Source organism: Pseudomonas sp. P116, assembly GCF_020149425.1.
GTDB classification, from domain to species: Bacteria; Pseudomonadota; Gammaproteobacteria; order Pseudomonadales; family Pseudomonadaceae; genus Aquipseudomonas; species Aquipseudomonas anatoliensis.
Genome location: NZ_JACVHB010000009.1, coordinates 57,672 through 288,357, shown reverse-complemented (window position 1 = coordinate 288,357; position 230,686 = coordinate 57,672). Strand labels below are relative to the sequence as shown.

Sequence of the window (230,686 nt, the reverse complement as noted above, 5' to 3'; positions counted from 1 at the left end):
TTACCTGCAAGTGCCGGCAGACGAAAACGTCGACGACTGGTCCGATCAGCGCTTCTGGGATGAACTGAAACGTCGCTTGCCCGTGGAGCTTGCAGAGAAACTGGTCACCGGCCCGTCTATTGAAAAAAGCATCGCGCCGCTGCGCAGTTTTGTCGTCGAGCCGATGCAGTACGGACGGATGTTTCTGGTCGGCGACGCCGCGCACATCGTCCCGCCCACCGGTGCCAAGGGTTTGAATCTGGCGGCCAGCGACGTCAGCACACTGTTCAACATTCTGCTGAAGGTCTATCGCGACGGTCGCACGGAGCTACTGGAGAAATACTCCGAGATCTGTCTGCGCCGGGTGTGGAAGGCCGAGCGTTTTTCCTGGTGGATGACCTCGATGCTGCATCGCTTCGACGATCACGATGCGTTCACCCAACGCATCAGCGCGTCGGAACTGGACTACTTTGTCAGTTCAGAAGCCGGTCGAAAAACCATTGCAGAAAATTACGTCGGACTTCCTTATGAGGCTATCGAATAGCCTGCTACCGACTTACACTGGCGAGCATCCCCGCTCGCCTGATGATCTGCGGGACTTCCACTGCCCGCAGGTTTTGCCCGTGACCCATCTCAATCACCCCGAAACGCCCAAACCGGCCATTCGCAGCGTGCTGGTCGCGCTGATGATGGCGATTTTTCTGGGTGCGCTGGATCAGACCATCGTTGCCGTGTCGATGCCGGCCATCTCCGCACAGTTCAAGGACGTCAGCCTGCTGGCCTGGGTGATTTCCGGGTACATGGTGGCGATGACCGTGGCGGTGCCGATCTACGGCAAGCTCGGCGATTTGTACGGGCGACGCAAACTGATGCTGTTCGGCATGGGCCTGTTTACCTTGGCCTCGCTGTTCTGCGGCATGGCGCAAAGCATGGAGCAACTGGTGCTGGCGCGGATTCTTCAGGGGATTGGTGCGGGCGGAATGATCTCGGTCAGCCAGGCAATCATTGGCGACATCGTGCCGCCACGCGAACGCGGCCGCTATCAGGGTTACTTCAGCAGTATGTACGCCGTCGCAAGCGTGGCCGGCCCGGTGCTGGGCGGCTACATGACCGAATACCTGTCGTGGCGCTGGGTGTTTCTGATCAACCTGCCACTGGGCCTCGGCGCCTGGTGGGTGGCCAATCGCAATCTGCGCGGGCTGCCGATTCCGCAGCGCAAACCGGTCATCGACTATCTCGGCACGTTGCTGATGATCATTGGCCTGACGGCGTTGTTGCTCGGCATCACGCAGGTCGGTCAGGGCCATTCGTGGCGCAGCAGCGAAGTGCTGGGGTTGTTCGCTTGTGCGGTCGTGGTGCTGGCGATTTTCGTCTGGCACGAGCGTCGCGCACGGGAGCCGTTGTTGCCGATGCATCTGTTCGCCAACCGTAATGCGTTGCTGTGCTGGTGCACGATTTTCTTCACCAGTTTCCAGGCGATTTCGCTGATCGTGTTGATGCCGCTGCGCTTTCAAACCGTCACCGGTGCCGGCGCCGACAGTGCCGCGCTGCACCTGCTGCCGCTGGCCATGGGGCTGCCGATCGGGGCTTTTTTTGCCGGCCGGCGCACGTCCATCACCGGTCGCTACAAACCACAGATTCTGACGGGTGCGATCCTGATGCCGATCTCGATTGTCGGCATGGCCTTCAGCCCGCCCGAGGCGACGCTGATGAGCGGTTTGTTCATGTTGCTCAGCGGTATTGCCGGCGGCATGCAGTTCCCGACTTCACTGGTCGGCACGCAGAACTCGGTGGAGCAACGCGACATTGGCGTCGCCACCAGCACCACCAACCTGTTCCGCTCGCTGGGCGGCGCGGTGGGTGTGGCGTTGATGTCGGCGCTGTTGCTGGCGTTGCTGCAGGATTCGAATTTCGCCCATTTGGCGAGCACTTCGCTGATGGCCGAGGGACATTCCGGCAACGTGCTGCTGGACGGTTTGAACGCAGCGCCGGGGGATGCGCAAAACGCTTTGCGCGCGGAGCTTGCGATGACCTTCCGGCATTTGCTGTGGGTCAGTGCGGCGGTATCGCTGCTGGGGCTGGCGGCGGCGATTGCGATGCCAAACAACCTGCTGCGCGGACGTGAGCACGGCGCCCGCTAACAGCAAAGATCGCAGCCTGCGGCAGCTCCTACAGGGGGTTTCGGTAAACATTGCCCCCTTGTAGGAGCTGCCGCAGGCTGCGATCTTTTGACTTTCAGGGGCTGTAATACCCAACCGCCACCAGAAAATGCCCGACCTTCTTCAGGTACGCATGCTTGTCTTCGACCTTGCCGGTCACCGGGTTCTTCCAGCGGTATTCGTATTCGCCGTCGTCCTGCTTGCCAATCAGGGCCAGAATCGGCTCGCCCACCGGTTTGCCTTCCGGGTCCTTGATCTTGCTGAAGTCGGTATTGATCAGGCGCAGATTGGTGCCGTGGGCGACGTAGCGCTGGTTATTCAGATCGACCACGAACACATACAGGTCATCCTGCAGATAACCGCCCTTGAGCGAATTGATCGCCGTGAGCGTGCCTTTTTCGTCTTTGCCAAGATCCGTGGCGGCTTTGTCGAGCAACGCCTTGGCTTGTTCTGCCGACGCACGGGGCAGGTAGTAACCGACCGCGAGGATGCGCTGGCCGATGCGCTGATAGAACACATGCTTGCGTTCGACCTTGCCGTCGGACCAGTTCTGCCAACGGTATTCGGCTTGCTGAATGCCGTTGCCTTCGGGCACCCGCAACGCTTCCTTGAAGGCTTTTTGCAGATCAGGGCCGAGCACTTCGCTGACATCGCGGCCGATGAGCGCCGATGACGGGCCGCCACTGGCGAGCATCACGCCTTTGGTGTCGACCACGAACACGTAGCGGTCCTTGTCGACAAACTCGCCCTGGCGACTGAACGCGGCGAACGCCTTGTCGCCGTTGTCGTGGTAATAGGCCAGTGCCTTTTCCAGCAGGGCAATAGCAGCCTTGCTGTCATCCTTCTCCGTGGTCGCGGCGCTGGCTTGCCCCAACCCCACTAACAGCATCACGCCGAGCCAGGCCACTTTATGCAAAAACCCCATGACGCATCCCTCGTTCTTGTTGGTGTTTCAAGAGCGTAGACGGGTTGGGGTGATGTATGGATATTCAGATTGTTTCTGAAAACTGCCGCAGCTTTGTGTGGTGGGTGGTTTTATTTGTGGGGAAGGGATTTAGCTGTGAAAAGAGATTTATCTGTGTACAGATTATCTGTGGCGAGGGGATTTATCCCCGATGGGTTGCGAAGCAGCCCCCAAGCCATTCAGTGCGGTGGGTCAGCAAAAATGAGTGGTGTGGATTGGGGCTGCTGCGCAGCCCATCGGGGATAAATCCCCTCTCCACAGATACCCCTCGCCACAGGGTTCATCGACACATCATCCGATCTCAGGGCCGCGCATTGATCTGCTGCTGCAAGTTCTGGATCTGCGCCGACAGCGTGTTGAGGTTGCGGGTCATCTGGCCACGGAACGCATCGAACTCGGCCGTGTTGCCGCCACCCTGTGGCGTGGCCGGGCGGTTGTCCTGCATGCTTTTGAGGACGACGATTTCCTGCGCCAGACGATCAATCTCGGCGCTCGGGTTACCCTGCTTTTTCAGCGCCGCGATATCAGCGCCAAGGCTCTTGAACTGCGCATCGAAAGCCTTGAGCTGAGCGTCGACCTTACTGGTGTCGGCCGGAGTGCTTTTAATGGTTGCCAGCTCTGCGCCCAGAGCTTTTACCTGCGCTTGCAACTGTGTATTCGCGGTCTGCTGCTCGGTGGTCTGGGCATTCATCTGCGCCAGACGCTTGTCCAGATCACTGGCCTGCCCCGCCACGCCCTGCTGCTGTTTGCTTTGATCGAGCAGCCTGCCTTCCAGCTGTTTGATTTGCAGCTTCAAGGCTTCGCTGTCAGTGCTGACGTTGGTCTGGCTGGCGACGACCTTGCCGGAAATATCCTGCAAGCGCCCCGCCGCTTCCTCACTGATTCGCGCGAAACTTTCCTGGGTGGCCACCAGTTGCTGCTCCATCAGCGAGATCTGCTGAAAACTCCACCATGCCAGGCCGATGAACGCGAAGAACAGTGCACCGACCAACGCCCACAGCGGCCCGGTGCTGGCAGCCTTGACCTTGACCACCGGCGGTGTACGCGAGTGCACGGTGGTGCGGGCAGTGGTCGGAATGTCATCGTCGTCGAAGGTGTCGGCACGCAGGCTCGGTACATCATCGAAATCGTCGTGGGCATCATTACGCATGGACATTGAGGCAACCTTTGTGAATCGCGGTGATGGCTAAATGCTGCGAAGTATAACCGCCGCAGCCGCAGGGATTGACCCTCAACCTGCGGTGCGGTTCATTGCCGGCCGGCCGATTGGTATCAACAGGTTTCAGCGAATGTCCTGGGCTTTCCACCAACCGCAGAACTCGTCGAGGGCCGTCCACAGGCTGACTTTCGGATCGTAGTCCAGATAATGCTGTGCACGGCTGATGTCGAGGGTGAAATTTTTCTTCATGACCTGCATGCCCAAACGCGACAGCGTCGGCTCCGGACGTCCCGGCCAGAGTTTGCAGGCACCTTCATTCAGCGCCGCGACACTGTAAGCCAGCCCGTAGGATCGGTACTTGGTGACCTGTGGGACGTCCATTTTGCGCATCACGTAATTGACCACATCCCACAAGGGCACTGGGGCGCCGTTGCTGATGTTGTAGGCCTTACCCAACGCAGAACCGGCTGCCAGCAGACTGCTGAGCAACGCCTCGTTGAGGTTGTGCACGCTGGTGAAATCGACCTTGTTCAGGCCGTTGCCGATGATCGCCAGACGGCCCTTGCGCTGCATGTTCAGCAGGCGCGGAAAAATGCTCATGTCGCCGGCGCCCGTCACGAAGCGCGGGCGCAGGGCGATGGTTTCCAGGCCAAATTCCTGTGCGCCAAAGACCTTTTGCTCGGCCAGGTACTTGGTCGCGGCATAGTGATGTTTGAAGCGTTTTGGCACCTGCTCTTCAGTCAGACCCAGATGATCGCGACCATCGAAATAAATCGACGGCGACGACAAATGCACGAGACGCCGCACCCGTTGTTTCAAACAGGCTTCGACAACATTTTCGGTGACCTGCACATTGCCCTGATGGAAGTCCTGATAACGGCCCCACAAGCCAACCGCACCCGCGCAATGCACCACGGCCTCGACGTCGGCGCAGAGATCGCGCACCAGTTGCGGATCGGTCAGATCACCGGGGACGAACTCGGCGCCACGGCGCACCAGATGCTCGACGCTCTCGGCGCGGCGGCCGTTGACCCGCACGCCCAGGCCCTGCTCCAGGGCGAAACGCGCAAAGCGCCCGCCAATGAAGCCGCTTGCGCCGGTGACCAGAATTTTCATGTAGAGCTCCAACAAAACCAGCTGCGAGCTTCAAGCTTCGAGCTGCAAGATAAAAACAGTGCGCAAGCGCTTCACTTGCCGCTTGCAGCTTGACGCTTACAGCTGCTTCAAGGGCACCAGCCATTGCGCTGAAGAACGCACCAATTGCTCGGTCAACAAGCCCAGCAGTTGACCGCCATTGCGCCAATGATGCCAGTACAACGGCACATCGATCGGTTTATCTGGCAACAGTTCGCGCAACACGCCGCGTTGCAATTGCTCATGCACTTGCAGTTCCGGCACCAGGCCCCAGCCCAGACCGGCCTCGGCCAGACGGATAAAACCTTCGGATGATGGACACAAATGGTGTTCGAAACCGCCATCCACGCCCAGCGATGCCAGATAGCGATGCTGGAGGAAATCGTCCGGGCCAAACACCAGCGCCGGCGTGCGCGGCAGTTGTTCGGCGCGCACGCCATCGGGGAAATGTCGCTCGATAAATGCCGGGCTGGCCATTGCGCGATAGCGCATGGCACCGAGCAAGACACTGCGCGCACCCGCTACCGGTCGTTCGCTGGCGCATAGGCAGGCGGCGACTTCACCGGCACGCATGCGTTTGAGGCCGACGGTCTGGTCTTCGACGATCAGATCGAGCAACAAATGTTGTTCAGCGCAGAAATCCCCCACCGCTGGCGCCCACCACGTGGCGAGGCTGTCGGCGTTAAGGGCAATACGCAGGCGTTCCGGCAGCCCTTCTTCATCCAGTGCAGGCACGAGGCTCTGCAAGTCGCGCTCAAGCAAGCGCACCTGCTGCACATGGTTGAGCAGACGCCGGCCAATTTCGGTGGGCGCCGGCGGTGTGCCGCGCACCAGCACCGGTTGGCCGATCCGCGCTTCGAGCAGTTTGATCCGCTGCGAGATCGCCGATTGCGACAAACCCAACACCTGCGCTGCACGCTCGAATCCGGCCTGCTCGACCACGGCGGCCAGAGCGGAAAGCAATTTATAGTCGAACATCAGTTTTCCTAATGAGCGATCAGCATTATTGGTTTTTCTTATACAGCTTTCAGTCGGAGAATAGCCAGCAAGCACTCTTATCAGGACTTCACTCATGGCTGGCGAAACTTCACTCACGACCTTGCTGCGCAGCATGAGTCCGCAACTCAATGCCGGCGAATACGTGTTCTGCACCCTGCGCAACGGCAACTTACCAAGCGGTCTGGAGGTCATTGGCAGCTTCCGCGAACAGGAAGGGCTGACCGTGATTCTCGAACGTGCCCACGCCGAGCAGGCCGGTTTGAGCTTCGACTATGTTGCCGCGTGGATCACTCTCAACGTGCATTCGGCGCTGGAAGCGGTCGGCCTCACCGCCGCGTTCGCCACCGCACTGGGCAAGGCCGGAATCAGCTGCAACGTGATCGCCGGCTACTACCACGACCATCTATTTGTCGGCCAGGCCGACGCCGAGCGCGCCATGCAAGTGCTGCGCGATCTCGCAGCCAACGCGGAGTAATTGTTATGTGGCAGAGCTATGTGAACGGCTTGCTGGTGGCGTTGGGACTGATCATGGCCATCGGCACGCAAAACGCTTTCGTCCTCGCGCAGAGCCTGCGCCGCGAGCATCACCTGCCGGTGGCAGCGCTGTGTGTGGTGTGCGATGCGCTGCTGGTCGCTGCCGGGGTTTTCGGTCTGGCGACGATTCTGGCGCAGAGTCCCACGTTGCTGGCGATCGCCCGTTGGGGCGGCGCGACCTTCCTGATCTGGTACGGCAGCCAGGCACTGCGCCGGGCATTCTCGAAACAAAGTCTGGATCAGGGCGGGAACCAGACCGTGCGTTCGCTGCGAGCGGTGATGCTCAGTGCGCTGGCGGTGACGTTGCTCAACCCGCACGTTTATCTGGATACGGTGTTGCTGATCGGCTCGCTTGGTGCTCAGCAATCAGTGCCGGGCGCTTACGTGGTGGGCGCGGCGAGTGCGTCACTGCTGTGGTTTTTCACTTTGGCGCTGGGTGCTGCGTGGTTGGCGCCTTGGCTGGCTCGGCCAAGCACATGGCGGATTCTCGATCTGGTCGTGGCGTTGATGATGTTCGCCGTGGCGGGTCAATTAATTATCGCTGGCTGATTTATTCCAAAAGGCTCTGGAACCTCTATTCCACACAGTTGTTGCGTGGTTAAGCCGCAACCCCGGTGCTATGATCCGAACCCTGCGCCGCAAAGAGTAAAAACTCGTCGGTGCATTTCTGGCCGCCCGTGATCGGCCTTGCGCTCACCGCAACAGACCTGATTAGGAGAATCATCATGGCTTTCGAATTGCCGCCGCTGCCTTACGCACACGATGCCCTGCAGCCGCACATTTCCAAGGAAACCCTGGAATTTCACCACGACAAGCACCACAACACCTACGTCGTGAACCTGAACAACCTGGTGCCAGGCACCGAGTTCGAAGGCAAGACCCTGGAAGAGATCGTCAAGACTTCCTCGGGCGGCATCTTCAACAACGCCGCTCAGGTCTGGAACCACACTTTCTACTGGAACTGCCTGGCGCCAAACGCTGGCGGTCAACCAACCGGCGCGCTGGCTGAAGCCATCAACGCTGCTTTCGGTTCGTTCGACAAGTTCAAGGAAGAGTTCAGCAAAACCTCCATCGGCACCTTCGGTTCCGGCTGGGGCTGGCTGGTGAAAAAGGCTGACGGTTCCCTGGCCCTGGCCAGCACCATCGGCGCCGGCAACCCGCTGACCAGCGGCGACACCCCGCTGCTGACCTGCGACGTCTGGGAACACGCTTACTACATCGACTACCGCAACGTTCGTCCGAAGTATGTCGAAGCGTTCTGGAACCTGGTCAACTGGAAGTTTGTTGCCGAGCAGTTCGAAGGCAAAACCTTTACTGCTTAAGCTGCGCGCCAGATAAAAAACCCGGCCATGGCCGGGTTTTTTTATGCCTTTGATTTATGTAGGAGCTGCCGAAGGCTGAGATCTTTGATCATGGTTTATAGAATCAACATCAAAAGATCGCAGCCTTCGGCAGCTCCTACAGGGGATAGCGTTTTTCTCACGGTGAATGCTGGTCAGCGCTGCTTGCTGCCGCGCCACAGCGGGCTAACATCCAACAGAGGAAAATTTGCCCCGCATCGCTCAAGTTGAGGGCTAAAACTACCGACACAGTACAAATAGGGCTAATACTCCAGATGGCAGCATTCTGGCCAAGCCCACAGGCAAATTATCCTGTGCCCGATTGTCCCTTTGACTGCCAACACGGGATTGCCAATACTCATGGCAAACTGACGCTACCCGCACGGAACAAGGAATAACCCTTTGAAGCTGGAACTCAAGAACAGCTTGTCGGTGAAGTTGCTCCGGGTCGTGCTCCTGTCGGCATTGATCGTTGGCGTAGTCTTGAGCTGCGCGCAGATTGTGTTCGACGCCTATAAAACCCGTCAGGCCGTGGCCGGCGATGCCGAACGCATCCTCGATATGTTCCGCGACCCCTCCACTCAGGCCGTCTATAGCCTGGATCGGGAGATGGGCATGCAGGTGATCGAAGGCCTGTTCCAGGACGACGCCGTGCGTCAGGCCTCTATCGGCCATCCCAATGAAGCCATGCTCGCGCAAAAATCCCGCGAGTTGCAGCATTCCAGCAGCCGCTGGCTGACCGACCTGATTCTGGGCAAGGAGCGCACCTTCACCACCCAACTGGTGGGACGCGGCCCGTACAGTGAATATTATGGCGACCTGAGCATCACCCTCGACACCGCCACCTATGGCGAAGGTTTTATCGTCAGTTCGGTCATCATCTTTATCTCCGGCGTTTTGCGTGCATTGGCCATGGGCCTGGTGCTGTATCTGGTTTATCACTGGCTGCTGACCAAACCGCTGTCGCGGATCATCGAGCACCTTACCGAGATCAATCCGGACCGTCCCAGCGAGCACAAGATCCCGCAGCTCAAGGGTCACGAGAAAAACGAACTGGGCATCTGGATCAACACCGCCAACCAGTTGCTCGAATCGATTGAACGCAATACGCATCTGCGTCACGAAGCGGAAAACAGTCTGCTGCGCATGGCCCAGTACGACTTCCTCACCGGTCTGCCGAACCGCCAGCAGTTGCAGCAGCAACTGGACAAGATTCTGGTCGACGCCGGCAAACTGCAACGCCGGGTCGCGGTGTTATGCGTGGGGCTGGACGATTTCAAAGGCATCAACGAGCAGTTCAGCTACCAGACCGGCGACCAATTGCTGTTGGCGCTGGCCGACCGACTACGCGCCCACAGCGGCCGCCTCGGCGCCCTCGCCCGTTTGGGCGGCGATCAGTTCGCCCTGGTGCAAGCCGATATTGAACAGCCTTACGAAGCCGCGGAACTGGCGCAAAGCATTCTCGATGACCTGGAAGCGGCGTTTGCCCTTGATCATCAGGAAATCCGCCTGCGCGCGACCATCGGCATCACCCTGTTCCCGGAAGATGGCGACAGCACCGAGAAGCTGTTGCAGAAAGCCGAGCAGACCATGACGCTGGCCAAGACTCGCTCGCGCAATCGTTATCAGTTCTACATTGCCAGCGTCGACAGCGAGATGCGCCGCCGGCGTGAACTGGAAAAAGACCTGCGCGATGCGTTGCTGCGTGACCAGTTCTACCTCGTTTATCAGCCGCAGATCAGCTATCGCGATCACCGCGTGGTCGGTGTCGAGGCGCTGATTCGCTGGCAGCACCCGGAGCACGGTCTGGTGCCGCCGGACCTGTTCATCCCGCTGGCCGAACAGAACGGCACGATCATCGCCATCGGCGAGTGGGTACTCGATCAGGCCTGCAAGCAATTGCGCGAATGGCACGATCAAGGCTTCGCCGATCTGCGCATGGCGGTCAATCTGTCCACCGTGCAATTGCACCACGCCGAGCTGCCACGGGTGGTCAACAACTTGATGCAGATGTACCGCCTGCCGCCACGCAGCCTGGAACTGGAAGTCACCGAAACCGGCCTGATGGAAGACATCAGCACCGCTGCCCAGCACTTGCTGAGCCTGCGCCGTTCGGGCGCGTTGATCGCCATTGACGACTTCGGCACCGGCTATTCGTCGCTGAGTTATCTGAAAAGCCTGCCGCTGGACAAGATCAAGATCGACAAGAGCTTCGTGCAGGATCTGCTCGATGACGACGACGATGCGACCATCGTTCGCGCGATCATCCAACTGGGCAAAAGCCTCGGCATGCAGGTGATCGCCGAGGGCGTTGAAACCGCCGAGCAGGAAAGCTACATCATCTCCGAAGGCTGCCACGAAGGTCAGGGCTATCACTACAGCAAACCGCTGCCGGCGCGCGAGCTGAGCGTTTATCTGAAGCAGGCGCAGCGCAGCAACGCGGCAATCCTCTAGAAGATCAAAAGATCGCAGCCTCGTTTCACTCGACAGCTCCTACATTTGAAATGCGTTCTCCTGTAGGAGCTGCCGCAGGCAGCGATCTTTTGATCTTGATGCGCGAATAAGAAATATTTCCAGGCACGACCCTTTACACATAATGCGAAAGATTTGCATTATGTCGCAGTTTTGCGCCCCCAGCGCGAGTCCACTCAACTACCGAAGCAGGATGTTCGCCATGATTCGTATGCCTCTGGCTACCGCCAGTTTGCTGGCCATCGCTATTTCTCTCGCCGGTTGCGGCGAAGGCAAAGACAAAGACAAAGCCTCTGAAATGACGCCGGCTTCCAGCAGCGCTGCTCCAGCCCCTGCCGCTGCGCCTGCTCCTGCTGCCGGTAAAGTTGACGATGCCGCCGCCAAGGCTGTGGTCGCGCACTACGCCGACATGGTCTTCGCCGTTTACAGCGATGCCGAATCCACCGCGAAAACCCTGCAAACCGCCGTCGACGCCTTCCTGGCCAAGCCGAATGCCGACACCCTGAAAGCCGCCAAGGCTGCCTGGGTCGCTGCTCGCGTGCCGTACCTGCAGAGCGAAGTGTTCCGCTTCGGCAACACCATCATCGACGATTGGGAAGGTCAGGTTAACGCCTGGCCGCTGGACGAGGGTCTGATCGACTACGTCGACAAATCCTACGAGCACGCACTGGGTAACCCGGGTGCCGCGGCCAACATCATCGCCAACACCGAAGTACAGGTCGGCGAAGACAAGGTCGACGTCAAAGACATCACCCCGGAAAAACTCGCCAGCCTGAATGAACTGGGCGGTTCCGAGGCCAACGTCGCCACCGGCTACCACGCCATCGAATTCCTGCTGTGGGGCCAGGACCTCAACGGTACCGGCCCTGGCGCTGGTAACCGTCCTGCATCCGACTACCTGGAAGGCGCCGGCGCCACTGGCGGTCACAATGATCGTCGTCGCGCTTACCTGAAGTCCGTGACCCAATTGCTGGTCAGCGACCTGGAAGAAATGGTCGGTAACTGGAAGCCAAACGTGGCTGACAACTACCGCGCCACCCTGGAAGCCGAGTCGGGCGAAACCGGTCTGCGCAAAATGCTCTTCGGCATGGGCAGCCTGTCCCTGGGCGAACTGGCGGGCGAGCGCATGAAGGTTTCTCTGGAAGCCAACTCCCCGGAAGACGAACAGGACTGCTTCAGCGACAACACGCACTACTCGCACTTCTACGATGCCAAAGGCATTCGTAATGTTTACCTGGGCGAGTACACCCGTGTTGACGGCACCAAGATGACCGGCGCCAGCCTGTCGTCGCTGGTGGCCAAGGCCGATCCGGCTGCCGACACCGCACTGAAAGCCGATCTGGCCGCGACCGAAGCCAAGATCCAGGTCATGGTTGATCACGCCAACAAGGGTGAGCACTACGACCAGTTGATCGCTGCCGGCAACACCGCTGGCAACCAGATCGTCCGTGACGCCATCGCATCCCTGGTCAAGCAGACCGGTTCGATCGAAGCCGCTGCCGGCAAACTGGGCATCAGCGACCTGAACCCGGACAGCGCTGATCACGAGTTCTGATCAACAATGTCTGACTGAAAAAGGCGACCTTCGGGTCGCCTTTTTCATGCCTGCAAAAGCGCCCCCACATGTAGGAGCTGCCGCAGGCTGCGATCTTTTGATCTTGTTGTTTTAAAGCAAAATCAAAAGATCGCAGCCTGCGGCAGCTCCTACAGGTTGGTTGGTGCTCCCAAGAGCCGAGCACTCCTACAAGGTTTTGCATTGGCCCAGGGATCTGCCCCACATCAAGCAAACGATAATTCCTCTTATTCAAACTCCCTCGCCCTGTTAGACTTTGCGCCTTTGTTTTCGCCCGTCCGCAGGATGTCTGATGCCCTCGCTGCTTCTTCGCTTGTCCGCACTGTTTCTGGCCTTGGGCCTGAGTGCCTGCGATGACGCCCCGCGTTTCACCAAGGCTGAGCCCGGTGAAGCACGCTCGGGCGGTGCGGCGACCGTGCGCAAGAGCGATCAGAACGCATTCTCCCTGCCCTCGGCCAACCTGCCGCCGTCGCGGCGGGTGGATTTCAGCGTCGGCAACAGTTTCTTTCGCAGCCCTTGGGTGACAGCGCCGTCGACCACCACCGCGCGCGACGGCCTCGGCCCGCTGTTCAACACCAACGCCTGCCAGAACTGCCACATCAAGGACGGTCGCGGTCATCCGCCACTGCCAGACGCGGCCAACTCGGTGTCGATGCTGGTGCGCCTGTCGATCCCCGATGCGCCGCAATACGCCAAAGTCATCGAGCAGCTCGGCGTAGTGCCGGAGCCGGTGTACGGCGGACAGTTCCAGGACATGGCCGTGCCGGGTGTTACGCCGGAAGGCAAGGTGCGCGTCGAGTACACGCCGGTTCCCGTGCGCTTCAAGGACGGCACCGAAGTCGAACTGCGCAAACCGGCGCTGCAGATCACCCAGCTCGGCTACGGCCCGATGCACCCGGACACGCGTTTCTCGGCGCGTGTCGCCCCGCCGATGATCGGCCTCGGCCTGCTCGAAGCGATCCCCGAAGACGCGATCCTCGCCAACGCTGCCGCGCAGGCCAAAGACAAAAACGGCATCAATGGCCGACCGAACCGCGTTTGGGACGACGAACTGCAAAAAACCGTCATCGGTCGATTTGGCTGGAAAGCCGGGCAACCCAACCTCAATCAACAGAATGTTCACGCGTTTTCAGGTGATATGGGCCTCACCACCAGCCTGAGACCGTTCGATGACTGTACCGACGCGCAAACCGCCTGCAGACAGGCGCCGAACGGCAATGGCCCGAATGGCGAGCCGGAGGTCAGCGATAACATCCTGCGACTGGTGCTGTTTTACAGCCGCAACCTGGCCGTGCCAGCGCGCCGAGGCATCAACGACGAACAAGTGCTGACCGGCAAAAACCTGTTTTTCCAGGCCGGTTGCCAGTCGTGTCACACACCGAAATACACCACCGCCGCCAACGCGGCCGAACCTGAACTGGCCAATCAAGTGATTCGCCCGTACAGCGATCTGCTGCTGCATGACATGGGCGACGGTCTGGCCGACAACCGCACCGAATTCCAGGCCTCCGGCCGCGACTGGCGCACGCCGCCGTTGTGGGGCATCGGCCTGACGCAAACGGTCAGTGGCCACACCCAGTTTCTGCATGATGGTCGTGCCCGCAATTTGCTCGAAGCGGTGCTCTGGCACGGCGGCGAAGCGCAAGCTGCGCAGCAACAGGTTTTAGCTTTCAATGCCGATCAGCGTGCCGCGCTGCTGGCGTTTTTGAACTCACTTTAAATACAGATAAAGATCCGGGAGCCCGACATGTTCCGTCCCAAGCTGTTGTTCACCAGCCTTGCCGCCATCGCCCTCGGCGCCTGCTCGCCGCAGGATCCGCAAGCCGTTACCTCGGCTGCCATCGCCAAATCGGTGATCCTGCCGACCTACACGCGCTGGGCCGAGGCCGACAAGCAACTGGCCGTCAGCGCCCTCGCCTACTGCCAGGGCAAAGAGACGCTGGAAACCGCCCGCGCCGACTTCCTGCACGCGCAGAAAGCCTGGGCCGAGCTGCAACCGCTGCTGATCGGGCCACTGGCCGAGGGCAACCGTTCGTGGCAGGTGCAGTTCTGGCCGGACAAGAAAAACCTCGTCGGCCGTCAGGTCGAGCAACTGGTCGTCGCCCAGCCGCAGATCGACGCCGCCGCACTGGCCAAGTCGAGCGTAGTGGTGCAAGGCCTGTCGGCTTACGAATACATCCTGTTCGACGCCAAGCCAGACGTCGCCAACGCCGAGCAGAAAGCCAAATACTGCCCGCTGCTGATCGCCATCGGCGAACGGCAGAAGCAATTGGCCGAAGAGATTCTGCAAGGCTGGAACAACACCGACGGCATGCTCGCGCAGATGAGCAAGTTCCCCAACCAGCGCTACGCTGACTCCCACGAAGCGATCGCCGATCTGCTGCGTGTGCAGGTCACCGCACTCGACACCCTGAAGAAAAAACTCGGCACGCCGATGGGCCGTCAAAGCAAAGGTGTGCCGCAGCCATTCCAGGCTGATGCGTGGCGCAGCCAGTCGTCAATGACCGCGCTGCAAGCCAGCCTCGCCGCCGCCAAAACCGTTTGGGAAGGCGTCGACAACAAAGGCCTGCGCGGTCTGTTGCCGGCTGAGCAAAAGCCACTGGCGGACAAGATCGATGCTGCCTATGCCGCGTCGCTGAAACTGTTCGACAGCACCCAGCGTTCGCTCGGCGAAATGCTTGAAGACGACGCCGGTCGCCAACAACTCAACGACATCTACGACAGCCTCAACGTCGTCCATCGCCTGCACGAAGGCGAACTGGCCAAGGCGCTGGGTATTCAACTGGGCTTCAACGCCAACGACGGTGACTGATGAGGGCAAGTGCCATGCTGCGACGCCAGGCTCTGACTTTAGGTAGTTTGCTGCTGGGAGCAGTGACGCTGGGCGGCTGGACGCTGTTCAAACGCAAGGATCAGAGCCCGCTGCTGTTGTCGGCTCGCGACGATACCGACGGCAAGCACTACGCTGTCGGCTATCGGCTGGATGGCACGCGCGTGTTCGCCACCGAAGTGGGTCAGCGCTGCCACGACATCATCAATCATCCGACGCTTGCGATTGCGCTGTTCGTCGCCCGTCGGCCGGGTACCGAAAGCTACCTGGTCGACCTGCGTGACGGCACGTTGCTGCAAACCGTGACGTCGCAGCCGAACCGGCATTTCTACGGCCACGCCGTGGTGCACAAGGACGGCGAATACCTGTACGCCACCGAGAACGACACCACCGATCCGGGTCGTGGCTTGCTCGGGGTGTACAAGTTCGAAGGTGAGCGGCTGGTGCACAGCGGCGAGATTTCCACCCATGGTCTCGGCCCGCACCAGGTGTCGTGGATGCCCGACGGCGAGACACTGGTGGTGGCCAACGGCGGGATTCGGACCGAGGCGGAAAGCCGCGTCGACATGAACCTCAGCGCCATGGAACCGAGCCTGGTCCTGATGCAACGCGACGGCACCCTGCTGAGCAAGGAAACCCTCGCCCAGCAGATGAACAGCGTGCGCCACCTGGGGATTGCCAGCGATGGCACCATCGTCGCCGGTCAGCAATTCATGGGCGCGTCGCATGAGCGTTCTGAGCTGCTAGCGATCAAGCGTCCGGGTCAGCCGTTCGTGGCGTTCCCGGTGCCTGAGCATCAATTGCAGTCGATGGGGCATTACACGGCCAGCGTTGCGGTACACAGCGATTTGCGTCTGGTCGCACTGACAGCGCCGCGTGGTAATCGATTCTTTATCTGGGATCTGGACAGCGGCGAAGTGCGCCTTGATGCGCCATTGCCTGATTGCGCAGGTGTGGGTGCGGTGAAGGACGGCTTTGTCGTGACCTCGGGTCAGGGGCGTTGCCGCTACTACGATTGCCGTCAGGCTGAACTGCTGGCCAAGCCGCTGGAATTACCGGCAGGGCTCTGGGATAACCATCTTCATCTGATGGCTTGAGTTCCGACTTCTGGCCTGATAACACTTCTTTTGGGGATGACTCAAAACCTGTGGTGAGGGGATTTATCCCCGTTCGGCTGCGCAGCAGTCGTAAAACCGTTACACGCGGTTCAACAGATGAACCGCGTGTAATGGTTTTGGGGCGGCTTCGCCACCCATCGGGGATAAATCCCCTCGCCACAGGGGTTGTGTTCAGACTTATTCACTTCACCTCTCTTCTCTCCTCCCCCCTGTAAAAACTGCCAGTTGGAATCCCCCCTGAACTCGGAGTAATGTTCCCGCCTGTCTCACCTGATTTATCCAAGGAACTGGAAATATGCTGCGTCGCCGCATGCTGATCATGTTGGGTGTTGTTTTGCTGATCGTCCTGGTGTTGGGCGGGTACAAAGCCTTTTCGATTTACACCATGGTTCAAGGCTTCTCCAAGCCGAAACCGCCGATCAGCGTTGCCGTGGCCACTGCCAGCGAGCGTCCGTGGCAGATGCGTTTGCCCACCGTCGGCAGCCTCAAGGCCCTGCAAGGCGTCGACCTGAGCCTGGAATCCTCCGGCACCGTCACCGAGCTCAAATTCGAATCAGGGCAGAAGGTCAAGGCCGGGCAACCGCTGCTGCAACTCGACAGCGCCGTTGAAGCCGCCCTGCTTGAGACCGCCAAAGCCGACCTGGGCCTGGCGCAACTGGACTTCGGTCGTGGCAGCCAACTGATCGACAGTCGCGCCATTTCCAAAGGTGAATACGACCGACTCTCGGCGGTTCTGCAAAAGGAGCGGGCCACGGTCAACCAGCTCAACGCAGCGCTGGCGAAAAAACGCATCCTCGCACCGTTCAGCGGCACCATCGGCATCCGTCAGGTCGACATCGGCGACTACCTCGCCAGCGGCACCAAAATTGCCACTCTGCAGGATCTGAGCAGCCTCTACGCCGACTTCTATGTGCCCGAGCAATCGGTGCCGAAACTGGCCCTCGGCCAACCGGTGAATATCTCGGCCGCCGCTTACCCCGGGCAGATTTTTACGGGGAAGATCAGCGCGATCAACCCGCTCGTCGAAAGCACCACGCGTAACGTGCTGGTACGCGCCACCCTGGCCAACCCCGACGGCAAACTGTTGCCGGGCATGTTCGCCAGCCTCGAAGTGCTGCTGCCCGATCCGCAGAAACACATCGTGGTGCCGGAGAGCGCGATCACCTACACCCTCTACGGCAACTCGATCTACGTGGTCGGGCAGAAGAAAGCCGAAGACGGCAGCCTCGAAAAAGACGACAAAGGCCAACCAGTGCTGATCGCCGAGCGTCGCTTCATCGAAACCGGTGAGCGTCGCGACGGGCTGGTGATGATCAACAAGGGCGTGCAGAGCGGCGAACAAGTGGTGACGGCAGGCCAGATCAAACTGGACAACGGCGCACACATTGCCATCAGCGACGACAAGACCCTCGGCGAGCAGAACAGTCCGCCCCGCGCCGACTGATCAAGGAATCCCCATGGCTTTTACCGACCCGTTCATCCGCCGCCCGGTGCTCGCCACCGTGGTCAGCCTGCTGATTGTGCTGCTGGGCTTCCAGGCCTGGAGCAAGCTGCCGCTGCGCCAGTACCCGCAAATGGAAAACGCCCTGATCACGGTGACCACCGCCTACCCCGGGGCCAATGCCGAAACCATTCAGGGTTACATCACCCAGCCGATGCAGCAGAGCCTGGCCAGCGCCGAGGGCATCGACTACATGACCTCGGTCAGTCGGCAGAACTTCTCGACCATTTCGATCTACGCGCGCATCGGTTCCAATACCGACCGCCTGTTCACCGAGTTGCTGGCCAAGGCCAACGAAGTCAAAAACCAACTGCCGCAAGACGCCGAAGACCCGGTACTGAGCAAGGAATCCGCCGACGCCTCGGCGCTGATGTACATCAGTTTTTTCAGCAAAGACCTGAGCAACCCGCAGATCACCGACTATCTGTCACGGGTGATCCAGCCAAAACTGGCAACCCTGCCGGGCATGGCCGAAGCGCAGATCCTCGGCAATCAGGTGTTCGCCATGCGCCTGTGGCTTGATCCGGTGAAGCTTGCCGGCTTCGGCCTCAGCGCCAGCGACGTGACCAACGCCGTGCGCCAGTACAACTTCCTCTCCGCCGCCGGCGAAGTGAAAGGCCAGTACGTGGTCACCAGCATCAATGCCAACACTGAATTGAAGTCCGCCGAAGCCTTCGCGGCGATTCCGCTCAAGGTCAGTGGCGACAGCCGCGTGCTGCTCAGCGATGTCGCGCGGGTCGAAATGGGTGCGGAAAACTACGACTCGATCAGTTCGTTCGGTGGTACGCCCTCGGTGTATATCGGCATCAAGGCCACGCCGGGAGCCAACCCGCTGGATGTGATCAAGGAAGTGCGCAAGATCATGCCGGAGCTGGAGGCGCAGCTGCCACCGAACCTCAAAAGCGAGATCGCCTACGACGCCACGCTGTTCATTCAGGCCTCCATCGACGAAGTGGTGAAAACCCTGTTCGAGGCGGTGCTGATTGTCATCGTCGTGGTGTTCCTGTTCCTCGGCGCACTGCGTTCGGTGGTGATCCCGGTGGTGACCATTCCGCTGTCGATGATTGGCGTGATGTTCTTCATGCAGATGATGGGCTACTCGATCAACCTGCTGACCCTGTTGGCGATGGTGCTGGCCATCGGCTTGGTGGTCGACGATGCGATTGTCGTGGTGGAGAACATCCACCGGCATATCGAGGAAGGAAAAACCCCGTTTGACGCAGCGCTTGAGGGCGCGCGTGAAATCGCCATGCCGGTGGTGTCGATGACCATCACCTTGGCGGCGGTTTATGCGCCAATCGGTTTCCTCACCGGGCTGACCGGGGCGCTGTTCAAGGAGTTCGCGCTAACCCTGGCCGGCGCCGTGGTGATTTCCGGCGTCGTCGCCCTGACCCTGTCACCAATGATGTGTGCCTTTTTGCTGCGCCACGAGGAAAACCCCACAGGCCTTGCGCATCGGCTCGATCGAGTCTTCGACAGCCTCAAGCGCCGCTACCAGAGCACCCTGCATGGCACGTTGAACACACGCCCGGTGGTGCTGGTGTTCGCCTTGATTGTGCTGTGCCTGATCCCGGTGTTCCTCAAGTTCACCAAATCGGAACTGGCGCCGGACGAAGACCAGGGCATCATCTTCATGATGGCCACCGCCCCGCAGCCAACCAACCTTGATTACCTGAGCACCTACACCGACGAATTCATCAAGATCTTCAAGGAGTTTCCGGAGTACTACTCCTCGTTCCAGATCAACGGCTACAACGGCGTACAGGCGGGCATTGGCGGGTTCCTGCTCAAGCCTTGGAACGAGCGCAGCCGCACCCAGATGGAAATCCTCCCCGAGGTGCAAGGCAAACTGCAGAACATTCCGGGCTTGCAGATTTTCGGCTTCAACCTGCCCTCCCTGCCCGGCACAGGTGAAGGCTTGCCATTCGAGTTTGTGATCAACACGGCCAACGACTACGAACTGCTGCTGCAAGTGGCCGACCGGATCAAGAAACGCGCCATGGAGTCAGGCAAGTTTGCCTTCGTCGACCTCGATCTGGCATTCGACAAACCGGAAGTGGTGGTCGACATCGACCGCGCCAAAGCGGCGCAGATGGGCGTGTCGATGCAGGATCTGGGCGGCACTCTGGCGACGTTGCTCGGTGAGGCAGAAATCAACCGCTTCACCATCGAAGGGCGCAGCTACAAGGTCATCGCCCAGGTCGAACGCCCCTTCCGTGACAACCCGGACTGGCTGAACAACTACTACGTGAAAAATACCCAGGGCGAGTTGCTGCCGCTGTCGACGCTGATCAAGGTCAGCGACCGCGCACGACCGCGTCAACTCAACCAGTTCCAACAGCTCAACGCGGCGAAAATCTCTGGTTTCCCGCTGGTGAGCATGGGCGAAGCGATCGACACCGTTGTGCAGATCGCCCGGGAAGAAGCGCCGGCCGGATTCGCGTTCGACTATGGCGGCGCATCCAGGCAATTCGTGCAGGAAGGCAGTGCCTTGTGGGTGACGTTCGCGCTAGCGCTGGCGATCATTTTCCTGGTGCTGGCGGCGCAGTTCGAAAGTTTCCGTGATCCCTTGGTGATTCTGGTGACGGTGCCGCTGTCGATCTGCGGCGCGCTGATCCCGCTGTTCCTCGGCTGGTCGAGCATGAACATCTATACCCAGGTCGGCTTGGTGACGTTGATCGGGCTGATCAGCAAGCACGGCATCCTGATCGTCGAGTTCGCCAACCAGTTACGCAAGGACAAGGGCCTGTCGGCGCGTGAAGCGGTCGAAGAGGCCGCAGCGATTCGGCTACGCCCGGTATTGATGACCACGGCAGCGATGGTGTTCGGCATGGTGCCGCTGATTCTGGCGACCGGCGCGGGGGCGGTCAGCCGGTTTGATATCGGGATGGTAATTGCGACGGGGATGTCGATCGGGACGTTGTTTACGCTGTTCGTTTTGCCCTGCATCTACACCCTGCTGGCGAAAGCCGATACCAAACCTTGACCTGACCCTGACTCGGACCTGACTCGGACCTGACTCGGACCTGACTCTGACCTGACTCTAACTCGGACCTGACTCTGACCCTGACCCTGACCCTGTAGGAGCTGCCGAAGGCTGCGATCTTTTGATCTTGTTTTTAGAATCAAGATCAAAAGATCGCAGCCTTCGGCAGCTCCTACAGGGGGATTTGCATCCAAAAAAAAGGCCTCGCATCTGCGAGGCCTTTTATTTTGGCTTCAATCGGTTCAACTCTGTGGCCTCATGCCTTGAGTAAGTCCGAACATGAACAACAACAAATCATGATCGGGTTGAGTTGCCACGGAGGCTTTCGCCACCCGTGGTACTGCACAATGCGCATCCGTCGTGGATGCGCCGAGGACCTGCATGCGCGGCTGCTCCCAGGCAGCCACCGCCAGTGAAGCAACTGCCAAGGCTCCTACCAAAAACAAACCTCGTGCAATTTCGAGTTTCATCGCTATAAACCTTTGATAGCGCTGCCAAACGCCGTCTCGTAAAAGTAGACGAGTTTCTTCCAGTCGGCATCGCGGAACGACGAATGGCGACGCAATTGCTTCATGTCGTGGGAGGCGGCGCGATAAGCGGTCAGACGCTGGCGGCATTTCTCCAGATCGATCAACGCCACCTCAACGGTGGCCGACTCGCCTTCGCCCGTCACCCGTACAAAAACGTGTTTGATGTAGATGCAGCTGTGCTGCCAGCGGCCCTTGTGCATACGCGCCAGGTTTTCGGCCAGATCCTTGAGCACACGCTCATAGACCGCGTCGCCGCACTGATCGCGACCACCGGCAGACGCCAGCCAGTGTTCCAGTTCCTGGAAACCGTCCAGAGACTTGGTCACCAGCAGAGCACGCCACTTGTGCTGCGGATCAGGCTGGGCACCACAGAAAACGATTTGCGGTACGCGCACGCCAAGCTTGCTGACACCGGTCAGGGCATCCAGCTCGCGCAATACGGTCGGACGTCCGAACGGATGCAGCCAACTGCGATAAATGTGACCGGTCTGGCGCTTGGCATACAGCAACTGGCCATCGCGACCGACAATGCGTTGTACACCACTTTCGCCGCCACGGCGCACATTGGGTTCTTCGACCCACTCACCGCGCTGACTCCAGTAGTAGTCGAAGCTATCCTGGGGAGTCACTTGCGCTTCTGCTGCCATTTGCACTGCCATCCTTTACCTCTTGCGTAATACGTAAACTCGCCACATCGCATAGAGCGGAATAAAGTCGAGTTGTTCCTGAATACGGAAACCCGCCGTTTCAAATTCTTTTTCGACCGTAGCCGCCGGAATCAAAAAGCGATTCTGGTAGTCACGGTTGGGACGATCCTTCTCCGCACGCTTGCGTTTCCATGCCTTGAAATTGCCGTCGACCCACAGCGAAACAATCACGCTGTCACGGGTTACGCGCTCGAACTCGCGCAAAATCGCCAGTCGGTGCTCGGCTTCTCCGACGTGATGGAGCAAGCGCATGCAGAAAATGCTGTCGACGGCGTTATCTGGCAGAGCAATATCGAAAGCGGAGGTGTGCAAAGGTTGCACCCGTTTCACCACATCTGCCGGTTGTCCTTCCAATGCGGTCTTGATCATCGATTCGGAGTTGTCCGCACCGATAATCACCCGATTGGGCTTTTCCGCCAGCAACGGCCAGAAGCGTCCGGCACCGCAAGGCAAATCCAGCACAAGGCCAGGTTCGCCGGCCAGGGTCAGAGCCTTGCGCGCCAACTGCTCGTCGCGTAGATGGGAAAGACGACGTCCGAGGCTTTCTTTATGTTTGCGCAGATATTTCTTAGCGTGTTGATCGTCGTACTTTTCGGAAAAATCGAGCTTGATCGGGCCGGTCATCACCAGGACTCCTGAATTACTGATGGCACCACCTTAAGGAGCGGTGTGTCAGCGTCAGGTCATCCAAATGTGAAAAAAATGTCAGGTAAACCGACAAATTATTACAACGTTATACAGGATTTAGACAGGTTGGCGGGAGTAGCCTGAAGCCACTATTTGCGTCCGAAATGGCCAAGATCTACCTCAAAGCGGCAGCCATTGGGTTCCATCGTGCTCAGGCTGACAGTCCAGCCCTGGTTTTCGCAGATGCGTTGTACCAATGACAAACCCAGCCCCAGCCCCTCCCCGCGCTTCTCGCTGCCCCGCACGAAAGGCTCGAACATGGCCTCGCGTTTTTCTTCAGGGATGCCGACGCCGGAGTCTTCGACGACAAATCCGTTGGCGGTGAGCGTCAGGCGGATGAAACCCTGCTCCGTGTAATGCAATGCGTTGCGCAGCAAGTTACCCATCACGGCGTTCAGCAGGGTTGCGTTATAGCGGGTATCCGCAGGGTTACCGGGTTCGAGGGTGAGGGTCAGTCCCTTGCGCTCGATCGGCTCGCGCCACAGGCACACCAGACTTTCTGCCACTTGCGTCAGGTTTTGCTGCGGTGCCGCCCCGGCTTCTTCATTTTGTGCGCGGGCGAGCATCAGGAAGGTCTGCACCAACTCGCGCATTTCCTCGCTGGCGCGGGCAATGCGCTCGACCTGGGAACGGCCGCGCTGGTCGATTCCCGGGTTTTCCAACAGCAGTTCGCAGGAGCTCGCCAGCACCATCAACGGCGTGCGCAACTCGTGGCTGACGTCACTGGTGAACAGTCGTTCGCGGGTCAGAGCCTGGCGCAAACGCCCCAGCGTGGCATCGAACGCCACCGCCAGTTCACCGACCTCATCGGCCGCGTAGTCCGGCGCCAGCGGCGGCGCCAAACCCAGCAATTGATCGCGATGCCGAACCTGGCGTGCGAGGCGCACCACTGGTGCCATTACCTTGCGCGCGAGCACCCAGCCGAGGAATACCGCCAGCGCCAGGCTGAGCACGAAGCCCACCAGCACCACGGCAAACAGCACACGCTCACGTTCTTCGAAATCGCTTTGATCCTGCAGCAGCACATACCGCCGGCCATCCACAACTTCGACCATGGCGTGGTACGACAGTTGCTCGCGGAAGACTTCGTGGAAACCTGCATCCAGATGACGCAGATCCTTGGGCAAGTCGAAGTCGCCGGGGCCACCACTGAAATAGAACAGCTGGTCCGGCTCCGGGCGATGGCTCCAGTCAGAGACATTGTCCATCAGCAACAGGCGCTGCAGATCGCCGCCCAGCCCCGCCGAAATCAGTTTTTCCTCGACCAGATGCACCGTCGCGACAATGCCCATGGCGAAAGCGCCGGCAACCAGTGCGCTCATCAGCGCAAAGGCGATGATGATCCGTTGGGAAAGGCTTTGCTTAAACTCCATCACGCCCCTCGGCCAAGCGATAACCGACGCCGTGCACGGTGTGCAGCAAAGGTTTGGCAAACGGTTTGTCGATCACCTGACGCAATTGGTGAACGTGGCTGCGCAGGCTGTCGCTGTCCGGGCAGTCATCGCCCCACAGCGCTTCCTCGAGAATTTCCCGTCGCAGTACGTGCGGGCTCTTCTGCATCAATACCGCCAGCAGTTTGAGGCCGACCGGGTTGAGCTTGAGCAGCTTGCCTTCGCGGGTCACTTCCAGAGTGTCGAGGTCGTAGCTCAGATCGGCGACCTGCAAGGCACGCCGGCCGCCGCCCTGCGCCCGACGCATGACCGCTTCGATCCGCGCCGCAAGTTCAGACAATGCGAAGGGCTTGATCAGGTAATCGTCGGCGCCGGACTTGAAGCCCTGTAAACGGTCGTCCAGTTGATCGCGGGCGGTGAGCATGATTACCGGGGTATCACGGCGGGCATCCTCGCGCAGGCGTTTGCACAGGGTGTAGCCGTCGATACCGGGCAGCATGATATCGAGCACGATCAGGTCGTAATGCTCGGTGGCCGCCAGATGCAGGCCCGACAGACCGTCCTGGGCGCAATCGACGGTATAGCCTTTGAGCCCCAGGTAATCGGCCAGATTGGCCAGGATGTCGCGGTTGTCTTCGACCAATAAAATTCGCATGAGCACCTCTTGCGTACACAGTTACGGCCATCACGGCTCGCGCAGCTTACGGCCAAGTGTGGCTCAGGGCTAGGCGTGTGTCGGGATGTTTATCGATAAACCGGTTGTTTGTGCCGGCCAACGTTTTTTTCACTTTCGGTTAACAAATCACCTACGCACGCGGGCGCAGACTTCGCGCGATTACGCCCCTCAAAATACTTGCCGACCAAGGAATTGCCATGGTGTCGACCTCTGCCCGTCCCGTTTCAAGGCCTCTGAATTTCTGGCTGTGCCTGGGCATTCCTGCCTTGGCTGCACTGGTGCTGGTGCTGCTCGAACTGACCGATCTGGACATGGATCTGGCCAGGCTGTTCTACGATCCGGTCGCGGGCGACTTCATCGGCCGGCACAGCTACTTCCTCGAAGACATCCTGCACGATCGCGCCAAGCAGGTAGTGATCGCATTTTCGGTGTTCGCCATTTTCGGCTTCATCGGCGCGTTCTTCATCGACAGGCTCAAGCCGTTCAAGCGCGAGTTGGGCTGTCTGGTGCTGTCCCTTGGGCTGGCGACTTCGTTCGTGACGCCGGTCAAAGCAGTGACCGCTGTGCAATGCCCCTGGAGCCTGGAGCAGTTCGGCGGCCATGAAACCTACAGCAAATTGATGGATCATCGTCCGCCGACCGATAAACCCGGGCGTTGCTGGCCGGGCGGTCATGCGGCGACGGGGTTCACCCTGTTTGCGTTGTTCTTCGTGTTGCGTGATCGGCGTCCGCGTCTGGCGCGACAGGCGTTTATCTTTGCCTTTGCGCTGGGCTCGGTGTTCTCTATCAGCCGGATGATGCAGGGCGCGCACTTCTTTTCGCACAACGTGTGGACGGCGATTTTCTGCTGGCTGATTTGTCTGGGATCGTATTACTGGGTGCTGTATCGCCCGGCGGTGAAGACTGAATCGGTGATCAACACACAACCTGTCAGCGTCTGAACAAAGATCAAAAGATCGCAGCCTTCGGCAGCTCCTACAGGGTAAGGAATCACGTGTAGGAGCTGCCGAAGGCTGCGATCTTTTGACGTTGATCTTTTAGAAGGCAATAAAAAACCCCGCTGACTTTCGCCAGCGGGGTTTTTGCGTTACAGGGGTAAGGCTGGCTTACATCATGCCGCCCATGCCACCCATGCCGCCCATGTCTGGCATACCGCCGCCAGCCGGAGCGTCTACTTTTTTGTCAGCGATTGCAGCTTCGGTGGTCAGGATCAGGCCACCGATGGAAGCTGCTGCCTGCAATGCCGAACGAGTCACCTTGGTAGGATCCAGGATGCCCATTTCGATCATGTCGCCGTACACGCCAGTTGCAGCGTTGTAACCGTAGTTACCTTTGCCGTTCTTGACTTCGTTGACCACGACGCTTGGCTCGTCGCCGGAGTTGGCAGCGATCTGGCGCAGCGGCGCTTCAACAGCACGGCGCAGTACAGCGATACCAACGTTCTGGTCAGCGTTGTCGCCGGTCAGGTTGCTCAGGGCTTCCAGAGCGCGGATCAGCGCAACGCCACCGCCAGGTACCACGCCTTCTTCAACGGCTGCGCGGGTTGCGTGCAGGGCGTCTTCAACGCGGGCTTTCTTCTCTTTCATTTCAACTTCGGAACCAGCGCCAACCTTGATTACTGCAACGCCGCCGGACAGCTTGGCCAGACGCTCTTGCAGTTTTTCACGGTCGTAGTCCGAGGAAGTTTCGGCAACCTGAGCACGGATCTGAGCGATACGCGCTTCGATGTCGCCTGCTACGCCAGCACCGTCAACGATGATGGTGTTTTCCTTGGAAATGGTCACACGCTTGGCGCTACCGAGGTTTTCCAGGGTGGCGCTTTCCAGGCTCAGGCCGATCTCTTCGGAGATAACGGTACCGCCGGTCAGAACAGCGATGTCCTGCAGCATGGCCTTGCGACGGTCGCCGAAGCCTGGAGCCTTGACGGCTGCAACCTTGACGATGCCACGCATGTTGTTCACAACCAGAGTCGCCAGGGCTTCGCCTTCAACGTCTTCGGAAACGATCAGCAGTGGACGGCCGGCTTTGGCAACGGCTTCCAGCACTGGCAGCATTTCGCGGATGTTCGAGATCTTTTTGTCGACCAGCAGAACCAGCGGGCTCTCCAGTTCGGCAACCATGGTCTCAGGCTTGTTGACGAAGTACGGGGACAGGTAGCCACGGTCGAACTGCATGCCTTCTACAACCGACAGTTCGTTTTCCAGGCCAGTGCCTTCTTCAACGGTGATCACGCCTTCCTTACCGACTTTTTCCATGGCTTCGGCAATGATTTCGCCGATGGAGCTGTCGGAGTTGGCCGAGATGGTGCCGACCTGAGCGATGGCCTTGGTGTCAGCGCATGGCTTGGACAGGTTTTTCAGCTCAGCAACAACGGCGATGGTCGCCTTGTCGATGCCGCGCTTGAGGTCCATCGGGTTCATGCCGGCAGCGACGGCTTTGTAGCCTTCGTTGACGATGGCCTGAGCCAGCACGGTAGCGGTGGTGGTGCCGTCGCCTGCGTCATCGTTGGCACGGGAGGCAACGTCTTTGACCAGCTGCGCGCCCATGTTTTCGAAACGGTCTTCGAGTTCGATTTCTTTGGCGACGGAAACGCCGTCCTTGGTGATGGTCGGAGCGCCGAAGCTCTTCTCGATGATCACGTTACGGCCTTTCGGGCCCAGGGTCGCTTTTACTGCGTCTGCCAGGACGTTGACGCCCTTGAGCATTTTCTTACGGGCGGAATCGCCAAACAGAACTTCTTTAGCAGCCATGATCGATATTCCTTAAATACTTTGTAGTAGCGGGAAAATGGACGGGGTAATCAGCCTTCGATAACGGCGAGAATTTCGTTCTCGCTCATTACCAACAGGTCTTCGCCGTCGACTTTCACAGTGTTGCTGCCGGAGTAAGGACCGAACACAACCTTGTCGCCTTCCTTAACGGACAGTGCGCGCACTTCGCCGTTTTCCAGAGCTTTGCCCGGGCCTACAGCGAGAATCACACCGTGGTTGGCTTTTTCAGCAGCCGAACCTGGCAGGACGATACCGCCAGCGGTTTTCTTTTCTTCTTCGCTGCGACGGATTACGACGCGGTCATGCAGAGGACGAAGCTTCATTGTCGATCTCTCCTAATTGTGGTTTTCATCGGCCGGTGTAGTCCCGGCGGGTTTAACAAATCCGGCCTTCGCCGGGTGCGCCTCGTCGAGCGAGACGCGGAAGTCTGACTGGCGCAAATGCCAGAAACCTTGCGGTGACCGTTACATAAGGGCGCATAAGCTTATTACAAGGGCGAACGGAGAAAATTTTTCATCGCAGCGCCCGGATGCAGCCCACATAAAAACCCGGCACCCGAGGGTGCCGTGTCGATTCAGGTGTCACTTGGTGTCGCGGTGTTCGAACTCGCCTTCGATCACGTTGGGCTCACGGCCCAGCGTCTCGCGTGGGGCAGGCCCGCCGCGTGGTTGCAGATCGTCAGCGAACGCACGCTGGCGCATCGCCTGTTCTTCGGCGCGCTGGCGCATTTTATTGGCCAGCAGTCGACGGGTGAATGGCAGCAGCATCACCAGACCGACCACGTCGCTGATGAAGCCTGGCAGGATCAACAGGCCACCGGCCAGTGCCAGCATCAGACCTTCAAGCATGGTTTGCGCTGGCAGTTCGCCGCGGTTCAGGCTTTCACGGGCACGCAGTGCCGTGGCCAGACCGGCGACGCGCAGCACGAATACCCCGAACATCGAGCCGAGAATGATCAATAGCAGGGCCGGGAAAAACCCGATAGCCCCTGCCACTTTGACGAATACGAACAGCTCCAGCACCGGAAACAGCAGAAAGAGCAACAAAAAAGGGCGCATCTAACTTTCCTCTACGCAAGAAATGCCTTGCAGTAAGCCTTAGATGACGTCGCCCTTTCGTGAATTCAAGCGTCGGCCACTGCATTTTTTGGCCAATGCTCGGCGTGAGCCAGAGAAACCAAGGCTTCGCGCACTTGTATCGGCGTATGACAGGGTGCTTGAAACGGCAACCAGTACAGCGCCTGACCGATGCGCAGATGCATGCCTTCGGTGTCGATCCCGGCCAGTTGCGCCGCCACGGTTTTCGGCAGCCCGGCCAAATCGACGTAGTGCGCGATGGCTTTGGCGTGGTCGCTGTTCATGTGTTCGACCATGCTGATCTCGGCTTTGCCGGCGAACGGGTTGGCCAAGGTCAGTTGATCGACCCAGTGAATCGCACCGAAACCACCGATGTAGCGATGGCGCACCGGATTCAACACCCAGAAATCGAAATCGTGGGCCTTGTGGTAGTTTTGCGAATCGAGGAAGTAGCGGTAATAACGCTCGGCCGCCGCGTCAATGCTGGCGGTGTCTTCGAGCTTTTGCGCCTCGGCCAGATAGGTCAGGCGACCAACGGCTTGCACATCATCTGCCTCGCGCTCACCCACGAGCATCGAGCATTTCGGGTCTTTTTGCAGATTGTGCGTGTGCTGGGCGATGCGGCTGATCAGGATCAACGGCCGGCCCTGCTCGTCCAGGCAATACGGCACGACGGAGCCAAAAGGAAAACCGGGCATGGATTTAGAGTGGGTCGAGAGCACTCCACGGTATTCCTTGAGAAGCAATTCTCGGGCATTCTTCGCCACTTCAACGCTCAATTTATGACTCCTTAAATAGAATCCGTCGAAAAAACGGACAGGTGCGCGGGATAAGTTCCGCTCACCATCGGGCAATTCTCATGTGCAGCCAGGCCACATCGGGCGCAGATCGAGAGGCTCTCTAAGGGAAATCCACTCTGACCTGCTATCGGGGCATGCGAATGCAACTCAACGACAAAGTAATCATTATCACTGGCGGTTGCCAGGGTTTGGGCCGTTCGATGGCCGAGTATTTCGCCGACAAAGGCGCGAAGCTGGCGCTGGTCGATCTGAACCAGGAAAAGCTCGACGACGCAGTCGCCGCCTGCAAAGCCAAAGGCGTTGAGGCCCGCAGCTATTTGTGCAACGTCGCCAATGAAGAACAGGTGGAGCACATGGTCGCGCAGGTCGCCGCCGACTTTGGTGCGATCCACGGTTTGATCAACAACGCCGGGATCCTGCGTGACGGCCTGCTATTGAAGGTCAAGGACGGTGAAATGACCAAGATGAGCCTGGCCCAGTGGCAGGCGGTGATTGACGTTAACCTGACCGGCGTATTCCTCTGCACGCGCGAAGTCGCGGCGAAAATGGTCGAACTCAAGACCAGCGGCGCAATCATCAACATCTCGTCGATCTCGCGCGCAGGCAACGTTGGCCAGACCAACTATTCCGCAGCCAAGGCCGGTGTGGCGGCGGCGACCGTGACCTGGGCCAAGGAACTGGCGCGTTATGGCATTCGCGTGGCGGGCATTGCGCCGGGCTTCATCGAGACCGAGATGACCCTGGGCATGAAGCCGGAAGCGCTGGAGAAGATGACCGCGGGAATTCCACTCAAGCGTATGGGCAAACCGCAAGAGATCGCCCATTCGGCGGCGTACATCTTCGAGAACGACTATTACACCGGTCGGATTCTGGAGATGGATGGCGGGTTGCGGATCTAGAACAAGATCAAAAGATCGCAGCCTCCGGCAGCTCCTACACAATGTTTTTCTGTAGGAGCTGCCGAAGGCTGCGATCTTTTAACTGGCGACGCCGATCAATCGTCGCTGATGGTGATGTTCGGCATGGCCGGCGTGGCCGCTTCCTGCAACACAATCCGCGCGCCAACGTGACGCGCCAGTTGCTGATAGACCATGGCAATCTGGCTGTCCGGCTCGGCGATCACCGTTGGCTTGCCGCCATCGGCCTGTTCACGGATCAGCATCGACAACGGCAGCGAGGCCAATAGCTCGACACCGTACTGGCTCGCAAGCTTCTCGCCGCCGCCTTCACCGAACAGATGCTCGGCGTGGCCGCAATTCGAGCAAATGTGCACGGCCATGTTTTCCACCACGCCCAACACCGGAATGTTGACCTTGCGGAACATTTCCACGCCTTTGCGCGCGTCGAGCAAGGCCAGGTCCTGCGGTGTGGTGACGATCACAGCGCCTGCCACCGGGACTTTCTGCGCCAGGGTCAGCTGGATGTCGCCAGTGCCTGGCGGCATGTCGATCACCAGATAATCCAGATCGCCCCACGCGGTTTGCGTGACCAGTTGCAGCAATGCGCCGGAGACCATCGGCCCACGCCAGACCATTGGCGTGTTGTCGTCCGTCAGGAACGCCATCGACATGACTTCGACGCCGTGGGCCTTGAGCGGCACGAACCACTTCTGATCCTTGACTTCAGGGCGAGTGCGCTCGGGAATGCCGAACATGATGCCCTGACTCGGGCCGTAGATATCGGCATCGAGAATGCCAACCTTGGCGCCTTCACGGGCCAGCGCCAGCGCGAGGTTGGCGGCGGTGGTCGATTTGCCGACACCGCCCTTGCCCGACGCCACGGCAACCACGTTCTTGACGTTGGCCAGCCCCGGGATCTGCGCTTGAGCCTTGTGCGCAGCGATCACCGTGTTGACCTCGACTTTGGCAATCACTACGCCGTCGAGGTTTTCGATGGCCAGTTGCAGCAATTGCGCCCAGCCGCTTTTGAACAGGCCGGCGGCGTAACCGATTTCCAGCTGCACATTGACGCGGTCACCGACGATCTCGATGTTCTTCACGCAACCGGCGCTGACCGGGTCCTGGTTCAGGTAAGGGTCGGTGTATTGGCTGAGGACGGCTTCCACCGCTGCGCGAGTGACGGCGCTCATGGGCAACTCCGATAACAAGACTGGGAAAAGATGGCGGGTATCGTACCGCGCAGATTGATTTGTGGTGAGTGGATTTGTACCGCAAACATTCCAGGGTGAATGGGATTTATGCCAGTCACAGATATTGTGGCGAGGGGATTTATCCCCGATGGGAGGCGAAGCCTCCCCAAAACCGGACACCTCAGCCCATCAGATACACCGCGTGCAATAGATTTACGACTGCTGCGCAGCCGATCGGGGATAAATCCCCTCGCCACAGGCAAACCCGTTCACAACACAGGGATTCACAGTCAAAAATAATCTGCCTGGCGCATCCGGAAACAGGCGCACAGGGTGAAAAATATGCGCCAGCGCTTTATAGTGGCCGACCTCCGTTTCATCAAGTAGCGAAGCCCCACATGTCCGAGCCACGCAAGATCCTCGTCACCAGCGCCCTGCCCTACGCCAACGGTTCGATCCACCTTGGCCACATGCTGGAATACATCCAGACCGATATGTGGGTGCGCTTCCAGAAGCATCGCGGCAATCAATGCATTTACGTCTGCGCCGACGACGCTCACGGTTCGGCGATCATGCTGCGCGCAGAAAAGGAAGGCATTACCCCGGAACAACTGATCGCCAACGTGCAGGCTGAACACAGCGCCGACTTTGCCGAGTTCCTGGTCGACTTCGACAACTTCCACTCCACTCACGCCGAAGAAAACCGTGAGCTGTCGAGCCAGATCTACCTCAAGCTGCGTGACGCCGGGCACATCGCCCAACGTTCGATCACGCAGTATTTCGACCCGGAAAAGAAAATGTTCCTGGCCGACCGCTTCATCAAGGGCACCTGCCCGAAATGCGGCACTGAAGACCAGTACGGCGACAACTGCGAAAAATGCGGTGCAACCTACGCACCGACTGATCTGAAGGATCCGAAGTCGGCAATCTCGGGCGCCACCCCGGTGCTCAAGGATTCCCAGCACTTCTTCTTCAAACTGCCGGACTTCCAGGAAATGCTGCAAGCCTGGACCCGCAGCGGCACCTTGCAGGACGCCGTGGCCAACAAGATCGCCGAGTGGCTGGACGCCGGCCTGCAACAGTGGGACATCTCCCGCGATGCGCCGTACTTCGGTTTCGAGATCCCGGGCGAGCCGGGCAAGTATTTCTACGTATGGCTGGATGCGCCAATCGGCTACATGGCCAGCTTCAAGAACCTTTGCGACCGCACGCCGGAGCTGGACTTCGACGCGTTCTGGGCCAAGGATTCCACTGCCGAGCTGTACCATTTCATCGGCAAGGACATCGTCAACTTCCACGCCCTGTTCTGGCCGGCCATGCTCGAAGGCGCCGGTTACCGCAAACCGACCGCGATCAACGTACACGGCTACCTGACCGTCAACGGCCAGAAGATGTCGAAATCGCGCGGCACCTTTATCAAGGCCCGCACGTACCTGGATCACCTGTCGCCGGAATACCTGCGCTACTACTACGCGGCCAAACTGGGCCGTGGCGTCGACGACCTCGACCTGAACCTCGAAGACTTCGTGCAGAAGGTCAACTCCGACCTGGTCGGCAAAGTCGTCAACATCGCCAGCCGTTGCGCCGGGTTCATTCAAAAGGGCAATGCCGGCCTGTTGGTCGACAACAATGCCGCGCCTGAGCTGACCGAGGCTTTCCTCGCCGCCGCACCAAGCATCGCCGACGCTTATGAAGCCCGCGACTTCGCCCGTGCCATGCGCGAAACCATGGCGCTGGCCGACCGCGCCAACGCCTGGATCGCCGACAAGGCTCCGTGGTCGTTGAACAAGCAGGAAGGCAAACAGGATGAAGTCCAGGCGATCTGCGCCACCGGCATCAACCTGTTCCGCCAACTGGTGATTTTCCTCAAACCGGTGCTGCCGCTGCTGGCCGCCGATGCCGAGGCGTTCCTCAACGTCGCCCCGCTGACCTGGAACGACCACACCACCCTGCTGGCCAATCATCAGCTCAACGAATTCAAGCCGTTGATGACCCGCATCGACCCGGTAAAAGTGCAAGCCATGACCGACGCCTCGAAAGAAGACCTCGCCGCCAGCCAGACCGACACCGGCGCAGCCGCCCCGGCAGGCAACGGCGAACTGGCCAAGGATCCGCTGTCGCCGGAAATCGACTTCGACGCATTCGCTGCGGTCGACCTGCGCGTTGCGCTGATCATCAAGGCTGAAGCCGTGGAAGGTGCCGACAAACTGCTGCGCCTGACCCTGGACATCGGTGACGAGCAACGCAACGTGTTCTCCGGAATCAAGAGCGCTTATCCAGACCCGTCCAAACTCGACGGTCGCCTGACCATGATGATCGCCAACCTCAAGCCGCGGAAAATGAAGTTCGGTATTTCCGAAGGCATGGTGATGGCGGCAGGTCCTGGCGGTGAAGAAATCTACCTGCTGAGCCCGGACAGCGGCGCCAAGCCGGGTCAGCGCATCAAGTAAAACTCTGCGGCAAATCGATCCCACAGGCGTGCGCGCATGCCTGTGGGATTTTTCATATCTGGCCCACTCACCGTCGCTGCCGGATAATGCCTAACCTTATGAGACATCCGCCCGTTTCGCCGGCAGCCCCATGACCGAACTCGTGCTTACGCTTATCAGTGCCGCGCTGCTCAACAACTTCGTGTTGCACTGGCCGCTGGGCGTCGATCCGCTATTGGCGGGCAGTCGTCGGCAGGTGCATGCGCTGGGGCTGGCGACCTTGTGTCTGATGGTGATCGTCGGCGTGGTTGGCTATTCAATCTGGCACTGGCTGCTGGTACCCCTGCAACTGCAAGCGCTGCGCCTGTTCGTGTTTTTGCCATTGAGCGTGTTGCTGATTGCACCGTTGCTGAAGCTCTTGGCGCGTGGGTTGCCGAACCTGTCGTTCGAGGGTTTGTGGCCGCTATTGCTGGGTAACGCCGGCGTGCTTGGACTGGCGCTGATCAATGCGCAGAACGATCAGGGCCTGTTGACTGCGACGGCGCTGAGCCTTGGTGCCGGGCTGGGTTTCTGGCTGGTGCTGAGTCTGTTCAGCGATTTGCGTGAGCGTACAACCGACAACGATATTCCCCTGCCCTTTCGCGGACTGCCGATCGATCTGATCGGCGCCGGACTGATCGCAGTGATTTTTCTCGGATTCAGTGGGCTGATCAAAACATGAGTCTGATTCAACGCATCGACGCCCTTCTGCCGCAGACTCAGTGCGGCAAATGCGGTCATCCAGGATGCAAACCTTACGCACAGGGCATTGTCGACGGCGAGCCGATCAACAAATGCCCCCCGGGTGGTGATGAAACCATCGCGGCACTGGCCGACCTGTTGAAAGTGCCGGTGCTGGAACTGGACGTCAGTCGCGGTTCGGCGCCAGCGCAGGTGGCTTACATCCGCGAAGCCGAATGCATCGGCTGCACCAAGTGCATTCAGGCCTGCCCGATTGATGCCATCGTCGGCGCGGCGAAATTGATGCACACCGTTCTGATCGACGAATGCACCGGTTGCGACCTGTGCGTGGCGCCCTGCCCGGTGGACTGCATCGAAATGCATCCTCTGCCGCCGAGCACACTGCCTGTGGTCGGTGGCCTCGCGTTCAGTCTTGAAGAACAGCGCGCGCGCGCCGCCAAACGTGATCACGCCCGCCAGCGCTTTGAACGACGCAATGCCCGCCTGCAACGCGAAGAACAACAGAAACAGGCTGAGCGCGAGGCGCGAGCTAAACGCGCCGCTCAATCTGAAGTGACTACGCTCGACCCGGTGCAAGCTGCACTGGAACGCGTGCGCGCGCAAAAATCCGCAGGCGCCGACGCCGCACTGAAAAAAGCCAAGATCGATGTCGCGATGAGCCGTGCGCAACTGCATAAATCGCTGAAAGCCTTCGGCCATCCGCCGACCTTTGAACAGCAGTCGCAATTGATCGTGTTGCAGCAGCAATTCGAACTGGCCGAACAGGCTTTGGCAAAACTCGAAAGCAGCGCACCCGCCACTCCGCCAGCTCCAGCTCCAGCTCCAGCTCCAGCTCCAGCGAAAGACGCGGACCTGAAGCGGGCAAAAATTCAATTGGCCATGCGCCGCGCCGAACTGAAAAAGGCCCAGACCGCCGAAGCGCCGACCGAGCAGATTGCGACCCTGGAACAGGCGTTACGTGACGCCGAGCAAGCCCTTCACGCCGCCGAAGCGGCCAGCGATCAGCCTGTGCCTGAACTGGTGCGCGTGGAAAAACGCCCGATCGACAGCCAACTTCGGCAGTTGAAAACCGAATTGGCCTACGCCCGCGCTGACCTGAACAAACTCGAACGACGCGCTGACACCCCGGCCGAAACCCTCGACAAGGCCCGCGCCCGCCTGCAAGACGCCGAGCGCCAGGTGCAAGACCATGTTGCCCCTTGAGACACCCGACGGTCGCCTGCAACAGGCGATGAAGCTGGTGCTGCTTGCCATGCTGCCGGGGTTGCTGGGCTTGTTCTGGTTTTACGGATGGGGCGTATTGATCAATCTGATCCTTTGCGTCGCCTGCGCACTGGCCGTCGAGACCGGCGTGGCACGCCTGCGCGGGCAAGCATTGCAGCCGCTGCTCACTGACGGCAGCGCATTGGTCAGCGCGACTTTGCTGGCCGTCGCCCTGCCGCCCTATTGCCCTTGGTGGCTGACAATGACAGCGACCACCTCAGGTCTGCTTTTTGGAAAACATCTGTACGGCGGCGTGGGCAAAAACCCGTTCAATCCGGCCATGCTCGGCTTTGCCTTGGTCATCGTGATGTTCCCGCAGCCGATGACCCAATGGCCGGCCCATGGCATGGCGCTGCTCGACGCATTGCAGCAGGTATTCAATCCGGGGCAGGCCCCGGACGCCTGGGTTCAGGCCACGGCCCTGGATAGCCTGCGCATCAATAAAAGCCTGACCATCGATGAATTGTTCGCCGCCAACCCGGCCTTCGGGCGCTTCGGCGGGCATGGCATGGAATGGGTCAATCTGGCGTTTCTCGCCGGCGGGCTATTTCTGCTGCAACGGCGAGTATTCGGCTGGCACGCGCCTGTCGGTATGCTCGCCAGCCTGTTTTTAGTCAGCCTGCTGTGCTGGAACGGCTCGGGCTCGGACTCTCACGGCTCGCCACTGTTTCATCTGCTGAGCGGTGCCACCATGCTCGGCGCGTTTTTCATCATCACCGAACCGGTATCCGGGGCAAAAAATGCGCTGGCGCGCGTGTTGTTCGGCGCCGGAGTCGGACTGCTGACTTACCTGATCCGCACATGGGGCGGTTACCCGGACGGCGTCGCGTTCGCGGTGCTGTTAATGAATCTCTGCGTGCCGGCACTCGAGCGGTTTGCCGTGAGCCGACAGACACCGGTGCGGCCATGAACCGCACAAAGAGTACTCTCACGCTGCTGCTGTTGGCCTTCGTCGGCATCACGGCGACGTATCTTGTGCAACGCAGCAATGCGCCGCAGATAGCCGCAGAACAACGTCTGCTCGACAGCCGCAAACTGCTCGACGTGCTCGCGCCCGACAGCTACGACAATCAACCACTCAACCAGCCGCTGGCCTTGGTGGACGTTGCCTTGAGCCACAGCACGCTGACCGGCGGCTATCGCGCAAGCAAAGCAGGGCGACCGGTCGCAGTGTTGCTGCGCAGCCGCAGCGAGGGTTATGCAGGCAGTATCGAACTGCTGATAGCCATTGATGACCACGGAAAATTGCTGGAGGTAAAAACCCTCAAGCAAAATGAAACGCCAGCGCTCGGCGGACATCTGGGCGAATGGCCGAATGCATGGCTGTCGGTGTTTATCGGGAAATCGAGTGATGAGCCGACGGATGCCGGTTGGGCACTGAAAAAGGATCAGGGGCAATTCGATCAAATGGCCGGTGCGACCATCACTTCCCGCGCGGTGATCAACGCTGTGCATGACGCTCTTCGCTACTTTGACCAGCATCGTCTGGCATTGCTGGGGAGCCCACCATGAACCGCACGGCGCACTTGGCGAATTCATTGATGCTCATGCTTTTGCTCGGGACGACGAGTTCGTTGGCTGGCGCGCTGGGCGCGATCTTGATGTTCGCGGTGGTAGTGGGCGCCTACGGTTTGTGCATGTCTTTTTTACGCTCGCGCCTGACGCCTGCGGCCACATGGTCAGCAGCCCTGCTGCTCGCCGCGACGTTGACCAGTTGTGCCGAGGTCTTCGCGCAACGCTGGTTTCTGCCATGGCATCAGGCTTTTGGTCTGTATGCCGGGTTGATCGCCTTGCAGTGCCTGGTACTGGAACATAACGGATTTTTCCGCCAGACACGCCTCGAGCGCCTAAAGCTAAGCAGTCTGTTCAGCGCATTGATGGTGATACTCGCCGTCGTGCGTGAACTCGCAGGCCAGGGTCGCTTGGGCCGAGGACTGTTCGAACACTGGCAAGGTCTGGTTTTACTTAGCGAGGGGTTGCCTCTGGCAACCCTGGTTCCCGGCGCGCTGATTGTCTTGGGGCTGCTGCTCGCGGCCCGTCAGGCGTGGACTCGCTCGAACTCAATTCCCAAGGAAACGCATCGCCCATGAATGCCGCAAAACGTCTTGAGATTTTCCGCCGCCTGCATGAAGACAATCCCGAGCCGAAAACCGAACTGGCCTACTCCTCGCCCTTCGAATTGCTGATTGCGGTGATTCTTTCGGCGCAGTCGACCGACGTTGGCGTAAACAAGGCGACAGCCAAGCTGTACCCGGTCGCCAACACCCCGGCAGCGATCTACGCGCTGGGCGTGGAGGGGCTGTCCGAATACATCAAGACCATCGGCCTCTACAACAGCAAGGCTAAAAACGTCATCGAGACATGCCGCTTGCTGGTCGAACGCCATAACGGTGAAGTGCCACAAACGCGTGAGGAGCTCGAAGCGTTGCCCGGTGTCGGCCGAAAGACCGCCAACGTGGTGCTCAACACGGCGTTCCGTCAGCTGACCATGGCCGTCGACACGCACATCTTCCGAGTCAGCAACCGCACGGGCATCGCTCCCGGCAAAAATGTGGTCGAAGTGGAAGACAAGCTGATGAAGTTTGTACCAAAGCAATTCCTGCTCGATTCCCACCACTGGCTGATTCTTCACGGACGCTACGTGTGTCTGGCGCGCAAGCCGCGGTGCGGCAGTTGCCGAATCGAAGACTTGTGCGAATACAAACAAAAAACATCGGACGATTGATCAGTTATAGAAATAAATGAGTGATCGATTGAAAAAATCTTTTTTACCCGCCGCCGGAATGTCGATATAAGGGGCGCCAACGGCAGTCTTAGGGTGGGAGTTAATCTGATGAGTACTGATAAAGAGGAACTGGAGCTGGAAGTGGATGATGACCCCACGGATGACGCCGAACCCGTGGTTGAAGTCGCCAAGACCAACCTGAGCAAACGCCGCACGATCGATAACCTGCTGGAGGAGCGCCGACTGCAAAGGAAGTTGGCCGATTACGACTTTGATCTCTGATATTTGAAAGCCTCCCGAAACGGAGGCTTTTTGCTTTTAATGCCTAGCTGAATTCGATCGGCCCATGACCCCGTCAGCGACTGAAGTATTCAGACAAGCCCGTTTCGCTGGGCCAGCTCAATCAGATCAACCAGTGAACGCGCATTGAGTTTCAGCAACAAGCGGGTCTTGTAGGTACTCACTGTCTTGTTACTCAAAAACATTCCATCAGCGATTTCCTTGTTGGTCTTGCCCCGCGCCAACTGTTGCAACACCATCATCTCGCGCCCGGAAAGGCGATCCACCATGTCTGCTTCACTGGCATTGCCCAGGCTGGTACGTACGGTGTGCAAGGCCTGATTGGGAAAATAACTGTAGCCGGATAGAACAGCTTTTATCGCACTTAGCAACTCGGTCAAATCTTGCTGTTTACATACATAACCCGCCGCCCCCGACTGCATGCAACGCATTGAGAAATGGCCCGGCGCCTGAGAAGTCAACACCAGGACTTTAGTAGGCATTGCGACCGAGGTCAGTCGTGCAATTACTTCCAGACCATCAAGTTTCGGTATTCCAATATCCAGAATGACAATATCCGGCATTTGTTCGCGAGCCAGTTGTAATGCATCCACGCCGTTATCCGTTTCTGCAATGACTTCGTAGCCATGACGTTCCATCAGCATACGTACCGCAAGACGAATGACGGGGTGGTCATCCACGATCAGCACTTTATTCATGGGCAAGTCCAGTTTCGCTGTTCGAATTTTTAGAACACGCACAATAGCTCAGCCATTTGCTCTATGGCATGTCAGGTCTCTCATGCACTTGCATCGAAAGACATCCCCTACAGCCATCGAGGAATATTCCTACAAAAAACCCACCTCACTATAAACATCCGACGAAAAAACTCTTCACCTGCCTGCAAAACTTCAGGTTTTGACTTGTAACAGTTCGCGACCGATGTTCGCTGAAGAGCAGCCTCAACACCCGCTTTCATTACAGCTCGGCTGTGGGGCCGCCGCCGAATACCCGCATGAGTTTCTAAAGATATTGCAGATCAGAAACATCATGCAATGACGGCAATTGCCTACACCTTCCGCATACAAGGCTTGGAAAACATAAACACTTGAAACAAGATATTTATACTCAAACAAACACTTTTGCTATAAATAGAAACCACCATAAACCCGACTTACTCACAAGCAAACACATACAACCCACTAACAACAAGACACCCGAACAAGAGCATATATATGTTAAAGATAAAAAATAAAATCACCAACCCGATGACGGTTATCGCCATATTCGCTGCCATATCGGAAGGGTCCGCCGCGGCATCTTTGCCGTTTCTTAACAACGAAGATCGAGAAATCTATGTATGGTTCCTAATCAGCTTTCCGTTTTACCTGTTATTCCTTTTCTTTATTACTTTAAACTTCAACCATCGCTCGCTTTATTCACCCTCTGATTTCGGCAAGGAAAAGAATTTTTTAAAAGTCATCTACAGCGATTACCGCGAGAACAAACGAAACACGTCGCTGCATGAGACAGATACACACGCCACATTCGGTATATCAAGTCACATCGTACCCAGCGAAGCCGCTGCTGCAGGGTGCAGGGACTCGTGCAAAGTCCATAATGCATCCGACCCGCCGCCAGGCACCAGTGCGAAGTCGAATCTGAGGATTCAACACAACATTCAGCTACCCGCCTCTATCAGCAACCTGCACATCATCGATGCACGGGACATCGATGCGTCGAGAGAACTCGCAACAATTCTGGAGAAAATCCGACGCACCGACAAAAAAACCGCCCGTGTCATCATGTTTCTTTCCAGTCATATGTCGGACGTTTCACTGACAAAGAATGCATTACTGCAGATCAGGCAGGCGAAGAAAGGCTCGGGCACAACACTCTGTATTGTTTACAACCTGTGTTCACAGACGGTCACGCTGTTGGGACGAGCTTGAAAGATGGGGCATTGCCACGCAGGCATAGAGACAAGGGACATTGCAGGTAAGCGTCGGACAAAAGAATTCTGTAAAAAAGGGCGGCCTGTCTCCAAGACAGGGCCGCCCTTTTATTGCGCGTCAGTCTGAAAAATCAGAACAGTTTGCGGCCCTTGTTGGCAGCAATGCGCATGCGCAGCGCGTTGAGCTTGATGAAGCCCGCCGCGTCAGCCTGGTTGTAAGCACCGCCATCCTCTTCGAAGGTGGCGATGTTGGCATCGAACAGCGAATCGTCGGACTTGCGGCCCGTCACGATCACGTTGCCTTTGTACAACTTCAGGCGAACCACACCATTCACGCTGGTCTGGGAAGCGTCGATCATCTGTTGCAGCATCAGACGCTCAGGGCTCCACCAGTAACCGGTGTAGATCAGGCTGGCGTACTTGGGCATCAGCTCGTCTTTCAAGTGAGCGACTTCGCGATCCAGGGTGATCGACTCAATGGCGCGGTGAGCGCGCAGCATGATCGTGCCGCCCGGGGTTTCGTAGCAACCACGAGACTTCATGCCGACATAACGGTTTTCGACGATGTCGAGACGGCCGATACCGTGCGCACCACCGATCTTGTTCAATGTCGCCAACACGGTGGCCGGGGACATTTCGACGCCGTCCAGCGCGACGATGTCGCCGTTACGGTAGGTCAGTTCCAGGTACTGCGGGGTGTCGGGAGCCTTCTCCGGGGAGACGGTCCAACGCCACATGTCCTCTTCGTGCTCGGTCCAGGTGTCTTCCAGCACGCCGCCTTCATAGGAGATGTGCAGCAGGTTGGCGTCCATCGAGTACGGGGATTTCTTTTTGCCGTGGCGCTCGATCGGGATCGCGTGCTTCTCGGCATAGTCCATCAGCTTCTCGCGGGACAGCAGGTCCCACTCACGCCACGGCGCGATCACTTTCACGCCTGGCTTGAGCGCGTAGGCACCCAGTTCGAAACGCACCTGATCGTTGCCCTTGCCGGTGGCGCCGTGGGAAATGGCGTCAGCGCCGGTTTCGTTGGCGATTTCGATCAGGCGCTTGGCGATCAGTGGACGCGCGATGGAAGTACCCAGCAGGTACTCGCCCTCGTAAACGGTGTTGGCGCGGAACATCGGGAACACGAAGTCACGCACGAATTCTTCGCGCAGATCGTCGATGTAGATTTCTTTGACGCCCATGGCCTGAGCCTTGGCGCGGGCCGGCTCGACCTCTTCGCCTTGACCGAGATCAGCGGTGAAGGTCACCACTTCACAGTTATAAGTATCCTGCAGCCACTTGAGGATCACCGAAGTGTCCAGGCCGCCGGAATACGCCAGAACGACCTTGTTTACGTCCGCCATGCCATCACTCCACGGGGTTCTACGGAAAGCCGAGGAGTCTAACGCCCAAACGCGATAATTTACAGAGGCGCGACAGCTTAAGACGACAAAGCGACAGATTGTGTCGAGCGCGCGACGATGACCGGCGGGTCAGGAAGTTGCCGCAGCGTTCGCTGGCGTGCTGGCAGTGGGTGCCGGGGCCGTTGCCGGGGCTACTCGCGCAAGGTGCACGTTGACCCGACGGTTCTTCGCCCGGTTGCTCGCATTGGTGTTAGGAACCAATGGGTAGCGCTCACCATGGAAACGTACGGTGATCTGCGATTCCTGAATGCCGTTGGCCTTGAAGAAATCAACCACGGCCAAGGCCCGACGACGCGACAGTTCGCGATTGGTCAGGCGATTGCCGCTGTTGTCGGAGTGGCCATCAAGTTCGATGTGGTTCACCGTCGGATCAGCCTTCATGTACTCGAGCATCACTTGCAGCTTGGCCTTGGCGGCTGCATCCAGTTCGATGCCTTCGCCGGGGAAGCCGATCTGCGACTGTTTCACCTGTTCGAAATTCTGCGGCAGCAACTTCGCCACACAGCTCTGGTAATCGTTGAAGGCCTTGCTGAACCTGACCGGCAACAAACGCACTTCCGAGACCCGACCATCGCTTGAAGCGCGACGAACAACAGGGCTGCGCCCGTCCATCAGTCCACTGATCAAGCCACCGGCCTGAGACTGCGAACTGTTGAACAAGACGTTGCCGCTGCCCAGTCTTACAGAGCCCAGATTGATGTCGCCGCGTCCCGGCTGCCAAGGTGCTGCGGCTGCGAGCAACGTCGCCGAACCGCCGCCGAGCATGGCGTTGTAGGCATTCAGACGGAAAATCGCCTGTTCACCGGCCTTGCGCACGAACTCACCCGAGCCGAAATCTGTAATCGGTTGTGTCAGACGGCACTCGAACTTGTCGCCGGCGACCGTCCACTCAATGTTCTCCAGGCGAGTCTGGTACGTAAGCGCCATCGCAGGAAAACTGGCAAACACACTGAGCAAGGCTAAATATCGCTGGCGCACGGGAGGCTCCATTGGCTTCTGAAACACAAAGACCGATTCACACTACGTTTACGGCATACCTACGGGATATCGGAAGGTTCCCGCAAAACTTGATAGCGAGTGCCTGCAAGAGTCTTTTCCGGTAGCATTCGCCTCAGTTTGACCCGCCTGGAATCCCCTCATGTCCGACCGCCTGACCCTGCTGCGTCCCGACGACTGGCATATTCATCTTCGCGATGGTGCCGTGTTGACCAATACCGTTGCCGATGTTGCGCGCACGTTTGGTCGCGCCATCATCATGCCCAACCTGGTACCACCGGTGCGCAACGCCGCTGAAGCCGACGGCTATCGCCAGCGGATTCTCGCTGCCCGCCCGGCCGGCAGTCGCTTTGAGCCGTTGATGGTGCTGTACCTCACCGACCGCACCCAGCCCGAAGAAATTCGCGAGGCCAAGGCCAGCGGTTTCGTGCACGCCGCCAAGTTGTACCCGGCCGGCGCCACCACCAATTCGGATTCTGGCGTCACCAGCATCGACAAGATCTTCCCGGCAATCGAGGCCATGGCCGAAGTCGGGATGCCGTTGTTGATTCACGGCGAAGTCACCCGTGGCGATGTCGATGTGTTCGACCGCGAAAAAATCTTCATCGATGAGCACATGCGTCGTGTGGTCGAGCGTTTCCCGACGCTCAAGGTTGTTTTCGAACACATCACCACCGCCGATGCCGTGCAGTTCGTCAACGAGGCCCCGGCCAACGTTGGCGCGACCATCACCGCACATCACCTGCTGTACAACCGCAACCACATGCTGGTGGGCGGGATTCGGCCGCATTTCTACTGCCTGCCGATCCTCAAGCGCAACACCCACCAGGAAGCCCTCCTCGACGCCGCCACCAGCGGCAGCGCGAAGTTCTTCCTCGGCACCGACTCGGCGCCGCACGCCCAGCACGCCAAGGAAGCCGCTTGCGGCTGTGCTGGCTGCTACACCGCGTACGCCGCCATCGAGATGTATGCCGAAGCGTTTGAACAACGTAATGCGCTGGACAAGCTCGAAGCGTTCGCCAGCCTCAACGGCCCGCGTTTCTATGGCCTGCCGGTGAACACCGATCGCATCACCCTGGTTCGTGACGAATGGACCGCCCCAACCAGCCTGCCATTTGGCGAGCTGACCGTTATCCCGCTGCGCGCCGGTGAAAAACTGCGCTGGCGCCTGCTGGAGGAACACGCGTGAGTGAAGACCATTTCGACGACGAACTGGACGGTCAAAGTGGCGGAGGCGGTTCCCGTCACCCAATGGCAGCACGCTTTCGCGGCTACCTGCCGGTTGTCGTCGACGTAGAAACCGGTGGCTTCAATTCGGCCACCGATGCGTTGCTGGAGATTGCCGCGACCACCATCGCCATGGATGAAAAGGGTTTCGTTTATCCGGATCACACCTACTTCTTCCGTGTCGAGCCGTTCGAAGGCGCCAACATTGAAGCGGCGGCACTGGAGTTCACCGGGATCAAGCTGGACCACCCGCTGCGCATGGCTGTCAGCGAAGAGACGGCACTGACTGACATCTTCCGTGGCATCCGCAAGGCGCTGAAAGCCAACGGCTGCAAGCGCGCGATTCTGGTCGGCCACAACAGCAGCTTCGATCTTGGCTTCCTCAATGCCGCCGTTGCGCGACTGGACATGAAGCGTAATCCGTTCCACCCGTTCTCCAGTTTCGACACGGCGACGCTGGCCGGTCTGGCTTACGGCCAAACCGTACTGGCGAAAGCCTGTCAGGCGGCCGACATCGATTTCGACGGTCGTGAGGCGCACTCCGCGCGTTACGACACCGAGAAAACCGCTGAGCTGTTCTGCGGCATCGTCAATCGCTGGAAACAGATGGGCGGCTGGGAAGACTTCAACGACTGATCCTCGTCGATCTACCGCTCATAAAAAAACCGGCCACTTGGGCCGGTTTTTTTGTACCTCAAACGTTGCGCCTTACAGGGCAGCAGCGTTCTCGGTCAGGTAAGCAGCAACGCCTTCTGGCGAAGCGTTCATGCCTTTGTCGCCTTTTTTCCAGTTGGCAGGGCAGACTTCGCCGTGCTCTTCGTGGAATTGCAGAGCGTCGACCAGACGGATCAGCTCTTCCATGTTACGGCCCAGTGGCAGGTCGTTGATGATCTGCGAGCGGACAACGCCTTTGTCGTCGATCAGGAATGCGCCACGGAAAGCCACGCCGCCTTCGGATTCAACGTCGTAAGCCTTGGCGATGTCGTGCTTCATGTCGGCAGCCATGGTGTATTTCACCTGGCCGATGCCGCCATTGTTCACTGGGGTGTTGCGCCAGGCGTTGTGGGTGAAGTGCGAGTCGATCGACACAGCGATCACTTCAACGTTGCGTGCCTTGAAGTCAGCCATGCGGTTGTCCAGAGCGATCAGCTCGGACGGGCAGACGAAGGTGAAGTCCAGTGGGTAGAAGAACACCAGGCCGTATTTGCCTTTGATGGCCGAGGACAGGGTGAAGCTGTCAACGATCTCGCCATTGCCGAGTACGGCCGGGACGGTGAAGTCTGGGGCTTGTTTGCCTACGAGTACGCTCATTGATATCTCCTGGTGTAGAAACTTGAAGTTCAGGGTCCGGGCCAGCCTGCCACCCTCAGGCGACAGCCCTGTGACACGAACCCCCTTCGCAAGGGCCGACCATCATACACTGCGTTTTTGACCTGTCCTTAACGGTTTTTTGCAGTTTGCCGATCACAAGGCTGCATTTACGGGGCCAGGCAGATCGCCAGTAATCACCGTTCGTCAGTCACGCGCCAATCTGGTGAAAAGGCCTCGCAAAGCACTTTGACAATCATTCTCGTTATTATTAAGATCCATCGCAATTGAGTCACAACCAGCGACGGTTCTCACTTATGTATGTTTGTCTCTGCACTGGCGTCACCGACGGACAGATCCGCGAAGCGATCTATGAAGGTTGCTGCAGCTATAAAGAAGTCCGCCAGGCCACCGGCGTCGCCAGCCAGTGCGGCAAATGTGCCTGCCTTGCCAAGGAAGTGGTTCGCGAAACCCTGACCAAGCTGCAAACCGCCCAGGCCGCGATTCCTTATCCGGTAGAATTTACTGCTGCGTAATTACCCCTATTTCAAAGAACCGGACTTATGTCCGGTTTTTTTATGCCTGTAAATCAAGCGCTTAGGCTCCAGACGCGGAACACAAACATTCTTATTCCGATTAATTTTCATATATTATTCAATAACTTAGGTTTGACACTTATAAATACGAAGCTCAAACTCCGCCTTATATACAGCTATTACAGGGCAGGACTCCGATCATGAAAGGCGACATTACAGTCATCCAGCATCTCAACAAGATCCTTGCCAATGAGCTGGTCGCGATCAATCAATACTTTCTGCATGCGCGCATGTATGAAGATTGGGGCCTGAACAAGCTGGGCAAGCACGAGTACAAAGAATCCATCGACGAGATGAAGCACGCGGACAAGCTGATCAAGCGCATCCTGTTCCTCGAAGGTCTGCCAAACGTGCAAGACCTGGGCAAGCTGCACATCGGCGAGCACACCCAGGAAATGCTGGAGTGCGACCTGCGTATCGAGAAGACCGGCCACGCTGACCTGAAAGCCGCGATCGCCCATTGCGAAACCGTTGGCGACTTTGGCAGCCGTGAACTGCTCGAAGATATCCTCGAATCCGAAGAAGAACATATCGACTGGCTGGAAACCCAACTGGGCCTGATCGGTAAAGTCGGTCTTGAGAATTATCTGCAGTCGCAGATGGGCGAAGAGTGATCTAACACTCGCCAGATTCAAGACATTAAAAAGCCCCGCCCTCTTTCGAGGTGCGGGGCTTTTTATTGGCTGAAGATCAAAAGATCGCAGCCTCGTTTCACTCGACAGTTCCTACAGGGGAAGCGTCGTCGAATGAACCTGCGGGGAAGCAAAAAAGCTTGCTTCCCTACAAGCCGGTCAGGCTTCGGACTTGTTCGCAGCAGCGGCTTCGACAGCAGCCTTGATGGTGCTTTGCAGCGAACCGTCTGCCGACATCTCCGTCATGATATCGCTACCGCCGACCAGCTCACCGCCGACCCACAGTTGCGGGAAAGTCGGCCAGTTGGCGTACTTTGGCAGGTTGGCGCGGATTTCCGGGTTCTGCAGGATGTCCACGTACGCAAACTTTTCACCACACGCCATCACAGCCTGCGCAGCTTTCGCGGAAAAGCCACATTGTGGGGCATTCGGCGAGCCTTTCATGTAAAGCAGAATGGTGTTGTTGGCAATCTGCTCTTTAATCGTTTCGATGATATCCATGGAGCACCTCGGCTGAACTTTCCGACTCACGGGTCGGCACGGTGGCGCATTGTAACGGAATCCCGAGCGCCATGCTCGGTCTCCCCGACAGACATGCTCAAGCCGCCGCCACGGTCACCGGCACACCATTGAGCGCCGCGTTCCCGGACAACTCGTCGAGCTGGCATTCATCGGTCAGGTCGTTGGCGCTCGACCCCGGTTGACTGCTGGCGATCGCCATCTGCACGCCCGGACGCGCATGCCCCCAACCGTGCGGCAGGCTGACCACGCCTTTCATCATGTCGAGGCTGCCGAGCACTTCCACTTCAATCTGCCCGACCCGCGAACTCACCCGCACAAGTTGCCCATCATTTAGCCCGCGGCTGGCGAGGTCATCCGGGTGCATCAGCAACTGGTGACGCGGCTTGCCCTTCACCAGACGGTGATAGTTGTGCATCCACGAATTGTTGCTGCGCACATGCCGGCGGCCAATCATCAAAAGCTCATCGGCGGCCGGCGCCTGCAAGGCGGCGAACCGCGCCAGGTCAGCGAGGATCTCTGGCGGCGCAGCCTGTACGCGTTGACTCGGCGTTTTCAGGCGCGCGGCCAGATTAGGCTTCAACGCGCCCAGATCTATTCCATGGGGATGGTCAAACAGCGTCGCCAGCGACAGTTTTTGCTCGGCGGCATCGCCGTACATGCCCATGCGCAGGCCCATGTCGATCATCTTCGCCGGCGGCATGGTCGGCTTCAATTCCTTGCCGGTTTTCTCGGCGAAGGCCTTGGCCAGACCGACAAAGATTTCCCAGTCATGCAGCGCGCCCTCGGGCTTGGCGAGGATCGCGCGATTGAAACGGGTGACGTTGCGCACCGCGAACAGGTTGAACGTGGTGTCGTAGTGATCGTTCTCCAGCGCCGAAGTCGACGGCAGAATCAGGTCGGCATAACGTGTGGTTTCGTTGATGTACAGGTCGATGCTGACCATGAACTCCAGACCGTCCAGCGCTTGTTCGAGTTGTCGACCATTGGGCGTCGACAGCACAGGATTGCCGGCCACGGTGATCAGCGCACGGATCTGTCCTTCACCTTCGGTGAGCATCTCTTCAGCCAGCGCCGACACCGGCAGTTCGCCGCCGTATTCAGGGCGCCCGGAAACACGGCTTTGCCATTTGTTGAAATGCCCGCCCGAGGTCGACGCCACCAGATCCACTGCGGGCTCTGTGCACAGCGCCCCGCCAACGCGATCCAGATTGCCAGTGACCAGATTGATCAACTGCACCACCCAGTGGCACAACGTGCCGAACGCCTGAGTGGAAACGCCCATCCGCCCATAACACACCGCACTCGGTGCGGCGGCGAAGTCGCGGGCCAATTGGCGGATTTGCTCGGCGGGCACCGCGCACAACGGGCTCATGGCTTCGGCGGTGAACGTCGAAACGGCCGCGCGCACTTCGTCCAGGCCATCCACCGGCAAATGACTGTCGCTGGTCAATCCCTCGCTAAACAACGTGTTGAGCAAACCAAACAACAACGCAGCATCGCCCCCGGGACGCACGAACATATGTTGATCGGCGATTGCCGCCGTTTCACTGCGTCGCGGATCGACCACCACCACTTTGCCACCACGTGCCTGAATCGCCTTAAGGCGTTTTTCGACGTCGGGCACCGTCATGATGCTGCCGTTCGAGGCGAGAGGATTGCCGCCCAGGATCAGCATGAAATCGGTGTGATCGATGTCGGGGATCGGCAGCAGCAAGCCGTGGCCGTACATCAGGTAACTGCTGAGGTGATGGGGCAGTTGATCGACCGATGTCGCGGAATAGCGGTTACGGGTTTTCAACAGTCCGAGGAAGTAATTGCTGTGGGTCATCAGCCCATAGTTGTGCACGCTCGGGTTGCCTTGGTACACAGCCACTGAATTCTGCCCATGCCGCTCCTGGATCGCTGCCAGGCGCTCGGCCACCAATGCAAATGCCTCGTCCCACTCGATCGGCAGCCATTCGCTACCGACACGGCGCATTGGCTGGCGCAGCCGATCAGGATCGTTCTGAATGTCTTGCAGGGCCACGGCCTTGGGGCAGATGTGCCCACGGCTGAAGGTGTCGAGGGCATCGCCTTTGATCGAGGTAATCGCGACAGCGCCATCGGTTTCGGTGGTTTCGATGGTCAAGCCGCAAATGGCTTCACACAGGTGGCAGGCACGGTGATGGAGAGTCTTGGTCATGGCCAGTCTCTGTTTTGTTCTGGGCAGGCAACAACGCCTGCGGGAACAAAACTATGGCCCGTGTGCCGACACGGCGCCAGCGACGTTCGTCTTGTGAATCGGCGGCCATCAGGCGAGCCGATAGCCCGACGCGATCAATTGATCGGCAGAGAGGGTGGCGGCGCCAACTGGATTTCCTGAATGGTTTCGATCTGCTCGTGGGCGATGTGCACGCCGGTGAGTTCGCCGATCAGGCGCCAATGCTCATCGAGCCCGGCACTGATGGTCGCCATGCGATCAATCATTTGACGGCTGGCGGCCTTGACCACTTCGTCCTCGCTGCGCAGCAGTTCGAAGGACATCGAGGTCATTGAAGCGGTGAGATGGGTCAAGGAGCGAGCCGTGTGGCCCAGCAAATCCATTAACAGTTGTTCTTTCGATTCCATGCGGAGGCTTCCTGCGTCGCTCGAAGGCTATTTATAACTCAGCACTTTGCTTTAGCAAATGTTTCCACGCGAACATCCGACCAAGCGATTGCGCGATCACCCGATATTAAAGCGACCAGCGTGGCGCCATACCCGCCACGCCTGATTGCCAAGCCCGGTAAGGCCAGTGTACAAAGAGGTTCGCTGCTGTCCTGAACCCGGCTTCAAATGCGCGACTGCAACTTGCCGTCCGCCCTCCGAATCCCGCAAAAACCGTAGCCTATTGGAAAAACGCGACATTTAATGTCAATATCGCGCCTTCCCCTATTTCGTCGCCCTGTGCGGCTTACGCCGCAGGTCTCGCCCGTTGTTCCGATAAACAAGGCTTTGAGCATCTGCGGTTTGTAGCAAAAGGTAGTCAATGATGAGCGCAAGGCACTTTCTCTCCCTGATGGATTGCACGCCCGAAGAGCTGGTCAGCGTGATCCGTCGAGGCGTTGAGCTCAAGGACCTGCGTAACCGCGGCGTACTGTTCGAGCCTCTGAAAAACCGCGTGCTGGGGATGATCTTCGAGAAATCCTCGACCCGCACCCGGATCTCGTTCGAGGCCGGCATGATCCAGCTCGGCGGCCAGGCGATCTTTCTTTCGCCGCGCGACACGCAACTGGGCCGTGGCGAGCCGATCGGCGACTGCGCCATCGTCATGTCGAGCATGCTTGATGCGGTGATGATCCGTACTTTCGCCCACAGCACTCTCACCGAATTTGCCGCCAACTCGCGCGTACCGGTGATCAACGGCCTGTCCGATGACCTGCACCCGTGCCAGTTGCTGGCCGACATGCAGACTTTTCTTGAGCATCGTGGCTCGATCCAGGGCAAGACCGTGGCCTGGATCGGCGACGGCAACAACATGTGCAACAGCTATATAGAAGCGGCGATCCAGTTCGACTTCCAGTTGCGCATCGCCTGCCCGGAAGGCTACGAGCCCAACCCGGAATTCGTCGCCAAGGCCGGCGATCGCGTGACCATCGTCCGCGATCCAAAGGATGCCGTGCGCGGCGCACACCTGGTGAGCACCGACGTCTGGACCTCGATGGGCCAGGAAGAGGAAACCGCCAAACGCCTCAAGCTGTTCGCACCGTTCCAGGTCAACCGTGCCCTGCTCGACCTCGCGGCCGAGGACGTGCTGTTCCTGCATTGCCTGCCCGCGCACCGTGGCGAAGAAATCAGTCTCGACCTGCTGGATGACCCGCGCTCCGTCGCTTGGGATCAGGCAGAAAACCGTCTCCACGCACAGAAGGCCCTGCTCGAGTTCCTCGTCGAACCGGCATATCACCACGCATGAGCCATGAATTACTGCTGAACCTGCGCAACCTCGCTTGCGGCTATCAGGACCAACGTGTGGTGCAGAACCTCAATCTGCACCTCAACGCCGGTGACATCGGTTGCCTGCTCGGCTCGTCCGGCTGCGGCAAGACCACCACCCTGCGCGCGATTGCCGGTTTCGAACCGGTGCACGAAGGCGAAATCACCTTGGGCGGCGAGACTATTTCCAGCGCCGGTTTCACCCTGGCGCCGGAGAAACGCCGGATCGGCATGGTGTTTCAGGACTACGCACTGTTTCCGCACCTGAGTGTCGCGGACAACATTGCCTTCGGCATTCGCAAGCACCCGAACAAGGCGCGCGTAACCGAAGAGTTGCTGGAACTGGTCAACCTGAAGAACCTCGGCAAGCGCTTCCCGCACGAGCTGTCCGGCGGCCAGCAACAGCGCGTCGCCCTCGCCCGTGCCTTGGCGCCAGAACCGCAATTGCTGCTGCTGGACGAACCCTTCTCCAACCTCGATGGCGAGCTGCGGCGCAAGCTCAGCCACGAAGTGCGCGACATCCTCAAGGCCCGTGGCACCAGCGCGATTCTGGTGACCCACGACCAGGAAGAAGCCTTTGCCGTGAGCGATCACGTCGGCGTTTTCAAGGAAGGTCGACTGGAGCAATGGGACACGCCGTACAACCTGTACCACGAACCGGCCACCCAGTTTGTAGCCAGTTTTATCGGTCAGGGCTACTTCATTCGCGGCCAGCTCGCCAGCCCGGAATCGGTGCAAACCGAACTCGGCGAACTGCGCGGTAATCGGGCTTATACCTGGCCGATTGGCGGCGCGGTGGATGTGTTACTGCGTCCGGATGACATCGTGTATGCGCCGGATAGCGCGCTGAAGGCGCAGATTGTCGGCAAGACATTTCAAGGCGCATCGACGCTGTATCGCCTGCAACTGCCGACCGGTGCACAACTTGAGTCGATTTTCCCGAGCCACGCCGATCATCATGTCGGTGCTGAGGTAGGCATTCGCGTTGCGGCCGAACACCTGGTGCTGTTCCAGGCCTCGGGCAGCACGGTCGCGCAGATTCCAGCGGTGGAAAACGGCGTTCGGCGCTACAGCACTGCTCTCTGAAGATCAAAAGATCGCAGCCTTCGGCAGCTCCTACAGGGATCAGTGTAGGAGCTGCCGAAGGCTGCGATCTTTTAGCTTTTAACCGAGGATCAAGGTGCCGCTGGCAACCAGCGTCGCATTGCCGCCAATCTTCACTCGCTCGCCTTCCTGCCGACAAAACAACTCCCCGCCCCGCGCCGAGCGCTGGCAAGCGGTCAGGCTCGATTTGCCCAGACGCTTCGACCAGTAAGGGATCAGGCTGCAATGAGTCGAACCGGTCACCGGGTCCTCATTGATACCTATCGCCGGGGCGAAATAACGCGAGACGAAATCGTGCTGGTTGCCGCGTGCGGTGACGATAGCGCCCAGCCACGGCAGTTTGGCCAACGCGACCATGTCCGGCGTGCAATCGAGCACCGCCTGCTCCGATTCCAGGACCACGAACAGTTCGTTGGAGCCCAGCACATCCACCGCCTCGACACCCAGCGCACGCTCGACATCCAGCGTCACACCAATCTCTGACGGCACAATCGACGGGAAATCCAGCCATAAGCGGCCATCCTGACGACTGACGCTCAGCGGCCCGGACTTGCAAGTGAAGTCGATACGTTCGGCTTCTTCCTTGTAGATCTCGAACAGCACGTAAGCGCTGGCTAGCGTCGCGTGACCGCATAACGGCACCTCGGTGGTCGGAGTGAACCAGCGGATATGCCAGACCTGACCTTCGCGCACCAGAAACGCAGTTTCCGCAAGATTGTGTTCGGCAGCGATTTTCTGCATCAGCTCATCGGCGAGCCACGCATCGAGCCGATAAACCATTGCCGGATTGCCACTGAACGGCCGATCACTGAACGCGTCAACCTGATGAAACTCGAGCTGCATAACCTTCTCCCTAAGTCAGTTGAAAGAGCATGCAACCAGGCTGAAATCAGCGCCAGTGACAGATCCGGCGAATTTTCTTCATACAGCGCGAGTGAATGTCACGCGCGGCCAATATCGGCAAATTTCGCCTGGGTGTGTTCGGCAAGTACTGCAGGCGCCAACTCGACTTCCAGCCCTCGCCGACCGGCGCTGACATAAATAGACGCAAAACCCTGAGCTGAATGATCAATAAAGGTGCGCAGGCGCTTTTTCTGCCCCAAAGGGCTGATACCACCCAACAAATACCCTGTGGAACGCTGAGCCGCGGCCGGGTCTGCCATCTCGACTTTTTTCACGCCAGCGGCATGGGCCAAGCCCTTGAGGTCGAGGCTTCCGACGACCGGCACCACCGCCACCAGCAATTCGCCTTTTTCACTGGCCGCCAGCAACGTCTTGAACACCTGCGCGGGCTCGAGGCCAAGCTTCTCTGCGGCCTCCAGCCCATAGGACGCGGCCTTCGGGTCATGTTCGTAACTGTGCACGCGATGTTCGGCACGAACTTTTTTCAACAAGTCCAACGCAGGGGTCATGGCAACTCCAGGCTCGGCAGTGACAGGAAAATGCTGCCCCGGATTCTAGGCGATCACTCCAGGCTTTCACAGCGCAAAGGCTCTATTCCAAGCCACGTTTCCCGTGGCTTGCAGGCTTTTCGAACTCGTCGCTCTGCGCCGATGCAGAAGGATCATTCACAACGCGAATAGTTACATTGTGACCGACAGTTCACTTTCGACCTTTGACAGGTTTGTTTCTTGTCTATATTTTTTCGAATCTGAATAATGTAAGAATTGCGGTCATCGCAGCACCCAGCAGTAACCGGGAACAGGATGGGGATCCTGCCTCGGGGAAAATCGCGCCTTGCCCTGTCGGCAACGCGCCAGACAACAACAAAAATCGAGGTTTTCAATGACAACTGCTTTACAGCAACCATCGCTCTCAGGCCAATGCATGGCCGAGTTCCTGGGTACTGCCCTCCTGATCTTCTTCGGCACCGGTTGTGTCGCCGCGCTCAAAGTCGCGGGCGCCAGCTTCGGCCTGTGGGAAATCAGCATCATCTGGGGCGTCGGCGTGAGCATGGCGATCTACCTCACTGCAGGTGTTTCCGGCGCGCACCTGAACCCGGCCGTCAGCATCGCCCTGACAATCTTCGCCGACTTCGAAAAGCGCAAACTGCCGTTCTACATCCTCTCGCAAATTGCCGGCGCCTTCTGCGGTGCGCTGTTGGTTTACACGCTGTACAGCAACCTGTTCTTCGATTTCGAACAAACCCATCAAATGGTTCGTGGCTCGGCCGCCAGCCTTGAGTTGGCGTCGGTGTTCTCCACATTCCCGAACCCGGTACTGTCCACCGCCCAAGCGTTCCTGGTCGAGATGATCATTACCGCGATCCTGATGGGCGTGATCATGGCCCTGACCGATGACAACAACGGCTTGCCGAAAGGCCCGATGGCACCGCTGCTGATCGGTTTGCTGATTGCGGTGATCGGCAGTTCGATGGGCCCGCTGACCGGTTTTGCGATGAACCCGGCGCGTGATTTTGGTCCGAAACTGATGACTTTCTTCACAGGCTGGGGTGAAATTTCCTTCACTGGCGGCCGTGACATTCCGTATTTCCTGATTCCGATTTTTGCACCGATTGTCGGTGCCTGCCTCGGCGCTGCCGGGTATCGCGGGCTCATCGCCCGTCACCTGACCGGCGCCACACCTGCTACAAAGGATGCAGAACCGGCCATTGACGGCAAACCAAGAACTTCTTGAAACAGTCGGCGCAGGTTCCTGCCCTATAGAACCTGCGCCACGGCCCACTCTCCCTTATTTCGTCCAAGGCAATCGACATGACCGACATTCAGAATAAGAACTACATCATTGCCCTCGATCAGGGTACGACCAGCTCCCGCGCGATCATTTTCGACCGCGATGCGAACGTGGTCTGCACCGCGCAGCGCGAATTCGCCCAGCATTACCCGCAAGCCGGTTGGGTCGAACACGACCCGATGGAAATTTTCGCCACCCAGAGCGCAGTGATGGTCGAAGCGCTGGCCCAGGCCGGTCTGCATCACGATCAGGTCGCCGCCATCGGTATCACCAACCAGCGTGAAACCACGGTGGTCTGGGACAAGACCACCGGCCGTCCGGTCTACAATGCCATCGTCTGGCAGTGCCGCCGCAGCACCGAGATCTGCCAGCAGCTCAAGCGCGATGGCCACGAAGAGTACATCCGTGACACCACAGGTCTGGTCACCGACCCGTACTTCTCTGGCACCAAATTGAAGTGGATCCTCGACAACGTCGAAGGCAGCCGCGAGCGTGCGCGCAACGGCGAATTGCTGTTCGGCACCATCGATAGCTGGCTGATCTGGAAATTCACTGGCGGCAAGGTGCACGTCACCGACTACACCAACGCCTCGCGCACCATGCTCTTCAACATTCACTCGCTTGAGTGGGACGCGAAGATGCTGGAGATCCTCGACATCCCGCGCGAAATGCTCCCGGAAGTGAAAGCTTCCTCTGAAATCTATGGCCGCACCAAAAGCGGCATTGCCATCGGCGGTATCGCTGGCGACCAGCAAGCGGCGTTGTTCGGCCAGATGTGCGTCGAGCCGGGCCAGGCGAAAAACACCTACGGCACTGGCTGCTTCCTGCTGATGAACACCGGCGACAAAGCGGTGAAATCCAAGCATGGCATGCTCACCACCATCGCTTGCGGCCCGCGTGGCGAAGTCGCTTATGCGCTGGAAGGTGCGGTATTCAACGGCGGTTCGACCGTGCAATGGCTGCGCGATGAGCTGAAAATCATCAACGACGCTCACGACACCGAATACTTCGCCAACAAGGTCAAGGACAGCAACGGCGTGTACCTGGTGCCGGCCTTTACCGGTCTCGGCGCTCCGTACTGGGACCCGTATGCCCGTGGCGCGCTGTTCGGCCTGACTCGCGGCGTGCGCGTGGATCACATCATCCGCGCCGCGCTGGAATCGATCGCCTACCAGACTCGAGACGTCCTCGACGCCATGCAACAGGACTCCGGCGAACGCCTCAAAGCCCTGCGCGTAGACGGCGGCGCGGTGGCGAACAACTTCCTCATGCAGTTCCAGGCCGACATCCTCGGCACGCAGGTCGAGCGCCCGCAAATGCGCGAAACCACGGCACTGGGCGCTGCGTATCTGGCAGGTCTGGCGTGCGGCTTCTGGGGCAGCCTGGATGAACTGCGTGGCAAAGCGGTGATCGAGCGTGAGTTTGAACCGAGCCTGGACGAAGTAGAAAAAGAGAAGCTGTACAAAGGCTGGAAAAAAGCCGTCAGCCGCACCCGTGACTGGGCGCGCGAGGACGCTGAATAAGCCAGTCTGAGGACTGACTAAAGCTGGAAACTGGTCGGGAGGAGATTCCTGCGGCATCATGGGCAAATTTTGCACGGCAGCCCAAAGGAAGCCCCATGAATCTGCCTCCCCGTCAGCAGCAAATCCTCGAGCTGGTCCGCGAACGCGGCTATGTGAGCATCGAGGAAATGGCCACGCTGTTCGTTGTTACCCCGCAAACCATCCGCCGCGATATCAATCAGCTTGCGGAAGCCAATCTGCTGCGTCGTTATCACGGCGGCGCTGCCTATGATTCCAGCGTCGAAAACACTGCCTATGCGATGCGCGCCGATCAGATGCGCGATGAAAAACAACGCATCGGTGAAGCCATCGCCGCACAGATTCCCGATCATGCCTCGCTGTTTATCAACATCGGCACGACCACCGAGTCGATTGCCCGCGCCCTGCTCAATCACAACCACCTGAAAATCATCACCAACAACCTGCACGTGGCGTCGATGCTCAGTGCCAAGGATGATTTCGATGTGCTGCTGACCGGTGGCAATGTCCGTCGCGATGGCGGTGTGGTGGGTCAGGCGAGTGTGGATTTCATCAATCAGTTCAAGGTTGATTTTGCGCTGGTCGGGATCAGTGGTATCGACGAGGACGGCAGTCTGCTCGACTTCGATTATCAGGAAGTCCGGGTTTCGCAGGCGATCATCGCCAATGCACGCCAGGTGATTCTGGCGGCGGACTCGAGCAAGTTCGGACGTAACGCGATGATCCGGCTCGGGCCGATCAGCCTGATTGATTGCCTGGTGACCGACCAGCAACCGGTGCCGGCATTGGCGCAGTTGTTGAGCCAGCACAAGATTCGGCTGGAAGTGGTTTAACCCCCCCAAAGATCAAAAGATCGCAGCCTTCGGCAGCTCCTACATGGGTTCACTTAACCCTGTAGGAGCTGCCGAAGGCTGCGATCTTTTGCTTTTAATGTTCGAAAATTTTCCTTTCCCAGCCCTTCGATGAGTTTTTTCAATCGAATGCGACTGGCTGTGCGCGTGTTTATGGGCTACCATTTTCGCAAATGAACATTAATGTTCGAATTCAAATATAGAAAATCACAAGAGCCCGAGGCCAGCCGATGTCCACATCTACCTTGCGTACGCCCCCTATCTCCGAGATCTACGATATCGCCGTCATCGGTGGCGGGATCAATGGGGTGGGGATCGCAGCGGATGCCGCCGGTCGCGGTCTCTCGGTGTTCCTTTGCGAAAAGGATGACCTCGCCAGCCACACCTCGTCGGCCAGCAGCAAGCTGATCCACGGTGGTCTGCGCTATCTCGAACATTACGAGTTCCGCCTGGTGCGTGAAGCGCTGGCTGAACGTGAAGTGTTGCTTGCCAAGGCACCGCACATCGTCAAGCCGATGCGCTTCGTGCTGCCCCACCGTCCGCACCTGCGTCCAGCGTGGATGATTCGTGCCGGTCTGTTCCTTTACGACAACCTCGGCAAGCGCGAAAAACTCGCAGGTTCGCGCAGTCTCAAGTTCGGCGCCGACAGCGCACTGAAAAGCGAAATCACCAAAGGCTTCGAATACTCCGACTGCTGGGTCGACGACGCCCGCCTCGTGGTCTTGAACGCCATGGCTGCACGGGAAAAAGGCGCCCATGTGCACACCCAGACTCGCTGCGTCAGCGCCCGCCGCGCCAAAGGCTTGTGGCATCTGAATCTTGAGCGTGCCGACGGCAGCCTGTTCTCGATCACCGCCAAAGCACTGGTAAACGCCGCGGGTCCGTGGGTTGCCAAGTTCATTCGCGACGACCTGAAGATGGAATCGCCATACGGCATCCGTCTGATTCAGGGCAGCCACGTCATCGTGCCGAAGCTCTATGAAGGCGAACATGCGCACATTCTGCAAAACGAAGATCAGCGCATCGTTTTCACTATTCCGTACCTGAACCACTTCACCTTGATCGGCACCACCGACCGCGAGTACACCGGCGATCCAGCCAAAGTGGCGATCACCGACGGCGAAACCGATTACCTGCTGAAAGTGGTCAACGCTCACTTCAAGAAGCAAGTCAGCCGCGACGACATCCAGCACAGCTACTCGGGTGTGCGTCCGCTGTGCAACGACGAATCCGATAACCCGTCGGCCGTGACCCGCGATTACACCTTAGCGTTGTCGGGTGGCGGTGAAGAAGCACCGCTGTTGTCAGTATTCGGCGGCAAGTTGACCACCTACCGCAAACTCGCCGAGTCGGCGATGGCGCAGTTGATGCCGTACTTCACCCAGATGCGCCCGAGTTGGACGGCTTCGGCCACCCTGCCCGGCGGCGAAGACATGACCACCCCGCAGGCCTTGAGCGCGTTGATCCGCGACAAGTTCGACTTCGTGCCAACCGAGATCGCCCGCCGCTGGTCCACCACCTACGGCAGCCGCACCTGGCGCATGCTCGAAGGCGTCGAAACCCTCGCCGACATGGGTGAGCACATTGGTGGCGGGCTCTACACCCGCGAAGTGGATTACCTGTGCAGCGAGGAATGGGCAACGACGGCGCACGACATTTTGTGGCGCCGCAGCAAGCTGGGGTTGTTCACCACACCCGCCGAGCAGGAGAAACTGGCGGCTTACTTGGGCAAGGTTGAGCAGAATCGCAAGATTGAAGCGGCTTGATCATCTGATCAGCGTTTGAACGAAAGCCCCTGGATTGTGAGATTCAGGGGCTTTTTCGTATATCGGGAAGACACTATCCCCTGTAGGAGTGAGCCTGCTCGCGATCGCAATACATCCGTCACAAATAAGTTGCCTGGTCTGACGCTATCGCGAGCAGGCTCACTCCTACAGGAATGCGTTCGGATTTCCGAACGCGACCTGTTAGTCAATTCGGTTAACCGGATCAGCCACACCACAAAAATTCGCCACAAAAGTTTAATAGCTTTATAAATCATATAGTTAGGCATTCGCGACTGGTATGGCACGACTCATGCTCTACACTCTCTCGACGAATGCCTGTTGTGCCAACACTTCAGGAGCCGTCAGGCATTCGAAGCACAAAAGGGCCGACAAACTGGCTCCATAAAAAAAACAATGTCGAGGAAAATTTGATGCGCATCGTTCCCCATATCCTGGGCGCAGCCATTGCTGCCGCTCTGATCAGCACGCCAGTTTTCGCAGCCGAACTCACCGGCACCCTGAAGAAGATCAAAGAGTCCGGTGTCATCACCCTGGGCCACCGCGATGCCTCCATCCCGTTTTCCTACATCGCTGATGCCTCCGGCAAACCGGTCGGCTACTCGCACGATATCCAGCTGGCCATCGTCGAAGCGATCAAGAAAGACCTCGACCTTCCAAACCTGCAGGTCAAATACAACCTGGTGACCTCGCAAACCCGTATTCCGCTGGTGCAGAACGGCACCGTGGACGTCGAGTGCGGCTCCACCACCAACAACGTCGAGCGTCAGCAGCAGGTTGACTTCTCCGTCGGCATCTTCGAAATCGGTACCCGTCTGCTGTCCAAGGTTGACTCCAAGTACAAGGATTTCGACGACCTCAAAGGCAAGAACGTCGTGACCACCGCCGGCACCACGTCCGAGCGCATCCTCAAGGCGATGAATGCCGACAAGCAGATGGGCATGAACGTCATCTCCGCCAAAGACCACGGTGAATCCTTCCAGATGCTGGAATCGGGTCGTGCCGTTGCGTTCATGATGGACGACGCACTGCTGGCCGGCGAAGCGGCCAAGGCCAAGAAAGCCACCGACTGGGCCGTGACCGGTACTCCACAGTCCTACGAAATCTACGGCTGCATGATGCGCAAAGGCGACGAGCCGTTCAAAAAGGCTGTGGATGACGCCATCAAGGCGACCTACGCATCGGGCGCGATCACCAAGATCTACGACAAGTGGTTCATGGCGCCGATCCCACCAAAAGGCCTGAACCTGAACTTCCCGATGAGCGACGAGCTCAAGGCCCTGATCGCCAATCCGACCGATAAAGCGGCTGACGACAAGAAATCCTGATTTCTGACTAACCTTTTCTCCTGAAGGGGCTCGGCCCTTTCAGGAGTTTGTCACTCCCTGCTGGCACATTCTGGAAACACTCGAACCGGTGGCTGTCGAGCCGATCGCGTGTGCCTGATCTTCACGATCAGAGGGAACGGAGTTTCCCAGGCGGGCACTTGTATATCGATCGAATCGAGGGGAGACCCTAATGAATTACAACTGGGACTGGGGCGTGTTCTTCAAGTCCACCGGCGTGGGCAGCGAGACCTATCTCGACTGGTTCATTTCCGGTCTAGGCTGGACCATCGCCATCGCCATCGTGGCCTGGATCATCGCTCTGCTGCTGGGCTCGATACTGGGCGTCATGCGCACCGTGCCGAACCGCATCGTATCGGGCATTGCGACCTGCTACGTCGAGCTGTTCCGTAACGTGCCACTGCTGGTTCAGCTGTTCATCTGGTACTTCCTGGTGCCCGACCTGCTGCCGGCGGACCTGCAAGAGTGGTACAAGCAGGACCTCAACCCAACCACTTCGGCTTACCTGAGCGTAGTCGTGTGCCTGGGTCTGTTTACCGCCGCGCGTGTTTGCGAACAAGTGCGTACCGGCATCCAGGCGCTGCCGCGTGGCCAGGAATCGGCCGCCCGCGCCATGGGTTTCAAGCTGCCGCAAATCTACTGGAACGTGCTGCTGCCCCAGGCCTACCGGATCATCATTCCGCCGCTTACCTCGGAATTCTTGAACGTCTTCAAGAACTCCTCCGTGGCCTCGCTGATCGGGCTGATGGAGCTGCTCGCGCAGACCAAACAGACCGCCGAGTTCTCGGCCAACCTGTTTGAAGCGTTCACCCTCGCTACCCTGATTTATTTCACCCTGAACATGAGCCTCATGCTGCTGATGCGCGTGGTCGAGAAGAAAGTTGCCGTGCCCGGCCTGATCTCCGTGGGGGGTAAATAATGGAATTTGATTTCAGTGGCATCGTCCCGGCCATTCCCGGTTTGTGGAACGGCATGGTGATGACCCTCAAGCTGATGGCGATGGGCGTGGTGGGCGGGATCATTCTCGGCACCATCCTGGCGCTGATGCGTTTGTCCTCGAGCAAACTGCTGTCGCGGGTTGCCGGCGCCTACGTCAACTATTTCCGTTCGATCCCGCTGCTGCTGGTCATCACCTGGTTCTATCTGGCGGTGCCGTTCGTGCTGCGCTGGATCACCGGCGAAGACACCCCGATCGGTGCGTTCACCTCGTGCATCGTCGCGTTCATGATGTTTGAAGCGGCTTACTTCTGTGAAATCGTCCGCGCCGGTGTGCAGTCGATTCCCAAAGGTCAGATGGGCGCTGCGCAAGCGCTGGGCATGAGCTACGGGCAGATGATGCGTCTGATCATCCTACCGCAAGCGTTTCGCAAGATGACCCCGCTGTTGCTGCAACAGAGCATCATTCTGTTCCAGGACACCTCACTGGTTTACACCGTGGGCCTGGTGGACTTCCTCAATGCCTCGCGCGCCAGTGGCGACATCATTGGCCGTTCCAATGAGTTCCTGATCTTCGCAGGTCTCGTGTACTTCACAATCAGCTTTGCCGCCTCGCTGCTGGTCAAGCGTCTGCAAAAAAGGTTCGCCGTATGATCTCTATCAAGAACATCAACAAGTGGTATGGGGACTTCCAGGTGCTGACTGATTGCAGCACCGAGGTCAAAAAAGGCGAAGTGATCGTGGTTTGCGGCCCGTCAGGTTCCGGCAAGTCGACCCTGATCAAATGCGTCAACGCGCTGGAACCGTTCCAGAAAGGCGACATCGTGGTCGACGGCACTTCGATTGCCGACCCGAAGACCAACCTGCCGAAACTGCGCTCGCGCGTGGGCATGGTGTTCCAGCATTTCGAACTGTTCCCGCACCTGACCATCACCGAAAACCTGACCATCGCGCAGATCAAGGTGTTGGGCCGCAGCAAGGAAGAGGCGACCAAAAAAGGTCTGCAACTGCTGGAGCGCGTCGGCCTGTCGGCTCACGCCCACAAGCATCCGGGTCAACTGTCCGGCGGTCAGCAGCAGCGTGTGGCGATTGCCCGTGCGCTGGCAATGGACCCGATCGTCATGCTGTTCGACGAACCGACCTCGGCGCTCGACCCGGAAATGGTCAACGAAGTGCTCGACGTGATGGTGCAACTGGCCCAGGAAGGCATGACCATGATGTGCGTGACCCACGAAATGGGCTTCGCGCGCAAAGTGGCTGACCGCGTGATCTTCATGGACGCCGGCAAAATCATCGAAGACTGCCCGAAAGAAGAGTTCTTCGGCGACATCAGCGCCCGCTCCGAACGCGCGCAGCACTTCCTTGAGAAAATCCTGCAGCACTAAAAGCAACACAGGCTTCCCCTGTAGGAGCTGCCGCAGGCTGCGATCTTTTGATTGTGAGTTTGAAGATCAAAAGATCGCAGCCTGCGGCAGCTCCTACAAGGGATCGCCATAGCTTGTTGTTGTGGTTGACCCAAGGCATCTGTGATGAAATGCGACCCCAATCTCTATCGCGCCGCGCCGCCATCACTTGCCGTGAAGCCCCGTCTGATTCGTCATCTGTTCCTGCCGCCACTGGTCATCGCCCTGATGGTCGGCCTGGGTTTTATCGGCTTCTGGACCAGTGAACATTTCGGCATCCGCAGCCTTGGCGAGAACGGCCAGCGTCAGCTGGAGTTGCACGCCCGCGCCGTCGAGAGCGAGATCAGCAAATACACCTACCTCCCCAGCCTGCTGGAGCTGGAAACCAGTGTCCCGCAATTGCTCGCCAACCCGACCCCGGAACACCGGCAAACGGTCAACGACTACCTTGAAGGCCTGAACCGGCGCAGCCGCAGTCGGGCCATCTACGTGATGGACACCACCGGCCGCGTAATGGCCACCAGCAACTGGCGCGATGTCGACAGTTATCTGGGCGAAGACCTGTCCTTCCGTGCTTATTTTCAGAAAGCCATACGCGGTGAACCCGGGCGCTTCTACGGCATCGGCAGCACCAACGGCGAACCCGGCTACTACCTCGCCCACGGCCTCGAAGAACACGGCAAGATCATCGGTGTCGCCGTGGTCAAAGTGCGCCTCGAAGCCATGGAAGAACGCTGGCAACGGGCGCGCCTGGAAGCGTTTGTCAGCGATGAAAACGGCATCATCATTCTGTCCAGCGATCCGGCCAGACGCCTTAAATCGGTCATCCCGCTGAGTGACGAAGTCAAAGAGAAACTCGCCCGCAGCTTGCAGTACTACTGGTTCCCGCTCACCGAGCTGCAACCGCTGGCTCGGGAAACCTTGTCCGAAGGCGTGGAAAAACTCACCTTCCCGGCCAACAGTGAAGTGCAGTCTGACGAAGACGACATCAGTTATCTGGCACAGACGCGGCCTCTTGGCGATACACCGTGGAATTTCACCCTGCTGACGCCGCTTCAGGATTTGCGCCGCGAAGCGATCAACCAAGGCATTCTGGTCGCTGTCGCATTTGCCCTGGTGGCGTTCTTGCTGATTGCCTGGAATGAGCGGCGCAAGGTCATCGCCACCCGTCTCGCCGCCCGCGAAGCCTTGCAGGAAGCCAACAATCAACTGGAGCGTCGGATTACCGAACGCACCGCCGACCTGCGTGCCAGCAACGACCGACTCAAGAGTCAGATCCGCGAGCGCAGGCAGGCTGAAGAGACGCTGCGCCGGGCCCAGGATGAACTGGTGCAGGCCGGCAAACTTGCCGCCATCGGCCAGATGTCCACGAGCATCGCCCACGAATTGAACCAGCCGCTGGCGGCGATGCGCACGTTGTCGGGCAACACCGTGCGTTTCCTTGAACGCGGTCAACTCGATGTCGCCAGCACCAATCTCAAAACCATCAACGACCTGATCGACCGCATGGGCCGGATCACCGCCAGCCTGCGTTCGTTTGCCCGACGTGGTGATAATCAGGGCCAGGCCAGCCTCGGCAAAGCCGTAGACGCGGCGCTGCAATTGCTCGGTGCACGCCTGGAGAATCCGGCGCTGCAACTGCACCGACAATTCATTGATGTGCAGCTGCACATCGACCAGACCCGCCTCGAACAGATTCTGGTCAACCTGATCGGCAACGCCCTCGACGCCATGCAGGCGCAATCGCTGCCGCAACTGTGGCTGGAAGGTGAAGAGTTCAATGGCAAATATCGCCTGCGCGTGCGCGACAACGGCCACGGTGTCGACGCCGAGGCGCGCAAGCATCTGTTTGAACCGTTCTTCACCACCAAGCCCGGCGAACAAGGCCTGGGCCTGGGCCTGACGCTTTCCGCCAGCCTCGCCGCCGCTACGGGCGGACATTTGGGTGTCGAACACCCTGGCGGCGGTGGCACCACCTTCGTCCTCAGTTTACCGTTGGTAAGCCCTACCCCTGCCGAGCCAATATGAACCAAGACCTCAGTGTATTGATCGTCGAAGACGACCCTCATGTGTTGCTCGGCTGCCAGCAAGCGCTGACGCTGGAAGACATCCCCAGCATCGGCGTCGGCAGTGCCGAAGAGGCGCTGGAGCGTGTCGGCGACAACTTTGCCGGTATCGTCATCAGCGACATTCGTCTGCCCGGTATCGATGGCCTGGAGCTGCTGACCCGGCTCAAGCAACGCGACCGCAGCCTGCCGGTGGTGCTGATTACCGGGCACGGCGATATCTCCATGGCCGTCGGCGCAATGCAGAAAGGCGCCTACGACTTCATGGAGAAACCGTTCTCGCCGGAGCGCCTGGTCGATGTTGCACGCCGTGCGCTGGAGCAACGCAGCCTCGCCCGCGAAGTCTCGTCGCTGCGTCGGCAACTGGCCGAGCGGGATTCGCTTGAAGGCCGGATCATCGGGCGCTCGCCGGCCATGCAGAACCTGCGCGAGTTGATCGCCAACGTCGCCGACACCTCGGCCAACGTCCTGATCGAAGGCGAGACCGGCACCGGTAAAGAACTGGTCGCCCGCTGCCTGCACGATTTCAGTCGGCGCCACAGCAAGCAGTTCGTAGCGCTGAACTGCGGCGGCTTGCCGGAGAACCTTTTCGAAAGCGAGATCTTCGGTCACGAGGCCAACGCGTTCACCGGCGCCGGCAAGCGCCGCATCGGCAAGATCGAACACGCCGACGGCGGCACGCTGTTCCTCGATGAAGTGGAAAGCATGCCGCTGCCGCTGCAAATCAAACTGCTGCGCGTTTTGCAGGAACGCACCCTCGAACGCCTCGGTTCGAACCAGAGCGTGGCGGTGGATTGCCGAGTGATTGCGGCGACCAAATCCGACCTCGACGAATCGAGCAAGGCCGGCGAATTCCGCAGCGACCTTTATTACCGTCTCAATGTGGTGACGCTGGAATTGCCACCGCTGCGCGAACGCCGCGAAGACATCCTGCAACTGTTCGAACACTTCACCCAGCAGTCGGCCCTGCGCTTCGACCGCGCACTGCCGGACATGGACAACCAGACCCTGTCGAACCTGATGAGCCACGACTGGCCGGGCAACGTGCGTGAACTGCGCAACGTCGCCGAGCGTTTTGCCCTCGGTTTGCCGGCGTTCAAGAAAACCGGTGCTGGCAGCGCGGGCCAGGGTTTGGCGTTTGCCGAAGCGGTGGAAGCCTTCGAACGCAACCTGCTCAGCGACGCGCTGCAACGCAGCGGCGGCAACCTGACCCAGGCCAGTCTGGAACTGGGCATGGCCAAGACCACGCTGTTCGACAAAGTCAAAAAATACGGGTTGAGCCACTGATGGATCTGTTGCTGAAAGCGGCACTCGGTGCCGCGGTTGTGCTGATTCTCGCAGCGCTGGCCAAGACGAAGAACTACTACATCGCGGGGTTGGTGCCGCTGTTCCCGACGTTTGCGCTGATTGCTCATTACATCGTCGGCAAGGGCCGCTCGGTTGATGACCTGAAGACCACCATCGTCTTCGGCATGTGGTCGATCATTCCGTACTTTGTGTATCTGGCGACGTTGTATGTGATGGTCGACCGGATGCGGCTGGAGGCTTCGCTGGCCGTGGCGGCGGTGGCGTGGTTGATGGCGGCGACGGTGTTGGTTTCGGTTTGGGTGCGCGTACATGGCTAACGTCTTCCCCTGTAGGAGCTGCCGAAGGCTCGGGCCATGATCGGACGATCTTTTGATCCTGACCTTTTAAAAACAAGATCAAAAGATCGCAGCCTTCGGCAGCTCCTACAGGGGGAACGCATTCCTGTGTGGGAGCGACGCGGCTACAGCAGATTACGCCCCACCACCGGCTCAATCTGCGCCCAATGCGAAGTGTCTTCACGGTGCGCCTGCAAATACGGCAATACCGCCGCCAGCAACGGTTCCTTGAACGCTTCCTGAAACCGGTGGGCCAGCCCCGGAATCAACTTCAACTGACTGCCGCGAATGTGCGCCGCCAAATGCACACCATGCATCACCGGCAGCAACGGATCGGCCGTACCGTGCACCACCAGCGTCGGCACGCGCAACTGGTTGAGCAGCGCCACCCGGCTCGGCTCGGCCAGAATCGCCATGATCTGGCGCTTGACGCCTTCCGGGTTGAACGCGCGATCGTAAGAAGCCGCCGCTTGACTCAGCAACGCCTGGCGATCATCGCTGACCGCCGGGCTGCCGAGCGCCGCAAGTAAATCCGCCTGCTGCTCCAGCGCCACCTCTCGGTTCGGTGCACCACGCCGCGCCAGCAATTGCACCAGCGCCGCGTTGGGTGCCGGCAAACCTTCGGCGCCGGAGCTGGTCATGATCAGCGTCAGACTTTCCACCCGTTGCGGCGCCATGGCCGCCATGTGCTGGGCAATCATCCCGCCCATGCTCGCACCGAGCACATGGAATTGCTCGACGTGCAGAGCCGTCATCAGGCCCAGCGCATCGTCGGCCATGTCGGTCAGGCTGTACGGCGCCGACACCGGCAGTCCGAGTTTGTAGCGCAGCACTTCAAAGGTCAGGTTGGCCTCCACCGGTGCCTGCCGCCAGGTCGATAAACCGACATCGCGGTTGTCGTAGCGAATCACCCGAAAGCCCTGCTGACACAGCGCCTCAACCACCTCATCCGGCCAATGGATCAACTGCCCGCCCAACCCCATCACCAGCAGCAATGCCGGATCCGACGCACGACCGATGCTCTGGTAGGCAAGGCTCACCTGCGCCAGATCGACCCGTTCGGTCGGTACATTCACATCACAGCGCGACGCCGCAGAAGCCGGCAAGCCGAACAAAAGCGCGGCCAGAACGGCCGCGATCGAGAAAAAAACCTTACCCATGGAAAAACACCGAAACGCAGAACCCCAGTAGAGCGCGAGTCTGATGAAGTTTGTACAAGCGCGCTGCCACAGTTCGATGACAGTTTGATGAAGAGTGCCGAGCGGTCGCCCGGCAATAACTATGTACCGCCATCGAGGCCGACAAATTCAATGCAATGGCCGTGACAAGAAGCGGAGTTCCTCTTCACACAGCGAGCAATTGCGACCATGCCAGATTTTATACTTCTCGATTATCCCGCCCTGAGTTCGTCTTCCCCGCCGACCGAGACGCGCTTGCCGGACACCTACGACGACGCCCTGCTCTTGACCGCTTCGCAGCGCTGGCGTGACAGCAGCGAGGGTTTGCGTGAGCTGATTGTCGGTATTCCGGCCGCCCGCGACACCCTGGCTCGGTCGCTGGAACTGAAATGGGATCTGGGCGAGCCAGACATCGGCCTGCAATTTGCGGCCACCGAGCAACGCCCTGAACACTTCGTCCCGCTGGTCCAGGCGTGCGCCTTTGTCTTCCAGCATCCGACACTGCCTGACACGCTCAATCAGCAGTGCAAGGTGATCGGCCTGCCGACGACGCATGCGCTGTTCACGCGGACACCGCAACAATTGCTGGAACGGCTCAAGACACTCGACCCGGAACAAGCCCTGCGCACCGCCTGGAATGAGTATTGGGATGAGCGCGCGCCGGGTACACCGGTGTCACGCCGTGAACGGGCCCGGCAGTTTTACTGCGAGCATCTGGAAGCCACTGCTCAAGTGGCCCTCGCCCGCCGCCAACTGACCGCGGCACAACTCAAGCCCTTGGCATTGCTGATGGATGCGAGCAGCGCCACGGTGCAGGTCACCACCCAGACACTGGCGCTGGTAATGAGCAACGGCAGCAAAGTGAAGATTCCCGCGGCGTGGGTGATCAACTTCGCAAACGCCGCGCCGCTCCCGCATTGGCTGTATCTGCCATTGTGCGCCGAGGCGTTCAAGGGGTTCGCCGGGCGCACCGAACTTGAGGCCTGGCTGACCGCTCAGAATCTGGTTCCACGTGGGTTGCCCAGCGCTGGCATGGGATTCGAATACACCGACCGCGATCTGCCTCTGAGCACGGGCATGACCGACCTGCTGGAGCATTTGCGCAAGGCGCAGATTGATGCGCTGCGCAATAGCCGGATCGCCGCGCCAGACTTTGCCGAACACGCTGGCAGCGCCCTCGATCATGCCGATCTGACTGACCGCCAACGCAGCACCACCGGCGTATTCGCCTCGCCACCGCGCATGACGCCTGACGTGAGCGAAGACGATGAGCCGTCATTGTTCGGCAGTCTGCACGCCGAAATACCCTGGGCGCTTCGTCAGGCGGCATTGGGCCGTCAGCGCACTGCCCTGGAAACGCTGCGCGGTATCGCGCAAGAAAGCAGCACATTACAGCCGGTCAAGGATGCACACGCGGCACTGGAAAACGCCGAACAAGCCGCCGACACAGCGATCACCGCCCTTCTGACAGGTTCGCGCGCTACCGATCCGGCCACGTTCGAGCGTCAACTCACCGCCCTGCACAAAGCCCACAAGAACGGTTTGCAGGCGGAAATCAACGCGCAATATTTGCTCGGACAAGTGACCACTGAGGAGCGCGACCGGGTCAATGCGCTTCTGGATACCCCGACCAGTCCGGGGGCCGGGCACAGGGCCGCGAGTCTGATCGTGAGCCTGAGCGAGCACACCGCTGACAAGCACACACTCACGACGCAGACACTCAACGGCCCGTTCGTGATGACGCACCCGGACGCACTGCTCGACCCGGCATCGGCGCACAGCATGTTGCTGTACTGGCCGGGCACCGGCGGTGGCCTGCAGACATTCGCTGATCGTCGGTCGCTGGAAAACCGCGTGTTCAAAATCACCGCGCAGGACAACACCCGCACCCTGCAACTGAAGGCAATCGAGACAGATCCACTGCGACACGCCTTGAATGGCCTGATCGGCGAATTCGAAGAGCAAGCCGCAGCAATCCGCACACGCCTTGGCGCCGACGCGCAGGCAGCCGAACAAGCCGAGCAACTGAGCATGTTGCGCGAACGCTTCAACGCCGCCCTGCAAGTGCCCGTGCATGCGGCGCGCAGCCTGGCGCTGATGCATGTGCAGGAGCAAGAGCGAACGGCCACGCTGGTCGCCAACCTGCCCGACTGGCTGGGCAACCTGCCAGTCACCGAGCGCGTCGCCCTCAACACCGAGATCCACGCGTTCATCAAGGCCATGCAACTGAGCCACGCCTTGATGACCACCGCGTTGGAGCCACGCGACGACTTCACTCGCAAGCACTTGCATGCGCGTTTGCGCAAAGACTTTTCGCTGCAGGGTGATTTCACGGTCACCCTGGATCTGCCCGATGAGGTCAAATGGGAAACCCGATACAGCGCCGGGCCCACGGGCCCCGTGCGATCGTCAGTGATGGTTGCCGGTGACAAGCGCAGTCACCTTACGCTTGAAGAACTGGCGCAGCTCAACCTCGACAAAGAGCAATCGGTGCAACAGGACTCGCTGTCGCAGCGACTGATATTCATGCGGTTGAAGGTGATCGCAGCGAATCGTCAGGACCGTATCCGCTTGCTCAACGGCGTCAACCTGATCTATTTGCGCAAAGTGCTGCCCGAACTGGATCTGCCCAAGGCCTATGAACGCCAGATCTACGAGGCCTTCCGAGGGGCTAGCGGCGCGTCCGCGTTCACTTTGGCGCATCACCGCGAATGCCTGATCGAGCCCTGGCGCCAGACCCTCAGGTTACAAGGCCGTTTTGCCCGTTTGCAGGGTCATATCAACGACAGTCAGCTGCAAATACTGGACATCGCGATCAGCGCCGACCATGCACAGGCGTGGAACAGGCATAACCAGCGCGTGGTCATCCTGCCGGCTATCCTGACCATGGGCGGCAAGGACACCCCGCGTCAAGGGCCCAGCACGCTATCAGGTGTGACCTTTATCCAGGAGCAGGTCAGCGGCGTCACTCTGGTGTATCTGCCCGAGAGCCCGGATGGCCGGTTTTTGCGTTCATATGACAACCTGCAAGCGGCACGCTTGGGGCTGTACAGGCTTTGCCAGCGAGACTCGATGATCACCTATGTGGCCGGGCGTACGGTCCACGGCAATGTGCGCGCTCATAAAAGTCGTATCAATGAAGCCGTGTACAGACGCTTTGACGCGATGATCGGCGTTGGCACGCGCTGGCCGGTGACCACCTCCCTGGCCGCGCACCTGCTCGATACGCACATGGGCCGACTGATCATGGCGCACCGCGATACCTCCCGTTCCAATGATGAGCTGTATCTGGAACGTTTCGCGCTGCGCGGCCCGCGTGCGTTCAACTACTTGAAGATGGCGCTCGGCATGCTGCCCTTCATCGGCACCGCCATCGCGTTCTACGATGCCTGGACTGCGGCGAACCAGGCGGTGGCGGCGTTCTTGCGCGGCGAGATCGGCGATGGGCTGGAAGAACTGGCAACGATGTTGTTGTGCCTGATCGACGCGGCGGTCGACCTGCTTCCCGGTGAAGCGCTGACCGGTGTCCTGTCGCGCACCGCCCGCGCATTGACGCGTATGCGCCAGGCGCAGCGGCTGCTGCGCAATGTGGCGGCACTGCATGGCAACAGCCAGCGCCAGGCCCGTCACCTGCTCGCACGCTTCGCCAGATACGAGTATGAACAACCGATTTCGCTGGCCGGCCTGCAAACAGGCAACCACGGTATTTATCGCGGGATCTACCGCCATGCCGACGGTGACTTCATTGTCCGTCAGGGCCGGATTTTCGAGGTTCAACTCGACACCAGCGCACGCTTCTGGCGTTTGCGCGGTACCCGCCAGGCCACCTACAGGCAACCGGTTGCCCTGGATGAAACCGGCCAGTGGGACACCTGGTTCGGCGTTCATGGCACAACATTCGAAGGCGGTGGCCTCGGCGGCGGTAATGTCGCCGGGCATCTGGCCGACGCGCTTGAGCCGATCTGGCCGCAGGTCATTCGGCAACGCTTGCCGCGCTGGTGGGTGGATCGAACGCATCGCCGTTATCAATACCTGGCCATTCAGGCCAACGCCTCGGCCCCCGAATTCCGTTTGCGCATCAGAAACAGCGACGTTGCGATAAACCGCCTCGCGGCGACACCAGCGGAAAAAGTAAGCCGGCCCTTGATTGCGGCGTCTGAAGCCGCCGCTGTCGGCGACATTGAGCTGGGAAAGCGGCGTTACCAGACGTTGGTCGAACTGGAGGCGGTGTCCACTGGCGATGTACGCCGTATGGTGAACGAGCAGCAAAGCTATCCGGCCTCGATGGTGGCGGACCGGTACCTACACCGCGTGAATCATTACTACTGGTCGAATACCCATTACCGCAAGATCGAGGCACTGAACGCACAACTGCGTGCGTTGCCGGAAGACGCCTACGCCGAGCTGAGGGAAGTGCATAAACAGATACGTGAACACCGTGTCGAGATGCTGTCCGAACTGGATCAGATTGAAACCCTGAGAAATGAGGCAAACCACTGGTACAGACGCATCGGGAAGGCAGACGACAGGCAAAGGCTAGCGGACCCTTTGGGTCAAGTTAACGACGCTTACAGCGATTTTCGGCTGACTGAAAGGAGGGTCTCACATCGGTATCACGCGGTTTATCGATCCGGTATTCCCAAAGAGATGGCGTGGTATCACCTCAATGATCAGATACGCGATTTGCATGGAAAATTCAGACGTACTCTGGACACACATCGTGCCTTGGCATTGGCTGAAGTCACGTCCGAACAACGCGATCAAATCCTTCAACGCTGCGTAGATGTGTACACGGAGTTCAGTCGCGAGATGAAAGTCTGGACCAGCGGTTATCCGCAGCTTTTCTACGAGGACATGGTCGACCCATTGTTGTCCGGAATTGATTTGCTCACCGACCATGCTCGCAAGAACATCGCGCGCCCGCGGCCCGTGCGTACTACGCAAAAGGCAGGAAAAATACCGCCCAAGGTCTTCCCTACTGAAGATGAATACTGGCTGATCGGGACGGAAAATTGGGATCCGAAAACCAAAAAGTACGAATACACGATGAAAAACGGCGAAGTCTGGGAAGAAACCGCCAACCAGAAATATCGCCTGAAAGCATCGGCAATCGTGCCCCCGCGGCAGGAACAGCCAGAGCTCGCGGCGTTGCTGGCCGAAGCACGCACGCGCCTCGATTCGCAAGCGACTTACCTGGGGCGGGTTCAGTCATACGCCGATAAAGGCATGCTGCCGGTCAATGTGGAACACATGATGGTCAGTGAATCCGCCGAACTGACGCGCCGGGCCGATCGTATCCATGCGCTTTCGCCACAAGACCCGATGATTGTCGAACTGCGCACCACCGCCACCGAGCTGACAGCCACCGGCCGCGCCTTGCGCACCCGCCAGTCACTGACCAGCAAGAAACCCACCGACGGCATGCTGCTGGATCTGATCGGACAAAACGCCGTGACCATTCGCAAGGTCGCACCGCTGAAAGATCTTGGCAAAAAAACTCGAAAGGACTTCATGCAGGAATATGAAATCCGGAATCGGACCCTCATCCCCAATGAACTGCTGTGGTACGCGCACTTTCACTATTCCAGTGCAACGCCCGTACTGCGCGCGTTCGAGAAAGCCCATCTGAAACTTCCCGAACACCGTTTTCTGACCCACGCCGATAATGCCAGCCTGCCCTACGCCGATATCGGCAAGCAGTCGGCAGTGCTGGTGCATTTCGAAGGGCTCTGAGCTTCGTTGCCAGGCAAAAACCCCGTTGAGCTATCGGCTGCAACGGGGTTGCTGCTGCGCCCACGCACGCGTCCTGACCACCGGAAAAATGCACAGAGGCGATATCCCTGTACCGCCACGCGCTGTGTCCACTGACTTTCAATAGTTCGCAAGAGGGGTGGATCCTCCGCCCCCGGCACCGAGTATTTTTTGTCCATGGACGTTTCTCTGCAGTTGACCATGCCCGAACCGGCCTCCGTTCTCTTGCCGGCCTTCAAACCCAGCGCGCGCCTGCCCGATGAAAGCCTGGCGATCAGCGCCATGAGTCGATGGCGACAAAGCCGGGAAGGCCTGCGCGAAATGCTGGCGGCGACTCCGGGCATGCGCGACACGCTCAACCACAGGTTCAAGGAAGTTCTCGATCTCGATGGCGAGCGCACCGGTCTGCTGTTCCCCGCCACGGATCTGCTGCCTGAACGGTTCATCAGTTTCACCAACGTCTGCGCCTTCGTTCTGCAGTATCCACAGGTGGAAAAAGACCTGAATCAGCAGTGCCGGGTATCCGGCCTGCCTCAGGCGCACCCGCTGCAGGCCCTGCAACCTGAGCAATGGTTCGAGCGCTTGAAGATGCTCGGTATGCAGCAGGCGCATGCGCAACGGTGGCGAGCGTTCTGGGACAGTCGAGCACCGGGCACGGCGGTTTCTCGGCGCGAGCATGTCCAACAGCTTTATCGCCTTCATTTCGAAGCCTGCGCGCACCTGGCCTATGCCCATAAAACCCTGAGTGCCGAGCAGCTCAAACTGGTGCAGTTGGTCATTGATCCACCGCCCGGTGCGCTGATGATGAATGCGCAGCCGGTCTACACCGAGCAACTGGCAATGGTCCTCAAAGACGAGCGTAAAGTCATGCTCAGCGGGGCGTGGGTAATTCGGGCCGGTGCCGACGCCGACGCTGCCCCCCTGCTTTACCTGCCGTGTCGCGCCGTTGCAATCCAGGCCTTCGCGCAACGCAGCGACATGCAAGCGTGGCTGCTCGAACAGTCGCTCGTGCCCACCGGACTGCCCACCGACGACATCCGCTTTGAGTACACCGTCAGCACCGACGCGCTGGAACTCGGTGCCCACGACCTGCTCGCGCACCGCCAGCAATCTCAAGTCACCTTGCTGACCACCCCGAGCCGCCGCGAAGCCACCCTGGCGGCAGATGGCGGACAATCCCTCGCCCAGGTCGACCGGGTCGATCAACAGCGCAGCCACGATGAACTGATTGCGGCACCGCCGAGTCCGACGCCGCCACTGCCCCCGGTCGATGCCGATGACGACGCCGAGGCTGATGAGCAGGCATTGTTCGGCAGCCTGTTCGCTGATATTCCCTGGCCATTGCGTCAGGCGGCACTGAACCGCCAGCGCGAGGCGTTTGAGGCGCGAATGGCAGACGTCGGTGACGGCCCCGGGCTGCAATCCTTCAAGGATTCGCTCAAGGCACTGGAGTCTGCCGAACAGGCCGGCGACGAAGCGGCCACGGCCCTGCTCTATCGGGCACGGACGTCGGACCTGCAGACATTCCAGCGTGAATTCACCGCGCTGCATGCGGCGCACAAGGCCGGGTTGCAGGCCGAATGCGCACTGCAACAGGCGCTGGGGCAACTCGACGAAGACGACTGCAACAGGCTGCGCACCGTGCTCGACGCATTGCCGGTAGCCGGCGGTGACACCGTTGTCGCCAGCATAACCCTGACGATGAGCACTGACGTCGCAGGCCAGACCACGCTCACTACGCAAGAACTGCCCGGCGTCTGGGTCGTCACCCAAGCCGCGGTGCTCCGCGACCCGACCTGCGCGTGCAGCCTGCTCCTGTATTGGCCCGGCACCGGCGGCGGCTTGCAGCGCTACGCCGGGCTTGGCGAAATGGCACGCCAGGTGTTCAAGATCGATCCGGCGGATCGCACATTGACCCTGCAGCTCAAACAGATTCGTGATGATGTGCTGGTCCATGGGCTCAACCAGCTGACAAGCGAATTCGAAGAACAGGCCGCCATGCTGCGCCAGCGTCATGCAGCTTCCAACGATGCCGGCGCGCTCGGTGAAGCGCTGGACAGCTTGCGCACCAAAACGCTCGCCAGGTTGCAGGTTCCGGTGCACGCCGCCAGAAGCCTGGCCTTTGCCCACCTGTTGGAACAGAGCCGTAGCGCGACGCTGGTTTCCCACCTGCCCGACTGGCTGAAAACCATGGCGGAGGCCGATCGGCTGACGCTCAAAAAGCTGATGGAGGCGTACATGGCGGCCATGGGCCGCAGTCATGAAATCATGACCCTGTTGCTGGAACCGCGCGATGACTTCACGCGCAAGCGCCTGCACGCACGGCTGAGCAAGGACTTTGCGCTCACGGGCAGTGTCCGGGTCCAGCTTGATCTGCCCGACACGACAAAATGGCAAAGCCAGTTCTACCCCGCGCCAGGCGCGCCTATGACACCGGAAAAACTGGTCCTTGTGCCCAGTGCCGCGCGCAGCAAAATGAGCCTTGAAGAGCTGGCGCAAACCAACATCGACAACACGCCATCGATGCAACTGGAGCCGCTGGCGCTACGCCTGGCCTTCATGAAGGTTGAGGTCAGCACCCGCGAAGAAGCCGAGCGTCTGCGCTTGACGTCGGGCATTACCCTAGACTACCTCAAGCAAGTGCTGCCGGAGTTGAACCTGCCGCACGCTTACGAACAACTGATCCGCGACACCTTCAACGGCCCCCTCACCGAGTCGGCGTTCGCCAGGGCACATCGCCGCGAATGCCTGGTCGAGCCGTGGCGCCTGATGCTGCGTTTACAGGGTGAATGCGCGCGCCTGCAGCGGCATATCGGCAGTGATGACCTGCTTACACTGAACATCGCCATCGACGCCAACACTGCCCAGGCGTGGCGCACCGATGGCAAACGTGTGGTGTTACTGCCGGCTTACCTGAGTGCCGGGGGCAAGGACACCCCATACCAATTGTCGGTGGCCCTGTCGGGTGTGACCTTTATCCAGGAACAGGTCAGCGGCGTGACGTTGCTTTACCTGCCGGACAGCCCCGACGGACAGTTCCTGCGCCGGTACGACAGCCTTGAAGCCGCGCGCAAGGGCCTGTTCAACTTGTCCGTGGTCGACAAATGGAACAAGTACCTCGCCGGTCGGACGTTGCAGGGTAATGTTCGCGCTCACGAAAACCGGCTGAACCAGGCCTGGGCCAATCGCTACGACGCCATGATTGGCGTCGGTCTGAGCTGGCCGGCTACCACGTCACTGAGCGAGCATCTGCTCGACGCCCACATGGGCCGGCTGATCGAGGCTCATCGCGGGACCTCTCGCTCCAACGATGCGTTGTACCTGGAGCGTTACGCGCTCAAAGGTCCACGCGCCTTCAATTACATCAAGATGGCAGTCGGGCTGGTGCCATTTGTCGGCACCGTACTGTCCCTCTACGATGCATGGACGGCTGCCAATCAGGCCGTGGCAGCTTTTCTGCGCGGTGAAATCGGCGATGGCTTGAGCGAACTCAGGTCAGTGCTGACCAGTTTGATCGACGCGGCCATGGACCTGCTGCCGGGCGAAATGCCCAGCTCGACCTTGTCCCGCACGGCCCGCCAGCTCACCCGTACTCGCCAATTGCGCCGCCTGGCTCGCCACGCGTCGGCCTTGAAAGGCACTTCCCAACGCGAGGCCCGGCAGGTGGTGCAGCGCTTCAAGGACTACGAATACGAATTGCCGATTTCCCTTGCCGGCCTGCAACCCGCCACCCATGGCCTCTATCGCGGGATCTACCGGCATGCCGATGGCGACTTCATCGTCCGTCAGGGGCGGATCTTTGAAGTGCAGCGCAGTCAGGATTCGCGCAACTGGCGATTGGTCGGCAACAGTCGCAAAACCTACAAGCAACCGATTGCCCTGGACGAAAGTGGTCAGTGGGACACCTGGTTCGGTGTATACGGCACGACTTTCGAGGGGGGTGGACTGGGTGGCGGGCAAGTACTCGGGCACATGGCCGATGCGCTTGATCCGCTCTGGCCGCAGGCGATTCGTCAGCAATTGCCGCGTTGGTGGGTCGACCACGCTTTTCGCCGTCATCATCGCCTGGCCCAGGCTGCCGAGGGCCTCGGGGATCAGATTCAGGCCAGAAACACGGTGAGCAATGCGGCGATCAACCGGTATAACGATGCCGCAGCCAAGGATCGTCCAGCACTGGTCGCCGCTGCCGAAACGGCGTGTCTGGGTGACATCGAACTGGCCAAACGCGCTTTTCAGACACTGGATGAATTGATCCCGTTGACCAGCGGCAACAAAAAACAGGAGGCCAGGCTGTTCCGCAGCAAGACCGCCTGGCAGTTGACCGACCGCTATCATCGCGTGGCCTCTTACACGTCACGCAGTGTCCTGCCCATCACCAATAGAATCGACGAGTTGACTCAGGCGCTGAACAATCTGCCAGGCAACAACCTCGCCCCTCGGATAGCTCTGCTTGAGGAGATCCGCCTGCTGCGCTTGCAATACCTCAGCAAACTGGATCGGCTTGAGAAACTGAAGATCGAGCTCAATCTGTGGAATGAGCGCATTCAGGTCAGGGCAGACAAGCTCGATCTCGCCTCCGACGTCAACGAGATCAACAGCAAACACAGTGACGCCAGTCTGCTGTATCTGCGCACCAGCCAGCGCTTGGAAACCGTAAAGCGTTACGGCCGGGCTGATGATGTGTCGTGGTTCTATCTGCTGGGCCAGGCACACGAACTGCGCATTGATGTCGATCGCGCTCTGTACACGCAATACATCTTGCCGACCCTCACCGCGACCCCGGCCCAACGCAGCCGGATTCTGCAGAACTGCGTCGACCTGTACAGCCGTTTTCGCCTCGAGATGAACATCTGGACCCACCGTTACCCACAGCACTTTCACCTTGATCAGGTGGAACCGCTGCTCAACGGTATCGAACAGCTAGGCGAACGTGCGCGCAGGGGCATTATCGCGCCGGCGCAAGCGGCACCGGCAGGCCAATCTGCCCAGCGCGTTTTTACCACCGCCGACAATCAGTTGCTGTATGGCGTCGAGCGCTGGGAGCCGACGACGCAAACACGCCAATACGTGTCGACGGGCCGGGGCGGCCATGAAGAAATCTGGCAACAGGGCAACGATGGTCAATTCCGCTTGCTGAACCCGCGACCAGTCGAACAGCAAGCACCCGCGAACCTGCAACTGCCGGCATTGCTGACAGAAGCTCGACAACGCCTCGCTACGCTCCCGGCCTATCAAACCCGGGTCCAGGCATATGCCGAACAGAACATGCTCCCGGTGAATCTGGAACATATGCTGGTCAGCGAAGCCGCCGAGCTCACTCGCCGTGCCGACCGCATCGCCGCCAGCGCGCCGCAGGAGCCGGTCATTGAGCAACTGCGCGACCAGGCCGCTCAATTGATCACCAGCGGCCGCGCCATGCGTACTCGCCAGTCGCTGGTCAGCCGCGACCCCACCGACGGGATGTTGCTCGATTTGATCAGCGAAAACGCGGTAGAAATACGTCGCAACACCGCGATCAGAAACCTCGGAAGGCGCGACGGTCGCACCGACTACATGCAGGAATATGAAGTGTGGAATTTGACGTCCGAGCCAGCCGGGTTGTTGTGGTACGCCCACTTTCACTATCGCAGTGCGACGCCAGTGTTCGGCACATTCGAGAAGGCTCACTTGAAGCTGCCCGAACACCGTTTCCTGACCCACGCTGACGACGCCACCCTGCCCTACGCGAATATCGGCAGGCAGTCGGCGGTGCTGGAGCATTTCCAGGCGCTGGCCAACTAGATTCACGGGGCCGCAGGCCTATATCACCGACATTAAAAAACCCGTTGCGCCCCAAGGCACAACGGGTTTCATGCAGCGCCGGATCAAATGGTGACGCTTATGCCAGTTGACTGCGCAACTGTCGAGCCGCCGCCACCATGTTCACCAACGCCGCTTCTGTCTCGGGCCAGGCGCGGGTTTTCAGACCGCAGTCGGGGTTGACCCACAGGCGCTCGGCGGGAATCCGTTGCACCGCTTTACGCATCAACTTGAACATCTCGGCGGTGTCCGGCACCCGTGGCGAGTGGATGTCATAGACGCCGGGGCCGATGTCGTTCGGGTAGTCGAACGCCTCAAAGGCGTCGAGCAATTCCATGTCCGAGCGCGAGGTTTCGATGGTGATGACGTCGGCGTCCATCTCGGCAATCGCCTTGATCACATCGTTGAATTCGCTGTAGCACATGTGCGTGTGAATCTGCGTTTCGTCCTTCACGCCAGACGCCGTCAGACGGAACGCCTCGACCGCCCAGTCCAGATATTCCTGCCATTGCGCCCGCCGTAACGGCAGGCCTTCGCGGAAAGCGGCTTCGTCGATCTGCACGATCTTGATGCCGGCGTTTTCCAGATCAACCACTTCATCGCGCAGGGCCAGCGCCAGTTGCTGCGCCTGGATCTTGCGCGATACGTCTTCACGCGGGAACGACCACATCAGCATGGTCACGGGACCGGTCAACATGCCTTTCATGACCTTGTCGGTCAGGCCCTGCGCGTAGCTGATCCAGTCGACCGTCATCGCTTGCGGACGACTCAGGTCGCCATAAATCACCGCCGGTTTCACACAGCGCGAACCGTAGCTCTGGACCCAGCCGAACCGGGTGAACAGGTAGCCGTCGAGTTGCTCGGCGAAGTACTCGACCATGTCGTTGCGCTCGGCCTCACCGTGCACCAGCACGTCCAGCCCGAGGCGTTCCTGAATCTGCACGGCGTGGCGGATTTCACTGCGCATGGCGTCGTGGTAATCGTTGGCCGACAGCTTGCCCTGCTTGAACGCCTGACGCGCCAGACGGATCGCCCCGGTCTGCGGGAACGAGCCGATGGTGGTAGTCGGGAACGTCGGCAATTGCAGACGCGCCTGTTGCCTGGCGATGCGCTTGGCAAACGGCGAATGACGCTGACTGTCGCTGGCATTGATCGCCTTGACCCGCGCCTGCACTGCGGTTTTATGAATACGTGGCGACTGCGCGCGGCTGGCCTGAATAGCCCGACTCTTGGCCAGTGCAGATTGCACCTTGGGCGCCTGCGGATCGTTCAGCGCATCACGCAGCACGGAGATTTCGCTGCACTTCTGTACGGCAAACGCCAGCCAGCTTTTCAGTTCCGGATCGAGTGTGTCTTCACGCTCGACATCCACCGGACTGTGCAGCAACGAGCAGGAACTGCTGACCCACAGGTTGTCGCCGAAACGCTCCTGCGCCGGTTGCAGTTGCGCCAGCGCCTGCTCCAGTTCGCAGCGCCAGACGTTGCGACCATTGACCAGACCTACCGAGAGAATCTTGTAGGTCGGCAGACGATCGAGCACCTGACCGAGTTGCTCCGGCGCGCGCACCGCGTCGATGTGCAGCCCCTGCACCGGCAGACCCACGGCCAGACCCAGGTTGTCTTCGAGGCCGCTGAAATACGTCGCCACCAGTTTCTTCAGCGGCGAATACTGGAGGATGTGATAAGCGCGTTCGAAGGCGCTTTTCCATGCTTGCGGCAGGTCGAGGGTGAGGATCGGTTCGTCGATCTGCACCCATTCCACGCCTTGCTCGGCGAGGCGCACGAGAATTTCGTTGTAGACCGGCAGCAAGCGCTCAAGCAAATCCAGCTTGTCGAAATCATTGCCTTTGGCCTTGCCCAGCCACAGATAAGTCAGCGGGCCGATGATCACCGGTTTGACGTTGTGGCCCAGCGCTTTGGCCTCTTCGACTTCGTCGAACAACTGGTTCCAGCTCAGCTTGAATATTTGATTAGCGCTGAATTCCGGGACGAGATAGTGGTAGTTGGTGTCGAACCACTTGGTCAGTTCTTGCGCATATTGAGTCTTGCCGTGCTCGGCGCCGCAGCAGTTGGCAGACGCACCACGGGCCATGGCGAACAGGGTGTCGAGGCTCGGCAGGCCGCGCTCGTCACGCACGCCGTCGAAACGCTCGGGGATCACGCCGAACGTCAGCGAATGGGTCAGCACCTGGTCGTACCAGGCGAAGTCGCCGACCGGCAGCAGATCGATACCGGCGTCTTTCTGCAATTGCCAGTGGCGGGCGCGCAGTTCACGACCGACCTGGTTCAGGGCAGCCTGATCAAGATCGCCGTGCCAATAGGCTTCGAGGGCTTTCTTCAGTTCGCGGTCGGCGCCGATGCGCGGGAAACCAAGGGTGTGGGCCACGGCCATGTCGAGTGTGCTCCATTGCATAAAAGATGGCGCCATTGTCGACAGTCAAACCAACATGAGACAAACTCAACCTTTTCGTGTTGATCACAAGTTTTCCTCATGGAGCCAGCCGGTGCTTGAAATCCGTCATCTGAAAACCCTGCACGCCCTGCGCGAAGCCGACAGCCTGGTCGATGCCGCTGACCGTTTGCACCTGACCCAATCGGCACTTTCGCACCAGTTCAAGGAGCTTGAAGAGCGGCTGGGCATGCAGTTGTTCGTGCGCAAGACCAAACCGGTGCGCTTCACCAGCGCCGGCCTGCGCCTGCTGCAACTGGCCGACGCGACCCTGCCACTGCTGCGCGCCGCCGAGCGCGACATCAGCCGCTTGGCCGGTGGCGCTGCCGGGCGTTTGCACATGGCAATCGAATGCCACAGTTGCTTCCAGTGGCTGATGCCGACCATCGACCAATTCCGCGATGCCTGGCCGGAGGTCGAACTCGACCTCGCGTCAGGCTTCTCCTTTGCGCCGCTGCCGGCCCTGGCGCGTGGCGATCTGGATCTGGTGGTGACCTCTGATCCGCTGGAAATCGCCGGCATCACTTACGTGCCGTTGTTCACCTACGAAGCCATGCTCGCGGTGGCCAATCAGCATGCGCTGGCGAGCAAACCGTACATCGTCCCCGAAGACTTGCTGACTGAAACGCTGATCACCTACCCGGTAGAACGCGACCGACTGGACATCTTCACCCGCTTCCTCGAACCGGCCGACATCGAACCGGCGCAAGTGCGCACTTCGGAGCTGACGGTGATGATGATGCAACTGGTCGCCAGCGGCCGTGGCGTCTGCGGCATGCCGCACTGGGCGCTACATGAATACAGCTCACGCGGTTACGTGAAAGGCAAACGGTTGGGCGAGAAAGGCTTGTTTGCCACGCTGTACGCGGGGATACGCGCCGACATGCTCGATGCGCCGTACATGCGTGATTTTCTGCTGACGGCCAAGGACACATCGTTTTCGACGCTTGATGGGGTCAGTGCCGTGCGCTGATACGAGAACACCACGAGTCCCTGTAGGAGCGAGCCTGCTCGCGATGGCGTCGGGTCAGGCAATATTTGAGCGACTGACACACCGCTTTCGCGAGCAGGCTCACTCCTACAGGGTTCTGCGCATGGATTCAGATCTGGCGCCACATGTGGATCTTGTCGAAGTAATCCTCGCCCACCCGCACTGCCAGCGGCTCAAGACCAAACTGGATAAAGCCGCAGCGCTCATACAACTTGAACGCTGTGTCATTGCCAGCAGTAACCGTGAGCTGGATCAGCTTCAGCTCGGGATGATTCTGCGCCTCGGCCAGCGCCGCTTGCACCAGTTCAAACCCCAAACCGTGCTGACGAAAATCCGCCGACACATACATGCCGAACAGCGTGGCCTTGTGTCGGGCCTTCTCTCGCGGCTCGAATGCCAAACCGACAATGCCAGCCAGCGTGCCACTTTCGAATGCGCCGAGCACCACATCGAGCTTGCTGGTCAGGCGCGCTTCCCACCAGCTCAGCGGCATCACTGCGCGTTCACGCACGCTGGAGGTGAAGGCCTGCGGATGCCGGTCGTAGGCTTCGAGCATCAGTTCCCGATAGGCCAGGGCATGGCTGGCGTCCAGCTTTTCGATCCACATCTCAAGCGGCTCGCCGTTGCTCAAGCATCAAGCGAATGGCCAGACCGCCCAGTACCAGGCCCATGAAATAACGCTGCATCACCAGCCACGTCGGGTTGCGCACGAACCACGAAGCAATGCCCGCCGCAAACAGCGCAATCAGCAGATTGACGCTGAAACTGACGCTGATCTGAGTCAGGCCGAGGATGATGCTTTGGGTGAACACCGAGCCGTGTTCAGGGCTGATGAATTGCGGAAACACCGAGAGATAGAACACCGCGATTTTCGGGTTCAGGGCGCTGGTAAGAAAGCCCATGGTGATCAGTTTGCGCGACGAATCCGGCGGTAACTGCTGGGCTTCGAACGGCGAACGCGCGCCGGGTTTCAGCGCCTGCCAGGCCAGCCACAGCAGGTACAGCGCACCCGCCCACTTCAACACTTCATAAGCCATCGGCACCGCGAGGAATACCGCGGTCAAACCGGCAGCAGCGGCGAACATATGCACAAAGAAACCCGCGACCACGCCTAGCAACGAGGTGAACCCGGCCTTGCGCCCCTGACAGATCGAACGCGAGATCAGGTAGATCATGTTCGGCCCCGGCGTGAGGACCATCAGCAACGCGGCGGCGGCAAAAATCAGCAGGTCTTGAAGCGGGATCATGGTGGGCGTCCCTTGCGTTAATGATCAGGCGATTTGGGTCAGCGAGGCTCGATAAAACGGCAGGATCAGGTCGCGTGTCAATGGCGCCAGTTCGAGCGCCGGATCAGTGGCCGGATCGCCCCAGATGACCTCTTCGATTTCAGCTGCCGGGAAGACTTCGGCATTGATGGTCAGTTGAAAGATTTCTGCCTGCACGACAAATCCCGGTTCATTGGCGGCGGGAGCCGAGAACTGGCCAAGGAACGTCGCCTGCGATGGATCGATCACCAACCCCAACTCTTCTTCCAGCTCACGGGCCAGTGCCTGCACCGGCAATTCATGGGCTTCGATCTTGCCGCCCGGTTGCATGAACGCCGTGGTGGCGCGTTTGCGTACCAGCAAGGTCTGGCCGTCGGCGTTGAGCAACAGCGCGGCGGCAATGTGGATGATGCGAGGTGAAACGGCGGATGCACACGTCATGGGTCAGCCACGGGCCTGGAGAAAACCGCAAGGATCCCATGCCTGCCCCGCCAACGTCACCTCTTACGCCATCACCTCTGTGCCTCGAGCGCCCCTTCGACTTCCTCCGGTACCTTTACGAACACTTTGTATTTGGCCCCCTCCATGGCCTCGAAGCTGATCAGTTTGTCCACCAGCAGTGCGCTCAAAACCTTGCCGGTATTGAGCAGCAACATGCCGTTGTCGGCATTCAGGTTGCGCGCCAGAATCATGCCCGCCGCCAGCTCGCGGGTGCCCAGCACCTTGACGTCCGGGTCGGCGAGGACCACGTCGCTCAGGAACGCCGCGCATACCTTGATGAAGTCCTCGACCAGCTCGGGATCGTAAAGTTTGCCAGCGTACTGACGCAGGTATAACAACGCCTCGTCGCTGTTCATTTGCCGCTCGAGAATCAGCCCGCGCTGCAATTCGACGAAGTCCACCGCCAGCTTCAACAGTCGCGAACCCAACGGGATCGCCTCGCCCTTGAGCCGATCCGGAAAACCGCTGCCGTCCCAGCGCTCCTGATGATGCAGGATCAACCGGGCCGCATCCTTCATCGGGTCGAGGGTCATCAACAGCGATTCGCTCTGTTTCGGATAACCGCGATAGCGATCGCGCTCGGTATGGCGAAGCAGATCCGAGGGGGTGACCATCATGTTGTCGGTCCAGCTCAGTTTGCCAATGTTGTACAACGCAGCGGCCATGGTCAGGTCACGACTGCCGGCTTCATCGATGCCGTGCATCTTGCAGTAGCCGCGCACCAGTTCGATGATCTGCCGATTGGTCTGCTTGGCCGGCGGCAGGCGCAGGTTGGCCAGCAACGAGAACACTTCGGTGCCAGTCACGTAACTGTGTTTGAGTTCCTCGTAAGCCAGATCAAGCATGTCGGCAGTCTGCTGCAACTCAGCGGTACGCGCGGCGACGTGTTTTTCCAGGGTGCTGTTGAGCAGTTTGAGCTGATCATTCTGCACTTGGGCCAACCGCTCCAGGCGCTGACGTTCACGCTCCGAATGCTGATGCTCCAGCGCCTGGCGCAAGGTCAGGAGCATTTCTTCGTCGTTCCAGGGTTTGCTGATGTAGCGATCGATCCGCCCTTCGTTGATGGCTTTGATGATCGCCGCTGGATCGGCGTAGCCGGTGAGCATGATCCGCGTGGTCGCCGGATAGAGTTCATGGACACGAGCCAGCAATGTCGCGCCGTCCATATTGGGCATGCGGGCGTCGCTCATCACCAGGTCGACGGGCTGTTGGGTCAGCATTTCCAGCGCCTGAGCACCGCTGGTGGCCAGCAGCACGTCGTAAGGCTGACTGCGCAGCAGACGCCGCAGGCTGTTGAGGATCGACTCCTCGTCATCGACCAGCAACACCTTCGGCCGGTGCGGTGAAATCGGGGCAGATTGTTCTTCCATGGGGTGGCCTCAAGCGAAACAGTGAACCAGACAGGCGCGCCGACAGACGTCCTGACTTGCCTGCGCTTGAAGGCAAGGCTAGATGATTTTCGCGGGGCTCACGCAATACATTGGTTACACACCTGCAAGCGAAGTGCCCTGCGGCCAACTATGCTCAAGAGGTCGAACGACACCAACGGCCTGCGTGCGGGCATGCAAGGAGGGGAAAGGATGCTCCCGAGTAACAGCGAGTCTGGATCTGGCGTTGCGCCGTGAGTGCGCAAGCCGGGCCGATCAACCGCCGCATACTCATCGTCGACGATACCGCGTCGATTCATGCCGATTATCTGAAAATACTCAGTCCGGGCAATGCAGGCTCCGACAGCCTCGGGGAAACTGAAAACCTGCTGTTCGGCACCCCGGCCACCGCACCGAAAGAGCATTTTGAACTGGACTCGGCATTTCAGGGCAGCGAAGCGCTGGAAAAACTGCAAGCCGCCATGGCCGCTCAACGCCCTTATGCGATGGCGTTCATCGACATGCGCATGCCACCGGGCTGGGATGGCCTGGAAACCATCGAACGGCTGTGGCAGGTCGACCCCAAGCTGCAAGTCGCGTTGTGCACGGCCTACACCGATTATTCCTGGGAGGACATCGATCAGCGGCTGGGGCTGACCGATGGTCTGCTGATTCTGAAAAAACCCTTCGATGCGATCGAGATCCGCCAGATGGCCAGTGCCCTCACGGTCAAATGGCAGATGACCGAGAACGCCGCGCTGAAAATGACGCAACTCGAACTGGCCGTTCAGGAGCGCACGCGAGAGCTGTCCGACGCCAATATCATCGTGCAGAACAGCCCGACGATCCTCTACCGGTTACGCGGCGACCCCTCGTTCAAACTGATGTATATCTCGCACAACATCACGCGATACGGCCATGTGGCCGCCGATCTGGTGGCATCGGCAAACTGGGCGCAGGATCTGATTCATCCCGACGATCAGGCTGGCGTAGATGCCGCCATGGCCCGGGTGCTGGATCGACACGCATTGGGCGCCTCGATCGAGTTTCGCCTGCGCACCGGAGAAGGCACCTGGCGCTGGGTAGAGAATCGCTACGTTCCGGTCCGCGACCACGATGGCCGCTTGCTGGAGGTCGAAGGCATCATCCTCGACATCACCGAGCGCCGTGTGGCCGAGGAGAAGCTCGCCTTGCTGGCTCGCACGGACGGTCTCACCGGGCTGGCCAATCGCGCCACCCTGATCGAGCGTCTGCATCAGGCGTTTGCCGGCGCACGTCGGGGCGCAGCGCCATTCGCGGTGTTTTATCTGGATCTGGACCACTTCAAGCGAATCAACGACAGCCTCGGTCACCCGATCGGCGATCTGCTATTGCAGGAAGTGGCGCGGCGGATCAAATCGAGTGTGCGCGAAAACGACGTCACGGCGCGCCTGGGCGGCGACGAATTTGCGATTCTGCAACTGGACGTCAGCGACCCGACCCGTTCCGCCGCCATGGCCAGCAATATCCTCGATGCGCTGACGGCGCCGTTCCACCTGGCGGGCAATGCCGTGCATATTTCAGCCAGCATCGGCATCAGCACCTACAGCGACGCCTGCCACGACGCCGACAGCCTGCTGGGGCAGGCGGACATGGCGCTGTACCGCGCCAAGGACACGGGCCGCAATCAGTATCACTTCCACTCTGAGGCGATTACCCAGGAAGTGGCCGAGCGCATGGCCATCGTCAATGAGCTGATGATTGCACTGGAACGCGATGAACTGGAGTTGAAATACGCGCCGGAAGTCGACATGCACAGCGGCAGGATTTTAGGCATGGAAGCGCAGGTCTGCTGGAATCACCCCACGCGCGGACTACTGCAAGCGAGCGCGTTTGTCCCGGCCGCGGAGATAACCGGCGCCATCATTCACCTCGGTCGCTGGGTGCTGGATCGCGCCTGCCGGCAAATGAGCCAGTGGCGCAACGCCGGGGTAGCGCCACCGGTGATGGCGATCAAGATTTCGCTGGCCCAACTCAAGAGTGGCCCCGAGCTTATCTACGACGTATTGCGCACCACCGCACGCCATGAACTCGCCCCCTGGGATCTGCGTTTTGACGTCACCGAAGCGACGCTGGCCCAGACCAAGTGGACCCACAACGACGTGCTGCCGAGATTGAGTGAGCTGGGGGTGAAAATCGCCATCGATGATTTTGGCACCGAATACTCATCGTTCGACTACCTGAAAACCTATCGGGTCAATCACCTGAAACTCGCCCAGTCGTTTCTGGACAGCGCGACTCAGGACACGGCCGGGGCCAACACGCTGAAGGCGATCATCAATTTCGCCAGGGATCTGGGTATCGGCATCATTGCCGAAGGCGGCCAGCAGCCGGGGCAACCGCTAATTCCAACACCCGACGTTCCGCTGCCGGCTGCGCAGGGCCTTTACTTTCGGGAGGCGCTCAGCCCCGAGCGCGCGGTCCGGATGCTCACGGCCGCCAGCAGCGAGTCGAACGGCACAAGGGAGAGTGAGGGATGAAAACGCCCTTTGCCCAGACCAACCGCCGGATTCTGATCATCGACGATACCCCGGCGATTCACGCTGACTTTCGCAAGATACTCACCCCGGACACCAGCGGCGAAGCAGATCTGAACAGCCTGGAACAGACGCTGTTCGGCACCCGACAGGCATCGCACCTGGCCTTCCAGCTCGACTCCGCCTATCAAGGGCAAGAAGCGCTGAAACTGGTTCAACTGGCTCTGGAGCAAGGGCGCCCCTATGCGCTGGCCTTCACCGACATGCGCATGCCGCCCGGCTGGGATGGTCTGGAAACCATCGAAAGACTGTGGCAAGCCGATCCGAACCTGCAAATCGCCTTATGCACCGCCTACACCGACTACAGCTGGGAGGCCATGGCCGAACGGCTGGAGTTCGGCGATCAGTTATTGATCCTGAAAAAACCCTTCGATGCCCTGGAAATTCGCCAGATGGCCAACGCCCTGACCTGGAAATGGCAACTGGCTCAGGATGCCGCACTGAAGATGCTCAACCTCGAACAGACTATCGAGGCACGGGTCCACGAATTGCTCAAGGTGTCGCATCTGTTGCAGTACGACAGCCTTACAGGTCTGCCCAACAGCACCCTGCTCGGTGACCGCCTGACTCAGCACCTTGCTGCCTGCCGACGCCATGACAAAAAACTGGTGGTGCTGTTCCTCGGTCTGGATCGCTTCAAGCGCATCAACAATGCGCTGGGGCATCCGGCCGGCGACGAAATGCTCAAACGGGTGGGTCAGCAGTTGCTCAAAAGCGTGCGCGGATCGGACTCGGTTTTTCGCTATGGCTCTGACGAGTTTGTGGTGATTCTCACCGATATCAACCACCCCCAGCAGACCCGCAGCATCGCCGAAAAACTGCTGGGCATTATCCGCACGCCACAGATGATCGCGGGGCATGACGTCAGCGTCACCGCCAGCATGGGGTTAAGCGTTTATCCGGACGACGGGCTTGAGGCCACCGAACTGATCAAAAAAGCTGAAACGGCCATGCGTAACGTCAAGGACAGCGGTCCGGACAATTACGGTTTTTTCATCGAGGCGATGAATGCGCGCGCCCGGGAACAGCAGAGTATCGAATCCGGTATTCGCCAGGCGTTGCAGCGAAATGAATTTGTCTTGCACTACCAGCCAAAAATCGCCCTGCAGAGTGGTCGGATTGTCGGTGCGGAAGCGCTGGTTCGCTGGCAAAAACCGGGGCATGGCTGGGTCTACCCGTCAGATTTTATTCCAGTGGCCGAAGACAGCGGGCTGATCGTCCCGCTGAGCAAATGGGTGTTGGCCGAAGCCTGCCGCCAGACGCGGCAATGGCAAGCAGCAGGATTGCCGCCGATCCGCATGTCGGTCAACACCTCGGCCATCGACTTTCGTCAGCGCCACTTTGTCGAGAGCGTCGAACAGGTGCTTGCAGACACGGGGCTGGCCCCCTGCCTGCTGGAGCTGGAAATCACCGAAAGCGTGCTGATGCAAAACGTCGACGCGACCATGAGCGCGTTGCAACGGTTGAAAGCACTGGGGATCAAGTTGGCCATCGATGACTTCGGTACCGGGTATTCAAGCCTCAGCTACCTGCGTCGCTTCCCTATCGATGTACTGAAAATCGATCAGTCATTCATTCGTGGTCTGAGCAGCGACAGCAGCGATGCCGCGCTGGTCGGCGCGATCATCAGCCTGGGCAAGAGCCTGAGTCTGAACGTCATCGCCGAAGGTGTGGAAACCGCAGCGCAACTGCAATATCTCAAGGATCACCATTGCGAAGAAGCTCAGGGTTTCTACTTCAGCGAAGCCTTGCCGGCACCGGCATTTGCCCAACTGCTGAGCGCAGGACTGCCGGGGTCCTGGGCCGATCCATCGGCCTCCAGCGACAGTCCGCCGACCAGCACGGGGGACAATCTCCAATGAGCCTTTTCCGTTACACGCTAGCCTTCATGATTTGCGGGGTTTGTATCAATGCTGCCAGCGAGCCATTGAACCAGCCACTCAAGCCGTTGCCCGAGATGGCTCCCGTTAATCGCGAACGCGTCGCGCTGGGTCGCCAATTGTTCAATGATCCGCGGCTATCGGCGAACAACACGTTGTCCTGCGCCAGTTGCCACCAACTGGACAAGGGCGGTGCCGACACCCGTGCCCTGTCTCTGGGCTTCGATGGCAAACCGGTGGCGTTCAACACGCCCACGGTGCTCAACGCCAGCCTCAATTTCCGGCAATTCTGGGACGGACGGGTCGAGACGCTGGAGGAGCAAGCCGACAATGTCATCACCAGCCCCCACGAAATGGGCGGTGACTGGGAAACCGTCGTGCAACGCATCTCCGACGATCCCGGCTACCGCAAGGCCTTCGACGGCGCCTACCCGGATGCCGTGACCCAAGCCAATATCCAGAATGCGCTCGCCACCTACGAACGCACCCTGTTATCCCCCGGGTCGCGCTTCGATCAATACCTTTTGGGCGATACCGACATCCTCACCCTCGAAGAAAAGTACGGCTATCAACGCTTCAAGGACTACGGCTGCATCGCCTGCCATCAGGGCGTGAACATCGGCGGCAACATGTTTCAGAAGTTCGGCGTATTCGGTGATTACATCGCCGATCGCGGTAACCCGACGGTCGCTGATCTGGGACGATTCAACGTCACCGGCGACGAAGCTGATCGCGCGGTTTTCAAGGTGCCTAGTCTGCGTAATGTCGCGCTGACCGCACCGTACTTCCACGACGGTTCAGCCCCCGACCTCGAACGGGCCGTGGACGTCATGTTCCAGTATCAACTGGGGCGCATGCCGAGCGCAGAAGACAAAACACTGATCATCCAGTTTCTCAAGACCCTGTCCGGCCAATGGGAGGGCAAGCCATGAAGAAGATGTCACGCAGAACCAGCCTGCTGTTGGTCACGCTGGTAGCCATTCTGCTGGCCTCGACGCTGTTGTTCCTCTACCTCAAGTCCAGCTCCGAAAAGACTGTCACGTACATCGAATCGCGCGACTTGATCCGCCAGATCACCCAACAGGACGCGCGTTGGGAAAACGAGATACTCAAAGCGCGCGTGGCGATTTCCCATAACTACGACCCGCTGGTGTCTCCGGTGATCGAGATGCGCCAGTTGTGGGAGCGCTTCGCCACAATGGAGTCGGGGCATGGGCGCAAGGACTCCAGGCAATGGAACGATGCGCACGAAGGCTTTCTCAAAGCGATGCAGGAAAAGACTCGCCTGGTGGAGCAGTTCAAGTCCCACAACGCCTTGTTGCGTAACTCCCTGGCCTTCCTGCCGACCGCCGAAGACGATATCCAGGCGCAACTGGCGGACTTGTCCGACCTCGACAAGCTGCAAGTACAAAACATCGCCACCGACACCTACGACTTGCTGCTCAGTGCCCTGGAATTCGCCCAGGTCACCTCTGCCGACAAGGCCGCCGACATCGAAGTGGGGCTGAACAAACTGGCGGTGAACGCGCAACGCTTGCCGGAAGAATTTCATGCCCCGGTGAAGATTCTCAGCAGTCACGTCGCGCTGATCTTGCGCGAGCAGCCAATCGTCAACGAACTGCTGGAAAACATCGAAGCCGTGCCCGTGGCCGAACGCCTGGACGACATCACCCACATGCTCAACCTGGACCAGCAACGGGTCGAAAAAATCGATCGCGAGTACCACTTCTACATGCTGCTGTTTTCCGTGCTGCTGATGTTGTCGCTGCTGTGGCTGGCCGTCCGGCTGATCCGCAGCTTCGCCGAGATCCACCGGGTCAACAACGCCCTGCAAAACGCCAACGATGTGCTGGAACAAAGGGTCGAAGAACGCACCCAGGAACTCAAAAATGCCCAGAGCGAGCTACTCGACGCCGCGCGGCAGGCGGGCATGGCTGAAATCGCGACCAACGTGTTGCACAACGTCGGCAACGTGCTCAACAGCGTGAACATCTCCTGCGAGCTGATCGGGCGAAAACTGCGCAGCAGCAAGGCGCTTGGCCTGGGCAAGGCCATGCAGTTGATCAACGCACACCCCAACGACCTCGGGCATTTCCTCAGTGAGGACGACAAGGGCAAATTGCTGCCCGGCTATCTCAATCAACTGGTCAGCGCGATTGCCCAGGAACAGCAGGAAATGGCCGATGAACTGGGCCAGATGAACAAGAGCGTCGACCACATCAAGGACATCGTCGCCACCCAGCAGTCCTACGCGGGGGCCAACAGCATGACCGAACCGCTGTATATCGACGAGCTGCTGGAAGACGCCCTGCGCATGAATGCCGGCGCGCTGACTCGCCATCACGTCACCGTGGTCAGGCAATACAGTGAAGTGCCCCAGGTGATGGGTGACAAACACCGCTTGCTGCTGATTCTGATCAACCTCATCAGCAACGCCAAATACGCCATGACCGACCTCAGCAACCGCCCTCGGACAATGACACTCGGGGTGGAAATCGTTGACGAGACCTTTCTGCAAATCAGCGTCCGGGACGATGGTGAAGGCATCGCCCCGGAAAACATGACACGGATCTTTGCTCACGGTTTTACCACGCGCAAAGAGGGCCACGGTTTTGGCCTGCACAGTTGCGCGCTGGCGGCGATCGAAATGAACGGCCACCTCACTGCCCATAGCGACGGACCAGGGCTGGGGGCCTTGTTCACCTTGCAACTTCCGCTGATCACCGTAACGGAGAACGCATGAGCGAACTGTCGAACCGTCGCATTTTGCTGATCGACGACATGCCGTCGATTCACGAAGACTTTCGCAAGATTCTCACACCGCCCCTGGCGCACTCGGCAGAACTGGACGAGATGGAGACGGCGCTGTTTGGTGCTCAAGTCCGCCCGCAACGACCGAATTTCGAGCTCGACTCCGCTTACGGTGGCGAGGAAGGACTGGCCAAACTCAACCTCGCCCTGCAGGAGCAGTGTCCCTACGCCTTGGCGTTTGTCGACATGCGCATGCCCGACGGATGGGACGGCGCGAAAACCATCGAACACCTTTGGCAGCAGGATCCGCAATTGCAGGTGGTCGTCTGTACGGCGTATTCCGACTATTCCTGGGACGAGTTACTGGATCGCCTGCAGGCTCACGACCGTCTGCTGATCCTGAAAAAACCCTTCGACAACATTGAAGTCCAGCAAATGGCCAACACGCTGCTGACCAAGTGGCAGATGACCGAACGCGCGTCATTGCAAATGCATCATCTGGAACATCTGGTGGATCAGCGCACCGCCCAGTTCAAGCAGGCCAGCGTGGCCTTGCAGCGCGAGATCGACGAGCGCAAACAACTGGAAAGTCAGTTGGTGCAGTCCGAAAAGCTTGCCTCGCTCGGACAGATGGCGGCCGGGGTTGCCCATGAAATCAACAACCCGATCGGCTTCATTTCCTCCAACCTCGGTTCACTGGACGGGTACTTTCAGCAGTTGCTGAGCATGCTCGACACCTATCAGGCCGCCGGGCAAACGCTGCCACCCGAACCTGCCGCGCAGTTGCAAAAACTGCGCGAAGAGCTCGAACTGGATTTCCTGCTTGAGGATATTCCTGTGCTGATCCGAGAATCCAAGGAAGGCATCGGTCGCGTCAGCCAGATCGTCAAGGACCTGAAGGATTTCTCCCGGGTCGACACCCAGCAACAATGGCAGTGGGCCAATCTGCAACAAGGCATCGAATCGACCCTGAACATTGTCGCCAGCGAACTCAAATACAAGGCCGATGTGGTCAAGGAATATCAGAATCTGCCGGACATCGAATGCCTGCCGTCACAGATCAATCAGGTGATCATGAACCTGGTGGTCAATGCCGTGCAGGCCATGGGACCTGAACGCGGCGTCATCACCCTGCGCACGGGGCTGCAAGGGGAAACCGCGTGGATCGAAGTGGCTGACAACGGGTCAGGCATTGCGCCCGAAACCTTGCAGAAAATCTTCGACCCGTTCTTCACTACCAAACCGGTGGGGCAAGGGACAGGGCTGGGTTTGTCCCTGTCCTATGGCATCGTGAAAAAACACGGCGGGGATATTTCGGTGCGCAGCGAACTCGGGGCTGGCACTACGTTCCGTGTGCTGTTGCCGCTGCGTCAGTCTGTTGCCTGACGCCGAAATAGGCAGAAAGTCTGGCTGTTCACGGTTTCTACGTTGGCGCAGAATCCCTGCCTGCCCTACAAAGTCCGAACCAAGGAAACCGTATGAGCCTGTCCCTCCTGAGCCGCTACGCCTTCTTTGCCGTCTGCGTGATGTTCACCCTCGCCAGCCTGCCTTTTCTCGAACATGACTGGCTGTGGCCGATCACCGCCGTCACTGGCGTGCTAAGCCTGCTCGGTCTGTTCGACCTGCTGCAAAGCCCGCACGCGGTGCGCCGCAACTACCCGATTCTGGGCAACATCCGTTATCTGGTCGAAGGCATCCGCCCGGAGATTCGCCAGTATTTGCTGGAGTCCGACAGCGACGCCCTGCCCTTCTCGCGCGCTCAGCGTTCGCTGGTCTACTCGCGGGCAAAAAATGAAAGCGCCGACAAACCGTTCGGCACGCTGATCGATGTCTACCAATCCGGTTTTGAATTCATCGGCCATTCGATGCGTCCGGCGCCATTGAGCGACCCGAGCAGTTTTCGTGTCACCGTTGGTGGTCCGCAGTGCACGCAGCCGTATTCGGCGTCGGTGTTCAATATCTCGGCGATGAGCTTCGGTTCGCTCAGCGCCAACGCCATCCGCGCACTGAACCAAGGGGCGAAGCTTGGCAACTTTGCCCACGACACCGGCGAAGGCAGCATCAGCCCTTATCACCGTGAACACGGCGGCGACCTGACCTGGGAGCTGGGCAGCGGCTATTTCGGCTGCCGCACCAGCGACGGCCGATTCGACCCGGAACGCTTCGCCACCCAGGCGCAGAACCCACAAGTACGCATGATCGAAATCAAGATGAGCCAGGGCGCCAAACCGGGCCACGGCGGGATCCTGCCCAAGCACAAAGTCACCAAAGAAATCGCTGAAACCCGCGGCATCATGATGGGCGAAGACTGCGTGTCGCCGTCACGCCACAGCGCGTTTTCGACGCCGATCGAAATGATGCAGTTCATCCAGCAACTGCGTGAACTGTCCGGCGGCAAACCGGTGGGTTTCAAATTCTGCCTAGGCCATCCGTGGGAGTTCATGGGCATCGCCAAAGCCATGCTGGAAACCGGCATCCTTCCCGACTTTATCGTTGTCGACGGCAAGGAAGGCGGCACCGGCGCAGCACCCGTGGAGTTCACTGACCACATTGGCGTGCCGATGCGCGAAGGGCTGCTGTTCGTCCACAACACGCTGGTCGGTTTGAATCTACGCGACAAGATCAAACTCGGCGCCAGTGGCAAAATCGTCAGCGCCTTCGACATCGCCAGCGTGCTGGCCATCGGCGCCGACTGGGCCAACTCCGCACGCGGTTTCATGTTCGCCATTGGCTGCATCCAGTCGCAGAGCTGCCACACCAACAAATGCCCGACTGGCGTTGCGACTCAGGACACTCTGCGCCAACGCGCGCTGGTCGTGCCGGACAAGGCGCAGCGGGTCTACAACTTCCATCGCAACACGCTCAAGGCGCTGGCGGAAATGCTCGCCGCCGCCGGCCTCGATCACCCCTCGCAACTGTCGGCCAAGCACTTGGTACGACGTATGTCGGCGACCGAGATCAAGCTGTTCTCGCAGTTGCATGTATTCCTGAAACCGGGGGAGTTGCTGACCGGAGAAGTGAATGGCGAGTTCTATTCGCGGATGTGGCAGATGGCACGGGCGGACAGTTTTGAGCCACAGGAAGTGGCGGCGGCCTGAAGGTTGATTGTGCCAGTCTGAATCACGGGCGCATTTTTGGAAAAACTGTGAATGACCGGCGCGCCGTATTGGGACTGGTAGGCTTGTGTAGGAGTTACTTCGGCAACTCCTACAAAAGTGCGTGGACGTGTTTATACCTCTGCGCGGTTCAGGTGGCTTCGTGAAAATCCACTTCCGACGACTGGCGACGGAAGCCGTCGATGATCATCGCCATGACGATGAATCCGCAATCGTCGATCAGTTGGATCCTGTCTTCAAATCATTACTTGAATCGAGAGCAGCTCATCCGGCAAATCGGGCAACTCGATAGAAGACAGTTCTTTCACGTGTTCAATGTAACTCGCATCAATATTGTTGATATTGAACTCGCTGACTTCGTAAACGCGACCTCCTCGCGTACTTCGAAATGTATTGTGCGAAGAGGCGAGCGCACCGTTTTCCAGCACTTTAACAAAAGTTTCCTGCATGGCCGCTATAGACTCCAGCTTCGCCAGCCCCGAATTTGGATCATAAAAAAACCATTGGGGATTGCCATCGGTCACTCTAATCCCTGCAACCATTCCGTGATCTTTGGTGCTAAGCATCAGCGTTTTTGAATGGGGAGAAGAAAGCAGTGTGTTGACAATTTCATTAACAGTCATCACTTCCAGGGTCGCATTCAAATGAAAATTAGACTTTTTATTGACCTTGTCCTGAAAGTTCCGCAGATCATGGATGAATTTATTGGCTTGAGGAATATCTGGTTTGTGAGCGGCCTTGTAAAGATTTTGCAAGAGAACATCCTCTTTCCCTTGCGCCATGGCAACTGCCATGGCGCTGGAGAGTCCTGCACATTCACCTTTGGAGGCCAAGTCAACATAAGCTATATAATATGCCTGCGACATCGGGGTAACCTTTGTAAACTTTGTCGGCACGTCTTGAAGAAGCAGATTGGTAGCATAATAGGAACTATCCAGAGTCTTGCGCTTGATTTCCTTCGTTAGTGCACCAATCTGTTCCGGAAGCAACTTGGGATTTGAAGCCAACTCGTATAACTCATCGAGATCCAGACTTGGGCTATAATCGCTGATTCCTTCTAAAAGCCCATTATTGAATCCTCTTTGATAGGAGGAAAGATTTTGCGGTTTTCGCGCACTAATCAAATTATTATAAAAACGCTCGTGGTAAAGGGCACTGTCGACGCTGGGTCCAAAGATTCGTCCCTGGCCGAAAAGCTTTGGCTGAAACTCATGAGGCAAACCATATGGCTTATTGATATAGGCATTGTAGTGATACCAATTTCCGTTTTTCAAAACCCCCACGCCATCGATGCTTTTTTCACCCACTTTGAAGGTCCCCAGCACCGTCGGGCCAAACTCTTTACCCGCTGCGACCAAGAGGTCATACCCACCCGATGCCCCCCGAATCTTGTTCAATTGGTGCACGGCCATCTTCCCAACGAACTTGACCCCCTTACCCACCTGCTGCACTCCTGCCAGCACTCCAGACAGTGGATTAAGCTCACCGATGATCACTGCGCCTATGATTTTTGCAGCCTTGAGCGCCTTGCCAATTGCCGAAGCCGTCTTGGCACCGATCTTCGCCAGCTTCGCGGCAGCACTTGCGCCAGCGGTGACGAAACCTAATACATCCAGGAACAGATCTATTGCACCTTCGACATATTTGCCGTTTATAAAGTTGGTAATAGCTGACTTGAACGGGATCAGATTGAGCACAAAATCAACCACCTTCATCGCGACCGCGTGTTCCTGTTCTAGCGTCGTCACGCCTTTGGCTTCTTTGAGAACCGCTTCGTTATCCAGATCAAGATGTTGAACAAAAGCATCGGCAATCATTCGGGTTCTTACGCTGCTGTAACTGGTGGGCGTCAACGAGAGTGTTGCAGTCTTTACCCAGCGTTTTACCCCTACCAACCCGTCGGAAAACTCGAAAGACTCAATGGCGTACACGAAGCTTGGGCTGTCTGGATAGCTCCACTTTGCTGCAGGAAGTTCGCGGGTAAACTCTTTTCTTTTAATGGCTCCGCCGTGCAGATCAATTGTATAGAACTGTGTATCGGCACCCAGTTCGGTCTTCACGATCAGTTCCGGGTCCGTGGACTGGAGACTTGTGCGCCAATGGCCATCTGACTTGTAATTCTTAGATTGAAAGAAAGTGACGATGCCATACTCCAGATTCCTTCTGTCCTCAAGTGGCAACTCGGATATCAGATGTCTTATGGTCAGACGGACACCCTCCTTCAGTTTGCTGAGAGTACTGTCAAACTCAGCCTGGAAAATTTCCGGCACGCGAAGGTCATGCAGTTTGTTGATGGTCGTCCTATGGGGGCGCAGACGACTGTCGCTCGTTCTCCATAGGGTGTAACGAGAACTTTCCGTCATGGCGATATCCAACAAGGAATACGTGCCCTTTCCCCCACCCGAAGGTACGGTGGTTCGACCCGACATAGGTTCTTTATCCAGAAGTTTTTCTTCAAAAGGTACGTAGCCTTTAAACCTCTCTTTAAGCTTGGTCAGCGCGATTTCCTTGCGACTGGGGAATTGGCTTCTCAACAGGATCGACGCGTTGAGCCGGTCGGCCAATTGATCATTGAAATGTGTCTTCACGTCCTCCAGTTGTGTGGTGCTGTAAAGATCATCGGATCTTTTTTCCAGCGAACCATTGACGATCCCCCAGTCCACTAACGCTGCTGCCTGAGCCTGGAGAGTAACGTCCGGATCAGCCTGAGCAGCGCTTTCAGCGCTGTTCATGACCTGGGCGAAGGTCATACACGCGACTTTACCCGGTGTTTGAGCTTCGATCGTTTGCGCGGCAACAGCCAGGTTAAGCCATGCCGCGCTACCGTATTTCAAATGGTCGGGAAGGTCGCTGATCAGCAGCGCGGGCGCCTTCCACACCAGCAACAGGTTTGCGGTCAATCGGGCCATTCTCCGGCTGCTCAAGTGTGCCTTGACCAGATACTCAACCAGATTATTGAATATCGCCGATACAGGTTTGCCCCAATGTTTCTGATCGGCGATGTCGAACCCGGCGACCGTATTGCGCTGAGGATCCTCAAGCCCCCCCTGATGCAGGACCAACTGGATGCCGGCCATGGCGTATTCGTTGACACTGACGTCCGTGGCAATCCCGTTCAGGCGATTCTGCACCGCCAGCCCCAACGCTTGACCACGAGCGCCGGTAATAAGTTTTTCCAGCGCCGAGGGTGTATCGCCAAGCGCTTTATCAGAAAGCTGCAAATCGCTGTTCAGATAGTCCAGCACACCAAAGCCCGCAGTTCCAAAATCATCAAGACCGTTCAAATAGTGGCTGGCGGCGAGCCGTAAGTTATTCTTTTGCAAGACAGACAGGGGCATCGGCCAGGACAATGCCCCGCCAAAATCGCCGAACCGGTGCGGCAGGTTTTTATCAACTTCAACATTGCCTGTAACAACACCAGCCTCATTACTATTCGCCGCAGCAACTTTACTTTCAGAACCTTTTAATTCAGACATTCGATCTTCCTTTGATCAATTACAGATGACCAAAAGTAGATAGCAAAACGAGCAAAACAAAAAGTCGGCTTTTATTGCAAATCACTTAGCCAAACACTTCACGCATAAAGCACTTACTTACACACCCTTGACAACTGAAGTTAACAACACAGGGATTAAAACCGAATACTCATGGATTACTCCCACCGTTTGCCGACCGAACTCATTACTGCACAATACAAAAAGTCGCACCCTGCAACAGTTCCTGCAGGGGAAACATCACCACTACAATCACTGCCGCACGTTGCGACTTTTTGTTTTACCGCACGCTCGTCAGCTATGAAGCCGAGCGAATCGCAACTTGTGAGTCACCGGTCGGTTGCAGGCCGGGTTCTTTCATGACGATGAAGCCTTGGTCACCAACAGGGTCTCCCCCGCTATGCCGGGATGGCCGCGTAAACCTCGCCGCGCTTCGCGACATTGGCGACCGTTTCCACCGGTTTGGTACCGGTCTTCACGATATGTGTTTGGGGATAAACCAGAGCCATCCGGGTGGAAGGCTCAAACCAGCCAGCATCATTTTTGGAATAACTGTTGATGACCGGCGCGCCGTATTGGGACTGGTAGTGTATTTTCCACTGCTTCGCCGCCCGGTCATATTTCAAGTAGGAAAATCCGGTCAGCATCGTGTCGGCATTGCCGTTCAGATCAAAACCTACTCCATAATCCGTGAACTCCATGGCAGCACTTTGCCCCATCCCGTGCTCATGAGGGGAAAGGTTGTTGTATTGAGCCGCTTCCTTGCTACCTTCGACATGCCGCACGCGCAGCGTACTGTCTCCCATCTGATCCACCACAAATGAACAGCCACCGAAACCCGGTGTGAAAACATGGTCGGCGTCCGCCCATCCCGGATGAACCGGGATATCCACATAGCCGCCCTGTGCTACCCAAAAACCGTGTACCGAATCGATTTTACCCGGCACTTCGCCGGCCTGCAGTTCCAACGCCCTCAAGGCATTGAACTCCGTTTTCACAGCGCCGGTAGTCTTCATTCGCTGCATACTGAAAATCATCGTTGCGCCACCTTCCTTGTTGGTCAATAGCGAGTTCTTTTCGAGTGGGTTTGACCAGAACTTTGAATTGAAAAGGTCGCAGCTAATCGACAGTTGAGCGAACTCCGTGCCCGATAATGCGTGGTGGATATTGGTCGGACTGGCTGTAAACGAAACTATATGATAGTCGCCCCAATTGCGGGACAGATGTGCGACTTCACTGGTCGTTATGGCTTCAATGATTGGCTCCGACAAGCCGTTTTGCAGACGCTGGCGCGCAATAGGCGAAGGGATCCATTTGATCTCGTCGGTGAGGTTTCCGCCGCGTATTGCCAGCGGTTGCCATTGATCCGGCGCCACTTGCCAGAGCCTCGCGCCGTGCGTGCGATTGGTCGCGGGATCGACAAGGATGACGTCCGTGAAATCGCTGCTCCGGGTGAAATCGTTCCTGATCTGGTACACGGCCTCTGCGCCGGTTTCATCGAAGTTGCGAATATAAAAGCGCTCCCCGTCGGCACTTCGAAAAATGCCTTGGGCATTGGCTTCAAGACCGGCGATTTCCGATGGTTTGACGGTGAAGCGCCCCAAGTCCTTGTTGTCCAATCCCCCAAGACCGAGGCGGCCAGGCTTGGGTCGAAAATCGCCTGGGGGGCCATACAACCGATTGTTCACAGGATTGAGCTGATAAAACTGGCCATTTTTTAACACCCCCACACCATCGACACTCTCCTCGCCTAGCTTCCAGACGCCAATCAGTGTCGGTCCGTGTTGCTTGCCTGCAACCCGCAACAGATCATAGCTGCCAGAAGCCCCGCGCAACTTGTTGAGGTAATGCAGGCTTTGGTTGCCCACGAAATTGACACCCTTGCCCAGCAATCGGGTCCCTCCCGTTACCAGCCCCGTCAACCCGCTCAACGGGTTCAGTTCGCCAATGACCACCGCGCCGATGATTTTTGCGGCCTTAAGGGTTTTGCCAATTGCCGAAGCCGTCTTGGCACCGATCTTCGCCACCTTCGCTACAGCACCTGCGCCGGCGGTGACGAACCCCAATACGTCCATGAACAGATCCACTGCACCTTCGGCATAATTGCCTTTGATAAAGTTGGAAATAGCTGACTTGAACGGGACCAGGTCGAGTACAAAATCAATGACCCTCTGCGCGGCAGCGTCTTCCCGTTCTTTTGTAGTCTGGCCTTTGGCGTCTTTAAGAATTTTCTCATTATCCAGATCAAGATGTTTAACAAAAACATCGGCAATTGTCTGGGTTCTTACACTGGCGTAACTGGCCGGAGTTGTCGAGAGAATCGCTGTAGTTGGCAAGAGCTTTGCCGCCACCGACTTGTCGAAGGCATGGAAGGACTCAGTGGCGTACTGAATACTCGGGCTGCCGGTATTGTAAGACTCTCTTGGAACGGCTTGGGAAAACTCAACTCTTTCAATGACTCCACGATTCAAATGAATGTTATAGACCGTTGTATCACGGCCCAACTCAGTCTTAATGGTCAGTTTCGCGTCCGTGGACTGGAGATCTTTTCCCCAATGGCCGTTTGACTTGTAAGTTTTATGTTGAAAAAAAGTCACGTTGCCATATTCCAGATTCTTTCTGTCCTCAAGTGGCAACTCGGATATCAGATGGCTTATGGTCAGACGGACACCGTCCTTCAGCTTGCCGAGCGTATTGTCAAACCGAGTCTGGAAGGTTTGCGGCACGTCAAGGTTGTGCAGTTCGTTGATGGTATTCAGATGCAGGACCAGGCGGGCATCGCGAGTTTTCCATCGACGGGGACGGGTGCTTCCCGTCATGGCGATATCCAATAAGGAATACTTGCCATTCCACCCGTCCGCAGAGAGGAATACGCCATCGCCGCCCTCTGCAGTTTCTTGTTCCAGAAGGCGCTCTTCAAAAGGTACGTCACCTGTAAACCGTTCTTTAAGCCTGGCCAACGCGATTTCTTTGCGGCTTGGGAACTCGCTGTTCAACTGGCTCGACGCATTAAGCCGGTCGGCCAATTGATCATTGAAATGTGTCTTCACGTCCTCCAGTTGTGAGTGGGTGTAAAGATCATCGGATCTTTTTCCCAGCAAACCATTGACGACACCCCAGTCCACCAACGCTGCTGTCTGCGCCCGGAGAGTAACGTCCGGGTCTGCCTGAGCAGCGCTTTCAGCGCTGGCCATGACTTGGGCGAAGGTCATATACGCGACTTTACCCGGTGTTTGAGCTTCGATCGTCTGCGCGGCAACAGCCAGGTTAAACCATGCCGCGCTACCGTATTTCAAATGGTCGGGAAGGTCGCTGATCAGCAGCGCGGGCGCCTTCCACACCAGCAACAGGTTTGCGGTCAATTGGGCCATTCTCCGGCTGCTCAAGTGTGCCTTGACCAGATACTCAACCAGATTATTGAATATCGCCGATGCGGGTTTGCCCCAATGTTTCTGACCTGCCAGGTCGAACCCGGCGACCGTGTTGCGCTGAGGATCTTCAAGCGATCCCTGATACAGGACCAACTGGATGCCGGCCATGGCGTATTCATTGATACTGACATCCGTGGCAATCCCGTTCAGGCGATTCTGCACCGCCAGTCCCAACGCTTGGCCACGAGCGCCGGTAATCAGTTTTTCCAGCGCCGAGGGTGCATCGCGAAGTGCGTCATCAGAAAGTCGCACCTCACCGTTCAGATAATCAAGCACACCAATGTATGCATTTTCCGGGTTCTCGATACGATTCAAATAGTGGCTGGCGGCGAGCAGCACATTACCCTTTTGAGAGACAGACAAAGGCATCGGCCAAGACAGTGCCCCGCCAAAATCGCCGAACCGGTGCGGCACGACTTTATCAACTTTAAAATAGACCGGAACTGCATTGGACTCGTTATTTTCTGCCGCAGCAGTATTACTTGCGGAACCGTTAGATTCAGACATTCGATCATCCCTTGATCAATTAAAGAGGACCAAAAGTAAATAACGAAACACACAAAACAAGAAGCCGGCATCTATTGCAAATTACTTATCCGACCAACTTAAGAACAACCTTCTAACACATGAATACTTCATACCCAGAGCCAATCACCGAGGGATTAAAACCGCATATAGAAGGATTACTTATACCGCCCACCGATCAAATTCATTACCGCATAAATACAAAAAGTCGCACCCTGCAACAGTTCCTGCAGGAGAAATATATTCACCACTACAGGCACTGCCGCACGTTGCGACTTTTTGTTTTACCGCACGCTCGTCAGTTATGAGGCAGCGCGAACTGCTCCTTGTGAGTCACCGGTCGGTTGCAACTTGAACACGTAGAACAACACAGTCAGCAACACCAGGAACGCCGGGCCCACGTACAAGGCGACGCGGGTGTCCGGGAAGTACGCCATCAGGCCGACCACCAGCACCAGGAACGCCAGCGCAAAGTACGAACTGATCGGGTATAGCCACATTTTGTATTTGAGTGCGGCACGTTCGCTGGCGCTCAAACCTTTGCGGAACTTCAATTGCGCCAGCAGGATCATCACCCAGGTCCAGATCGCGCCGAATGTCGCAATCGAGGTTACCCAGACGAAGACTTTTTCCGGCACCAGATAGTTGAGCAGTACGCCCAGCAGCAGCGCAGCGATCGACAGCAACAGTGCACGACGCGGCACGCCATTGCTCGAGGTCTTGGCGAAACCGGCCGGCGCCTGGCCATTCTGCGCCAGGCTATAGAGCATGCGCCCGGTGCTGAAAATGCCGCCGTTGCAGGACGACAGTGCGGCGGTGATCACCACGAAGTTGATGATGCCGGCGGCAGTCTTGATGCCAAGACGCTCGAAGGTCATCACGAACGGACTGCCCTGAGTGCCGATCTCGTTCCACGGATAGATCGACAGAATCACGAACAAGGCGCCGACGTAGAACAGCAGAATCCGCCAGAACACCGAGCCGATGGCGTTGGGGATGGTCTTCTGCGGGTTCTTCGCTTCACCGGCGGTCAGGCCGATCATCTCGACCCCGAGGTAGGCGAACATGACCATTTGCAGGGACATCAGCACACCGGTCACGCCGTTGGGCATGAAGCCGCCGTGGGCCCACAGGTTGGAAATCCCCAGTGCCACGCCGTCATTGCCGAAACCGAAAGCGATGATGCCGATGCCGCCGATCACCATGGCAATGATGGTGACGATCTTGATCAGGGCGAACCAGAACTCGAACTCACCGAAGGCCTTCACCGCGATCAGGTTGATCGAGCCCATGCTGATCAACGCCGCGAGGGCCCAGATCCAGCGCGGGACATCGGGGAACCAGATGCCCATGTAGACGGCGACGGCGGTGATTTCCGCGACGCAGGTCACCAGCCACAGAAACCAGTAGTTCCAGCCAGTGAGAAAACCTGCCAACGGGCCGAGATAATCTTGCGCATAGCGACTGAACGACCCGGCTACCGGGTTGTGCACGGCCATCTCGCCGAGGGCGCGCATGATCACCAGGATCGCCAGACCGCCCAGAATGTAGGAAATCATGATCGCCGGGCCGGCCATTTCAATGGCTTTGGCCGAACCCAGAAACAGACCGACGCCGATACAGGCACCGAGCGCCATCAGGCGAATATGCCGTTCGCCGAGTTCACGTTTGAGCGGACCGCCCTGAGCGGTTTCGCCGTGAGGCAGGTGATTGCCAACTGGCATAGGGGTACAACCTCGTCTTGTTATTGGATATGACCACCGAGTGTCGAAGCGTCGGCCGATAGACCTTGGCTCACCTGAAACCGCACCTGCTTCATGGGCAAACGCGTCTTGTAGGAAAAAACCTGCAAGATCAGTGGGGCGTGCAGTATAAAAAGCTTCCGACAGGTTATTTCACTCTATAAACCACAACATTTAGCGAGAACTCTCGGTAAAAGCCCGGTATTCGGAGAGGCATCAACTGCTTAAGTAGGAATATTCGCTATCGAAAAAGGCGCCGAGTATTGCACAGCATTGGTGCATCGTCATGCCCCTGCTTTGGCAGCGTTTATTGCTGGAAGGCTCTACCCCGGCAACTTGCAAGACACCGGACTACTTGAGGCAGGGTTTAACCTGTGCTGAGGAGATTTATCTGTGCTGAGAAGAATTATCTGTGCTGAAGGGATTTGTGGCGAGGGGATTTATCCCCGTTGGGCTGCGAAGCGGCCCCAAAACCTGACAACCGGTTTCTCCTGACACTCCGCGTCTTGCTGGTCTGCGACTGCTGCGCAGCCGAACGGGGATAAATCCCCTCGCCACAGATAAATCCCCTCACCACAGATAAATTCCTTTGCCAGATAAATCCCCTTGCTACAGATAAATCTGTTCACCACAGAGACTTCATAAGTATCAGAAATTTCGTTCAGCCTTTGCAGATCCAGCTTGAGTAACCAGGCACTAGCCTTGAATCATGATTAATGAGTGCAAGGAAGCAAACGTGCCAGTACAACCCAACTCCCACCACCTGCGCTTCGGCCGAAGATCAGAAATAGGCCGCGCCTACTTCATCACCGCCGTGGTTCACAATCGCCAGCCTGTATTTTCAGATTTTCAGACCGGGCGCCTCTTGGTCGCAGAACTTCGCCGCGCACACGAACAAGGGGATGTTGAGTCAATCGCCTGGGTTGTTATGCCTGACCATTTTCACTGGTTAATGCAATTGAAGAGCGGCAATCTCGGCCAAGTCATCGGTGGTATCAAGGCGCGTTGCACTCAAACAGTAAACAGAAAAACCGGGAGCCGCGGCCCATTGTGGCAAACCGGCTACCACGATCGCGCTATCCGTGATGGCGAAGACGTGAAGCCGTTCGCTCGGTACATCATTGCCAACCCACTACGTGCAGGTTTGGTAGATAAAATCGGCGACTACCCGCTCTGGGATGCCTGCTGGCTGTAAAACCGAATTCACCTGGATTATCTGTGGTGAGGGGATTTGTCCCCGATAGTCTGCGCAGCAGGCTCAAAGCCTGAGAATGCGGTATGTCTGAATAAATCTGGGGCTGCTTCGCAGCCCATCGGGGATAAATCCCCTCGCCACAGTAAATTCCATCATCCCAGAGATCTCCAAACCACAGACATCCCCGCACTACAGGGTGCCTTGATTCCAGATTTGTTCAGCCCCCAGCCCCACACAATTTCCTCACCAGCGCCAACCACCGTCTAAGCTTCAGACAAGTCCGATCAATCTGCGTGAATGGATCAATCGACTATGGGCGCTTTGTGGCAAACCGATTCGAGTAAAGCCGTGGTTCCGACTGAACGTGTGGATGATCAAGCGCCTGTCCCTGAAAAACCCCGCCGCAGCCGGCATGGGTGGAAGGCTTTCTGGCTATTGCTGCTGATTATCGCGGTGGTGGTAGGGCTTGGTGCGTCCAAAGAAATGCGCACCTCGCGCTTTCAATCCCGTGAACTCAGCCAATACGCCGCCTCGCTGACCTACAAACTGGAACCTGGTCCCAGTGAGGCCATCCGTTATCCGGGCAACGGGCCCTTCGATTTGCGTCTGGGTTACAGCTCGCTCGATGAATTCCTGCCGCGCCTGATCAAACGCAATTACGTCGTCACCGAGCAGACACGCTTCTCCCCCGCCCTGCTCAGCTACACCGACAAAGGCCTGTTTGTGCCTTATTCCGAGAAGATCCAGGCCGGGTTGTCGATCACCGATTGCCGCGCCGCGCCGCTGTACAAGTACAACTATCCGCAGCAACTGTATTCGAACTTCGCGGCGATTCCGCCGGTGGTGGTCAGCAGCCTGCTGTTTATTGAAAACCGCTTTCTGCTCGACCCCAAACAACCGCTGGCCAACCCGGCGGTGGATTGGCCACGGTTCGGCATGGCCGCCTGGTCGCAAGTGGCGAAGGTGCTGCATCTGCCCGGGCAATCGGCTGGCGGCAGTACGCTGGCGACGCAACTGGAAAAATATCGGCACTCCCCTGAAGGCCTGACGGCTTCCGGCGCCGAGAAGATCCGCCAGATGATTTCCGCCAGCGTGCGTGCTTATCAGGACGGTCCGCAAACCTTGGGGGCACGGCAAAACATCATTCGCGATTACCTCAACAGCGTGCCGTTGTCTGCCGTACCGGGCCACGGTGAAGTGCACGGCATGGCCGAGGGTTTACGGGTCTGGTACGGCACTGATTTCGTCAAGGCCAACGAGCAGCTCAACAGTCCGCAGACCGACCCGAAAACCATGGCCGACAAAGGCCTGGCCCTGCGCGAAATGCTCTCGTTGATGATTGCCCAGCGCCGCCCTTCGTATTACCTGACCAGGGGCCGCGAAGAACTCGCCAACCTCACCGACAGCCATTTGCGCCTGCTCAAGCAGAGCGGCGTGATCGACAGCGCGTTGGCCGATGCCGCACTGGCCAGCACCGTCAGCTATCGCGACTGGCAGACCCAGCCGACGATCCAGCCAATCGAGACCAACAAAGGTATCAGCGCTGCCCGCAGTCGTCTGGCGAGCATGCTCAACCGGCCGCTGTACGACCTCGACCGGCTCGATCTCTCGGCCACCAGCACCCTGCAAGGCGAGCTGCAAACCCAGGCCACCGCCTACCTGAAGAAACTCGCCGACCCGACCTACGCTGCCGAAGTCGGTTTGCTCGGCGAGCGCTTGCTGACGCCGACCAGCACCACTCAAGTGCGCTACAGCTTCACGCTGTTCGAACTGACCCCGGATGGTTCGCGCGTGCGTGTGCAGACCGACAGCACCGACCAGCCGTTCGACATCAATGAAGGCAGCAAACTCGAACTGGGCTCGACAGCGAAGATGCGGGTGCTCACCACCTACCTGCAAATCATCGCCGAACTGCACGACAAGTACGGCGCCATGGGCGTGCCGGAACTCAAAAAAGTCGAGGTGCCGGAGCAGGATCGCCTCAGCCGCTGGGTTGTCGATTACCTGATCCAGAACAAGGATCACGACCTGTCGAAGCTGCTCGCCGCTGCGCTGGATCGCAAATACTCGGCCAGCCCCGGTGAAGCGTTTTTCACCGGCGGCGGGCTGCACACGTTTAACAACTTTCGCAAAGAGGACAACGGTCGCCTGCCGACCCTGCGCGATTCCCTGCGCGAGTCGATCAACCTGCCGTTCATTCGGCTGATGCGCGATATCGTGCGTTACACCACCTACTCCGGTCCCAACAGCAGCGCGGAGTTGCTCAAGGATGATCGTGACCCAAGGCGCCAGGAATACCTGGCGAGTTTCGCCGATCGCGAAGGCACTTCGTTCCTGCTCAAGTTCTGGAAAAAGTACAAGAACAAGGACACGAAGGCGCGTCTCGAAACGTTCCTCGACAGCATGCGCCCGACGCCGATCCGCATGGCCGCCGTGCACCGTTATCTGTTGCCGAACGCCAGCCAGGAAGACTTCAACACTTTCGTGCGCTCGCACCTCAAAGGCGCCAAGCTCAACGAAAAACTGACCGACGACCGCCTCATCCGGCTCTACGATTCCTACGGCCCGGGCAGCTACGACTTGCCCGATCAAGGCTTCATCGCCAAGGTCCACCCGCTCGATCTGTGGCTGATCGGCTATCTGCTGAATCACCCGGACGCGACCTTCAGCCAGATCGTCAAAGCCAGTCGCTTCGAACGTCAGGAAGTCTACAGCTGGCTGTTCAAGAGCAAGCACAAGGGCGCACGCGACAGTCGCATCCGCACCATGCTCGAGATCGAGGCGTTTCTTGAAATCCATCAGCGCTGGCAACAAGTCGGCTACCCGTTCGACCATCTGGTGCCGTCGCTGGCCACCGCCATCGGCAGCTCCGGCGACCGTCCGGCAGCGCTGGCCGAACTGATCGGCACCATCCTCAATGACGGCGTGCGCATGCCGACACTACGGATCGACAGTCTGCATTTTGCCGCCGACACACCCTATGAAACCCGGCTGGTCAACGACCCGCACGTTGGCAAACGGGTGATGCCATCGGAAGTCGCCACGGCGATGCGCGAAGCACTTTCGCAAGTGGTGGACGCCGGTACGGCAAAACGTGTTTCCGGCAGTTTCAAACTCGCGGATGGCACCCCACTGGCCATGGGTGGCAAGACCGGTACCGGCGACAACCGCATCGAAGCCATCGGCTCGGGCGGACGCATCCTCAGTTCGAAGTCGATCAACCGCACCGCGACCTTCGTGTTCTACATCGGCGATCACCATTTCGGCACCCTCACCGCGTTCGTTCCGGGGCGCTCGGCGGAGAACTTCAAATTCACCTCGGCCTTGCCGACGCAGGTACTCAAGGGCATGGCGCCAATTCTCACGGCGTATCTGCAACCGGGCAGCGACTCACAATGTCGCCCGGTTGAAGGTTCAAGCGTTGCACGCCTGGAGCAACACTGATTGGCGCCCTGGCAGGTGGTAGTCAGTTATTTTTCAGATTCAAATACTCAGCGGATAAACGGGTAAAACAGCCGCTGGGGCGGCAATTTTTAGACTTTTGTTTTGCCCTCCAACAGATAGGCTGGTCATCCTCAAACAATCAAGGATGATTGCCATGTCTGATGCTTCCACGCCTGACCAGAACAAAGGTCGGCACTACGATTTCATAAGCTCCACCCTGCACGAAAACTTCAAAACCGCGAGCCTCGGCCGGGGCAAGGCACTGGCGAGCGCGGCACTGAAGATCGAGCCCTGGTACAACACCGCGCCTGTCGGCCAACACACCCAACTGAAAAACGCCAACCTGAAGGCCTGGGGCTCTCAGAATCAGGTCGACAAGCTGTTCGAAAAACTCCAGGACGTGCGTACATTCGCGGCGCCTTTGCTCCAGGCGAAGCTCAAGGAAAAATACGCCGTCACCCATGACGTCAAGACAACCTTCCTGCACTTGTACATCCCCAAGACAGGACCTTGGTACACGATCGATACCTTGGGCGGTGTCACGACTCGAACCGTATCGCTGCTGGACGCCGCGCTGCACAACTTCGCTGCCAGCGAAACGGTACTTGCCGATTCGCAATACATCAGCCAACCCGACAAGCTCGGGCACTTCGATATATTGCCGATCAAGGCAAAGATGACCATCAGCCAGTTCCAGACGCTGTGCAGGGAACTGGACATCGGCAAACTGTACAACCAGCACCTGCAAAGCTACCTGCTGCCCGGCGAACCGGTGGCCGTCGCCGTCATGCAGCACAAAGTGACGCAAAGTCTGAAGGATGCATTAAGCGCCGCCGCCGAGTTGGCATTGACCACCGGCGACATTCAGATCGACGCCTACAAGCTGATCACCGCGCTGGCCAATGGCGCCCCTCTGCCGCTGCTCAATGGCCTAGGCATGCAGTGCTGTGATCTTTCCATGATGGAGACACGCCTGACCGGTGTGCTGCTGTTGGTTCCTGCCGTGAGAGACAGCCAAGGCATTCGCCAGCTCATTGCCTATGTCCCCCATGATCCGGAGCATCCGCTGAAGGAATACACATCACCCGATGCCTTCATGACTGAGCTGACGCGGCAACTGCGCGAAAACAAAACCGGCGCTGCATCGCAACTCAGTTACCGCCAGTTCTTCAGCCAGTTTGTCGATCATCAACAGCGCGGGCACTTCTTTGCCGACCTCGAACAACGTCTCAGCCACGTGGTCTGGCACGAAAAGGTTGATCCGACGGACTCGCGTCCGCCATGGCGTACAGAAGACAAGCTCAATGCGCACCTGAAGTTCGAGCACCTGCCACTGCCCAGCGACTACTGGACACATGCCTATCAGCAAAAGCTCAACAAGATTCTCAACGACGCCAAGGTAATCGCCGTGTCTACCGCCGACACTGATACCAGGGCGCGCTGGGCCTGGTGGGAAAATTTCAAGAAAATCGTATCGGACATTTTCAACGTGGCCTTGCTGATAGCGACGCCATTCGTGCCGGGCCTGGGCGAATTGATGATGGCTTACACGGTTTATCAACTGACCTATGACGTGATCGAAGGCATTGTCGATCTTGCTGAAGGCCTGGGCCTTGAGGCGGCCGAGCACGTAGTCAGCGTGGTGACGGATGTCATTCAACTGGCGTTATTTGCAACCGGGGCCGAGATTGCGGGCGCGTTCAAGTTCAAGTTATCGCCACTGGTCGAGGGCATGAAGCCCGTGAAGCTGCCCGATGGCCGTGACACTCTCTGGCACCCGGACCACGCCCCCTATGAACAGCGAACAATCGATCTGCCGAAGGACGCCAAGCCCGACGCAACAGGCGTGCACGCGTACGAAGGCAAGGAGATTCTGCGTGCGCAGGACAAACACTATGAACTCACACGCGATGCGAAAACCGGCACGACTCGCTTGAAACACCCTGAACGCACTGAAGCCTATCAACCGCAAGTCACGCTCAATGGCGCGGGTGCCTACGTGCTCGAAGGCGAGCAACCGCGGACCTGGGACGACGCCACTTTATTGCGTCGCATTGGCCCTGCCGTGGCGGATCTGAGCGATGCCCAGCTCGAAACAGCGCGCAAGATCAGCGGCACCGACCCCGCAGAATTGCGTGGCATGTATGTCGAGAACCTGCGCCCTCCCACTCTGCTGACCGACACGATAGAGCGCCTTGATATTGACTCGGACATCCGTTCGTTCATCGACTCCCTGAGCAGCGACGACCCGCTGGTCTATGGAAAAGCGGACCCCGTGACACAGCTGCAGATACTCACGGCTCATGGCATGTGGCCCGAAAAAGCCTCGATGCGGATTATTGACGCTACGCACAAAACCATCTGGGAGCACACAGGCAAAGACGCTTCGGCAGGTAAAAAGCTGGTTGTTCAACTCCAGGATCGCCAATTGTTCAACGGTGAACTGTTGAAGATCGTGATGCAGACGCTGGATGAAAACGGTACGGCGATCATTCTCGATGTCCCGGCAGATGCCCTTCCGGCATCGCTGGATGCGCGCGTTCGCGCGTTGCGCAAACGCATCGTTGCCGTGACTGAGAACGGCCGCGGCAAATTGTTCAACGAAGATTACGCCAGCCGTGAAGTATTCGAGAATAAAGGCCTGGCGCCCCTGATCCGCGCGGCGTTTCCCGACATCCCGGCGCAAGGCATCGACAATCTTCTGGCCAAAGCCACCCGCGCCGAACGGGCGATCATGGTCGCCGAGAATCGCCTCCCCTTGCGCCTCAAACGCATCGCCCGGGAGCTGCAACTGGAAACGCGAACCGCGCGGGCGCATGAAGGTTTTTACCGAAAATCTTTAACGAACGCCGATACCGAACGCTTGACGCTCAATGCGCTGCGCCTTTACAGCGACTCACTGGCAGATGTGCGCATCGAGCTTCGCGTCGGTCGTTTCGATGGTGAGCTGACTTGCCAGGTGGGCCCGGAGGACGCCGCCACCGTACGAATTCTGGTCAAGGGCAGCGACGGCCGTTATGAAGTTCAAGACGCCCAAGGCACAAAGTTGCATGAGCCGACTGATCTGTATCAAGGTGTTTTGCAGGTGTTGCCTGACGAACAATTGAAAGCGCTGGGGTTGCGCCGCAATGAAGGCCCCCGGTTCAAACAATGGGTCATCGCGCGGACTGCAACGCCGGCCGAACGGCGGGTCGCCCTTGATGATCGAGGGCGTGTGCCTGAGTGCCCAAAAGAAGATTTACTGTTGCTGCGAGGGCCCAGGCAGTCCCGGCATGAGGCGAACCTCGCCTCACGCGTAGAGGATTTGTACCCTCATTTCAATGAGCGAGAGGTCAGGCAGTTTGTCCAGTCGCTGGGTACCCAGGACGACGCGATGGCCACACTGAAACGCCTGGAAACAGAGCTCGACGACCTGCGCGTGTTACTCCACAAGTGGCAGTGGGAACAACCGGATTACCCGGTATCAGACCCACGCAATTTCGTCAGCGGTGGCGGACGACACATCGCTGAGCAACTTATCGACTGTTTCAAAAGAAAAGCCAGGTTCCTCGACAAACGCAGCGCCCATGTGGATGAGGGATATACGCTTGACCTGTCGAGCGATCTGGCTCCGAGCGATCTCGTACGGTGGTGGAAAAAACTGCCGGAAATGAGCAAGTACCTCGACCAGATCACCGCACTGAATGTGGATAACTCGCGCTTTGCCATCGACTCCAAAGGCCTGCTGAAAGACTTCCGGCAACTGCGTCAGTTAAGCGCCAGACATTGTCAGTTGAAGCAACTTCCCGAAGGCATCGGCAATATGCATATGCTCGAGACGCTGCGTCTGAGCGATAACCTGATTGAACTGACCGCCGCCGACGTCGAGCGTCTGGGCAACCTGACGCGTCTGGAAAGCTTGCGGCTCGACGGTAACCCTTTGGGTCGTGCGGTAAATGTCGAGCGCATGCCACGCTTGAAAGTACTGAGCCTGAACAAAACCGGCATTGATGGCTGGCCGGAGGGGATTTTCAAAAAGCGTCGGCCCAGAGGTTTCTTTCTGGACATGCAGGCAAACCCCATCAGTCGAATCCCGCAGGTGACCGCAGGTTCCGATCAGGCGCTGCTTGTTGCTCGTACACGCCTTGATGCCGAGAGTCTGTCTGAAGCCAATCGGCTGGCCTATCACGAGTATCGAAGATCGGTCGGCATCGATCCCGAGCATTACTACAGTGAACCGGCTGCGCGGGATGTGTCGTCCTGGCGAATGTCTGACCTGACATTCTGGGGCACCAGCGAGTCCGGGCGCGGGGCGTTCAGGCTCGAGGCATGGCACGACCTGGCGACAGAACCCGATTCACAGGGGTTCTTTCAGGTCATCGACAAACTGCTGATATCCGCCGACTACCGAAACGCTGGTGACGCTCGCAAGCAACTTACCGATCGCGTCTGGCGCATGATCGACGCCGCTTATCTCGATCCGAAAGTGCGCAATGAACTGTTCGCCGAATCCACGGCACCGACGACCTGCGCCAATGCCGGCGCGCAGATGTTCAACAACATGGGAATCAAGGTACTTGCCTCGGAAGCCTATTCGTATTCGACGTCACAGGCAGAACTGGAAGGCAAACTGGTGACGCTGGCAAAAGGCGCGGCGCGCCTTGAGCAAGTCAACGACATCGCCCGTGAAGTTGTTGCCACCCGGGCAGGCCGACCTGATGAAGTGGAGGTGCATTTAGCCTATGAAACCGGACTGGCCGAGCGCCTGGAGCTGCCATGGCAGTCCCGGGACAGACGTTGGTCAGAGCTCGCCGGCGTCGATCAGGAAGCCATCGATAAAGCGTATGACAGGGTGATTGCGCTGGAAGAGGGCGACGGCCTGGTAAACAAGATGCTCAAGCAGGTTTTCTGGACGGAGTACTTACACGACACTTACCCAGGCCAATTCAAAAACAACGCAAGTATCCACGAAGGCAAAGCCAGGCAACTGGACGAGTTGCGTGTAGCGCAAAAAGCCTGGGCGGATGGCAAGGATTTGCCTGAAGAGCAAAAAGCGTTGCGTCGCCAGGCGCTGCAAAATCTTGCCCGACAGCTATCGGTTCCAGACGCTACGGTTTTCACCGGTGACGCCATGACCGACGCAGTGTACGAACGGCTATACACCGATATCGGCGATGAGGAGAAGGCGCTGGGCAGACGATTGACCCGCACAGCACTGACAAACGCTGGAATCTGAAACAGCCCCTGTGGCAACCCTGCGGGTATGACGATGATTGTCGTCATGTCCGCAGGTCGGCCCACTGCAACTGGCGGTTGTTCAGGCCAGGCTCAGACTTGCGAATCCCAGATCACGGTGACGTTGCCTGAGTAGTGGCGGGCGGTCCCTTGGTTGATCATCTCCTCAACGTCATCACGCGGCACTTCGAAATGCAGCGTGCCCGGTTTGCGGTCCACGTAAATACCGGGCTGAAACAGCTCGGTACCGACACCATCGCGACGCAATGGACGACGATTCACCGGCTCGTTCGAGGCATCAGTCAAGCCGCTCGGCAGCGTGACACTGACTTCAAGCGGTACAACGTGACCGGCATTCGGCTCCAGGAGTGCGCAGTTGTTACCGCTGACGTATTGGCATTCCAGGTTCATCTTGAAGCGCGAAGAAGCAGACAGGTTGAAGGTTTGATCGCGGAATAATCGCGTCGGTCTGCGCCCCTGATTCAGCCAGGCTTGCCAGCCACCCTGAGGCAGCAACTCGACCCGGTTCCCGCCTGGCGGGACTTCAACTTTAAGGGTGTGTTGCACCGCCAAATTGAAGTTGAAGGTGTACAGGGTGTCATTGGGGATCATGATGTCGCCGAAGTCGAAATCTTGCCCCGGCCCCATGGTGTAGGTTACGGAACCTGTGTAGTTGCCGGTGGACATGGTTAGAGGATTGGGGGTCCTGAGCTCATAGGAGTATTCGAGTAGTTGATACGTCAATTCAGGAATTTCTACCTGTGCAGCTACGGCACAGACTCCCGCCCGTTCCGGAACGATCCAGTGCCAAAGAATGTACCAAGGTGTTCCGATCACGTAACCCGTACTCTGGCAAGGATTGGGTGGTTTGGGGTGTGACCAGGACCCTTGCCCACCGACCCACACCTTGTGATGCGACATATCAGTAGGCAGATCAGACCTGACACCCACCCCGGCAATTCGCATTTCAACGGTTTCGACTTCCCCCGTCTCTGCGTGGGTCACTTGAAAACGACGCCAGTCGGACGGCATCTTGAACATCGCGCCCTGCCTGGGATCAGCGGCGTCGGCCAATAACGGACCATTGGAATTCGCTTTGAACATATCGTCCCTGATCGAGAAAATATTCATCGCCTCACATCGAGCCGGCATGTGCCCCGCACACACTCCTGTTACCGGTGTGTCGTTACGAAACTTGTTCATTTGCGGGTTTGCCGCATCGGGTCGAAACGACGCGTCAATATTTTTCGTGAGCGCTTGCGCCGTCAGGCTCAGAGACGCAGACAGCACAATGCCCGCAACCAGACGCTTTAAAACATTGTTGAATCGACTGCTGTTCATTCTGAAAGATCCTTGTGGCGAGATCAGCGCGGAGCGACACCCGCACCGCTGAAAATTACTCAACCAGCGACCGCAAAGCCGGTAAGCGCAGCGATGTCCTCGCGCATGAATGATCAAGGCGCCAGCGCTTCAAAAATCATGTGCACACTGCCGTAGTAACTGCCTGGCTGATAAGCGTCCACCGGTAAAGCCGCGGCTATTTCCAGGCCCACCCGCTGGCCTGCCTGGCCATCGAGTTCAGTGATTACGGGCTCGGCAACGAGGCTCAGGCGTTTGCGGTTGAACGTTACGATCAACGGGATGTTGTCCGTGTCCCTGCCATTACTCAGATAGGGCTCGGTACTCATGCGCGCCGTAATGCCGCCATTGACGTTTTTCACATCGAAGTTCTTTCGCAGCGGGGTAAACGTCCCCGATACCGGATTGAACGGCAACGCCTGTTCCTGATGAATCCAGTCAGGCTCGGAGGGGATTACATAAAACTCCGCGGTGGGGATACTCACCGAGACCTCGAACTTTTCACGCTCGACGGTCGCATTCACAATGCCGCTCATGGGTAACAGCAGCGCCAGTGAAATGGCTGCGCGTGTGGTGTTTGACATCTTCATCACCTTTTACGTCCGGGTATCAACCCTTGACCTCGATCGGTTTGCTCGACTTGCCCTCGATCAACATGAAGTTGTATTCACGACCGCTCTGTTTATCGAACGTGAAGGCACGGCCTGGCAGTACGTGATGCTTGGTGGTCGGCTGGCAGTCGCTTTCATCTTTCGCCGAACAGTTTCTGAACTCGTCGACCACCACCGTACTGTTGCCACTGTTGCGCACTTCATAGCGGGTCGCGTCGTTGCTGATCACGCTGTTGAAACGAGTCTCCTTGGGGCGCACGAAGAACACCGTGCCGTATCCGGCCAGCACGTTGACGCCTGCCGACAGGCCTTTTTTGTATTCGTCGCGCTCCTCTTCGGCCACTGCAAATTCATCTTCTTTTTCCGGCACCACCGGGACGAATCGCACGCGGAAATAACGCTCCTTTTCCCGTTCGCCCATGAACACCAGACGACTGCCCTGCATGCCATTGGCCGGGACGATCAGTCGCGCGGGGCTGGCCATCAAGCCATCACGGGCATTGGCTTCGGTCTGGTTGACCAATGCGATTTCCCGCGCGGTGCCGTCGGCGTCATACACAATTTCGAGGATGTTGATCTTGACGAACGCGGTGGCGTCGCCACCGTTGAAAACCCGTTTCAGGTAAGTGCTCTTATCACCGTCGAGATAGTCGTAGACCACGCCGACGTTGATCGCGGGTCCAGCGTGAGAGATAAGCGGTAGCCAGCCTGCGAGCAGCAATGCCAGTCGATAATTCATGGTTTCAGCCTCTGGATGTAGAACGATGAACGAAACACGCACACAGGGTGCTCAGACTTGCGAATCCCAGATCACGGTGACATCGCCGGTGTAGGTTTTCCCCTCACCGGTAAGCATTTGCTCGACCGCTTCACGGCCGACTTCGAAATGCAGCGTTGCCGGTTTGCGATCAACGTAATAGGCCGGCTCAAAAAGCTCGGTGCCCGTACCTTCGCGCAATAATGGACGTCGATTGACTGGCTGCCCGCCGGCATCGATCATTCCGGCCGGCAGGGTGACGGCAATGTTCAGCGGCACGGCATCTCCGGAAACCGGATCGCGGATCAGGCACGTATTGCTCCCGTCGCCGTACTGGCATTCGAGCTGCATCTTGAAACGGCTGGAACTCGAAATACTGAATGTCTGATCGCGGAACAGGCGTTCTGGGCGGCGATTGCGCTGCAGCCAGGCCTGCCAGCCGCCCTGCGGCAACAGCTCGATACGATGACCGCCGGGGGGTATTTCGACTTTGAGGGTGTGCTCAACGCTCAAGACAAAATCGATGGTGGCCAGCGAATCGTTGGGGAGGACGGCGTCACCAAAATCGAAATCCAGACCCGGCCCGACCGTATAGGTGATGCTGCCTCGGTAGATACCGGTCGGCATTTTCAGTGGATTGGGCGTACGCAGCTCGTATCCGAAGAAGATATAGCGGTAATTGAAGTTGGGCAGGTCAAACAGCGCTGTCGTGGCACACGCGCCTGCATTTTCCGGCACCATCCACATGAAAATGACGTAATAGCTGGTACCGTTCAATCCGCCACCGGACACACAGGGAGCGGGGGCCGCGTGCCAGCGGCCAGTGCTCCACAACTGGTTATAGCCACCGCCGCCGGTCAACTCCCCAACATCGGCATGATGGTCGGCGCGGCCACCGATACCGGAAATGCGAATTTCCAGACTGGCCTCATCACCGCTCTCGTTCGTGACAGACAATCGTCGCCATTGCGAGGGGGTTTTCAGGTAGGCCCCTTGGCGCGGGTCGGGATGATTGGCCTGCACCGGTTTGCCCGAAGTGACCGGGTACCCGCCCAATGGCAAGGTCAGACTGAACAAATTGTTGGCCTGACAATGCGCCCAGAAATGTTCGCAGTAACCGGAACTGGGTGTGGTGTTGGTGAATTTATTGACCATGGGATTGGTCGGATCCGGCCGAAACAAAGCCGTCACTTCAACATTGCCTGCTTGCGCCCACAGCGGTGATGCCGCAAACACCACGGCCGCAGTGAATCGGCCGAAGCGACTCTTCAGCGAGCTGGGTAATTTCAATATTTGTCCAGTCATTGGTTAACCTGCCGTTCGTTGACGTGGAGTGGTGTCTGCCAACGTATCCGGCGTGCAACGCAGATCCCCGATCATCAGCACATCGTTTTCACTGCGCGCATTGGCCGTGTCGAGACGGAACTGGCACAGCAACTGTTCACCGGAGCGCACTTCCAGGGTCGGTGAACCGGCGTTCATTTCCATCGAGAAGAAGCCGTCCACCTCGCTGACACCGCGACTGGCGTGGTTGATGATGTGGTGGCCCTTGAGCGGCTTGCCTTGCGGATCGAGCAAACGCCCGAGCACGGTCAGGGTTCTGCTCACGGTGATCTTGCGGTACCCCACTCCCCCCTTGTTCATGTGGTAGCGGGCGCGCTGCGGTTGAATGCTGGCGGACGGCACGTGGTTGCCTTCGAAATCGAAGCTCACCGAGCTGTTTTTATACGCGGTCAGTGACACGTAATTGCGCCCCGGGCGCAGGGTTGTGCTGCCGCCACTGAGGTCGTCGGCGCGTAGAGCGATGTCGTCGAGATCGCTTTCAACGTCGATGATCATCCCGGCACCGCCGCTGGCGTGCTGGCTGGTCATGACGATCTTGTCTGCGCCAACCGCCACGGTGCTGTCGAGGTTGAGGCCGCCGGTGTAATTGCCGTTGTAGGACGAGCGCTGAATGAACGCATCGCCATTGAATGCATCGGTGCGGAAACTGCCAAGGCCTGATACGCCGACGCCATAGGTGTCAGCGAGCGCCGTCACCGAGACGTTTTGCAGTACGTGGTTTTCCAGAGTCTTGTTGTAGGTCAGCGACGCGTTGTTGTCGCGGCCACCCTCCCGGGCCGTGCGCGTACCGATGCTGCCCGACCACTGTTCGCCCTTTGCGCCGAGGGCCAGGCTGACACTCAAATCGACTCCGCGATTGCGTGCCTGCCCGCTGCTGAAACTGGCGGGGCGATCGAACACCGAAAAACGCCAACTGGCATCGCTGCCAAGCAGCAGGCTGCGTTGCGTCCAGCCCAGGTCGATACCCACGCCCTCGACATTGCCCTCGCTATGGGAAACCCGGCCATTGAGCGATTGCTTGCTGTTAAGTCGATGGTTGATCGCCAGCGACGTATTGGCGGTCTGGCCGATATACACGTTGCGTTGGCGTACCCGCGTACCGTCCGGCAAGGTCTCATAAATATTGGTGGTGTCCAGCCAGCTGCGGTTATGCGTGGCGAACAGGTTGCCCGAGCCATAGTTGTAGATGCCTTGCAGATCCATCCCGGTGCCGTGGTCTTCGGTCTGGTAAACGTTGGCGTACAGGCTGGTGTTATTGGCCAACGTCCAGTCAATCGACGAAGCCACTTGCTGCTTGCCTTGCAGTTGCCGCGCCGAGAGGCCGACGATCACCCGCGGGTGCAGCAGATAATTCAGCGCTGCACCGGCCGTCATATCCCCACGAGACTGTTCGTCCCAGTTACTCAACAATTTGCTTTCCTGGCCGGCGAACACGCTGTAGCGCCAACGCTCATCGTGATTGCGCCAGTTGCTGGGTTTGTACACCAGATCCTGCGTGGTTGAGGTGATCTGGCCGTCTTCGATCAGCCGCACTTCAACTTCGTAGATGCCCCCGGGCAGCGTCCGGGTGTCGAGGGTTTGCAGGCCGGCACTGACCGCTTGGGTGTTGATCAACAGACCGTTGCGATAGATTTCTACCGATGCCTGGCGGTTGGCCGTCACGTAAATCGGGTAAACGCTGGGCGTAGGATTGTTGATTGCCAGGCTGTCGGAGCTGCCAAACATCACGCCCGCCGCCGTATCGGGGCTGGCGCCAAATGAACGCAACTGCCGCGTCAGGCCTTCGGAGCTGGGGGTGAAATAACCCAGTCGCAGAAAATTGCCCTGCAACTCACGCTGGCCGTACAGCTCGTGCACCGCGTGATAAAGCTTGTCGTCAGGTCCGCCCAGGCGCGCCAGTTGCAGGTTGACCCGTTGCGTCCAGTTGCCGAGGCTGCTACTCGCCTCAAGGCCATAACGTCCGCCGAGGTCTTGCTCCTGCCCACCGTTGAGGTTCAGTTGATTACGCAGGATCAACCCGGTGCTGCCCTGTTCCGGGAGCGTGTAATAGCGCAGGGCGTCGATGTCGCGCTCGGCATTTTCGGTGGCAATCGACACCAGCGAATTCTGCAGGTTGTAATGCACTGCCAATACTTGCTCAGGGCAACTGCCCTGACAGGCGCCCAGGCTCACACCCTGCTTCAGAAAAACACCCAATATCTCCCGTTCACTGGCCGGGATCTGGCTGTCGCTGGTATCGGTAAATTCCAGCAGAGTGACGCGATCATCCTTGCTTAATACGACCATCGCCTCACCGAGAAATTGTTGATCACGCTCAACCCGAACAGCTAATGGCACATCGAAGAAGTGTTCTTCGAATTCCGCCGGCAACCCTTTGGCCTGAGCAAGCAGACTGCGCGGTGTGTTAGCGTTATTAGTGGGCGCGGCCAAGGCACTGGCACATAAAAAAAGTGCGAGCGCTGCCGCGATGGGCGTCATCGGGAACATGGTCTTTAATACTCGAATTACTTGATGAGCTGGCGTCCACTGATCATCGATAGATGATCAGTGGGCCAAGACTATTGAATAAGCATTGTGTTATTCAAAAAGTTGTTTACGGCTTCAACACAGGCTCGAATACCACGGCGAAACTACCCGAGTAGTTGCCCGATTGCCCAGCAGTTGGCGCGGCAGCCCTGATGACCATTTCCCGCTGCACGCCAGGTACAGAGTCAGTTTCGTTGACGATTTCGGTGGTGACGCTAGTGACTTCCACGCCACCGATCTTGACGCTCAGCGGGATGCTGTCACGGCCGTTGTACAACGCGGCAGTGCCGTCGAGCACGGCATTGATCGCACCCTTGTTGTCGGTATGCTTCATGTTGAAGATTTCAGTAATAGTGCTCAGTTCGCCGCTGCCCAACTGGGTCATGGTTTCATCGACACCGAAGCCTGGCGTCTGAGGAGCGGCATTGAACAGCGAAGTAGGCACGAAGGCCTTGATGTTGATCGTCTGGCTAATCGGGTCTGCGGCAAACGCCACGGAAGAACTCAGTGCCAGGATGGCCATCGGGGCGGAAATTGCAAACTTCTTGAACATGATCAGTACCTGCTTTTGATAAGGATTGATGCGTGGAAAGTTTTGTCATTTGCCGACTCAACTTTCGACGCGGAGGCATGATCAAGTAATTCAACAACAAAGTAAGTAGGAAATTTCACCACTACCCGTAGTTATTGATACCCATGTAAAAGAGGAAAAAAACTGTTTTAAGCGTTTAAGAGAACAGTGACTCTCAGAACTATACTACATACAGTTTTCAGCAAAAAAACATACAGATTTAAAACCTTCCATAGTGCTTGTTACTACAGGCTTATGCGCCAATAAAGAAACTGATGTTCGATTTCACACTGTTGTAATTAGCACAATTACTCTAGAAAAATACAAACCTCATCCCGCATCGACGACGGCGCCATTTTCGTTGAAGCGCCGCAGCGACCGCTGATCCGAACCTCTTGCATTCGCCATAAGATATATCTTAAGTTGTATCTAAACACGACGAGAGAACACAGAAATGAGAGACCATCATTCCCCCCACCGCGAACATGGCGATGGCCGTGACGGCTTCGAGAAGCGCCCCGGCCGCGAACGCGGTGGTCGCGGCCCGCGAGTATTTGCCCCGGGCGACCTGAAACTGCTGCTGCTGGCGCTGGTCGCCGAACAGCCGTGCCACGGCTACGACCTGATCCGCCAGATCGAAGCCATGTTCGACGGCGCCTATAGCCCGAGTCCCGGCGTGATCTATCCGACCCTGACCTTTCTGGAAGAAAGCGAATTGATCAGCGGCGACGCCGAGGGCGGCAAGAAACGCTACAGCGTGACTGACAGCGGACGCCTTTCGCTGAGCGAGCAAGCCGTGGCGCTGGACGGTGTGCGCATGCGCATCGACGTCAGCAAACGTTCGCTGCGCGGCCATGACCGGCCGCCGGAAATTCATGAAGCGGTGCACAACCTGCGCCACGCCTTGCAGTTGCATCACGGGCGCTGGAGCGCGGAAGAAATCCTGCGTGTGCGTGATCTGCTCAACAACACCGCCAAAGCCATCGTCGACGGCCCCGCCGTTCAACCTGCCCCGGAGAAAGCCGAATGACTGCAGTCGATAGCCAAACCATTCACCGCGTGATGCACGAAATCAAACGCCGCCGCCTCGAAGTGCTGCGTGTGGTCGACCTGACCCCGCGCATGCGCCGCATCACCCTCGGCGGGCCGGAACTGGCCGGGTTCATCAGCCTGGGCACGGACGATCACGTCAAACTGCTGTTCCCGCAGAACGCCGAACAAACCGCTGCACTGGAAACGATGGTGCTCGGCGGCAAGAACGAAGGCCCGATGCCCGAGATGCGCGACTACACCCCGCGCCGCTACGACCTCGACACACTTGAGCTGGACATCGATTTTGTCCTGCACGGCGACGGGCCTGCCTCGACCTGGGCCGAACAGGTCACACCCGGCCAGTTCCTGCACATCGGCGGGCCGCGCGGCTCGATGATCGTGCCGGACATTTTCGACAGCTACCTGCTGATCGGCGACGAAACCGCCCTCCCGGCCATCGCACGCCGCCTCGAAGGCCTGGCGGCCAATCGCAAGGCGCTGGTGGTGATCGAAGTGGCAAACGGTGCCGAGCAGCAAACGCTGGAAAGCGCCGCGCAGGTCAATGTCATCTGGGTACTGCGCGATGGCGGTACGGATAACCTGCTGACCACCGTCAAGCAACTGCAGGTGCCCAAGGGCAATCTCTATGCGTGGGTGGCGACGGAGACCAAAGTCTCGCGGCAGATCCGCCGCGTGCTGCTGGATGAGCATGGGCTCGACGAGAAACTGGTGAAAGCCGTCGGTTACTGGCGCGCCGAGGGCTCTGAAGAAGAGTGATACCCCCTGTAGGAGCTGCCGCAGGCTGCGATCTTTTGATCTTGTCTTTTTAAGCCAGAGTCAAAAGATCGCAGCCTGCGGCAGCTCCTACCGGTACTTTAACTTCGTGCGGGAGCGCCAATGGTCCAGGCCAATCACCGCCACGCCAATCCCCACAAACCCCACCAATATCCCCCCGGCATTGATGAACACCTGTGGATAACCCAACGTCGCCACATCAATGAACGGGTACGCATACGCTCCGAGAAAATGCCCGCGCAGCAACGCGTAAATGAAGTAGATCAGCGGATAAATCAGCCACATCGGCAGATGCCACAGGCGCAACGTGCCTTTCGGTACGCAAAACCACCAATAGCCCAGAAATAACAGCGGCATCACGTCGTGGAGCAATTCGTCGGCGATGAATTGCCAACCCTCGGGGTGCCATAAATGCCGCAGCAAAATACTGTAGGCGAGGCCGACCACAACGATGCTCACCGCGACTCCGCTACTGACCCAAGGTTGCAGAAACCAGCGCCGTGCCGCGGATTCGCGCTGGGTCACCGCGCAGGTCAGCACCGTCGCCACCAAGGTATTGGTCAACACCGTGAAGTAACTGAAGAAACTAACCAGCCCGCCCAGCAGACTGGCATCGACACTCAAACGCGCGATAAAAATCAGGTACAGCTGAATGCCCAACCCTGCCCAGCCAAGGGTGGCTGCGAGGGTGATCAAGCGATGGCGCCACACGGGGTCCATCTCAGAGCGGTCGCTTGGTGCGCATCAATTTCACGTACAGACGTTCGACTTTCTCCCGCGCCCACGGGGTTTTACGCAAAAACGTCAGGCTCGACTTGATGCTCGGATCGCTCTTGAAGCAACGAATGTCGATACGCTCGGCGAGCCCCGACCATTCGTAGTGGGCCACCAGCGCGGTGAGGATCTGTTCGAGGGTTACGCCGTGCAGCGGATCGGGGGTTTGTTCGTTCATGCCAGGCCTTTGGGCGAAGTGAAAATACAGAAGCCGCGCACCTTAGCCGAGGGGCTGACCGGGTGGAAGGCCTGACTTCAAATGTAGGCCAACCCGCGAAGATCGCAGCCTGCGAACGAGGAGACAATGCGCCCGTTTGCCGCACTGTTACCGAATACGAAATGCTGCATGTCTACAAAAGCTCTTTGTCTTTTTGTTACAGATCATTATCCTGCCGCCCTTCCGCTGAATCGCTTCACTGCCTGCGTCAAATCGTAGCGGCCAGCTTATCCCCAAAAAAAGACCAAGAAAGACCCCTTTTATGCCTGATTTTCCGTTGTTTCGAGATAGCGCTATCTCCACCCTGCGCCTGATTGGCGGCTGCACCGCCCTAGGCCTCGCCACCTGCGCTCAAGCCGCCCCTGCGTTCGACAGTGAATCGCCGTACATGCTCGGTGACTGGAACGGCAAGCGCACAGAACTCTCGGAAAAAGGCTACGACTTCAAGCTCGATTACACCGGCGAAATGGGCAGTAACCTGCACGGCGGCTACGACCACGATCGCACGGCGCGCTACAGCGACCAGTTCGGCCTCGGTACGCACCTGGACCTGCAAAAGATCCTCGGCTGGGACGACGCCGAGTTTCAACTGACCATCACCAAGCGCAGCGGCAACAACATCAGCAACGACCGCATCAACGATCCGCGCGTCGGTGGCTTCACGTCGGCCCAGGAAGTCTGGGGCCGTGGCCAGACCACGCGCCTGACGCAGATGTGGTACCAGCAAAAATTCTTCGATCAGAAACTCGACATCAAGGTCGGCCGTTTCGGCGAAGGCGAAGACTTCAACAGCTTCCCGTGCGACTTCCAGAACCTGGCGTTCTGCGGCTCGCAGGTCGGCAACTGGGTCGGCGGCATCTGGTACAACTGGCCGGTCAGCCAGTGGGCGATGCGCGTCAAATATCACCTGACCCCCGAGTTGTACGCACAGGTCGGCGCTTACGAGCAGAACCCGTCCAACCTCGATCGCGGCAACGGCTTCAAGTTGAGCGGCAGCGGCACCCAAGGCGCGATCCTGCCGGTTGAACTGGTGTGGACGCCGAAATTCAACGGCCTGCCGGGCGAGTACCGTGCCGGTTATTACTACAGCAACGCCAAGGCCAGCGATGTCTATAAAGACAACAACGGCCAACCCGCCGCCCTCAGCGGCGAAGCCTACCGCAGCGCCTCCAGCAAACACGGTGTGTGGCTCGGCGTGCAGCAGCAGATCACCAGCATGGCCAGCGACAACTCGCGTGGCCTGAGCGTGTTCGCCAACGGCACGATGCACGACAAGAAAACCAACGCCATCGACAACTACGTGCAGGCCGGCCTCGTCTACAAAGGCCTGCTCGCCAGCCGCGCCAAAGACGACATCGGCTTCGCTATGGCCCGCGTCCACGTCAACCCGGCCTATCGCAAAAACGCCGAGAAGACCAACCAGGCCCGCGCCGTTTATGACTACGACGACCCATCGTTCCTGCCGCCGCAAGACACCGAGTACAGCGCCGAACTGTATTACGGCGTGCATGTGACGAACTGGCTGACCGTACGCCCGAACCTGCAATACATCCGCCATCCGGGCGGCGTAGACAAGGTTGATGACGCACTGATCGGCGGGATCAAGATCCAGTCTTCGTTCTAAAGCACTACGCAAATCCATTGTAGGAGTGAGCCTGCTCGCGATAGCGGTGTTTCAGTCACTGGAGATGTCGCCTGACACACCGCTTTCGCGAGCAGGCTCACTCCTACAGGAGAAATTCGTTAGCTACACAAGTTTTATCTGAACCATGCCCACGCCAAATCGTCATCTACAGTGACTACAGCGCGGGACTACATAAACGTCACGGAGAATCACACTATGAGCACCGAAAGTGCTTCGAGTCGGGGCCGTCTGCTACCGAGCCTGCTCGGCATTCTGCTTCTACTGATGGGCCTGGCCATGCTGGCCGGAGGGGTCAAGCTGAGCATGCTCGGCGGCTCGCTGTATTACCTGCTGGCCGGTATTGGCATCGCGCTGACCGGCATTCTGTTGCTGCTGCGCCGCCGCGCCGCGCTGGGCCTGTACGCCATCGTGCTGTTTGCCAGCACCGTTTGGGCGCTGTGGGAAGTCGGTCTGGACTGGTGGCAGTTGGTACCACGTCTGGCGATGCTGTTCGCGCTGGGCCTGGTCATGTTGCTGCCATGGTTCCGTCGTCCGCTGCTGCTCGATGGCCCTGCCCCGATGGGCACCGGCGCCTTGAGCGTGGCCGTGGTTCTGGCCGGCCTGACTGCACTGGCCAGTCAATTCACCAACCCGGGTGAAATCAAAGGCCAACTGGATCGCGACAGCGTTGAAGGCATGACCAACACCGCCCCGGCCATGCCCGACGGTGACTGGAACTCCTACGGCCGCAGCGCCCACGGTGACCGTTACTCGCCATTGGCGCAGATCACTCCGGCCAACGTGAGCAAACTGGTTCCAGCGTGGACCTACCGCACTGGCGACATCCCGGGGCCGAACGATCCGGGCGAAACCACTGCCGAAAACACCCCGCTGAAAGTCAACGGCATGCTCTACGTGTGCACGCCGCACAGCCAGGTGATTGCCCTTGATCCGGATTCGGGCAAGGAGATCTGGCGTTTCGATCCGAAGCTGAGCACGCAGAACGCGGCCAACTTCAAAGGCTGGGCGCACATGACCTGCCGTGGCGTGACTTACCACGACGACGCGGTCTATGCGTCCGAGCAGAGCCCGACCGGTTCGGCCAGCCCGGCCCCGGCCAGCGCTTGCCCACGCCGCATCTTCCTGCCGACCGCCGACACCCGTCTGATCGCCCTGAACGCCGACACCGGCAAAATGTGTGAAGACTTCGGCGACAAAGGCCAGGTTGACCTGTCTGCCAACATCGGCGGCTTCAATGCGGGTGGTTACTACTCCACCTCGCCTCCAGCGGTCACCAAAGACCTGGTGGTGATTGGCGGCCACGTTACCGACAACGTTTCCATCGACGAGCCGAGCGGCGTGATCCGCGCGTTCGACGTGCACACCGGCAAACTGGTGTGGAACTGGGACAGCGGCAACCCGGACGACACTGCGCCGATTGCCGAAGGCAAGACCTACACCCGCAACTCGCCCAACATGTGGTCGATGTTCGCGGTCGACGAAAAACTCGGCATGCTCTACCTGCCGATGGGCAACCAGACCCCGGACCAGTTCGGCGGCGCGCGTACCCCGGAATCGGAACTGCACGCAGCCGGCCTGACCGCGCTGGACATTGCCACCGGTAAAGTGCGCTGGAACTTCCAGTTCACCCACCATGACCTGTGGGACATGGACGTTGGCGGCCAGCCAACCGTGATGGACATCAAAACCGCAGACGGCGTGAAGCCTGCGGTGCTGGCGTCGACCAAGCAAGGCAGCATCTACGTGCTGGATCGCAACACTGGCAAAGCCATTGTGCCGATCAACGAGATCCCGGTACCGCAAGGCGCGGTGGAAGGCGACCACACTTCGCCAACCCAACCGAAATCCGACCTGAACTTCATGCCGCCGCCGTTGAAAGAACGCGACATGTGGGGCGTTACGCCGTTCGACCAGATGCTGTGCCGGATCGACTTCAAATCCCTGCGTTATGACGGCCCGTTCACCCCGCCGTCGCTGCAAGGCTCGATCGTTTACCCAGGCAACTTCGGCGTGTTCGACTGGGGCGGCATCTCGGTCGATCCGGTTCGCCAGATCGCATTTGTGAACCCGAGCTACATGGCGTTCCGCTCGAAACTGATCCCGGCCGCTGATATCGCCAAACAAGGTCCACGCGTCAGTGAAACCGAAGGCGTGCAGCCAAACAAAGGCGCGCCATACGGTGTGATCCTCGAAGCGCTGCTGTCGCCAATGGGCCTGCCGTGCCAGGCGCCAGCGTGGGGTTATGTTGCCGCGGTCGACCTGACCAACAACAAAACCATCTGGATGCATAAAAACGGCACCGTGCGCGACAGCTCGCCGGTTCCGATCCCGCTGAGCATGGGCGTACCTAGCCTGGGCGGCACGTTCACCACTGCCGGTGGCGTCGCGTTCCTGAGCGGTACTCTCGACCAGTACCTGCGCGCCTACGACGTGAAAAACGGCAAGCAACTGTGGGAAGGCCGCCTGCCAGCAGGCGCGCAAACCACACCGATGACCTACACCGGCAAGGACGGCAAGCAATACGTGCTCGTCGTCGCCGGCGGTCACGGCTCGCTGGGCACCAAGCAAGGTGACTATGTGATTGCGTACAAACTGTCTGAATAAGCGTTAACGGCAGTTAAGGAAAAGGCGATGTCCCGCGAGGGGCATCGCCTTTTTTGTTGCCACCGACTCCCTGTAGGAGCTGCCGAAGGCTGCGATCTATTGATCTTGTTTTTTGCAGATCAACGTCAAAAGATCGCAGCCTTCGGCAGCTCCTACAGGGGATTGGGTGGAGTCCTACAGAACGGAAATTGGCCGAGATATTTCCGACAAGTCGCGTCGGTTGTGCGTCGGAAATGGGGTGGATAGGCTCAAGGGGTCGCTGCAAATTCAGCGACCGGGCGTCGCGGCCCGAGCAGTTCATTCGATTTGATGCATAATCGCCAGCCCAAACTGGAGCGCCCAGCGCTTTTCGTTTGGTTTGATGGTGGCTGTGCGCGGGATACCTTCGGGTATGCCGAGATTGCCGAATGGCTCGGTCCGCGAACCCGCGTACAGCTGCCACCCTCTGTCGCGTCGCGGTGATTGAGAGTGACAGCCCCACTTATCATTCGGAGTTCCACTATGAAAAAGCCCACACCCAACCCACCAGAAACCAACGATACCTCGCCCTACCAATCCCCCGATTCGAAGAAATTCCACGAAGCCGCCGAACGCGCCCTCGACCACTACCTCAAACCCAACGCACTCACCTTGCGCTTCCACAAACCCAGCACCATGTTCCAGGTCGCGCCAGACCAGGACAGCGAAAGCCTGCTGGTCCACGCCTGCGAATCCCTGGCGCAAGCCAGCCTCATGAGCAGCGACATCGCCGCCTACATCGACCTGCCCCAGCGGCGGACGATCCTGGCGATCCAGCAAATCATCATGCTCGCGGAACTGGCGGTGAATCGAGTGCTGGATAACCTCGAAATCCCACAACCGGCGCCACACAGCTGAGCCCCTGTAGGAGTGAGCCTGCTCGCGATTGCAGTCCGACATTCAACACAGTTGTCGACAGACCCACCGCCATCGCGAGCAGGCTCACTCCTACAATTGAATCGTATGCCTCTAGCCAGAAACCGGTCGGCTGCCAGGCCGCCATCGCTGGCAAGCCAGCTCCCACAATTCTGACCGCGTGCAAACCATGCGGCGTAGCCGCCCCACTCAACAGGATGAGCGTTAGCTCGGCTGCAGCTCTTGATCTTGCCGTACCGGCCCCTTCGGCAGGCTTCGTTGCGGGATTGATCCGGGGGTGGGCGCGTAGCGCCGTTCGACGAAGTCGAATACATCGAAAGGAGGTGCAGCGAAGCAAACCGGAAGCGATGCCCCCGGATCAATTCCGGAGCGAAGGAACCCCGAGCCCCAGCGAGCGGGCCGAACGCCGGGGCCCAGCGTTTTGGTTACTTTTGGGCGTCTGCAAAAGTGACTCGCTGTAAAAGCGAAACCGCCAGCAGCAGCACCCGCAGCAACGGATATACCCCCAAAACCCCAAGAACATGGTCGGCCCAAAGGCCGCCAAGTCCAAAGCGTGACCCCTGTCAAAACCCTGAACACAAACAGAAACACACCCCCACCATTGAAACCACTCAAGCCCTGCCCCATCTAACACCCATACCCAATTGCGCAGGTGCCCCATGAGCGACCAGCAAGAATTCCCCGATAACCCCGACGACTACACCGAAGCCAGCGAAGACCACATCGAACATACCACCTCCGGCAAAGGCCTCGCCCTGCCCGGCCAGAACCTGCCGGACAAGGTCTACATCATCCCGATCCACAACCGCCCGTTCTTCCCGGCGCAAGTCCTGCCGGTCATCGTCAACGAAGAACCGTGGGCCGAAACCCTCGAACTGGTCAGCAAATCCGACCACCACTCCCTGGCCCTGTTCTTCATGGACACGCCCCAGGAAGACCCGCGCCACTTCAACACCGACGCCCTGCCGCAATACGGCACCCTGGTCAAAGTCCATCACGCCAGCCGCGAAAACGGCAAACTGCAGTTCGTCGCCCAGGGCCTGAGCCGCGTACGCATCAAGACCTGGCTCAAGCACCACCGCCCGCCGTATCTGGTGGAAGTCGAATACCCGCATCAGCCCACCGAGCCGACCGACGAGGTCAAGGCCTACGGCATGGCGCTGATCAACGCGATCAAGGAACTGCTGCCGCTCAACCCGCTGTACAGCGAAGAACTCAAGAACTACCTCAACCGCTTCAGCCCCAACGATCCGTCACCGCTGACCGACTTCGCCGCCGCCCTGACCTCGGCCACCGGCCCGGAATTGCAGGAAGTGCTCGACTGCGTGCCCATGCTCAAACGCATGGAAAAAGTCCTGCCGATGCTGCGCAAGGAAGTCGAAGTCGCGCGCCTGCAAAAAGAAATCTCCGCCGAGGTCAACCGCAAGATCGGCGAGCACCAGCGCGAGTTCTTCCTCAAGGAACAACTCAAAGTCATCCAGCAGGAACTCGGCCTGACCAAGGACGACCGCAGCGCTGACCTCGAACAGTTCCAGCAGCGTCTGGAAGGCAAAGTCCTGCCGGCGCAGGTGCAGAAACGCCTCGACGAAGAAACGCACAAACTGTCGATCCTCGAGACCGGTTCGCCGGAGTACGCGGTCACCCGCAACTACCTCGACTGGGCGACGTCGGTGCCGTGGGGCGTTTATGGCGCGGACAAACTCGACCTCAAGCACGCACGCAAGGTGCTCGACAAACACCACGCCGGCCTCGACGACATCAAGGACCGTATCCTCGAATTCCTCGCCGTCGGTGCTTATAAAGGCGAGATCAGCGGCTCTATCGTGCTGCTCGTCGGCCCGCCGGGTGTGGGTAAAACCAGTGTCGGCAAATCCATCGCCGAATCGCTTGGCCGACCGTTCTATCGCTTCAGCGTTGGCGGCATGCGCGACGAAGCCGAGATCAAGGGCCACCGCCGGACCTACATCGGCGCACAGCCAGGCAAACTGGTGCAGGCGTTGAAAGACGTCGAAGTGATGAACCCGGTGATCATGCTCGACGAGATCGACAAGATGGGCCAGAGCTACCAGGGCGACCCGGCCTCGGCGCTGCTGGAAACCCTCGACCCGGAACAGAACGTCGAATTCCTCGACCACTACCTCGACCTGCGCATGGACTTGTCGAAAGTCCTGTTTGTCTGCACCGCCAACACTCTGGATTCGATTCCCGGTCCGCTGCTCGACCGCATGGAAGTGATTCGTCTGTCTGGCTACATCACCGAAGAAAAAGTCGCCATCGCCAAGCGTCACCTGTGGCCGAAACTGTTGGAAAAGGCCGGCGTGTCCAAGGGCAGCCTGAGCATCAGCGACAGCGCGCTCAAAGCCTTGATCGACGGTTACGCCCGTGAGGCCGGGGTGCGCCAGCTCGAAAAGCAGATGGGCAAACTGGTACGCAAAGCGGTCATGAAACTGATCGACGAGCCGAAAGCGGTGATCAAACTCGGCCCGAAAGATCTGGAAGCCTCGCTGGGCCATCCGGTGTTCCGCAACGAACAAGTGCTGTCCGGCACGGGCGTTATCACGGGACTGGCGTGGACCAGCATGGGCGGCGCCACGCTGCCGATCGAAGCGACGCGGATCCACACACTCAATCGCGGTTTCAAACTCACCGGGCAACTGGGCGACGTGATGAAGGAATCGGCGGAGATCGCCTACAGCTACGTCAGCTCGAACCTGAAACAGTTCGGCGGCGATGCGAAATTCTTCGACGAAGCCTTCGTCCACCTGCACGTACCGGAAGGCGCCACACCGAAGGATGGCCCGAGCGCCGGCGTGACCATGGCCAGCGCTTTGCTTTCCCTGGCGCGCAACCAAGCGCCGAAAAAAGGCGTGGCGATGACCGGTGAACTGACGCTGACCGGGCATGTGCTGCCGATTGGCGGGGTACGCGAGAAAGTGATCGCAGCGAGAAGGCAGAAGATTTTCGAGCTGATTCTGCCAGAGCCGAACCGCGGCAACTTCGAGGAACTGCCGGACTATCTGAAAGAAGGCATTACCGTGCACTTCGCCAAGCGGTTTGCCGATGTGGCGAAGGTGCTTTTCTGATAGTTCTGCGGTGACATGAGCACCGCTATCGCGAGCAGGCTCACTCCTACAGTGGGATATGGCGTTCACAAACCTGGTGTTCACCACAAAACCCTGTAGGAGTGAGCCTGCTCGCGATGGCGCCAGCCCAGACACCAACGCTCCCCGACGGTCACACTTTGTCTCATCTTCGGTTATGCTCGCCGTTCGTCGCCAACGCCGGAGCCGCTGACCTTATGTCCCCCATTCGCCTGTTTGTCCCCATCGCCTTTTCCTTGCTGGCCGCTTGCGCCACGCAGCCGAAACACAACGTGACCGTGGAAAAACAAAGCGAATGCCCCGTGCGACTGACCAGCGGGCAAAATCTGATCGTGATGCTGCCAAGCAACCCGACCACGGGTTATCGCTGGGCGATTCAGGATTCCGCCGGCGGCGTCTTGCGCGCCCTCAGCCCTGAGGTCTATAGCAACCCGGAAGATGCTGGCGTGGTCGGTGCTGCCGGGCTTTCCACCTGGCGTTTTCAAGCGTTTGCCGCGGGCACCGGGCGTCTGCGCCTGACCTCGCAACAGCCATGGGCGCCGGAAGTGCTGCCGGTGGAAACCTTTGACTGCGCCATCTCGGTGAATTGATCGTGGGCTGGCTGATTCTGGCGCTAATGGGCGCGGTGACCTTTCTCTATGGCCTGAGCACCCACGCGGCGCTGCTCTGCCTATTGGTCAAACCGCTGCCGGTACTGGCATTGCTCGGCTGGCTGCACGACGCACCGCCCAGCGACTATCGCCGCTGGATCAGTCTCGGTCTGATTTTTTCTCTGCTGGGCGATGTGTTGTTGGCGTGGCCAGGGGATTTGTTCGTGTTTGGTCTCGGCGCATTTCTCGTTGCGCATCTGGCGTATCTCAAGGCCTATCTCAGCGACTGCAAACGTCTTGCGTTGATGCCACTGGTGCTCGCGCTTGGCGTGGGTGCCGTGCTGTTGGGGATGCTGATTGCCAGTGGTCTCGGCCCGCTGCTGGTACCTGTGATCGTCTACGGCACTGCGATCAGCGCCATGCTCTGGCGTGCTCTCGCTCGCCTCGGCAGCGACGTGCCCAAGCGTTCGGCGTTACTGGCAGCGGGGGGTGCGCTGGCGTTTGTGTTCTCTGACAGTGTGATCGGCATCGATCGGTTTGTTGCGCCGTTCCATGCTGCGCCTTACGTCATCATCCTCAGTTACTGGCTTGGCCAATGGGGTATCGCTGCCTCGGCGTTTAATAAAGACAAACAACCTGGTCATATGTAATAACCATAAAAATCTTTTCCTATCTCGAATCGATATAAAAACCTGTCAGATCTGACAGTACCTCGAATTTCTTCCCCTACTTACTATCCCCGTGTCGTATCCCAAACCACGAATGTAAGAGCAAGGAAGAAAATCATGAGCCTCAGAGACAAAGATTCGCAAAGTGCAGCGCTAACCCTGTTCTCCGCCAGCTGCGATGTTCAAGCCTCGATTTCGAACCGAGTGAATTTCAATACGCAAAATATCCAGTTCGGGCAACACTCTGACGGTAAAGTCGAATTCCGCGCCCGCTCCTACGAGGGTTATAAGGAATCAGCAAAGGGGATTACGTTTAAGTTTCCCAGCGACATTAAGACTGGAAGTTACGAAACAACAGATCCAGCCTTTCCGTTCGAGATCCTCTCCTATTTTGAAACCGGCACTTACAGCGACTTCTTAACTATTTACAGTTACGCTGCGACAAGCGGCACTGTCGAGGTCGAAGTCATTTCAAACGACCCTCGGGAAATGCGCTACCTCATCAGCTTTGACTTCAAAGGCAAAGACCACAGAACAGAAGAACTGCACATCACTGGCAAAGCCGAATTAAACGGTTTCATACGCGCTACTTGATTTCGCTTTAAACATTGAATGACCAAGTCTTGATTTTGACTTGGTCATTCACTGCTTTTCCCGAACTCCCTTCATCCCCCTCCCTTTGTACACGACATGCCGATCCCCACGCTTTATCAGACAACCCAAGCATCCCCGCGCCACTTTGGCTAAAATGCCGGCCTTTTCCACCGACATCGCCGGAACCGCCGTGAGCAAAGAACCCGATCGCATTTTCGCCCAGCCCTTGGCACAGGTGCCTGACTTCGCCTTCAACGAAGACGTGGTGCGCGTGTTCCCGGACATGATCAAGCGCTCGGTGCCAGGTTACCCGACCATCGTCGAAAACCTCGGTGTGCTTGCCGCGCAGTTCGCCCAGCCGAACAGCGTGCTCTACGACCTCGGCGCCTCCCTTGGCGCGGTGACCCAGGCCCTGCGCCGTCACGTGCGCACTGACGGTTGCCGCGTCATCGCTGTGGATAACTCGGCCGCCATGGTCGAACGTTGCCGCGAATACCTCAACGGTCAGGACTCGATGTTTCAGGAGTTGCTGCCGGTCGAGGTGATCGAGGGCGACATCCTCGCCCTCGACTTTCAGCCTGCCTCGGTGGTGGCACTGAACTTCACCCTGCAATTCATCGCCCCGGATCAGCGCACCGCGTTGTTGTCGCGCATCCGCCAATCACTGCTGCCCGGCGGCGCACTGATCCTGTCGGAAAAACTGCGCTTCAACGATGCCGAAGAACACGCATTGCTCACTGATCTGCACGTCGCGTTCAAACGCGCCAACGGCTACAGCGAACTGGAAATTGCCCAGAAGCGCAGCGCCATCGAAAACGTCATGAAGCCCGACAGCCTCGAAGAACACCGCGAACGCCTGCTGGCCGCCGGGTTCTCGAAAGTCGTGCCGTGGTTCCAGTGTCTTAACTTTGCCTCGTTGATTGCCTTGCCATGATTGATCTGTCCCCCCTCGCCCGCCGTCTGGCCGGTACACCGCTGGCTGAATGGGCCAACACCCTGCAGCATCAACTCGACAAGAAAATGGAGAAGGGCCACGGCGATCTGGAGCGCTGGCAAAGTGCGCTGGACGCCTTGCCAAAGATCCAGCCGAGCGAAGTCGACCTGCTCAACGGCTTGAAACTCGACACCGATTGCGACGACGAAACCCGCGCGCAAATGCGTACCGCCCTGATGGGCCTGTCGCCGTGGCGCAAAGGGCCGTTCGATCTGTTTGGTGTGCACGTCGACACCGAATGGCGCTCGGACTGGAAGTGGTCGCGGGTCGCCCCGCATCTGGATCTGAAAGGCAAACGCATCCTCGATGTCGGTTGCGGCAACGGCTACTACATGTGGCGCATGCTTGGCGCCGGCGCGGACAGCGTGATCGGCGTTGACCCGAACTGGCTGTTCTTCTGCCAGTTTCAGGCCGTGCAGCGTTATCTGTCTGAGCCAAACGCGTGGCATCTGCCCTTCCCGTTCGAGGATTTGCCGCCGAATCTGGAAGGTTTCGACACCGTGTTTTCCATGGGCGTGTTCTACCACCGCCGCTCGCCAATCGAGCATTTGCTGGCGCTGAAGGATTGCCTGGTCAAGGGCGGTGAACTGGTGCTGGAAACGCTGGTGGTTGAAGGCGACAAGCACCAGGTGCTGGTGCCGGAAGACCGTTACGCGCAGATGCGCAACGTGTGGTTCCTGCCCTCGGTGCCGGCGCTGGAACTGTGGTTACGGCGAGCCGGGTTTACCGATATTCGTTGCGTGGATGTCAGTACGACGACGATTGAGGAACAACGCGGCACCGAGTGGATGAAATATCAGTCGCTGAGTGACTTCCTTGATCCCGACGATCACAGCAAGACGATCGAAAGGCTGCCGGCGCCGATGCGGGCGGTGATTGTCGCGAAAAAATAGAGCAGATCAAAAGATCGCAGCCTTCGGCAGCTCCTACACCGATCCCTGTAGGAGCTGCCGAAGGCTGCGATCTTTTGATTTTAATCCCGGCGTGCGCGACGGGCTCTGAAGAACTCGGTCAACACCGCCCCACACTCCTCCGCCAACACCCCGCCCTCATACAACACCCGGTGATTCAAAAAGCCCTGGGTGAAAAACTGCCCCTGGCTTTGCACGATCCCGGCTTTTGGTTCCAGCGCGCCATACACCACCCGCGCCACCCGTGAATGCACGATCAAACCGGCGCACATGCTGCAAGGCTCCAGCGTCACGTATAGCGTGCTGCCGGGCAGTCGATAGTTGTCCACCGCCTGCGCCGCGGCGCGGATCGCGACCATTTCGGCGTGAGCGCTCGGGTCGCTGGCGCTGATCGGGCAATTGAAGCCGCGACCGATGATCTCGCCATCCTGTACCAGCACCGCGCCCACAGGCACTTCGCCGAGGGCTGCTCCCTGCGCTGCAAGGGCAAGCGCTTCACGCATGAAGTCGCGGTCACGGCTGCGGTCGATGATCGCTGCGGGGCGAATCTGGCGCATCACTTCACCTCGATGGCGGCCATCAGGCCGGTTTCCATGTGGTCGATCACGTGGCAATGGAACATCCATACCCCCGGGTTATCTGCCACCAGCGCCACTTGCGCACGCTCGTTTTTGCCCAGCAGATAGGTGTCGGTAAAGTACGGGATGACCTTGTGGCGGTTCGACGCAATCACCTTGAAGCTCATGCCGTGCAGGTGAATCGGGTGCTGATACTGGGTCATGTTCTTCAATTCGAAAATATAGCTCTTGCCCAATTCGAGACTGGCAATCGGCCGGTCAGCGCAAGTCTTGTCGGTGATGTCCCACGCCTTGCCGTTGATCTGCCAGAGACTTGGCGGCTTGCCGTTGTCGACGTTGACCGACACCGAACCGACCCATTCGAAATTGAAGTTGAGTTTCTCGGCATTGGCCAGGTCCGGCTCGGCCACCGGGTTGGCGGGCAGCGCGGGCGGCCATTCGGTCGGCGCGTCCGTGTTGGCCACCGAGCGCAGAGTGCCCAGACGCACCGGGCCGTTGCGCAGCGACAATTCTTCGCCTGCCGCCGGTGCCTTGATCGCCAGGCAAATACGCATGCCGGGGCCGAGCCAGTATTCCTTGCCCAGCGGGCGCGGCTCCACCGGGTTGCCGTCCAGCGCGTATATTTTTGCCTCAACACCAGGAATGTTGATGCGGTAAGTCAGGGTGTTATCCAGATTGAGCAAACGCACCCGAGTAATCTGCCCGGCCGGCAGGTCGATCACCGGCAACGGCACGCCGTTGATGGTCGACAGACGCCCCGCCGTACCACCACGCGCGGCTTCGCGGGGGATGCTGAATTCGACGAAGTTGCCCTCATCGTCGATGTGCCAGTTCTTCAGGCTCAGGGTCTTTTCGTATTTGAAACCGGTCGGCTCGCGCTCTTCGATGATCAGCGGCCCGACCAATCCGCGCCCCAGTTCTTCGCTGCTGCTGACATGCGGGTGATACCAGTAGCTGCCAGCGTCCGGCACGCGGAATTTGTAGTCGAAGTATTCGCCCGGCAGCACCGGCAATTGCGACACGTACGGCACGCCGTCCATTTCCAGCGGCAGGCGAATGCCGTGCCAGTGAATGGTGGTCGCCACCGGCAGATGGTTGATGAAGCGCACCCGCAGCCATTCGCCCTGACGCACGCGCAACTCGGTGCCCGGCGCCGACGGGCCGAACGCCCAGGCCTCGGTCTTGTGCCCCGGCACCAGTTCCACGTCCAGGGGCGCGGCGATCAACTCGTAGTCGTGGCCCGCCTCGGCGTCAGCCATCTTGCCCAGCCAGTAACGCGACGCGCCCCCCGCTCCAACGCCTACGACAACAAGACCGGCCAGGCCACCGAGGATTTGGCGACGGGTAAAGGACATGAACTCAACTACCTCACGTATCAGCGACAGGCCCCTGAAGGCCCGTAAAAGGCGAATACGATACACCTGCGGTTGAGAAACAGTAAGGGTGACCTGAGGCCGCACATCCCTTCGGACTTAAGGCCGCAAGCCGGTAATCAAGTGCACCACCCCATCCTCCAGGGGCATGACGCCCGCGACACCGGCATCGCTCAATGCCTGACGATCCATGCGCGACACGTCACGCAACTCCACCCGCGCCCGGGTCAGCGCCACCGGTTGCTGCGATTTGAGGTTATCCCCTCCACCCAACGCCGCAACGATGTCTGCGCTTAACCCCTCGGCAGGTTCGACCGGCATTTTCGGCTCGTCCGGCACCAGATCCGGGGTCAGGGCCTTCCAGAACGCCTGCTGCAATTTATTGAACATGTCAGTTCTCCAGAACCAGTGAAGTATCGACCATTGCCTCGTGATACAGCCGCAGTGCTTCGCGCACTTCCTCAGCGCTCTCCAGCCCCTGTACCTGTTCGGCGATAGCCTTGCAGTCGAGCAGGTCCACCTCACGCACTGCCGCTTTGATCGCCGGAATCTGCGGCACGCTGACCGACAACTCATCCACGCCGAGCCCCAGCAACAGCGGCACGGCCAGACGTTCCGAGGCCATCGCGCCACAGACGCCGACCCATTTGCCGTGGGCATGCGCACCTTTCACGGTCATGGCGATCAGGCGTAATACCGAGGGGTGGAAACTGTCGGCCTGACTGGCCAGACGTGGATGGTCGCGATCCATCGCCAGGGTGTATTGAGTCAGATCGTTGGTGCCAATCGAGAAGAAATCCACATACGGCGCAAACAAATCGGCCATCAGTGCCGCCGCCGGCACCTCAATCATGATCCCCAGCTTCGGCAGTTCGACGATGTTCAGTGCCTGGGCTTCCTCCTCCAGCATTCGCCGGGCCAGATGCAGCTCGGAGATTTGCGTGACCATCGGCAACATGATGTGCAAGCGCGTCATACCGACACTGCCAAGGATCGCCCGGAACTGCTCGCGCAATAGTTGCGGACGCTCCAGACACAGCCGAATCCCGCGCAGTCCGAGGAACGGATTGGTTTCGCTGTCCATCGGCACGTAAGCCAATGGTTTGTCGCCGCCGACATCCAGCGTGCGCACCACCAGATTGTGCGACGGCCCCACGGCTTGGGCGATGGCGCTGTAGGTCGAGACTTGTTCGTCGAAAGTGGGCGCGTGGTTGCGATCCAGATAAAGAAACTCCGAGCGCAAAAGCCCGACGCCGGCACCGCCCAGGCCCATCGCCTGCTCGGTTTCACTCAGCGAGGAGACGTTGGCCGTCACCTCGATATGGTGCCCGTCGCGGGTGCAAGCTGCCAGCGTCGCCTGCGCGTGGTCATGTTGATGGCGCAGACGCTGTTGCTCGAGTCTGGCCTGCAATTGTTCGATGGCGAGCGGATCGGGATTGAGGTGCAGTTCACCCTTGTCGGCATCGAGCAGCACCGTGCTGCCGTTCGCCAATGCCAGCATCTGCGCCGGCACCCCGCAAATCGCCGGCAGGGCAAAGGCCCGCGCAAGAATTGCGACATGACTGGTGGCGCCGCCCCCGACCGTGGCGATGCCAAGCACCTTTGTGACATCGAGCCCCGCAGTCTGCGACGGTGTCAGTTGATCGGCGATCAGGATCGTCCCGTGCGGTAACGTCAGGACCGGGTCCGGCACGCCGAGAATCAACTTGAGGACTCGCAAGCTCACGTCCGTCAGGTCTGCCGCACGTTCGATCAGCAACGGACTGGCCGACTGCCGAAACAGCGTTGCGGTGGACGCGGTAGCAGCATGCCAGGCAAACGCCGCGCTTTTGCCCTCGGCAATCAACGCTTGCGCCTGATCGAGCAGGCTCGGGTCATCGAGCAGTTCCTGATGAGCCTTGAAGATTTCCTCCTGAGCGCTGCCACCCGCCGTGTCGCGCAAGTGCTGCAAGGCCATTCCCGCCTCGATCAACGCGTTCGTCAGCGCCTCCTGCTCCGTTTTTGCCCCGGCACCGGACTCTTTTATGTCGAGGCTCGGCTCCGTGATCTGCATCACCTGGCCCAATGCTGAACCGGGCGATGCACAGACTCCACGCAGAACCGTCAGCACCTCAGGGTCGATGCTCTCCAAAGGCTCCGACGCAGGCAACACTGTGACCGATTCTCCACACCCCTCGGCGAGTAACCGCGAGAGCGCGTTGATCGCGGCTTCGGCGTCTTCGCCCACCGCCCTCACTTGCACGCTGTCAGCAAAAGCGGTCTGCAGCCCCATGATTGCCACCAGTGATTTGGCGTTGGCTTCGGCCTGCTGTTTGTGCAGATAAATCTTTGCCGAAAAAACCTTCGCCGCTTGCGCGAACACCGCCGCCGGACGCGCATGCAGACCGTTGGGATTGGGCAGTTTGAGCCAGTCTGAGAAAAACACTTCGCCTTCTGGCACGGCCTGTTCTTCGCGGGTGGCCTGCGCACTGGCGAGGCTCAGCAGTGGTTGGCCGGTTTCGACCAGACCGGTCTGCGCGGCGATCCAAGTGAATGGCTCACCGCTGACCACCAGCATCAGGGTCAACAGACTGCGGGCGTGCAGGGCGATGTAATCGGCATCGAACTCGATCAGCGATTCGCCAGCCGCCACCCGCTGACCTTCTTCAACCAGGCGGGTGAAACCCTGACCGCCCAGATTCACCGTATCCAGACCGATGTGCAGCAACACCTGAACGCCATGGTCATCGGTGATGCTCACGGCATGCCCGCTGGCCTGCACGTTGCTGACCACTCCGGCCAGCGGTGCGCATAACGTTGATGAAGTCGGGTCGATGCACAGGCCGTCGCCGATCACGCGATTGGCGAAAACAGAATCGGGCACTTGATCCAGAGGCATAAGCACGCCGGACAAAGGCGCCAGCAGTTGCAATTGTTGGGGTGTGGCCATGACGTCACCTGCGGTTTTGTTCTTTGAAGTACCCGTGGAGCGCAACGCCCCACCAGCATCGCTTATTTCCACCAGTATTCGACCTGCAATCCAACGTTCGCACCGTGACGTGCGGTACCGAAAGCGCCGGTATCGGACAGCGCCGACCCTTGGGCCAATTCATTGGCCGCCCGTTTGGCTGCCGCGTTCCAGCTGGCATAGGTGTAATACAGACGCACCTCGGGGCGCGCCCAGAATTCCGGGCCTTTAGGTGACCATGTCGGCGCAATGGTGAATTTGCTCAGCTTGCGCGTGCCACCCGGTGCATCGACTTGATCATGGCCCAGTTCGGTGACCAGTTTGAATTGTTCGGTAAGCGCATAGGTCGGACGCACGCCCAGCGACATCCAGTTCTGGTCAGCGCCGTCCGGACGAATGTCTTTTTGATACACCGCCTCGATTTGCCCGCCAAAACGCGGCGTCAGTTGCCAGTCGAAAAACTCTACGATCCGATAACTTTTATTGCTGTCGTCCAGTTTGACGTTACCGGTGTAGCCCAGTCCGGTGCCGGGCCCTTCGCCGTACTGGAAGGCCAGTTTGTTTTTTCCACCGAGAAAGTCCTTCTGCACATGCTGCGTGGTGATCGCCCAGCCCCGGTGCGCATCACGGCTGTCGGGTTTGTCGATGTAGCTCAAGCCAAACTCCAGCTCGCCGCCGGGATTGGTAGCGAAACCGGCGACGTTGAAGTCGTGCCGGTTGATGTAGTCCTTTTGATAGAGGTTGTCTTTGCGCGAGAAGGCGTAGCTGTATTTCAGATCACCAATCAGCACGTCCTCGATCCCGCCACCGGTAGCGCTCTGGTTCCAGTAGTAGAAATCGGAAATGTGGATGTCATTACGTTTGTAGTAACGGCGACCGGCCCAGAGCGAACCGCCATTGAGCGCGGGCATGTTCGACCACTGTGCATAGGCCTGCGGCAGACGCACCGAGCCGTTGTCTTCATTGAAAGTGAGGCTGTGGTTGTAGCGGTTGTACAGCGAGACCATGCCATCGACGCTGAATACCGAGCCATCGTCGAGGGTGTACAAATCCTGGCGCAACTCAAGCTCGCCGTACTGCTCGCATTCGTTGCCCAAGCGGTATTTGGTCTGCGCCCCCGGCAACTGGAAACACGATTGGCTACCGCCCTTGGTCGCGTTGCCAATGCCACTGCGCAAGTAACCGCCGAACTCCAGCGCTTGTGATGTCTGTGGTAACGCAAGGCATAAACCTGCGACTGCAAGGCTGCGATTTATTGTTGTTTTCATAAGCCACCCCATTATTTTTATTGTGTGTTTCCATGAATTCGGCGCGCAAAACTCCCCCGCGCAGTGCTCTGCGTGTCTTTTCAAACGTTGGTTTTTTAGTTAGGGATCAGGGATCGATCAGGTGCAGAACGAACGATTCATAAGGTCGCAAACTCACCTGTCGATTGCGTGGCGGACAGTCCGGGTAATTACTGATCAGTAGTCGCTGGTTCTGCGTCTCATCGATCTCTATCGGCAGTTCGATTTCACACGGTGTCGCGTAGAAGTTGTTCACGATCAGCAGACGTTCGCCCACGCCTTCACGCAGGTAAACCCAGACTTGTGGGTGCTCGGGCAACAGCTGTCGATAGACGCCGTCCGTAATCAATGCCTCTGTGCTCCGCAACGCGATCAGTCGACGGTAGTGATGCAGCACGGAGTCCGGGTCATCGAGCTGGTGGGCGACGTTGATCCGGGCGGCATTGGCCGGCACCCCGATCCACGGTTCGACGCGGCTGAAACCAGCATGCTGTTCCGCGTCCCAATGCATCGGCGTACGACCGTTGTCACGGGACTTCTGCATGATCGCCGCCATGTTGTCGATGTCGCTGGTGCCTGCTTCACGTTTGAGCCGAAAGATGTTCAGCGTTTCGACATCGCGGTACTGATCGATACGCTCGAAACCCGGATTGGTCATGCCCAGCTCTTCGCCCTGATACACGAACGGCGTGCCTTGCAGAAAGTGCAGCGCGGTACCGAGCATTTTCGCCGAGAGCTCCCGATACTCACCGTCATGGCCGAACCGCGAGACCACCCGAGGTTGATCGTGGTTACACCAGAACAGCGCATTCCAGCCACCACCGGCCTGCATGCCGGTCTGCCAGTCGGACAGAATCTGCTTGAGCTGGAGGAAATCGAAATCGGCGCGAACCCACTTTTCCAGGTTTGGATAATCGACTTTCAGGTGATGAAAGTTGAAGGTCATCGACAGTTCTTGCGACTGCGGATTGGAGTAACGAATGCAGTGTTCGAGGCTGGTGGATGACATCTCGCCGACGTTGATCAGGTCGTGGCCGGCGAAGACCTCACGGTGCATCTGCTGCAAGTACTCATGGACGTTCGGCCCGTCGGTGTAAAAGCGTCGGCCGTCGCTGTCGTCCTCGGCAAAGTCCGCAGGCTTGGAAATCAGATTGATCACGTCCAGCCTGAAACCACCCACGCCCTTGTCCCGCCAGAAGCGCATCATTTTGAAGACTTCGGCGCGCACCTTGGGGTTGTCCCAATTCAGGTCAGCCTGGGTATGGTCGAACAGATGCAGGTAATACTGACCGGTCTGGGCCTCGTACTCCCAGGCCGAACCGCCGAACTTGGACTGCCAGTTGTTCGGCTGGTCGCGCCAGATATAGAAGTCGCGGTAGGGGTTATCGAGGCTGCTGCGTGCCTGCTGAAACCAGACGTGTTCGATCGAGGTGTGATTGACCACGATGTCGAGCATCAACTTGATTCCGCGCTTGCCCGCCTCGGCGATCAGCAACTCGCAGTCGGCCATGCTGCCGTAGCTGGGATCAACCGCGTAGTAGTCGCTGATGTCATAGCCGTTGTCACGTTGCGGCGAGCGCAGGAAAGGCGTGATCCACAAGCAATCAACACCCAGCCATTGCAGGTAATCGAGCTTGGCCACGACGCCGAGCAAATCACCTGTCGGGTTACCGGCGTGGCTGTGAAAACTCTTCGGGTAGATCTGGTAGATCACCGAACGTTGCCAGTCTTGCATGGCACATTTCCCTCTTGATTTTATAAACCGCCAAACCCTGCGCCCCCTGTAGGAGCTGCCGAAGGCTGCGATCTTTTGACTTTGGCTTTTCAAAAAAAACATCAAAAGATCGCAGCCTGCGGGTCGATATCAGGCGACCCGAAAGCCGGGGCGGACAATTTTCATGCTCAGCGCACAGGTCAGAACAAACGGCACCACCATGGCGATGATCATCCCGATCACGAACATCGGAATGAACTGCGGAATGATCGAGATAAACCCGGGCAAGCCGCCGACGCCGATGGCCGAAGCCTGAATCTTGTTCAGCGACAGGAAGATGCAGCCCAGCGCCGAACCGGTCAGCGCGGCGTAGAACGGAAATTTGTAACGCAGATTGACCCCGAACATGGCGGGTTCGGTGATACCGAAATACGCGGAAATCGCTGAGGTCGAAGCCATGCTTTTGTCGCGCGCATTGCGCGTCATATAGAACACCGCCAACGCAGCGCTGCCTTGAGCGAGGTTGGACATGACGATCATCGGCCAGATGAAGGTGCCGCCCTGAGTCGAGATCAGTTGCAGATCGACTGCGAGGAACATGTGGTGCATTCCAGTGATCACCAGTGGCGCATACAGCAGTCCGAAAATCGCCCCGCCGACCATCGGTGCCAGGTCGAACAGCATGACCACGCCCTCGGTGATGTAGATGCCGATATGACGGGTTACAGGTCCGATTACCGCCAGCGCCAGAACGCCCGTGACGACAATCGTGGTGATCGGCACCACCAGCAATTGCACTGCGTTGGGCACGCGCGCCCGCAACCATTTTTCGATGACGCTCATCACGTAAGCGGCCAGTAATATCGGCAGGATCTGTCCCTGATAACCGACTTTCTCTACCTGGAACAGTCCGAGGATGTCGAAGTACGGCATCTGCTGACCGTCCAGACCGGCCACGGCCTTGCCATAGTTCCAGGCGTTGAGCAGATCCGGGTGAACCAGCATCAGGCCGAGTACGATGCCGAGAATTTCACTGCCGCCAAAGCGCTTGGCCGCCGACCATCCCACCAACGCCGGCAAGAACACGAACGCGGTGTTGGCCATCAGGTTGATCAGGCTCCACAGCCCTTCGAGTTTCGGGTAGGCATCCAGCAGGGTCTGACCTTCGATAAACATGCCTTTGGCGCCGATCAGGTTGTTGATACCCATCAGCAAACCGGCAACGATCAGCGCCGGCAGAATCGGCATGAACACGTCGGAAAACACCCGCACCAGACGCTGCATGGCGTTGATCTTCTCGGCGCTTTTCTGTTTGACGTCGGCGATGGTCGATGCGGCGAGGCCGGTCTGGCGGCGCAATTGGGCGTAGACCTTTTCCACTTCGCCCGGACCGATCACCACCTGATAAAGACCGCCGGTGAAGAACGAGCCTTTGACCAGATCGATCTGGTTCAGCGCGGCATTGTCGACCAGGCCGGGATTCTTCAAGGCCAGGCGCAAACGCGTGACGCAATGTGCGGCCTGCTCGAGATTGTCGTTACCGCCAAGGCATTTCAGTAGCTCGCTGGCGATCTTCGGGTAATCGTGGCTCATGCTAAGTCTTCCGCTGTGGATTTTTGTTATTGGCAGCACGTCGAAGCGAAAAGTACTCGTCTGTACGAGTTATTGCAACAACTCGTACAGACGAGTTTGTTTTTGTATAGTCCCGCCAGACCGCTGAAGAATTTTCCTACCTTGTCCTTGGGCGATTTCCATTCCCTACATGGACAAAGCCCTACCCTGCCCTTAAGGTTCGAAGCTTTGAGCAGAGCCGGCACAGAGCCTAACCATGAGCAAATACAACCAGATCTATAGCGATCTGCTGGCCAGTATCACGACCGAACGCCTCGAACGCGGCGCCCGTCTGCCTTCAGAGACTGAGCTGATGGACAGCTATCAGGCCAGCCGCGGCACTGTGCGCAAGGCCATCGAACAGCTTCAGGAGCGCGGTTTTGCGCAGAAAATCCATGGCAAAGGCACGTTCGTACTGTCGACCAATCCGATCGAGTTTCAACTGGGGGGCATCGTCAGTTTCCAGGAAACCTACCCGCGACTGGGCAACGACGTCAGCACCGAGGTGGTCGAACTGACGCAAATACCGCTCGAAGGTGCGCTGCTCGAGCACATCAATGCCGAACCCGGCACGCCCATCACGCGAGTCATGCGCGTGCGGCGAATCGACGGTAAACGGGTGATTCTCGACATCAACCATTTCGTCAGCGCGGTCATTCCCGGCCTGTCCCTGGACATCGCCGAGCAGTCGATCTACGCCTACATCGAACAGACCCTGCAGCTCCAGATCGCCTACGCCCAACGCACCATCGAAGCGGTACCGCGCAGCAAGGATGACCAATTGCACCTGGACCTCGACGGCCAGAGCCATGTGATCGTCGTCAGCAACCAGACTTTCCTTCAGGACGGCCGTCAGTTCGAGTACACCGAATCACGGCACACCCTGGACAAGTTTTACTTCTCCGACGTGGCACGGCGCTGACCGGCACACGTTACGCACAGCGATGTGCGGTATACAGGTAGTGCACCCCTCTTGAGCGAATCGCCCATGCTCGGCGTTCGTTTCTCAAGGAAGGTGAACGCATGAACGCTGTTGAACCACGTCCACTGCCGAACGCGGCAGACAAAGCCACTCTCAAAATCATTGCCGCGGCCGTCGTGCAAACGTGTCCGGGCCTGTACGACACGGCGCATCAAGTCGCCAGCGAATTGCTGGTGCGCAAGGGCATTCCAGGCGTCGACCCGGATCGGGTTTATTTTCACCGCTTCAAAACTGCGCAGAGCAGTAGCCAGTCGTTTACTGGCTGGGAGCATGCCGGCGAAAAGCCCTACGAATCGCTGACGCTGACCCAATTGGTGATTCATCGCTTTCGCGCAACTGATCAGGACAATGCCGACCTTCTAGACCTCTATGACGGTTTCTATACCGGCGGGCCCGAGGCGGAATATTTCGACCACCGCAATGAAGTGCGCCTGCATGGCAACGAGGTGCTCAAAGACTTCTGGGATATTGATTTCAGCTCGCACTACGACAATAAGCTGACCGCCTTCTGGAGCACACACGCGGATGATTTTCGCACGTTGGCCAAGTGCAACTTTCTCAGCCTTGCGGTGCAGGCACTTGAGCTCAAGCAGCTGAGCGGAAGCGATTTTCAGTGGATCGTCGGCGCGGTCATCGGACCTGTCACCTGGCCGGTGACACTGGCCATGCTGCAATCGCCCCACGACGCGAGCAGTGATGTGCGCGCTTTCGATATCGCCGGGCATGTCGCCAGCAATCTCCTGCGCATCGTCGCTTCTGACGGGCGGCAGATCATTTATCTGCCGGGCGCGGCGCCAGCGTTTGTCGTCATGCAAACCCCGGCTGTCATGCACTGGTGGGTGCTCGAGCAGATGAACGAGGCAACCCGGCGAGAAGCGCTGCTCAGCCACTTCGCACTGGCAGATCGTCAGCAGATGACCGAGGGTCTTACCCACTTGATGAACCAACTGGTCGGCACCTGGGGCCGCGCCGATCATCACCTGATCAATCAGCAGGACCGCGAGATCAGCGGTGATGCATTTCGCTGGCTAGGCGAGTCGACTCGCACCGCAATGTTTGCCGAAGCCAGCCTGTCCCTGACGTCCAACCGTGACTTGCGCAAAAAACTCTGGATCGGCTACCTGAGCGCCGGTCTCAAGGTGTTTGGCCCGATGGCCGCTGTAGGCTGGCCGGTCGCTCTGCCCGTGATTGGCGCCAGCATCGCCAGCATGGGCCTGAATATCGATCAGGCGGTCAATGGCAAAACCGCCAGTGATCGCAAGGCCGGGGTACTCGGTGCGGTAATGAGCGGCATCGACGCGCTGTTGAATATCCCCTTTCTGAAGGGCTCTGGCTCGATGCTGGAAGTTGGCGTTCAGGTGGAGTCCTCCGAGGCCGCGGAAATGGCCGAGCTTGGCGGCGACGATTCGGCACTTGAGCCGTCGGACCCGCTCATCGAGCCGACGCAGAGTAGCGTTGTCGAAGAGCCAGACGTCATCGAGCCAGCGCTGGAAACCCCAAGATTGACGCCTGCAGAGCATGCAGCACCGCCGCCGATTCCTGACAAATACATGTGCAATGAGCTGCTCGACGGACTGGACGCAGACAATTCGGCGGGACAATTCAAGAATATTTTTCGACTCGACAGCGATCCGCCTTTCGCCATCCTGATGAATGACAACCCCTACTACGTGCGCTATTTCGGCGATCCGAACGAGGGAGGTTACTGGGCTATCGTTGACCCGGAGCGGCCCAACCAGTTTGTCCATTCCCTACCGGTTCGCTTGAACGCCGAAGGCGCGTGGGAGCGCATGCCAGCGCTGCGCCTGAGGGGCGGTGGCCAATGCATGGGCAAACCATGCGCCCCCGATATCGAGCTCGAAAGCGTCGAGACCACCGAAACCACCGTGACCACCGAAGCCACCGAAACCGCCGCGCCGCAACCACAAGTCGAAGCACAAAGTCCGCGAGCACGCCGGTTGCAGATTGTGCCCTCTGCCTACGATATCGACCCGACAGTGCGCCGCTCGATAAAAGCCTGGGCACTGAACCTGAATGAAACCCACGCAGAACTGACACCCACCGCCGACGGTGCTTTTGGCATGGAGGATCCTTTCGAGCGATATGCAGCAGGCAGGCTTGAATCGCTGCAGGTCGCTGCCAGACAATTCTTCAACGAACTTCCGTGGATCACCTCGCCTGCGCGCCCGGCAATCACCTTAAATGCACAAATGTCGATCGCCGAACTGGTCGACCGCATCTTTGAATCGGCACACGGCCTGGTGGTGGGCGAAACCCTCGACCGTATCACCAGCATGCGTTTCATGATCGAAAACATGCCGGCACTGGCCCGCCATGCGAACACCCTTTATATGCGCGGCGTACTCAGTGACTTCGCGCAAGTGGACCTGAACCGTTACTTCAACAGCGGGACCCTGTCGGCGGATCTGCGAACCTACCTGACAAGTCTGGGCACTGATTCGACGGGACGTTTCAACGCCCTGGAACTGGTCAGGGTGGCCAGGGAAAACGGCGTGCGGGTACAGGGCATCGATTGCGCGGCGAGCTACAAGATGAAGTCGCCGTCTTCGCCTTACGACGAGCAAATGATTGGCACGTTTCTGGCCAATAACGTCATGAGGAGTGACGCCTACATCAACAGCCCTGGAAAATGGATAGTGCTGACCGGCGCGCAGAATACCAACACGTTCAGGGGGCTGGACGGCCTCAGCGAAATCAAGGGCGGCATCGGTTTGCGCATCGAGGAAACGGGGACGGGAACGCCCATGGTGGTCGATGTCGATCCGGGCGTGGAAGTGCGTCAGGGGGCGTTTTCCGATGACGCTGCAGCACCTGTCAATAACGACGTACTTCGCGCCGATCTGCGCCTGCGAATGCCGGCAGAGCCCGTGATCTGGAATAACGACACGCTGGAGAACCTGCTACACCGACGTGGCATGTTCATGTTCATAAAGATCGAGGACACCTGCACCTTGCTGCACCGCAGCAAGCAAGGGGTGCTCGTGCGCACACGCGTGACGCAACTGGCTGATGATGGCGTTTCCCTGCATCGCCCTGGATAGCCAAAGATCAACGACGTCCGCTTCGCCAACATCAAGGAACTGTCGCAACGCCTGACCGCAATGGGACTGACGCTGCAGAGCCGCCTACCCGACTGACACCGATGCCAGACACCGCAAACCCCAGGCTTGAGCCCGGGGTTTTCGTCACTGTTTTCCCCATGGATGGAGAAGTACATGAACGCCCCCGAACGCCGCCTGCTGCCAAACGCAGCAGACAAGGCCAGCCTCAAGGCAATCGCTACAACACTCGTTCTGGTTTGTCCCGGCCTGCAGGAGGCGGCCCGAGAGACTGCCAGTCAACTGCTGACCGATAAAGGACTCTCGGGCACCGATCCGGACCAGGTTTATTTCCACCGCTTCAGGACAGCGCAAAGCAGCGCTTTAACCTTTACCGGCTGGGAACACCAGAAGGAAAAGCCCTACGAATCGTTGACCCTCACTCAACTGGTGATCCATCGCTTTCGCGCAACAGATCAGGACAATGCGGATCTGCTGGCGCTCTACTGCGGTTTCTACTCGGATGGCCCTGACGCCGAAAGCTTCGATCAGCGCAACGAAGTACGCCTGCGGGGCAGTGATGTTCTGAATGAGTTCTGGAGCATCGATTTCAGCACGCGCTACACCCGTCAACTGACAACGTTCTGGCAATCTTCGGCGGATAATTTCCGCACGCTGGCGCGGTGCAGTTTTCTCGACCTGGCGGTGCAAGCACTGAAACAGGGGCACCTGAACAGCAATGATTTTCAACGCGTCGTCGCCTCGGTGATAGGCACCATCACCTGGCCGGTCACCCTGCAAATGCTGCAAGCGACGCACCCGGCCAGCAGCAACGTTCGCGCATTGAATCTCGATGGTCATGTAGCCATCCATGTGCTGCGTCTGGTCGAGGACAGTGGCCGGCAAATCCTCTATTTACCGGGCGAAGCCCAGGCTTTTCGGGTTATGGCGAATGAAGCGGATCTGCACTGGTGGGTGCTTGGTCAGATGAACTCCGAGGGCAAGCGCAAGATTTTCCTGAGCCGTTTCCCGCTGGCCGACCGCAACAGCATGACCGAAAAATTGACCGACCTGATGAATCGTCTGGTGAGCGGCTGGGGTCACAGTGATCATCGGATAATCAACCATAGCAACGTCGCGATCAGCGGTGACGCGCTCACCTGGCTATGCAATTCGACCCGCAACGCCATGTTTGCCGAAGCCAATCTGGCGCTCATCTCCAACAGTGACCTGCGCAAAAAACTCTGGATGGGCTACTTGAGCGCCGGCCTCAAGGTATTCGGCCCGATGGCGACCGTGGGCTGGCCGCTGGCATTGCCAGTGATTGGCGCCGGGATCGTCAATATGGGCCTGAACATCGATCTGGCAGTCAACGGCAGGACTGCCGCCGAGCGCAGGGTCGGCACCCTCGGGGCGGTGCTCAACGGCATCGAGGCGGTGTTCAATGTGCCGTTCCTGATCGGCTCCGGCGAGCTACTGGAAGTGGGCCCGCAGGTAGAGTTTTTGGAGGCTGAAGAGATGGCCGGGTTGATCGAGCTTACCGCGGCGAACGAGCCCTTCCTGCCACCGCTTGATAAGCCGCAGGTGTTGGTGACTGAAACCGGGGCCGGCGAGACGGCAAGCGGAACATCTGCTGAGGCCACACCCGTTACCCCCAATCTCGAAGTGCTCCCCGCCCCCGTTACGCCAAAGCCCTCTGCACTGAAGGTGCCTGCCAGATATCAATGCGACGCGGTGCTCGAAAACCTTCGTGCCGAGACCGCACCGGGGAAGTTCCAAGGCATTTACCGCCTCAATACGGAGCCAGGCTATGCCATCAATCTCGATGGCAACCCGTACTACGTGCGCTATTTCAATGCCTCCGAGGACAGTGGCAATTGGGCAATCGTCGATCCAGAGCGGCCCAGCCAGTTCGCATTCTCCTTGCCGGTTCGCTTCAGTGCCAGCGGCAAGTGGGAGCGCATGCCTGCGCTGCGACTCAAAGGAGGCGGTCAATGCGTCGGCACTTGTAAGCCGCATGCGCCCTCATCGGCCCCCGCGCCAGAACCATCGCCAGACGCGTTGTTGGTGCCGCCGCCCGCGCCGTCTCCCCGCCCTCTGCGCCGTGTGCTTACGAACTACGACGCGTACGGTGCGGACGTGACCAACCTTAGAAAGTGGGCGATGAACTTGCCTGACGATGCCACCAGCGTAGCTGCCGAGGCTGGAAGCAGTGGAACGGTCGACAACGTGTATGAGACCCAATTCGCCCACAGACGCACACTACTTCTGAATGAGGCCCGGTCGTTATACGCGGAGCTGGACTGGAGCAACCTGCCTGTACGTTCGACCGTGTCCGAAGTCACCCCCTCAATGCAGACCGACGTACTCATTGATCGCATCTTTGAACAAACCGACGGTCTGGCAGTCGGCGAAACGCTTGATCGCATCACCAGCATGCGCTTCATGATCGAAAACATGCCCGCGTTCGCACGCCATGCCAAGACCCTCTACGTGCGTGGCCTGCTCAATGATTTCGCGCAGGTTGATCTGAACAAATTTCACACCACCGGACAAATGTCCGCAGATTTACGCATTTACCTGACCAGCCTTGGAACCGACCCGAACGAGGCGTTCAACATGCTGGAACTGGTCAAGGCTGCCCAGACCAATGGCATCCGGATTCAAAGCCTCGATTGCGCGGCAACTTACAAAGCGAAGGTATCGCTGACCTCGATTGAGGAGCAAATGATGCACACGAACCTGATGTCGCTGATCATTGGGGGTGACAATGCTGCTAACGGGCCGGGTAAATGGATCGCGCTGATCGATGCCCAGAACACCAATAACTTCAGAAACCTGCCAGGCATCAGCGAGCTCACAGGCGGCATCGGTTTACGGATAGAAGAAACCTTCCCCTCAGAAGGGGCTGGCGTGGGCATCGACCCGGGCGTCGAGATCGCTCGCGGCCCCTTTGACAATGGCGCGAGCACCCGCGACTCATTCGACTACCTGCTAGCTGACCTGCGCCTGCAAATCGAAGCACCGCCAGTCACCTGGACGGAGCAAACACTGGATCGGCTGCTGCACCGCAACGGCATGTACGTGCTTGATAAGTCGCACAACAATTACACACTCATACGCCGCAACAGTTCAGGCAACATCGTCCGAACACCGGTGAATCAGACAGCGGACGGCCAGGTGTATGTCTGGAGCCACACCCTGCCTCGGATCACTGGCGTATTGTTTCCTGATATCGCAGCGTTATCCCAGCGCCTGACAGAAATAGGAATGAAACTGCAGAGCCGACTGCCCGTCTGACAGTTTTCAGGCACAAGAAACAAAAAAACCCTGGCCTGGGCCAGGGGTTTTCAGTCACTCAATGCGGGCATTGAAGCGCAGCGGGATCACTCCCACTCAATGGTCGCCGGTGGCTTGCTCGACACGTCGTAAGTAACGCGCGAAATGCCTTCGATTTCATTGATGATGCGGCCGCTGACAGTTTCCAGCAGTTCGTAAGGCAGGTGCGCCCAACGTGCGGTCATGAAGTCGATGGTTTCCACGGCACGCAGGGCAACGACCCAGGCGTAACGACGGCCATCGCCTACAACGCCAACCGATTTCACTGGCTGGAACACCACGAAAGCCTGGCTGACTTTGTGGTACCAATCGGCCTTGCGCAGTTCTTCGATGAAGATGTGGTCGGCACGACGCAGCAGGTCGGCGTATTCCTTTTTCACTTCACCGAGGATGCGCACGCCAAGGCCCGGGCCCGGGAACGGGTGACGGTAGACCATGTCGTACGGCAGGCCCAGCTCCAGGCCCAGACGACGGACTTCGTCCTTGAACAGCTCGCGCAGTGGCTCGACCAGTTTCAGGTTCATCTCTTCCGGCAGGCCGCCCACGTTGTGGTGCGACTTGATCACGTGAGCCTTGCCGCTTTTGGCGCCAGCCGACTCGATCACGTCCGGGTAGATGGTGCCCTGAGCGAGGTACTTGATGTTGTCCAGTTTGTTCGACTGGGCATCAAAGACGTCGATGAAGGTGCGACCGATGATCTTGCGCTTCTTCTCTGGGTCGGCTTCGCCGGCCAGATTGTTCAGGAACTGCTCTTCAGCGTTGGCGCGGATCACCTTGACGCCCATGTTCTCGGCGAACATGGCCATCACTTGCTCGCCTTCGTGCAGACGCAGCAGACCGTTGTCGACGAAGACGCAAGTCAGCTGGTCGCCGATGGCTTTGTGCAACAGCGCGGCAACCACCGAGGAGTCAACGCCGCCGGACAGACCCAGCAACACGTTGTCGGTACCGACCTGTGCGCGGATGTTGGCAATGGCGTCTTCAGCGATCTTCGACGGTGTCCACAGCGCTTCGCAGCCACAGATGTCGAGAATGAAGCGCGACAGGATGCGGCCGCCCTGTTTGGTGTGGGTCACTTCCGGGTGGAACTGCACGCCGTAGTAGCCGCGATCGTCGTTGAACATGCCAGCGATCGGGCAGCTTGGAGTGCTGGCCAGGATGTGGAAGTCTTCCGGCATCTTGGTGACCTTGTCACCGTGGCTCATCCACACGTCGAGGCCGAACAGGCCGTCGGCGTCGATGTGGTCTTCGATGCCGTCGAGCAGACGGCTCTTGCCGACCACGTCAACGCGGGCGTAACCGAACTCACGCAGCTCGGAACCTTCAACCTTGCCGCCCAGTTGCTCGGCCATGGTCTGCATGCCGTAGCAGATACCGAAGACCGGTACGCCCAGGTCAAACACGGCTTGCGGGCAGCGCGGGCTGTTGGCTTCGTGCACGGACTCTGGGCCGCCGGCGAGGATGACGCCTTTAGGTGCGAATTCGCGGATCGCATCTTCGTCCATATCGAACGGGTGCAGTTCGCAGTACACGCCGATCTCGCGCACGCGGCGGGCGATCAGCTGGGTGTATTGCGAACCGAAGTCGAGGATCAGGATGCGGTGAGCGTGAATGTCGAGGGCCATGATTCAGTCTCGTCTAAGTAATTCAGAAACAGTCGTGATTCAGAAACAACTCGGGGCTGAATAACACAGCCCCGGTTGCTTAACGATTTGCTTGAAGGCTCAACCTACGCGGTAGTTTGGCGCTTCTTTGGTGATCTGCACGTCGTGGACGTGGGATTCGGCCATGCCGGCGCCGGTGATCCGCACGAACTCAGGCTTGGTGCGCATTTCTTCGATGTCGGCGCTGCCGGTGTAACCCATCGAGGAACGCAGACCGCCCATCAACTGGTGAATGATCGCGCTCAGGGTGCCTTTGTACGGCACACGGCCTTCGATGCCTTCCGGAACGAGTTTCTCGGCGCCTGCCGAGGAGTCCTGGAAGTAACGGTCGGAAGAACCTTGAGCCTGGGACATGGCGCCCAGCGAACCCATGCCGCGATAAGCCTTGTACGAACGGCCCTGGAACAGTTCGATCTCGCCCGGTGCTTCTTCAGTACCGGCGAACATCGAGCCCATCATCACGCAGGAAGCACCGGCAACGATGGCCTTGGACAGGTCACCGGAGAAACGGATGCCGCCGTCGGCGATCAACGGCACGCCTGTGCCTTCAAGGGCAGCGGCGACGTTGGCGATGGCACTGATTTGCGGAACGCCGACACCGGCGACGATGCGGGTGGTGCAGATCGAGCCAGGGCCGATACCGACCTTGACCGCATCGGCGCCAGCTTCGGCCAGGGCCTTGGCGGCAGCGCCGGTGGCGATGTTGCCGCCGATCACCTGCACGTCAGGGAAATTCTGTTTGACCCAGCGAACGCGGTCGATCACGCCTTTGGAGTGACCGTGAGCGGTGTCGACCACCACCACGTCCACACCGGCATTGACCAGAGCCGCGACGCGGTCACCGGTGTCTTTACCGGTACCAACCGCAGCACCCACGCGCAGACGACCTTGGTCGTCCTTGCTGGCCAGCGGGTAGGCTTTGGCTTTTTCGATGTCGTTGACGGTCATCATGCCTTTGAGGGCGAATTTGTCGTCGACGATCAGCACGCGCTCGATGCGGTGCTTGTGCAGCAGTTCGCGTGCTTCGTCCTTGCTGGCGCCTTCCTTGATCGTGACCAGACGCTCTTTGGGCGTCATCACTTCACGGACAGTCGCTTCCAGACGGCTTTCGAAACGCACGTCGCGGGAGGTGACGATGCCGACCAGGTCGCCATCGTGCAGCACCGGAACGCCGGAAATATTGTGCATGCGGGTCAGTTCGAACAGATCACGTACCGTGGCGTCAGCCTCGATGGTAATCGGATCCTTGACCACACCGGCTTCGAACTTCTTGACCTTGCGCACTTCGGCAGCTTGCTGCTCGATGGTCATGTTCTTGTGGATAATGCCGATGCCACCTTCCTGAGCCATGGCAATTGCCAGACGGGCTTCAGTAACGGTGTCCATGGCGGCAGAAACCAGAGGAATGTTCAGTTCGATGCCACGGGTAAGACGGGTCTTGAGACTGACTTCGTTAGGTAGCACCTCGGAATAACCAGGCACTAAAAGAATGTCGTCGAAGGTCAGAGCTTCTTGGCTGATACGCAGCATCGCGGGGGCTCCCGAGCGGGAAAATGGAAGCGCGCCATTATAGTCAGACACCCCCTGCTGTTCAATGTAAAACTCAGCCTAATTGATATACGGAAAACCCTGCTCTTTGTAGGAGTTGCCGAAGGCTGCGATCTTTTGATCTTGATCGTTAAATAGAAAGATCAAAAGATCGCAGCCTTCGGCAGCTCCTACATGGGCGCAGGTGCGCCTCAGAGTTCGACTTTTACCCAGCTCACAGGTTGATCGAGCCAATCGGCAAATTCGTCGATAAAGCTCTGTTTGAAGCCCGCTTCCAGCCAGTTGTTGAAGATGAAGCCAAGATTGGAGAACGCGCATTCCTGCAAGAACAGAAAGCCGTTGATGTCGTCTTCGTGCCCGCATTCGGGGCAGGTGAAGTTGTCGGTGCGTGCCGGCATCCATTCTTCGAGGCTTTCGAACAGCGCCTCGCCGATTTCCCGGCGACATTCGGCGCAACCGGCTTCTTCGAGGAAGCCCTTGGCCGGGGTAAAGATGCAACGCTTGGTGACGATTTCCAGGCCATTGACCGGCTCGCCGAATGGCAGCGCCTCGGGGTGCAGCACCACCGCGCGGGCGCCATCAGCGATCGCGTAGGCCATGCGGTTGCCGGTGCGCCCGCAGGTACTCAGCTCTTCCTTGACGATATTCTTGCGCACCAGCCAGCGCACAATCGCCCGCGCCCGGGGCTCGTGCACCGGCAGGGTGGAGATTTTAGGGACGATGATGCTTTGCGAATTCATGGGTGCAGCCTGCGACGTCAAATGGAAGTTCTGCGGTGCTCACTCTGCCGTCATCGCGGGCAAGCCCGCTCCCACAGGGTCTGAGGCGAATACAAACATTGTGATCGACTCAAATTACTGTGGGAGCGGGCTTGCCCGCGATGGCGTCAGTGCGGCCGGCAGCTTAATCCCTGACGAAATCCGGTCAAGTGCTGAAGTAGCGCACGATCAACGCAATCCCGCTCGCCAGCACCAGCCACATCACCAATCGCACAAACGCCTCGCGGGACAAACGCATCGTCAACCGCCGACCGGCCCACAATCCCAATGCCATGGCCGGCAAGAAACACAGCGCCAGCATCAACAAGGGTAGCTCGGCATACACGCCTGCGATGGCGAACAGGCACAAACGCACCACCGTGCTGCAACTGATGAGTGCACTTTGCGTCGCCCGCGCGGCCTCTTTCGGCAGACGACTATTGAGATAGATCGCATATAGAAAGCCGCCACTGCCAAACAGCGCCCCGAACAATCCACCCACCGTGCCCATCGGCAGCGCCCACGCGGCGGACAACTGCGTGGGCTGCGTCCTGACCCACAAGCTGTAAACGGCATAGGCCGTGATAAACAGCCCCATCAACAGCAACAACAGATCCGATTTGAGGTTGAGCAGAAATATCACCCCCAGCGTACAGCCCACCGCCATGCACGGCAGCAGCCGCAGCAACTCGGTTTTGGCCACATCCCGGCGCGACGGCAGCAGATTGCCGAACGCGGCGACGAAATCCAGCAACACCAGCAACGACACGATCTTCGACAGCGGCATGAACAGAATCAGAATCGGCCCCGCCACCAGTGCCGTCCCGAATCCGGCAATGCCAAACACGATATAGGCCAGCGCAATACTCAGCCCAATGACCAACCAGCCTTGCAGCCCCCACGACCACTCACTCAACAATCCAGCCACGCTCATCGACCTGCTTCCTTTTTAAGCCTGTGATGACTTTAGCCATTGCGGTGTGTTGCGACTAATATCTTCAAAGCCCACCACTCATCTCGAAAAGGCATGACTCGTGCTTTCCACCCGTCAACTGCGTTACTTCGTAGAAATCGCCGAATGCGGCAGCTTCAGCGCGGCGGCTGAACGTTTGTTTGTCGCGCAATCAGCCCTGAGCCGGCAGATCAAGGACATGGAAATTCGCCTGCAAACCCCACTGTTCGAACGCACCGCACGGCAGCCGCGCCTCACCGCTGCGGGCGAAGCGTTTTTGCCGCGAGCGCGCAATCTGCTCACCGAACTGAACAAGGCCAGCGCCATGGCCACCGAAGTCGGCAAGGGTCAACTCGGCACGTTGCGTTTAAGTCATTCCAGCACTGTGCCAATCAGTGGACGACTGCTGCGCGACATCAGTGCGTACCTCGAGCAGCAACCCGGCGTTTCGCTGGACATTGGCAAGCTGTCCTCCGAGGCGCAGCTTGAAGAGCTCGCTGAGGGAAGGCTCGATATTGGTCTGTTACGCCTGCCGGTTCTGCGTCAGCGTGAAGGCATTCAGGTGGTGCCGCTGTTTACTGAAAAATTGTTACTGGCCGTGCCGGCAGATCATCGATTGGCAGCCTGCAATGTTGTGGAACTGGCACAACTAAAGGACGAAGCGTTCATTTCGATCCCGCATCCGCAACGCGGCGGTCTGAGCTATTTATGCGCCGATCTGTGCATGCGCCAGGGTTTCTTCCCACAACCTGCACGGGTGATGTCGCGCAAAACCACGCAGTTGCAGTTGATTCAGGCAGGATTCGGTATCGCCCTGCTGCCCGAGTCGATGCAGGACATCGCCCCCACCGGTGTACGATTTTTGCCGCTGGCCGATCCCGATTGCCAAAGCACCGTCGCCCTCGCCTACCGCCAGAATCCCACACCGCTGATTCACCAGTTCATCCAGACATTCACAAATCCCCAAACCCTCCCCTAATCCCGACTTACTCAAATCCCTGTAGGAGCTGCCGAAGGCTGCGATCTTTTGATCCTGCTTTTAAAATCAAAAGATCGCAGCCTTCGCCAGCTCCTACAGGGATCGTGCATTGATTGGGGGAATGCCTTTAAACTGCGCCCCATGATTAAAGATCCCTTTGCAAGACTTGGCCTGGACCGTGAAGTCCTGACCGTCAGCCAGCTCAACGGCCGCGCGCGGGTGTTGCTTGAAGACGTGTTCAGCAACATCTGGGTCGAGGGCGAAATCTCCAACCTCGCCCGTCCGGCGTCCGGCCACATCTATTTCACCCTCAAGGACAGCGGCGCTCAGGTGCGCTGCGCACTGTTCCGGCAGAACGCTGCTCGAGTGCGTCAGGCGCTGAAGGATGGTTTGGCGGTGAAGGTGCGCGGCAAGGTCTCGCTGTTCGAGGGCCGTGGCGACTATCAATTGATACTCGACACCGTGGAACCGGCCGGTGACGGTGCCTTGCGCCTGGCCTTCGACGCGCTGAAGGAAAAGCTCAGCGCCGAAGGCCTGTTCAGTGCCGAACGCAAAGTGCCGCTGCCGGCGCATCCGCAGCGCATCGGCATCATCAGCTCGCCAACCGGTGCGGTGATCCGCGACATCATCAGCGTGTTCCGCCGCCGTGCGCCGCAGGTGCAGTTGACCTTGATCCCCACCGCCGTACAGGGCCGCGAAGCCACCGCGCAAATCGTCCGCGCCTTGAAACTGGCGGACGCGCGCGGCTTCGATGCGCTGATCCTTGCCCGTGGTGGCGGCTCGCTCGAAGACCTCTGGTGCTTCAACGAAGAAGCCGTGGCGCGTGCGGTCGATGCCTGTGTGACGCCAATCGTCAGCGCCGTCGGCCATGAAACCGATGTGTCGATCAGCGACTTTGTCGCCGACGTGCGCGCACCAACACCTTCCGCTGCCGCCGAGTTGCTCGCCCCCGACTCCAGTCATCTGATCCGTCAGGTCGAAAGCCTGCATCGTCGTTTGGTGATGCGTATGCGTGACCGCTTGATGCGCGATCGCTTGCGCCTGGAAGGCATGGCTCGTCGTTTGCGTCATCCCGGCGAACGTCTGCGCCAGCAGGCTCAGCGCCTGGATGATCTGGATATGCGCATGCGCCGGGCTTTCGAGCGCCAGCTCAATACCCGCCGCGAACGTCTGATTCGTCTGGAAACCCGCCTCGCCGGACAACATCCGGGACGCCAACTGGCGATGTTGCGCCAGCGCCTGGACAGCCTCGCCGAACGGCTGCCCCGGGCCATGCGCGAAGGTCTGAAAAACCGTCGACTGCAATTGCAAAGTCAGATGCAGACGCTGCATGTGGTCAGCCCGCTGGCGACCCTCGGCCGTGGTTACAGCATTTTGCTCGACGAACGCGGCAACGCGATTCGCAATGCCGCGCAGACCCACACCGGCCAGCGCCTGAAAGCCAAACTCGGCGAAGGCGAACTGCAAGTGCGCGTCGAGGACAATCACCTGACGCCCGTCACCCTTTCTTTACTGGACTGATCCATGCCGCGTTTTCTGGCTCCATTGTTTTTGCTGTGCCTGACCTTCAATGCCCACGCCGACAGTTACATCACCCGGCTGCTGAACAAACCGGTTCCCGGCGGTGTGGCAGTGGTTGATCTGGGCGCTGGCGCTCAGGCGCCGAAAGCCACGTACCAGGGCAAACCCGTATTGGTAGTGAAAGAACAGAACAACTGGCTGGCGATTGTCGGTGTGCCGTTGACGGTCAAGCCTGGCGCGCAGCAGATCAGTAGCGGCGGACGTACTCTGCCGTTCACCGTTGGTAACAAGAAATACCCCGAACAGCGCATCACCCTGAAGAACACTCAGCAGGTCAATCCAAACCCGGCCAACCTCAAGCGCATCGAGGGCGAACTGGCCGAGCAGATCAAGGCTTACCGCAGCTTCAGTCCGAACACACCAAGCAATCTGCTGCTGGATAAACCGGTCAACGGGCCGCTGTCGAGCAAGTTCGGCGTGCGCCGATTCTTCAACGGTGAAGAACGCAATCCTCATGCTGGCCTCGACTTCGCAGTCCCGGCCGGCACGCCGATCAAGACCCCGGCGGGGGGCAAAGTGATCCTGACCGGTAATTACTTTTTCAACGGCAATACGGTGTTTGTCGATCATGGCCAGGGCTTTATCAGCATGTTCTGCCATATGTCGAAAATCGATGTGAAGGTTGGCGATCAGCTGGCTCGTGGGGCAGTTGTGGGCAAGGTCGGTTCTACTGGCAGGGCGACCGGGCCGCATATGCACTGGAACATCAGCCTGAATGATGCGCGGGTGGATCCGGCGATTTTTATTGGTGCGTTTCAGCCCTGAGTTATGTGGTGAGGCTACCGGCCTCATCGCGGGCAAGCCCGCTCCCACAGGGTTCGAGGTGAACATGAATGTTGTGTACACCACCAATCTCTGTGGGAGCGTGGCTTGCCCGCGATGACGGACTCACTGTCACCGAAATATTCTGGAATAACACATCACCCTCAATTGCGCCCCAACCAAACCTCGCGCAAACATCAAAACGATCCGGCAACTTACAAGCAATAAAATCGCGCAAAAGCCGTCTTTTCGAGTATTCCTCTCAATTTTTTTCGACTGCTTGCCAACCTCTCCCCTCGCGGTTAGGGTTGAAGGCATGAAAACCTCTCACACCCTTATTCAGCTTCGCCAGCACCGCAGCCTGTGCCTCGTCAGCGCACGACTGCCAGGCTGAATCGCGGCGCCTCGTCCCACGCTTTTCCCAACATATTCGTTGTACCGGCAGGCCGCCTCTTTTCGGCCCAGACAATAAGGAATTCCCGATGAGCATGCTCAAAGATCCGTCCTCGAAATACCGCGCTTTCCCCGTCATCAACTTGCCGGATCGTACCTGGCCGTCGAAAACCATCGACACCGCGCCGATCTGGTGCAGTTCCGACCTGCGTGACGGCAACCAGTCGCTGATCGAACCGATGGATGCGGCGAAAAAGCTGCGCTTCTGGAAGACCCTGGTGCAGGTCGGCGTGAAGGAAATCGAAGCGTCGTTCCCGGCCGCTTCGCAAACCGACTTCGACTTCGTGCGTACCCTGATCGAAGAAGGCCACATCCCGGACGACACCACCATTCAGGTGCTGACCCAGGGCCGTGAAGACCTGATCGAGCGCACATTCGAATCCCTGCGCGGTGCGAAGAAAGCCATCGTCCATTTGTACAACGCCACTTCGCCTTCTTTCCGTCGCATCGTCTTCAACCAGGACAAGGACGGCATCAAGGCCATCGCGGTGAACGCGGCCAAGCTGTTCGTCAAATACGCCGCCATGCAGCCGGACACCGAGTGGACTTTCGAATACTCGCCGGAAACCTTCAGCGCCACCGAGCTGGAATTCGCCAAGGAAGTCTGTGATGCAGTGATCGAGGTGTGGAACCCGTCGCCTGAGCACAAGATGATCCTCAATTTGCCGGCCACTGTTGAGTGCGCAACACCGAACATCTATGCCGACCAGATCGAATGGTTCGGTCGCAACATCAACCGTCGTGACAGCGTGATCATCAGCCTGCACACCCACAACGACCGTGGCACCGGCGTGGCCGCCACCGAGCTGGGCCTGATGGCTGGCGCCGACCGCGTCGAAGGCTGCCTGTTCGGCAACGGCGAGCGTACCGGCAACGTCGACCTCGTTACCGTCGCACTGAACATGTACACCCAAGGCCTGGACCCTCAGCTGGATTTCTCCGACATCGACGGCGTGCGCAAAGTCGTTGAAGAGTGCAACCAGATTCAGGTTCACCCACGTCACCCGTACGTTGGCGATCTGGTCCACACCGCTTTCTCCGGCTCTCACCAGGACGCGATCCGCAAAGGCTTCTCCCAGCAGAAACCGGATGCCCTGTGGGAAGTGCCGTACTTGCCGATCGACCCGGCCGACATTGGCCGCAGCTATGAGGCGGTGATTCGCGTCAACAGCCAATCGGGCAAGGGCGGCATCGCCTACTTGCTGGAGCAGGAATACGGCATCAGCCTGCCGCGTCGCATGCAGATCGAGTTCAGCCAGGTCGTGCAGCGTGAAACCGATCGCCTGGGCCTGGAGATGACAGCCAAGCAGATTCACTCGCTGTTGATCAGCGAATACCTGCAAGCCAACACTCCTTACGCACTGGTCAGCCATCGCCTGCAAGAAGAAAACGGCAACAGCGCCGTCGAAGTTGAAGTCGCGAGCAAGGGTCAGGGCGAAACCAACCTGCACTGGCGCGGCAAGGGCAACGGTGCGCTGGAAGCACTGGTGGCCGGCTTGCCGATTCCGGTGGAGATCATGGACTACAACGAACACGCGATTGGCGCGGGCACCAACGCCAAGGCAGCGGCTTACATCGAGCTGCGCGTGAACGGCGAACGAGCGGTGCACGGCGTGGGTATCGATGAAAACATCACCACTGCCAGCTTCAAGGCACTGTTCAGCGCGCTGAATCGCTCGTTGAGCCAGCCGGAAGCGAAAGCGGCTTAAGCCTTCGCTGACATGCAAAAGGCCCCGGAGTGTGAACTTCGGGGCCTTTTTGTTGAAGATCAAAAGATCGCAGCCTTCGGCAGCTCCTACAGGATGTACACCGTCCCGATGTAGGAGCTGCCGAAGGCTGCGATCTTTTTCTTTTTCAGGTGAATTCGAAGGTGTCGGCATCCAGATTCGCCGGAAATCGCTCGCGATATGCCGCCAGTGGCGCCGCTTCCAGCACAGCCTTGAACACCCCGTCCGCCTCCCCTACCGCCAGCAAAGACTCGCCCTGAAAATCCAGCACTTGGCTGTCGCCGGTGTAGGCAAAGCCTTTACCGTCGGTGCCAACGCGATTCACCGCTGCCACGTAACAGAGGTTTTCGATGGCGCGCGCCGGCAACAACCGATTCCAGTGCAGCCGCCGCGCACCCGGCCAGTTCGCGGTGTACAGCAGCAGATCGGTGTCCTGCGCGTCGCGACTCCACACAGGGAAGCGCAAGTCGTAGCAAATCAGCGGACGAATTCGCCAACCCTTGAGTTCGAACTGCACCTGCCGCTCACCCGGCGTGTAGTGATTGTGTTCGCCGGCCATGCGAAACAGGTGACGCTTGTCGTAATGCAGCACTTCACCGTCCGGCCGTGCCCACAACAAGCGATTGCGATGGCTGCCGTCAGCCGCCTGGATGATCACGCTGCCGGTGACCACCGCATTGAGCTTTGCAGCCTGAAGCCGCAGCCACTTGCTGGTCGGACCATTCTCAGCTTCGGCGAGGGTTTCCGACTCCATGGAGAAGCCAGTGGTGAACATCTCCGGCAGGATGATCAGATCCGCCCCGCGCGCCTGCTCCAGCAACACCTCGAAATGCTCGAAGTTGGCCTGGCGGTCGTGCCACGCGAGGCTGGTCTGGATCAGCGCCAGGTTGAGATCGGGTAATGCACTCAAATCACGCATAGTTTTGCCGCTGCTTCGCGCAACGTCTCCTCGCGTTTGGCAAAGCACAGCCGCACGAGGCGCTGGCCTTCAGGTGGGCTCTGATAGAACACCGAGATCGGAATACTCGCCACGCCGTGTTCGCGGGTCATCCACAGGGCCATCTCGACGTCGTTGAGGTCAGGGCGGATTTGCGAGTAATCGACCAGTTGGAAATAGGTGCCGGCAACCCGATTAAAGGTGAATCGCGACGGTGCCAGCAAATCACAGAACAGATCGCGCTTGGCCTGATAGAACGCTGGCAGCTCTTCGACATGCTCCGGGTGCTCGGCCATGTAATCGGCCAAGGCGTATTGCAGCGGCGTGACGCCACAGAAACTGACGTACTGGTGCACTTTACGCAGTTCAGCCGTCAGGGCTGGCGGCGCGACGACGTAACCGGTTTTCCAGCCAGTAACGTGGTACGTCTTGCCGAACGAGCTGATGACGAAGGCGCGCTGATACAGCTCTTCATGAGCCAGCACGCTGACATGCGGCACGCCGTCAAACACCAGGTGTTCGTAGACTTCATCGCTGATCAGATAGATGTCGCGATCGCGGATCAGCGCCGCCAATTGATCCAGTTCCGCTCGGCTGATCAGCGCTCCGCTCGGGTTGTGTGGGGTGTTGAGGACGATCATTCGCGTGCGTGGGCTTATGGCTGCGGCAAGCTTGTCAAAATCGATGGAGAAATCGTCAGGGCTCAGTTGCACATGCACGCAGCGACCACCAGCCAATTGCGTTGCGGGGTCGTAGCTGTCATAGCACGGGTCAAACACGATGACTTCGTCGCCGCTGTGGATAACGGCCTGAATCGCACAGAAGATCGCCTGGGTGGCGCCAGGCGTCACGGTCACTTCATTTTCGGAATCCACCTTCACGCCATAGCTGCGGGCGATCTTCGCCGCGATCTGCTCACGCAGTGCAGGCAGGCCGGTCATTGGCGAATACTGGTTATGGCCACCGGCAATATGCCGACCGACTGCATCACGCAGGGACTGCGGGCCGTCGAAATCAGGAAAACCCTGGGACAGGTTGATGGCGCCGGTCTGCGCTGCGAGCTGAGACATCTGCGTGAAAATCGTGATGCCGACATTCGGCAGCTTACTGGTGATCATCGGGGTTTCCCTGCTCAACACCCGGCTCTGACGACGGCGCGGGAGAGCCCGAGGATAGCCCATCCGACGCCCATAAAAAAAGGGCGCCAGATGGCACCCTCTTCTTTGTAAAACACCGCGATACCTGTGGCGAGGGGATTTATCCCCGATCGGCTGCGAAGCAGTCGCAAATCTGTTGAATGCGGTTTGACTGATACACCGCGGGCGCAGGTTTTGGGGCTGCTGCGCAGCCCATCGGGGATAAATCCCCTCACCACAAAAGCCCCACACAAAATTGTGCAGGGCCTCGGATCACTTCTTGTCGCGGCGTTTCTTGTCGGCTTTCTTGCTGTGCGACATCATCCGACGCTTCCTGTTGACCTGGCGGTCGGTCAGCGTGTTTTTGTTGCCTTCGTACGGGTTCTCGCCGCCCTTGAACTCGATGCGGATCGGCGTACCGACCAGCTTCAGCACACGGCGGTAAGTGTTCTCCAGATAGCGCACGTACGACTTCGGCACTTTCTCGATCTGGTTACCGTGGATCACGATGATCGGCGGGTTCGCACCACCCAAGTGGGCGTAACGCAGCTTGATCCGGCGGTTGTTGACCATCGGTGGCGCGTGCTCGCCAACCGCGTCTTCCAGAATCTGGGTCAGACGGTTGGTCGGCCAGCGGGTGACCGCCGACTTGAACGAGTTCTGTACGGAAGCGTAGAGGTTGCCCACGCCAGTGCCGTGCAGTGCCGAGATGAAGTGGATATCGGCATAGTCAACGAAGAACAGGCGACGCTGAAGTTCGACTTTCACGAAGTCGCGCTCGCTCGGCGTCATGCCGTCCCACTTGTTGATCGCGATCACCAGCGCACGACCCGACTCAATGGCGAAGCCCAGCAGGTTGAGGTCGTGATCGACCACACCTTCGCGGGCGTCCATCACGAAGATCACGACGTTGGCGTCTTTGATCGCCTGCAGCGTTTTGACCACGGAGAATTTTTCGACTTCTTCGTGAATCTTGCCGCGCTTGCGCACACCAGCGGTGTCGATCAGCGTGTACTTCTCTTCATTCCGCTCGAACGGGATGTAGATACTGTCGCGGGTGGTGCCGGGCTGGTCATAAACGATTACCCGGTCTTCACCGAGCATGCGGTTAACCAGAGTCGACTTGCCAACGTTCGGACGACCAATGATGGCGATCTTGATGCCGTCTTTTTCGCTCGGGCCAGGAATGCGCTTGGCTTCCTCGCCTTCGGCAACGACTTCTTCTTCGCCGTCTTCCGGCTCTTCTTCGTCTCTCGGGAATTCACCCAGGGCGATTTCCAGCATCTGGGTGATGCCGCGACCGTGAGCACCGGCGATAGGAATCGCGTGGCCCATGCCCAACGGAGCAAATTCAGCGCGGGCCATTTCCGGGTCGATGTTGTCGACCTTGTTGGCAACCACGTAGGAACACTTGTTACGTTTGCGCAGGTGTTCGGCGATCATCTGGTCGGCGGCGGTGAAACCGGCCTTGGCATCTACCAGGAACAACACAACATCTGCTTCTTCAATGGCCAGCAGCGACTGCTCGGCCATTTTTTCGTCCATACCGTGCTCGTCACCGGAGATACCACCGGTGTCGACCAGAATGTAGGAACGCCCTTGCCACTTGGCCTCACCGTACTGGCGATCACGGGTCAGACCGGACAAGTCGCCGACGATGGCGTCGCGAGTCCTGGTCAGGCGGTTGAACAAGGTGGACTTGCCGACGTTCGGTCGGCCCACCAGGGCGATTACGGGAACCATGCGGCTCTCCACTTCGTTATTTCAGAAAATACAAAAGCCGCTGCGAGGCAGCGGCTGGTGCTCGGGGCAACACTGCGGGGGTGAACAGGTTCACTCCCGCAAGTGAAGCTGCCTGGGGTGTTATCCCCAAGCATAGTTGTTACTTGATGGTCAGGGCTTCCAGTTTGCCGCTGTTGCCATACACATAAATCGTGTCACCCACCACCAGCGGACGGGCACGCAGGCCGTCGCTGTCGATGCGCTCACGGCCGACGAAACGACCGTCAACCTGACTCAGCAGGTGCAGATAACCTTCCAGGTCACCTACTGCAACATAGCTGGAAAACACTTCCGGAGCCGACAGTTGGCGGCGAGCCAGCGAATCGTTGCTCCACAAAGCCGTGGTAGAACGCTCGTCGACGCCTTCAACGGTGCCCGAAGACAGGCTCACGTAAACGCTGCCGAAACCTTGAGCAATACCGGCGTAGCTCGACGCATCGCGCTGCCACAGTTGACGACCGCTTTCCAGATCCAGTGCCGCAACGCGACCCTGATAGCTGGCAACGTACAGCGTGCCGCCGGACAGCAGCAGACCGCCGTCGATATCGACCACGCGCTCCAGTTCCGAACGACCCTGTGGAATGGCGATGCGTTGTTCCCACACCGGCACGCCATTGGAAATATCCAGGGCGACTACTTTACCGGTCGACAGACCAGCCACCGCGAGGCGGTTGGTCACGAGCGGTGCGCTGGTGCCACGCAGGGTCAGCACGGCAGGAGTGCTGTCATACACCCAGCGCTGAGTACCGGTGGAAGCATCCAGACCGATCAAACGATCGTCCTGAGTCTGCACCACTACCACGTCGCCGTTGTTGGCCGGCGGCGCGAGGACTTCACTGTTGACGCGAGCACGCCACTTCTCTTCACCGTTGATGGTGTCCAGAGCGACGACTTCGCCACGCAGCGTACCAATCAGAACCAGACCGTAACCTACGCCAACGGCGCCGGAGACAGGCAGTTCAAGATCCTGATCCCACTTCACGTCGCCGTTGCTGCGATCCATGGCCATTACCACGCCGGTCACATCGGCCGCGTAGATGGTGTCGCCGTCGATCGCCGGTACCAGCATGTTGTAGGTTTCGCCCTGACCGTCACCGATCGAACGACTCCACTGCTTTTGCAGCACGACTTCTTCTTTGAAGTCGGTCAGCTCGGCCGGTGGCAATTCTTTTTTGCTGTTGCTGCTGCAACCCGCGGCCAAAATGGCCAGAGCCAGCAATGCTGCATGCTTCCAACGGATCACGTCACGCATCCCCTTTGGCCAGGTCGTCGAGCTTGATTTGAAGGCCACCGACCGCCGCTTCATCCGACAGTGCCGCCTTGGCTTTTTGATACGCCTTGTTCGCGTCGTCGGTACGGCCCAGCTTCACCAGCAGGTCGCCCTTGAGTTCTTCGCGAGTGGCCAGGAACGCTTTGTCGGCGTCGCCGTCGAGCAGTTTCAGAGCGTCATCCGCTTTGTCCTGCGCGCCCAGCACCTGCGCCAGACGCTGACGGGCGATTTCGCCCAGCGCCGGATTGGCCGGTTTGTCGACGATGGTTTTGAGCTCGGTCGCGGCGTCGTCCAGCTTGCCGCTGTCGACTGCAACTTTGGCCACGAACAGGCTGCCGTACTGCGCATAGGCAGTGCCGCCGAATTCGCTCTTGAGCTTGCCGGCCAGATCCGCAACGCGGGCAGCATCAGGCTTGCCGTCAGGCGTCAGCGTGGTTTCCAGCAGTTGCTGATAGAGCACCGAGGCGCCTTGCGACTGGTTGCCCTGATATTTGTGATAAGCCTGCCAGCCGAACACGATGACCAGCGCCAACAGGCCGCCGGTGACCAGAGGTTTGCCGTTGCGTGTCCACCAGTCTTTCAAATCCGCCAACTGTTCGTCTTCGGTACTCGACACCCCAATACTCCTTAATCGCTAATTCGGCTGTTAAGACAGCTTCAACCCTGCACGACGCAGGTGGCCAGGTGAGCGGCAAGCGCATCCCAGGCAATGCTTTGTTGTTCGCCCTGGCCACGCAGGGGTTTGAAACCTACCACTTGCTGGGCCATTTCGTCGTCACCGAGGATCAGTGCGTACAGCGCACCGCTCTTGTCGGCCTTCTTGAACTGGCTTTTGAAGCTGCCAGCGCCGGCATTGACTTGCAGACGCAGGTTTGGAAGCTGATCACGTACACGCTCGGCCAGAGCCAGACCGGCCAGCTCGGCTTCTTCACCGAAGGCGCAGAGGTAGACGTCGACCTGGCGGGAAATTTCTTCCGGGATCTGCTCGAGGGTCTCGAGCATCAGCACCAGACGTTCAATGCCCATGGCGAAACCAACGCCGGTGGTCGGCTTGCCACCCATTTGCTCGACCAGACCGTCATAACGACCGCCCGCGCAAACAGTACCCTGGGCGCCGAGCTTGTCGGTGACCCATTCGAAAACGGTTTTGCTGTAGTAATCGAGGCCGCGTACCAGTTTCGGATTGAGCACGTACGGAATGCCGACGGCATCCAGACGGGCCTTCAAGCCTTCAAAGTGTGCACGGGACTCGTCGTCCAGGTAGTCGGCCATCTTCGGCGCATCAACCAGCACGGCCTGGGTGTCGGCATTTTTGGTGTCGAGCACGCGCAGCGGGTTGGTTTTCAGGCGACGCTGGCTGTCTTCGTCGAGCTTGTCGTGATGCGCCGAGAGATACTCGACCAGCGCTTCACGGTAGCGACCACGGGACTCGCTGGTGCCGAGGCTGTTGAGTTCGAGCTTGACCGCATCACGGATGCCCAGCTCGCCCCACAGGCGCCAGGTCATGGTGATCAGCTCGGCGTCGATGTCCGGACCGTCGAGGTTGAACACCTCCAGACCGATCTGGTGGAACTGGCGATAACGGCCTTTCTGCGGACGCTCGTGGCGGAACATCGGGCCGATGTACCAGAGTTTCTGCACCTGACCACCGCCAGTGATGCCGTGCTCAAGCACTGCACGCACACACGCCGCGGTGCCTTCCGGACGCAGGGTCAGGGAGTCGCCGTTGCGGTCTTCGAAGGTGTACATCTCTTTTTCGACGATGTCGGTCACTTCACCGATCGAGCGTTTGAACAGCTCGGTGAACTCGACGATCGGCATGCGGATCTGCTTGTAACCGTAGTTATCCAGCAGACGCGCAACAGTGCCCTCGAAATAACGCCACAGCGGGGTCTGTTCGGGCAGGATGTCGTTCATGCCACGAATGGCTTGCAATGACTTGCTCACTTTAAATCCTTAAATTCGTTCGGCTCTGTAGGCTCAGCCGCGCGCGATAACCGCTGCGTCAGCTTCGACCTTTTCGGCCGCTTTCTGGCGGATCAGCTTTTCCAGATGATCCACCAGATTGTCATTCGTCAGTTTCTGCGCCGGCTTGCCGTCGATGTAAATCAGGTTTGGCGTGCCGCCGGTCAAGCCGATATGGGCTTCCTTGGCTTCGCCGGGGCCGTTGACCACACAACCGATCACCGCGACATCCAGCGGCACCAGCAGGTCTTCAAGGCGCCCTTCCAGCTCGTTCATGGTCTTGACCACATCGAAGTTCTGCCGCGAGCAGCTCGGGCAGGCGATGAAGTTGATGCCACGGGAACGCAAATGCAAAGACTTGAGAATGTCGTAACCGACCTTCACTTCCTCGACCGGATCGGCCGCCAGCGAGATGCGAATAGTATCGCCAATCCCTTCGGCGAGCAGCATACCTAGGCCCACGGCGGATTTCACTGTGCCCGAACGCAATCCACCGGCTTCGGTGATGCCAAGGTGCAGCGGCTGGACGATTTCTTTCGCCAGCAAGCGGTAGGCTTCGACGGCCATGAACACGTCGGAAGCCTTCACGCTGACCTTGAAGTCCTGAAAATTCAGGCGTTCGAGGTGTTCAACGTGACGCAGAGCGGACTCGACCAGCGCCGCCGGGGTCGGCTCGCCGTATTTCTTTTGCAGGTCTTTTTCCAGCGAGCCGGCGTTGACGCCGATGCGGATCGGGATACCGCGATCACGCGCAGCATCAACCACTGCACGCACGCGATCTTCGCGACCGATGTTGCCCGGGTTGATACGCAGGCAGTCCACACCCAGTTCGGCTACGCGCAAGGCAATCTTGTAGTCGAAGTGAATGTCGGCAACCAGCGGCACCTTGACCAATTGCTTGATCTTGCCGAATGCCTCGGCGGCGTCCATGTCCGGCACCGAAACGCGAACGATGTCGACGCCAGCGGCTTCCAGACGATTGATTTGTGCAACGGTGGCGGCTACGTCATTGGTGTCGCTGTTGGTCATGCTCTGTACAGCGATAGGCGCATCGCCGCCCACCGGTACGTTGCCGACCCAGATCTTGCGCGAAACGCGACGTTTGATTGGAGATTCGCCGTGCATGACTTATTGACCCAACTTCAGGCGAGCAGTCTCGCCACTGGTGAACGGAGCGACATCGACCGCTTGGCCGTTGTAGCTGACCTGAGCGCCACGGGCATAGCCCAGGCGTACGGCAAATGGAGGCTTGCCGGCAACAGACAGGCTGTCGCCCTTACGCTTCAGGCCACTGAACAGAGTCTTGCCACTGGCATCGGTAACCTGGGTCCAGCAATCGGCAACGAACTGCACCGAAACCTGACCCTGCCCCGCAACTGGCGCGGACGCTTGCGCGGTTGGCGCTGGCGTCGCAGGAACCACCGGAGCGGTAACGGTCGGAGCAGGAGTGGCCGGAACGTTCGGTGCCGGCGTGGCAGGGGCAGCGACAACCGGTGCCGGGGTTTGAGCCGGTGCAATTAGCGCCGCAGCCGGAGCGGCCGGTGCTGCCGGTGCCGGTGCCGTTGCCGCAGTGGCAGGCTCGGCGCCGGTAGATTCGGCGGTGGTCTCCGATTGCGGCAGTGCCAGGGCAGTCGCGCCCTCGGCCTGACCTTCGGCAACGGCCTGGTCTTCCGGCTCGTCAATCGGGTGAATCTGCGTGGTGCCATCGGCGCCTTCGACTTCGACGTGCTCAGGGGCGAGGCTGGTCAAGTCTTTGGTGCGCTGCGAAGTCTGATCCTGCCACCAGACGAAACCGCCGCCGATGACCGCGATCAGCAACAGCAGGCTGACGATGCGCAAAATGGTGTGGGAAACGCGCACCGGCTCTTCGATACGTCCCAGCGCATGCACGTTGCTGCCCTGGGAATCGGTGCCGGTGGACTGGTCGAATTGCTGAACCAGAGCGGTCTGGTCCATGCCGAGCAACTTGGCATAGGCGCGAATATAGCCGCGAGCGAAGGTGTGCCCCGGCAGCTTGTCGAAAGCGCCGGCTTCAAGATTGCTCAGGGAAGTCACGGTGAGGTTGAGCTTGAGGGCCACTTCGGCCAGCGACCAGCCATTGCTTTCGCGGGCCTGGCGCAAGGTCTCACCGGGGTTAACGCGATTCGCTGCTACAACTTCGGGATGCGCCGCTTTCATCATTGCTCCGACAGGTATTGCTGATATTCCGGCGTACCGGGATAGAGTCGTTTTAATTGCAGGCCATAACTGGCGGCCTTGTCGCGATCTTCAAACACTTTTGCCAGCCGAACGCCGAGCAATAGACTACGTGCATTTTGTTCGGTTAGCAGGCTGAAACGGTCGTAATAGTCACGCGCGGGCACATAATGCCTGTCTTCGAAGGACAACTCAGCCATTTCCAGCAATGCGCGCGGTTGTTGACGATTCAAGCGCAGGGCTTTTTCCAGTTGCTGCTGCGCCAGATCACGCTGTCCGAGCTTCGCCGCCGTCATGCCGAGATTCTCGAACACGCGCGAGCGCTCAGGATACAGGGTATCGGCGGCGGCCTGTTCAAAACGCTCGTAGGCTTCCTTGTAACGCTGTTCTTCGTAGAGAAAACTGCCGTAGTTGTTGAGGGTTCGGGCATCGGCGGGACGTGAAGACAAGGCCTTGCGGAAGTGTTCGTCAGCCAGTGCAGGCTCCATTTCGGCCTGGAACACCAGTCCGAGCGCAGCATTGGCGTCCGGATCGGAGCTGTCCAGGTCCAAAGCCTTTTTCAGCGGCACCTTGGCGCGTTCGGTCATGCCCTGCTGCAAATACCCCAGCCCCAACTGCACATAAGCGGCTCGCGCTTCATCGCGGCCCTTGCTGGTCTTCATCGGGTTGTAGTCACCCGACAGGACACAGCCAGCACTCAGGCTGGCCAACAGCAACAGCAGCGCAAAGCGCAGGGACATAGAGATCCTCTCTTAGTTTGTATTCGCGGCGTTCTGCGCCAGATCGCCGTCGGCGTTCAATTCCCGCACGGCAATGTAACGTTCGCTGCGACGGGTGCGATCCAGCACCTGTCCTACCAATTGACCGCAAGCCGCATCAATGTCTTCACCACGAGTGGTGCGCACAGTGACGTTGAAGCCTGCCTGATGCAGTTGATCCTGGAACCGGCGGATAGCATTGTTGCTAGGCCGCTCGTACCCGGAATGCGGGAACGGGTTGAACGGAATCAGGTTGATCTTGCATGGAATGTCTTTCAGCAACTCGACCATCTCAACGGCATGTTCGACTTTGTCGTTGATGTCCTTGAGCAAGGTGTACTCGATGGTCAGCACGCGCTTCTCGCCCAGGGACGACATGTAGCGCTGGCACGACTCGAGCAGCATCTTAAGCGGATATTTCTTGTTGATCGGCACCAATTGGTTACGCAATGCGTCATTCGGTGCGTGCAGGGACAACGCCAGGGATACGTCGATGTGCTTGGACAGCTCATCGATCATCGGCACCACACCCGACGTGGACAGGGTCACGCGGCGCTTGGAGATCCCGTAGCCGAGGTCATCCATCATCAGATGCATGGCGGCGACGACGTTGTCGAAGTTCAGCAGCGGCTCACCCATGCCCATCATCACCACGTTGGTGATGGCACGGTCGACGGTGGCCGGGACGCTGCCGAAAGATTTGTTGGCAATCCACACCTGACCGATGACTTCGGCGGCGGTGAGGTTGCTATTGAAGCCTTGCTTGCCGGTGGAGCAGAAACTGCAGTCCAGGGCACAGCCTGCCTGGGACGAAACGCACAACGTACCGCGTTTGCCCTGGGGAATGTACACGGTCTCGACACAGCTGCCGGACGCCACGCGCACCACCCACTTACGGGTGCCGTCGGTGGAGATGTCCTCGCTGACAACTTCGGGACCACGGACCTCGGCAATAACCTTGAGCTTGTCGCGCAAGGCCTTGCTGACGTTCGTCATGGCGTCGAAATCATCGACGCCAAAGTGGTGAATCCATTTCATTACCTGACCGGCACGGAAACGCTTCTCCCCGATTGAGTCGAAGAATTTTTCCATTTCCGGCTGGGTCAGACCCAGCAGGTTGGTTTTAACAGTCGATGTAGTCATGGATTCACCTTCACTCTTAAGCCAATGCTTAGCGAGTGGTTACTTCAGTAGCTGCGAAGAAGTACGAGATTTCACGAGCAGCTGCGGCTTCGGAGTCCGAACCGTGAACAGCGTTGGCGTCGATGGAATCAGCGAAATCAGCGCGGATGGTACCGGCAGCAGCTTCTTTAGGGTTGGTAGCGCCCATCAGCTCACGGTTCAGAGCGATAGCGTTTTCGCCTTCCAGAACCTGAACAACAACAGGACCGGAGATCATGAAGGAAACCAGGTCGCCGAAGAAACCACGAGCGCTGTGCTCAGCGTAGAAGCCTTCAGCTTCAGCTTTGGACAGTTGCTTCAGTTTCGAAGCTACAACGCGCAGGCCGGCTTTTTCGAAACGAGTGGTGATTTCGCCGATGACGTTTTTTGCAACAGCGTCAGGCTTGATGATGGAGAAAGTGCGTTGAACAGCCATGGTGTAACTCCAGAAACGGTAATTTGTGAAAAATTAAACCCGCGAATTATACGCGGGTTCTTGGGTATTGCCTAACCTGCGAGACGATCAGTCCAATTCTTTGGCCCAAAGCTCCTGAACCGCTTCCAGCACCTTCTCACCGACTCGGCCAGAAGTGCTATCAAACTCAGGCAGATCCAGGATCATCTGCTGCAGACGTACGAAACCTACAGAATATGGATCGACACCGGCATGGGCCTCGGCCAGCTCTTCTGCAATACGTTGAACATCATTCCAACCGTAGCTCATGACAGTCTTACCAGTCAGTGCGGCGCTTCGGCCGCATGGTTAAGCGAATATTTCGGAATCTCGACGGTGATGTCTTCTTCACCCACGATAGCCTGACAGGCCAGACGCGATTGCGCTTCCAGGCCCCAGGCACGATCAAGGAAGTCTTCTTCCAGCTCGTCAGCCTCTTCCATCGAGTCGAAACCCTCACGGATGATGCAGTGACAAGTGGTGCAAGCGCAGACGCCGCCGCAAGCACTTTCCATCTCGATGTGGTGTTCGTGGGCCAGTTCAAGAATCGATGTGCCGGGCGCAGCGTCGACCACCATACCCTCAGGGCAGAACTTGTCGTGGGGCAGAAAAATGACCTGCGGCATCAGATATCCTCGATTTCATTCAGATTGCGCCCCGACAGAGCGGCTTTCACCGTCAAATCCATGCGGCGGGCAGCAAAAGCATCGGTCACTTGCGACAGACGCTTGGTCTGCTGCTCGATGGCGTAACCATCGGTACCTTTCATCAGTTCGGCCAGTTCCTGCAATTGCAGGTCGATGACCATGCGCTCTTCGGCGTCGAGCAAACGCTCGCCATCCACCTCAAGAGCACCCTGCACGGCTTCGATCAGACGCTGGGCATCGACTTGCTGTTCACGCAAAACGCGAGCGACCTTGTCGTCATTGGCGTGCTGGAACGAATCCTTGAGCATCTTGGCGATTTCGCCGTCGGTCAGACCGTAGGACGGCTTGACCTGAATGCTCGCCTCAACGCCCGAACCCAGTTCGCGGGCGGAAACGCTGAGCAGACCGTCAGCGTCGACCTGGAAGGTCACGCGAATCTTCGCTGCACCGGCGACCATCGCTGGAATGCCGCGCAATTCAAAACGCGCCAGAGAGCGGCAGTCGCTGATCAGTTCACGCTCGCCCTGCAAGACGTGAACAGCCATGGCCGTCTGGCCGTCTTTATAAGTGGTGAAGTCCTGAGCACGGGCAACGGGGATGGTGGTGTTGCGCGGAATCACCTTCTCCATCAGGCCGCCCATGGTTTCCAGCCCCAGGGACAGCGGAATCACGTCGAGCAGCAACAGCTCGCCGCCATCGCGCTTGTTGCCAGCCAGAGTGTCGGCCTGAATCGCGGCACCGATGGCCACCACTTGATCCGGGTCGATTTCAGTCAACGGCTCACGACCGAAGGCTTCGGCAACCGCTTCGCGAACACGCGGGACGCGAGTCGAACCACCGACCATGACCACGGCGTGCACATCTTCCAGCTCAATGCCGGAATCGCGAACGGCGCGGCGGCAGGCTTTGAGGCTGCGCGCGACCATCGGTTCGATCAGCGCATCGAAGGCTTCGCGGGTCAGCTGTGCTTTCCAGTCGCCGTAGGCAACTTCAACACTGGCCGCATCGGTCAGGGCTTCTTTGGCCGCGCAAGCGGTTTGCAGCAGATTACGTTGTGCGCCCGGATCGAGATCGGCGGACAGGCCCGCGCTCTCGATGATCCAGCCAGCAATCGCGTGATCGAAATCATCGCCGCCCAGCGCGCTGTCGCCGCCAGTGGCCAGAACTTCAAACACACCGCCAGTCAGACGCAGAATCGAAATATCGAAAGTGCCGCCACCAAGATCGTAAATAGCTACGAGGCCCTCGGCGTGCTGATCCAGACCGTAAGCCACAGCGGCAGCGGTCGGCTCATTGAGCAAACGCAGCACGTTCAGACCGGCCAGTTTGGCCGCATCTTTGGTGGCTTGGCGCTGAGCATCGTCGAAATACGCCGGAACGGTGATCACCGCGCCAACCAGTTCGCCACCCAAGGTCGCTTCAGCACGCTGGCGCAACACTTTGAGGATATCGGCGGAGACTTCGACCGGGCTTTTCGGGCCCTGCACGGTATCGATGAACGGCATGTGCGATTCGCCACCGACGAAACGGTATGGCAGTTGCTCGCCCAATTGCTTGACGTCGGACAGACCACGACCCATCAAGCGCTTGACCGACAGCACAGTGTTCAAAGGATCGGAGGCGGCAGCCAGTTTGGCCGACTCGCCGACTTCGACGTGATCGGCGTGGTAACGCACGGCAGACGGCAGGATGACCTGCCCGTTTGCGTCGGCCAGCGGCTCGGAAAGACCACTGCGCAACGCAGCGACCAGCGAATTGGTAGTGCCCAAGTCGATCCCCACAGCCAGACGGCGCTGGTGCGGTTGAGGACTTTGGCCGGGTTCGGCGATCTGCAGTAGGGCCATCGTGATCAGGACTTATCTGTATATCAGGCGTGCGACCGGAGCGGCACTGGGTTAATCGTCGAGGCGCTCTTCTAACTGGCGCACTTCGTAGGTCAGCTTGTCGAGGAACTGCATGCGCCGCATCAGGCGTTCGGCCTGATCACGTTGTGCTGCATCATCCCAACAAGCTGCAAAACTTTCGTTGAGTTCTTCCTGGGCCACTTTCAAGCGACGCTTGAAAACTGCGACGCCGTCGAGATCGGCACTGTCCTGAAGGTCTTCGAGCTCTTCGCGCCATTGCATCTGCTGCAAAAGAAACTCGGGATCCTGGACGGTGACTTCCATCGGCACTTCATGCCCACTGACCTTCAGCAGGTAGCGCGCACGCTGGGGTGGGCTCTTGAGCACCTGATACGCCTCGTTGAGGCCGGCAGACTGCTCAAGCGCCAACCGCTGCTCGCGCTCGGAAGCATCGGCAAAGCGGTCAGGATGAACACCACGCGCCAACTCACGGTAGCGCGCGGCCAACTGCTCGAGATCCAGACGGAAGCTCGGTTGCAGCTCGAATAAAGCGAAATGACAAGGACTACCCACGACAAGCCTCAGATGTTGAAGCTTTCGCCGCAGCCACACTCACCGCGTACGTTGGGATTGTTGAACTTGAAGCCTTCGTTCAACCCTTCCTTGACGAAATCGAGCTCGGTGCCGTCCAGGTAGGCCAGGCTTTTCGGGTCGATAATCACTTTCTCGCCGTGACTTTCGAACACCTGATCCTCTGCAACCACCTCGTCGACAAACTCCAGCACGTAGGCAAGGCCGGAACAACCTGTGGTGCGAACACCCAGACGAATCCCTTCACCTTTGCCGCGCCCGTCGAGGGAGCGCCGCACGTGTCGAGCAGCCGCTTCTGTCATGCTGATAGCCATCGGTGACTCCTTACTCGTCGCCAAATCCTGAAAGTCAGATCAAGCCTTTCTTCTGCTTGTAATCGCGAACAGCCGCTTTGATAGCGTCTTCAGCGAGTACCGAGCAGTGAATTTTCACTGGCGGCAGGGCCAGTTCTTCGGCCAGCTGGGTGTTCTTGATGGTTTCCGCTTCGTCCAGGGTCTTGCCCTTCATCCACTCGGTAGCGAGGGAGCTGGAAGCGATTGCCGAACCGCAGCCGTAGGTCTTGAACTTGGCATCTTCGATGATGCCCTGATCGTTGACCTTGATCTGCAAACGCATTACGTCGCCGCACGCTGGTGCGCCGACCATGCCAGTACCGACATCCGGGTCTTCGGCATTCATCTTGCCGACGTTACGCGGGTTTTCGTAGTGGTCGATGACCTTTTCGCTGTAAGCCATGATTCTAATCCTCACTCATCAGGGCCGCTCTTGAGACCCTGTAGCTGCGCTGCATCAGTCGCCGCGTCGCTACAGGATCTGTATCCGGCGGCTTCTATATTTAGTGTGCCGCCCACTCGATTTTCGAGATATCGACGCCGTCTTTGTACATGTCCCACAGCGGCGACAAAGTGCGCAGCTTGGTAACGGCCTCGCAGACTTTCTGCGCGGCGTAGTCGATTTCTTCTTCGGTGGTGAAGCGGCCGAAGGTGAAGCGGATCGAGCTGTGTGCCAGTTCGTCGTTGCGGCCCAGGGCGCGCAGTACGTACGAAGGCTCAAGCGATGCCGAGGTGCACGCCGAACCCGACGAAACCGCCAGATCCTTGAGCGCCATGATCAGCGACTCGCCCTCAACGTAGTTGAAGCTCAGGTTCAGGTTGTGTGGAACGCGGGCAGTCAGGCTGCCGTTGACGTACAGCTCTTCCAGATGCTCGACCTGCTTGTAGAAACGGTCGCTCAAGGCTTTGATGCGCACGTTTTCGGCAGCCATGTCTTCCTTGGCCACACGGAACGCTTCGCCCATGCCGACGATCTGGTGGGTCGCCAGGGTACCGGAACGCATGCCGCGCTCGTGACCGCCGCCGTGCATGGTCGCTTCGATGCGCACACGAGGCTTGCGGCTCACGTACAGCGCGCCGATGCCTTTAGGACCGTAGGTCTTGTGGGCGGAGAACGACATCATGTCGACTTTCAGTTTCGACAGGTCGATGTCGACCTTGCCGGTGGACTGAGCGGCGTCGACGTGGAACAGGATGCCTTTGGCGCGAAGCATCTCGCCGATGGCTTCGATGTCGTTGATGGTGCCGATTTCGTTGTTCACATGCATCGCCGACACGAGAATGGTGTCTTCGCGCAGTGCGGCTTCGATCATTGCCGGAGTCACCAGACCATCAGTCTGAGGCTCGAGGTAGGTCACTTCGAAACCTTCACGCTCGAGTTGGCGCATGGTGTCGAGGACAGCCTTGTGCTCAATCTTGGTGGTGATCAGGTGCTTGCCCTTGGAGGCGTAGAAATGTGCCGCACCTTTGATCGCCAGGTTGTCGGACTCGGTGGCGCCGGAGGTCCAGACGATTTCACGCGGGTCGGCGTTGACCAGATCGGCCACCTGACGACGGGCGTTTTCGACGGACTCTTCAGCTTTCCAGCCGAACACGTGGGAACGGGACGCCGGGTTACCGAAGTTTCCGTCGACCAGCAGGCATTCACTCATTTTTTGCGCAACGCGCGGATCGACCGGGGTGGTCGCAGAGTAATCAAGGTAAATCGGCAATTTCATGGACTATCTCCTAAATCAGGGCTGGCGTGCCGCTGGCTCTACGGCTGTCATTCGACGGCGGACGCTTCAATCTTGTCCAGGCGTGGCGCCTTGCTGTTGCAACGGCGCTGGTCCTGACGCTGGGCTACTTCTTGTACCTCACGGCGAGTCACAAGATCAGCCAAGCTGATACCACTTAGAAATTCGTGAATCTGCAGGCTCAGGTCGCACCACAGGTGATGGGTCAGGCAGGTATCGCCGGAATGGCAATCACCCTGCCCCCCGCACTTGGTGGCATCGACCGACTCGTTCACTGCGTCGATCACCTGAGCCACCTGAATGCCCTGCATGTCGCGGGACAACTGGTAGCCACCACCCGGACCGCGAACACTGGAAACCAGGTTACTGCGGCGCAGCTTGGCAAAAAGCTGTTCGAGATAGGACAGGGAAATGCCTTGGCGCTCGGAGATATCGGCCAGGGACACCGGCCCGTGCTGCGCATGCAACGCCAGGTCAAGCATGGCAGTCACGGCGTATCGGCCTTTTGTAGTCAGTCGCATGGACAATTACCACGGAGTTCAGAATGGGCGGGAGTATGCAATTCCCGAGCATTTAAGTCAACTATAAGACCTAGTGCTTTAGTCGGGTTTACCCGCAAAAGAGCGCGCGAATGATATCAGGGTCTGCGGCTTAATGGCACACCGGCTGGCGTAGGCCTTTGCAGGAAATGTCGGAGGCTTCGATCTTTTGATTTTATGAACAAGCAAGATCAAAAGATCGCAGCCTTCGGCAGCTCGTACAGGGGCGTTATACGGCTTTGGATTCGTCTTTATCCTTCACGCAGGCGAAGTCTTCTTCGCGCAGCTCAGGCAGATCTTTCGCACAGTAATTACTGCCCAGATCCTTCAGCGCGCCGCACATCCCCTCCAACCGCCCGTCTACCGCTTGCAGGTGATCGAGCAACTGACCGATGGCACGCGCCACTGGGTCGGGCATGTCTTCGCTGACGCCATAGGCATCGAAACCGATCTTCTCGGCCATGGCCTTGCGCTTGGCGTCCTGCTCCTCATCGGATTTGACGATGATTCGACCCGGAATGCCCACGACAGTGGCACCCGGCGGCACTTCTTTAGTCACCACCGCGTTGGAGCCAACCTTGGCACCGGCACCGACCGTGAACGGCCCGAGCACCTTGGCACCAGCGCCCACGACAACGCCGTCGCCCAGTGTCGGGTGACGCTTGCCCTTGTTCCAGCTCGTGCCACCCAGGGTCACACCCTGATAAATGGTCACGTCATCGCCAATCTCGGCGGTTTCACCGATGACAATGCCCATACCGTGATCGATGAAAAAACGCCGACCGACCTTGGCCCCCGGGTGAATTTCGATTCCGGTCAACCAGCGACCGAAGTTCGACACCAGCCGCGCCAGCCATTTCAGCTCATTGCGCCAGAGCATGCCCGCCAATCGATGGATCCAGATAGCGTGCATGCCGGGGTAGCAGGTCAGGACTTCAAAAGCGTTACGCGCCGCCGGGTCTCGATGGAATACGCTCTGGATATCTTCACGCAAACGCTCAAACATCATTCAGTCCTTCCGCTTTAGAAGCTCACCACGGGCCGCTTTCTGGGTTTCCGTGAGGATGCCACGCAATATATTCATTTCCGCCCGGCTGACCGAGCTGCGTCCGTACAACCGGCGCAGGCGCGCCATCAAGTGCCGCGGTTTTTCCGGATCGAGGAATTCGATGGCGACCAGCGTCTGCTCCAGATGCTCATAGAATCGCTCAAGCTCATCCATGGTTGCCAGCTCGGCACTTTTCACCGAGGCCACTTCTTCTTTCTCGATCTTGCTCGGCTGACCTTGTGAGGCCAGCCAGGCCATGCGCACTTCATAGCTCAAAACCTGCACCGCCGCTCCGAGATTCAGCGAGCTGAACTCAGGATCAGAGGGGATATGCACGTGAAAGTGACATCGCTGCAGCTCGTCATTGGTCAGGCCGGAATCTTCACGACCGAACACCAGTGCGATCTGCGCATCCTGCCCCGTCTCCTCGACCACTTTGGTCCCGCATTCGCGCGGATCCAGCAGCGGCCAGGGAATGCGCCGGTCACGAGCACTGGTGCCGAGCACCAGATTGCAACCGACCAAGGCATCTTCCAGGGTGGCGACGACTTGCGCGTTTTCAAGGATGTCACCGGCACCAGAGGCGCGAGCATCGGCCTCGTGGTGCGGAAACAGGCGCGGTTCGACCAGCACCAGGCGCGACAGACCCATGTTTTTCATGGCGCGCGCGGCCCCGCCGATGTTGCCGGGGTGGCTGGTATTGACCAGGACGACACGAATGTTCTGCAGCAAGGGAGGCGCTCTCGGACACAGGAAAGGGGTGCAAATCTTACAGAACAGCCTACCGTTAAGCTATGAAAGCGAACAGCGACCTTCACCTGAAGAAAAGTTCTGATAGAATGCGCGGCTTTCTTTAACAACCTTAGGTGACACATCCATGCAGCCCATGCTGAATATCGCGCTGCGCGCCGCCCGCAGCGCCAGTGAACTGATCTTCCGCTCCATCGAGCGCCTGGATACCATCAAGGTCGACGAAAAAGACGCCAAGGATTATGTATCCGAGGTGGACCGCGCCGCCGAGCAGAAAATCATCGACGCGCTGCGCAAGGCTTACCCGAACCACTCGATCCGTGGCGAAGAGACCGGCATGCACGCCGGTACCGGTATCGAAGGCGAAGAATACCTGTGGATCATTGATCCGCTGGACGGCACCACCAACTTCCTGCGCGGCATTCCTCACTTCGCTGTCAGCATCGCCTGCAAATACCGCGGTCGCCTGGAACACGCTGTTGTTCTGGACCCGGTTCGCCAGGAAGAATTCACCGCCAGCCGTGGTCGCGGCGCTCAACTGAACGGTCGCCGCCTGCGCGTCAGCGGTCGCACCAGCCTCGAAGGCGCCCTGCTGGGCACTGGCTTCCCGTTCCGTGACGACCAGATGGACAACCTCGAAAACTACCTGGGCATGTTCCGCGCTCTGGTTGGCCAGACTGCCGGCATCCGCCGCGCCGGTTCGGCGAGCCTGGACCTGGCTTATGTGGCTGCCGGTCGTTTCGACGCGTTCTGGGAGTCGGGCCTGTCCGAGTGGGACATGGCTGCAGGCGCCCTGCTGATTCAAGAAGCTGGCGGCCTGGTGAGCGACTTCACCGGTGGTCACGACTTCCTTGAAAAAGGTCACATCGTTGCCGGCAACACCAAATGCTTCAAGGCAGTGCTGACGGCGATCCAGCCGCACCTGCCAGCTTCGCTGAAGCGCTAAGCTTCCGGCGAAACGAAAAAGCACCCTTCGGGGTGCTTTTTTTATGCCTGAAATTCAACATTCCCCTGTAGGAGCTGCCGAAGGCTGCGATCTTTTGCTTCTGGATCAAAAGATCGCAGCCTTCGGCAGCTCCTACATTGGGTATCAGGTGATCACCGACGGATCAGTCGACTGGCAAGAATACGGGCACAAAAAAGCACCCCGAAGGGTGCTTCTTTTCAAACGCTCAGCCAATCACTGAGCCGGCTCATTCTGCGACAGGACCAGCTTGCCTTCCTTGTCGACCGGAATCTGGTTGCCCGGATCACGATCCATGCGCACTTTACCTTCCTTGCCATCCAGCGAGTAACGAACGTCGTAACCGACAACCTTGTCACTGATGTCGTTTACGGTGTTACAGCGAGTCTGTGTCGTGGTGTAGGTGTCACGACCCTGCATGCCTTCCTGAACCTTGTTACCGGCATAACCGCCACCGACCGCGCCGGCGACCGTGGCAATCTTCTTGCCGTTGCCGCCGCCGATCTGGTTACCCAGCAAACCACCCGCTACGGCACCGATGGCGGTACCGAGAATCTGGTGTTGATCCTTGACCGGCGCCTGCCGGGTCACTGCTACATCCTTGCACACTTCACGTGGCGTCTTGATCTGTGTTTTGACCGGTTCAACGGCTAATACTTGCGCATACTCAGGGCCGCTTTTAACCAGGCTGTAGGTGGCAACAGCACCCCCGGCAGTCACACCGACAGCACCCAATACCGCACCAACCAGCAACGACTTGTTCACATGAACCTCCTGACCATCACATGCGGGACGGGCCCGCGCTTCTCCCAGCCTTGGAGCATAAAAAAAGGCGCGAGTTCAACTCGCGCCTTTTTTGGCTGACAACTGGGAAAACGATGGCCGTTATGGACGGTCGTCGATTTCCTTCTCGGTGTTAGCCGGTGGAATCAGGTCTTCGGTTGTCAGGTTCAGCCAGATCAGCACCACGTTAGCGATGTAGATCGACGAGTACGTACCCGCCAGAACACCGATGAACAGGGCAATCGAGAAGCCGAACAGGTTATCGCCACCAAAGAACAGCAGTGCCGCGATCGCCAGCAAGGTCGAAATCGACGTCGCCATGGTGCGCAACAGGGTCTGGGTGGTCGAGATGTTGATGTTCTCGATCAGCGTTGCCTTGCGCAGCACTCGGAAGTTCTCACGAACCCGGTCGAATACCACAATGGTGTCGTTCAGCGAGTAACCGATGATCGCCAGCACCGCTGCCAGTACCGTCAGATCGAAAGTGATCTGGAAGAACGACAGGATACCGATGGTCACGATCACGTCGTGGATCAGCGAAACGATAGCGCCGACTGCGAATTTCCACTGAAAGCGGAAAGCCAGGTAGATCAGGATGCCGCCGAGCGCCAGCAGCATGCCGAGGCCGCCCTGGTCGCGCAGCTCTTCACCGACCTGCGGGCCGACGAACTCGACACGCTTGACCATCGCCGGGTTGTCGCCGCCAACCTTCAGCAGCGCTTCCGCGACCTGATGGCCCAGCTGCGGGTCTTCACCCGGCATCCGCACCAGCAGATCGGTCGTCGCACCAAAGCTCTGCACGATGGCTTCGTGGTAACCCGAACTCACCAGTTGCTCGCGCACCTTGGTGACATCGGCCGGACGCTCGTAGGTCAGCTCGATGAGCGTACCGCCGGTGAAGTCCAGACCCCAGTTCATGCCCTTGGTAGCGACACTGAACAGAGCCAGCAGGGTGAGGAATACTGTGACGCCGAACGCGAAGTTGCGAACGCCCATGAAGTTGATTGTACGTAACATGGCAGCCCCTTAAATCCACAACTTCTTGAAGTCACGTCCGCCAAAGATCAGGTTGACCATTGCGCGGGTCACCATGATGGCCGTGAACATCGAGGTAAAGATCCCGAGGGACATGGTCACTGCGAAACCTTTGACCGGGCCTGTGCCCATCGCAAAGAGAATCCCGCCGACCAACAGAGTGGTCAGGTTGGCATCGAGAATCGCGGTAAATGCCCGGCCGAAGCCTTCGTTGATTGCACGCTGCACGGTCATGCCCGCGGCGATCTCTTCACGGATCCGCGAGAAGATCAGCACGTTGGCGTCGACCGCCATACCCATGGTCAAAACGATACCGGCGATACCCGGCAGGGTCAGCGTTGCACCCAGCAGCGACATCAGCGCCAGCAGCAACACCATGTTCACCGAGAGAGCAACAGTGGCGATGACGCCGAAGAAGCGATAGATCGCGATGATGAACAGCGACACGAACAGCATGCCCCACAACGACGCATCGATACCCTTGGTGATGTTGTCAGCACCCAGGCTCGGGCCGATTGTGCGCTCTTCAGCGAAGTACATCGGAGCCGCCAGACCACCGGCACGCAGCAGCAGCGCCAGCTCGGACGACTCACCCTGACCGTTCAGGCCAGTGATACGGAACTGAGCACCCAGCGGCGACTGAATGGTCGCCAGGCTGATGATCTTCTTCTCTTCCTTGAACGTCTGCACCGCGACGTCTTTTTCGACGCCATTCACCATTTGCTTGGTGTAAGTGGTGACCGGACGCTGCTCAATGAAGATCACAGCCATGCTGCGACCGACGTTGCTGCGGGTCGCACGACTCATCAGCTCGCCACCATGACCATCCAGACGGATGTTCACTTCAGGTGTGCCGTGCTCGCCGAAACCGGCCTTGGCGTCGGTTACCTGGTCACCCGTGATGATCAGGCCGCGCTCGATCTGCGCCGAAGGACGATTGCCTTCACGGAACTCGAAAGTTTCGGAAGTGGCTTTCGAAGCGCCAGGCTCTGCAGCCAGACGGAACTCAAGGTTGGCCGTCTTGCCGAGAATACGCTTGGCTTCGGCAGTGTCCTGCACGCCCGGCAGCTCAACCACTATGCGGTTGGCGCCCTGACGCTGGACGATCGGTTCGGCAACACCCAGCTCGTTGACGCGGTTACGTACCGTGGTCAAGTTCTGCTTGATGGAGTATTCACGGATTTCCGCCAGCTTGGCCGGGGTCATCGCCAGACGCAGCACCGGTTGACCGTTGAGGTCGGCCGGAACAATGTCGAAATCGTTGAAGTTCTTGCGGATCAGCGCACGGGCCTGTTCGCGGGAATCTTCATCGCTGAAGCCCAGCTGAATGGCACCATTGAGCTGCGGCAGACTGCGATAACGCAGCTTCTCTTTACGCAGCAGGCTCTTGACGTCGCCTTCGTAGACTTTCAGGCGTGCATCGAGGGCTTTATCCATGTCCACTTCCAGCAGGAAGTGCACACCACCGGACAAGTCCAGACCCAGCTTCATCGGGTGCGCGCCCAGGTTGCGCAGCCATTGCGGAGTGGTCTGTGCCAGGTTCAGCGCGACGACGTAGTCATCACCCAATGCCTTGCGCACAACGTCTTTGGCCGGCAGCTGATCTTCAGCCTTGGTCAGACGGATCAGACCGCCCTTGCCGTTCGCCGCCAGCGTGGCAGCCTTGACGTTGATCCCGGATTCTTTCAGCGCGGTGCTTACGCGATCCAGATCGGCCTGATTGACCTGCAGTGCCGTGCTGGCGCCGCTGACCTGAATGGCCGGGTCATCAGGATATAGATTGGGAGCGGAATAAATCAGACCGACCGCCAGCACCGCCAGGATCAGAATGTATTTCCACAGAGGGTATTTGTTCAGCATCACGCCGCCCGTTATGAACGCGGGGCGCCTTGCGCGCCCCGTCGATTGAGTAGAAGTTGGAACCTTAGATCGCTTTCAGCGTGCCTTTTGGCAGCGTGGCGGCGATGGCGCCTTTCTGGAACTTCATTTCCACAGTGTCGGAAACTTCCAGAACCACGAAGTCATCAGCCACTTTGGTGATCTTGCCGGCGATGCCGCCGGTGGTGACCACTTCGTCGCCCTTCTGCAGGCTGCTCAGCAGGTTCTTCTGCTCTTTGGCGCGCTTGGCCTGTGGGCGCCAGATCATCAGGTAGAAGATGACCAGGAAGCCGACCAGGAAAATCCACTCGAAGCCGCCGCCCATTGGGCCTGCAGCAGCCGGTGCAGCAGCGTCAGCCATGGCGTTAGAGATAAAAAAGCTCATTTAGCACTCCAGTTGCAAATGTTGAATCTTGGGGTCAGAAAACTCAGTCCAAAGGCGGAACGGGGAGCCCGCGTTTGGCGTAGAAGGCATCGACAAAGGCGGCCAATGTACCCTGTTGAATAGCCTCGCGCAAACCAGCCATCAGCACCTGATAATGGCGCAAGTTATGGATGGTATTGAGCATGCTTCCCAGCATTTCGCCGCACTTGTCCAGGTGATGCAGATAAGCGCGAGAGAAGTTCTGGCAGGTATAGCAATCGCAGGTCGGATCCAGTGGCGATTCATCATGGCGATGGAACGCGTTACGGATCTTCAGCACGCCTGTATCAATGAACAGATGCCCGTTGCGGGCATTACGGGTTGGCATCACGCAATCGAACATGTCCACACCGCGGCGCACACCCTCAACCAGATCTTCCGGTTTGCCAACGCCCATAAGGTAACGAGGTTTGTCAGCCGGCATCATGCCCGGTAGATAATCGAGCACCTTGATCATCTCGTGCTTCGGCTCGCCCACCGACAGACCGCCAATGGCCAGGCCATCAAAGCCGATCTCGCAAAGGCCGTCGAGCGAGCGCATGCGCAGATCCGGGTGCATGCCGCCCTGAACGATGCCGAACAGTGCAGCGGTATTCTCGCCGTGAGCAATCTTCGAACGCTGAGCCCAGCGCAACGACAGCTCCATCGACACACGGGCGACGTCTTCGTCAGCCGGGTACGGCGTGCATTCGTCGAAAATCATCACGACGTCGGAACCGAGATCGCGCTGAACCTGCATCGACTCTTCCGGGCCCATGAACACTTTGGCGCCGTCGACCGGAGAGGCGAAGGTCACGCCCTCCTCCTTGATCTTGCGCATGGCGCCGAGGCTGAACACCTGGAATCCGCCGGAGTCGGTCAGGATCGGACCTTTCCACTGCATGAAATCGTGCAGGTCGCCGTGCTCCTTGATCACCTGGGTGCCAGGACGCAGCCACAGGTGAAAGGTGTTGCCCAGGATCATTTCCGCGCCGGTGGCGACGATGTCACGCGGCAACATGCCCTTGACCGTGCCGTAAGTACCAACCGGCATGAAGGCCGGGGTCTCGACGGTGCCACGCGGGAAGGTCAGACGACCACGACGGGCCTTGCCATCGGTGGCAAGCAGCTCGAACGACATACGACAGGTGCGACTCATACTGTTTCCTCTGGGTCCGATTCACTAGGGGCAGTCGGCGCGGGATTTCGGGTGATGAACATCGCATCACCGTAGCTGAAAAAGCGGTAACCGTTTTCGACGGCAGCCTTATAGGCGGCCATGGTTTCGGGGTAACCGGCGAAGGCCGAAACCAGCATCAACAGCGTGGATTCAGGCAAATGGAAATTGGTCACCAAGGCATCGACCACATGAAACGGTCGGCCCGGGAAGATAAAGATGTCGGTGTCGCCACTGAACGGCTTGAGCACACCATCGCGCGCCGCACTCTCCAGCGAACGCACGCTGGTGGTGCCCACGGCAATCACTCGACCACCGCGCGCACGGCACGCGGCGACTGCATCGACCACGTCCTGGCCGACTTCCAGCCACTCAGTGTGCATGTGATGATCTTCAAGCTTCTCGACGCGCACTGGCTGGAACGTACCGGCGCCAACGTGCAGCGTGACGAACGTGGTCTCGACGCCTTTGGCGGCAATCGCCTCCATCAGCGACTCATCGAAATGCAGCCCCGCCGTCGGCGCCGCCACCGCGCCCAGGCGCTCGGCGTACACCGTCTGATAACGCTCGCGATCCGAGCCTTCATCCGGGCGGTCTATATAAGGAGGCAACGGCATGTGCCCGACGCGATCAAGCAGCGGCAACACTTCCTCATCAAAGCCCAACTCGAACAACGCGTCGTGACGCGCAAGCATCTCGGCTTCGCCACCGCCGTCGATGAGAATCTTCGAACCCGGCTTCGGCGACTTGCTGGAACGCACATGCGCCAGTACGCGATGCGTATCGAGTACCCGTTCGATGAGGATTTCCAGCTTGCCACCGGACGCTTTCTGCCCGAACAGCCGCGCCGGAATCACCCGGGTATTGTTGAACACCATCAAATCGCCCGAGCGCAAATGCTCAAGCAAATCAGTGAATTGACGGTGTGCCAGAGCACCGCTGACCCCATCAAGGGTCAACAGGCGACTACCGCGACGCTCGGCCAAAGGGTGGCGGGCGATCAGCGAATCAGGGAGTTCGAAGGTAAAGTCAGCAACGCGCATGATGGGGTTCGTCTAGCAGGGGCCGAAAGTCTAGCGGAAATATCGAAAATTGACCATGAAACGTGATTGACCAACGGTAATCTCATCTCTATACTTCGCCGCCATTGAGCCCTGATGGCGGAATTGGTAGACGCGGCGGATTCAAAATCCGTTTTCGAAAGGAGTGGGAGTTCGAGTCTCCCTCGGGGCACCACATAGCAGTATCTGAGAGTCTCTACCAGCCTCTCAGACCCAGAGAAACCGGCCACTTGGCCGGTTTTTTTGTGCCTGTCTGTCTCCCCCTGTCTCCCCTTATCCGTTGTATCCCTGTATCCCTGCTTGTATCCTGAGAAAAATACCGAACTTTGGGATACAAGGATGAAGCGCGCAGACATCAAGCGCCGCCCTCTCGCTGACACGACACTTGCGGGATTGGAGCCGGAATCAAAGGAATACAGGGAGCTGGACGGAAACGGCCTCTACTTCAGGGTTAAACCTGATGGTGGTAAATCTTGGCAGCTCCGCTACAAACGTCCGGCGGGCAATTGGGCTTGGATGGGGCTCGGGGGTTACCCGGAAGTTAGTGGCGCGCTGGCAAGGGACAAAGCTGCCGATCTACGCAAAGTAGTGAGTAGCGGTGCCGATCCCCTTGAACAAAAACGATCCGCGAAAGCTGCTATCGATGCGGCCAAGACCCGAACCTTTCGAGCTGCCGCTGATGCCTGGCTGAAGGCAAAAGAGGAAAAGGGTCTCGCGCCTTCCACCCTCAACAAAATCCGCACCTACCTCGACAAAGACATACTCCCGGCACTGGGAGATAAGCCTCTAGACGAAATCACCCGTACCGACTGCGCGGAGCTCCAAGCATCCATCGAAGCCCGGGACGCACACAACGTGGCTGAAAAGTGTCGCACTTGGATCAATCAGATATTCGGGCGAGCCATCGGTTTGGGCCTCACGGAAAACGATCCGGGCAGTCGACTACGAGATATTGCAGCCCAAGCTCCGAAGACTCAGCAACATCCCCATTTACTTGAGCCTGAGTTGTCAGAGTTCCTCCAAGCACTCAAAAACACTCCCAGCAGGCTGACGGCCCGGACCGCAGCATGGCTCTGTATCTGGACCGCATCTAGACCGGGCATGGTTCGGTTAGCTGAATGGAAAGAGTTCGACCTTGATAAAGCGTTATGGACGACGCCTGCCGCCAAGATGAAGATGCGCAGAGACTTTGTGTGTCCACTCCCTAAGCAAGCGCTTTCCGCTCTCGAAGAACTTCACTGCCTCACAGGTCGCAGTCGCTGGCTGTTCCCTGGGGTGGGCGCTAAGAATCCAACGATTAGCGAAAACACCATCAACAAGGTCTTCGCGACGGTTGGTTACAAAGGTCGCTTGGTTGGTCATGGTACTCGTCACACCGCCAGCACTCTGCTCAGGGAACATGGCTGGCCAAAAGAGCATGTCGAAGCGCAGCTTGCTCACAAAGAAGAGGGAATATCCGGGGTATACAACAAGGCTCAATACCTTGAGCACCGGGTGAAGATGATGCAGTGGTATGCAGATCACCTTGATGCGTTGGCAAGCGAAAAGGTGATCAAGGGACAATTTGGAAAAGCGGTATGAATGCACTTATCCATACCACCTTCAAAATCCGTGTAACAAGTGTTACTCATGTAACGATGCCGGCCAAACACCCGGATTCATTGGCTTTCAATCCCGTTACACTCTTGCACAACCTTCCGAACATGCGATGTAACGCACGCCGTTTGTGTAACGTCAGAATAAGCCTCTCGCATGCTGCGGGCCAAAGCTCCTCAAGCTGGGCGAGAGCGCAAATATCGCTGGATACGCATCCAACTCTCAGGGCGAGGGATATAGCGTTACACGGAGAGAACCATGGGCATGATTGATACGCACCCAATCTTGCACTCGGCGTTAACCGCTGGCTTGATTCAATATCTCTCAGAGCAGCCGCTACACGAATTCTGCAATGAACAGATCACTGACGTGTGCGAGCTGATCAACCAGTGCTGCATTCGCATCCAGACCGGCGACATCAGCAGTGACATGAGCAGCATGTGCATCCAGACAACGATGCATGAGGAGGCTATTTTTCAGTACGCCTCAACCGACAAAAAAAACCGTCTCGCGCATTGGGTTCGCCAATACAGCAAGTGTCATTCCGCATGGGAACGCGAGACATATGCCGCCTACGTCATGGCCTGCGCAGTAAAAGCGCTTAGCGCCTTAGCTGACTGGATGCGCTCCACCGAACAAGAGGCTTGGTCGCATGTCGCCGAGCCTCCGACGGATTGGCCGTGGGATCTTTATTGTCAGGTTGTGGAAAGGCAGGTCGATCCTAACGAACGTGTTGAGGCACTGGACCAGTACGTGCTGTTTTTGGAGCCCATAACATCCTTACCCTGCTTGATCAGTGACGAACTGACCCCAATCGCTTACAGGGCAATCGAGCACGCTATCCGCACTAAGGGCGGCATCATCAGCGGAACGGAACGGAACGAAGAAATCGGCGCACGGGATACAGCAATCATTAGGCAAGGTCGACACTACGTGGCTAGCGGAATGTCACGGCGAAACGTGACCACGGCGGTTCACGCCTGGCTGGAACGGGAGGTGTCCAAACCACTCAAACAGCGCGCTGAGTGGGTGACAATGGAAACCGAAAAAGCGCTAACCCGCAAAAGCGTGGAGGGAATCCTCAAGCGCAATTTTGTGGTGTGACCGATATTTCAATGTCCTTTCAAATGGAAGTGAACTGCTCACCGCCGACCAATTTCTAGACCATTGCTCTCGTTGTCCAAATCAATCGAGAGCAATACCTATGAACACCTCTGTCACCGATTTTCCCCGCAAGACTCCCGCCAACGCCGCCTCACTTTTTGATGCCGCTTCAACTTTAATCCGCATGCGAGAAGTGGAAGGCATCGTGGGGATGAAGCGTTCGACCATCTACAAACTGATGCAGCGCACCGACTGCGGCTTTCCGCAGCCAGTCAAACTGAGCAACAGCAACGCACGCGGCGCCCCTGTCGCATGGGTCCTTTCCGAAGTTCAAGCGTGGGCGCGCAGCCGCATCGAGGCGCGTGATCAGGTGGCTGCATGAGCCACAAGACTGAAAGCAACGCTTTGATGCACCCCTTTTCCGTGTTGCGTCGAATCGGTTTCTCATCTCGCGTCATGCAGCGTCTTGAACGCTACCGCAGCCAGCAGGCAAGGCAAGGTCGCGTTGTCAGCGTGCTCAGCTGGGCCGACGGCACTTGGTGCGCCCTCTCCCTCCACTGCGAAAAGACCGGGGCCGTTGTCGTCGACGAAGGCCAGCAGGTCGACGCTTACGAAGACGCCCGCTCCATGCTCAGCGGCGGATTTTTGCCCCTTCTCTCCCTGCGCTGGGAAGCCCATGCCTGAAACGAAAACGCCTCCGGGGGCAATCCGGAGGCGTTGAGGTCAATCTACATGCACGAACAATTTATGCCGCACCTGAAAAATCCGCAAGCCATCAGCGCAGTTGCACTTTCGAAACACGGACGTTACTCTCTGACCGTCGCTGCAAATTCAGCGACCGGACTTGGCCGTCCGAACCGCAAAAGGCGCACAAGCGCCCTCCATCCGAACGCAGGCGCTTTTTTTGTGCCCGTCGTATCGTGTTATGGCGGCTGTGCGTGGGACACCTTCGGGTGTGCCGGGTCCCTTTTGCCCCGGTCGGCCAACCCGCGTACAGCTGTCACCATTCCTTGCTTGGCCGCAAGCGGTGGCAGCTCCTCAGCAAAAGGAGCTCTACATGCACGCCATCAATCCGTCCAAAATTCGCGCCGCTGCACACCGCGCAATGGCTCTCGCCGCTTTACACGCCAACTCCAGCCTCGCTACACGTCTCTCCCGTTACAACGCTCACATGGCCAAAGCCCGCGCACTCGAAACCGCAGGCGGTGCTCAATGAACAACGCCCTGAGTTTTGCCCTGCCCGAAGATCTGCTCTGCGTGAATCCGACCGCAGAAGCCGGCATACCCATCGACGCCATCACCTGCGCCATCGACCGCGCTGACTCGGTGCTGACGTTGCTTGAGGATCACTTCGAAAACGAATCCTCGCGCCTTGCCAATCACGTCATCGCCGCCGTCCTCTGGGACGTTCGCGGCACCCTCGGCCTGATCAAAATTCTGGCCATGCACGGCGATACCACCTCAACGCCTGCGGTGCAGAAAGGCGGTGCGCTATGACCACCTCCACCACGCTAGGTCACGCCACCTTTTCCCGCGTCAACGCCTCTGACCTGAAGCTGTTTCGCGTCAATGCCGGTGTGCCAGTCGAAGACGCACTGGAGATGGTGTCGTTGCTTCAGCATCACGCGAATCAACTCAATTTCGACGCTGCCATGAGTGACAACGGCGAGCGTTTCAGTTGGCCTGCCCTGTACCTGGGCGAGATGGCCAAAGCCCTGATCGACGATATCAACGACGCGCTGTTTCTGCCGAGGGCTGACACATGAGCCAGCGCCCGAACAGCACCGCGAAACGTCCAAGCTTCGCCGACGTGAAAGCCGCCGCGCTGAAAGACATCGAGCGTGTCTTGTCGCACTGGTTGCCCAACGGCAAGCGCGTCGACGGCGGCAAGGAGTACACCGCCCCGAATCCGACCCGCAGCGACAAGCGCACCGGATCGCTCAAGGTCAATTTGAGCAAAGGCACCTGGGCGGACTTTGCCACCGGCGACAAAGGTGGCGACCTGATCGATCTGGTACGCTATGTGGACGGCGGCACCGACGTCGAAGCCTGCCACAAACTGGCGGACTGGCTGAACGTTGCGCCCGGCGCCGCCAAGGTTAAGGCCGCCCCGAGTAAGCCGAAGGCGCCGACGTGGAACGCCATCCAGCCGATCCCGACCGAGGCCATGAACATGTGCCCGGCCAAGCACCGTGATCACGGTGTGCCGTCCAAGGTCTGGATCTACCGTGATACGCAGGGTCAGCCCCTCATGGCGCTGTATCGCTTCGACCTCGGCCCGGATGAAGACGGCAAGCCGAAGAAGGTCTTTGCGCCCCTGACATGGTGTCAGCGCGCCGATAGCCAAACCAAGCAATGGCGCTGGCAGGGGCTGCCGGATCCGCGTCCGCTACTGCGCCTTGATGAACTGGCCCAGCGCGCTGACGCACCTGTGGTTTTGTGCGAAGGCGAGAAAGCGGCCGATGCCGCCGCCGAGCTGTTGCCGACCTACGTGGCCACGTGCTGGCCGAACGGCTCCAACTCCTGGCACAAAGCTGACCTGACGTCGCTAAAGGGACGCGACGTGGTGTTGTGGCCGGACAACGACGACAGCGGTAAAGCCTGTATGCACGCCGTCGCCGAGAAGCTGCGCGAAATCGGCGCCGCCTCGCTCCGAGCCATCGCGCTGGAGGTGTTCAAACGCAAGCCGACGCTGAAGAACGACCGCGCCGCCTTCGCCAACGGTGGTCAATGGGATGACGGCGACGATGCCGCCGATGCGCTCGCCAAAGGCTGGACCGCCGGCCACTTCGCCGAACTGGAAAGCAGCGGCGAACTGTTCGGTGTGATCGAAGAAAAACCGGTGATTGCCCAAGTGGAACCCAAGCCGGAACCAGAGCCAGAACCGAAACCCAAAGCAGCAGCCAAACGCCCGGCAAAATCGAAAAATGACCTGATGCCGGGGGGCTTTCGCCTGACGCCCGAAGGTGTGTTTTATGCCGGCGACGACGGTGAAGCACGCCCAGTGTGTTCGCCGCTGGCAATCCTTGCGCGTACCCGTGACGAGAAGGGCCACAACTGGGGTTTGCTGGTCGAGTTCGACGACCCCGACGGCACCAAGAAACGCTGGAACATTCCGGCGCGCACCATGACCGGCGACTTCGGTAAGGACGTACTCGGCCCGCTGGTGGACATGGGGTTGCGTTTGGCCGGCAGCCGCTCGGGACGCAACGCACGCAACGATTTGCAAAGCTACCTGGGCGGTTTCGACAGTACTCAACGTGCGCGACTGGTCACCCGTTTGGGCTGGCATGACAACGCCTTTCTGTTGCCCGAGCAGCAGGTCGGCATGCACGCGGAACACCTGCATTTCTACGAGGCCGGCGCGCAGCTTCCGCCGATCAGCGAAGCGGGCACGCTCGAACAATGGCAACAGCAGATCGGCGCGCTGTGCATCGGCAATCATCGTTTGGCATTCGTCGTCGGTGTGGCCTTCGCCGGTCCCCTGCTGCACATGCTCGGCCATGAATCGGGCGGCTTTCACCTGTACGGCGACAGCTCCGGCGGCAAAACCACGCACTTGCAAGTCGCCGCCTCGATCTACGGCGGGCCGCGTCTGGTGCGCTCGTGGCGCTCGACCGACAACGCGTTGGAGTCAATTGCTGCCGCACATTCCGACGGGCTTCTGGTGCTCGATGAAATCGGCATGTGTGATGCCCGCATCATCGGCGAGACGGTGTACATGCTCGGCAACGGCACCGGCAAGGCACGAGCCAATGATCGAGGCCAAGCGGGCCGGCAGGTGCAGGAATGGCGTCTGCTTTTTCTCTCCACCGGCGAGAAGACATTGGCCCAGCACATGGCCGAAGCCAACAAGGAACTAAAAGCCGGTATGGAGGTGCGCATGCTCGCCGTCCCGGCCGATGCCAGCAAAGGCCTTGGCATGTTCGACACGCTCAACGGTTTCGAAGATGCGGCAGCACTGTCCGATGCACTCAAGGCGCGGGTGGCGAACTACTACGGCACACCGCTCACCGCCTTTCTGACCGCGCTGTGCGAACCCGGCAAGCGCCACGGCTGGGCCGCAATCTTGCGCCGCACGCTGGAAGGCTTCATTGCCAAGTCGCTCCCTGCATCCGCGAGTGGACAGGCACACCGTGCCGCAGCGCGCTTCGGCCTCGCTGCCGCAGCAGGCGAGCTGGCTACCGCGATGGGCATCACCGGCTGGCCGGACGGAACCGCCACCACTGCCGCTCGCGTTTGCTTGAGCGCTTGGCTCAACGAGCGCGGCGGCGCCGGTAACTTCGAAGGCGATGCGATCTTGGCGCGGCTGCGCCAGGTCATCGAGCGCTTCGGCGAAAGCCGCTTTACCCGCTGGGAATCGGCGGCAGCCAAGATCGACGAACACGGTCCGCGCACCATCGACCGTCTCGGCTTTCGCAAGACGCTTGAGCACGGCATGGGCGACACCATGCACACCACCAACACCTATTACGTGCTGACTGAGGCGTGGCGCTCGGAGATCTTCCGAGGCATGAACCTCACGGCAGTGAACAAGGAGCTACTGCAGCGCGGTGTGCTGGAACCGAGCAGCGACGGCAAAGCATCGAGTCTGGTTCGTTTGCCCGGCCTCGGCCAACAACGCTGCTACATCGTGAAGATGATTCCCGGAACGGATGACCGCGAGGCTCGGGCTGCCTGAGTGCATCTCTGCTGATCGAGGTAGCGCCGGCTTATTCCCGGCCTCGCCAGCCGTCATTCAACCCAACCCCAATTTGAAGGAACAAGAGAGATGAACGAATTCCAAGCTTCTACCGAACAACATGCACTGCTAACCAGCGAGCTGGGTTGCAGCGAGGCCATCTTACTTTCACTGCCGAATTCGGATAGCACTCTCGCAGCCGCTAACTGCGAGAAGAAGCAACGGTTGATCGATGAGATCGACCAACTGACCACCCGCCGTGATAAATACCTGAGGGCGGCTGAAGAGCAATACGCCGAGATGGCACCTTTGGAAGCATTACTGGAGGGCGACGAAGAATTAGACGCGAATCGTCTGCGTGAAGTCCGCACTGAGTACAACACGCTGAAACTTCCTTACGACTCAAATAAACACCATGCATGGATCTTAGATGCTCAGATCACTCGACGCGAGCAACTGCTCAATCATGAAACCTTGATGGCGGGTTACACCGATTCGATAGCGAACTGGAAAGCCGACGAACTTGAGCTCAACGAAAAACGCGACAGCCTTAGCACACGCTTGGTACAGGTTCAGCAGCAAGTAGAAGAGGACATGGCCAAGGCCCGGCAAGCCGAAACCGATGCCGCCACCGCTTATGCGCAGGCAGTGGCCTGGGGCGACACCGAGGGCGAAAAGAACGCCAATACAGACGCGCAGAAGGCTGCGAAAAACCTTGCGACTGCCATCGAGCACAATCGTCGCCAGCACCTAATCATTAACGCACTGGAGCAGGAGCTGGTCATCGTCGACCAGCACATTGCCGAGGCGCAAAGGGAACACATTGCCATCCAAAGAACAGCTCTGTTGCTGGCTGAAAAGGTACTGGAAGAGCAGTGGAACGAAAAAGCTCAGGCACTGATGGAAATGGGCGCCAAGCTATGGGCTGCTCAACGTTTGCTGGGGGGCGAACACCTCAGCCTCATGAAGCTGGTGCTTCCAAAAGAGGGTGAAGATTTCCACAGCTGGAACTGGCACGAGCTGGCGGATCGATCCGGCCAGTACAGCGTGCTAGACATCCTGTCGCTGTAACGCTCTGAGCCACCGAGACAGCCTACGCAGGTAGGCTGTTTAAACCTCCACAGGGTATAAAATGATCATTCAAATAGACCTTAGAAATACTCCCAACTGGAAAGATATATTGAAAGCTCGGATAGATTCACTGAAGGAAATGCTGGACTTCGTGGACGCCAAATCCAGCAAAATAACTAAAGTCCAGATTCTCACTGTCAAATTGATCAAGGCCGAGATTATTAGCATCCAAGAGTATCTGAAGCTGCCAGAATAGCGCTGAACTTGTGAGCCGCACGAACACTCACATAGTGATAAAACAAACCATAGGAAATAAGCATGTCCAAACTTGCCGAATACCGTCAGCTGGAAAAACACCTGGCTGAGCAGATGCAGGCGCTGGAAGCACTAAAGAGTGACGGAGCGCTGAAAAAGGAAATTGAGTTCGAAACGAAGCTACGCGAACTGCTTAATCAGTACGGTTTCAGCCTCAAGCACATCATCAACCTGCTTGACCCGCAGAGCAGCTCGCGCCGCCAAGGGCCCGCTCAAGCGACAGGCACTCGCAAGCCTCGCTCGCTGAAGACTTACAAGAACCCCCACACCGGTGAAGTGGTTGAAACCAAAGGTGGAAACCACAAGACGCTGAAAGAGTGGAAAACCAAGCACGGCGCCGATGAGGTTGAGAGCTGGTTGAAATAATAACGTCGCCTCACCTGAAAAAGGGCCCGTCGGGGCCCTTTTTAGTTATCTTCAGCTCTAATTGCGTCCTTCTCCACCCTACTCTTTGAAGCCTCGTAAACCCTGCGACGCGCGCCAAGCTTTGACGGTTCTCAGAATGCCTTTCGGCGAATCGTCCTCGCCGTCTTCTAGATAATAAATCCAGTCAGAGGCGGCAGGATTGCCAGTTAACTCAATGAAGTTTTCCAGCAACTCGTCCTGATAACCATCGGTGCCCGCGGCGCTGCAGATTTCTTTAATCAGTTCGAGAAACTCGCTCTCCGAGTATTCGGAAAGGCTGCTTTTGAGTGCGATCATTTCGAGTTCCGGTGTGTATCAATATGGTTTTTGGCTGTCATAGCGCTGAGGTTGTCGACATCGTTAACCGGCATCCTGTGCGGCGCGGCGTGTTGAAGAGGTCCGCGACCAGCGCCCATTCGGTGTCGGAGGCAGATTCCCGCGCTCAAAAGGCCAGAACCCTACGGAAACTCGGGCGGGCTGGGGCGTTGGCCGAATTACAAAGATTTTCACGGAGCCTAATTTGGTTGGCATTGCGCCCAGCCTTGATATGGGACAAGTTTTTTCGTACGCTTCCACTAAGCGCCATTAAATTTCTTTGAGGCTTAACTTTTCATAAGAATCGGTAGCGTGGGTGAGTTTATGATTTTAATGGTAATTTTTCATGTCAATTACTGATTCGCGCAGCACCTACGATTTATTGATTGAGCACTTCGGCCTTGATCCTTCCTTGTACATGTTGCAGTTCGAAATAATTCAGCGAAAAAATAATCCTGAAAAGTTCGATATAGTGAGGAAGGAGTATGAGTCAAATCTCGCCGACCACCCTAAGCGGGCGGATATTGCAAAAAAATTATATGTCGGGGATCAGTTTATAGCTCATTTAACTGGTTGCTATCTCAAATCCGAGATTGAGGGCTTGTCAGAAAATGGGAAATTCTTTTACCCAATATGTACTCTTGAAGAAATAGCGCGAATAGAAGCTGTGGCGAACGCTGATGATTATCTGCTCAAGCTTCGTGCGGAAACTGTAGTTGATGACCCACGGCTCGCGAGAATTTTTTTGAAACGTCGGGACTCCGCGTCAAGTAGCTGGTCTTTGACTTCATACTATGATTCATATGATTTTGAAGAGTATATCGATTACCTTTCGGCGGAACATGCAAGTGAATGCAGAAACATATCATATGGATACATGCTATCAAGGGATCCGCATGGCGTCTGCATAAACACCGGCTTTGGCAAAGTGGTTGTCGTCTCTGAGGCGCTTAGACATTTCTTGTTCTACATGAATGCTTATTTTAAAGGCCAACTAGAAGGGTTGGACCCAAATGATACTCATGCTTGCCTTTTAATTGCCTGTCGAACCATGCTTTTAACCGAGTCTCAAGATTTCGACTTGGATCCGAGAGGTGAACTTCCTCCGGAAATCAGGAATTACTGCAATGTTTTAGTTGAAGACCAAGTTCAATTTATTATTGGGCATGAATTCGCGCACGCATTGTTGGGTCACTTTGGAAATGCAGCCAATTTAGCAAGTAATCCAGAGTTCTTCTCTGTAAGCCGCAACGGGCACCAAGAGAAATTCTACACTCCCAGGCAGCATCAGGAGTTTGAGGCAGACGCTGGTTCGATCTTGCATGCTGATTATTCAGATCAGGGATGCTCATCTATCTTGAATGCGGCTGTGCTGTTCTTTCTTTACCTGGACTTGTTTTACGTTGTTTCAGACTATATCAACCCGCCTTTTAACCCTTCCAGTACGCACCCAGACCCCATTGAGAGGATCAAAGCTCTACGGAAAACGGTGCTAGAAGCTCGGACGGCAGATATGTCTACCTTGTATTCTGATCAGGATGTCGAGGATTGGATAAAGTGGGTTTCGAGCGTTAAGGATTTTCTTGTGAGCGAAGTTCTTCCATTCGAAATTGATGAGTTTGAGAGGTACGGGTCAATCTATCTACCATCGTATCGCAGCGAAGTTTTGTTTGATCGTTTCGACTTTTGATCGTGGTTGGCGCTGGGGCCTGAGTCTTGGTGCAGCACTAAAGGTCAAAGCTGAAAATATTTTCTGTGTACGTAGTTCTTGCTACTGAAGTTTCGTGGTAAACCTCCAACTCGTGTTTTGAGGGCTCTGGAAAAATGGTTAACGTCGTTTAGGACTAAGGCAAATGCAACGGCAGATATTTACGAGTATATGATTCCCGAGCCGATCAGCGGGGGCTTCAGCATCAGCTACGTGCAACATATTTAGAATGCGATGTAGACAATTCGACGCCCCCTAACTATTGCGAGCATTAAGACTTCTACTTTAGGTGCTTATATGTCCGATGACAAAAGCCTGGATATTCTCGGTACAAAACCACTGGCTAAAGCAGTTGAGAAAATAACCGACAAGTCATTAGATGGGATTGGAGCATTCTTTAGTGCTATCTGTATGCCCGCGGCGGCGGAGTTCGGTTTACTGCTAAAAGACAAGGTTGCATCTTTTCGCAAAGAAAATCTTGAAGCAATAGCGAATAAAGCCGAGGAGAAAATTCAGCATCAAAAACTAGAACCCACTGGAGATGCAAATCCCCTGTTGTTACGGCAGATAATAGAAGATGCATCGTGGACAGACGATGCGAATATGCAGTCGATGTGGGCTGGTCTACTAGCAGTTGCTTCTTCAAAGCGGGCAGCCGCAGATGATTCAATAATTTATACGGACACGTTGAAGCGCCTGACCCCCTTCCAAGCTCGCTTGATCAACCAGATTTATAGCGATCCTCGATGCTGCAGCGTGAAGCCGCCTCTAGGCTTGCATCCAGAGTCAGTTTTTTATCCAAAAAACAAGCTGATTTATACCGCCGTAGACGTACTCAAACAGTTTCCAGGGGATTTAAGCGACATAGTTCCTATCGCTGATTCTACCCATGAGAAAATTCTCTCAGACAAAGAAAGCCATGGCATCGCTATCTCCCGATTCCGCCCACAAATTGAGGGCCTCGTAACCCTCGGGCTGATATATGAGGTTCATTTCTTAGAGCAGGGTAGAGAAGGAGTTTATGTATTTCCTTGCTTGAAGGGACTGGACTTTTACATGCGGTGTCTTGGCTACAGCGTTTATCCATTGGAGGCGTTTATTGTTACACAGCAGCATTGGTGCCAGTTGAAAGGAATCGATCCGTTTACGTATCTAAATAGTTAAAAATATTGGAAAAAATTATGGGTCGAACGGGATCAGGCAAAGCCGATCCCGTTGATCGAAAAAATTACGGTATTAAAGCCTGCAAAACCTTTTGTGCGGTGCCATCGGTTTTCCCGTTAAAAGCCGTTTGCTTTGTAACAGTAAACTGGCCTTCCGCTATGGGCTTAAATGGGTCAGAGGAAAGTGTTATCTCATAGTAACCCATCTGGTTGCCAAACTTTCCAAGCGCTACGCCATTGACGCTTGAGGCTCCAGCAGCGAGTAAAAATGCGCTTGCAACAGCGAAAGAGACACCATAGGTGGTGCAGTCATCTATGACAATTACATTACGGCCTTTGATTTGCGCTTTGTAATTTGGGTTCAAGTGGATCGTGGTAATTTGGCCAGTAGGATCCGTTCTGTTGGCATTTTTGTTAGCGGATCTCTTCTCTGATGCAGTGTGTCTTATAAATAGCGGTTCGCCGACCTTTGCCAATCTGACGCGGGAGGCTGTTGTTCGAAGTCTGTGTGTGAACTCACTTAATACCTCGGAGTCATCATTCGCGCTTTTGGAAGATGGATATACACCCCAAAACAATTGTTGAGCGTTATCAACTCCATCAATTAATAGCGAGCGAGCAGTAACAATTAGTAACGCCGTCAATCTGCTGCCGCCATTTTTTACCGTGGCTGTTAATTTGCTTGCAAATAGTTGCTGCGTAAGTTCTTTGCCATATCCTGACAAATCAACTAGCGCCTTGGCGCTATAGTTTTTTTCTTGCCCTTCATACCACCAGTGGCCGTTCCACCCATTTGTCATTGTTATGAGATCTTGCAACTCTTGAGGGGAAGATATTTTAATACCTAGTCCTCTCACAGCAGCATCAGAAGCCCAATCAGCAGCAATCAATACGGCGCGACCGTTTTTTGCCATTTGCATATCAACTGTATTTACAGCCAAAACTAATATGTCATAATTTGGCATATTTAGCTTTTTGGCAATCTCTGTAATAACTGCCCCAGTTTGCCGCGCTTCCGCCTTCAAAAATATGACCTTTGAACCCCTAAACGCAGCATCAAACCAGTCTGGCTTCACGTGGTTTGATACAACTCCAACCGCATTTCCCTGAGCGCTTGAGTTTATTAAAGCCTGTATAATTTTAGCGTCAGGCTGACCTTTAACTATGATTGCTGATGGTGAAGTAATTAGAGCTAGCATCCATACTCCTTACGCTCTTGATTATATTAGAGGAAGCTGTCCGGATTCGGATGCTTCTAGATTTTCGTTTTTCTCAGAGGATTCGGGTTCGACTTTTTCATCAGATGCAATTGTTTTGACGTTTAGATTCGACAGTTTCTCATTCTCTGTCGGACTGGTCGACAATATGGCTTCATACGCCTCTAACAATTTATTAGTATCGAAAGGTATTACAAGATTTAATGCCCCATATGCCTTTGCAGAAAATTCAAGTTCTGGCTTTTCACTCATTGTCCCAGGTAGGTATATATTTATAATTTTCTTTTGATACCTGTGAGCGAATTTAACCGTGTGTGCAGTGCCGCTTTTGATTTGCCATTCAGAAGGAATTAAAATATCGCCTAAGGCCGCCTGAATCCTATTCCTGCGAACGAAATTTTCTGCGCTATACGATTGCTCGGGCAGGTATTCACTTATGACAGTGCCACCAGCATGGAGAATTCTTGACCGAAGAGGCTCGGACCCTTTCGGATAATTTTGGAGAATGCCAGTTCCCAAAACTGCAATCGTCGGAAGCTGGTAACGTATAGATTCGGTATGGGCAATTTGGTCAATACCCAATGCCAATCCGCTAACTGTTACAAATTCCGTATTTGCAAGACTAGAAACTACATAACGAGTAAGGAAGAGGCCATCATCAGAAGGCTTTCTTGTGCCAACAACTGCTACAGCATTTTTTGCAAGATTCTCCACGCTGCCTTGTACGAAAATCCACTCCGGAGCATCTGGTATCGTTCTTAGCTTTGGAGGAAAAGTTGGCTCGTTTTTGAATATGAGAGTGACGGCATTGGCTGCTAGATTTCTCGCAGAGGCTAAGCCCACATTCCAAAGTTTTTCTTGGCCTTCAGCGCCGTCAAAGCCCGCTTCTTTAAGGATTTTCTCTAGTCCTGCGCTCTCTGGCTCTTTAAGCAAGTCTTTGTAGCCTGCGCCAGACTGCGCGATCTTGTGGATAGTCCAGAATCCTACGCCTTTGACGCTGGCGAGCGCCAAAAACGCAACTTTCTCGCTCCGCCAAAATTCTTTGTCATCCATCCCTAATAGCCTTCAATCGTTTCAGCATGGCTCACTTTCGGAAGGAAGTCCGTTCCACCCGGCGTGTAAATCCTCGTTCCCGGTCAACCTTGATTTGATAGCCTATCCCGGCGTTTAAGGGTGCATGGCCGTGCCGCTAATGTCCAATTTTTCCTATAGCGGCGTTGCTTTACAACCTGAGCAGTTAGGTCCCGCCGATGATGAGAGGGGCATACTGCCTTGGGGAACGGCTTTTGGTCGAGTGCGATCACCGGAGATAGTCAGGTTAGCGGTCGGCTTCTCAATGTCCACTTCTGCCCGAAGCGACCTTTTGCTACTGCCGACTAATCGCTCGCACAGCTGGCGGCCTGGTGATTAGAGACTGCTAACCGCATCTATTGGACAGGCCGAGATCGGGAGCACTCTGTGCTTCAGCATCGTTGGCATGACCTCGCTCATTCATTTCTCATGCATCAGAAGCGTTACACCAGATAGCAGCGTTACACGTCTCACGACTGGTGTACGAAGTCGGTGTAACTTACGAAATACTCAATAAATACAATCACTTATAAGAATTAGTTACACCAGTTACATGCGTTACACCACATTGGAGGGATGTATCCCCCGCACCCCGAAAGCATCAATCCCACCAGCGAACGTCAGGTTTGTGTCCCTCCGCGTGCCTGGGGCCCCTGAGGTTTTCCTTTAGACACGGGGTCGGAAACCCGCCGGACTTTGTTAGCGGACAGGTGCCCAGCTTAGTGAACAGGTGAACCGGGTGAACACCCAGTTCACCAGTGCAATTGCACAAGATGATGGGAGGTCGGGGACCCTGAGCGTTTCTGAATGACACGGGGCACAAAACCCGCGGGATCTTGGTAGGGGCTGACGTTTTTACATTGGTTGACAGGTTGACTCGGTTGACGGCTCAGGGCGTGCGGAATCAGCAACACAAAAGACCACCGTTACCGAAGCAGTAACGATGGTCTTTTTTCAACCAAATGCTTTCGATTTCAATGACTGAAATTTCAGTAAGCTGGGAGGCCCCCCACTAACAAGAACCCGCGGGTTTCCGACCCCGTGTAGCAAGATATCTCTCAGGGGCCCCCGGCCAATCCACGAGGGAATCAGGAACGGAAGCCATAATTGTTGCGGGTACATTTCTCTTAGCACACAGGTGTGTAGCATCCTCTGCTATGACGCTAACCTGTTGCATACCAAAGGCGACTAGCCTCTGGCATCTCGACCTGGTTCATCTTCTGCTACTCGCCAACGCCAGTAACGATCAGGTTTGACCCACACCACGGTGGATTCAGTCAACTTTCGGAAGGCTGCAAGTACTTCCTTGCCTACAACCTGATTACCGTCCGAATTCTCCCTCAACAAATCCTCGCGCAGCGCTTTGACGAGATGATCCACCACATCATCTTGATAGATACACCCATCTCTCTCCATTTGAACGAGCATCCATTGCGCGACCTCGTTGGCTTCCATTACTGCCCCTTTGGGTCATGCTTAACGAGTTCCAACGAAGCAACTGGGAATCGCCCTTTTTCCAATTTCTTGCCTGCGAACCACTGGCAATCCACATCGCCCGTAGCTTGTTGAGTGGTGAAGTTTCTGACGATCTCCTCTACGGTCATGTCAGGCCCACCCGACCTCAGCTTGACAATAGTGCCCACTTGCATATTTTGACTCCCGCTCATTGCTACTCTCCGTGTATGAAGGGGGCAGTCCCCCTGCGTTGCTATTTGTAGGAGCGATTCCTGCATCTGGCAAGATAGACCAAAATCCTACTAGCACTCACCACCGTGTATCCCTCTGTGTATCCCAGACTGTATAATCTGGCTGCAAGCCTTGAATTATATGAGTCCCTACAGTCTCCCTCGGGCACCAAAATTAAGAAAGGTCTTGCTTAGCCAAGGCCTTTTTTTCGTCTGTAGAAAACTGGTTGCCCTCGGCTAGATGATTTTCAGATGCATCCAGCCGCAGAAGCCGCATGAGATCAGGTCTCAGGGCTGGAAGCGGGCTCAGCTTGTGCACTCCCCCCAAACAACCGCTCAGCTATCTTCCGACCTCGCTGCATGCCTTCATCTGTCAACCAGATCGACTTGTTCTTGTTCACCGGATTACTGATGAAACCCTGCTCATGCAATCGGTTCATGATCTCGAAGTCGAAGCCTTTCCAGGCATTGCCGTCATCTGAACTTAAGGCTGCCAACAGGGCGAGCACGGCATCCTCCATCAGCTTGTCGTCGTATTCCATGGTCGTCACTCCGCTTGCGTTCAACATTTAACGTCGAGTTTGTGGGGGCACAACTCCGATTTCCATTCGACCGGGCCTGTACCCGTAACCCTTATCGAACGGGGCTATTTAATTCTGCATCTCTCAACATCATCCTGCGTTCTCAGCGCTGTATCGAGCCCCAGTCGATACCGACAGTAATCGATGATCATTTTCCGCTCCTCGTCCGTAAGCCGTTCCACTTGCCTGATCTTCCCGTCGTTGGCGTGGATGTTGTAGAACCTCATCTGCCACGTCGGATGCTTTTTGATAAACAGGATGGTTTCAATGTCACCGTCTTCAAGGGCTTGGTAGTAGCCGCTGTAGAGCATAGCCCCCATCACGAGCGCCGCCCCGACCAGTAACTTTTTCATCCTTGCGGTGCCGATGGTCGCAACTGCTGCGTTTTGGATTCGGTTATTTGTGCCATGCATGACTCCCTGTCAGCGGTTTTAGCAATGGAGAATTTATCAGAACTGCTTTGAATGCAGCGTCACCACTCTCGAGTCCTGACTGTACCGAAAGGGGCGGTATCGTTGTTGATCACTCCCCCGAATGCAGTCGGATACGTATAATCGCGCCCGTCCCCGGTGCAGCGTTGGCTGCCCCCAGAACCCTCATCTCTTGTTACGAAGGACATCGCAAAAGGCATCCCATGGAAACGTCACTGGAAACAGTCGCCCTCTTCTCCCTCAAGCTCGCTTACGAGGAAGAAGGCCTGAGCCCGATTTTGCGGGACGACATGGTCATGGGTGATTACCAGAAGGATATTTTCGAGTTGCTGGTGCGGCGGGGTGATGTCGAGACCATTCAGTTGAAGATGAACGAGTGTCTTGGTCTGGCGATGGACGCCTTGGGCGGTGTCGAGAAACCGTTGGGGCGTGAGCTGCACAAGTTGTCTGCCGACTTCCGTCAGGCGCAATCGCTGGAGCAGCTTGATCAGCCGCTCCTTGCACTCAAGGGTTACTTGAAAGACATTCTTTGAGATTCAAGCGTCATCAGGCGCGGGAAGAACTGGCTTTGGGACCTTCATGAGTCCAATAAAGGTTATAGGCGAGAAATATTGCAAGCAAAAGCAGCATGACGGCAATTGCAAACATCCCGTAAAACGCTGTGTCATTTTTAGTTAACGAACTTTTGGGTACCTCTGTGAGTGGCGACAACTCAACCGCTCCTTCGGAATGGACTGAAGATATTTTGTCCAGCGCCTTCTCCGCCGAATCATTCAGCCACGCCCTGATATAGACCGATTCTCCAGGGGCGAGCTTCTCAATGATCACGTTAGCTCCATCCCGGACTTCATAGGCCTTGGATCTTTCGGGTTCGACGGTGATCAGTCGGGCTGTCGGGAAGGTCACTCGGATGTCAGCCGCCGATTTATCGCCCTCATTATGCAACCCGGCGTAAGCAATGGAATTTATTCCGGAGTACTTGACGACGTCTGAGTAACTGGCTTCCAACAACTTTCTGTCACTGCTCTCATCGAAAACAGATGTCAATGAAGGGGGAAAATTGAAATCCGAGACACTGTACGCCAATGACACTTCTGCCTTTGGCACTTTATAAGTAGCGTACCCTTGGTACAACCCGGACAAAACAGCAGCACCCGCGATTATGTTCCATATGATCTTTAACATCGACGCTCCAAAAACTCATTACATTTATCTTTTTACAGGAGTTCTAAAGTAGCAACTCCTGGAAAACAGTTGCCCAGCCACACTAGCTAACGCAGTAACTTCAGCACCCGAATGTCTGTCGGGAAGCCATCCGCGCCTGCAAGCTTCTTCCACCCCACATACTGAAACTCGCCTTTCTCATCAATGTAGTCACCCTTCTCCACCGCTCGACCGCCCACCACCGCCACGCGCTTTACCTCTCCACACCCACCATCCGACGGCCGAACGGTGTAGATCACATACGGATTCACATATTGCGTGGCGCGGAAGTACTGGCCACAGACTTCGTCGACGGTGATCAGCATGGTTTTCAGGCGTGCTTCGCCTTCGGTGTCTTCGTGCAGTTTCAGGAAGGAGATATCGCCGACGTCGCTGAAGCCGAGGGAGCGGGCGCGTTGGTATTCGGGGGAGTTCTGGTGGGCGATTCTGCCTTCCTGTACGCCACGCTCCATTTTGGCGGCGAACTCGGCTTTGCCTTGGGCAATCGTCGCTTCGGCCTGGGCGGCGACGTTTTCGCATTGCGCGAATTCGCGGGAGCCGAGGTTTTGCGGGGCCAGGTTCGAGCGGCGTTGAGCCATGGACCGCAGGCTGCCTTCCAGATCAAACATCACCTCAAAAGCACCCGGAACCCGACCGCTCTGGACGTCGGCCATTTTTTCCTGCATACGCTGGCAATTGGCGAAGTAATAGTCCCAACTGTTTTGCGGATTTTCTTGCACTGCGGCGATGGCCGGGCTCATGCCGGCGGCGAAGGAAAGTCCGCAGAGCAAGCGTAAGGCTGACGTGATAGTCGACATGTGTAGTCCATTACGGGAATCAAGTGAGTGGCGCGACGCTACTATTTTGCTATCTTGCCGTCCACTGTCGGTGAGGGTGCCAACAGCCTCAACCAGTGTCGATTTAAAAGGGAAGAATACGATGGATTGGGCGGTTTTCTTTTTGGCTTGGGCGGCAATGTGGGTGTGGGTCGTCCGGCATCGGGGGGCGTGGAATCTGATAGTCGCCAATGCGTTGGGCGCCGCCAGCGGCATGATGGTGGGTCTGGTCTTCTCGGAGCTTTACATCGGACTGCTCGGATCAGCTCGCCCGCCCCGTCCAGAGGGCATGTGGACGGTGTTTGAATTCCTGACCATCGCCGCGGCTCTGGCGGGTGCATGGATGTGGGTGGCGCGCCGCTCAGGGATTGAACATCCGATCGCACGCCAACTTCTCGCAGGCGTTTGCGGCGTTGTGGCCGGCGTGACTGTATTGATGTTTTTCGCTCAAATAGTCCACCCCGGCCATTTGATGTAAATGTCCTCGTGGCACCAGACTTCTATTTTGATATCTTGCCGCCCATCGTCAGGGCTCATCATCGCGGTGCGCTGTTTTCAGGATTTTGAAGGTTTAAGGAAAGGATCAAATGGAGTTTCTGCGTTTTCTGGCGTTTGTCGCGGCCTGGGGTTTCATGTGGCGCTGGGTGGTGAAGAACCGTGGCAGCTGGAATATTTTCTACGGCAACATTGTTGGCGCGGCCGGTGGTTTTATTGTGGCCATGGTGGTGCTGTCGATCACCTTGTCGCTGTTTCCTTCTTCACATGATTACGAAACCGTGCAGACGCAGGAGGCCGAACCCACTTCGCTGTTGCCCGAAGCCGAATCAGTCACCCCTCCCGCCGCCCTGAAAGATGCGCCGGTGTTTGCCGCCATCGAACCGGATGACAAGCCTTCGCCCGCCGACTCTGCCTTGCTGCCGAACTACGCCAGCCGAGCGCCGAAGTCGATGGCGGTACAAACCGTGCTCGACCAGAGTGACGATCAGGGGCGCAAAGCCCTCGCGGCGTTGAGCAAAAAGTTTCGCAGTGACGCACAGGCCGACAAGTCGATGCTCGCGTATGTCATGTGCAGCCCGTACGTTACCGGCACATTGCGCTTCCCCGCCTCGGCTCGCTTTGCTGACAGCAAGACCCTCGTCAGCCATCGCTTCAAGGATCAGGTTTACACCTTCAGCAACACCGTCATCGCTCGCAACATGACCGGCGACGATATCACTTACCGTTTCGATTGCTCCTTGCAAGAGCTGCCGAGGGTTGACGCGACACCGCCCGAATGGCGTCTGCTCGGTTTGAAACTGCAAAAAGCCGACTCTTAAGCCTCGCTTAAGCGTTCAAGGCGCCGGCTGCGCTATCATCGCCGGCCGTGCGCCTTGAGTCTTGTCCCCGGATGTCCCCAACACTTGATGAACTGACCCCGCTGCCACCGGTTTTGGCCGGCCCGTTGTTGCGACGGCTGGAGCCCAAGCGACTGGTGCTGTGGCTGGTTGGCACGCGCCAACTGTCGCTGACTTTGCGCGTGCAAGGTGTAGGAGACATTCCTCTCGATGCCGAGAAATGCACGGTCATTCCCGTAGGCACTCGCGCATTCGTTCATCTCATTGATGTCAGCCTCGAAAACGCCCTGCCCCTCGACGAGTTTGTCGATTACGACGTGTTGATTGATGGCGACGCGTGCATCGCCGATTGGGCGCCGCATCTGTTGTATGGCGACGCCAAGTGCCCAAACTTCGTGGTGCGTTCGCGGATCGACCAGTTGCTCCACGGTTCTTGCCGCAAGCCGCATCATCCGGCGGTGGATGGTTTACTCTGCGTCGACCAACTGTTAGCCGCTGAAACCGACCCGCAACAGCGCCCAGCGCTGTTGATGATGAGCGGTGATCAGGTCTACGCCGATGACGTCGCAGGGCCCACGCTGCGAGCGATTCATGCGTTGATCGGACGCCTCGGCCTGTTCGACGAACACCTCGAAGGCGCCGTGGTCAGCGACAGCGCCAAGCTCTACGACCATCCGGCGAGCTACTACCATCGTGCAGATTTGTTACCCGCGCTTGAGAGCAACGAGACATTGCGCGAGCGATTTTTCGGCGGTGCGCGTAAGCCGATTTTCACCAGCAGCAGCGCCGACAATCATCTGGTGACGTTTGCCGAAGTCATGGCGATGTACTTGCTGGTGTGGTCGCCGGTGGCATGGGCGTTGATCAATCCGACAGCGCCAACGCTGACGCCCGAGCGCCTCAAGCGCTACAACCTCGAACAGACGCGTATCGACGCCTTCAAGGCCGGTTTGGACAACGTCGCCCGGGCGCTGGCGCATCTGCCGAGCCTGATGATTTTTGACGATCACGACATTACCGATGACTGGAATCTGTCCGCGCAATGGGAGGAAACGGCCTACGGCCATCCGTTCTCCAAACGCATCATCGGCAATGCGTTGATCGCCTACATGTTGTGCCAGGGCTGGGGCAATAACCCGGACGCCTTCAAGGATGTGCTGGTGAAGACTCGTCGTCTGATTGCCAGCGGCGATGACCATTACCTCGACAGCCCGGTGCAGGATGATCTGATTGATGAGTTGCTGCGCTTTCAGCACTGGCATTTCGTGCTGCCCACCAGCCCGGCGCTTGTAGTCATCGACACCCGGACCCGACGCTGGCGCAGCGAAATGGCGCTCAAGCAACCATCAGGACTGCTCGACTGGGAAGCGTTGAGCGAACTGCAGCAGGAGTTGCTCGATCACCCGTCGGCGATCATCGTTTCACCCGCGCCGATCTTCGGTGTGAAGCTGATTGAAACCGTGCAAAAGATCTTTAGCTGGTGCGGTTTTCCACTGCTGGTCGATGCCGAAAACTGGATGGCCCACCGGGGCGCCGCGCAGGTGATCCTGAACATTTTCCGACACTCGCGCACGCCGGGAAACTACGTGGTGCTGTCCGGCGATGTGCATTATTCCTTCGTCTACGAAGTACTTATCCGACACCGCAAGGCCGGCCCGCGAATCTGGCAGATCACCAGCAGCGGCATCAAGAACGAGTTCCCGCCTACGCTGCTGGAGTGGTTTGATCGCCTCAACCGCTGGCTCTACTCACCCCGCTCACCGCTGAACTGGTTCACCAAACGCAGGCTTATGCGCATCGTGCCGTACACGCCAGAACATGCTGAAGCCGGCGAACGGTTATGGAATTCGGCGGGGATCGGTCAGGTGTTTTTCAATGAACAGGGACAGCCGCGAGAGATCATTCAGCACAACTCGAACGGCGCGGCGAAGACGCGGATGCTGGCGCCGGATTTGGCGGATTATCCGGACTGATCGCCTGTCCTTTTCCTACAGTGAGAATGTGAGATGACGACAGCTGGACGGTTTCTTGATGCATGGGACCGCAGATTAGGATTACAACCTTCTCAGAAACGTCTCCAGAGTTCTTGAGTGATACTAAACCTGCTCGCAGTCAGCCCGTCTGCGAAACAACCACTGGTAGGTATCGCCTTGTCATCATGTACTCATTTCTGTACGTTCTTTGCATACAGCGAGGACTACTTCATGCAAACCATCAACTACACCACCGCCCGTGCGCACTTGGCCGAGACGATGGATCGCGTCAACGAAGATCGAGCCCCTCTTCTTGTTACCCGGCAAAAAGGTGAGCCCGTTGTAATGATGTCGCTGGCTGAGTACAACGCACTCGAGGAAACAGCCTACCTGCTGCGCTCCCCCGCCAACGCCGAGCGGCTAATCAAATCGATTGGCGAAGAGCGCGCCGGTAAAGCCCAAGTAAGGCAATTGATCGAAGAATGAAAATCGAGTTCACGCCAACAGGCTGGGAAGACTATTTATGGTTTCAGCAGAACGACAAGGCCGGGCTCAAACGCATCAACCTGTTGATCAAAGCAATTCAGCGCCAGCCCTTTGAAGGTGTGGGTAAGCCTGAGCCGCTCAAGCACAACATGAGCGGCTTATGGTCTCGACGGATTACTGCCGAGCATCGCTTGGTGTACAAGATCGACAATGGTGAAGTCTGCGTCTTCACGTGCAGATATCACTACTAACCAGCCGCAAAGCTATTACCCAACGTCCGCCCAACGCCACGAACAATCATCCCCACCTCCCGCTCATCAATCGTCAGCGGCGGCAGCAGCCGTATCGTCTTGCCGCGCGTGACGTTGATCAGCAGCCCATGATCCCGCGCTGCGATCAGTGTCAGATCCCGAATCGGCTGTTTCAGCTCGATGCCGATCATCAATCCCTGCCCACGAATCGCCAGCACATTGGGGTTGTCCGCCAGTTCTGCGCGTAACCGCGTCAACAGGCGCTCACCCTGCACTTGGGCGTTCTCCAGCAGGCCTTGTTCTTCGATGATATCCAGCACAGTACAGCCAACCCGACAGGCCAATGGGTTTCCGCCAAACGTGCTGCCATGACTGCCGGGCGTAAACAGATCCGCCGCCCTGCCGCGTGCCAGACACGCACCGATCGGCACGCCATTGCCGAGTCCTTTGGCCAACGTCATGACGTCCGGGACGATGCCTTCGTGCTGGAACGCAAACCACTGGCCAGTGCGGCCGATGCCGGTCTGGATCTCGTCAAGCATCAGCAACCAGGCACGCCGATTACAGATGTCGCGCAGGGCTTTCAGGTAACCGGGCGGCGCCAGTTGCACGCCGCCTTCGCCCTGAATCGGCTCGACCAGAATCGCCACGATCCGCTCGCCGTGCTTGCGCTGAACCTGTTCCAGCGCGGCGAGATCACCGAACGGCACTTTGACGAAATCACCCGGCAGTTCACTGAAGCTCGAACGCACCGCCGGCCCGTCGCTGGCAGACAGCGTGCCGAGGGTGCGGCCATGAAACGCGTTGGCCATCACCACCACCAGCGGTTGCTCGATGCCTTTGCGCCAGCCGTAGAGCCGTGCCAGTTTCAGTGCAGTTTCATTGGCCTCGGCCCCGGAATTGTTGAAGAACGCCCGCTCCATCCCCGACAGTTCGGTCAACCGTTTTGCCAATTGCTGCTGCCAATCGATGCTGTACAGATTTGATGTGTGTAGCAGCAGTCCGGCCTGCTCGCTAATCGCCGATACGATCCGTGGGTGCGAGTGGCCGACGTTGGTCACGGCGACACCAGCGACCGCATCCAGATATTCGCGGCCAGCCTGATCCCACAGACGTGTGCCCAGCCCCTTGGTGAAGCTCAGGGCCAGCGGTTGGTAAGTGTTCATCAGGGCGGCGGTCATGACTTCAAACTCCAGTGAAGGTCGGTGTGTTTGCAGTATGGTTAGCCACCAGAACTGGATAAACTCGGTATAACTTCAATCATTTAGAAGCTGAGCTTGATAATGGATTTGTTCCAGTCGATGAACGTCTACGTCAAAGTCGTTGAAGCCGGAAGCATGACGGCGGCCGCGTTGCAGTGCGATATGTCGACGACGATGGTAGGAAATCATCTGCGCGCGCTGGAGCAACGGCTCGGTGTGCAATTGCTGCAACGCACCACCCGGCGGCAACGGCTTACCGAATTCGGCAGCGTTTACTACCAGCGTTGTCTGGATGTATTGGGGCTCGTGGCGGACTCCGAACGCCTCGCCGAACAGGCGCTCGATGAGCCGCGCGGCATCCTGCGCATTACCGCGCCGCTGACCTTCGGCGTTGAACGGCTGGCCCCGGCACTGAGTGAATATTCGCTGCAATGGCCGAAGGTCAAACTCGACGTGGTGCTGACCAACAGCCGTCCGGATCTGCTGGAAAGCGGCCTCGACGTTGCCTTTCGACTGGGCCACTTCGAGCAGTCCAACCTGATTGCCCGGCCGCTGATCGATTACACCCTGACCGTATGCGCATCGCCGGAATATGTCGCACGACGCGGCATGCCGCTTACGCCGCAAGAATTGCAGCAGCACGACTGCCTGGCCTTCGCCTACCCCACTGGCGATGACTGGCAATCGGTAGAGAAACGCTGGCGCCTAAGCGGCCCGGAAGGGGAAATCATGGTCGACGTCAGCGGCTCAATGCTGATCAACAGCTCCGCCGGTTTACATCAGGCCGCACGCACCGGCATGGGCATCGTGATGCTGCCCGATGCACTGGTGGAACAGGATCTGCGCGACGGCAGACTGGTGACGGTCATCCCTGAATACCAGCCGCCAAGCCGCCCATTGCACCTGCTTTACGCCCCGGATCGGTATCGATTGCCCAAGCTTCGGCGCTTTGTCGAGTTTGCGATGAGGGCTTGGGGTAGAGCCTGATTAAGCGATGAGCGAAGGAAAAAACTCGACCGCCAGCCCGTTGCTCCGTGACAACGTCGCCCCGCTCCCCTAAATTAGTCGACCTGAAAAAGCCCCGTGCTTGCTCATCTCCACTCAAGTTAAAAAGTAGTGAAATTTCAATGTCCGATTTCAACACCGCTGAATCCGTAGTCACCGAATCGTCCAAAGCGGAATACGAAAACTCCATCAATCTTTCACAACACCTGCCACAAGCCAAAATCATCAGCGAGATGGTGCTGGACGCGTTCCAGTCGAGCCGCGAGAGCGACCAGATCCGTGAACTGCGCACGGCGATCCGTGAAGCTCACGACCGCTTCGATGACGACAAGGCCTACGAACTGATGGGCGAACTCAAGAGCCTCAAGGATGCCGAGGCTGCCGACATCGCCGCCCTCGAAGACCTGAGCAGCAAGTTCTCGATCGGCCGCATCCTCTCCAGCTTCAAGGACGATCCGGCTTTCCAGGAAATCGTTTACGGCCTGGCGCTCAAAGTGCTGAATCAGACCCATCAGGCGATCAGCAACCCGAGCGGCGGCAAGAGCAAAGCGGCACGTGCGAAGAAAGAAGTCGAAATCTTCACCATCAGCAAGGATGGCAGCAGCGTAACCCTGCCATTGCGCACGCCACGCTCGCGTCTGAATGTTGACCGTGAAGCGCTGGAGTTCCTTGGTTTCACCTTCGTCGGTGAAGGTGAGGAAGCCGAAGTCGATGGCGAAACCTTCGTCGACAATGCCGGTACCGAACACGCCGTGAATCGCAAGAACATCATCACCGCCCTGCAACAGCAGACCGCGTTTGATGGCTTCAGCATCGCCGCGCAGTAATCTGGCCACGCTGACGGAAAAGCCCCGCGCTGAGTGATCAGGCGGGGCTTTTTGTTTTCCGGCGCGAGGATTATGCGCCCGAGTGCAACGCCACAATCATGTCGACTTCAATCGCCGCATTCTTCGGCAACTGATAGACACCCACCGTCGTGCGCGTGTGCCGGCCAGCATCGCCGAGCACATGGCTGAACACATCCGACGCGCCGTTGGCCACTTCACTCAGGTCAACAAAGTCTGGCGTGGACTTCACGTACACCGTGACCCGCAACAACGCGCGGATCTTGTCCAGCGAACCGACTGCATCGACGATCAGCGCCAGACAACGCATCGCGCTGATGCTCGCGGCGGCTTGCGCATCCTTGAGCGTCAACTCCAGGCCCACCCGACCGGGGTACTGAATCTTGCCGTGAGTGCGTGGCACCATGCCGCTGATGTACAGCTCATCGTGATGACGGATCAGCGGCGCGTAATTGCCACCGGCTGTGTTCTCACCGTAGATGTCGTAGTTCAGCTCTTGTGCCAGGGCAATGAAGCGTTCGTCGCAGGTCATCCTTTCAGTCATTTCGCCCAGCCTCGTTATCGGTGCATGAAAAACAGTTGAGCATCCGGGAAATGGCATGGCGCTATCACTGTCCTGGTTGGATCCGAATCTAGGGTTTTTACTCCGATACCGCAACTAAACCCTGTAGGAGCTGCGGCACGCTGCGATCTTTTGATTTTGATTGTAGTTTTAAAGATCAGAATCAAAAGATCGCAGCGTGCCGCAGCTCCTACAAAGGTATCGCGTGGAGGTGGTACCTGCTCGCGATTGATGGCGCCTCAATCACCGAAAGTCAGCCAACAAAAAACCCCGCACATCTCTCGATGGCGGGGTTTCTTGTACAACCTGTAAACCTTACGGCGCGTACGTCAGCAACAACTCGCTCGGCACCTTGAAGTCCAGGGACATCATGACGCTCAACGCAGTGATGGTGAAGATCGAGAACACGAACAGCTTGCGTGCCCAGACCGTGTCATCCACTGCCTTGTAACCGGTCCAGGCCATGTACAGCCAGTACATGCCCATCGCGGCGGCGACGGCGAGGTAGCTCATGCCGGCGTAGCCGCTGAAGGTCAGCATCAAGGTCGCCACGAGGAACGCCAGGATGTAGAGCAGGATGTGCTTCTTGGCCACTTGAATCCCGCGCTTCACTGGCAGCACCGGAATCGATGCGGCCAGGTAATCGTTGAAGCGGAAGATCGCGATGGCGTAGGAATGCGGCATCTGCCACAGGCTGAACATCACCAGCAGGACCAGCGCGGCCATGTCGAAGCTATTGGTTACAGCGACGTAACCGATCACTGGCGGCATGGCGCCCGACAGACTACCCACCAGCGTGCCGTGAACCGACTTGCGCTTGAGGTACAGGCTGTAGAAGCCGACGTAGATCACGAAGCCGATTACCGCGAACAGGGCGGCCAACGGATTGGCCACCTTGTACAACAATGCAACGCCGAGAACACCAAGGATGGTCGCGTAGATCAAGGCCAGTTTCAGGGAGATCAAGCCCTGGACCAGCACCCGGTTCTTGGTGCGTTCCATCTTCAGGTCGATGTCGCGGTCGATGCAGTTGTTGAACACGCAACCGGAGGCTACAACCAGGGAGGTGCCGATCATGGCTGCCAGAAACACCGCCAGATCGACATGCCCTTTCGAGGCCAGGAAGAACCCGCCTGCCACAGAAAGCACGTTACCGAAAATGATCCCCGGTTTGGTGATTTGGATAAAGTGCTTGAGCGACATCGGGTCTACCTCACTTCGCCATCATGTACGTGTGGATGCTGAACATGATCCACAGCGACAGGCCAACCAGCAGCACGATCACGATGGCCGTGAAGACGAACGCAATCACGTTGTTACGCTGAGCAATGGAACGGTCCAGGTGCAGGAAGTAATACAGGTGAACAATCACCTGGATCACTGCGAACAGCAGGACGATTGCCAGAGTCGTCATCTTCGGCAAGGTCGGGTACATCACCAGGCCGAACGGGATGACGGTCAGGATCACCGACAGAATGAAGCCAATGGCGTACGACTTGGCGCTGCCGTGGCCAGCATCATGGCTGTCATGGGAGTGTGCGTTAGCCATTACAGAGTCCCCATCAGGTAAACAACGGTGAATACGCAGATCCACACCACGTCCAGGAAGTGCCAGAACAGGCTCAGGCAGCTCAGACGGGTCTTGTTGGTCGCCGTCAGGCCGTGCTTGTTGACCTGGTACATCATGATGCCCATCCAGATCAGACCTGCGGATACGTGCAGACCGTGGGTACCGACCAGGGTGAAGAACGCGGACAGGAAGCCCGAACGGCTAGGACCGAAGCCCTCGGAGATCAGCAGGTGGAACTCGTTGATCTCCATGGCGATAAAGCCAGCGCCGAGCAGGAAGGTCATGAACAACCAGCCCAGAACCTGCTGCTTCTTGCCTTTGTACAACGCCAGCATGGCGAAGCCGTAGGTGATCGAGCTGAACAACAGCAGAGCGGTTTCGCCCAGCACGTATGGCAGTTCGAAGATGTCGTGGCCCGACGGGCCACCGGCAACGTTGTTTACCAGTACCGCGTATACCGCGAAGATCGACGCAAACAAGATGCAGTCGGTCATCAGGTAGAGCCAGAAACCGTATACGGTCATCTCGCCCGAATCGTGGTGATGGTCATCGTGCCCATGTTCACCATGGGCGTGTCCAGCATTGGTCACTAAATTCGACATGGTTTAAGCCTGTTCCAACGAGGTTTCAACACGGGTGGCACCGGCCGGGATTTTCCCTGCCGCAACCAGACGCTTGTGCTGCTCGGCTTCGATGCGCTCGATCGTTTCAACCGGAACCATATAGCCCTGGTCGTCACGTGCAGCATGGATCACGAAGTAGACGACAGTGCCTACCAGGCTCGCGATTGCCAGCCACCAGATGTGCCAGATCATGGCAAAACCGAAGACGGTCAACAGCGCGCCCATCACAACGCCAGTGGCGGTGTTGTTCGGCATGTGGATCGGCTCGTACTTGGCCGGACGCTGGTACGCGGTACCGTCTTCCTTGGCTTCGGTGAACGGGTCGATGCAGTCAGCCTTAGGCAGCACAGCGAAGTTGTAGAACGGCGGTGGCGACGAGGTCGACCATTCCAGGGTGTGTGCATTCCACGGGTCGCCGTGTTCGCACATGTTCTCTGGCTTGTTGCGGTCACGCACACTGACGTACAGCTGAATCAGTTGGCAGGCGATACCGACAGCGATCATCACCGCACCGAACATGGCAACGTACAGGTACGGTACCCACTCAGGGTTGGTGGTGGCGTTCAGACGACGGGTCATGCCCATGAAGCCCAGTGCATAGAGCGGCATGAACGCGACGAAGAAGCCCGAGATCCAGAACCAGAACGCTGCTTTACCCCAGCCTTCGTGCAGCTTGAAGCCGAACGCTTTCGGGAAGTAGAACGCGAAACCTGCGATGTAACCGAATACCGCACCGCCGATGATCACGTTGTGGAAGTGAGCGATCACGAACAGGCTGTTGTGCAGAACGAAGTCAGCACCCGGGATGGCCAGCAGTACGCCGGTCATGCCGCCGATGGCGAAGGTCACCATGAAGCCCAGAGTCCACAGAACCTGGCTGGTGAAGCGCAGACGGCCCTGGTAGATGGTGAACAGCCAGTTGAATAGCTTCACACCCGTCGGGATGGAAATCAGCATCGTCGCCAGACCGAAGAAGGCGTTGACGCTGGCACCCGAACCCATGGTGAAGAAGTGGTGCAGCCAAACCATGAAGCCCAGTACCGAGATCGCGCCCGAGGCGTAGATCATCGAGTGGTGGCCGAACAGTTTCTTGCCGGTGAAGGCCGAGATGACTTCCGAGAAAATGCCGAATGCCGGCAGGATCAGGATGTATACCTCAGGGTGGCCCCACGCCCAGAACAGGTTGACGTACATCATTGGATTGCCACCAAGTTCATTGGTGAAAATGTGGAAATCCATGTATCGGTCAAGGGTCAGCAGTGCCAGGGTAGCGGTCAGGATCGGGAACGAAGCCACGATCAGAACGTTTGCCCAGGTGCAGGTCCAGGTGAAGATCGGCATGTCCATCAGTTTCATGCCAGGGGTACGCATTTTCAGCACGGTGGCGAGGAAGTTAACCCCCGTCAGCGTTGTACCTAACCCGGATAACTGTAGCGCCCAGATGTAGTAATCCATCCCCACGCCCGGACTGTATTGCAGGCCCGACAGCGGCGGATAAGCAACCCAACCGGTCTTGGCGAATTCGCCAACGCCCAGCGACAGGTTGATCAGCACAACGCCCGATACCAGCAGCCAGAAGCTCAGGGAGTTCAGGAACGGGAAGGCAACGTCACGCGCGCCGATCTGCAGCGGCACTGCAAGGTTCATCAGGCCGGTGAAGAATGGCATCGCCATGAAGATGATCATGATCACACCGTGAGCGGTGAAGATCTGGTCATAGTGTTCAGGTGGCAGGTAGCCAGGCGAACCCTCGGTGGCCATGGCCAACTGGGTACGCATCATGATGGCGTCGGCAAAACCGCGCAGCAGCATGACCATGGCGACGATGATGTACATCACGCCGATTTTCTTGTGGTCAACCGAGGTCAACCACTCGGTCCACAAGTAGGTCCACTTCTTGAAGTAGGTGATTGCAGCGAACAGCGCCACGCCACCGAGCGCGATCATGGCGATGGTAATCATCACGATCGGTTCGTGGAACGGGACCGCTTCCCAACTTAATTTACCAAACATCGTTTACTCCTCTGCCCCGGCAGCTGAATGCGAACCCGCGTCAATATCCGTGGCCGCCACTTCTTTCTCTTTCTTCTCGTGCTTCAGCGGCTTGCCCGGCTTCATACCTTCGTACTTGTCGACGATGATCTGGAACTGGTTCGGCGTGACCGACGAGTAGAGCTCGACTGGGTTGTTCTGGCTCGGTTTGGCAAGGGCTGCGTATTCAGCTTGATCAAGCTGTTTAGGTGACTTCTTGACTTCATTTACCCAGGCGTCGAAATCTTCCTGAGTCGTCGAGATGGCTTTGAACTTCATGCCGGTGAAACCCGCGCCGCTGTAGTTGGCGGAGATACCGTCCATTTCAGCGTTGCGGTCAGCGATCAGGTGCAGTTTGGTCTGCATGCCCGCCATCGCGTAGATCTGGCCGCCCAGGCCCGGGATGAAGAACGAGTTCATCACGGCGTCGGAGGTGATCTTGAAGTTGATTGGCGTGTGCGCCGGGAACACGATCTTGTTGACCGTGGCAATGCCTTGTTCCGGGTAGATGAACAGCCACTTCCAGTCCAGCGCAACCACTTCGATGGTGATCGGCTTGACGTCGGATTCGATTGGACGATACGGGTCCAGTTCGTGGGTCGAAATGTAGGTGATGTAACCCAGCGCGATGATGATCAGAACCGGAATGGTCCAGACGGCCACTTCGATCTTGGTCGAGTGCGACCATTTCGGCGTGTAGATGGCGTCTTTGTTGGAGGCGCGATACTTCCAGGCAAACAGGAAGGTCATGACGATAACCGGCACGACGACCAACAGCATCAGCAGGGTCGCGGTGATGATCAGGTTGCGCTGTTCCAGGCCGACCTGGCCCGTTGGATTGAGCAGGGTCATGTTGCAGCCTCCCAGCAACAACGTGCCGAGCAGCGGCACTAGGCCTAGTAATCTGGGGTACCTGTTTTTACTCATCTCACGACCTCTAAAGCAGCTTGCGCAATGCAGTTGGGTTTTGATCGCCAACACTTCACCCTGCCAAGGGTTGGCATTTTCTTTGGATTGAATAAGGGCCGCCCGTCGCGCGTCAGACGCTCGACAAAACCTGGGACAGCGGTAAGTTCTTATTCGAATTCGTGGTCAAAGGCCTTGTTACAGACCAATTCCATTTGGTGCGGAAAGTTGGAAGGCACCGACACCTGGGTGTCTTGAAAGCCTTACAGCCTGCTCGACACCCGACTTCCTGCCCGCCTCCTTAATGAAGGCTGAACAGCGCCGGGAATTCAGTGCGGGCGATTGTAGATAGGTAGCGCCCTATACACCATGTCTTATCCCGAAATAATTTTTATCCGTTCAAGCAACAATCCATCGCCATTTTTGCAAAAGTGCCGCATGTTATCGAAATAAATTCTCAACAAAAACGCCAAGATTTGTAGGTGTACCCGCCTCAGTTCAGACAGCTCTGAAGGCTTTTTCAGAGGACCGGATCGGCGCAAAGCCCGATACCCCAAGGCTTCTGGCCATTTGCCCGCGCTTGTTAAAACTGCCTGATCTGGCACATGCGTTCAAAAGCCCAAAAACACCGAAACTGACCAATCCTTTTTTGTAACAGTGCGCCAATCCGGGTAGGTGGATCGGCTTGCGCCACCGCCTGTGTGACAACATGTCGCACACCTGCCACACCCTTCCTTGCCGTTCGTCACGGTGTTTTCACAAACACTCTGAAATGCAAAACGCCCCGATCTGCTGAACCGCAAATCGGAGCGTTTTCTGTATCGGCAAGCGATCCGAAAAGTTGACTCAGCGCAGAGCTTTTCGATTACGCAAGGTCAGCAACGGCACCAGGATCACCACCAGCACGAACGCTACCAGCGCCCATTGCGCCAGCGACAGACCGAGGACTGGCGGGTAAGGGGTCGAACAGAAACCGTCGACCTGGAACCCCAGCGGGAAGATCTTCGCCAGCGGCAGATCATCAACAATCGGCTGCAATACATCGATGCCACAGCTAATCGCCGGATAGAACTGGGTGTACACGTGATGCCCGGCGACTGCCGCCCCGGCAATCGCACAGATCACCACCAGTACTTCGAATACGGTGATGCTGCGCCGAGTGCGCGTGGCCGCACCGATGAAGGCGAACAGCGCGATCAGCAGCAACGCATAACGCTGCAGGATGCACAGTGGGCACGGCGCCTCGCCGAGCACGATCTGCATGTACAGCGCGCCGCCGATCAACGCCAGGCAGATGATGCCCAGCAAAACCAGAAAGCGCCGCTCACGACCCAATCGAATTGTTTCCTCGCTCATCGCGTTTCCCTTATATGTCCATGGTTCAGCCGTCTGGCGACTGAAAGTTGTCGCAAGTCTACACCGGGGAAATAAACGATAAAGCGGTTAAGGAACCATTAATTCAAAGGGATTTTTGCAAATCAGAACCGTGTAATGGCTATCGCGAGCAGGCTCACTCCTACAATGGATATGCATCGACCACAAATTCTGTGAGCAATACAAAACCTGTAGGAGTGAGCCTGCTCGCGATCCAGACCACCCGGTCTTGGCAGTTACTCCAATGCAGCAGCCGGCCCGAAGAACTCATACCGGCTCTGTTTCTCAGGCACACCCAGCGCTTTCAGATGCCGCTTGATCGCGCTCATGAAACCTTTCGGCCCAAGGAAGTAGGCGTCGACATCACGCTGCTCCGGCAGCCATTGAGCGAGCAACTCCTGGCTCAGCATCCCGACCTTGTCCGCTGCCGGGCTCACGCCGTCGTCTTCGGCGTAGCAGTAGAAACGCTTGAGTTGCGGATGACGCGCAGCCAGGCCGTCGATCCAGTCGCGGAACGCATGCACACTGCCATTGCGCGCGCAGTGGATGAAGTGCACCGGGCGCTCGGTTTCCAGCGCCGCTTCGAGCATCGCCAACGTCGGAGTAATGCCGACGCCACCGCTGATCAGCACCAGTGGTTTGTCGCTGGCAGCCAGGGTGAACTCACCCGATGGCGGAAACAGTTGAATGCTCGCGCCGACATGCAACTGATCGTGCAAGTGATTGGATGCACGACCACCCGGTTCGCGTTTGACGCTGATACGGTACTGACCTTTATTCGCCAGCGCCGACAGCGAATAGTTGCGGCGGATCTCTTCGCCATCCAGCACCAGTTTCATGCCGATGTACTGACCCGGCTCGGCCGCCAGAATCGGGCCTTTGTCCGCAGGTTCAAAGTAGAAGGAAGTGATTTCCGCGCTCTCCTCGACCTTGGCCGCAACGATGAATTCGCGCGCCCCGCGCCAGCCACCAACGGCTTGCTCTTTCTGATCGTAGATGGCGGTTTCGGCGCCGATCAGGATGTCGGCCAGTTGCCCGTACGCCGCGCCCCAGGCACTCATCACTTCTGGCGTGGCGATCTCTTCGCCAAGCACTTCAGAGATGGCGCGCAACAGGCAGGCACCGACAATCGGGTAGTGCTCCGGCAGAATCTGCAGGGCGACGTGCTTGTTGATGATCTTCGCTACCAGATCGCCCAACTGGTCGAGCTGATCGATGTGGCGGGCGTACATCAACACGCCGTTGGCCAGCGCACGCGGCTGGTCGCCGCTGGACTGGTGCGCCTGGTTGAACAATGGGCGCACTTGCGGGTATTCGGAGAGCATCATGCGGTAGAAGTGCGTGATCAGCGCCTCACCGCCACTTTCCAGCAGAGGCACGGTGGATTTGACGATGGCACGATCCTGGACGCTAAGCATAAGGGTGACTCCTGAGCTTTCTTTGAAAAGTTAACGTGGCTTTATCAGGTTTCGTGCCAACTATTTTTATGTTTAAAATCAGACACTTAAAAATAACGTAGTCATATCGACTCAAGACACCTTATAGTCATCCCGACTACATCTTGTCTCTTTGACTACACGATCATGATCGCCAAATCCCTGCTGACCGCCCTGCTTCCGTTAGTCTCCGACCTCTCCCGCGAATTGCCGGAGGGTGAGCGTTATCGTCGACTGCTAGAAGCCATGCGCGCCCTGCTGCCCTGCGATGCCGCCGCGTTGTTGCGCCTCGACGGCGAATCACTGGTGCCACTGGCGGTGGATGGCTTGAGCACGGACACCCTCGGCCGCCGCTTCAAGGTCAGTGAGCATCCGCGCTTTGAAGTGTTGCTGGCAGGCGCCGGGCCGACCCGGTTTGCCGCCGACAGCGACTTGCCCGACCCTTACGACGGTTTGATCGACGGCCTCGACGATCACCTGGAAGTTCACGACTGCCTCGGCTGTCCGCTGTTTGTCGATGAAAAACTCTGGGGCCTGATCACCCTCGACGCGCTCGATCCGGAGCGCTTCGAGCCGATCGAACTGGACGTATTGCAAGCGTTCGCCAGCCTTGCCTCGGCCACGGTCAACGCCGCCGAACGCATCGAGCGCCTGGCGATCCGCGCCGAAGACGAGCACCAGCGCGCCGAGATTTACAGGCAGGCCAGCGGTCAGCAGAACCGCGAAATGATCGGCCAGAGCAAGACGCATAAGCGCCTTGTGGAAGAGATCAACCTGGTCGGCGGTAGCGACCTGACCGTGTTGATCACCGGCGAAACCGGGGTTGGCAAGGAGTTGGTGGCACAAGCTATCCACGCGGCCTCAGCCCGCGCCGACAAACCGATCATCAGCCTCAACTGCGCGGCATTGCCCGACACGTTGGTGGAAAGCGAGCTGTTCGGCCACGTGCGCGGCGCCTTCACCGGGGCAACCAGTGACCGCCGTGGCAAATTCGAACTGGCCAATGGCGGCACGCTGTTTCTCGATGAAGTGGGCGAATTGTCGCTGACCGTGCAGGCCAAACTGTTGCGCGTGCTGCAGAGCGGCCAGTTACAACGTTTAGGCTCGGACAAGGAGCATCAGGTCGACGTGCGCTTGATCGCCGCGACCAACCGCGACCTGGCCGAAGAAGTGCGCAGCGGTCGCTACCGTGCCGACTTTTACCATCGCCTGAGCGTCTACCCGCTGCGGGTGCCGGCCCTGCGTGATCGCGGGCGTGATGTGTTGTTGCTCAGCGGTTTCTTCCTCGAACAGAACCGTTCGCGCATGGGCCTCAATAGCCTGCGACTGAACAGCGATGCTCAGGATGCCCTGCTCGCCTACACTTGGCCGGGCAACGTGCGTGAGCTGGAGCACTTGATCGGGCGCAGTGCCTTGAAGGCCTTGGGCAACTGCAAGGTGCGGCCGAAAATTCTAAGCTTGAGTGCGGCGGATCTTGATTTGCCGCGTGAGGTTGTGGACAACTTGCCTGAGCCAGTGGCTGGGGTTACGGCCTCGGCGCCATTGATCAGCGGGGATTTGCGCAGTGCGACCGAGGCGTATCAGCGTCAGTTGATCAGTGCGGCACTGGAACGTAATCAGGATAATTGGGCGAGTGCGGCGCGGGAGTTGGGGGTGGATCGGGCGAATCTTGGGCGGATGGCCAAGCGCCTCGGCATGAAATAAAAGCACAGATCGCAGCCTGCGGCAGCTCCTACAGGGATAGGTGATCTCTGTAGGAGCTGCCGCAGGCTGCGATCTTTTGATCTTCACCTGCCCAAAGGCACTAAAGCCTGCCCCCGACAAGTCGATAACCCGGCATCAATAGTTTCTGGCGATTTCCACCCTCGCCCATCACCTTTTTCCACAGAAGGTTTTTATGTCTTCCAACAAAGCCCGCGCAGATTCACTTTCGCTTCTGCTGTTTACCTTGCGCAGCGGCAAGCTGATGGCGATCAACCTGCTGAAAGTCAGTGAAATCATCCCCTGCCCGCCGCTGACCAAGCTGCCAGAGTCGCATCCGCACGTCAAAGGCATCGCCACCCTGCGCGGTGCCGCGCTGTCGGTCATCGACCTCAGCCGCGCCATCGGCGAGCGACCGCTGGAAGACCCCAACGGTGGCTGCCTGATCGTCACTGATGTCAGTCGCTCCAAACAGGGCCTGCACGTTCAAGCGGTGAGCAAAATCGTCCACTGCCTGACTACCGATATCAAACCACCGCCGTTCGGTTCCGGCGGGCCACGCGCGTACATCACGGGTGTGACCTCGGTGGACGGCACGCTGGTGCAGGTGCTGGATATCGAAAAAGTCATCCACAGCATCGCCCCGGCGCAGATCGAAATGGCCCCGACCGACCTGACCATGGAAGACGCCGACGTCCTCGGCAACGCGCGCATTCTGGTGGTCGACGACAGTCAGGTGGCGCTGCAACAATCGGTGCACACCCTGCGCAATCTCGGCCTGCAATGCCATACCGCACGCAGCGCCAAGGAAGCCATCGACTGCCTGCTCGATTTGCAGGGCACCGCACAGCAGATCAACCTGATCGTCTCCGACATCGAAATGTCCGAGATGGACGGCTACGCCTTCACCCGCACACTGCGCGAGACCCCGGATTTCGCCCATCTCTACGTGCTGCTGCACACCTCGCTCGACAGCGCGATGAACAGCGAAAAGGCACGACTGGCCGGGGCCAACGCCGTGCTGACGAAGTTTTCCTCGCCGGAGCTGACCCAACGTCTGATCGAAGCGGCCAAACACGTCGCAGCCAACGGTTACTGAGTCTTGGACGAGATTTACTGCTTTTTGCTGCGGCGCGATCTGGGTGCAGACGTGCCGGATGTCGTCTGGCCGCTGGGTGTTGAAATCAGCACCTATCGCCCGAAACTGGCTGGCGCCGTGCATGACTTGATGCAACTCGGTCACCTCGAAGGCGGCGGCCGGGTGCCGGCGCTGGAGGTTTGGCAGCAACGGTTTGAATGCGACCCGGAATATGACCCGGCTCTGTGTTTCATTGCCATTGATGCCGAGGGTGTCGTTGGTGTGGCGCAGTGCTGGACCAGTTCATATATCAAGAGCCTGGTGGTGCATCCGCGCGCTCAGGGTCGAGGATTGGGCCGGGCATTGCTGCTCAATGCATTCAAGGTGTTTCAGCAACGGCGCGAAGGGTTTGTCGATTTGAAAGTGCTGGAAGACAACCTGCGGGCACAGCGATTGTATGAAAGTGCCGGGATGTACGTAGTCCGCCGGGAAATCGTACCGACCTGAAGAAAATCAAAAGATCGCAGCCTTCGGCAGCTCCTACAGGGAACCGCATATCCATGTAGGAGCTGCCGAAGGCTGCGATCTTTTAGCGGTGTCCCAGGCAACAAAACTCTTTAGGCAGACTCCAACCTTGGCCACCCAAGACCAAGGACACCCACCATGAAAGCCATCACCTTAAGCCTGCTCTGCCTCACCGCCCTCGCCTCCAACGCCCACGCGTCCAGCCCTGATGCCTGGGCTGCCTACGACAAAACCGTGCTCGCCAGTTGCACCAAAGCCAGCGGTTTGAAGAACGCCAAACCGGTCGGCAATGCCGCGCAATTCGACGATCGCGTCGGCTACACCGCTGTGTTGTTGCAAGGCCAATACCCGCAAAAACACATGAAAGGCCAACAAGGCACCGAGCTGTGCCTGTACAACAAAAAATCGAAAACCGCGTTCGTCACCGAGTGGGACTCGATCCGCCAGACCGCCAAAACCCAATGAATGGCGCATAACTTGCTTCGATCGGTAATCCCATGGCGGCTTTATGTCGCCGATTCACACCCTGATTGAAGATTGATCGTTCAATGAATACGACGTTTTCCTGCGTAGGCTGCGGCAAGTGCTGCACCGACCACCATGTCCCCCTGACCCTCGCCGAAGCCCGCATGTGGGCGGCGGACGGTGGTCAGGTGATCGTGCTGGTAGAGGCTTTTCTCGGCAACGGCCTGGGCTTGCCGGCGCAGCAGCGTGAACATGCCGAACGGCGTTCGGTAGCGGTGCGCAGCGGTGAATCGGCTGCGCACGTGGCCATCACTTTTGCCGCTTACAACGTCGGACCTTGTCGGAATCTTGACGATGACAAGCTGTGCCGCATCTACGAGCGTCGACCGTTGGTGTGCAGGATTTATCCGGCGGAGATCAATCCCCACATCCCACTCAACCCTGCCGCCAAGGATTGCCCGCCAGAGTCCTGGGAACAGGGGCCGCTGTTGATCGTTGGGGGCGAGTTGGTTGATCAGGAACTGGTCGAGCTGATTCAGCGTTCGCGTCAGGCTGATCGTGATGACATTAGGTCAAAGGATGCGATCTGCGCTGCGCTGGGTATCCGCACCACGGCGCTCAAGGGCGACGGGTTTACCGCGTATCT

193 protein-coding genes and 1 tRNA gene (2 of these 194 only partly in view) are annotated in these 230,686 nt (G+C 58.2%); 98 read left to right on the top strand and 96 right to left on the bottom strand.

Going from position 1 to position 230,686, the window contains the following annotated elements:
• Together pobA and ICA15_RS26355 are read left to right on the top strand one after the other, a co-directional pair.
• Window positions 1-523 carry the final stretch of a 4-hydroxybenzoate 3-monooxygenase gene (gene pobA / locus ICA15_RS26360; protein WP_210555043.1) on the top strand. The gene continues 671 nt to the left of window position 1, outside the view, so the window shows 523 of its 1,194 coding nt (coding positions 672-1,194); its start codon lies beyond the left edge, outside the window; its stop codon occupies window positions 521-523.
• A 79-nt stretch (window positions 524-602) separates the two neighbouring features.
• Entirely contained in the window at window positions 603-2,120 is a 1,518-nt protein-coding gene (locus ICA15_RS26355; protein WP_210555042.1) for an MDR family MFS transporter, read from the top strand.
• 94 nt (window positions 2,121-2,214) lie between these two features.
• On the opposite strand, the gene ICA15_RS26350 is transcribed toward ICA15_RS26355, so the two are convergent.
• The 4 genes from ICA15_RS26350 to ICA15_RS26335 all read right to left on the bottom strand — a co-directional run bounded on the left by ICA15_RS26350 (window position 2,215) and on the right by ICA15_RS26335 (window position 6,373).
• Window positions 2,215-3,063: a cache domain-containing protein gene (locus ICA15_RS26350; RefSeq protein WP_210555041.1), complete on the bottom strand. Its 849-nt coding sequence runs from the start codon at window positions 3,061-3,063 to the stop codon at window positions 2,215-2,217.
• A 340-nt stretch (window positions 3,064-3,403) separates the two neighbouring features.
• Complete coding sequence (locus ICA15_RS26345) at window positions 3,404-4,258, bottom strand: ATPase (RefSeq protein WP_210555040.1); 855 nt, start codon at window positions 4,256-4,258, stop codon at window positions 3,404-3,406.
• 126 nt (window positions 4,259-4,384) lie between these two features.
• Complete coding sequence (locus ICA15_RS26340) at window positions 4,385-5,377, bottom strand: NAD-dependent epimerase/dehydratase family protein (RefSeq protein WP_210555039.1); 993 nt, start codon at window positions 5,375-5,377, stop codon at window positions 4,385-4,387.
• Window positions 5,378-5,473: 96 nt separating this feature from the next.
• A complete protein-coding gene (locus tag ICA15_RS26335) occupies window positions 5,474-6,373 on the bottom strand; it encodes a LysR family transcriptional regulator ArgP (RefSeq protein ID WP_210555038.1) in 900 nt (299 codons plus the stop codon).
• Between the two features lie 94 nt (window positions 6,374-6,467).
• Between ICA15_RS26335 and ICA15_RS26330 the strand changes: the two genes are divergently transcribed.
• The 10 genes from ICA15_RS26330 to ICA15_RS26285 all read left to right on the top strand — a co-directional run bounded on the left by ICA15_RS26330 (window position 6,468) and on the right by ICA15_RS26285 (window position 20,748).
• Window positions 6,468-6,869 carry an ACT domain-containing protein gene (locus ICA15_RS26330; RefSeq protein ID WP_150616205.1) on the top strand — a complete coding sequence of 134 codons (402 nt, stop codon included), beginning with the start codon at window positions 6,468-6,470 and terminating at the stop codon, window positions 6,867-6,869.
• A 5-nt stretch (window positions 6,870-6,874) separates the two neighbouring features.
• Window positions 6,875-7,477 carry a LysE/ArgO family amino acid transporter gene (locus ICA15_RS26325; RefSeq protein WP_150601704.1) on the top strand — a complete coding sequence of 201 codons (603 nt, stop codon included), beginning with the start codon at window positions 6,875-6,877 and terminating at the stop codon, window positions 7,475-7,477.
• 176 nt (window positions 7,478-7,653) lie between these two features.
• On the top strand, window positions 7,654-8,250 hold the full coding sequence (locus tag ICA15_RS26320) for a superoxide dismutase (protein ID WP_042560704.1): 597 nt from the start codon (window positions 7,654-7,656) through the stop codon (window positions 8,248-8,250).
• 420 nt (window positions 8,251-8,670) lie between these two features.
• Complete coding sequence (locus tag ICA15_RS26315; protein ID WP_150601705.1) at window positions 8,671-10,722, top strand: putative bifunctional diguanylate cyclase/phosphodiesterase; 2,052 nt, start codon at window positions 8,671-8,673, stop codon at window positions 10,720-10,722.
• Window positions 10,723-10,942: 220 nt separating this feature from the next.
• Window positions 10,943-12,295: an imelysin family protein gene (locus ICA15_RS26310; RefSeq protein ID WP_150601706.1), complete on the top strand. Its 1,353-nt coding sequence runs from the start codon at window positions 10,943-10,945 to the stop codon at window positions 12,293-12,295.
• Window positions 12,296-12,605: 310 nt separating this feature from the next.
• Complete coding sequence (locus ICA15_RS26305; RefSeq protein WP_210555037.1) at window positions 12,606-14,033, top strand: di-heme oxidoredictase family protein; 1,428 nt, start codon at window positions 12,606-12,608, stop codon at window positions 14,031-14,033.
• A gap of 27 nt (window positions 14,034-14,060) precedes the next feature.
• Window positions 14,061-15,125 carry an imelysin family protein gene (locus tag ICA15_RS26300; protein ID WP_150601708.1) on the top strand — a complete coding sequence of 355 codons (1,065 nt, stop codon included), beginning with the start codon at window positions 14,061-14,063 and terminating at the stop codon, window positions 15,123-15,125.
• A gap of 14 nt (window positions 15,126-15,139) precedes the next feature.
• Complete coding sequence (locus tag ICA15_RS26295; RefSeq protein WP_150616210.1) at window positions 15,140-16,240, top strand: DUF1513 domain-containing protein; 1,101 nt, start codon at window positions 15,140-15,142, stop codon at window positions 16,238-16,240.
• A 316-nt stretch (window positions 16,241-16,556) separates the two neighbouring features.
• The gene (locus ICA15_RS26290; protein WP_150601710.1) at window positions 16,557-17,705 is read left to right on the top strand and encodes an efflux RND transporter periplasmic adaptor subunit; all 1,149 of its coding nucleotides are present in this window, start codon (window positions 16,557-16,559) and stop codon (window positions 17,703-17,705) included.
• A 13-nt stretch (window positions 17,706-17,718) separates the two neighbouring features.
• The gene (locus ICA15_RS26285; protein ID WP_210555036.1) at window positions 17,719-20,748 is read left to right on the top strand and encodes a multidrug efflux RND transporter permease subunit; all 3,030 of its coding nucleotides are present in this window, start codon (window positions 17,719-17,721) and stop codon (window positions 20,746-20,748) included.
• A gap of 242 nt (window positions 20,749-20,990) precedes the next feature.
• Here the strand turns inward: ICA15_RS26285 and ICA15_RS26280 are convergent, their stop codons facing one another.
• The 5 genes from ICA15_RS26280 to colR form a co-directional block, all read right to left on the bottom strand.
• A complete protein-coding gene (locus ICA15_RS26280) occupies window positions 20,991-21,218 on the bottom strand; it encodes a hypothetical protein (RefSeq protein ID WP_042560713.1) in 228 nt (75 codons plus the stop codon).
• A gap of 2 nt (window positions 21,219-21,220) precedes the next feature.
• On the bottom strand, window positions 21,221-21,937 hold the full coding sequence (locus tag ICA15_RS26275; protein WP_150592799.1) for a lipopolysaccharide kinase InaA family protein: 717 nt from the start codon (window positions 21,935-21,937) through the stop codon (window positions 21,221-21,223).
• Between the two features lie 3 nt (window positions 21,938-21,940).
• The gene (locus ICA15_RS26270) at window positions 21,941-22,609 is read right to left on the bottom strand and encodes a class I SAM-dependent methyltransferase (RefSeq protein WP_150616211.1); all 669 of its coding nucleotides are present in this window, start codon (window positions 22,607-22,609) and stop codon (window positions 21,941-21,943) included.
• 152 nt (window positions 22,610-22,761) lie between these two features.
• Entirely contained in the window at window positions 22,762-24,045 is a 1,284-nt protein-coding gene (locus ICA15_RS26265) for a sensor histidine kinase (protein ID WP_150616212.1), read from the bottom strand.
• Entirely contained in the window at window positions 24,035-24,718 is a 684-nt protein-coding gene (gene colR, locus ICA15_RS26260; protein ID WP_042560717.1) for a two-component system response regulator ColR, read from the bottom strand. Before colR ends, ICA15_RS26265 begins: the two co-directional genes overlap by 11 nt.
• A gap of 218 nt (window positions 24,719-24,936) precedes the next feature.
• On the opposite strand from colR, the gene ICA15_RS26255 reads away from it, so the two are divergent.
• Window positions 24,937-25,680, top strand: coding sequence for a phosphatase PAP2 family protein (locus ICA15_RS26255; RefSeq protein ID WP_150616213.1), 744 nt, complete (start codon window positions 24,937-24,939; stop codon window positions 25,678-25,680).
• Window positions 25,681-25,845: 165 nt separating this feature from the next.
• Here ICA15_RS26255 and groL read toward each other — a convergent pair whose 3' ends face one another.
• The 4 genes from groL to ICA15_RS26235 all read right to left on the bottom strand — a co-directional run bounded on the left by groL (window position 25,846) and on the right by ICA15_RS26235 (window position 29,365).
• On the bottom strand, window positions 25,846-27,489 hold the full coding sequence (gene groL, locus ICA15_RS26250; protein WP_150592796.1) for a chaperonin GroEL: 1,644 nt from the start codon (window positions 27,487-27,489) through the stop codon (window positions 25,846-25,848).
• A 50-nt stretch (window positions 27,490-27,539) separates the two neighbouring features.
• Complete coding sequence (locus ICA15_RS26245; protein WP_007916610.1) at window positions 27,540-27,833, bottom strand: co-chaperone GroES; 294 nt, start codon at window positions 27,831-27,833, stop codon at window positions 27,540-27,542.
• 258 nt (window positions 27,834-28,091) lie between these two features.
• Window positions 28,092-28,568 carry an FxsA family protein gene (locus ICA15_RS26240; protein ID WP_150601717.1) on the bottom strand — a complete coding sequence of 159 codons (477 nt, stop codon included), beginning with the start codon at window positions 28,566-28,568 and terminating at the stop codon, window positions 28,092-28,094.
• A 65-nt stretch (window positions 28,569-28,633) separates the two neighbouring features.
• Window positions 28,634-29,365, bottom strand: a complete 732-nt coding sequence (locus ICA15_RS26235) for a HugZ family protein (protein WP_210555035.1) — start codon at window positions 29,363-29,365, stop codon at window positions 28,634-28,636.
• Window positions 29,366-29,526: 161 nt separating this feature from the next.
• Here ICA15_RS26235 and ICA15_RS26230 point away from each other — a divergent pair, with 161 nt between their 5' ends.
• Window positions 29,527-30,285: an SDR family oxidoreductase gene (locus tag ICA15_RS26230; RefSeq protein ID WP_150616215.1), complete on the top strand. Its 759-nt coding sequence runs from the start codon at window positions 29,527-29,529 to the stop codon at window positions 30,283-30,285.
• 95 nt (window positions 30,286-30,380) lie between these two features.
• Here the strand turns inward: ICA15_RS26230 and apbC are convergent, their stop codons facing one another.
• Complete coding sequence (gene apbC / locus ICA15_RS26225) at window positions 30,381-31,475, bottom strand: iron-sulfur cluster carrier protein ApbC (protein ID WP_210555034.1); 1,095 nt, start codon at window positions 31,473-31,475, stop codon at window positions 30,381-30,383.
• Window positions 31,476-31,873: 398 nt separating this feature from the next.
• On the opposite strand from apbC, the gene metG reads away from it, so the two are divergent.
• The 8 genes from metG (at window position 31,874) to ICA15_RS26185 (ending at window position 38,915) form a co-directional block, all read left to right on the top strand.
• Window positions 31,874-33,925: a methionine--tRNA ligase gene (gene metG, locus ICA15_RS26220; protein WP_150616217.1), complete on the top strand. Its 2,052-nt coding sequence runs from the start codon at window positions 31,874-31,876 to the stop codon at window positions 33,923-33,925.
• A gap of 130 nt (window positions 33,926-34,055) precedes the next feature.
• Window positions 34,056-34,625 carry an electron transport complex protein RnfA gene (locus ICA15_RS26215; protein WP_210555033.1) on the top strand — a complete coding sequence of 190 codons (570 nt, stop codon included), beginning with the start codon at window positions 34,056-34,058 and terminating at the stop codon, window positions 34,623-34,625.
• Entirely contained in the window at window positions 34,622-35,848 is a 1,227-nt protein-coding gene (rsxB, locus tag ICA15_RS26210; protein WP_210555032.1) for an electron transport complex subunit RsxB, read from the top strand. Before ICA15_RS26215 ends, rsxB begins: the two co-directional genes overlap by 4 nt.
• On the top strand, window positions 35,835-36,818 hold the full coding sequence (locus ICA15_RS26205) for an RnfABCDGE type electron transport complex subunit D (RefSeq protein ID WP_210555031.1): 984 nt from the start codon (window positions 35,835-35,837) through the stop codon (window positions 36,816-36,818). The genes rsxB and ICA15_RS26205 overlap by 14 nt, the downstream gene beginning before the upstream one ends.
• Entirely contained in the window at window positions 36,815-37,420 is a 606-nt protein-coding gene (locus ICA15_RS26200; RefSeq protein WP_210555030.1) for an RnfABCDGE type electron transport complex subunit G, read from the top strand. Before ICA15_RS26205 ends, ICA15_RS26200 begins: the two co-directional genes overlap by 4 nt.
• Window positions 37,417-37,998, top strand: coding sequence for an Rnf-Nqr domain containing protein (locus tag ICA15_RS26195; RefSeq protein WP_210555029.1), 582 nt, complete (start codon window positions 37,417-37,419; stop codon window positions 37,996-37,998). The genes ICA15_RS26200 and ICA15_RS26195 overlap by 4 nt, the downstream gene beginning before the upstream one ends.
• Complete coding sequence (gene nth / locus ICA15_RS26190) at window positions 37,995-38,633, top strand: endonuclease III (protein ID WP_150601727.1); 639 nt, start codon at window positions 37,995-37,997, stop codon at window positions 38,631-38,633. Before ICA15_RS26195 ends, nth begins: the two co-directional genes overlap by 4 nt.
• Window positions 38,634-38,741: 108 nt before the next feature.
• A complete protein-coding gene (locus ICA15_RS26185) occupies window positions 38,742-38,915 on the top strand; it encodes a PA3496 family putative envelope integrity protein (RefSeq protein WP_191627662.1) in 174 nt (57 codons plus the stop codon).
• An 89-nt stretch (window positions 38,916-39,004) separates the two neighbouring features.
• Here ICA15_RS26185 and ICA15_RS26180 read toward each other — a convergent pair whose 3' ends face one another.
• Window positions 39,005-39,631 carry a response regulator transcription factor gene (locus tag ICA15_RS26180; protein WP_150616224.1) on the bottom strand — a complete coding sequence of 209 codons (627 nt, stop codon included), beginning with the start codon at window positions 39,629-39,631 and terminating at the stop codon, window positions 39,005-39,007.
• A 516-nt stretch (window positions 39,632-40,147) separates the two neighbouring features.
• Between ICA15_RS26180 and ICA15_RS26175 the strand changes: the two genes are divergently transcribed.
• The gene (locus ICA15_RS26175) at window positions 40,148-40,864 is read left to right on the top strand and encodes a hypothetical protein (protein WP_210555028.1); all 717 of its coding nucleotides are present in this window, start codon (window positions 40,148-40,150) and stop codon (window positions 40,862-40,864) included.
• A 133-nt stretch (window positions 40,865-40,997) separates the two neighbouring features.
• Here ICA15_RS26175 and ICA15_RS26170 read toward each other — a convergent pair whose 3' ends face one another.
• On the bottom strand, window positions 40,998-42,215 hold the full coding sequence (locus ICA15_RS26170) for an argininosuccinate synthase (RefSeq protein ID WP_150601729.1): 1,218 nt from the start codon (window positions 42,213-42,215) through the stop codon (window positions 40,998-41,000).
• A 129-nt stretch (window positions 42,216-42,344) separates the two neighbouring features.
• On the bottom strand, window positions 42,345-43,253 hold the full coding sequence (locus ICA15_RS26165) for a flagellar protein MotY (RefSeq protein ID WP_210555027.1): 909 nt from the start codon (window positions 43,251-43,253) through the stop codon (window positions 42,345-42,347).
• 160 nt (window positions 43,254-43,413) lie between these two features.
• Between ICA15_RS26165 and pyrC the strand changes: the two genes are divergently transcribed.
• Together pyrC and rnt are read left to right on the top strand one after the other, a co-directional pair.
• Entirely contained in the window at window positions 43,414-44,460 is a 1,047-nt protein-coding gene (gene pyrC / locus ICA15_RS26160; protein ID WP_042560737.1) for a dihydroorotase, read from the top strand.
• Window positions 44,457-45,134, top strand: coding sequence for a ribonuclease T (rnt, locus tag ICA15_RS26155; RefSeq protein WP_042560738.1), 678 nt, complete (start codon window positions 44,457-44,459; stop codon window positions 45,132-45,134). Before pyrC ends, rnt begins: the two co-directional genes overlap by 4 nt.
• Before the next feature lie 72 nt (window positions 45,135-45,206).
• On the opposite strand, the gene ICA15_RS26150 is transcribed toward rnt, so the two are convergent.
• Window positions 45,207-45,809: a peroxiredoxin gene (locus ICA15_RS26150; RefSeq protein WP_003227723.1), complete on the bottom strand. Its 603-nt coding sequence runs from the start codon at window positions 45,807-45,809 to the stop codon at window positions 45,207-45,209.
• A gap of 314 nt (window positions 45,810-46,123) precedes the next feature.
• Between ICA15_RS26150 and ICA15_RS26145 the strand changes: the two genes are divergently transcribed.
• Entirely contained in the window at window positions 46,124-46,342 is a 219-nt protein-coding gene (locus tag ICA15_RS26145) for a bacterioferritin-associated ferredoxin (RefSeq protein WP_003227725.1), read from the top strand.
• Window positions 46,343-46,542: 200 nt separating this feature from the next.
• Window positions 46,543-47,016: a bacterioferritin gene (bfr, locus tag ICA15_RS26140; RefSeq protein ID WP_042560739.1), complete on the top strand. Its 474-nt coding sequence runs from the start codon at window positions 46,543-46,545 to the stop codon at window positions 47,014-47,016.
• Between the two features lie 177 nt (window positions 47,017-47,193).
• Here the strand turns inward: bfr and grxD are convergent, their stop codons facing one another.
• The 3 genes from grxD to ICA15_RS26125 form a co-directional block, all read right to left on the bottom strand.
• Complete coding sequence (grxD, locus tag ICA15_RS26135; protein ID WP_042560740.1) at window positions 47,194-47,535, bottom strand: Grx4 family monothiol glutaredoxin; 342 nt, start codon at window positions 47,533-47,535, stop codon at window positions 47,194-47,196.
• 97 nt (window positions 47,536-47,632) lie between these two features.
• Window positions 47,633-49,738 carry a molybdopterin oxidoreductase family protein gene (locus ICA15_RS26130; RefSeq protein WP_210555026.1) on the bottom strand — a complete coding sequence of 702 codons (2,106 nt, stop codon included), beginning with the start codon at window positions 49,736-49,738 and terminating at the stop codon, window positions 47,633-47,635.
• A gap of 134 nt (window positions 49,739-49,872) precedes the next feature.
• The gene (locus ICA15_RS26125) at window positions 49,873-50,163 is read right to left on the bottom strand and encodes a hypothetical protein (protein WP_150592781.1); all 291 of its coding nucleotides are present in this window, start codon (window positions 50,161-50,163) and stop codon (window positions 49,873-49,875) included.
• Between the two features lie 403 nt (window positions 50,164-50,566).
• On the opposite strand from ICA15_RS26125, the gene argF reads away from it, so the two are divergent.
• Window positions 50,567-51,487: an ornithine carbamoyltransferase gene (gene argF, locus ICA15_RS26120; protein WP_150601734.1), complete on the top strand. Its 921-nt coding sequence runs from the start codon at window positions 50,567-50,569 to the stop codon at window positions 51,485-51,487.
• Complete coding sequence (locus ICA15_RS26115) at window positions 51,484-52,593, top strand: ABC transporter ATP-binding protein (RefSeq protein WP_150601735.1); 1,110 nt, start codon at window positions 51,484-51,486, stop codon at window positions 52,591-52,593. Before argF ends, ICA15_RS26115 begins: the two co-directional genes overlap by 4 nt.
• Window positions 52,594-52,671: 78 nt before the next feature.
• Here the strand turns inward: ICA15_RS26115 and ICA15_RS26110 are convergent, their stop codons facing one another.
• Both ICA15_RS26110 and ybaK read right to left on the bottom strand, forming a co-directional pair.
• A complete protein-coding gene (locus ICA15_RS26110) occupies window positions 52,672-53,454 on the bottom strand; it encodes a PhzF family phenazine biosynthesis protein (RefSeq protein WP_210555025.1) in 783 nt (260 codons plus the stop codon).
• A 98-nt stretch (window positions 53,455-53,552) separates the two neighbouring features.
• Window positions 53,553-54,023: a Cys-tRNA(Pro) deacylase gene (gene ybaK, locus ICA15_RS26105; RefSeq protein WP_150601737.1), complete on the bottom strand. Its 471-nt coding sequence runs from the start codon at window positions 54,021-54,023 to the stop codon at window positions 53,553-53,555.
• Window positions 54,024-54,396: 373 nt separating this feature from the next.
• On the opposite strand from ybaK, the gene ICA15_RS26100 reads away from it, so the two are divergent.
• The 11 genes from ICA15_RS26100 to ICA15_RS26050 all read left to right on the top strand — a co-directional run bounded on the left by ICA15_RS26100 (window position 54,397) and on the right by ICA15_RS26050 (window position 66,857).
• A complete protein-coding gene (locus ICA15_RS26100) occupies window positions 54,397-55,248 on the top strand; it encodes an MIP/aquaporin family protein (RefSeq protein ID WP_150601738.1) in 852 nt (283 codons plus the stop codon).
• Between the two features lie 77 nt (window positions 55,249-55,325).
• The gene (glpK, locus tag ICA15_RS26095) at window positions 55,326-56,828 is read left to right on the top strand and encodes a glycerol kinase GlpK (RefSeq protein ID WP_042560749.1); all 1,503 of its coding nucleotides are present in this window, start codon (window positions 55,326-55,328) and stop codon (window positions 56,826-56,828) included.
• 95 nt (window positions 56,829-56,923) lie between these two features.
• Entirely contained in the window at window positions 56,924-57,679 is a 756-nt protein-coding gene (locus tag ICA15_RS26090) for a DeoR/GlpR family transcriptional regulator (protein ID WP_007916700.1), read from the top strand.
• Between the two features lie 248 nt (window positions 57,680-57,927).
• Window positions 57,928-59,463, top strand: a complete 1,536-nt coding sequence (gene glpD, locus ICA15_RS26085) for a glycerol-3-phosphate dehydrogenase (RefSeq protein WP_210555024.1) — start codon at window positions 57,928-57,930, stop codon at window positions 59,461-59,463.
• A gap of 431 nt (window positions 59,464-59,894) precedes the next feature.
• The gene (locus ICA15_RS26080; RefSeq protein ID WP_042560751.1) at window positions 59,895-60,809 is read left to right on the top strand and encodes a glutamate/aspartate ABC transporter substrate-binding protein; all 915 of its coding nucleotides are present in this window, start codon (window positions 59,895-59,897) and stop codon (window positions 60,807-60,809) included.
• A gap of 190 nt (window positions 60,810-60,999) precedes the next feature.
• On the top strand, window positions 61,000-61,746 hold the full coding sequence (locus ICA15_RS26075; RefSeq protein WP_095190466.1) for an amino acid ABC transporter permease: 747 nt from the start codon (window positions 61,000-61,002) through the stop codon (window positions 61,744-61,746).
• Complete coding sequence (locus tag ICA15_RS26070; protein ID WP_042560753.1) at window positions 61,746-62,417, top strand: amino acid ABC transporter permease; 672 nt, start codon at window positions 61,746-61,748, stop codon at window positions 62,415-62,417. The genes ICA15_RS26075 and ICA15_RS26070 overlap by 1 nt, the downstream gene beginning before the upstream one ends.
• Window positions 62,414-63,148 carry an amino acid ABC transporter ATP-binding protein gene (locus ICA15_RS26065; RefSeq protein ID WP_042560754.1) on the top strand — a complete coding sequence of 245 codons (735 nt, stop codon included), beginning with the start codon at window positions 62,414-62,416 and terminating at the stop codon, window positions 63,146-63,148. The genes ICA15_RS26070 and ICA15_RS26065 overlap by 4 nt, the downstream gene beginning before the upstream one ends.
• 144 nt (window positions 63,149-63,292) lie before the next feature.
• Entirely contained in the window at window positions 63,293-65,194 is a 1,902-nt protein-coding gene (locus tag ICA15_RS26060) for a sensor histidine kinase (protein WP_150616230.1), read from the top strand.
• Window positions 65,191-66,519 (top strand): sigma-54-dependent transcriptional regulator, encoded by a 1,329-nt coding sequence (locus ICA15_RS26055; protein WP_150601742.1) that lies wholly within the window; start codon window positions 65,191-65,193, stop codon window positions 66,517-66,519. The genes ICA15_RS26060 and ICA15_RS26055 overlap by 4 nt, the downstream gene beginning before the upstream one ends.
• 8 nt (window positions 66,520-66,527) lie before the next feature.
• On the top strand, window positions 66,528-66,857 hold the full coding sequence (locus ICA15_RS26050; RefSeq protein ID WP_181818525.1) for a GlpM family protein: 330 nt from the start codon (window positions 66,528-66,530) through the stop codon (window positions 66,855-66,857).
• Window positions 66,858-67,000: 143 nt separating this feature from the next.
• Here the strand turns inward: ICA15_RS26050 and ICA15_RS26045 are convergent, their stop codons facing one another.
• Window positions 67,001-68,035 (bottom strand): alpha/beta fold hydrolase, encoded by a 1,035-nt coding sequence (locus tag ICA15_RS26045; protein WP_210555023.1) that lies wholly within the window; start codon window positions 68,033-68,035, stop codon window positions 67,001-67,003.
• 207 nt (window positions 68,036-68,242) lie between these two features.
• Between ICA15_RS26045 and ICA15_RS26040 the strand changes: the two genes are divergently transcribed.
• Window positions 68,243-73,786, top strand: coding sequence for a dermonecrotic toxin domain-containing protein (locus tag ICA15_RS26040; protein WP_210555022.1), 5,544 nt, complete (start codon window positions 68,243-68,245; stop codon window positions 73,784-73,786).
• A 195-nt stretch (window positions 73,787-73,981) separates the two neighbouring features.
• Window positions 73,982-79,585: a dermonecrotic toxin domain-containing protein gene (locus tag ICA15_RS26035; RefSeq protein WP_210555021.1), complete on the top strand. Its 5,604-nt coding sequence runs from the start codon at window positions 73,982-73,984 to the stop codon at window positions 79,583-79,585.
• Between the two features lie 97 nt (window positions 79,586-79,682).
• Here the strand turns inward: ICA15_RS26035 and metE are convergent, their stop codons facing one another.
• Window positions 79,683-81,995: a 5-methyltetrahydropteroyltriglutamate--homocysteine S-methyltransferase gene (gene metE / locus ICA15_RS26030; protein ID WP_210555061.1), complete on the bottom strand. Its 2,313-nt coding sequence runs from the start codon at window positions 81,993-81,995 to the stop codon at window positions 79,683-79,685.
• Window positions 81,996-82,107: 112 nt separating this feature from the next.
• Between metE and metR the strand changes: the two genes are divergently transcribed.
• Complete coding sequence (gene metR, locus ICA15_RS26025) at window positions 82,108-83,025, top strand: transcriptional regulator MetR (RefSeq protein ID WP_210555020.1); 918 nt, start codon at window positions 82,108-82,110, stop codon at window positions 83,023-83,025.
• 127 nt (window positions 83,026-83,152) lie between these two features.
• On the opposite strand, the gene ICA15_RS26020 is transcribed toward metR, so the two are convergent.
• The 4 genes from ICA15_RS26020 to ICA15_RS26005 all read right to left on the bottom strand — a co-directional run bounded on the left by ICA15_RS26020 (window position 83,153) and on the right by ICA15_RS26005 (window position 86,179).
• Window positions 83,153-83,650 carry a GNAT family N-acetyltransferase gene (locus ICA15_RS26020; protein WP_210555019.1) on the bottom strand — a complete coding sequence of 166 codons (498 nt, stop codon included), beginning with the start codon at window positions 83,648-83,650 and terminating at the stop codon, window positions 83,153-83,155.
• 1 nt (window position 83,651) lies between these two features.
• Window positions 83,652-84,290, bottom strand: a complete 639-nt coding sequence (locus ICA15_RS26015) for a LysE family translocator (protein ID WP_210555018.1) — start codon at window positions 84,288-84,290, stop codon at window positions 83,652-83,654.
• Between the two features lie 24 nt (window positions 84,291-84,314).
• Window positions 84,315-84,749 (bottom strand): NUDIX hydrolase, encoded by a 435-nt coding sequence (locus ICA15_RS26010; protein ID WP_210555017.1) that lies wholly within the window; start codon window positions 84,747-84,749, stop codon window positions 84,315-84,317.
• Window positions 84,750-84,820: 71 nt separating this feature from the next.
• Window positions 84,821-86,179 carry an HD domain-containing phosphohydrolase gene (locus ICA15_RS26005; RefSeq protein ID WP_210555016.1) on the bottom strand — a complete coding sequence of 453 codons (1,359 nt, stop codon included), beginning with the start codon at window positions 86,177-86,179 and terminating at the stop codon, window positions 84,821-84,823.
• 251 nt (window positions 86,180-86,430) lie between these two features.
• On the opposite strand from ICA15_RS26005, the gene ICA15_RS26000 reads away from it, so the two are divergent.
• From ICA15_RS26000 to ICA15_RS25975, 6 genes are all read left to right on the top strand, one after another.
• Window positions 86,431-88,695 carry an EAL domain-containing protein gene (locus ICA15_RS26000; RefSeq protein WP_210555015.1) on the top strand — a complete coding sequence of 755 codons (2,265 nt, stop codon included), beginning with the start codon at window positions 86,431-86,433 and terminating at the stop codon, window positions 88,693-88,695.
• A complete protein-coding gene (locus ICA15_RS25995; RefSeq protein WP_210555014.1) occupies window positions 88,692-90,614 on the top strand; it encodes a putative bifunctional diguanylate cyclase/phosphodiesterase in 1,923 nt (640 codons plus the stop codon). The genes ICA15_RS26000 and ICA15_RS25995 overlap by 4 nt, the downstream gene beginning before the upstream one ends.
• Window positions 90,611-91,564, top strand: coding sequence for a cytochrome-c peroxidase (locus ICA15_RS25990; protein ID WP_210555013.1), 954 nt, complete (start codon window positions 90,611-90,613; stop codon window positions 91,562-91,564). The genes ICA15_RS25995 and ICA15_RS25990 overlap by 4 nt, the downstream gene beginning before the upstream one ends.
• Window positions 91,561-93,375 (top strand): DAHL domain-containing protein, encoded by a 1,815-nt coding sequence (locus ICA15_RS25985; RefSeq protein ID WP_210555012.1) that lies wholly within the window; start codon window positions 91,561-91,563, stop codon window positions 93,373-93,375. Before ICA15_RS25990 ends, ICA15_RS25985 begins: the two co-directional genes overlap by 4 nt.
• The gene (locus tag ICA15_RS25980) at window positions 93,372-94,769 is read left to right on the top strand and encodes an ATP-binding protein (RefSeq protein WP_210555011.1); all 1,398 of its coding nucleotides are present in this window, start codon (window positions 93,372-93,374) and stop codon (window positions 94,767-94,769) included. The genes ICA15_RS25985 and ICA15_RS25980 overlap by 4 nt, the downstream gene beginning before the upstream one ends.
• Window positions 94,770-94,861: 92 nt before the next feature.
• Window positions 94,862-96,481: an FMN-binding glutamate synthase family protein gene (locus tag ICA15_RS25975; RefSeq protein ID WP_150601756.1), complete on the top strand. Its 1,620-nt coding sequence runs from the start codon at window positions 94,862-94,864 to the stop codon at window positions 96,479-96,481.
• A 254-nt stretch (window positions 96,482-96,735) separates the two neighbouring features.
• Here ICA15_RS25975 and ICA15_RS25970 read toward each other — a convergent pair whose 3' ends face one another.
• The 3 genes from ICA15_RS25970 to ICA15_RS25960 form a co-directional block, all read right to left on the bottom strand.
• The gene (locus ICA15_RS25970; RefSeq protein WP_210555010.1) at window positions 96,736-99,975 is read right to left on the bottom strand and encodes a hypothetical protein; all 3,240 of its coding nucleotides are present in this window, start codon (window positions 99,973-99,975) and stop codon (window positions 96,736-96,738) included.
• 416 nt (window positions 99,976-100,391) lie between these two features.
• Complete coding sequence (locus tag ICA15_RS25965; protein ID WP_210555009.1) at window positions 100,392-103,931, bottom strand: hypothetical protein; 3,540 nt, start codon at window positions 103,929-103,931, stop codon at window positions 100,392-100,394.
• 320 nt (window positions 103,932-104,251) lie between these two features.
• Entirely contained in the window at window positions 104,252-105,673 is a 1,422-nt protein-coding gene (locus tag ICA15_RS25960; RefSeq protein WP_150601760.1) for an amino acid permease, read from the bottom strand.
• Between the two features lie 754 nt (window positions 105,674-106,427).
• Between ICA15_RS25960 and ICA15_RS25955 the strand changes: the two genes are divergently transcribed.
• The 3 genes from ICA15_RS25955 (at window position 106,428) to ICA15_RS25945 (ending at window position 115,545) form a co-directional block, all read left to right on the top strand.
• Window positions 106,428-106,886 carry an REP-associated tyrosine transposase gene (locus ICA15_RS25955; protein WP_210555008.1) on the top strand — a complete coding sequence of 153 codons (459 nt, stop codon included), beginning with the start codon at window positions 106,428-106,430 and terminating at the stop codon, window positions 106,884-106,886.
• Window positions 106,887-107,198: 312 nt separating this feature from the next.
• Window positions 107,199-110,330 (top strand): transglycosylase domain-containing protein, encoded by a 3,132-nt coding sequence (locus ICA15_RS25950; protein WP_210555007.1) that lies wholly within the window; start codon window positions 107,199-107,201, stop codon window positions 110,328-110,330.
• Window positions 110,331-110,484: 154 nt separating this feature from the next.
• Window positions 110,485-115,545 carry an NEL-type E3 ubiquitin ligase domain-containing protein gene (locus tag ICA15_RS25945; protein WP_210555006.1) on the top strand — a complete coding sequence of 1,687 codons (5,061 nt, stop codon included), beginning with the start codon at window positions 110,485-110,487 and terminating at the stop codon, window positions 115,543-115,545.
• A gap of 92 nt (window positions 115,546-115,637) precedes the next feature.
• Here the strand turns inward: ICA15_RS25945 and ICA15_RS25940 are convergent, their stop codons facing one another.
• The 6 genes from ICA15_RS25940 to ICA15_RS25915 all read right to left on the bottom strand — a co-directional run bounded on the left by ICA15_RS25940 (window position 115,638) and on the right by ICA15_RS25915 (window position 122,694).
• Window positions 115,638-116,885, bottom strand: a complete 1,248-nt coding sequence (locus tag ICA15_RS25940; protein WP_210555005.1) for a hypothetical protein — start codon at window positions 116,883-116,885, stop codon at window positions 115,638-115,640.
• Window positions 116,886-116,998: 113 nt separating this feature from the next.
• On the bottom strand, window positions 116,999-117,487 hold the full coding sequence (locus tag ICA15_RS25935) for a CS1 type fimbrial major subunit (RefSeq protein WP_224450921.1): 489 nt from the start codon (window positions 117,485-117,487) through the stop codon (window positions 116,999-117,001).
• Window positions 117,488-117,512: 25 nt separating this feature from the next.
• Entirely contained in the window at window positions 117,513-118,253 is a 741-nt protein-coding gene (locus tag ICA15_RS25930) for a molecular chaperone (RefSeq protein ID WP_210555003.1), read from the bottom strand.
• Window positions 118,254-118,304: 51 nt separating this feature from the next.
• Complete coding sequence (locus ICA15_RS25925) at window positions 118,305-119,576, bottom strand: hypothetical protein (protein ID WP_224450920.1); 1,272 nt, start codon at window positions 119,574-119,576, stop codon at window positions 118,305-118,307.
• Between the two features lie 3 nt (window positions 119,577-119,579).
• On the bottom strand, window positions 119,580-122,102 hold the full coding sequence (locus ICA15_RS25920) for a TcfC E-set like domain-containing protein (RefSeq protein ID WP_210555002.1): 2,523 nt from the start codon (window positions 122,100-122,102) through the stop codon (window positions 119,580-119,582).
• 106 nt (window positions 122,103-122,208) lie between these two features.
• The gene (locus ICA15_RS25915; protein WP_210555001.1) at window positions 122,209-122,694 is read right to left on the bottom strand and encodes a CS1 type fimbrial major subunit; all 486 of its coding nucleotides are present in this window, start codon (window positions 122,692-122,694) and stop codon (window positions 122,209-122,211) included.
• Between the two features lie 472 nt (window positions 122,695-123,166).
• On the opposite strand from ICA15_RS25915, the gene ICA15_RS25910 reads away from it, so the two are divergent.
• A complete protein-coding gene (locus ICA15_RS25910; protein ID WP_150601770.1) occupies window positions 123,167-123,742 on the top strand; it encodes a PadR family transcriptional regulator in 576 nt (191 codons plus the stop codon).
• Window positions 123,739-124,521: a siderophore-interacting protein gene (locus tag ICA15_RS25905; RefSeq protein ID WP_210555000.1), complete on the top strand. Its 783-nt coding sequence runs from the start codon at window positions 123,739-123,741 to the stop codon at window positions 124,519-124,521. Before ICA15_RS25910 ends, ICA15_RS25905 begins: the two co-directional genes overlap by 4 nt.
• A gap of 87 nt (window positions 124,522-124,608) precedes the next feature.
• Here ICA15_RS25905 and ICA15_RS25900 read toward each other — a convergent pair whose 3' ends face one another.
• The gene (locus ICA15_RS25900; protein ID WP_210554999.1) at window positions 124,609-125,259 is read right to left on the bottom strand and encodes a Pr6Pr family membrane protein; all 651 of its coding nucleotides are present in this window, start codon (window positions 125,257-125,259) and stop codon (window positions 124,609-124,611) included.
• Window position 125,260: 1 nt separating this feature from the next.
• Window positions 125,261-125,491: a VF530 family DNA-binding protein gene (locus ICA15_RS25895; RefSeq protein WP_042560787.1), complete on the bottom strand. Its 231-nt coding sequence runs from the start codon at window positions 125,489-125,491 to the stop codon at window positions 125,261-125,263.
• 301 nt (window positions 125,492-125,792) lie between these two features.
• Between ICA15_RS25895 and ICA15_RS25890 the strand changes: the two genes are divergently transcribed.
• The 9 genes from ICA15_RS25890 (at window position 125,793) to cmoB (ending at window position 137,513) form a co-directional block, all read left to right on the top strand.
• Complete coding sequence (locus ICA15_RS25890; RefSeq protein WP_210554998.1) at window positions 125,793-127,154, top strand: carbohydrate porin; 1,362 nt, start codon at window positions 125,793-125,795, stop codon at window positions 127,152-127,154.
• A gap of 216 nt (window positions 127,155-127,370) precedes the next feature.
• Window positions 127,371-129,779, top strand: a complete 2,409-nt coding sequence (locus ICA15_RS25885) for a glucose/quinate/shikimate family membrane-bound PQQ-dependent dehydrogenase (RefSeq protein WP_150616257.1) — start codon at window positions 127,371-127,373, stop codon at window positions 129,777-129,779.
• A gap of 501 nt (window positions 129,780-130,280) precedes the next feature.
• A complete protein-coding gene (locus ICA15_RS25880; protein ID WP_150616258.1) occupies window positions 130,281-130,655 on the top strand; it encodes a DUF6124 family protein in 375 nt (124 codons plus the stop codon).
• A gap of 677 nt (window positions 130,656-131,332) precedes the next feature.
• Window positions 131,333-133,756 (top strand): endopeptidase La, encoded by a 2,424-nt coding sequence (gene lon, locus ICA15_RS25875; protein WP_150616259.1) that lies wholly within the window; start codon window positions 131,333-131,335, stop codon window positions 133,754-133,756.
• 215 nt (window positions 133,757-133,971) lie between these two features.
• Window positions 133,972-134,364 carry a protease inhibitor I42 family protein gene (locus tag ICA15_RS25870; RefSeq protein ID WP_150601779.1) on the top strand — a complete coding sequence of 131 codons (393 nt, stop codon included), beginning with the start codon at window positions 133,972-133,974 and terminating at the stop codon, window positions 134,362-134,364.
• A 2-nt stretch (window positions 134,365-134,366) separates the two neighbouring features.
• Window positions 134,367-135,014 (top strand): lysoplasmalogenase, encoded by a 648-nt coding sequence (locus tag ICA15_RS25865; protein WP_210554997.1) that lies wholly within the window; start codon window positions 134,367-134,369, stop codon window positions 135,012-135,014.
• A gap of 135 nt (window positions 135,015-135,149) precedes the next feature.
• Window positions 135,150-135,626, top strand: coding sequence for a hypothetical protein (locus tag ICA15_RS25860; protein ID WP_210554996.1), 477 nt, complete (start codon window positions 135,150-135,152; stop codon window positions 135,624-135,626).
• 154 nt (window positions 135,627-135,780) lie between these two features.
• The gene (cmoA, locus tag ICA15_RS25855; RefSeq protein ID WP_210554995.1) at window positions 135,781-136,560 is read left to right on the top strand and encodes a carboxy-S-adenosyl-L-methionine synthase CmoA; all 780 of its coding nucleotides are present in this window, start codon (window positions 135,781-135,783) and stop codon (window positions 136,558-136,560) included.
• Window positions 136,557-137,513, top strand: a complete 957-nt coding sequence (gene cmoB, locus ICA15_RS25850; RefSeq protein WP_210554994.1) for a tRNA 5-methoxyuridine(34)/uridine 5-oxyacetic acid(34) synthase CmoB — start codon at window positions 136,557-136,559, stop codon at window positions 137,511-137,513. The genes cmoA and cmoB overlap by 4 nt, the downstream gene beginning before the upstream one ends.
• A gap of 80 nt (window positions 137,514-137,593) precedes the next feature.
• On the opposite strand, the gene tadA is transcribed toward cmoB, so the two are convergent.
• From tadA to treP, 7 genes are all read right to left on the bottom strand, one after another.
• The gene (gene tadA / locus ICA15_RS25845) at window positions 137,594-138,088 is read right to left on the bottom strand and encodes a tRNA adenosine(34) deaminase TadA (RefSeq protein WP_210554993.1); all 495 of its coding nucleotides are present in this window, start codon (window positions 138,086-138,088) and stop codon (window positions 137,594-137,596) included.
• Window positions 138,088-139,464, bottom strand: coding sequence for a multicopper oxidase family protein (locus ICA15_RS25840; protein WP_150601784.1), 1,377 nt, complete (start codon window positions 139,462-139,464; stop codon window positions 138,088-138,090). The genes tadA and ICA15_RS25840 overlap by 1 nt, the downstream gene beginning before the upstream one ends.
• A 117-nt stretch (window positions 139,465-139,581) precedes the next feature.
• The gene (locus ICA15_RS25835) at window positions 139,582-139,872 is read right to left on the bottom strand and encodes a PTS transporter subunit EIIB (RefSeq protein WP_210554992.1); all 291 of its coding nucleotides are present in this window, start codon (window positions 139,870-139,872) and stop codon (window positions 139,582-139,584) included.
• 1 nt (window position 139,873) lies between these two features.
• Window positions 139,874-142,411, bottom strand: a complete 2,538-nt coding sequence (gene ptsP, locus ICA15_RS25830; protein ID WP_210554991.1) for a phosphoenolpyruvate--protein phosphotransferase — start codon at window positions 142,409-142,411, stop codon at window positions 139,874-139,876.
• Between the two features lie 62 nt (window positions 142,412-142,473).
• The gene (locus ICA15_RS25825; protein WP_210554990.1) at window positions 142,474-143,697 is read right to left on the bottom strand and encodes a maltoporin; all 1,224 of its coding nucleotides are present in this window, start codon (window positions 143,695-143,697) and stop codon (window positions 142,474-142,476) included.
• A gap of 106 nt (window positions 143,698-143,803) precedes the next feature.
• Window positions 143,804-145,450 (bottom strand): alpha,alpha-phosphotrehalase, encoded by a 1,647-nt coding sequence (gene treC, locus ICA15_RS25820; RefSeq protein WP_210554989.1) that lies wholly within the window; start codon window positions 145,448-145,450, stop codon window positions 143,804-143,806.
• Between the two features lie 129 nt (window positions 145,451-145,579).
• Window positions 145,580-147,022, bottom strand: a complete 1,443-nt coding sequence (gene treP / locus ICA15_RS25815; RefSeq protein WP_210554988.1) for a PTS system trehalose-specific EIIBC component — start codon at window positions 147,020-147,022, stop codon at window positions 145,580-145,582.
• Between the two features lie 235 nt (window positions 147,023-147,257).
• Here treP and treR point away from each other — a divergent pair, with 235 nt between their 5' ends.
• From treR to ICA15_RS25800, 3 genes are all read left to right on the top strand, one after another.
• Window positions 147,258-147,962 (top strand): trehalose operon repressor, encoded by a 705-nt coding sequence (treR, locus tag ICA15_RS25810; RefSeq protein WP_150601790.1) that lies wholly within the window; start codon window positions 147,258-147,260, stop codon window positions 147,960-147,962.
• Window positions 147,963-148,063: 101 nt separating this feature from the next.
• The gene (locus ICA15_RS25805; RefSeq protein ID WP_224450919.1) at window positions 148,064-151,084 is read left to right on the top strand and encodes a membrane-targeted effector domain-containing toxin; all 3,021 of its coding nucleotides are present in this window, start codon (window positions 148,064-148,066) and stop codon (window positions 151,082-151,084) included.
• 174 nt (window positions 151,085-151,258) lie between these two features.
• Window positions 151,259-154,381 carry a membrane-targeted effector domain-containing toxin gene (locus tag ICA15_RS25800; protein ID WP_210554987.1) on the top strand — a complete coding sequence of 1,041 codons (3,123 nt, stop codon included), beginning with the start codon at window positions 151,259-151,261 and terminating at the stop codon, window positions 154,379-154,381.
• 86 nt (window positions 154,382-154,467) lie between these two features.
• On the opposite strand, the gene guaA is transcribed toward ICA15_RS25800, so the two are convergent.
• From guaA to ICA15_RS25780, 4 genes are all read right to left on the bottom strand, one after another.
• Window positions 154,468-156,045, bottom strand: coding sequence for a glutamine-hydrolyzing GMP synthase (gene guaA / locus ICA15_RS25795; RefSeq protein WP_042560909.1), 1,578 nt, complete (start codon window positions 156,043-156,045; stop codon window positions 154,468-154,470).
• Between the two features lie 99 nt (window positions 156,046-156,144).
• Window positions 156,145-157,614: an IMP dehydrogenase gene (guaB, locus tag ICA15_RS25790; protein ID WP_115147749.1), complete on the bottom strand. Its 1,470-nt coding sequence runs from the start codon at window positions 157,612-157,614 to the stop codon at window positions 156,145-156,147.
• Window positions 157,615-157,823: 209 nt separating this feature from the next.
• Entirely contained in the window at window positions 157,824-158,372 is a 549-nt protein-coding gene (locus tag ICA15_RS25785; RefSeq protein WP_150601793.1) for a sugar ABC transporter ATPase, read from the bottom strand.
• Between the two features lie 184 nt (window positions 158,373-158,556).
• Window positions 158,557-159,324, bottom strand: coding sequence for a sulfite exporter TauE/SafE family protein (locus tag ICA15_RS25780; RefSeq protein ID WP_210554986.1), 768 nt, complete (start codon window positions 159,322-159,324; stop codon window positions 158,557-158,559).
• Window positions 159,325-159,424: 100 nt separating this feature from the next.
• Here ICA15_RS25780 and ICA15_RS25775 point away from each other — a divergent pair, with 100 nt between their 5' ends.
• The 4 genes from ICA15_RS25775 to leuA all read left to right on the top strand — a co-directional run bounded on the left by ICA15_RS25775 (window position 159,425) and on the right by leuA (window position 164,826).
• Window positions 159,425-160,321, top strand: coding sequence for a LysR family transcriptional regulator (locus tag ICA15_RS25775; RefSeq protein ID WP_210554985.1), 897 nt, complete (start codon window positions 159,425-159,427; stop codon window positions 160,319-160,321).
• Between the two features lie 141 nt (window positions 160,322-160,462).
• The gene (gene xseA / locus ICA15_RS25770; RefSeq protein ID WP_047302997.1) at window positions 160,463-161,842 is read left to right on the top strand and encodes an exodeoxyribonuclease VII large subunit; all 1,380 of its coding nucleotides are present in this window, start codon (window positions 160,463-160,465) and stop codon (window positions 161,840-161,842) included.
• A 3-nt stretch (window positions 161,843-161,845) separates the two neighbouring features.
• Window positions 161,846-162,667 carry a M23 family metallopeptidase gene (locus ICA15_RS25765; RefSeq protein WP_150601796.1) on the top strand — a complete coding sequence of 274 codons (822 nt, stop codon included), beginning with the start codon at window positions 161,846-161,848 and terminating at the stop codon, window positions 162,665-162,667.
• 479 nt (window positions 162,668-163,146) lie between these two features.
• Window positions 163,147-164,826 carry a 2-isopropylmalate synthase gene (gene leuA / locus ICA15_RS25760; RefSeq protein WP_150601797.1) on the top strand — a complete coding sequence of 560 codons (1,680 nt, stop codon included), beginning with the start codon at window positions 163,147-163,149 and terminating at the stop codon, window positions 164,824-164,826.
• A 145-nt stretch (window positions 164,827-164,971) separates the two neighbouring features.
• On the opposite strand, the gene ICA15_RS25755 is transcribed toward leuA, so the two are convergent.
• The 21 genes from ICA15_RS25755 to trmJ form a co-directional block, all read right to left on the bottom strand.
• Window positions 164,972-165,763, bottom strand: a complete 792-nt coding sequence (locus tag ICA15_RS25755) for an amidohydrolase (RefSeq protein ID WP_210554984.1) — start codon at window positions 165,761-165,763, stop codon at window positions 164,972-164,974.
• Window positions 165,751-166,899, bottom strand: a complete 1,149-nt coding sequence (locus tag ICA15_RS25750) for a pyridoxal phosphate-dependent aminotransferase (RefSeq protein WP_210554983.1) — start codon at window positions 166,897-166,899, stop codon at window positions 165,751-165,753. Before ICA15_RS25750 ends, ICA15_RS25755 begins: the two co-directional genes overlap by 13 nt.
• Before the next feature lie 291 nt (window positions 166,900-167,190).
• A complete protein-coding gene (gene der, locus ICA15_RS25745) occupies window positions 167,191-168,660 on the bottom strand; it encodes a ribosome biogenesis GTPase Der (RefSeq protein ID WP_042560918.1) in 1,470 nt (489 codons plus the stop codon).
• 139 nt (window positions 168,661-168,799) lie between these two features.
• The gene (bamB, locus tag ICA15_RS25740; RefSeq protein ID WP_042560919.1) at window positions 168,800-169,951 is read right to left on the bottom strand and encodes an outer membrane protein assembly factor BamB; all 1,152 of its coding nucleotides are present in this window, start codon (window positions 169,949-169,951) and stop codon (window positions 168,800-168,802) included.
• Window positions 169,944-170,585: a YfgM family protein gene (locus ICA15_RS25735; protein WP_150601800.1), complete on the bottom strand. Its 642-nt coding sequence runs from the start codon at window positions 170,583-170,585 to the stop codon at window positions 169,944-169,946. The genes bamB and ICA15_RS25735 overlap by 8 nt, the downstream gene beginning before the upstream one ends.
• Window positions 170,586-170,626: 41 nt before the next feature.
• A complete protein-coding gene (gene hisS, locus ICA15_RS25730; protein WP_016984369.1) occupies window positions 170,627-171,916 on the bottom strand; it encodes a histidine--tRNA ligase in 1,290 nt (429 codons plus the stop codon).
• Between the two features lie 33 nt (window positions 171,917-171,949).
• Window positions 171,950-173,059 carry a flavodoxin-dependent (E)-4-hydroxy-3-methylbut-2-enyl-diphosphate synthase gene (gene ispG / locus ICA15_RS25725; protein WP_150592716.1) on the bottom strand — a complete coding sequence of 370 codons (1,110 nt, stop codon included), beginning with the start codon at window positions 173,057-173,059 and terminating at the stop codon, window positions 171,950-171,952.
• A 3-nt stretch (window positions 173,060-173,062) separates the two neighbouring features.
• On the bottom strand, window positions 173,063-174,112 hold the full coding sequence (locus tag ICA15_RS25720; RefSeq protein ID WP_210554982.1) for a helix-turn-helix domain-containing protein: 1,050 nt from the start codon (window positions 174,110-174,112) through the stop codon (window positions 173,063-173,065).
• Window positions 174,112-174,870: a type IV pilus biogenesis/stability protein PilW gene (pilW, locus tag ICA15_RS25715; protein WP_150604297.1), complete on the bottom strand. Its 759-nt coding sequence runs from the start codon at window positions 174,868-174,870 to the stop codon at window positions 174,112-174,114. Before pilW ends, ICA15_RS25720 begins: the two co-directional genes overlap by 1 nt.
• A 12-nt stretch (window positions 174,871-174,882) precedes the next feature.
• A complete protein-coding gene (gene rlmN / locus ICA15_RS25710; protein ID WP_042560925.1) occupies window positions 174,883-176,031 on the bottom strand; it encodes a 23S rRNA (adenine(2503)-C(2))-methyltransferase RlmN in 1,149 nt (382 codons plus the stop codon).
• Between the two features lie 28 nt (window positions 176,032-176,059).
• A complete protein-coding gene (gene ndk / locus ICA15_RS25705; protein WP_042560926.1) occupies window positions 176,060-176,485 on the bottom strand; it encodes a nucleoside-diphosphate kinase in 426 nt (141 codons plus the stop codon).
• An 87-nt stretch (window positions 176,486-176,572) separates the two neighbouring features.
• Window positions 176,573-176,773 carry a Fe-S cluster assembly protein IscX gene (iscX, locus tag ICA15_RS25700; protein WP_150604298.1) on the bottom strand — a complete coding sequence of 67 codons (201 nt, stop codon included), beginning with the start codon at window positions 176,771-176,773 and terminating at the stop codon, window positions 176,573-176,575.
• A 14-nt stretch (window positions 176,774-176,787) separates the two neighbouring features.
• The gene (fdx, locus tag ICA15_RS25695; RefSeq protein WP_150592713.1) at window positions 176,788-177,129 is read right to left on the bottom strand and encodes an ISC system 2Fe-2S type ferredoxin; all 342 of its coding nucleotides are present in this window, start codon (window positions 177,127-177,129) and stop codon (window positions 176,788-176,790) included.
• Window positions 177,129-178,994 (bottom strand): Fe-S protein assembly chaperone HscA, encoded by a 1,866-nt coding sequence (gene hscA, locus ICA15_RS25690; protein ID WP_210554981.1) that lies wholly within the window; start codon window positions 178,992-178,994, stop codon window positions 177,129-177,131. Before hscA ends, fdx begins: the two co-directional genes overlap by 1 nt.
• A gap of 51 nt (window positions 178,995-179,045) precedes the next feature.
• On the bottom strand, window positions 179,046-179,567 hold the full coding sequence (gene hscB / locus ICA15_RS25685) for a co-chaperone HscB (RefSeq protein WP_210554980.1): 522 nt from the start codon (window positions 179,565-179,567) through the stop codon (window positions 179,046-179,048).
• Between the two features lie 8 nt (window positions 179,568-179,575).
• A complete protein-coding gene (iscA, locus tag ICA15_RS25680; protein ID WP_003227904.1) occupies window positions 179,576-179,899 on the bottom strand; it encodes an iron-sulfur cluster assembly protein IscA in 324 nt (107 codons plus the stop codon).
• Window positions 179,900-179,933: 34 nt separating this feature from the next.
• Window positions 179,934-180,320 (bottom strand): Fe-S cluster assembly scaffold IscU, encoded by a 387-nt coding sequence (iscU, locus tag ICA15_RS25675; protein WP_042560931.1) that lies wholly within the window; start codon window positions 180,318-180,320, stop codon window positions 179,934-179,936.
• Window positions 180,321-180,420: 100 nt separating this feature from the next.
• Window positions 180,421-181,635, bottom strand: coding sequence for an IscS subfamily cysteine desulfurase (locus ICA15_RS25670; RefSeq protein WP_150604301.1), 1,215 nt, complete (start codon window positions 181,633-181,635; stop codon window positions 180,421-180,423).
• Window positions 181,636-181,682: 47 nt separating this feature from the next.
• Entirely contained in the window at window positions 181,683-182,174 is a 492-nt protein-coding gene (gene iscR / locus ICA15_RS25665; protein WP_150592710.1) for a Fe-S cluster assembly transcriptional regulator IscR, read from the bottom strand.
• 247 nt (window positions 182,175-182,421) lie between these two features.
• The gene (cysE, locus tag ICA15_RS25660) at window positions 182,422-183,198 is read right to left on the bottom strand and encodes a serine O-acetyltransferase (RefSeq protein WP_150616280.1); all 777 of its coding nucleotides are present in this window, start codon (window positions 183,196-183,198) and stop codon (window positions 182,422-182,424) included.
• Window positions 183,199-183,201: 3 nt separating this feature from the next.
• Window positions 183,202-183,972 (bottom strand): tRNA (cytosine(32)/uridine(32)-2'-O)-methyltransferase TrmJ, encoded by a 771-nt coding sequence (trmJ, locus tag ICA15_RS25655; RefSeq protein WP_210554979.1) that lies wholly within the window; start codon window positions 183,970-183,972, stop codon window positions 183,202-183,204.
• Between the two features lie 145 nt (window positions 183,973-184,117).
• On the opposite strand from trmJ, the gene suhB reads away from it, so the two are divergent.
• Window positions 184,118-184,936 (top strand): inositol-phosphate phosphatase, encoded by an 819-nt coding sequence (gene suhB, locus ICA15_RS25650; protein ID WP_150604302.1) that lies wholly within the window; start codon window positions 184,118-184,120, stop codon window positions 184,934-184,936.
• A gap of 43 nt (window positions 184,937-184,979) precedes the next feature.
• Window positions 184,980-185,177 (top strand): hypothetical protein, encoded by a 198-nt coding sequence (locus ICA15_RS25645; protein ID WP_210554978.1) that lies wholly within the window; start codon window positions 184,980-184,982, stop codon window positions 185,175-185,177.
• Here ICA15_RS25645 and ICA15_RS25640 read toward each other — a convergent pair.
• The 6 genes from ICA15_RS25640 to queA all read right to left on the bottom strand — a co-directional run bounded on the left by ICA15_RS25640 (window position 185,171) and on the right by queA (window position 191,273).
• Window positions 185,171-185,719: a glycine zipper 2TM domain-containing protein gene (locus ICA15_RS25640; protein ID WP_150592708.1), complete on the bottom strand. Its 549-nt coding sequence runs from the start codon at window positions 185,717-185,719 to the stop codon at window positions 185,171-185,173. The two genes, ICA15_RS25645 and ICA15_RS25640, sit on opposite strands and share 7 nt — an antisense overlap.
• A gap of 120 nt (window positions 185,720-185,839) precedes the next feature.
• Window positions 185,840-186,754 (bottom strand): protein translocase subunit SecF, encoded by a 915-nt coding sequence (gene secF / locus ICA15_RS25635; protein WP_150604303.1) that lies wholly within the window; start codon window positions 186,752-186,754, stop codon window positions 185,840-185,842.
• 9 nt (window positions 186,755-186,763) lie between these two features.
• Window positions 186,764-188,632: a protein translocase subunit SecD gene (gene secD / locus ICA15_RS25630; RefSeq protein WP_210554977.1), complete on the bottom strand. Its 1,869-nt coding sequence runs from the start codon at window positions 188,630-188,632 to the stop codon at window positions 186,764-186,766.
• Window positions 188,633-188,696: 64 nt separating this feature from the next.
• Window positions 188,697-189,035: a preprotein translocase subunit YajC gene (gene yajC, locus ICA15_RS25625; RefSeq protein ID WP_007916913.1), complete on the bottom strand. Its 339-nt coding sequence runs from the start codon at window positions 189,033-189,035 to the stop codon at window positions 188,697-188,699.
• Between the two features lie 43 nt (window positions 189,036-189,078).
• Window positions 189,079-190,194 carry a tRNA guanosine(34) transglycosylase Tgt gene (tgt, locus tag ICA15_RS25620; RefSeq protein ID WP_191627681.1) on the bottom strand — a complete coding sequence of 372 codons (1,116 nt, stop codon included), beginning with the start codon at window positions 190,192-190,194 and terminating at the stop codon, window positions 189,079-189,081.
• A 14-nt stretch (window positions 190,195-190,208) separates the two neighbouring features.
• A complete protein-coding gene (gene queA, locus ICA15_RS25615; protein ID WP_210554976.1) occupies window positions 190,209-191,273 on the bottom strand; it encodes a tRNA preQ1(34) S-adenosylmethionine ribosyltransferase-isomerase QueA in 1,065 nt (354 codons plus the stop codon).
• 108 nt (window positions 191,274-191,381) lie between these two features.
• Here queA and ICA15_RS25610 point away from each other — a divergent pair.
• The 11 genes from ICA15_RS25610 (at window position 191,382) to ICA15_RS25560 (ending at window position 200,424) form a co-directional block, all read left to right on the top strand.
• Window positions 191,382-191,466: transfer RNA gene (locus ICA15_RS25610), tRNA-Leu, on the top strand.
• Window positions 191,467-191,630: 164 nt separating this feature from the next.
• The gene (locus ICA15_RS25605) at window positions 191,631-192,872 is read left to right on the top strand and encodes a tyrosine-type recombinase/integrase (RefSeq protein WP_210554975.1); all 1,242 of its coding nucleotides are present in this window, start codon (window positions 191,631-191,633) and stop codon (window positions 192,870-192,872) included.
• Window positions 192,873-193,145: 273 nt separating this feature from the next.
• Window positions 193,146-193,991, top strand: a complete 846-nt coding sequence (locus ICA15_RS25600; RefSeq protein ID WP_411959667.1) for a hypothetical protein — start codon at window positions 193,146-193,148, stop codon at window positions 193,989-193,991.
• A 100-nt stretch (window positions 193,992-194,091) separates the two neighbouring features.
• Window positions 194,092-194,373, top strand: a complete 282-nt coding sequence (locus ICA15_RS25595; protein WP_085641060.1) for a helix-turn-helix transcriptional regulator — start codon at window positions 194,092-194,094, stop codon at window positions 194,371-194,373.
• A complete protein-coding gene (locus ICA15_RS25590; RefSeq protein WP_210554974.1) occupies window positions 194,370-194,675 on the top strand; it encodes a hypothetical protein in 306 nt (101 codons plus the stop codon). The genes ICA15_RS25595 and ICA15_RS25590 overlap by 4 nt, the downstream gene beginning before the upstream one ends.
• 373 nt (window positions 194,676-195,048) lie before the next feature.
• Window positions 195,049-195,207 (top strand): hypothetical protein, encoded by a 159-nt coding sequence (locus ICA15_RS25585; RefSeq protein ID WP_165368377.1) that lies wholly within the window; start codon window positions 195,049-195,051, stop codon window positions 195,205-195,207.
• The gene (locus ICA15_RS25580) at window positions 195,204-195,488 is read left to right on the top strand and encodes a hypothetical protein (protein WP_210554973.1); all 285 of its coding nucleotides are present in this window, start codon (window positions 195,204-195,206) and stop codon (window positions 195,486-195,488) included. Before ICA15_RS25585 ends, ICA15_RS25580 begins: the two co-directional genes overlap by 4 nt.
• On the top strand, window positions 195,485-195,757 hold the full coding sequence (locus tag ICA15_RS25575; protein ID WP_085610930.1) for a DUF3077 domain-containing protein: 273 nt from the start codon (window positions 195,485-195,487) through the stop codon (window positions 195,755-195,757). Before ICA15_RS25580 ends, ICA15_RS25575 begins: the two co-directional genes overlap by 4 nt.
• Window positions 195,754-198,672 (top strand): DUF927 domain-containing protein, encoded by a 2,919-nt coding sequence (locus tag ICA15_RS25570; protein WP_210554972.1) that lies wholly within the window; start codon window positions 195,754-195,756, stop codon window positions 198,670-198,672. The genes ICA15_RS25575 and ICA15_RS25570 overlap by 4 nt, the downstream gene beginning before the upstream one ends.
• A 228-nt stretch (window positions 198,673-198,900) precedes the next feature.
• Window positions 198,901-199,743 (top strand): chromosome segregation protein SMC, encoded by an 843-nt coding sequence (locus ICA15_RS25565; RefSeq protein ID WP_411959668.1) that lies wholly within the window; start codon window positions 198,901-198,903, stop codon window positions 199,741-199,743.
• A gap of 318 nt (window positions 199,744-200,061) precedes the next feature.
• Window positions 200,062-200,424, top strand: a complete 363-nt coding sequence (locus ICA15_RS25560; RefSeq protein WP_203419399.1) for a histone-like nucleoid-structuring protein, MvaT/MvaU family — start codon at window positions 200,062-200,064, stop codon at window positions 200,422-200,424.
• A gap of 78 nt (window positions 200,425-200,502) precedes the next feature.
• On the opposite strand, the gene ICA15_RS25555 is transcribed toward ICA15_RS25560, so the two are convergent.
• Window positions 200,503-200,760, bottom strand: a complete 258-nt coding sequence (locus ICA15_RS25555; protein ID WP_210554970.1) for a bacteriocin immunity protein — start codon at window positions 200,758-200,760, stop codon at window positions 200,503-200,505.
• Between the two features lie 364 nt (window positions 200,761-201,124).
• Here ICA15_RS25555 and ICA15_RS25550 point away from each other — a divergent pair, with 364 nt between their 5' ends.
• Together ICA15_RS25550 and ICA15_RS25545 are read left to right on the top strand one after the other, a co-directional pair.
• Window positions 201,125-202,468 carry a hypothetical protein gene (locus ICA15_RS25550; protein ID WP_210554969.1) on the top strand — a complete coding sequence of 448 codons (1,344 nt, stop codon included), beginning with the start codon at window positions 201,125-201,127 and terminating at the stop codon, window positions 202,466-202,468.
• A 315-nt stretch (window positions 202,469-202,783) separates the two neighbouring features.
• Window positions 202,784-203,650 (top strand): Abi-alpha family protein, encoded by an 867-nt coding sequence (locus tag ICA15_RS25545; protein WP_210554968.1) that lies wholly within the window; start codon window positions 202,784-202,786, stop codon window positions 203,648-203,650.
• A gap of 64 nt (window positions 203,651-203,714) precedes the next feature.
• Here the strand turns inward: ICA15_RS25545 and ICA15_RS25540 are convergent, their stop codons facing one another.
• The 6 genes from ICA15_RS25540 to ICA15_RS25515 all read right to left on the bottom strand — a co-directional run bounded on the left by ICA15_RS25540 (window position 203,715) and on the right by ICA15_RS25515 (window position 208,556).
• Window positions 203,715-204,848, bottom strand: a complete 1,134-nt coding sequence (locus tag ICA15_RS25540) for a phosphoribosyltransferase (protein WP_210554967.1) — start codon at window positions 204,846-204,848, stop codon at window positions 203,715-203,717.
• A 21-nt stretch (window positions 204,849-204,869) separates the two neighbouring features.
• A complete protein-coding gene (locus ICA15_RS25535; protein WP_210554966.1) occupies window positions 204,870-205,919 on the bottom strand; it encodes a DNA-processing protein DprA in 1,050 nt (349 codons plus the stop codon).
• A 1,206-nt stretch (window positions 205,920-207,125) separates the two neighbouring features.
• Complete coding sequence (locus tag ICA15_RS25530; RefSeq protein WP_210554965.1) at window positions 207,126-207,392, bottom strand: DUF6953 family protein; 267 nt, start codon at window positions 207,390-207,392, stop codon at window positions 207,126-207,128.
• Window positions 207,392-207,604 carry a YodC family protein gene (locus ICA15_RS25525; protein ID WP_210554964.1) on the bottom strand — a complete coding sequence of 71 codons (213 nt, stop codon included), beginning with the start codon at window positions 207,602-207,604 and terminating at the stop codon, window positions 207,392-207,394. Before ICA15_RS25525 ends, ICA15_RS25530 begins: the two co-directional genes overlap by 1 nt.
• 299 nt (window positions 207,605-207,903) lie before the next feature.
• Entirely contained in the window at window positions 207,904-208,164 is a 261-nt protein-coding gene (locus tag ICA15_RS25520; RefSeq protein ID WP_210554963.1) for a DUF6429 family protein, read from the bottom strand.
• Between the two features lie 104 nt (window positions 208,165-208,268).
• Window positions 208,269-208,556 carry a hypothetical protein gene (locus tag ICA15_RS25515; RefSeq protein WP_210554962.1) on the bottom strand — a complete coding sequence of 96 codons (288 nt, stop codon included), beginning with the start codon at window positions 208,554-208,556 and terminating at the stop codon, window positions 208,269-208,271.
• 281 nt (window positions 208,557-208,837) lie between these two features.
• Between ICA15_RS25515 and ICA15_RS25510 the strand changes: the two genes are divergently transcribed.
• Window positions 208,838-209,167: a hypothetical protein gene (locus ICA15_RS25510; RefSeq protein WP_210554961.1), complete on the top strand. Its 330-nt coding sequence runs from the start codon at window positions 208,838-208,840 to the stop codon at window positions 209,165-209,167.
• Between the two features lie 13 nt (window positions 209,168-209,180).
• Here the strand turns inward: ICA15_RS25510 and ICA15_RS25505 are convergent, their stop codons facing one another.
• Together ICA15_RS25505 and ICA15_RS25500 are read right to left on the bottom strand one after the other, a co-directional pair.
• On the bottom strand, window positions 209,181-209,819 hold the full coding sequence (locus tag ICA15_RS25505) for a hypothetical protein (RefSeq protein ID WP_210554960.1): 639 nt from the start codon (window positions 209,817-209,819) through the stop codon (window positions 209,181-209,183).
• A gap of 86 nt (window positions 209,820-209,905) precedes the next feature.
• Window positions 209,906-210,655 carry a hypothetical protein gene (locus ICA15_RS25500; protein WP_210554959.1) on the bottom strand — a complete coding sequence of 250 codons (750 nt, stop codon included), beginning with the start codon at window positions 210,653-210,655 and terminating at the stop codon, window positions 209,906-209,908.
• 121 nt (window positions 210,656-210,776) lie between these two features.
• Between ICA15_RS25500 and ICA15_RS25495 the strand changes: the two genes are divergently transcribed.
• The 5 genes from ICA15_RS25495 (at window position 210,777) to ICA15_RS25475 (ending at window position 214,717) form a co-directional block, all read left to right on the top strand.
• Window positions 210,777-211,151 (top strand): hypothetical protein, encoded by a 375-nt coding sequence (locus ICA15_RS25495; RefSeq protein ID WP_150616416.1) that lies wholly within the window; start codon window positions 210,777-210,779, stop codon window positions 211,149-211,151.
• 109 nt (window positions 211,152-211,260) lie between these two features.
• Entirely contained in the window at window positions 211,261-211,989 is a 729-nt protein-coding gene (locus ICA15_RS25490) for a hypothetical protein (RefSeq protein WP_210554958.1), read from the top strand.
• A gap of 71 nt (window positions 211,990-212,060) precedes the next feature.
• Window positions 212,061-213,980: an alkaline phosphatase D family protein gene (locus tag ICA15_RS25485; protein WP_210554957.1), complete on the top strand. Its 1,920-nt coding sequence runs from the start codon at window positions 212,061-212,063 to the stop codon at window positions 213,978-213,980.
• A 231-nt stretch (window positions 213,981-214,211) separates the two neighbouring features.
• Window positions 214,212-214,466 (top strand): type II toxin-antitoxin system prevent-host-death family antitoxin, encoded by a 255-nt coding sequence (locus ICA15_RS25480; protein ID WP_150604324.1) that lies wholly within the window; start codon window positions 214,212-214,214, stop codon window positions 214,464-214,466.
• The gene (locus ICA15_RS25475; protein ID WP_150604325.1) at window positions 214,463-214,717 is read left to right on the top strand and encodes a Txe/YoeB family addiction module toxin; all 255 of its coding nucleotides are present in this window, start codon (window positions 214,463-214,465) and stop codon (window positions 214,715-214,717) included. The genes ICA15_RS25480 and ICA15_RS25475 overlap by 4 nt, the downstream gene beginning before the upstream one ends.
• Here ICA15_RS25475 and ICA15_RS25470 read toward each other — a convergent pair.
• Complete coding sequence (locus tag ICA15_RS25470; protein WP_210554956.1) at window positions 214,714-215,898, bottom strand: aspartate aminotransferase family protein; 1,185 nt, start codon at window positions 215,896-215,898, stop codon at window positions 214,714-214,716. The genes ICA15_RS25475 and ICA15_RS25470 overlap by 4 nt on opposite strands.
• 102 nt (window positions 215,899-216,000) lie before the next feature.
• On the opposite strand from ICA15_RS25470, the gene ICA15_RS25465 reads away from it, so the two are divergent.
• Both ICA15_RS25465 and ICA15_RS25460 read left to right on the top strand, forming a co-directional pair.
• Entirely contained in the window at window positions 216,001-216,906 is a 906-nt protein-coding gene (locus tag ICA15_RS25465) for a LysR family transcriptional regulator (RefSeq protein ID WP_210554955.1), read from the top strand.
• Window positions 216,907-217,046: 140 nt separating this feature from the next.
• Window positions 217,047-217,751: a hypothetical protein gene (locus tag ICA15_RS25460; protein ID WP_150616331.1), complete on the top strand. Its 705-nt coding sequence runs from the start codon at window positions 217,047-217,049 to the stop codon at window positions 217,749-217,751.
• Between the two features lie 70 nt (window positions 217,752-217,821).
• Here the strand turns inward: ICA15_RS25460 and ICA15_RS25455 are convergent, their stop codons facing one another.
• The 8 genes from ICA15_RS25455 to hmpA form a co-directional block, all read right to left on the bottom strand.
• A complete protein-coding gene (locus ICA15_RS25455) occupies window positions 217,822-218,313 on the bottom strand; it encodes a RidA family protein (protein ID WP_095191598.1) in 492 nt (163 codons plus the stop codon).
• A 333-nt stretch (window positions 218,314-218,646) separates the two neighbouring features.
• Window positions 218,647-219,534 carry a heme o synthase gene (gene cyoE / locus ICA15_RS25450; protein ID WP_150604331.1) on the bottom strand — a complete coding sequence of 296 codons (888 nt, stop codon included), beginning with the start codon at window positions 219,532-219,534 and terminating at the stop codon, window positions 218,647-218,649.
• Window positions 219,535-219,544: 10 nt separating this feature from the next.
• Window positions 219,545-219,880 carry a cytochrome o ubiquinol oxidase subunit IV gene (gene cyoD / locus ICA15_RS25445; protein ID WP_150592687.1) on the bottom strand — a complete coding sequence of 112 codons (336 nt, stop codon included), beginning with the start codon at window positions 219,878-219,880 and terminating at the stop codon, window positions 219,545-219,547.
• Window positions 219,880-220,503, bottom strand: a complete 624-nt coding sequence (gene cyoC, locus ICA15_RS25440; RefSeq protein ID WP_042560958.1) for a cytochrome o ubiquinol oxidase subunit III — start codon at window positions 220,501-220,503, stop codon at window positions 219,880-219,882. The genes cyoD and cyoC overlap by 1 nt, the downstream gene beginning before the upstream one ends.
• 3 nt (window positions 220,504-220,506) lie before the next feature.
• Window positions 220,507-222,537: a cytochrome o ubiquinol oxidase subunit I gene (gene cyoB / locus ICA15_RS25435; RefSeq protein WP_150604332.1), complete on the bottom strand. Its 2,031-nt coding sequence runs from the start codon at window positions 222,535-222,537 to the stop codon at window positions 220,507-220,509.
• A 3-nt stretch (window positions 222,538-222,540) separates the two neighbouring features.
• Window positions 222,541-223,482 carry a ubiquinol oxidase subunit II gene (cyoA, locus tag ICA15_RS25430; RefSeq protein ID WP_150604333.1) on the bottom strand — a complete coding sequence of 314 codons (942 nt, stop codon included), beginning with the start codon at window positions 223,480-223,482 and terminating at the stop codon, window positions 222,541-222,543.
• A gap of 825 nt (window positions 223,483-224,307) precedes the next feature.
• Window positions 224,308-224,817, bottom strand: a complete 510-nt coding sequence (locus ICA15_RS25425) for a disulfide bond formation protein B (RefSeq protein WP_150604334.1) — start codon at window positions 224,815-224,817, stop codon at window positions 224,308-224,310.
• A 254-nt stretch (window positions 224,818-225,071) separates the two neighbouring features.
• Window positions 225,072-226,253, bottom strand: coding sequence for an NO-inducible flavohemoprotein (hmpA, locus tag ICA15_RS25420; protein WP_210554954.1), 1,182 nt, complete (start codon window positions 226,251-226,253; stop codon window positions 225,072-225,074).
• 165 nt (window positions 226,254-226,418) lie between these two features.
• Here hmpA and norR point away from each other — a divergent pair, with 165 nt between their 5' ends.
• From norR to ICA15_RS25395, 5 genes are all read left to right on the top strand, one after another.
• A complete protein-coding gene (norR, locus tag ICA15_RS25415; RefSeq protein ID WP_210554953.1) occupies window positions 226,419-227,975 on the top strand; it encodes a nitric oxide reductase transcriptional regulator NorR in 1,557 nt (518 codons plus the stop codon).
• 193 nt (window positions 227,976-228,168) lie between these two features.
• Window positions 228,169-229,071, top strand: a complete 903-nt coding sequence (locus tag ICA15_RS25410) for a chemotaxis protein CheV (RefSeq protein WP_042560964.1) — start codon at window positions 228,169-228,171, stop codon at window positions 229,069-229,071.
• A gap of 3 nt (window positions 229,072-229,074) precedes the next feature.
• A complete protein-coding gene (locus ICA15_RS25405; protein WP_210554952.1) occupies window positions 229,075-229,557 on the top strand; it encodes a GNAT family N-acetyltransferase in 483 nt (160 codons plus the stop codon).
• 156 nt (window positions 229,558-229,713) lie between these two features.
• Window positions 229,714-230,040 carry a hypothetical protein gene (locus ICA15_RS25400; RefSeq protein ID WP_210554951.1) on the top strand — a complete coding sequence of 109 codons (327 nt, stop codon included), beginning with the start codon at window positions 229,714-229,716 and terminating at the stop codon, window positions 230,038-230,040.
• Between the two features lie 83 nt (window positions 230,041-230,123).
• On the top strand, window positions 230,124-230,686 hold the 5' portion of the coding sequence (locus ICA15_RS25395) for a YkgJ family cysteine cluster protein (protein ID WP_150604340.1). Its footprint extends 187 nt past the window's final position; the window shows 563 of its 750 coding nt (coding positions 1-563); the start codon lies at window positions 230,124-230,126; its stop codon lies off the right edge, out of view.

Excerpts from the sequence above, each read along its gene's own strand:
- suhB (WP_150604302.1), top strand. The coding sequence starts at position 184,118 with ATGCAGCCCATGCTGAATATCGCGCTGCGCGCCGCCCGCAGCGCCAGT.
- pyrC (WP_042560737.1), top strand. The coding sequence starts at position 43,414 with ATGTCCGACCGCCTGACCCTGCTGCGTCCCGACGACTGGCATATTCAT.
- secD (WP_210554977.1), bottom strand. The coding sequence starts at position 188,632 with ATGCTGAACAAATACCCTCTGTGGAAATACATTCTGATCCTGGCGGTG.
- ICA15_RS26175 (WP_210555028.1), top strand. The coding sequence starts at position 40,148 with ATGTTAAAGATAAAAAATAAAATCACCAACCCGATGACGGTTATCGCC.
- ICA15_RS25895 (WP_042560787.1), bottom strand. The coding sequence starts at position 125,491 with ATGAACGAACAAACCCCCGATCCGCTGCACGGCGTAACCCTCGAACAG.
- ICA15_RS25800 (WP_210554987.1), top strand. The coding sequence starts at position 151,259 with ATGAACGCCCCCGAACGCCGCCTGCTGCCAAACGCAGCAGACAAGGCC.
- ICA15_RS26065 (WP_042560754.1), top strand. The coding sequence starts at position 62,414 with ATGATCTCTATCAAGAACATCAACAAGTGGTATGGGGACTTCCAGGTG.
- groL (WP_150592796.1), bottom strand. The coding sequence starts at position 27,489 with ATGGCTGCTAAAGAAGTTCTGTTTGGCGATTCCGCCCGTAAGAAAATG.
- ICA15_RS25510 (WP_210554961.1), top strand. The coding sequence starts at position 208,838 with ATGGAAACGTCACTGGAAACAGTCGCCCTCTTCTCCCTCAAGCTCGCT.
- ICA15_RS25925 (WP_224450920.1), bottom strand. The coding sequence starts at position 119,576 with ATGACTGGACAAATATTGAAATTACCCAGCTCGCTGAAGAGTCGCTTC.
- ICA15_RS25670 (WP_150604301.1), bottom strand. The coding sequence starts at position 181,635 with ATGAAATTGCCGATTTACCTTGATTACTCTGCGACCACCCCGGTCGAT.
- ICA15_RS25455 (WP_095191598.1), bottom strand. The coding sequence starts at position 218,313 with ATGACTGAAAGGATGACCTGCGACGAACGCTTCATTGCCCTGGCACAA.
- ICA15_RS26180 (WP_150616224.1), bottom strand. The coding sequence starts at position 39,631 with ATGAATAAAGTGCTGATCGTGGATGACCACCCCGTCATTCGTCTTGCG.
- ICA15_RS26185 (WP_191627662.1), top strand. The coding sequence starts at position 38,742 with ATGAGTACTGATAAAGAGGAACTGGAGCTGGAAGTGGATGATGACCCC.
- ICA15_RS25860 (WP_210554996.1), top strand. The coding sequence starts at position 135,150 with ATGAGCCTCAGAGACAAAGATTCGCAAAGTGCAGCGCTAACCCTGTTC.
- ICA15_RS25575 (WP_085610930.1), top strand. The coding sequence starts at position 195,485 with ATGACCACCTCCACCACGCTAGGTCACGCCACCTTTTCCCGCGTCAAC.
- bamB (WP_042560919.1), bottom strand. The coding sequence starts at position 169,951 with ATGCGTGACGTGATCCGTTGGAAGCATGCAGCATTGCTGGCTCTGGCC.
- treP (WP_210554988.1), bottom strand. The coding sequence starts at position 147,022 with ATGAGCCACGATTACCCGAAGATCGCCAGCGAGCTACTGAAATGCCTT.
- ICA15_RS25980 (WP_210555011.1), top strand. The coding sequence starts at position 93,372 with ATGAGCGAACTGTCGAACCGTCGCATTTTGCTGATCGACGACATGCCG.
- metG (WP_150616217.1), top strand. The coding sequence starts at position 31,874 with ATGTCCGAGCCACGCAAGATCCTCGTCACCAGCGCCCTGCCCTACGCC.
- hmpA (WP_210554954.1), bottom strand. The coding sequence starts at position 226,253 with ATGCTTAGCGTCCAGGATCGTGCCATCGTCAAATCCACCGTGCCTCTG.
- ICA15_RS25555 (WP_210554970.1), bottom strand. The coding sequence starts at position 200,760 with ATGATCGCACTCAAAAGCAGCCTTTCCGAATACTCGGAGAGCGAGTTT.
- ICA15_RS26350 (WP_210555041.1), bottom strand. The coding sequence starts at position 3,063 with ATGGGGTTTTTGCATAAAGTGGCCTGGCTCGGCGTGATGCTGTTAGTG.
- ndk (WP_042560926.1), bottom strand. The coding sequence starts at position 176,485 with ATGGCTGTTCAACGCACTTTCTCCATCATCAAGCCTGACGCTGTTGCA.
- ICA15_RS25940 (WP_210555005.1), bottom strand. The coding sequence starts at position 116,885 with ATGAACAGCAGTCGATTCAACAATGTTTTAAAGCGTCTGGTTGCGGGC.
- ICA15_RS25960 (WP_150601760.1), bottom strand. The coding sequence starts at position 105,673 with ATGCCAGTTGGCAATCACCTGCCTCACGGCGAAACCGCTCAGGGCGGT.
- ICA15_RS25530 (WP_210554965.1), bottom strand. The coding sequence starts at position 207,392 with ATGGAAGCCAACGAGGTCGCGCAATGGATGCTCGTTCAAATGGAGAGA.
- ybaK (WP_150601737.1), bottom strand. The coding sequence starts at position 54,023 with ATGACCCCTGCGTTGGACTTGTTGAAAAAAGTTCGTGCCGAACATCGC.
- glpK (WP_042560749.1), top strand. The coding sequence starts at position 55,326 with ATGACCGACATTCAGAATAAGAACTACATCATTGCCCTCGATCAGGGT.
- ICA15_RS26110 (WP_210555025.1), bottom strand. The coding sequence starts at position 53,454 with ATGCAGCTCGAGTTTCATCAGGTTGACGCGTTCAGTGATCGGCCGTTC.
- pilW (WP_150604297.1), bottom strand. The coding sequence starts at position 174,870 with ATGTCCCTGCGCTTTGCGCTGCTGTTGCTGTTGGCCAGCCTGAGTGCT.
- cmoB (WP_210554994.1), top strand. The coding sequence starts at position 136,557 with ATGATTGATCTGTCCCCCCTCGCCCGCCGTCTGGCCGGTACACCGCTG.
- ICA15_RS25570 (WP_210554972.1), top strand. The coding sequence starts at position 195,754 with ATGAGCCAGCGCCCGAACAGCACCGCGAAACGTCCAAGCTTCGCCGAC.
- ICA15_RS25910 (WP_150601770.1), top strand. The coding sequence starts at position 123,167 with ATGAGAGACCATCATTCCCCCCACCGCGAACATGGCGATGGCCGTGAC.
- ICA15_RS25490 (WP_210554958.1), top strand. The coding sequence starts at position 211,261 with ATGGAGTTTCTGCGTTTTCTGGCGTTTGTCGCGGCCTGGGGTTTCATG.
- ICA15_RS25825 (WP_210554990.1), bottom strand. The coding sequence starts at position 143,697 with ATGAAAACAACAATAAATCGCAGCCTTGCAGTCGCAGGTTTATGCCTT.
- ICA15_RS25485 (WP_210554957.1), top strand. The coding sequence starts at position 212,061 with ATGTCCCCAACACTTGATGAACTGACCCCGCTGCCACCGGTTTTGGCC.
- rsxB (WP_210555032.1), top strand. The coding sequence starts at position 34,622 with ATGAGTCTGATTCAACGCATCGACGCCCTTCTGCCGCAGACTCAGTGC.
- ICA15_RS25585 (WP_165368377.1), top strand. The coding sequence starts at position 195,049 with ATGCACGCCATCAATCCGTCCAAAATTCGCGCCGCTGCACACCGCGCA.
- ICA15_RS25880 (WP_150616258.1), top strand. The coding sequence starts at position 130,281 with ATGAAAAAGCCCACACCCAACCCACCAGAAACCAACGATACCTCGCCC.
- lon (WP_150616259.1), top strand. The coding sequence starts at position 131,333 with ATGAGCGACCAGCAAGAATTCCCCGATAACCCCGACGACTACACCGAA.
- ICA15_RS25915 (WP_210555001.1), bottom strand. The coding sequence starts at position 122,694 with ATGTTCAAGAAGTTTGCAATTTCCGCCCCGATGGCCATCCTGGCACTG.
- ICA15_RS26285 (WP_210555036.1), top strand. The coding sequence starts at position 17,719 with ATGGCTTTTACCGACCCGTTCATCCGCCGCCCGGTGCTCGCCACCGTG.
- ICA15_RS25560 (WP_203419399.1), top strand. The coding sequence starts at position 200,062 with ATGTCCAAACTTGCCGAATACCGTCAGCTGGAAAAACACCTGGCTGAG.
- ICA15_RS26305 (WP_210555037.1), top strand. The coding sequence starts at position 12,606 with ATGCCCTCGCTGCTTCTTCGCTTGTCCGCACTGTTTCTGGCCTTGGGC.
- iscR (WP_150592710.1), bottom strand. The coding sequence starts at position 182,174 with ATGCGACTGACTACAAAAGGCCGATACGCCGTGACTGCCATGCTTGAC.
- apbC (WP_210555034.1), bottom strand. The coding sequence starts at position 31,475 with ATGAGCGCCGTCACTCGCGCAGCGGTGGAAGCCGTCCTCAGCCAATAC.
- ICA15_RS25905 (WP_210555000.1), top strand. The coding sequence starts at position 123,739 with ATGACTGCAGTCGATAGCCAAACCATTCACCGCGTGATGCACGAAATC.
- ICA15_RS26255 (WP_150616213.1), top strand. The coding sequence starts at position 24,937 with ATGGTGTCGACCTCTGCCCGTCCCGTTTCAAGGCCTCTGAATTTCTGG.
- ICA15_RS26035 (WP_210555021.1), top strand. The coding sequence starts at position 73,982 with ATGGACGTTTCTCTGCAGTTGACCATGCCCGAACCGGCCTCCGTTCTC.
- ptsP (WP_210554991.1), bottom strand. The coding sequence starts at position 142,411 with ATGGCCACACCCCAACAATTGCAACTGCTGGCGCCTTTGTCCGGCGTG.
- ICA15_RS26125 (WP_150592781.1), bottom strand. The coding sequence starts at position 50,163 with ATGGAATCGAAAGAACAACTGTTAATGGATTTGCTGGGCCACACGGCT.
- ICA15_RS26060 (WP_150616230.1), top strand. The coding sequence starts at position 63,293 with ATGAAATGCGACCCCAATCTCTATCGCGCCGCGCCGCCATCACTTGCC.
- ICA15_RS26080 (WP_042560751.1), top strand. The coding sequence starts at position 59,895 with ATGCGCATCGTTCCCCATATCCTGGGCGCAGCCATTGCTGCCGCTCTG.
- iscU (WP_042560931.1), bottom strand. The coding sequence starts at position 180,320 with ATGGCTTACAGCGAAAAGGTCATCGACCACTACGAAAACCCGCGTAAC.
- ICA15_RS26040 (WP_210555022.1), top strand. The coding sequence starts at position 68,243 with ATGCCAGATTTTATACTTCTCGATTATCCCGCCCTGAGTTCGTCTTCC.
- ICA15_RS25985 (WP_210555012.1), top strand. The coding sequence starts at position 91,561 with ATGAAGAAGATGTCACGCAGAACCAGCCTGCTGTTGGTCACGCTGGTA.
- ICA15_RS25600 (WP_411959667.1), top strand. The coding sequence starts at position 193,146 with ATGGGCATGATTGATACGCACCCAATCTTGCACTCGGCGTTAACCGCT.
- ICA15_RS26145 (WP_003227725.1), top strand. The coding sequence starts at position 46,124 with ATGTATGTTTGTCTCTGCACTGGCGTCACCGACGGACAGATCCGCGAA.
- ICA15_RS25935 (WP_224450921.1), bottom strand. The coding sequence starts at position 117,487 with ATGTCAAACACCACACGCGCAGCCATTTCACTGGCGCTGCTGTTACCC.
- hscA (WP_210554981.1), bottom strand. The coding sequence starts at position 178,994 with ATGGCCCTACTGCAGATCGCCGAACCCGGCCAAAGTCCTCAACCGCAC.
- ICA15_RS26280 (WP_042560713.1), bottom strand. The coding sequence starts at position 21,218 with ATGAAACTCGAAATTGCACGAGGTTTGTTTTTGGTAGGAGCCTTGGCA.
- ICA15_RS25480 (WP_150604324.1), top strand. The coding sequence starts at position 214,212 with ATGCAAACCATCAACTACACCACCGCCCGTGCGCACTTGGCCGAGACG.
- ICA15_RS25720 (WP_210554982.1), bottom strand. The coding sequence starts at position 174,112 with ATGAAAGCGGCGCATCCCGAAGTTGTAGCAGCGAATCGCGTTAACCCC.
- ICA15_RS26275 (WP_150592799.1), bottom strand. The coding sequence starts at position 21,937 with ATGGCAGTGCAAATGGCAGCAGAAGCGCAAGTGACTCCCCAGGATAGC.
- ICA15_RS26020 (WP_210555019.1), bottom strand. The coding sequence starts at position 83,650 with ATGTGGATCGAAAAGCTGGACGCCAGCCATGCCCTGGCCTATCGGGAA.
- argF (WP_150601734.1), top strand. The coding sequence starts at position 50,567 with ATGAGCGCAAGGCACTTTCTCTCCCTGATGGATTGCACGCCCGAAGAG.
- ICA15_RS25425 (WP_150604334.1), bottom strand. The coding sequence starts at position 224,817 with ATGAGCGAGGAAACAATTCGATTGGGTCGTGAGCGGCGCTTTCTGGTT.
- ICA15_RS25500 (WP_210554959.1), bottom strand. The coding sequence starts at position 210,655 with ATGTCGACTATCACGTCAGCCTTACGCTTGCTCTGCGGACTTTCCTTC.
- ICA15_RS25645 (WP_210554978.1), top strand. The coding sequence starts at position 184,980 with ATGCCTGAAATTCAACATTCCCCTGTAGGAGCTGCCGAAGGCTGCGAT.
- ICA15_RS26115 (WP_150601735.1), top strand. The coding sequence starts at position 51,484 with ATGAGCCATGAATTACTGCTGAACCTGCGCAACCTCGCTTGCGGCTAT.
- ICA15_RS25870 (WP_150601779.1), top strand. The coding sequence starts at position 133,972 with ATGTCCCCCATTCGCCTGTTTGTCCCCATCGCCTTTTCCTTGCTGGCC.
- ICA15_RS25805 (WP_224450919.1), top strand. The coding sequence starts at position 148,064 with ATGAACGCTGTTGAACCACGTCCACTGCCGAACGCGGCAGACAAAGCC.
- der (WP_042560918.1), bottom strand. The coding sequence starts at position 168,660 with ATGGTTCCCGTAATCGCCCTGGTGGGCCGACCGAACGTCGGCAAGTCC.
- ICA15_RS26200 (WP_210555030.1), top strand. The coding sequence starts at position 36,815 with ATGAACCGCACAAAGAGTACTCTCACGCTGCTGCTGTTGGCCTTCGTC.
- iscX (WP_150604298.1), bottom strand. The coding sequence starts at position 176,773 with ATGAGCTACGGTTGGAATGATGTTCAACGTATTGCAGAAGAGCTGGCC.
- ICA15_RS26015 (WP_210555018.1), bottom strand. The coding sequence starts at position 84,290 with ATGATCCCGCTTCAAGACCTGCTGATTTTTGCCGCCGCCGCGTTGCTG.
- ICA15_RS26295 (WP_150616210.1), top strand. The coding sequence starts at position 15,140 with ATGCTGCGACGCCAGGCTCTGACTTTAGGTAGTTTGCTGCTGGGAGCA.
- queA (WP_210554976.1), bottom strand. The coding sequence starts at position 191,273 with ATGCGCGTTGCTGACTTTACCTTCGAACTCCCTGATTCGCTGATCGCC.
- ICA15_RS25755 (WP_210554984.1), bottom strand. The coding sequence starts at position 165,763 with ATGCGTGATTTGAGTGCATTACCCGATCTCAACCTGGCGCTGATCCAG.
- cysE (WP_150616280.1), bottom strand. The coding sequence starts at position 183,198 with ATGTTTGAGCGTTTGCGTGAAGATATCCAGAGCGTATTCCATCGAGAC.
- guaA (WP_042560909.1), bottom strand. The coding sequence starts at position 156,045 with ATGGCCCTCGACATTCACGCTCACCGCATCCTGATCCTCGACTTCGGT.
- ICA15_RS25470 (WP_210554956.1), bottom strand. The coding sequence starts at position 215,898 with ATGACCGCCGCCCTGATGAACACTTACCAACCGCTGGCCCTGAGCTTC.
- ICA15_RS26075 (WP_095190466.1), top strand. The coding sequence starts at position 61,000 with ATGAATTACAACTGGGACTGGGGCGTGTTCTTCAAGTCCACCGGCGTG.
- ICA15_RS25920 (WP_210555002.1), bottom strand. The coding sequence starts at position 122,102 with ATGTTCCCGATGACGCCCATCGCGGCAGCGCTCGCACTTTTTTTATGT.
- ICA15_RS25590 (WP_210554974.1), top strand. The coding sequence starts at position 194,370 with ATGAGCCACAAGACTGAAAGCAACGCTTTGATGCACCCCTTTTCCGTG.
- ICA15_RS25595 (WP_085641060.1), top strand. The coding sequence starts at position 194,092 with ATGAACACCTCTGTCACCGATTTTCCCCGCAAGACTCCCGCCAACGCC.
- fdx (WP_150592713.1), bottom strand. The coding sequence starts at position 177,129 with ATGCCGCAGGTCATTTTTCTGCCCCACGACAAGTTCTGCCCTGAGGGT.
- ICA15_RS25580 (WP_210554973.1), top strand. The coding sequence starts at position 195,204 with ATGAACAACGCCCTGAGTTTTGCCCTGCCCGAAGATCTGCTCTGCGTG.
- cyoD (WP_150592687.1), bottom strand. The coding sequence starts at position 219,880 with ATGGCTAACGCACACTCCCATGACAGCCATGATGCTGGCCACGGCAGC.
- leuA (WP_150601797.1), top strand. The coding sequence starts at position 163,147 with ATGAGCATGCTCAAAGATCCGTCCTCGAAATACCGCGCTTTCCCCGTC.
- ICA15_RS25400 (WP_210554951.1), top strand. The coding sequence starts at position 229,714 with ATGAAAGCCATCACCTTAAGCCTGCTCTGCCTCACCGCCCTCGCCTCC.
- ICA15_RS26045 (WP_210555023.1), bottom strand. The coding sequence starts at position 68,035 with ATGGGTAAGGTTTTTTTCTCGATCGCGGCCGTTCTGGCCGCGCTTTTG.
- ICA15_RS26055 (WP_150601742.1), top strand. The coding sequence starts at position 65,191 with ATGAACCAAGACCTCAGTGTATTGATCGTCGAAGACGACCCTCATGTG.
- ICA15_RS25975 (WP_150601756.1), top strand. The coding sequence starts at position 94,862 with ATGAGCCTGTCCCTCCTGAGCCGCTACGCCTTCTTTGCCGTCTGCGTG.
- ICA15_RS25835 (WP_210554992.1), bottom strand. The coding sequence starts at position 139,872 with ATGTTCAATAAATTGCAGCAGGCGTTCTGGAAGGCCCTGACCCCGGAT.
- glpD (WP_210555024.1), top strand. The coding sequence starts at position 57,928 with ATGTCCACATCTACCTTGCGTACGCCCCCTATCTCCGAGATCTACGAT.
- colR (WP_042560717.1), bottom strand. The coding sequence starts at position 24,718 with ATGCGAATTTTATTGGTCGAAGACAACCGCGACATCCTGGCCAATCTG.
- ICA15_RS26320 (WP_042560704.1), top strand. The coding sequence starts at position 7,654 with ATGGCTTTCGAATTGCCGCCGCTGCCTTACGCACACGATGCCCTGCAG.
- cyoE (WP_150604331.1), bottom strand. The coding sequence starts at position 219,534 with ATGTCGCTCAAGCACTTTATCCAAATCACCAAACCGGGGATCATTTTC.
- metE (WP_210555061.1), bottom strand. The coding sequence starts at position 81,995 with ATGGCCGTGGCCCACACCCTTGGTTTCCCGCGCATCGGCGCCGACCGC.
- ICA15_RS25900 (WP_210554999.1), bottom strand. The coding sequence starts at position 125,259 with ATGGACCCCGTGTGGCGCCATCGCTTGATCACCCTCGCAGCCACCCTT.
- ICA15_RS25465 (WP_210554955.1), top strand. The coding sequence starts at position 216,001 with ATGGATTTGTTCCAGTCGATGAACGTCTACGTCAAAGTCGTTGAAGCC.
- ICA15_RS25545 (WP_210554968.1), top strand. The coding sequence starts at position 202,784 with ATGTCCGATGACAAAAGCCTGGATATTCTCGGTACAAAACCACTGGCT.
- cyoC (WP_042560958.1), bottom strand. The coding sequence starts at position 220,503 with ATGTCGAATTTAGTGACCAATGCTGGACACGCCCATGGTGAACATGGG.
- tadA (WP_210554993.1), bottom strand. The coding sequence starts at position 138,088 with ATGCGCCAGATTCGCCCCGCAGCGATCATCGACCGCAGCCGTGACCGC.
- nth (WP_150601727.1), top strand. The coding sequence starts at position 37,995 with ATGAATGCCGCAAAACGTCTTGAGATTTTCCGCCGCCTGCATGAAGAC.
- ICA15_RS26345 (WP_210555040.1), bottom strand. The coding sequence starts at position 4,258 with ATGTCCATGCGTAATGATGCCCACGACGATTTCGATGATGTACCGAGC.
- xseA (WP_047302997.1), top strand. The coding sequence starts at position 160,463 with ATGATTAAAGATCCCTTTGCAAGACTTGGCCTGGACCGTGAAGTCCTG.
- ICA15_RS25605 (WP_210554975.1), top strand. The coding sequence starts at position 191,631 with ATGAAGCGCGCAGACATCAAGCGCCGCCCTCTCGCTGACACGACACTT.
- ICA15_RS26240 (WP_150601717.1), bottom strand. The coding sequence starts at position 28,568 with ATGCGCCCTTTTTTGTTGCTCTTTCTGCTGTTTCCGGTGCTGGAGCTG.
- bfr (WP_042560739.1), top strand. The coding sequence starts at position 46,543 with ATGAAAGGCGACATTACAGTCATCCAGCATCTCAACAAGATCCTTGCC.
- ICA15_RS25460 (WP_150616331.1), top strand. The coding sequence starts at position 217,047 with ATGTCCGATTTCAACACCGCTGAATCCGTAGTCACCGAATCGTCCAAA.
- ICA15_RS26130 (WP_210555026.1), bottom strand. The coding sequence starts at position 49,738 with ATGACCAAGACTCTCCATCACCGTGCCTGCCACCTGTGTGAAGCCATT.
- ICA15_RS26170 (WP_150601729.1), bottom strand. The coding sequence starts at position 42,215 with ATGGCGGACGTAAACAAGGTCGTTCTGGCGTATTCCGGCGGCCTGGAC.
- ICA15_RS26090 (WP_007916700.1), top strand. The coding sequence starts at position 56,924 with ATGAATCTGCCTCCCCGTCAGCAGCAAATCCTCGAGCTGGTCCGCGAA.
- ICA15_RS26290 (WP_150601710.1), top strand. The coding sequence starts at position 16,557 with ATGCTGCGTCGCCGCATGCTGATCATGTTGGGTGTTGTTTTGCTGATC.
- iscA (WP_003227904.1), bottom strand. The coding sequence starts at position 179,899 with ATGGCTATCAGCATGACAGAAGCGGCTGCTCGACACGTGCGGCGCTCC.
- ICA15_RS25535 (WP_210554966.1), bottom strand. The coding sequence starts at position 205,919 with ATGGATGACAAAGAATTTTGGCGGAGCGAGAAAGTTGCGTTTTTGGCG.
- cyoB (WP_150604332.1), bottom strand. The coding sequence starts at position 222,537 with ATGTTTGGTAAATTAAGTTGGGAAGCGGTCCCGTTCCACGAACCGATC.
- ICA15_RS26230 (WP_150616215.1), top strand. The coding sequence starts at position 29,527 with ATGCAACTCAACGACAAAGTAATCATTATCACTGGCGGTTGCCAGGGT.
- ICA15_RS25785 (WP_150601793.1), bottom strand. The coding sequence starts at position 158,372 with ATGAATTCGCAAAGCATCATCGTCCCTAAAATCTCCACCCTGCCGGTG.
- ICA15_RS25970 (WP_210555010.1), bottom strand. The coding sequence starts at position 99,975 with ATGTCTGAATTAAAAGGTTCTGAAAGTAAAGTTGCTGCGGCGAATAGT.
- yajC (WP_007916913.1), bottom strand. The coding sequence starts at position 189,035 with ATGAGCTTTTTTATCTCTAACGCCATGGCTGACGCTGCTGCACCGGCT.
- ICA15_RS25890 (WP_210554998.1), top strand. The coding sequence starts at position 125,793 with ATGCCTGATTTTCCGTTGTTTCGAGATAGCGCTATCTCCACCCTGCGC.
- ICA15_RS25780 (WP_210554986.1), bottom strand. The coding sequence starts at position 159,324 with ATGAGCGTGGCTGGATTGTTGAGTGAGTGGTCGTGGGGGCTGCAAGGC.
- treC (WP_210554989.1), bottom strand. The coding sequence starts at position 145,450 with ATGCAAGACTGGCAACGTTCGGTGATCTACCAGATCTACCCGAAGAGT.
- treR (WP_150601790.1), top strand. The coding sequence starts at position 147,258 with ATGAGCAAATACAACCAGATCTATAGCGATCTGCTGGCCAGTATCACG.
- secF (WP_150604303.1), bottom strand. The coding sequence starts at position 186,754 with ATGTTACGTACAATCAACTTCATGGGCGTTCGCAACTTCGCGTTCGGC.
- ICA15_RS26070 (WP_042560753.1), top strand. The coding sequence starts at position 61,746 with ATGGAATTTGATTTCAGTGGCATCGTCCCGGCCATTCCCGGTTTGTGG.
- ICA15_RS25950 (WP_210555007.1), top strand. The coding sequence starts at position 107,199 with ATGGGCGCTTTGTGGCAAACCGATTCGAGTAAAGCCGTGGTTCCGACT.
- ICA15_RS25965 (WP_210555009.1), bottom strand. The coding sequence starts at position 103,931 with ATGTCTGAATCTAACGGTTCCGCAAGTAATACTGCTGCGGCAGAAAAT.
- ICA15_RS25475 (WP_150604325.1), top strand. The coding sequence starts at position 214,463 with ATGAAAATCGAGTTCACGCCAACAGGCTGGGAAGACTATTTATGGTTT.
- ICA15_RS26150 (WP_003227723.1), bottom strand. The coding sequence starts at position 45,809 with ATGAGCGTACTCGTAGGCAAACAAGCCCCAGACTTCACCGTCCCGGCC.
- ICA15_RS25410 (WP_042560964.1), top strand. The coding sequence starts at position 228,169 with ATGTCTTCCAACAAAGCCCGCGCAGATTCACTTTCGCTTCTGCTGTTT.
- ICA15_RS26335 (WP_210555038.1), bottom strand. The coding sequence starts at position 6,373 with ATGTTCGACTATAAATTGCTTTCCGCTCTGGCCGCCGTGGTCGAGCAG.
- ICA15_RS25520 (WP_210554963.1), bottom strand. The coding sequence starts at position 208,164 with ATGGAATACGACGACAAGCTGATGGAGGATGCCGTGCTCGCCCTGTTG.
- ICA15_RS25495 (WP_150616416.1), top strand. The coding sequence starts at position 210,777 with ATGGATTGGGCGGTTTTCTTTTTGGCTTGGGCGGCAATGTGGGTGTGG.
- ICA15_RS26195 (WP_210555029.1), top strand. The coding sequence starts at position 37,417 with ATGAACCGCACGGCGCACTTGGCGAATTCATTGATGCTCATGCTTTTG.
- ICA15_RS25505 (WP_210554960.1), bottom strand. The coding sequence starts at position 209,819 with ATGTTAAAGATCATATGGAACATAATCGCGGGTGCTGCTGTTTTGTCC.
- ICA15_RS25885 (WP_150616257.1), top strand. The coding sequence starts at position 127,371 with ATGAGCACCGAAAGTGCTTCGAGTCGGGGCCGTCTGCTACCGAGCCTG.
- norR (WP_210554953.1), top strand. The coding sequence starts at position 226,419 with ATGATCGCCAAATCCCTGCTGACCGCCCTGCTTCCGTTAGTCTCCGAC.
- grxD (WP_042560740.1), bottom strand. The coding sequence starts at position 47,535 with ATGGATATCATCGAAACGATTAAAGAGCAGATTGCCAACAACACCATT.
- ispG (WP_150592716.1), bottom strand. The coding sequence starts at position 173,059 with ATGCACGGCGAATCTCCAATCAAACGTCGCGTTTCGCGCAAGATCTGG.
- ICA15_RS25750 (WP_210554983.1), bottom strand. The coding sequence starts at position 166,899 with ATGATCACCAGTAAGCTGCCGAATGTCGGCATCACGATTTTCACGCAG.
- rlmN (WP_042560925.1), bottom strand. The coding sequence starts at position 176,031 with ATGACTACATCGACTGTTAAAACCAACCTGCTGGGTCTGACCCAGCCG.
- ICA15_RS26005 (WP_210555016.1), bottom strand. The coding sequence starts at position 86,179 with ATGGAAGAACAATCTGCCCCGATTTCACCGCACCGGCCGAAGGTGTTG.
- ICA15_RS25840 (WP_150601784.1), bottom strand. The coding sequence starts at position 139,464 with ATGTCCTTTACCCGTCGCCAAATCCTCGGTGGCCTGGCCGGTCTTGTT.
- ICA15_RS26325 (WP_150601704.1), top strand. The coding sequence starts at position 6,875 with ATGTGGCAGAGCTATGTGAACGGCTTGCTGGTGGCGTTGGGACTGATC.
- tgt (WP_191627681.1), bottom strand. The coding sequence starts at position 190,194 with ATGTCGTTCGAGCTGCTTGCCACCGATGGCAAGGCCCGTCGTGGTCGT.
- ICA15_RS25765 (WP_150601796.1), top strand. The coding sequence starts at position 161,846 with ATGCCGCGTTTTCTGGCTCCATTGTTTTTGCTGTGCCTGACCTTCAAT.
- ICA15_RS25990 (WP_210555013.1), top strand. The coding sequence starts at position 90,611 with ATGAGCCTTTTCCGTTACACGCTAGCCTTCATGATTTGCGGGGTTTGT.
- ICA15_RS25945 (WP_210555006.1), top strand. The coding sequence starts at position 110,485 with ATGTCTGATGCTTCCACGCCTGACCAGAACAAAGGTCGGCACTACGAT.
- ICA15_RS26245 (WP_007916610.1), bottom strand. The coding sequence starts at position 27,833 with ATGAAGCTTCGTCCTCTGCATGACCGCGTCGTAATCCGTCGCAGCGAA.
- ICA15_RS25995 (WP_210555014.1), top strand. The coding sequence starts at position 88,692 with ATGAAAACGCCCTTTGCCCAGACCAACCGCCGGATTCTGATCATCGAC.
- ICA15_RS26265 (WP_150616212.1), bottom strand. The coding sequence starts at position 24,045 with ATGGAGTTTAAGCAAAGCCTTTCCCAACGGATCATCATCGCCTTTGCG.
- ICA15_RS26300 (WP_150601708.1), top strand. The coding sequence starts at position 14,061 with ATGTTCCGTCCCAAGCTGTTGTTCACCAGCCTTGCCGCCATCGCCCTC.
- ICA15_RS25515 (WP_210554962.1), bottom strand. The coding sequence starts at position 208,556 with ATGAAAAAGTTACTGGTCGGGGCGGCGCTCGTGATGGGGGCTATGCTC.
- ICA15_RS26270 (WP_150616211.1), bottom strand. The coding sequence starts at position 22,609 with ATGACCGGCCCGATCAAGCTCGATTTTTCCGAAAAGTACGACGATCAA.
- ICA15_RS25540 (WP_210554967.1), bottom strand. The coding sequence starts at position 204,848 with ATGCTAGCTCTAATTACTTCACCATCAGCAATCATAGTTAAAGGTCAG.
- ICA15_RS26215 (WP_210555033.1), top strand. The coding sequence starts at position 34,056 with ATGACCGAACTCGTGCTTACGCTTATCAGTGCCGCGCTGCTCAACAAC.
- cmoA (WP_210554995.1), top strand. The coding sequence starts at position 135,781 with ATGCCGGCCTTTTCCACCGACATCGCCGGAACCGCCGTGAGCAAAGAA.
- ICA15_RS26330 (WP_150616205.1), top strand. The coding sequence starts at position 6,468 with ATGGCTGGCGAAACTTCACTCACGACCTTGCTGCGCAGCATGAGTCCG.
- cyoA (WP_150604333.1), bottom strand. The coding sequence starts at position 223,482 with ATGAGTAAAAACAGGTACCCCAGATTACTAGGCCTAGTGCCGCTGCTC.
- ICA15_RS26205 (WP_210555031.1), top strand. The coding sequence starts at position 35,835 with ATGTTGCCCCTTGAGACACCCGACGGTCGCCTGCAACAGGCGATGAAG.
- ICA15_RS25930 (WP_210555003.1), bottom strand. The coding sequence starts at position 118,253 with ATGAATTATCGACTGGCATTGCTGCTCGCAGGCTGGCTACCGCTTATC.
- ICA15_RS26340 (WP_210555039.1), bottom strand. The coding sequence starts at position 5,377 with ATGAAAATTCTGGTCACCGGCGCAAGCGGCTTCATTGGCGGGCGCTTT.
- guaB (WP_115147749.1), bottom strand. The coding sequence starts at position 157,614 with ATGCTGCGTATCAGCCAAGAAGCTCTGACCTTCGACGACATTCTTTTA.
- ICA15_RS26310 (WP_150601706.1), top strand. The coding sequence starts at position 10,943 with ATGATTCGTATGCCTCTGGCTACCGCCAGTTTGCTGGCCATCGCTATT.
- ICA15_RS25550 (WP_210554969.1), top strand. The coding sequence starts at position 201,125 with ATGTCAATTACTGATTCGCGCAGCACCTACGATTTATTGATTGAGCAC.
- ICA15_RS25525 (WP_210554964.1), bottom strand. The coding sequence starts at position 207,604 with ATGAGCGGGAGTCAAAATATGCAAGTGGGCACTATTGTCAAGCTGAGG.
- ICA15_RS26010 (WP_210555017.1), bottom strand. The coding sequence starts at position 84,749 with ATGACGTGTGCATCCGCCGTTTCACCTCGCATCATCCACATTGCCGCC.
- ICA15_RS26100 (WP_150601738.1), top strand. The coding sequence starts at position 54,397 with ATGACAACTGCTTTACAGCAACCATCGCTCTCAGGCCAATGCATGGCC.